This is a genomic window from Pseudohongiella acticola, assembly GCF_001758195.1.
Taxonomy (GTDB): Bacteria; Pseudomonadota; Gammaproteobacteria; order Pseudomonadales; family Pseudohongiellaceae; genus Pseudohongiella; species Pseudohongiella acticola.
The window spans coordinates 1,960,669-2,191,354 of the sequence record NZ_MASR01000001.1; the positions used below are offsets into that span (position 1 = coordinate 1,960,669).

The 230,686-nt window shown below is 55.3% G+C and carries 217 protein-coding genes and 3 pseudogenes (1 of these 220 cut by a window edge); 122 read left to right on the plus strand and 98 right to left on the minus strand.

Annotated elements, in window-relative coordinates:
* Positions 1 to 13 precede the first annotated feature (13 nt).
* Genes PHACT_RS08260 through PHACT_RS08275 form a run of 4 tightly spaced genes read left to right on the plus strand, consistent with a single transcriptional unit; the run spans position 14 to position 3,198 of the window.
* Positions 14 to 412: a GntR family transcriptional regulator gene (locus PHACT_RS08260; protein ID WP_245730649.1), complete on the plus strand. Its 399-nt coding sequence runs from the start codon at positions 14 to 16 to the stop codon at positions 410 to 412.
* On the plus strand, positions 409 to 1,320 hold the full coding sequence (locus PHACT_RS08265; RefSeq protein WP_070116743.1) for an ABC transporter ATP-binding protein: 912 nt from the start codon (positions 409 to 411) through the stop codon (positions 1,318 to 1,320). The genes PHACT_RS08260 and PHACT_RS08265 overlap by 4 nt, the downstream gene beginning before the upstream one ends.
* Positions 1,317 to 1,979 carry an ABC transporter permease gene (locus tag PHACT_RS08270; RefSeq protein ID WP_070116744.1) on the plus strand — a complete coding sequence of 221 codons (663 nt, stop codon included), beginning with the start codon at positions 1,317 to 1,319 and terminating at the stop codon, positions 1,977 to 1,979. Before PHACT_RS08265 ends, PHACT_RS08270 begins: the two co-directional genes overlap by 4 nt.
* 13 nt (positions 1,980 to 1,992) lie before the next feature.
* Positions 1,993 to 3,198, plus strand: a complete 1,206-nt coding sequence (locus PHACT_RS08275; protein ID WP_070116745.1) for an acyltransferase family protein — start codon at positions 1,993 to 1,995, stop codon at positions 3,196 to 3,198.
* Here PHACT_RS08275 and PHACT_RS08280 read toward each other — a convergent pair whose 3' ends face one another.
* Both PHACT_RS08280 and PHACT_RS08285 read right to left on the minus strand, forming a co-directional pair.
* The gene (locus PHACT_RS08280) at positions 3,199 to 4,722 is read right to left on the minus strand and encodes a serine hydrolase domain-containing protein (RefSeq protein ID WP_070116746.1); all 1,524 of its coding nucleotides are present in this window, start codon (positions 4,720 to 4,722) and stop codon (positions 3,199 to 3,201) included. It lies immediately after the preceding gene.
* Positions 4,723 to 4,727: 5 nt separating this feature from the next.
* Positions 4,728 to 5,990, minus strand: coding sequence for an SGNH/GDSL hydrolase family protein (locus PHACT_RS08285; protein WP_070118244.1), 1,263 nt, complete (start codon positions 5,988 to 5,990; stop codon positions 4,728 to 4,730).
* Between the two features lie 177 nt (positions 5,991 to 6,167).
* On the opposite strand from PHACT_RS08285, the gene PHACT_RS08290 reads away from it, so the two are divergent.
* On the plus strand, positions 6,168 to 8,408 hold the full coding sequence (locus PHACT_RS08290; protein WP_070116747.1) for a carbohydrate binding family 9 domain-containing protein: 2,241 nt from the start codon (positions 6,168 to 6,170) through the stop codon (positions 8,406 to 8,408).
* Positions 8,409 to 8,450: 42 nt separating this feature from the next.
* On the opposite strand, the gene ppk2 is transcribed toward PHACT_RS08290, so the two are convergent.
* Positions 8,451 to 9,218: a polyphosphate kinase 2 gene (gene ppk2, locus PHACT_RS08295; protein ID WP_070116748.1), complete on the minus strand. Its 768-nt coding sequence runs from the start codon at positions 9,216 to 9,218 to the stop codon at positions 8,451 to 8,453.
* Positions 9,219 to 9,308: 90 nt separating this feature from the next.
* Between ppk2 and PHACT_RS08300 the strand changes: the two genes are divergently transcribed.
* Both PHACT_RS08300 and PHACT_RS08305 read left to right on the plus strand, forming a co-directional pair.
* Positions 9,309 to 9,983 carry a class I SAM-dependent methyltransferase gene (locus PHACT_RS08300; protein WP_070116749.1) on the plus strand — a complete coding sequence of 225 codons (675 nt, stop codon included), beginning with the start codon at positions 9,309 to 9,311 and terminating at the stop codon, positions 9,981 to 9,983.
* 26 nt (positions 9,984 to 10,009) lie between these two features.
* Positions 10,010 to 10,741 carry an SIMPL domain-containing protein gene (locus PHACT_RS08305; RefSeq protein ID WP_070116751.1) on the plus strand — a complete coding sequence of 244 codons (732 nt, stop codon included), beginning with the start codon at positions 10,010 to 10,012 and terminating at the stop codon, positions 10,739 to 10,741.
* Positions 10,742 to 10,765: 24 nt separating this feature from the next.
* Here the strand turns inward: PHACT_RS08305 and PHACT_RS08310 are convergent, their stop codons facing one another.
* Entirely contained in the window at positions 10,766 to 11,254 is a 489-nt protein-coding gene (locus PHACT_RS08310; protein ID WP_070116755.1) for a methylated-DNA--[protein]-cysteine S-methyltransferase, read from the minus strand.
* Between the two features lie 38 nt (positions 11,255 to 11,292).
* Positions 11,293 to 12,789 carry a DNA-3-methyladenine glycosylase 2 family protein gene (locus PHACT_RS08315; RefSeq protein WP_245730651.1) on the minus strand — a complete coding sequence of 499 codons (1,497 nt, stop codon included), beginning with the start codon at positions 12,787 to 12,789 and terminating at the stop codon, positions 11,293 to 11,295.
* Positions 12,790 to 12,863: 74 nt separating this feature from the next.
* Here PHACT_RS08315 and PHACT_RS08320 point away from each other — a divergent pair, with 74 nt between their 5' ends.
* Complete coding sequence (locus tag PHACT_RS08320; protein WP_070116759.1) at positions 12,864 to 13,982, plus strand: zinc-binding dehydrogenase; 1,119 nt, start codon at positions 12,864 to 12,866, stop codon at positions 13,980 to 13,982.
* A gap of 84 nt (positions 13,983 to 14,066) precedes the next feature.
* On the opposite strand, the gene PHACT_RS08325 is transcribed toward PHACT_RS08320, so the two are convergent.
* On the minus strand, positions 14,067 to 14,687 hold the full coding sequence (locus tag PHACT_RS08325; RefSeq protein ID WP_070116762.1) for a glutathione S-transferase family protein: 621 nt from the start codon (positions 14,685 to 14,687) through the stop codon (positions 14,067 to 14,069).
* A 124-nt stretch (positions 14,688 to 14,811) separates the two neighbouring features.
* Here PHACT_RS08325 and PHACT_RS08330 point away from each other — a divergent pair, with 124 nt between their 5' ends.
* Both PHACT_RS08330 and PHACT_RS08335 read left to right on the plus strand, forming a co-directional pair.
* A complete protein-coding gene (locus PHACT_RS08330; protein WP_070116766.1) occupies positions 14,812 to 15,771 on the plus strand; it encodes a helix-turn-helix transcriptional regulator in 960 nt (319 codons plus the stop codon).
* A gap of 1 nt (position 15,772) precedes the next feature.
* Entirely contained in the window at positions 15,773 to 16,681 is a 909-nt protein-coding gene (locus tag PHACT_RS08335) for an AEC family transporter (RefSeq protein WP_070116770.1), read from the plus strand.
* Positions 16,682 to 16,710: 29 nt separating this feature from the next.
* On the opposite strand, the gene PHACT_RS08340 is transcribed toward PHACT_RS08335, so the two are convergent.
* From PHACT_RS08340 to PHACT_RS08360, 5 genes are all read right to left on the minus strand, one after another.
* On the minus strand, positions 16,711 to 17,472 hold the full coding sequence (locus PHACT_RS08340; RefSeq protein WP_070116775.1) for an ABC transporter permease: 762 nt from the start codon (positions 17,470 to 17,472) through the stop codon (positions 16,711 to 16,713).
* Positions 17,469 to 18,431, minus strand: a complete 963-nt coding sequence (locus PHACT_RS08345; RefSeq protein WP_070116778.1) for an ABC transporter ATP-binding protein — start codon at positions 18,429 to 18,431, stop codon at positions 17,469 to 17,471. The genes PHACT_RS08340 and PHACT_RS08345 overlap by 4 nt, the downstream gene beginning before the upstream one ends.
* Positions 18,432 to 18,561: 130 nt before the next feature.
* On the minus strand, positions 18,562 to 18,921 hold the full coding sequence (locus PHACT_RS08350; RefSeq protein WP_070116781.1) for a YciI family protein: 360 nt from the start codon (positions 18,919 to 18,921) through the stop codon (positions 18,562 to 18,564).
* A 51-nt stretch (positions 18,922 to 18,972) separates the two neighbouring features.
* Positions 18,973 to 19,803: a YciI family protein gene (locus tag PHACT_RS08355; RefSeq protein WP_070116785.1), complete on the minus strand. Its 831-nt coding sequence runs from the start codon at positions 19,801 to 19,803 to the stop codon at positions 18,973 to 18,975.
* Positions 19,804 to 19,882: 79 nt separating this feature from the next.
* A complete protein-coding gene (locus tag PHACT_RS08360) occupies positions 19,883 to 21,184 on the minus strand; it encodes an RNA polymerase sigma factor (RefSeq protein ID WP_070116789.1) in 1,302 nt (433 codons plus the stop codon).
* Positions 21,185 to 21,225: 41 nt separating this feature from the next.
* On the opposite strand from PHACT_RS08360, the gene PHACT_RS08365 reads away from it, so the two are divergent.
* The 10 genes from PHACT_RS08365 (at position 21,226) to PHACT_RS08405 (ending at position 31,697) form a co-directional block, all read left to right on the plus strand.
* A complete protein-coding gene (locus PHACT_RS08365) occupies positions 21,226 to 22,263 on the plus strand; it encodes a glycosyltransferase family protein (protein ID WP_070116792.1) in 1,038 nt (345 codons plus the stop codon).
* A 454-nt stretch (positions 22,264 to 22,717) separates the two neighbouring features.
* Positions 22,718 to 23,266: an ATP-dependent Clp protease proteolytic subunit gene (locus tag PHACT_RS08370; RefSeq protein ID WP_070116793.1), complete on the plus strand. Its 549-nt coding sequence runs from the start codon at positions 22,718 to 22,720 to the stop codon at positions 23,264 to 23,266.
* Positions 23,267 to 23,498: 232 nt separating this feature from the next.
* On the plus strand, positions 23,499 to 24,083 hold the full coding sequence (locus tag PHACT_RS16200; protein WP_139141483.1) for a hypothetical protein: 585 nt from the start codon (positions 23,499 to 23,501) through the stop codon (positions 24,081 to 24,083).
* 144 nt (positions 24,084 to 24,227) lie between these two features.
* Positions 24,228 to 25,028 carry a hypothetical protein gene (locus PHACT_RS16205; protein ID WP_139141484.1) on the plus strand — a complete coding sequence of 267 codons (801 nt, stop codon included), beginning with the start codon at positions 24,228 to 24,230 and terminating at the stop codon, positions 25,026 to 25,028.
* Positions 25,029 to 25,122: 94 nt separating this feature from the next.
* Positions 25,123 to 25,839, plus strand: a complete 717-nt coding sequence (locus PHACT_RS08375; RefSeq protein ID WP_070116795.1) for a ZIP family metal transporter — start codon at positions 25,123 to 25,125, stop codon at positions 25,837 to 25,839.
* A gap of 90 nt (positions 25,840 to 25,929) precedes the next feature.
* Entirely contained in the window at positions 25,930 to 27,189 is a 1,260-nt protein-coding gene (locus PHACT_RS08380) for a serine hydrolase domain-containing protein (RefSeq protein WP_070116797.1), read from the plus strand.
* Between the two features lie 246 nt (positions 27,190 to 27,435).
* Positions 27,436 to 28,383, plus strand: coding sequence for an alpha/beta hydrolase (locus PHACT_RS08385; protein ID WP_083264455.1), 948 nt, complete (start codon positions 27,436 to 27,438; stop codon positions 28,381 to 28,383).
* A gap of 133 nt (positions 28,384 to 28,516) precedes the next feature.
* On the plus strand, positions 28,517 to 29,155 hold the full coding sequence (locus PHACT_RS08390) for a LysE family translocator (protein WP_070116801.1): 639 nt from the start codon (positions 28,517 to 28,519) through the stop codon (positions 29,153 to 29,155).
* A 657-nt stretch (positions 29,156 to 29,812) separates the two neighbouring features.
* On the plus strand, positions 29,813 to 30,898 hold the full coding sequence (locus PHACT_RS08400) for a serine hydrolase domain-containing protein (RefSeq protein ID WP_070116805.1): 1,086 nt from the start codon (positions 29,813 to 29,815) through the stop codon (positions 30,896 to 30,898).
* 28 nt (positions 30,899 to 30,926) lie between these two features.
* Entirely contained in the window at positions 30,927 to 31,697 is a 771-nt protein-coding gene (locus PHACT_RS08405) for a CPBP family intramembrane glutamic endopeptidase (RefSeq protein WP_070116807.1), read from the plus strand.
* Between the two features lie 33 nt (positions 31,698 to 31,730).
* On the opposite strand, the gene PHACT_RS08410 is transcribed toward PHACT_RS08405, so the two are convergent.
* Positions 31,731 to 33,590, minus strand: a complete 1,860-nt coding sequence (locus PHACT_RS08410) for a M61 family metallopeptidase (RefSeq protein WP_070116809.1) — start codon at positions 33,588 to 33,590, stop codon at positions 31,731 to 31,733.
* Positions 33,591 to 34,033: 443 nt separating this feature from the next.
* Between PHACT_RS08410 and PHACT_RS08420 the strand changes: the two genes are divergently transcribed.
* The 3 genes from PHACT_RS08420 (at position 34,034) to PHACT_RS08430 (ending at position 35,414) form a co-directional block, all read left to right on the plus strand.
* Positions 34,034 to 34,528 carry an AAA family ATPase gene (locus PHACT_RS08420; RefSeq protein WP_070116813.1) on the plus strand — a complete coding sequence of 165 codons (495 nt, stop codon included), beginning with the start codon at positions 34,034 to 34,036 and terminating at the stop codon, positions 34,526 to 34,528.
* Between the two features lie 173 nt (positions 34,529 to 34,701).
* The gene (locus tag PHACT_RS08425) at positions 34,702 to 35,073 is read left to right on the plus strand and encodes a VOC family protein (RefSeq protein WP_070116815.1); all 372 of its coding nucleotides are present in this window, start codon (positions 34,702 to 34,704) and stop codon (positions 35,071 to 35,073) included.
* A gap of 101 nt (positions 35,074 to 35,174) precedes the next feature.
* On the plus strand, positions 35,175 to 35,414 hold the full coding sequence (locus tag PHACT_RS08430) for a hypothetical protein (protein WP_070116817.1): 240 nt from the start codon (positions 35,175 to 35,177) through the stop codon (positions 35,412 to 35,414).
* Positions 35,415 to 35,427: 13 nt separating this feature from the next.
* Here the strand turns inward: PHACT_RS08430 and PHACT_RS08435 are convergent, their stop codons facing one another.
* Complete coding sequence (locus PHACT_RS08435) at positions 35,428 to 35,793, minus strand: hypothetical protein (protein WP_070116819.1); 366 nt, start codon at positions 35,791 to 35,793, stop codon at positions 35,428 to 35,430.
* Between the two features lie 419 nt (positions 35,794 to 36,212).
* On the opposite strand from PHACT_RS08435, the gene PHACT_RS08440 reads away from it, so the two are divergent.
* The 13 genes and pseudogenes from PHACT_RS08440 to PHACT_RS16780 form a co-directional block, all read left to right on the plus strand.
* Positions 36,213 to 37,133 carry an MBL fold metallo-hydrolase gene (locus PHACT_RS08440; RefSeq protein ID WP_169819423.1) on the plus strand — a complete coding sequence of 307 codons (921 nt, stop codon included), beginning with the start codon at positions 36,213 to 36,215 and terminating at the stop codon, positions 37,131 to 37,133.
* A gap of 69 nt (positions 37,134 to 37,202) precedes the next feature.
* The gene (locus PHACT_RS08445) at positions 37,203 to 37,493 is read left to right on the plus strand and encodes a hypothetical protein (protein ID WP_070116823.1); all 291 of its coding nucleotides are present in this window, start codon (positions 37,203 to 37,205) and stop codon (positions 37,491 to 37,493) included.
* A gap of 137 nt (positions 37,494 to 37,630) precedes the next feature.
* Positions 37,631 to 39,931 carry an FG-GAP-like repeat-containing protein gene (locus PHACT_RS08450; RefSeq protein ID WP_070116824.1) on the plus strand — a complete coding sequence of 767 codons (2,301 nt, stop codon included), beginning with the start codon at positions 37,631 to 37,633 and terminating at the stop codon, positions 39,929 to 39,931.
* Between the two features lie 48 nt (positions 39,932 to 39,979).
* Positions 39,980 to 40,420 (plus strand): GNAT family N-acetyltransferase, encoded by a 441-nt coding sequence (locus PHACT_RS08455; protein WP_070116826.1) that lies wholly within the window; start codon positions 39,980 to 39,982, stop codon positions 40,418 to 40,420.
* A 160-nt stretch (positions 40,421 to 40,580) separates the two neighbouring features.
* Entirely contained in the window at positions 40,581 to 42,038 is a 1,458-nt protein-coding gene (locus PHACT_RS08460; RefSeq protein ID WP_317622255.1) for a cation:proton antiporter domain-containing protein, read from the plus strand.
* 54 nt (positions 42,039 to 42,092) lie between these two features.
* A complete protein-coding gene (locus PHACT_RS08465; protein ID WP_070116828.1) occupies positions 42,093 to 43,295 on the plus strand; it encodes a serine hydrolase domain-containing protein in 1,203 nt (400 codons plus the stop codon).
* Between the two features lie 81 nt (positions 43,296 to 43,376).
* Entirely contained in the window at positions 43,377 to 44,027 is a 651-nt protein-coding gene (locus tag PHACT_RS08470) for a DsbA family oxidoreductase (protein ID WP_070116830.1), read from the plus strand.
* 45 nt (positions 44,028 to 44,072) lie between these two features.
* Positions 44,073 to 44,363, plus strand: a complete 291-nt coding sequence (locus PHACT_RS08475; protein ID WP_070116832.1) for a hypothetical protein — start codon at positions 44,073 to 44,075, stop codon at positions 44,361 to 44,363.
* A gap of 54 nt (positions 44,364 to 44,417) precedes the next feature.
* The gene (locus PHACT_RS16045) at positions 44,418 to 44,675 is read left to right on the plus strand and encodes a DUF1272 domain-containing protein (RefSeq protein WP_083264456.1); all 258 of its coding nucleotides are present in this window, start codon (positions 44,418 to 44,420) and stop codon (positions 44,673 to 44,675) included.
* A gap of 9 nt (positions 44,676 to 44,684) precedes the next feature.
* A complete protein-coding gene (locus PHACT_RS08480; protein ID WP_070116834.1) occupies positions 44,685 to 45,089 on the plus strand; it encodes an ACT domain-containing protein in 405 nt (134 codons plus the stop codon).
* A 13-nt stretch (positions 45,090 to 45,102) separates the two neighbouring features.
* Positions 45,103 to 45,450 (plus strand): hypothetical protein, encoded by a 348-nt coding sequence (locus PHACT_RS08485; RefSeq protein ID WP_070116836.1) that lies wholly within the window; start codon positions 45,103 to 45,105, stop codon positions 45,448 to 45,450.
* Positions 45,451 to 45,484: 34 nt separating this feature from the next.
* A complete protein-coding gene (locus PHACT_RS08490; RefSeq protein ID WP_070116838.1) occupies positions 45,485 to 46,414 on the plus strand; it encodes a hypothetical protein in 930 nt (309 codons plus the stop codon).
* A 6-nt stretch (positions 46,415 to 46,420) separates the two neighbouring features.
* Positions 46,421 to 46,588: pseudogene (locus PHACT_RS16780) on the plus strand (type II toxin-antitoxin system RelE/ParE family toxin); the annotation flags it as partial.
* Here PHACT_RS16780 and PHACT_RS08495 read toward each other — a convergent pair.
* Positions 46,557 to 46,781, minus strand: coding sequence for a helix-turn-helix transcriptional regulator (locus tag PHACT_RS08495; protein WP_070116840.1), 225 nt, complete (start codon positions 46,779 to 46,781; stop codon positions 46,557 to 46,559). The pseudogene PHACT_RS16780 and the gene PHACT_RS08495 overlap by 32 nt on opposite strands.
* Positions 46,778 to 47,194: a hypothetical protein gene (locus PHACT_RS08500; RefSeq protein ID WP_070116842.1), complete on the minus strand. Its 417-nt coding sequence runs from the start codon at positions 47,192 to 47,194 to the stop codon at positions 46,778 to 46,780. Before PHACT_RS08500 ends, PHACT_RS08495 begins: the two co-directional genes overlap by 4 nt.
* 434 nt (positions 47,195 to 47,628) lie before the next feature.
* Between PHACT_RS08500 and PHACT_RS08510 the strand changes: the two genes are divergently transcribed.
* The 3 genes from PHACT_RS08510 to PHACT_RS08520 are packed head-to-tail and all read left to right on the plus strand — an operon-like array spanning position 47,629 to position 48,981.
* Complete coding sequence (locus PHACT_RS08510; protein ID WP_070116846.1) at positions 47,629 to 47,991, plus strand: ArsR/SmtB family transcription factor; 363 nt, start codon at positions 47,629 to 47,631, stop codon at positions 47,989 to 47,991.
* Positions 47,984 to 48,556: an SRPBCC family protein gene (locus PHACT_RS08515; RefSeq protein WP_070116848.1), complete on the plus strand. Its 573-nt coding sequence runs from the start codon at positions 47,984 to 47,986 to the stop codon at positions 48,554 to 48,556. Before PHACT_RS08510 ends, PHACT_RS08515 begins: the two co-directional genes overlap by 8 nt.
* 32 nt (positions 48,557 to 48,588) lie before the next feature.
* Positions 48,589 to 48,981 (plus strand): VOC family protein, encoded by a 393-nt coding sequence (locus tag PHACT_RS08520; protein ID WP_070116850.1) that lies wholly within the window; start codon positions 48,589 to 48,591, stop codon positions 48,979 to 48,981.
* Between the two features lie 8 nt (positions 48,982 to 48,989).
* Here PHACT_RS08520 and PHACT_RS08525 read toward each other — a convergent pair whose 3' ends face one another.
* From PHACT_RS08525 to PHACT_RS08585, 13 genes are all read right to left on the minus strand, one after another.
* A complete protein-coding gene (locus PHACT_RS08525) occupies positions 48,990 to 50,075 on the minus strand; it encodes an MBL fold metallo-hydrolase (RefSeq protein ID WP_070116852.1) in 1,086 nt (361 codons plus the stop codon).
* 25 nt (positions 50,076 to 50,100) lie between these two features.
* The gene (locus PHACT_RS08530) at positions 50,101 to 51,570 is read right to left on the minus strand and encodes a M48 family metalloprotease (RefSeq protein ID WP_083264457.1); all 1,470 of its coding nucleotides are present in this window, start codon (positions 51,568 to 51,570) and stop codon (positions 50,101 to 50,103) included.
* 48 nt (positions 51,571 to 51,618) lie between these two features.
* Positions 51,619 to 52,308 carry a hypothetical protein gene (locus tag PHACT_RS08535; protein WP_245730653.1) on the minus strand — a complete coding sequence of 230 codons (690 nt, stop codon included), beginning with the start codon at positions 52,306 to 52,308 and terminating at the stop codon, positions 51,619 to 51,621.
* Positions 52,309 to 52,338: 30 nt separating this feature from the next.
* Positions 52,339 to 52,989 carry a hypothetical protein gene (locus tag PHACT_RS08540; RefSeq protein ID WP_139141485.1) on the minus strand — a complete coding sequence of 217 codons (651 nt, stop codon included), beginning with the start codon at positions 52,987 to 52,989 and terminating at the stop codon, positions 52,339 to 52,341.
* A gap of 58 nt (positions 52,990 to 53,047) precedes the next feature.
* On the minus strand, positions 53,048 to 54,049 hold the full coding sequence (locus PHACT_RS08545) for a hypothetical protein (RefSeq protein ID WP_070116859.1): 1,002 nt from the start codon (positions 54,047 to 54,049) through the stop codon (positions 53,048 to 53,050).
* A 103-nt stretch (positions 54,050 to 54,152) separates the two neighbouring features.
* A complete protein-coding gene (locus tag PHACT_RS08550; protein WP_083264458.1) occupies positions 54,153 to 55,256 on the minus strand; it encodes a vWA domain-containing protein in 1,104 nt (367 codons plus the stop codon).
* The gene (locus PHACT_RS08555) at positions 55,240 to 56,586 is read right to left on the minus strand and encodes a hypothetical protein (protein ID WP_070116869.1); all 1,347 of its coding nucleotides are present in this window, start codon (positions 56,584 to 56,586) and stop codon (positions 55,240 to 55,242) included. Before PHACT_RS08555 ends, PHACT_RS08550 begins: the two co-directional genes overlap by 17 nt.
* The gene (locus PHACT_RS08560) at positions 56,583 to 57,428 is read right to left on the minus strand and encodes a MotA/TolQ/ExbB proton channel family protein (RefSeq protein WP_070116874.1); all 846 of its coding nucleotides are present in this window, start codon (positions 57,426 to 57,428) and stop codon (positions 56,583 to 56,585) included. Before PHACT_RS08560 ends, PHACT_RS08555 begins: the two co-directional genes overlap by 4 nt.
* A 61-nt stretch (positions 57,429 to 57,489) precedes the next feature.
* The gene (locus tag PHACT_RS08565) at positions 57,490 to 57,804 is read right to left on the minus strand and encodes a hypothetical protein (RefSeq protein WP_139141486.1); all 315 of its coding nucleotides are present in this window, start codon (positions 57,802 to 57,804) and stop codon (positions 57,490 to 57,492) included.
* Position 57,805: 1 nt separating this feature from the next.
* Positions 57,806 to 59,902 carry a PEGA domain-containing protein gene (locus tag PHACT_RS08570; RefSeq protein ID WP_070116885.1) on the minus strand — a complete coding sequence of 699 codons (2,097 nt, stop codon included), beginning with the start codon at positions 59,900 to 59,902 and terminating at the stop codon, positions 57,806 to 57,808.
* 4 nt (positions 59,903 to 59,906) lie between these two features.
* On the minus strand, positions 59,907 to 61,403 hold the full coding sequence (locus tag PHACT_RS08575) for a tetratricopeptide repeat protein (protein ID WP_070116890.1): 1,497 nt from the start codon (positions 61,401 to 61,403) through the stop codon (positions 59,907 to 59,909).
* A 37-nt stretch (positions 61,404 to 61,440) separates the two neighbouring features.
* Complete coding sequence (locus PHACT_RS08580; RefSeq protein ID WP_083264601.1) at positions 61,441 to 62,619, minus strand: hypothetical protein; 1,179 nt, start codon at positions 62,617 to 62,619, stop codon at positions 61,441 to 61,443.
* 11 nt (positions 62,620 to 62,630) lie between these two features.
* Complete coding sequence (locus PHACT_RS08585; protein ID WP_070116900.1) at positions 62,631 to 63,452, minus strand: hypothetical protein; 822 nt, start codon at positions 63,450 to 63,452, stop codon at positions 62,631 to 62,633.
* On the opposite strand from PHACT_RS08585, the gene PHACT_RS08590 reads away from it, so the two are divergent.
* Positions 63,451 to 63,792 carry a hypothetical protein gene (locus PHACT_RS08590; RefSeq protein ID WP_070116905.1) on the plus strand — a complete coding sequence of 114 codons (342 nt, stop codon included), beginning with the start codon at positions 63,451 to 63,453 and terminating at the stop codon, positions 63,790 to 63,792. The genes PHACT_RS08585 and PHACT_RS08590 overlap by 2 nt on opposite strands.
* A 177-nt stretch (positions 63,793 to 63,969) precedes the next feature.
* Here the strand turns inward: PHACT_RS08590 and PHACT_RS08595 are convergent, their stop codons facing one another.
* Positions 63,970 to 65,463 (minus strand): hypothetical protein, encoded by a 1,494-nt coding sequence (locus PHACT_RS08595; RefSeq protein WP_139141487.1) that lies wholly within the window; start codon positions 65,461 to 65,463, stop codon positions 63,970 to 63,972.
* A 169-nt stretch (positions 65,464 to 65,632) separates the two neighbouring features.
* Here PHACT_RS08595 and mutM point away from each other — a divergent pair, with 169 nt between their 5' ends.
* Positions 65,633 to 66,448, plus strand: a complete 816-nt coding sequence (gene mutM, locus PHACT_RS08600) for a bifunctional DNA-formamidopyrimidine glycosylase/DNA-(apurinic or apyrimidinic site) lyase (protein WP_070116917.1) — start codon at positions 65,633 to 65,635, stop codon at positions 66,446 to 66,448.
* A gap of 13 nt (positions 66,449 to 66,461) precedes the next feature.
* Here the strand turns inward: mutM and coaD are convergent, their stop codons facing one another.
* From coaD to rsmD, 3 genes are read right to left on the minus strand one after another with little or no spacing between them, the layout of a single operon-like run.
* On the minus strand, positions 66,462 to 66,971 hold the full coding sequence (gene coaD / locus PHACT_RS08605) for a pantetheine-phosphate adenylyltransferase (RefSeq protein ID WP_070116922.1): 510 nt from the start codon (positions 66,969 to 66,971) through the stop codon (positions 66,462 to 66,464).
* A 59-nt stretch (positions 66,972 to 67,030) separates the two neighbouring features.
* On the minus strand, positions 67,031 to 68,065 hold the full coding sequence (locus tag PHACT_RS08610) for a YheT family hydrolase (protein ID WP_083264459.1): 1,035 nt from the start codon (positions 68,063 to 68,065) through the stop codon (positions 67,031 to 67,033).
* Positions 68,062 to 68,673 carry a 16S rRNA (guanine(966)-N(2))-methyltransferase RsmD gene (gene rsmD, locus PHACT_RS08615; RefSeq protein ID WP_070116927.1) on the minus strand — a complete coding sequence of 204 codons (612 nt, stop codon included), beginning with the start codon at positions 68,671 to 68,673 and terminating at the stop codon, positions 68,062 to 68,064. Before rsmD ends, PHACT_RS08610 begins: the two co-directional genes overlap by 4 nt.
* 136 nt (positions 68,674 to 68,809) lie before the next feature.
* Here rsmD and ftsY point away from each other — a divergent pair, with 136 nt between their 5' ends.
* From ftsY to ftsX, 3 genes are read left to right on the plus strand one after another with little or no spacing between them, the layout of a single operon-like run.
* Positions 68,810 to 69,994 (plus strand): signal recognition particle-docking protein FtsY, encoded by a 1,185-nt coding sequence (gene ftsY / locus PHACT_RS08620; protein ID WP_070116933.1) that lies wholly within the window; start codon positions 68,810 to 68,812, stop codon positions 69,992 to 69,994.
* Positions 69,991 to 70,680, plus strand: coding sequence for a cell division ATP-binding protein FtsE (ftsE, locus tag PHACT_RS08625; RefSeq protein ID WP_070116937.1), 690 nt, complete (start codon positions 69,991 to 69,993; stop codon positions 70,678 to 70,680). Before ftsY ends, ftsE begins: the two co-directional genes overlap by 4 nt.
* Positions 70,677 to 71,642 (plus strand): permease-like cell division protein FtsX, encoded by a 966-nt coding sequence (ftsX, locus tag PHACT_RS08630; protein ID WP_070116942.1) that lies wholly within the window; start codon positions 70,677 to 70,679, stop codon positions 71,640 to 71,642. The genes ftsE and ftsX overlap by 4 nt, the downstream gene beginning before the upstream one ends.
* 30 nt (positions 71,643 to 71,672) lie before the next feature.
* Here ftsX and PHACT_RS08635 read toward each other — a convergent pair whose 3' ends face one another.
* Complete coding sequence (locus PHACT_RS08635; protein ID WP_083264460.1) at positions 71,673 to 73,868, minus strand: M13 family metallopeptidase; 2,196 nt, start codon at positions 73,866 to 73,868, stop codon at positions 71,673 to 71,675.
* A 126-nt stretch (positions 73,869 to 73,994) separates the two neighbouring features.
* Here PHACT_RS08635 and rpoH point away from each other — a divergent pair, with 126 nt between their 5' ends.
* From rpoH to PHACT_RS08675, 8 genes are all read left to right on the plus strand, one after another.
* A complete protein-coding gene (gene rpoH / locus PHACT_RS08640; RefSeq protein ID WP_070116948.1) occupies positions 73,995 to 74,855 on the plus strand; it encodes an RNA polymerase sigma factor RpoH in 861 nt (286 codons plus the stop codon).
* Positions 74,856 to 75,088: 233 nt separating this feature from the next.
* The gene (locus PHACT_RS08645) at positions 75,089 to 75,469 is read left to right on the plus strand and encodes a DUF423 domain-containing protein (protein ID WP_070116952.1); all 381 of its coding nucleotides are present in this window, start codon (positions 75,089 to 75,091) and stop codon (positions 75,467 to 75,469) included.
* A 28-nt stretch (positions 75,470 to 75,497) separates the two neighbouring features.
* Entirely contained in the window at positions 75,498 to 75,698 is a 201-nt protein-coding gene (gene thiS, locus PHACT_RS08650; RefSeq protein WP_070116957.1) for a sulfur carrier protein ThiS, read from the plus strand.
* 62 nt (positions 75,699 to 75,760) lie between these two features.
* Positions 75,761 to 76,561: a thiazole synthase gene (locus PHACT_RS08655; RefSeq protein ID WP_070116961.1), complete on the plus strand. Its 801-nt coding sequence runs from the start codon at positions 75,761 to 75,763 to the stop codon at positions 76,559 to 76,561.
* Positions 76,562 to 76,588: 27 nt separating this feature from the next.
* Complete coding sequence (trmB, locus tag PHACT_RS08660) at positions 76,589 to 77,317, plus strand: tRNA (guanosine(46)-N7)-methyltransferase TrmB (RefSeq protein WP_070116966.1); 729 nt, start codon at positions 76,589 to 76,591, stop codon at positions 77,315 to 77,317.
* 55 nt (positions 77,318 to 77,372) lie between these two features.
* Positions 77,373 to 79,775: a sialidase family protein gene (locus PHACT_RS08665; protein ID WP_139141488.1), complete on the plus strand. Its 2,403-nt coding sequence runs from the start codon at positions 77,373 to 77,375 to the stop codon at positions 79,773 to 79,775.
* Positions 79,776 to 79,960: 185 nt separating this feature from the next.
* Complete coding sequence (locus PHACT_RS08670) at positions 79,961 to 81,175, plus strand: TAXI family TRAP transporter solute-binding subunit (RefSeq protein WP_083264461.1); 1,215 nt, start codon at positions 79,961 to 79,963, stop codon at positions 81,173 to 81,175.
* Positions 81,176 to 81,221: 46 nt separating this feature from the next.
* Positions 81,222 to 83,219 carry a TRAP transporter permease gene (locus PHACT_RS08675; RefSeq protein ID WP_083264462.1) on the plus strand — a complete coding sequence of 666 codons (1,998 nt, stop codon included), beginning with the start codon at positions 81,222 to 81,224 and terminating at the stop codon, positions 83,217 to 83,219.
* Between the two features lie 22 nt (positions 83,220 to 83,241).
* On the opposite strand, the gene PHACT_RS08680 is transcribed toward PHACT_RS08675, so the two are convergent.
* Positions 83,242 to 83,979 (minus strand): M48 family metallopeptidase, encoded by a 738-nt coding sequence (locus PHACT_RS08680; RefSeq protein ID WP_083264463.1) that lies wholly within the window; start codon positions 83,977 to 83,979, stop codon positions 83,242 to 83,244.
* A 168-nt stretch (positions 83,980 to 84,147) separates the two neighbouring features.
* On the opposite strand from PHACT_RS08680, the gene PHACT_RS08685 reads away from it, so the two are divergent.
* From PHACT_RS08685 to PHACT_RS08700, 4 genes are all read left to right on the plus strand, one after another.
* A complete protein-coding gene (locus PHACT_RS08685) occupies positions 84,148 to 84,573 on the plus strand; it encodes an HIT family protein (RefSeq protein ID WP_070116971.1) in 426 nt (141 codons plus the stop codon).
* A 12-nt stretch (positions 84,574 to 84,585) separates the two neighbouring features.
* A complete protein-coding gene (cmoA, locus tag PHACT_RS08690; RefSeq protein ID WP_070116976.1) occupies positions 84,586 to 85,326 on the plus strand; it encodes a carboxy-S-adenosyl-L-methionine synthase CmoA in 741 nt (246 codons plus the stop codon).
* The gene (gene cmoB / locus PHACT_RS08695) at positions 85,326 to 86,318 is read left to right on the plus strand and encodes a tRNA 5-methoxyuridine(34)/uridine 5-oxyacetic acid(34) synthase CmoB (RefSeq protein WP_070116980.1); all 993 of its coding nucleotides are present in this window, start codon (positions 85,326 to 85,328) and stop codon (positions 86,316 to 86,318) included. The genes cmoA and cmoB overlap by 1 nt, the downstream gene beginning before the upstream one ends.
* Positions 86,319 to 86,469: 151 nt before the next feature.
* The gene (locus PHACT_RS08700; protein WP_070116985.1) at positions 86,470 to 87,441 is read left to right on the plus strand and encodes a helix-turn-helix domain-containing protein; all 972 of its coding nucleotides are present in this window, start codon (positions 86,470 to 86,472) and stop codon (positions 87,439 to 87,441) included.
* A gap of 172 nt (positions 87,442 to 87,613) precedes the next feature.
* On the opposite strand, the gene rpmG is transcribed toward PHACT_RS08700, so the two are convergent.
* The 3 genes from rpmG to radC form a co-directional block, all read right to left on the minus strand.
* Positions 87,614 to 87,769, minus strand: coding sequence for a 50S ribosomal protein L33 (gene rpmG / locus PHACT_RS08705; protein ID WP_070116990.1), 156 nt, complete (start codon positions 87,767 to 87,769; stop codon positions 87,614 to 87,616).
* A 75-nt stretch (positions 87,770 to 87,844) separates the two neighbouring features.
* A complete protein-coding gene (gene rpmB, locus PHACT_RS08710; protein ID WP_070116993.1) occupies positions 87,845 to 88,081 on the minus strand; it encodes a 50S ribosomal protein L28 in 237 nt (78 codons plus the stop codon).
* Positions 88,082 to 88,182: 101 nt separating this feature from the next.
* Positions 88,183 to 88,857, minus strand: coding sequence for a RadC family protein (gene radC / locus PHACT_RS08715; protein WP_070116997.1), 675 nt, complete (start codon positions 88,855 to 88,857; stop codon positions 88,183 to 88,185).
* Positions 88,858 to 89,063: 206 nt separating this feature from the next.
* Here radC and coaBC point away from each other — a divergent pair, with 206 nt between their 5' ends.
* The 4 genes from coaBC to slmA all read left to right on the plus strand — a co-directional run bounded on the left by coaBC (position 89,064) and on the right by slmA (position 93,368).
* Positions 89,064 to 90,284 carry a bifunctional phosphopantothenoylcysteine decarboxylase/phosphopantothenate--cysteine ligase CoaBC gene (gene coaBC / locus PHACT_RS08720; RefSeq protein WP_139141562.1) on the plus strand — a complete coding sequence of 407 codons (1,221 nt, stop codon included), beginning with the start codon at positions 89,064 to 89,066 and terminating at the stop codon, positions 90,282 to 90,284.
* Complete coding sequence (locus PHACT_RS08725; protein ID WP_070117001.1) at positions 90,277 to 91,704, plus strand: phosphomannomutase/phosphoglucomutase; 1,428 nt, start codon at positions 90,277 to 90,279, stop codon at positions 91,702 to 91,704. The genes coaBC and PHACT_RS08725 overlap by 8 nt, the downstream gene beginning before the upstream one ends.
* Before the next feature lie 69 nt (positions 91,705 to 91,773).
* Positions 91,774 to 92,691, plus strand: a complete 918-nt coding sequence (gene argB / locus PHACT_RS08730; RefSeq protein ID WP_070117004.1) for an acetylglutamate kinase — start codon at positions 91,774 to 91,776, stop codon at positions 92,689 to 92,691.
* Positions 92,691 to 93,368, plus strand: coding sequence for a nucleoid occlusion factor SlmA (gene slmA / locus PHACT_RS08735; protein WP_083264464.1), 678 nt, complete (start codon positions 92,691 to 92,693; stop codon positions 93,366 to 93,368). Before argB ends, slmA begins: the two co-directional genes overlap by 1 nt.
* 9 nt (positions 93,369 to 93,377) lie before the next feature.
* On the opposite strand, the gene pyrE is transcribed toward slmA, so the two are convergent.
* Both pyrE and rph read right to left on the minus strand, forming a co-directional pair.
* Positions 93,378 to 94,025 (minus strand): orotate phosphoribosyltransferase, encoded by a 648-nt coding sequence (gene pyrE / locus PHACT_RS08740; protein ID WP_070118255.1) that lies wholly within the window; start codon positions 94,023 to 94,025, stop codon positions 93,378 to 93,380.
* Between the two features lie 43 nt (positions 94,026 to 94,068).
* Positions 94,069 to 94,788 (minus strand): ribonuclease PH, encoded by a 720-nt coding sequence (gene rph, locus PHACT_RS08745; RefSeq protein ID WP_070118256.1) that lies wholly within the window; start codon positions 94,786 to 94,788, stop codon positions 94,069 to 94,071.
* A gap of 219 nt (positions 94,789 to 95,007) precedes the next feature.
* Here rph and PHACT_RS08750 point away from each other — a divergent pair, with 219 nt between their 5' ends.
* Positions 95,008 to 95,874 carry a YicC/YloC family endoribonuclease gene (locus PHACT_RS08750; protein WP_070117007.1) on the plus strand — a complete coding sequence of 289 codons (867 nt, stop codon included), beginning with the start codon at positions 95,008 to 95,010 and terminating at the stop codon, positions 95,872 to 95,874.
* A 45-nt stretch (positions 95,875 to 95,919) separates the two neighbouring features.
* Here the strand turns inward: PHACT_RS08750 and PHACT_RS08755 are convergent, their stop codons facing one another.
* From PHACT_RS08755 to alkB, 4 genes are all read right to left on the minus strand, one after another.
* Positions 95,920 to 96,423 carry a hypothetical protein gene (locus PHACT_RS08755; RefSeq protein ID WP_070117009.1) on the minus strand — a complete coding sequence of 168 codons (504 nt, stop codon included), beginning with the start codon at positions 96,421 to 96,423 and terminating at the stop codon, positions 95,920 to 95,922.
* Positions 96,424 to 96,445: 22 nt separating this feature from the next.
* Positions 96,446 to 96,820 (minus strand): YchJ family protein, encoded by a 375-nt coding sequence (locus PHACT_RS08760; protein ID WP_169819424.1) that lies wholly within the window; start codon positions 96,818 to 96,820, stop codon positions 96,446 to 96,448.
* Positions 96,821 to 96,846: 26 nt separating this feature from the next.
* On the minus strand, positions 96,847 to 97,482 hold the full coding sequence (locus tag PHACT_RS08765) for a DUF2959 domain-containing protein (RefSeq protein ID WP_070117014.1): 636 nt from the start codon (positions 97,480 to 97,482) through the stop codon (positions 96,847 to 96,849).
* A 145-nt stretch (positions 97,483 to 97,627) separates the two neighbouring features.
* Positions 97,628 to 98,284 (minus strand): DNA oxidative demethylase AlkB, encoded by a 657-nt coding sequence (gene alkB / locus PHACT_RS08770; RefSeq protein ID WP_070117018.1) that lies wholly within the window; start codon positions 98,282 to 98,284, stop codon positions 97,628 to 97,630.
* Positions 98,285 to 98,382: 98 nt separating this feature from the next.
* Between alkB and PHACT_RS08775 the strand changes: the two genes are divergently transcribed.
* The 7 genes from PHACT_RS08775 to arsJ all read left to right on the plus strand — a co-directional run bounded on the left by PHACT_RS08775 (position 98,383) and on the right by arsJ (position 106,077).
* Entirely contained in the window at positions 98,383 to 100,170 is a 1,788-nt protein-coding gene (locus PHACT_RS08775; protein ID WP_083264465.1) for a hybrid sensor histidine kinase/response regulator, read from the plus strand.
* 54 nt (positions 100,171 to 100,224) lie between these two features.
* Positions 100,225 to 101,337 carry an MlaE family ABC transporter permease gene (locus PHACT_RS08780; RefSeq protein ID WP_070117022.1) on the plus strand — a complete coding sequence of 371 codons (1,113 nt, stop codon included), beginning with the start codon at positions 100,225 to 100,227 and terminating at the stop codon, positions 101,335 to 101,337.
* On the plus strand, positions 101,334 to 102,137 hold the full coding sequence (locus PHACT_RS08785; RefSeq protein ID WP_245730663.1) for an ABC transporter ATP-binding protein: 804 nt from the start codon (positions 101,334 to 101,336) through the stop codon (positions 102,135 to 102,137). Before PHACT_RS08780 ends, PHACT_RS08785 begins: the two co-directional genes overlap by 4 nt.
* Before the next feature lie 50 nt (positions 102,138 to 102,187).
* On the plus strand, positions 102,188 to 103,105 hold the full coding sequence (locus PHACT_RS08790; RefSeq protein WP_070117024.1) for an MlaD family protein: 918 nt from the start codon (positions 102,188 to 102,190) through the stop codon (positions 103,103 to 103,105).
* Positions 103,102 to 103,728, plus strand: coding sequence for an ABC-type transport auxiliary lipoprotein family protein (locus tag PHACT_RS08795; RefSeq protein ID WP_070117027.1), 627 nt, complete (start codon positions 103,102 to 103,104; stop codon positions 103,726 to 103,728). Before PHACT_RS08790 ends, PHACT_RS08795 begins: the two co-directional genes overlap by 4 nt.
* Before the next feature lie 75 nt (positions 103,729 to 103,803).
* Positions 103,804 to 104,829: an ArsJ-associated glyceraldehyde-3-phosphate dehydrogenase gene (locus PHACT_RS08800; RefSeq protein ID WP_070117030.1), complete on the plus strand. Its 1,026-nt coding sequence runs from the start codon at positions 103,804 to 103,806 to the stop codon at positions 104,827 to 104,829.
* Between the two features lie 18 nt (positions 104,830 to 104,847).
* Positions 104,848 to 106,077: an organoarsenical effux MFS transporter ArsJ gene (arsJ, locus tag PHACT_RS08805; RefSeq protein ID WP_070117032.1), complete on the plus strand. Its 1,230-nt coding sequence runs from the start codon at positions 104,848 to 104,850 to the stop codon at positions 106,075 to 106,077.
* A gap of 54 nt (positions 106,078 to 106,131) precedes the next feature.
* Here arsJ and PHACT_RS08810 read toward each other — a convergent pair whose 3' ends face one another.
* Complete coding sequence (locus tag PHACT_RS08810) at positions 106,132 to 107,208, minus strand: methyltransferase (RefSeq protein ID WP_083264466.1); 1,077 nt, start codon at positions 107,206 to 107,208, stop codon at positions 106,132 to 106,134.
* Complete coding sequence (gene rsuA, locus PHACT_RS08815; RefSeq protein ID WP_317622257.1) at positions 107,205 to 107,918, minus strand: 16S rRNA pseudouridine(516) synthase RsuA; 714 nt, start codon at positions 107,916 to 107,918, stop codon at positions 107,205 to 107,207. The genes PHACT_RS08810 and rsuA overlap by 4 nt, the downstream gene beginning before the upstream one ends.
* A gap of 175 nt (positions 107,919 to 108,093) precedes the next feature.
* Here rsuA and PHACT_RS08820 point away from each other — a divergent pair, with 175 nt between their 5' ends.
* From PHACT_RS08820 to PHACT_RS16330, 3 genes are all read left to right on the plus strand, one after another.
* Positions 108,094 to 109,191 carry a serine hydrolase domain-containing protein gene (locus tag PHACT_RS08820; RefSeq protein WP_139141489.1) on the plus strand — a complete coding sequence of 366 codons (1,098 nt, stop codon included), beginning with the start codon at positions 108,094 to 108,096 and terminating at the stop codon, positions 109,189 to 109,191.
* Between the two features lie 243 nt (positions 109,192 to 109,434).
* Positions 109,435 to 109,608, plus strand: coding sequence for a DUF1328 domain-containing protein (locus tag PHACT_RS08825; protein ID WP_070117037.1), 174 nt, complete (start codon positions 109,435 to 109,437; stop codon positions 109,606 to 109,608).
* A gap of 218 nt (positions 109,609 to 109,826) precedes the next feature.
* Positions 109,827 to 109,964 carry a hypothetical protein gene (locus tag PHACT_RS16330; RefSeq protein WP_169819425.1) on the plus strand — a complete coding sequence of 46 codons (138 nt, stop codon included), beginning with the start codon at positions 109,827 to 109,829 and terminating at the stop codon, positions 109,962 to 109,964.
* A gap of 31 nt (positions 109,965 to 109,995) precedes the next feature.
* Here the strand turns inward: PHACT_RS16330 and PHACT_RS08830 are convergent, their stop codons facing one another.
* Positions 109,996 to 112,551 carry an efflux RND transporter permease subunit gene (locus PHACT_RS08830; protein ID WP_245730665.1) on the minus strand — a complete coding sequence of 852 codons (2,556 nt, stop codon included), beginning with the start codon at positions 112,549 to 112,551 and terminating at the stop codon, positions 109,996 to 109,998.
* Positions 112,552 to 112,716: 165 nt separating this feature from the next.
* Between PHACT_RS08830 and PHACT_RS08835 the strand changes: the two genes are divergently transcribed.
* Together PHACT_RS08835 and PHACT_RS08840 are read left to right on the plus strand one after the other, a co-directional pair.
* Entirely contained in the window at positions 112,717 to 113,532 is an 816-nt protein-coding gene (locus PHACT_RS08835) for an SDR family NAD(P)-dependent oxidoreductase (protein ID WP_070117039.1), read from the plus strand.
* Positions 113,529 to 115,637, plus strand: a complete 2,109-nt coding sequence (locus PHACT_RS08840) for an acetoacetate--CoA ligase (protein ID WP_070117041.1) — start codon at positions 113,529 to 113,531, stop codon at positions 115,635 to 115,637. Before PHACT_RS08835 ends, PHACT_RS08840 begins: the two co-directional genes overlap by 4 nt.
* Here PHACT_RS08840 and PHACT_RS08845 read toward each other — a convergent pair whose 3' ends face one another.
* Positions 115,638 to 116,468 (minus strand): MlaA family lipoprotein, encoded by an 831-nt coding sequence (locus tag PHACT_RS08845; protein WP_169819426.1) that lies wholly within the window; start codon positions 116,466 to 116,468, stop codon positions 115,638 to 115,640.
* A 227-nt stretch (positions 116,469 to 116,695) separates the two neighbouring features.
* Here PHACT_RS08845 and PHACT_RS08850 point away from each other — a divergent pair, with 227 nt between their 5' ends.
* Entirely contained in the window at positions 116,696 to 117,283 is a 588-nt protein-coding gene (locus tag PHACT_RS08850) for a TMEM165/GDT1 family protein (protein WP_070117045.1), read from the plus strand.
* Between the two features lie 6 nt (positions 117,284 to 117,289).
* Positions 117,290 to 119,752: an ATP-dependent helicase HrpB gene (gene hrpB, locus PHACT_RS08855; protein WP_070117046.1), complete on the plus strand. Its 2,463-nt coding sequence runs from the start codon at positions 117,290 to 117,292 to the stop codon at positions 119,750 to 119,752.
* 22 nt (positions 119,753 to 119,774) lie between these two features.
* Here hrpB and PHACT_RS08860 read toward each other — a convergent pair whose 3' ends face one another.
* The gene (locus tag PHACT_RS08860) at positions 119,775 to 120,527 is read right to left on the minus strand and encodes an AsmA family protein (protein ID WP_070117049.1); all 753 of its coding nucleotides are present in this window, start codon (positions 120,525 to 120,527) and stop codon (positions 119,775 to 119,777) included.
* Between the two features lie 135 nt (positions 120,528 to 120,662).
* Here PHACT_RS08860 and PHACT_RS08865 point away from each other — a divergent pair, with 135 nt between their 5' ends.
* Positions 120,663 to 121,538, plus strand: coding sequence for a dienelactone hydrolase family protein (locus PHACT_RS08865; RefSeq protein WP_070117051.1), 876 nt, complete (start codon positions 120,663 to 120,665; stop codon positions 121,536 to 121,538).
* A gap of 76 nt (positions 121,539 to 121,614) precedes the next feature.
* On the plus strand, positions 121,615 to 122,778 hold the full coding sequence (locus tag PHACT_RS08870) for a peptidyl-alpha-hydroxyglycine alpha-amidating lyase family protein (protein ID WP_070117053.1): 1,164 nt from the start codon (positions 121,615 to 121,617) through the stop codon (positions 122,776 to 122,778).
* A gap of 51 nt (positions 122,779 to 122,829) precedes the next feature.
* On the opposite strand, the gene PHACT_RS08875 is transcribed toward PHACT_RS08870, so the two are convergent.
* Positions 122,830 to 123,420, minus strand: a complete 591-nt coding sequence (locus tag PHACT_RS08875) for a LysE family translocator (RefSeq protein ID WP_070117055.1) — start codon at positions 123,418 to 123,420, stop codon at positions 122,830 to 122,832.
* 126 nt (positions 123,421 to 123,546) lie between these two features.
* Here PHACT_RS08875 and PHACT_RS08880 point away from each other — a divergent pair, with 126 nt between their 5' ends.
* Positions 123,547 to 124,464, plus strand: a complete 918-nt coding sequence (locus PHACT_RS08880) for an SMP-30/gluconolactonase/LRE family protein (protein ID WP_070117057.1) — start codon at positions 123,547 to 123,549, stop codon at positions 124,462 to 124,464.
* Between the two features lie 113 nt (positions 124,465 to 124,577).
* Here PHACT_RS08880 and chrA read toward each other — a convergent pair whose 3' ends face one another.
* The 3 genes from chrA to selD are packed head-to-tail and all read right to left on the minus strand — an operon-like array spanning position 124,578 to position 127,993.
* Positions 124,578 to 125,777 (minus strand): chromate efflux transporter, encoded by a 1,200-nt coding sequence (chrA, locus tag PHACT_RS08885; protein ID WP_070118261.1) that lies wholly within the window; start codon positions 125,775 to 125,777, stop codon positions 124,578 to 124,580.
* 40 nt (positions 125,778 to 125,817) lie between these two features.
* Entirely contained in the window at positions 125,818 to 126,912 is a 1,095-nt protein-coding gene (gene mnmH, locus PHACT_RS08890; protein WP_070117059.1) for a tRNA 2-selenouridine(34) synthase MnmH, read from the minus strand.
* 1 nt (position 126,913) lies between these two features.
* Entirely contained in the window at positions 126,914 to 127,993 is a 1,080-nt protein-coding gene (selD, locus tag PHACT_RS08895; RefSeq protein WP_070117061.1) for a selenide, water dikinase SelD, read from the minus strand.
* Positions 127,994 to 128,153: 160 nt separating this feature from the next.
* Between selD and PHACT_RS08900 the strand changes: the two genes are divergently transcribed.
* From PHACT_RS08900 to ubiA, 8 genes and pseudogenes are all read left to right on the plus strand, one after another.
* Positions 128,154 to 129,365, plus strand: coding sequence for a Vgb family protein (locus PHACT_RS08900; RefSeq protein WP_070117062.1), 1,212 nt, complete (start codon positions 128,154 to 128,156; stop codon positions 129,363 to 129,365).
* Between the two features lie 165 nt (positions 129,366 to 129,530).
* Positions 129,531 to 130,148: a guanylate kinase gene (gmk, locus tag PHACT_RS08905; protein ID WP_070117064.1), complete on the plus strand. Its 618-nt coding sequence runs from the start codon at positions 129,531 to 129,533 to the stop codon at positions 130,146 to 130,148.
* Positions 130,149 to 130,391: 243 nt separating this feature from the next.
* Positions 130,392 to 130,575: pseudogene (gene rpoZ, locus PHACT_RS16810) on the plus strand (DNA-directed RNA polymerase subunit omega); the annotation flags it as partial.
* 156 nt (positions 130,576 to 130,731) lie between these two features.
* Positions 130,732 to 132,855, plus strand: a pseudogene (spoT, locus tag PHACT_RS08915) (bifunctional GTP diphosphokinase/guanosine-3',5'-bis pyrophosphate 3'-pyrophosphohydrolase); the annotation flags it as partial.
* Positions 132,856 to 132,986: 131 nt separating this feature from the next.
* The gene (locus tag PHACT_RS08920) at positions 132,987 to 133,382 is read left to right on the plus strand and encodes a RidA family protein (protein ID WP_070117068.1); all 396 of its coding nucleotides are present in this window, start codon (positions 132,987 to 132,989) and stop codon (positions 133,380 to 133,382) included.
* An 11-nt stretch (positions 133,383 to 133,393) separates the two neighbouring features.
* Positions 133,394 to 135,484, plus strand: a complete 2,091-nt coding sequence (gene recG / locus PHACT_RS08925; RefSeq protein ID WP_070118262.1) for an ATP-dependent DNA helicase RecG — start codon at positions 133,394 to 133,396, stop codon at positions 135,482 to 135,484.
* Positions 135,477 to 136,760, plus strand: coding sequence for an HDOD domain-containing protein (locus PHACT_RS08930; RefSeq protein ID WP_070117070.1), 1,284 nt, complete (start codon positions 135,477 to 135,479; stop codon positions 136,758 to 136,760). The genes recG and PHACT_RS08930 overlap by 8 nt, the downstream gene beginning before the upstream one ends.
* Positions 136,761 to 136,797: 37 nt before the next feature.
* On the plus strand, positions 136,798 to 137,685 hold the full coding sequence (gene ubiA / locus PHACT_RS08935) for a 4-hydroxybenzoate octaprenyltransferase (protein WP_070118263.1): 888 nt from the start codon (positions 136,798 to 136,800) through the stop codon (positions 137,683 to 137,685).
* A 9-nt stretch (positions 137,686 to 137,694) separates the two neighbouring features.
* Here ubiA and PHACT_RS08940 read toward each other — a convergent pair whose 3' ends face one another.
* Positions 137,695 to 138,558 (minus strand): alpha/beta hydrolase, encoded by an 864-nt coding sequence (locus PHACT_RS08940; RefSeq protein WP_070117072.1) that lies wholly within the window; start codon positions 138,556 to 138,558, stop codon positions 137,695 to 137,697.
* 450 nt (positions 138,559 to 139,008) lie between these two features.
* Positions 139,009 to 139,278 (minus strand): hypothetical protein, encoded by a 270-nt coding sequence (locus tag PHACT_RS08950; RefSeq protein WP_070117077.1) that lies wholly within the window; start codon positions 139,276 to 139,278, stop codon positions 139,009 to 139,011.
* Between the two features lie 249 nt (positions 139,279 to 139,527).
* On the opposite strand from PHACT_RS08950, the gene PHACT_RS08955 reads away from it, so the two are divergent.
* From PHACT_RS08955 to PHACT_RS08970, 4 genes are all read left to right on the plus strand, one after another.
* Positions 139,528 to 141,405: a DUF885 domain-containing protein gene (locus tag PHACT_RS08955; RefSeq protein ID WP_070117079.1), complete on the plus strand. Its 1,878-nt coding sequence runs from the start codon at positions 139,528 to 139,530 to the stop codon at positions 141,403 to 141,405.
* A 400-nt stretch (positions 141,406 to 141,805) separates the two neighbouring features.
* Complete coding sequence (locus tag PHACT_RS08960) at positions 141,806 to 142,456, plus strand: TorF family putative porin (protein WP_070117083.1); 651 nt, start codon at positions 141,806 to 141,808, stop codon at positions 142,454 to 142,456.
* A gap of 238 nt (positions 142,457 to 142,694) precedes the next feature.
* A complete protein-coding gene (locus PHACT_RS08965) occupies positions 142,695 to 143,636 on the plus strand; it encodes a hypothetical protein (RefSeq protein WP_139141490.1) in 942 nt (313 codons plus the stop codon).
* Between the two features lie 384 nt (positions 143,637 to 144,020).
* Positions 144,021 to 146,318, plus strand: a complete 2,298-nt coding sequence (locus tag PHACT_RS08970; RefSeq protein WP_169819427.1) for a DUF2339 domain-containing protein — start codon at positions 144,021 to 144,023, stop codon at positions 146,316 to 146,318.
* On the opposite strand, the gene msrB is transcribed toward PHACT_RS08970, so the two are convergent.
* Entirely contained in the window at positions 146,313 to 146,804 is a 492-nt protein-coding gene (gene msrB, locus PHACT_RS08975; RefSeq protein ID WP_245730667.1) for a peptide-methionine (R)-S-oxide reductase MsrB, read from the minus strand. The two genes, PHACT_RS08970 and msrB, sit on opposite strands and share 6 nt — an antisense overlap.
* Positions 146,805 to 147,016: 212 nt before the next feature.
* Between msrB and PHACT_RS16050 the strand changes: the two genes are divergently transcribed.
* The 3 genes from PHACT_RS16050 (at position 147,017) to PHACT_RS08990 (ending at position 150,389) form a co-directional block, all read left to right on the plus strand.
* On the plus strand, positions 147,017 to 147,481 hold the full coding sequence (locus PHACT_RS16050; protein ID WP_169819428.1) for a GlcG/HbpS family heme-binding protein: 465 nt from the start codon (positions 147,017 to 147,019) through the stop codon (positions 147,479 to 147,481).
* Between the two features lie 34 nt (positions 147,482 to 147,515).
* Positions 147,516 to 148,352, plus strand: coding sequence for a LytR/AlgR family response regulator transcription factor (locus PHACT_RS08985; protein ID WP_070117092.1), 837 nt, complete (start codon positions 147,516 to 147,518; stop codon positions 148,350 to 148,352).
* Positions 148,353 to 148,469: 117 nt separating this feature from the next.
* The gene (locus PHACT_RS08990; RefSeq protein WP_169819429.1) at positions 148,470 to 150,389 is read left to right on the plus strand and encodes a pyrroloquinoline quinone-dependent dehydrogenase; all 1,920 of its coding nucleotides are present in this window, start codon (positions 148,470 to 148,472) and stop codon (positions 150,387 to 150,389) included.
* A gap of 107 nt (positions 150,390 to 150,496) precedes the next feature.
* On the opposite strand, the gene PHACT_RS08995 is transcribed toward PHACT_RS08990, so the two are convergent.
* Entirely contained in the window at positions 150,497 to 151,684 is a 1,188-nt protein-coding gene (locus tag PHACT_RS08995) for an acyl-CoA dehydrogenase (protein ID WP_070117094.1), read from the minus strand.
* A gap of 196 nt (positions 151,685 to 151,880) precedes the next feature.
* Here PHACT_RS08995 and uvrD point away from each other — a divergent pair, with 196 nt between their 5' ends.
* The gene (uvrD, locus tag PHACT_RS09000) at positions 151,881 to 154,091 is read left to right on the plus strand and encodes a DNA helicase II (protein WP_070117096.1); all 2,211 of its coding nucleotides are present in this window, start codon (positions 151,881 to 151,883) and stop codon (positions 154,089 to 154,091) included.
* Between the two features lie 151 nt (positions 154,092 to 154,242).
* The gene (locus PHACT_RS09005) at positions 154,243 to 155,589 is read left to right on the plus strand and encodes an L-cystine transporter (RefSeq protein ID WP_070117099.1); all 1,347 of its coding nucleotides are present in this window, start codon (positions 154,243 to 154,245) and stop codon (positions 155,587 to 155,589) included.
* 71 nt (positions 155,590 to 155,660) lie between these two features.
* Here the strand turns inward: PHACT_RS09005 and PHACT_RS09010 are convergent, their stop codons facing one another.
* On the minus strand, positions 155,661 to 156,056 hold the full coding sequence (locus PHACT_RS09010) for an acyl-CoA thioesterase (protein WP_397389518.1): 396 nt from the start codon (positions 156,054 to 156,056) through the stop codon (positions 155,661 to 155,663).
* A 103-nt stretch (positions 156,057 to 156,159) separates the two neighbouring features.
* Complete coding sequence (locus tag PHACT_RS09015) at positions 156,160 to 156,525, minus strand: hypothetical protein (protein WP_070117106.1); 366 nt, start codon at positions 156,523 to 156,525, stop codon at positions 156,160 to 156,162.
* Positions 156,526 to 156,634: 109 nt separating this feature from the next.
* On the opposite strand from PHACT_RS09015, the gene PHACT_RS09020 reads away from it, so the two are divergent.
* From PHACT_RS09020 to PHACT_RS09030, 3 genes are read left to right on the plus strand one after another with little or no spacing between them, the layout of a single operon-like run.
* A complete protein-coding gene (locus PHACT_RS09020; protein WP_070117108.1) occupies positions 156,635 to 157,192 on the plus strand; it encodes a DUF4265 domain-containing protein in 558 nt (185 codons plus the stop codon).
* A gap of 58 nt (positions 157,193 to 157,250) precedes the next feature.
* A complete protein-coding gene (gene yaaA / locus PHACT_RS09025) occupies positions 157,251 to 158,024 on the plus strand; it encodes a peroxide stress protein YaaA (protein ID WP_070117110.1) in 774 nt (257 codons plus the stop codon).
* Position 158,025: 1 nt separating this feature from the next.
* Positions 158,026 to 158,862 carry a response regulator gene (locus PHACT_RS09030; protein ID WP_070117114.1) on the plus strand — a complete coding sequence of 279 codons (837 nt, stop codon included), beginning with the start codon at positions 158,026 to 158,028 and terminating at the stop codon, positions 158,860 to 158,862.
* A gap of 15 nt (positions 158,863 to 158,877) precedes the next feature.
* Here PHACT_RS09030 and PHACT_RS09035 read toward each other — a convergent pair whose 3' ends face one another.
* Complete coding sequence (locus PHACT_RS09035) at positions 158,878 to 160,041, minus strand: GNAT family N-acetyltransferase (RefSeq protein ID WP_245730669.1); 1,164 nt, start codon at positions 160,039 to 160,041, stop codon at positions 158,878 to 158,880.
* Between the two features lie 131 nt (positions 160,042 to 160,172).
* On the opposite strand from PHACT_RS09035, the gene PHACT_RS09040 reads away from it, so the two are divergent.
* Positions 160,173 to 161,051, plus strand: coding sequence for an SIS domain-containing protein (locus PHACT_RS09040; RefSeq protein WP_070117118.1), 879 nt, complete (start codon positions 160,173 to 160,175; stop codon positions 161,049 to 161,051).
* A 112-nt stretch (positions 161,052 to 161,163) separates the two neighbouring features.
* Here the strand turns inward: PHACT_RS09040 and glmS are convergent, their stop codons facing one another.
* From glmS to rpmH, 20 genes are all read right to left on the minus strand, one after another.
* On the minus strand, positions 161,164 to 162,999 hold the full coding sequence (gene glmS, locus PHACT_RS09045) for a glutamine--fructose-6-phosphate transaminase (isomerizing) (RefSeq protein ID WP_070117120.1): 1,836 nt from the start codon (positions 162,997 to 162,999) through the stop codon (positions 161,164 to 161,166).
* Between the two features lie 26 nt (positions 163,000 to 163,025).
* Entirely contained in the window at positions 163,026 to 164,399 is a 1,374-nt protein-coding gene (glmU, locus tag PHACT_RS09050) for a bifunctional UDP-N-acetylglucosamine diphosphorylase/glucosamine-1-phosphate N-acetyltransferase GlmU (protein WP_070117122.1), read from the minus strand.
* A gap of 82 nt (positions 164,400 to 164,481) precedes the next feature.
* Positions 164,482 to 164,895, minus strand: a complete 414-nt coding sequence (locus tag PHACT_RS09055; RefSeq protein ID WP_070117124.1) for a F0F1 ATP synthase subunit epsilon — start codon at positions 164,893 to 164,895, stop codon at positions 164,482 to 164,484.
* A gap of 83 nt (positions 164,896 to 164,978) precedes the next feature.
* Positions 164,979 to 166,382 (minus strand): F0F1 ATP synthase subunit beta, encoded by a 1,404-nt coding sequence (gene atpD, locus PHACT_RS09060; protein WP_070117126.1) that lies wholly within the window; start codon positions 166,380 to 166,382, stop codon positions 164,979 to 164,981.
* A gap of 64 nt (positions 166,383 to 166,446) precedes the next feature.
* Positions 166,447 to 167,307 (minus strand): F0F1 ATP synthase subunit gamma, encoded by an 861-nt coding sequence (gene atpG, locus PHACT_RS09065; protein WP_070117128.1) that lies wholly within the window; start codon positions 167,305 to 167,307, stop codon positions 166,447 to 166,449.
* A 48-nt stretch (positions 167,308 to 167,355) separates the two neighbouring features.
* Positions 167,356 to 168,900 (minus strand): F0F1 ATP synthase subunit alpha, encoded by a 1,545-nt coding sequence (atpA, locus tag PHACT_RS09070; protein WP_070117130.1) that lies wholly within the window; start codon positions 168,898 to 168,900, stop codon positions 167,356 to 167,358.
* A gap of 25 nt (positions 168,901 to 168,925) precedes the next feature.
* A complete protein-coding gene (locus tag PHACT_RS09075) occupies positions 168,926 to 169,462 on the minus strand; it encodes a F0F1 ATP synthase subunit delta (RefSeq protein WP_070117132.1) in 537 nt (178 codons plus the stop codon).
* Between the two features lie 11 nt (positions 169,463 to 169,473).
* On the minus strand, positions 169,474 to 169,944 hold the full coding sequence (locus PHACT_RS09080) for a F0F1 ATP synthase subunit B (protein ID WP_070117133.1): 471 nt from the start codon (positions 169,942 to 169,944) through the stop codon (positions 169,474 to 169,476).
* 56 nt (positions 169,945 to 170,000) lie between these two features.
* Complete coding sequence (gene atpE, locus PHACT_RS09085; protein WP_070117135.1) at positions 170,001 to 170,246, minus strand: F0F1 ATP synthase subunit C; 246 nt, start codon at positions 170,244 to 170,246, stop codon at positions 170,001 to 170,003.
* Between the two features lie 49 nt (positions 170,247 to 170,295).
* Positions 170,296 to 171,129, minus strand: coding sequence for a F0F1 ATP synthase subunit A (atpB, locus tag PHACT_RS09090; protein ID WP_139141565.1), 834 nt, complete (start codon positions 171,127 to 171,129; stop codon positions 170,296 to 170,298).
* A 61-nt stretch (positions 171,130 to 171,190) separates the two neighbouring features.
* The gene (locus tag PHACT_RS09095) at positions 171,191 to 171,577 is read right to left on the minus strand and encodes an ATP synthase subunit I (protein ID WP_070117139.1); all 387 of its coding nucleotides are present in this window, start codon (positions 171,575 to 171,577) and stop codon (positions 171,191 to 171,193) included.
* A gap of 124 nt (positions 171,578 to 171,701) precedes the next feature.
* The gene (locus tag PHACT_RS09100; protein WP_070117141.1) at positions 171,702 to 172,625 is read right to left on the minus strand and encodes a ParB/RepB/Spo0J family partition protein; all 924 of its coding nucleotides are present in this window, start codon (positions 172,623 to 172,625) and stop codon (positions 171,702 to 171,704) included.
* A 47-nt stretch (positions 172,626 to 172,672) separates the two neighbouring features.
* Positions 172,673 to 173,449, minus strand: coding sequence for a ParA family protein (locus PHACT_RS09105; protein WP_070118266.1), 777 nt, complete (start codon positions 173,447 to 173,449; stop codon positions 172,673 to 172,675).
* A gap of 49 nt (positions 173,450 to 173,498) precedes the next feature.
* Positions 173,499 to 174,191 (minus strand): 16S rRNA (guanine(527)-N(7))-methyltransferase RsmG, encoded by a 693-nt coding sequence (rsmG, locus tag PHACT_RS09110; RefSeq protein ID WP_070117143.1) that lies wholly within the window; start codon positions 174,189 to 174,191, stop codon positions 173,499 to 173,501.
* Between the two features lies 1 nt (position 174,192).
* Positions 174,193 to 176,097, minus strand: coding sequence for a tRNA uridine-5-carboxymethylaminomethyl(34) synthesis enzyme MnmG (gene mnmG, locus PHACT_RS09115; protein ID WP_070117145.1), 1,905 nt, complete (start codon positions 176,095 to 176,097; stop codon positions 174,193 to 174,195).
* Positions 176,098 to 176,501: 404 nt separating this feature from the next.
* The gene (gene mnmE, locus PHACT_RS09120) at positions 176,502 to 177,899 is read right to left on the minus strand and encodes a tRNA uridine-5-carboxymethylaminomethyl(34) synthesis GTPase MnmE (protein ID WP_070117147.1); all 1,398 of its coding nucleotides are present in this window, start codon (positions 177,897 to 177,899) and stop codon (positions 176,502 to 176,504) included.
* An 11-nt stretch (positions 177,900 to 177,910) separates the two neighbouring features.
* Positions 177,911 to 179,623, minus strand: a complete 1,713-nt coding sequence (gene yidC / locus PHACT_RS09125; RefSeq protein ID WP_070117149.1) for a membrane protein insertase YidC — start codon at positions 179,621 to 179,623, stop codon at positions 177,911 to 177,913.
* A 9-nt stretch (positions 179,624 to 179,632) separates the two neighbouring features.
* Complete coding sequence (gene yidD / locus PHACT_RS16055) at positions 179,633 to 179,890, minus strand: membrane protein insertion efficiency factor YidD (protein WP_083264470.1); 258 nt, start codon at positions 179,888 to 179,890, stop codon at positions 179,633 to 179,635.
* A 24-nt stretch (positions 179,891 to 179,914) separates the two neighbouring features.
* Positions 179,915 to 180,334, minus strand: a complete 420-nt coding sequence (gene rnpA / locus PHACT_RS09130; protein ID WP_070118267.1) for a ribonuclease P protein component — start codon at positions 180,332 to 180,334, stop codon at positions 179,915 to 179,917.
* Between the two features lie 36 nt (positions 180,335 to 180,370).
* Complete coding sequence (gene rpmH, locus PHACT_RS09135; protein ID WP_070117151.1) at positions 180,371 to 180,505, minus strand: 50S ribosomal protein L34; 135 nt, start codon at positions 180,503 to 180,505, stop codon at positions 180,371 to 180,373.
* 394 nt (positions 180,506 to 180,899) lie between these two features.
* Here rpmH and dnaA point away from each other — a divergent pair, with 394 nt between their 5' ends.
* From dnaA to PHACT_RS09170, 7 genes are all read left to right on the plus strand, one after another.
* A complete protein-coding gene (gene dnaA, locus PHACT_RS09140; RefSeq protein ID WP_070117153.1) occupies positions 180,900 to 182,489 on the plus strand; it encodes a chromosomal replication initiator protein DnaA in 1,590 nt (529 codons plus the stop codon).
* Positions 182,490 to 182,552: 63 nt separating this feature from the next.
* Positions 182,553 to 183,659 carry a DNA polymerase III subunit beta gene (gene dnaN, locus PHACT_RS09145; RefSeq protein ID WP_070117155.1) on the plus strand — a complete coding sequence of 369 codons (1,107 nt, stop codon included), beginning with the start codon at positions 182,553 to 182,555 and terminating at the stop codon, positions 183,657 to 183,659.
* 20 nt (positions 183,660 to 183,679) lie between these two features.
* A complete protein-coding gene (gene recF / locus PHACT_RS09150) occupies positions 183,680 to 184,792 on the plus strand; it encodes a DNA replication/repair protein RecF (RefSeq protein ID WP_070117157.1) in 1,113 nt (370 codons plus the stop codon).
* 17 nt (positions 184,793 to 184,809) lie between these two features.
* A complete protein-coding gene (gyrB, locus tag PHACT_RS09155; RefSeq protein ID WP_070117159.1) occupies positions 184,810 to 187,230 on the plus strand; it encodes a DNA topoisomerase (ATP-hydrolyzing) subunit B in 2,421 nt (806 codons plus the stop codon).
* A 435-nt stretch (positions 187,231 to 187,665) separates the two neighbouring features.
* Positions 187,666 to 190,521 carry a TonB-dependent receptor gene (locus PHACT_RS09160; RefSeq protein WP_169819430.1) on the plus strand — a complete coding sequence of 952 codons (2,856 nt, stop codon included), beginning with the start codon at positions 187,666 to 187,668 and terminating at the stop codon, positions 190,519 to 190,521.
* Positions 190,522 to 190,667: 146 nt separating this feature from the next.
* Positions 190,668 to 191,273 carry a TIGR02466 family protein gene (locus PHACT_RS09165; RefSeq protein WP_169819431.1) on the plus strand — a complete coding sequence of 202 codons (606 nt, stop codon included), beginning with the start codon at positions 190,668 to 190,670 and terminating at the stop codon, positions 191,271 to 191,273.
* Between the two features lie 553 nt (positions 191,274 to 191,826).
* The gene (locus tag PHACT_RS09170; protein ID WP_070117163.1) at positions 191,827 to 194,820 is read left to right on the plus strand and encodes a TonB-dependent receptor plug domain-containing protein; all 2,994 of its coding nucleotides are present in this window, start codon (positions 191,827 to 191,829) and stop codon (positions 194,818 to 194,820) included.
* 140 nt (positions 194,821 to 194,960) lie between these two features.
* Here the strand turns inward: PHACT_RS09170 and PHACT_RS09175 are convergent, their stop codons facing one another.
* From PHACT_RS09175 to glyQ, 4 genes are read right to left on the minus strand one after another with little or no spacing between them, the layout of a single operon-like run.
* The gene (locus PHACT_RS09175) at positions 194,961 to 195,704 is read right to left on the minus strand and encodes a lysophospholipid acyltransferase family protein (protein ID WP_070117165.1); all 744 of its coding nucleotides are present in this window, start codon (positions 195,702 to 195,704) and stop codon (positions 194,961 to 194,963) included.
* Positions 195,701 to 196,255, minus strand: a complete 555-nt coding sequence (gmhB, locus tag PHACT_RS09180; protein ID WP_070117167.1) for a D-glycero-beta-D-manno-heptose 1,7-bisphosphate 7-phosphatase — start codon at positions 196,253 to 196,255, stop codon at positions 195,701 to 195,703. The genes PHACT_RS09175 and gmhB overlap by 4 nt, the downstream gene beginning before the upstream one ends.
* Before the next feature lie 5 nt (positions 196,256 to 196,260).
* Positions 196,261 to 198,348, minus strand: a complete 2,088-nt coding sequence (gene glyS, locus PHACT_RS09185; protein ID WP_070117169.1) for a glycine--tRNA ligase subunit beta — start codon at positions 198,346 to 198,348, stop codon at positions 196,261 to 196,263.
* Between the two features lie 44 nt (positions 198,349 to 198,392).
* Positions 198,393 to 199,334, minus strand: a complete 942-nt coding sequence (gene glyQ, locus PHACT_RS09190) for a glycine--tRNA ligase subunit alpha (protein ID WP_083264472.1) — start codon at positions 199,332 to 199,334, stop codon at positions 198,393 to 198,395.
* 141 nt (positions 199,335 to 199,475) lie between these two features.
* On the opposite strand from glyQ, the gene PHACT_RS09195 reads away from it, so the two are divergent.
* Positions 199,476 to 200,339 (plus strand): lysophospholipid acyltransferase family protein, encoded by an 864-nt coding sequence (locus tag PHACT_RS09195; RefSeq protein WP_211284387.1) that lies wholly within the window; start codon positions 199,476 to 199,478, stop codon positions 200,337 to 200,339.
* A 32-nt stretch (positions 200,340 to 200,371) separates the two neighbouring features.
* Here the strand turns inward: PHACT_RS09195 and PHACT_RS09200 are convergent, their stop codons facing one another.
* From PHACT_RS09200 to def, 5 genes are all read right to left on the minus strand, one after another.
* On the minus strand, positions 200,372 to 201,823 hold the full coding sequence (locus PHACT_RS09200; protein WP_070117173.1) for a TrkH family potassium uptake protein: 1,452 nt from the start codon (positions 201,821 to 201,823) through the stop codon (positions 200,372 to 200,374).
* A 22-nt stretch (positions 201,824 to 201,845) separates the two neighbouring features.
* On the minus strand, positions 201,846 to 203,219 hold the full coding sequence (trkA, locus tag PHACT_RS09205; RefSeq protein ID WP_070117174.1) for a Trk system potassium transporter TrkA: 1,374 nt from the start codon (positions 203,217 to 203,219) through the stop codon (positions 201,846 to 201,848).
* A gap of 94 nt (positions 203,220 to 203,313) precedes the next feature.
* Positions 203,314 to 204,657: a 16S rRNA (cytosine(967)-C(5))-methyltransferase RsmB gene (rsmB, locus tag PHACT_RS09210; protein ID WP_070117176.1), complete on the minus strand. Its 1,344-nt coding sequence runs from the start codon at positions 204,655 to 204,657 to the stop codon at positions 203,314 to 203,316.
* The gene (gene fmt, locus PHACT_RS09215) at positions 204,644 to 205,639 is read right to left on the minus strand and encodes a methionyl-tRNA formyltransferase (RefSeq protein WP_070117178.1); all 996 of its coding nucleotides are present in this window, start codon (positions 205,637 to 205,639) and stop codon (positions 204,644 to 204,646) included. The genes rsmB and fmt overlap by 14 nt, the downstream gene beginning before the upstream one ends.
* A 47-nt stretch (positions 205,640 to 205,686) precedes the next feature.
* Entirely contained in the window at positions 205,687 to 206,199 is a 513-nt protein-coding gene (gene def / locus PHACT_RS09220) for a peptide deformylase (protein ID WP_070117180.1), read from the minus strand.
* Between the two features lie 231 nt (positions 206,200 to 206,430).
* On the opposite strand from def, the gene dprA reads away from it, so the two are divergent.
* The 4 genes from dprA to aroE all read left to right on the plus strand — a co-directional run bounded on the left by dprA (position 206,431) and on the right by aroE (position 210,032).
* Entirely contained in the window at positions 206,431 to 207,420 is a 990-nt protein-coding gene (dprA, locus tag PHACT_RS09225) for a DNA-processing protein DprA (RefSeq protein WP_070117182.1), read from the plus strand.
* A 96-nt stretch (positions 207,421 to 207,516) separates the two neighbouring features.
* The gene (locus PHACT_RS09230; RefSeq protein WP_070117184.1) at positions 207,517 to 208,095 is read left to right on the plus strand and encodes an L-threonylcarbamoyladenylate synthase; all 579 of its coding nucleotides are present in this window, start codon (positions 207,517 to 207,519) and stop codon (positions 208,093 to 208,095) included.
* A gap of 104 nt (positions 208,096 to 208,199) precedes the next feature.
* Positions 208,200 to 209,153 (plus strand): oxygen-dependent coproporphyrinogen oxidase, encoded by a 954-nt coding sequence (gene hemF / locus PHACT_RS09235; protein WP_083264475.1) that lies wholly within the window; start codon positions 208,200 to 208,202, stop codon positions 209,151 to 209,153.
* 36 nt (positions 209,154 to 209,189) lie between these two features.
* Positions 209,190 to 210,032, plus strand: coding sequence for a shikimate dehydrogenase (aroE, locus tag PHACT_RS09240; RefSeq protein ID WP_070117188.1), 843 nt, complete (start codon positions 209,190 to 209,192; stop codon positions 210,030 to 210,032).
* Here aroE and PHACT_RS09245 read toward each other — a convergent pair.
* Positions 210,018 to 210,560, minus strand: coding sequence for a gamma carbonic anhydrase family protein (locus PHACT_RS09245; RefSeq protein ID WP_070117192.1), 543 nt, complete (start codon positions 210,558 to 210,560; stop codon positions 210,018 to 210,020). The two genes, aroE and PHACT_RS09245, sit on opposite strands and share 15 nt — an antisense overlap.
* Before the next feature lie 78 nt (positions 210,561 to 210,638).
* Here PHACT_RS09245 and PHACT_RS09250 point away from each other — a divergent pair, with 78 nt between their 5' ends.
* From PHACT_RS09250 to PHACT_RS09270, 5 genes are all read left to right on the plus strand, one after another.
* Positions 210,639 to 212,819 carry a M3 family metallopeptidase gene (locus PHACT_RS09250; protein WP_070117197.1) on the plus strand — a complete coding sequence of 727 codons (2,181 nt, stop codon included), beginning with the start codon at positions 210,639 to 210,641 and terminating at the stop codon, positions 212,817 to 212,819.
* A gap of 391 nt (positions 212,820 to 213,210) precedes the next feature.
* A complete protein-coding gene (gene coxB, locus PHACT_RS09255) occupies positions 213,211 to 214,359 on the plus strand; it encodes a cytochrome c oxidase subunit II (protein ID WP_070117202.1) in 1,149 nt (382 codons plus the stop codon).
* A 5-nt stretch (positions 214,360 to 214,364) separates the two neighbouring features.
* Positions 214,365 to 215,948, plus strand: coding sequence for a cytochrome c oxidase subunit I (gene ctaD / locus PHACT_RS09260; RefSeq protein WP_070117206.1), 1,584 nt, complete (start codon positions 214,365 to 214,367; stop codon positions 215,946 to 215,948).
* A 49-nt stretch (positions 215,949 to 215,997) separates the two neighbouring features.
* Positions 215,998 to 216,567 (plus strand): cytochrome c oxidase assembly protein, encoded by a 570-nt coding sequence (locus tag PHACT_RS09265; protein ID WP_070117211.1) that lies wholly within the window; start codon positions 215,998 to 216,000, stop codon positions 216,565 to 216,567.
* A 34-nt stretch (positions 216,568 to 216,601) separates the two neighbouring features.
* Complete coding sequence (locus tag PHACT_RS09270) at positions 216,602 to 217,528, plus strand: cytochrome c oxidase subunit 3 (protein ID WP_070117216.1); 927 nt, start codon at positions 216,602 to 216,604, stop codon at positions 217,526 to 217,528.
* A gap of 138 nt (positions 217,529 to 217,666) precedes the next feature.
* On the opposite strand, the gene PHACT_RS09275 is transcribed toward PHACT_RS09270, so the two are convergent.
* Positions 217,667 to 217,873 (minus strand): DUF2909 domain-containing protein, encoded by a 207-nt coding sequence (locus tag PHACT_RS09275; RefSeq protein ID WP_070117221.1) that lies wholly within the window; start codon positions 217,871 to 217,873, stop codon positions 217,667 to 217,669.
* A 102-nt stretch (positions 217,874 to 217,975) separates the two neighbouring features.
* Here PHACT_RS09275 and PHACT_RS09280 point away from each other — a divergent pair, with 102 nt between their 5' ends.
* A complete protein-coding gene (locus PHACT_RS09280) occupies positions 217,976 to 218,683 on the plus strand; it encodes an SURF1 family protein (protein ID WP_070117225.1) in 708 nt (235 codons plus the stop codon).
* 1 nt (position 218,684) lies between these two features.
* Positions 218,685 to 219,338 (plus strand): hypothetical protein, encoded by a 654-nt coding sequence (locus PHACT_RS09285; RefSeq protein ID WP_070117230.1) that lies wholly within the window; start codon positions 218,685 to 218,687, stop codon positions 219,336 to 219,338.
* 3 nt (positions 219,339 to 219,341) lie between these two features.
* On the opposite strand, the gene PHACT_RS09290 is transcribed toward PHACT_RS09285, so the two are convergent.
* The 6 genes from PHACT_RS09290 to PHACT_RS09315 form a co-directional block, all read right to left on the minus strand.
* Entirely contained in the window at positions 219,342 to 219,698 is a 357-nt protein-coding gene (locus PHACT_RS09290; protein WP_070117234.1) for a cytochrome C oxidase subunit IV family protein, read from the minus strand.
* A gap of 67 nt (positions 219,699 to 219,765) precedes the next feature.
* Positions 219,766 to 220,467, minus strand: a complete 702-nt coding sequence (locus tag PHACT_RS09295) for a heme-copper oxidase subunit III family protein (protein WP_083264476.1) — start codon at positions 220,465 to 220,467, stop codon at positions 219,766 to 219,768.
* 58 nt (positions 220,468 to 220,525) lie between these two features.
* Positions 220,526 to 221,152: a cytochrome c oxidase subunit 3 gene (locus PHACT_RS09300; protein WP_070117238.1), complete on the minus strand. Its 627-nt coding sequence runs from the start codon at positions 221,150 to 221,152 to the stop codon at positions 220,526 to 220,528.
* A gap of 5 nt (positions 221,153 to 221,157) precedes the next feature.
* Positions 221,158 to 222,918: a cytochrome c oxidase subunit I gene (locus tag PHACT_RS09305; RefSeq protein WP_070117243.1), complete on the minus strand. Its 1,761-nt coding sequence runs from the start codon at positions 222,916 to 222,918 to the stop codon at positions 221,158 to 221,160.
* A gap of 76 nt (positions 222,919 to 222,994) precedes the next feature.
* Positions 222,995 to 224,362 carry a c-type cytochrome gene (locus PHACT_RS09310; protein WP_070117249.1) on the minus strand — a complete coding sequence of 456 codons (1,368 nt, stop codon included), beginning with the start codon at positions 224,360 to 224,362 and terminating at the stop codon, positions 222,995 to 222,997.
* A gap of 323 nt (positions 224,363 to 224,685) precedes the next feature.
* Entirely contained in the window at positions 224,686 to 225,225 is a 540-nt protein-coding gene (locus PHACT_RS09315) for a hypothetical protein (RefSeq protein ID WP_070117255.1), read from the minus strand.
* A 276-nt stretch (positions 225,226 to 225,501) separates the two neighbouring features.
* Between PHACT_RS09315 and cyoE the strand changes: the two genes are divergently transcribed.
* Positions 225,502 to 226,389: a heme o synthase gene (cyoE, locus tag PHACT_RS09320; RefSeq protein WP_083264477.1), complete on the plus strand. Its 888-nt coding sequence runs from the start codon at positions 225,502 to 225,504 to the stop codon at positions 226,387 to 226,389.
* Between the two features lie 51 nt (positions 226,390 to 226,440).
* Positions 226,441 to 227,100, plus strand: coding sequence for an SCO family protein (locus tag PHACT_RS09325; protein WP_070117261.1), 660 nt, complete (start codon positions 226,441 to 226,443; stop codon positions 227,098 to 227,100).
* A 4-nt stretch (positions 227,101 to 227,104) separates the two neighbouring features.
* On the opposite strand, the gene znuB is transcribed toward PHACT_RS09325, so the two are convergent.
* Entirely contained in the window at positions 227,105 to 227,890 is a 786-nt protein-coding gene (znuB, locus tag PHACT_RS09330; RefSeq protein ID WP_070117263.1) for a zinc ABC transporter permease subunit ZnuB, read from the minus strand.
* The gene (gene znuC / locus PHACT_RS09335; RefSeq protein ID WP_070117265.1) at positions 227,883 to 228,659 is read right to left on the minus strand and encodes a zinc ABC transporter ATP-binding protein ZnuC; all 777 of its coding nucleotides are present in this window, start codon (positions 228,657 to 228,659) and stop codon (positions 227,883 to 227,885) included. The genes znuB and znuC overlap by 8 nt, the downstream gene beginning before the upstream one ends.
* A 125-nt stretch (positions 228,660 to 228,784) precedes the next feature.
* On the opposite strand from znuC, the gene PHACT_RS09340 reads away from it, so the two are divergent.
* Both PHACT_RS09340 and polA read left to right on the plus strand, forming a co-directional pair.
* Complete coding sequence (locus tag PHACT_RS09340) at positions 228,785 to 229,861, plus strand: zinc ABC transporter substrate-binding protein (protein WP_070117267.1); 1,077 nt, start codon at positions 228,785 to 228,787, stop codon at positions 229,859 to 229,861.
* A gap of 141 nt (positions 229,862 to 230,002) precedes the next feature.
* A protein-coding gene (gene polA / locus PHACT_RS09345) for a DNA polymerase I (protein ID WP_070117269.1) crosses the window boundary here: on the plus strand, positions 230,003 to 230,686 show its beginning. The gene runs 2,088 nt beyond the window's last position; 684 of the gene's 2,772 nt are visible here — the first part of the coding sequence; the start codon lies at positions 230,003 to 230,005; the stop codon falls past the right edge of the window.

The window sequence follows — 230,686 nt, forward strand, 5'->3', positions numbered from 1 at the left end:
ATATAGTGTGTATATGGATATACACACTGACCTGACATTGTCACAGACCGACCACCGCCCGATGTATCTGCAGATCATGGACCAGATACGTCATCGCGTGGCTGCGGGTGACTGGCCGCCGGGCCGGGAGATCCCTTCCATCCGTGCCATGGCCGCCGGCCTCAGCATCAGTGTCATCACCGTCAAACGGGCCTACCTGGAACTGGAGCGCGACGGTGTGATCATCACCCGTCAGGGTAAAGGCTCCTTCATTTCCGACAACCCGGGCCTGGGTTCATCACTGCAGCAACAGGCGCTGGACGCTCACCTGCAGGATGCCATCGACAGCGCCAGTTTGCTGGGCCTGGATGACCAGGCACTGCTGAAGCGCCTGCAATCCCTACAGCAGCTGCGCAAGGAGAAAAAAGTATGACGCACACCGCCATAGCGCTGCAGGGGGTCTGCAAACGTTACCCGTTCTTTCAGCTGAACGATCTGTCGTTTTCGCTGGAGGAAGGCCAGATCATGGGTTTTGTCGGCCCCAATGGCGCCGGCAAAAGCACTACCATTCGCCTGATCATGGGCCTGCTGCAGCCCGACGCCGGGCAGGTCTCGGTGCTCGGCCAGCGCATGACCGATCAGCAGGCCCAGGCGAAGCGTGATATCGCCTTTGTGGCCGATGGCATGGGTCTGCACGCCAACGCGACACTGGGCTGGCACATCGATTTTGTTCGCACCATGGTGCCGTATTGGGACAAACACTATGCTGATCAGTTGCTGAAAAGATTCAACCTGCACCTGCCACAGACCATCAAAAGCCTGTCCACCGGCGAGCGGGTCAAAGCGCTGCTGTTGCTGGCCCTGGCTCGCCGCCCGCGCCTGCTGGTGCTTGATGAACCAACCACGGGACTGGATCCGGTGGCCCGGCACGAGATTCTGGCAGAACTGACCGATGTGCTGCTGGATGATTCACGCTCGGTGCTGTTTTCCTCTCACAACACCCGGGATGTGGAGCAGATCTCCGATCAGATTACCTTTATCGATCGCGGCCGCCTGATCGAATCCAGCGACAGGGATTCATTTATTGAACGCTGGCGCCGCATTCATCTGAATGTGCCCGACCATGTCGTGCTGCCAGCAGATCAGGGCCGGGCCGATGTGGTGACCAGCGGACACACGACCACCATCACTACGGGTAACTGGAGTCCGTCACTGGAGCAGGCCTATATCAACAGCGGCGCAGTCATTCACGAGGTGCAGCGCATGAACCTGGAAGAAATTTTTATCGCCAGTGTCCTGAGCAAGCGCCGGCAGATTGAAGCCGAGGAGTCAGCCGCATGATCAGTCCCGTTATTGCCCAATTGATTAAGAAGGACCTTTCCCTGCATCTGCGCTTTGTACCGGTGGTCGTCGTCGCTGGCGTGATCTCCCTGGCGGCGGCAGCGATTGACGGCATCATCAGCTCGGTCATGTATATCACCACACTGGTAGCATTCGGGCTGCTGATTGGCATGTATAACGTCGCCCAGGAACGGGATAAACAGATTCACCTGTTCATGCTGAGCCTGCCAGTTACCGCTCTGCAATACACGCTGTCAAAGACCCTATCGTCCCTGCTGTGCTTCCTGTTGCCCTGGACCATACTGACAGCAATGACCGTGGTGGCCATCCTTGCCATCGACGCGGTGCCCGATGGCTTGCTGCCTTTTACGCTGCTGATGCAACTCTATTTTGTTGCAAACTTCTGTGTCTTTCTGGCCGTGGTTCTGACCACCAGTTCGGAGAAGGTTGTTATTTCCACCATCATCATCACCAATATGAGTATTACCCTGATCATCAACCTGCTCAGCCGGTTGCCTGCCATCGCACAGACCATGGAAACCGATGTCATTCTGTGGTCGCCCGCGATAGTCGCGATACTGCTGGCCGAGCTCGCCTTGTGTGTTGTACCCCTGTTGCTGGCTGTTGCCATGCAAAACAAAAAACTGGATGTTTACTGAGGAGGCTCCTGTCATGGTTGCCGTTACCAATGATCCGAACCGTTTGCACGCCCTGGATGCTGTACGTGCCTTTGCGCTACTGGCAGGTATTGTGCTGCATGCGACGATGTCGTTTTTCCTGCCTATTCCTGCCATGGATGTGTCACAAAGCACGAGTCTGGGTGTGCTGTTCTATGTCATTCACATTTTTCGCATGACGCTGTTCTTTATGATCGCCGGCCTGTTTGCGCACAAGGTGTTTCACCGTCGGGGACTGCCCGCCTTTGCCCGTGACCGAGGACGCCGCATTGTCCTGCCCATGTTTGTCGGCTGGCTGATTCTGTCTCCCCTGCTGGGCGTGATTGTCGTGTGGGGATTGATTCGCACCTTCGGAGCGGCCGCCGCTGAAGGTGCGCCGACTGCGCCTGCAATGGGTTTACCGCTGACCCACCTATGGTTCCTGTATTATCTTTGTATCTTTTATGTGGGCTTCCTGACACTCAGACAATTGTTTGTGGCAGTAGCCGGTAGCAACACCTTCCTGCACAGGATCGTCGATAAAGTGGTTGCCGGATTAACCTCCACCGTTGTCGGCCCCGTGGTCTTTGGCCTGCCATTGGCGGCAGTATTTCTAAGCAGTCCAGCCTGGGCTGCATGGCTAGGGCTGCCCACACCCGACTACGGTCTGACCCCGCAGCTGCCGGCAATGGTGGGCTACGGTGGCGCCTTTGCGCTGGGCTGGATGCTGGATCGCCAGGGTGAACTGTTACACGTGATCCGCCGCAACGGGCTGATCAATCTGGGCTTGGCCGTGGTGCTGACGGTGGTCAGTCTGATGCTGGTAGGCCTGACGCCCCCGCTGGCGCCCGATCCCTTTGTGGATAATGCCGCCTGGCAGCGCCCCGTGTATATTCTGTGTTACACCAGCGCCATGTGGTTCTGGACCTTTGGCATCATCGGCACGGCACTGCGCTTTTTATCCCAACCCAGTGCGCGCTGGCGCTACCTGGCTGATGCCTCCTACTGGATGTACCTGATCCACCTGCCGGTGGTGTTCTTCCTGCAGGTGGTAGTGGCACAACTGCCGCTGCACTGGAGCATCAAGTTCCCGTTCATACTGGTGGTGGCCACGGCGGTCTTGTTGCTCAGCTATCACTGGCTGGTACGCCCGACCCGGCTGGGCAAGGCACTGAACGGCAAAGCAATCCCGCGGGCACAGCCAGTGCCGGTTACTACCTAATCAATCAGTGGCCTGTTCTGTTGCTGTCATCGCCGCCAACACCGACTCGGCCAGCGTCCACACCGGGCGCGGGCCACGGGTGGTGACGCCCATGCGCATCACGATCAGGTCCTGGTCGGGGAACATCAGAATGTTCTGCCCTTCAAAGCCTGACAGGTAATACATGTTGGCAGGCAGATTCGACAGCGGCCGGCTGTCAGGATCATCCGGGGCGCCGGCATTCAGCCACATCTGCACACCATACTGACCTCGCTCGGCGGCAGGCGCCGGGGTCAGGCTGTAGTCCACCCAGCCTTCAGGCAGAATACGCTCGCCATTCCACAGGCCGTCCTGCATGTACAGCAGACCGAACTTTGCCCAGTCGCGCGGTGTCGCATACATGTACGATGATCCGACAAAGGTGCCGCTGGCATCGGGCTCGATCACCGCCGATGTCATGCCTAGTTTGCTGAACAGCCGCTCCTGCGGAAAGTTAAAATAGTCCTGATAGTTGGTGAACAACTGTCGCTGGATGCGGGCGATGATATTGCTGGTACCGCTGTTGTAGTAAAACGTGCTACCTGGCTCATGTGCCAGTGGCTTATCGATGGTAAACGCCGCCGTGTCACCGGTGGTGTACAACATCAGAATCACATCAGACATGGAACCGGATGTATAAACCTCCGAGTACTGCATACCGCTGGTCATGTGCAGCAACTGCTCCATCGTGATGCTGCGACGCTCGTCGCCATCGTTACGCCATTCCGGCACGTTGGCGGGTGCATCCACATGCAGCAAGCCATCGGCGGCCAGTATGCCAGTGAGCGCGGCAGTCACGGTTTTGGTCATCGACCAGCCCAATTGCGGCATGTCAGCTGTAAAAGGTTCCGCATATTGTTCGGCAATGATTTTGCCATCGTGAATCACCAGCACGGCACGGGTATCAATGTTCTGATCTGGCTCCATGTCCTCAAACGCCTGATCCACAGCTGCCCGAACGGCGGTCATATCAAAACCGGGCACTTCCTCTGGCAACGCCACCTGATTGCCAATCGGCCAGGGCTGGTCAGCGACGTCCGGTTTTTGCGGATACAGTTCGGGATCAAACTGTGCGCGCAAACTGATCGGCGAGGCGTTCTTCAGCAGAGTGCAGCCAATCTGATCGCGGTACAGCGCACGGACGGTCATGGTGCCGCCATTGACGGCCATGGCGCCGCTGACAATATCGTCGTCAAAATTGAAGTCGGCGTCGCTTAAGGCCGGACTGTTAAGCTCATTGGCCATGACATGGTCAACTGTTCTGCCGCCCACCAGCACAGACGAACACAGGCGTTTGACCGCGCTGCCCAATGCAATCTCGGCGGCAACGGCGGCTTCTGCCATCGCTTGCGGATCTGTCGCTGATTCCTGCTCGGCAACCTGTTCGGCCATGGTATCCACGGCAGAAGGCGATGCCATTGCTGGTGCTTCAGGTTCCGAGCAGGCGGCAATAAGACCCGCCAGACTGGCGGTTAGTGACAAGGCGATAATACGGGTATGTTTCAAATCAGTTACTCCTGTTCAAAAAGGGTCAGGTCTATGCTGTTGGCCATGGCGGCATACCCAGCGTCATTGGGGTGCAGGTTGTCAGCGGTAAAGTCAGCGGGCAGACGCGCCGGAGTGTCCGGGTCGGCGATGGCTGCATCAAAGTCGATGACACCATCAAAAAATCCGCTGTTACGGATCCAGGCATTGACCTGCTGGCGTTTACGCTCCCCTGCTTCGGAGAAATAGCCGGCGCCTTCAAACGGTGTCAGTGTGGCACCAATCACTTTGATACCATGCGCACGCGCACGCTCAGCAACCTGCCGGTAGCCGGCAATAATCTGTTCGGCGCTGACTTCCTGGTCGGTGGCCATGCTCACTGACATACCCATGTCGTTGATGCCTTCCAGCAACACCAAGTGGCTGACATTGCTCAGTGCCAACACATCTCGCTCAAAGCGCGCCAGCAGGTTTTCGCCAAACATCGGGGAGCGCTCGTGCAACACCCGATTGCCACTGAGGCCGGCATTGGCTACGGCATAGGCCGGCATGTCTGACGCATCACGCAAGCGCAGTGCCAGCAGATTGGGCCAACGGTTATTGCTGTTTACGGTAGAGCCAACGCCATCGGTAATTGAATCGCCGACAGTGACGATGGTCGACACCGCTTCACCACCGTTGACGTCAATGGCGCTGAGGTAATGCCAAAAGGAGATTTCCTGCGCGTCGGCTATGTCTGGCGCACGCGTCTGGTCACCGGCCGTGCTGGCATACCCGGTCTGCATGGCCGCACGATGCGAGGTGGGCAGCCCGCTGGCCTCTGGCAGGTACAGACTGATGCTCAGATTGGTGAAGGCTTCCACGGGGAACGGTAACGGGTCACTGAACACGGTCGCACCGCGGGGGATAATGACTCCAGCCTGATCACCGAAACTGAGACTCTGCAGTGAGGCAACGTCAATGCCGGCGCCACTTGTCTGTTCAGCAATGGTCGCCGCACCGATGCGCAAGGGTCGGTTGCCATGAGTATTGGACAGGCGAACGCGAAGGGTATCGCCCGACGCGGTGACGTGAGCAATCTGGCGCAGGGTCTGATCGTCAAATTCGTTGTGGCTGGCCATGTCGGCGGCCAGCATGCCGGGCGGCAGAGTACTGGGGCTCATGGCCCAGGCGGTGACCCAGTGATCAGTGTCCGACTGCTGTGCCTGCGCACCCGCAGCAAATCCGCTCGCCAAAACCAGCGCCAGTAACCATGTCGAGAGGTTGAACGTGATGCGGGTCAATTTCATGCGCTTCGACTCCTGCCTGTTTTTGTTGTCTTGTACCCGGAATTCATCATACGCCATGCCAACCGGTCTGTCTGCCTGGTCAGCGCGCGGAGTTTGTTTACATTATTCTCGAAAGTGCCGTAAAATCATGCGCTTATTTTTCATTCTGTGTTCATGCCATTGGGGAAGTTAACAATCATGTCCTTTAAAAATACCGTTGCGTCTGGCGTATGTGTTTTATTTTGTGCGTCAGCCCATGCGCAACCCGCCCTGCCGGCGGATGGCGATGCGGCATCGCTTCCCACCAATGCACCCAGGCAATTCCGGGCCGTGCGTGTTACCCAGCCACCGGTCATTGATGGCATTATTGATGATGCGGTATGGCAACAGGCGGAAGCGATTACTGACTTCCACCAGACCCGGCCCGGCAATGGCACCCCGACCTCTGAGCGCACCGAAGTTTATGTGGTCTATGACGATGACGCCCTGTACGTCGCCGCTCGAATGTTTGACAGCGATCCCGAGCTGATTGCAGCGCCGGTGATCCGCCATGGCCAGGGCATGCCCTCCGACGATCGCCTGGTGGTTATTCTGGACCCATTCAATACCGGCCGTGCCGGCTACCGTTTTGAAACCAACCTCAATGCCGCGCGACACGATTCGCTGTACACCAGCGTCAGCAGTTTTTCACTGGACTGGAATACCATCTGGGATGTCGCCACCAGTGTCGATGGCCAGAGCTGGGTCGCCGAAATCGAAATACCGTTCAAGTCGATTCCCTTTGACCCAGCCATCGAAACCTGGGGTTTCAATTTTGGCCGCGCCATCCGTCGACGCGGCGAGGAAATGGCATGGGTCTCGCAGAACCGCACCTACAACCCCAGCATTGTCGGCCAGATGACCGGCATCAGTGGCATCAGCAAAGGCGTGGGCCTGGATCTGGTACCGTCGCTGTCGGTGAACCGTCGCCGGGATTACGACCCGACCAGCAAGGAAACCACCACCGAACCGTCACTGGATGCGTTCTATCGCATTACACCCTCACTCAATGCGGCGCTCACCCTCAACACCGATTTCTCGGCCACTGAGGTCGACAGCCGTCAGGTCAACCTGACGCGCTTCAACCTGTTCTTCCCGGAAAAGCGTGACTTCTTTCTGAATGATTCCGACCTGTTTCAGTTCGGCAACATCGGCGGCATGGCCGGTGGCAACGATGCCACGTCGCTGGGCAGCCGTGAAAATGCGCGACCTTTTTTCTCACGCCGCCTGGGGCTGAGTGAAAACGGTGCACCGGTGGATATCAACTTCGGTGGTCGCATCAGTGGCCGTGTCGGACGCTGGAACATCGGCACCCTGGCCATACGTCAGGATGAGTTCGGCCCAGTGGACGCTTCCGACCTGTTTGTCACCCGGGTCTCCGCCAACGTACTGGAAGATTCCGGCATCGGTTTTATCTACACCAATGGCGACCCCGCCTCCAATGTCGACAACAGTGTTGTTGGTGTCGACTTCAAATACCTGAACAATCGATTACAGAACGGACGTACCTTTGAAGCCGATGCCTGGTACCAGCAGTCAGATACGCCCGGCCTGGTGGGCGACGACGCGTCATTCGGCTTTGGCCTGCGCATGCCCAATGCCACTGGCCTGCGCGGTCGCATGGCGTACAAGGAAGTACAGCAGAACTTTAATCCGGCCATGGGTTATATCAACCGCTCCGATATCCGTGACCTGACCATGGATGCCGGTTACACCCATTTTTTTGGTGGCGATGTGCTGCAGACAGTGTTCTCCGGCATAGATGCGCAGCGTATCGAACGCATTGAAGGTGGGCTGCAGAGTCAGACGCTGGTGTACCGGCTGGCGGAATTACAAACCAATACCCGTGACAGCCTGAACCTTACCTTCAAGAGTAATGAAGAGAACGTGCAACGGCCTTTTGTCATTTATTCTGATCAGAACCGTCAGGTGGCCATTCAGCCGGGCCGCTATCAGTTCAACGAACAGGAGATCAGCGCCAGCACCGGTGGTCAACGCGAATTCTCAGGCAGTGTCAGCTATCTGCAGGGCGACTTCTACAACGGCGAGCGCACCAACATTCGCGGCTCGGTGTCCTGGAATCAGTCGCGTTTCTTTGTGATGTCTGCCAGCTACGACTGGAATGACATCAGTCTGCCTCAGGGTGACTTTGTTGCACGCCTGACCTCGGTGTCCACCCAGGTTGCGTTCTCGTCCACGCTGTACTGGATCACGCTGACGCAGTACGACAACCTGTCAGAAGAACTGGGCATCAATACCCGCCTGCAGTGGATACCACGCGCCGGCCAGGAAGGCTTTATTGTGCTGAACTACAATATGCAGGACCGCGACAAGGACAACACCTTTGAATCGGCGTTCTCCGACCTGACTGTCAAATTCCGCTATACGTTCAGGTTCTGACCCGATCTTTTTGGGGGATGATACCGCTCACTGGCGCTGGCATCAGGTTGCAAGACCGTTATTGGTGTCGTTGACGTTATCGTAGGTCAGCACCACCCGAGTGTCCGGCTGTACCAGTGACTCATCCTTACCGTCGTAGCGCAGCCGCGTCAGGATGTCGCTGATCACATTAAGCCGCGCCTGGCGCTTGTCATCCGCGTGCACTCCGGTCCATGGCGCCTCAGCAGTATGGGTGCGCGCCAGCATCTCGTCCCGGGCCAGCGAATAGTCTTGCCAGTGCTCCAGCGCTTTGGCATCAATGGGACTTGTCTTCCATTGTTTTAACGGATTCTTTTTGCGCGCCAGCAAACGTTTTTCCTGTACCGGCCGGGAAATATCCAGATAGTATTTCATCATCTTGACGCCCGAGCGCACCAGCATGGCCTCAAACTCAACGACAGAGCCCATGAACTCTTCATACTGATCCAGTGAGCAGAACCCCATGACGCGCTCAACACCCGCGCGGTTGTACCAGCTACGGTTGAACAGCACGAGTTCGCCAGCGGCAGGCAGGTGGGGCACATAACGCTGAAAGTACCACGCGGACTGCTCACGATCTGATGGTTTACCCAGCGCAACGACACGGGTTTCGCGCGGACTGAGATGTTGCACGATACGCTTGATGACGCCATCCTTGCCGGCTGCATCCCGCCCTTCCAGAATGATCAGGATTTTGTCGTCGTGGGCCATAAAATGCCGTTGCAACTTGACCAGCTCAATTTGCAGGTCATGTAGGCGTTTCTTGTACACGGACTTGGATATGGAAGACATCGGTGTCCCGCATTTGTTTTAAAAAATGTCATTGTATCTTGCCCCCGCCCCCGTACAATTGCAATGTAGCCGCCCAAACGGGAGAACGCCATGGATGACGACAACAGGATTATTCGATCGTGGCAGACCAACGCTGAGCCATGGATTACAGCTGTGCGCGAACAACAGATCGAGTCGCGCGCCGTCACTGACCAGGCCATCATAGACGCTATCGTGGCCCACTCACCCGGCACGGTGCTTGACATCGGCTGTGGCGAAGGCTGGCTGGCACGGGCGCTCAACAAATACGGCATCAACGTGACGGGCGTGGATGTTGTACCCGAACTGGTTGCCGCTGCCAACCAAGCCGGCGGAGGCGAATTTCACGAACTGCCTTATGAAGAATTGGCGACCTACTCGCTTACGCATCGCTTTGACGCGCTGGTCTGCAACTTCTCCCTGCTTGGCGATCGCTCAACCGAACATGTCTTTCGGGCAGCATCACAACTATTGAAACCGGGCGGCCTGATGTTTGTACAGACCCTGCACCCGGTGTCTGCCTGCGGCAATCAATCCTACGTCGATGGCTGGCGTGAAGGCTCATGGGAAGGTTTTAGCGAGGCGCTGGGCGAGACCTTCAAGGAAGCACCGCCGTGGTATTTCCGCACCATGGAGAGCTGGCAGGACCTGTTTGTTGATGGCAGATTGACGCTGATTGAAACCCGGACGCCGGTTCGTTCAGCTGGCAGTCAGCCAGTGTCCGTTATCTTCGTGGCTAAATGTTAACGTCATTTAGACCATGAGGAACGGCTGTGAAAAATATCTCCCGTACCAGCGCCATTGCGCTGGGTTTAACGCTCGGCCTGTCCCTGATCGTGGGCCTCAGCAGCCTGGGTTACCTGCTGGGCAGTTTTGCTGTTACCGTGAAGGAATACGAACGCACCGTCACCGTTAAAGGCCTGGCCGAGCAGGAGCATACTGCTGACATCGTGATCTGGCCGATCCAGTACACAGCCGCTGACAATGATTTGAGCGCACTGTATGCCACGCTGGACGAAAACAACGCCAGCATCCGTAATTTTCTGCAAAGCAATGGCCTGCCCGACGATGCGATCAGCCTGGCGCCACCCGCCATCACGGACCGGTTGGCACAATCCTACGGCGACGGTTCCCGTGCCGAGTTTCGTTATACCGCCACGCAGGCGTTAACGGTATACTCACCCGAGATTGATCTGGTGCGCGGGCTGATGAGCTCACTGTCTGATCTGGGACGCGAAGGCATTGTATTCTCGGGTGCGGAGTATCGCTTGCAACCGGAATATCTGTTCACACGCCTGAATGACATCAAACCGGCAATGATTGAAGAAGCCACCCGGGAAGCACGTGCGGCCGCTATCAAATTTGCCGATGATTCCAACAGCGCGCTGGGCAAGATCAGAAATGCATCGCAGGGCCAGTTCAGCATCAGCGACCGCGATCGCAATAACCCCCATATCAAGAATGTGCGCGTGGTGGTGTCGGTGGAATACTATCTCTCTGACTAAGCAGTCAGGCCTGCCGTATTAGAACTATTTACAGAGCCGCTGCTCGTGCGCCAGCAACCACTGTTTGCGCGCGATACCACCACCATAACCCGTGAGCGCACCACTGGCGCCCAACACCCGATGGCAGGGTACAATGATGCCAATCGGGTTGCGACCGTTGGCCATACCAACGGCTCGAGGTGCCGAGGGTTTGCCCAGACGCATTGCCAGCGCGCCATAACTCTCGGTGACGCCAAACGGGATATCGCACAGGGCCTGCCAGACTTGTTGCTGAAAGTCGGTGCCCTTCCCTGCCAGTGGCACATCAAAGCATTGCAGTTCCCCGGCAAAATAAGCCGCCAGTTGTTCGCGTACTTGCACAAAGCGTTTGTCATCCCGCACACTGCGAGCCGGCAACGCCGGTCGATGCTTTTGCGCTGTCATGTACAGACCGGTCAATGCGTCGCCATTGCCGGTCAGGGTCAACACGCCCAGCGGAGAATCGACCTCACTGTAATAGCTGTTTCTTATCATGCCACCTGGCTCCTTAGTTCTTTAATCGCAACAATCTCTCAGCCACCAGCACTCAGCGAGTGCCACACATGGATTGCGGCATAAGCACGCCATGGCCGCCATGCTTCTGCTTCGGCCTGCAATACTTTGGGTTTGTCCGTCCCCATGATTTTCATCAGTGCCAGATCCGAGGCCGGAAACGCATCGGGATCACCCAGCGCACGCATGGCAATATATTCTGTGGTCCACGGACCGATACCGGGCAGCGCCAGCAACCTGGCCCGCACCTGTTCAGAGTCAGCCGAGGGGGCAAGTAGTATTTCTTTTTCTGCCACAGCCCGGGCCAGTGCCAGCACGGTGGCAGCACGTTTGCCGGTCAGTCCCAGTGCAATCAGTTGTGACAGATCGGCCCTGGCGACTGCCTCCGCCGTTGGCGCCAGTCGATCCAGCTGCGGAAACGGGGTGACCATGCTACGACCAAAACATTCAACAAAACGTGCAAAAACCGTGGTCGCCGATTTCACACTGACCTGCTGGCCGACAATGGCGCGCAATGCCAATTCAAAGCCGTCCATGGCACCCGGCACTCGCAAACCCGGTGTGCGCAATACCATGTCACGTAGACGCGGGTTGCTACCAAGCTGCTGATCAATGATCAGGGGGCTGGCATCGAGATCGAACAGTCGTCGCAGCCGAATCTGCAGCTGCGGCAATACCGGCAACAACGACAGCGATACCTCGACTTTAAGTACGGAACCGGTGTCCGGTTGTGCCGCAATCCAGCCCTCATGCTCATCGATCGCCACCGTGCGAACATATTGCCGACTCTGCAACATCTCCGTGCGGCCACTGCCACGTCCGGCCAGAAACCCGGCCAGTGCATCCCAGGCCAACGGGCCGCGAAAACCCAGCTTGATGGGGACACTGTCACCCGACTGGACACCTTTGTTGCGCCGCAATGTGTGTGGGTTGAGCCGGTAGTGTTGCGCAAAAATGCGATTAAACTGGCGCACGCTGGCAAAACCGCAGGCGAAGGCAACATCGACAATGCGCAAAGGCGAGTCCGTCAACAATTGTTTGGCCAGCAGCAGCCGGCGCGTACGCTCAAGCGCCAGCGGCGTGACGCCATACTCGGTGCTTACAATGCGGCGCAACTGGCGGGAGCTTAGACCAAAATCCGCTGCCAGATCTTCCACATTCCCGGTGGCAAGCGCCCCGGCCTGAATCGCATCAAATAAAAGACCGGCGCTTTGCCTGACACTGTCTATGGGGGCCCGCCCCGGCGCCAGCTCCGGGCGGCAGCGCAGACAGGGCCGATAGCCGGCGGCTTCAGCACTGGCCGCATTGGCATAGAAGGTACAACGCTGCCGGCCCGGTGTGCGCACTGTGCACACCGGACGGCAGTAGACGCCGGTGGAAGACACACCAACAAAAAACAGGCCGTCAAAGCGCGCGTCGCGTGCCTGAACGATGGGGTAACAATGCTCGGTTGCAAGATTCATGACCAGCAGAATAGCACCCCTGCACCGGCGTGGCTGGCCCTTTTCGGACGTCATCCTGCAGACCACCCTCCTTGCGCGCACTGATTGATGTTAAGGTAACGGCCTAAACAAATCAGACCGAGGATGCCATGACTGCACAACAATCCCGCCAGATCCGCTCCACCATTACTGCCGAAGGCAAATTACGCCTCAACCTGGAAACCACCTCTGTGCCCGAACCCAAGGCCAATGAGGTGGTGATCCGTGTGCAGGCCACACCGATCAACCCATCCGACCTGGGCCTGCTCATTGGCCCGGCCGATGTCAGCAGCCTGCAGGTATCCGGCAGCGCCGATGACCCGGTGGTCACCATGGATGTACCCAAAGCCATGTTGCCGGCGCTGGCTGCGCGCCTGGACGAGTCCATGCCGGTGGGCAATGAAGGCGCCGGAGAAGTGGTCGCTGCCGGCAGCGGTGCCGAGCACCTGATAGGCAAGATTGTGGGTATTGCCGGTGGCGCCATGTACAGCGAATACGTGGTGAAACCAGCCGCCGCCTGCCTGGTCATGAACTCGGGTACGACCGCCGAGCAGGCTGCGTCCTGTTTCGTCAACCCGCTGACCTCACTGAGCATGGTGGAAACCATGCGCAAGGAAGGCCACACCGGGCTGGTACATACCGCTGCCGCGTCCAACCTGGGCCAGATGCTGGTGAAGATCTGTCAGGCCGACAACGTGCCGCTGGTCACCATTGTGCGCAAGGCCGAGCAGGTAAAAATCCTGAAAGACCTGGCCGCGGAACATATCTGCAATTCCAGCGACGACGACTTCATGGAGCAACTGGTGAAGGCACTGTCAGCCACTGGCGCAACGCTGGCCTTTGACGCCATCGGCGGTGGTGAGCTGGCCAGTCAGATTCTCGCCGGCATGGAAACTGCTGCCAACCTGAACGCCAAAGAGTACAGCCGTTACGGCTCTTCGGTGCACAAACAGGTTTACATCTACGGTGGTCTGGATCGCAGCCCCACGGTGCTGAAACGTTCCTACGGCATGATCTGGAGCGTCGGTGGCTGGTTGCTGACGCCGTTCCTGCAGGGCCTGGGTCAGGAAAAAGTGCAGCAGTTGCGCCAGCGTGTGGTGGACGAGATCGATACCACGTTTGCCAGCCACTACGACAAGCGTCTGAGCATGGCGGAAGTGCTGTCTGAAGATGCCATCAAGGCTTACTCAAAGCAGGCCACGGGTGAGAAATATCTGATTACGCCCTGATTAAAACCTGATCGCGTACAGGTTACATTGTTAAAAGGCCGGTTCCATGGAACCGGCCTTTTTTTTGATCAGCCCTAGCTGGTTTCAGTCCTGTTTTATCAGCGCATCGTCCAGCTCATTGGCACGTTTGGCCGCCTCGCGCCCGTCCACCCGTGCCAGGTATTCAGTGAAGGCCGGCAGGGGTTCCAGTGTTTTCTGCATGATGCCCCAGCCAATAAAGCTGCCGGCGAGCACATCAGCCGCGGTAAATTGTTCACCACAAATGTACGGACCGTTTGCCAGCGCCAGGACCATGGCGTCAATCGCATCCTGATAATGGCCACAACCCACGGACACCGCGCTTTCATCGCTAATGTCCCAGCCAAAGGCTTTGCAGGTGGCCGCCATCTCCAGCGGCCCGGCAACAAAAAACAGCCAGCGATAGTAGGTACCGCGCAGTTTGCTGCCGGAAGGCGGTGCCAGCTTTTTCTCCGGAAACTGATCGGCCAGATAGGCACAGATCGCCGACACTTCGGTGACCACGGTGTCGCCATGTTTGATCGCCGGCACTTTCCCCATGGGGTTGATAGCGAGGTATTCCGGCGCTTTCATGCTGGCGCCGTATTCCAGCAGTTTCACATCATAGGGCACGCCCAGTTCTTCCAGCATCCAGCGCACAATGCGACCACGAGAATGGGGATGGGTATAAAACGTCAGATCAGCCATGATTTTTGTCCTTGTTGTGTGATTAGTTAACGAACGAATGGCATAATAAAGTTTAATTAGGACAGATTACGCCCTTATAATTTGCGATGATCAAAATTCTCTGAAATGCGCCGGAGCATCTCTTATGTCAGGTCCCACCACTCGCGTTCTCGCACTGCTGGAACTGCTGCAGACCCATGGCCTGCTCAGCGGCGGCGAGCTGGCGGAGCGCCTGGATGTCGACCGGCGCACTATCCGGCGTTACATCAGGGTACTCGAAGAACTTGGCATTCCGGTGACCACCGAGCAGGGACGTTATGGTGGCTACAGGCTGGTGGCCGGTTTTAAACTGCCGCCGCTGATGTTCACCGATGAAGAAACGCTGGCTGTGTCGCTGGGATTGCTGGCAGCGCAACAACTGGGGCTGGCCGAATCCACTCCTGCCATTGCCAGTGTACAGGCAAAACTGGAACGGGTGATGCCAGCTAACCTGAAACGCCGGGTGCGTGCTGTCAGCGATACCACCAAACTGATTCTGCCGAAAGTGGAACCCAGCTATGACCATCGCACTCTGCTGACACTGACCACGGCGATTCAGTCAGAACAGGGTATCGATTTTGTTTATCAGAGCCCGGACCAGAACATCATGCCGCGCAGCATCGACCCCTACGGCCTGGTGTTTCGCCGCGGTCGCTGGTATGTCAGTGGCCACTGCCATCTGCGCAACGAACTGCGCTCATTCCGGCTGGACCGGATCACCTCGGTGAAAATGCTGACGCGGCGTTTTACCCGGCCCCGCGACTTTGACGCCGCCGAACACCTGAGTCGCAGCCTCAGCCAGATGCCACGCGCGTTGCCGGTGTCCGTGTTGCTGCACACCGATGCCGACACCGCCGCCCGACTGTTTGGTTGTCATCCCGCCATGACAGACCTGTTTCAGCAACAGGACGATGGTCTGCTGCTGACCACTCACACCGACAGTTATCAATGGTTCGCCTGGTGGTTGTCGCACGCCTCATTCCCCTTTACAGTGCAGGGCCCACCGGAACTGAAACAGGCGTTACGCGAGCAGGCCCAGCGCCTGCTTGATGCGGCCGGAAGCTGATATGGAAAACTTTGCACTGATTCTGATTTACCTGATCATCGGTACGCTGCTGCGCCGGATCCGGCAGTTTCCCGTCGACACCGGCACGGTGCTGAATCAATATGTGCTGTTTGTGGCGCTGCCAGCACTGGTGCTGCAGAAAATGCCGCTGCTGACATTCTCCAGCCAGCTGTGGATTCCAGCCGTGATGCCCTGGTTACTGCTGCTGCTCACTGCCGGTGCCGTGCTGCTGGCTGGCCGACTGTTGCACTGGGATCGCAATGTGGTGGGCGCGCTCATGGTGGTGCTGCCACTGGGCAATACCTCGTTTCTGGGTTATCCCATGGTGGAAGCGTTTTATGGCGACACCGGACTGCCCTTTGCCATCATCTACGATCAGGCCGGATCGTTTCTGGCGCTGGTCACTTACGCTGCGATTGTTGCTGCCTGGTTTAATCCCGCGTCCGACGCCCGACCCAGTGCCTCGCAGATACTGCGCAAGATCCTTTTATTCCCCGCCTTTATCGCGCTGCTACTGGGTCTGGCCCTAAAAGGCACGAGCTACCCACCGTTTATGGAACTGTTACTGGATTCGCTGGCGGCGACGCTGGTGCCGGTGGTGATGATTGCGGTGGGTTTCCAGTTGCGCCTGAAACTGGAAACCGGGCAGACCACGCCGCTGATGCTGGCGCTGGGTTTTAAACTGTTGCTGATGCCGGCAATCGCACTGGGTTTGCTGGCGCTGTTGCAACCACATCTGCTGTTGGCGCAGGTGGTAGTGCTTCAGGCCGCGATGCCGCCGATGATCACTGCCGGCGCTGTGGCCATCGGGGCGTCACTGGCACCCCGCTTTGTTGCCGCGCTGGTCGGGGTAGGACTGCTGTGCAGCTTTGTCACCCTGCCCCTGTGGTTCTGGTTGCTGGGCGCCTGAAGTTAACCGCCCGGCTGCAATAAGACGGCTTACACCTTGATCTTGTAACCGGTGCGGAAGATCCACCAGATAATGCCCAGGCATATCAGCATAAACAGGAAGATCATACCAAGGCTGAAGCCCGCGTTGACATCCGACACGCCATAAAACGCCCAGCGGAAACCACTCACCAGATACACCACCGGGTTGAACAGCGTGATGGTCTGCCACAGCGGCGGCAGCATGCTGATGGAATAAAAGCTGCCACCCAGAAAGGTCAGCGGCATCACCACCATCATCGGTACAATCTGCAGACGCTCAAAGCCATCGGCCCACACGCCCAGGATAAACCCGAACAGACAGAAAGTGACAGAAATCAGCACCAGAAAAGCCAGCATCCACAGCGGATACATCACCGTGAAATCAACAAAGAAGCGCGCCGTCAGCAGAATGATCAAGCCCAGCATCACCGACTTGGTAGCGGCCGCACCCACATAACCCAGCACAATCTCAAAGGCCGAAATCGGCGCTGCCAGCACTTCATAGATGGTGCCGGTAAACTTGGGCATGTAAATGCCAAATGCCGAATTGTTGACACTCTCCACCAGCACTGTCAAAAGAATCAGACCCGGCACAATAAACGCCGCATAACTGATGCCGTCGATCGCTGTCATGCGCGAACCTATGGCGGACCCGAACACAATGAAATACAGCGAGGTGGTCAGTACCGGCGAGGCAATGCTCTGAAATGCAGTACGAAAAGTACGCTTCATCTCAAACTTGTAAATTGCTTTGATGGCCTGGAAATTCATGATGTGGCTCCTGCAGTGCGTGCCCGGGCATCATCGCTTGACACCAGACTGACAAATATCTCTTCCAGTGAACTTTGTGAGGTCTGCAGGTCGCGGAACTCAATGCCGTGGTCATACAGCGTACGCACCACCCGACCAATCTCGCCGTAGTCGCTGCGGGTATCATAGGTATACACCAGCTTGCTGCCATCATCGCTGAGCACCAGCCCATCGATGCTCAGTCCGCTCGGCAGTGCTGACAGTGGCTCCGGCAACTCCATCACCATCTCGCGTTTTCCCAGTTTTTTCATCAGCTCGGCCTTTTCTTCCACCAGCACAATCTGACCCTTGTTGATGACACCAATACGGTCAGCCATATCTTCGGCTTCCTCGATATAGTGCGTGGTCAGAATGATGGTGACACCCTCCTCGCGCAGCTGGCGAATCATCTGCCACATGTCACGGCGCAGCTCAACATCCACCCCCGCCGTGGGCTCATCCAGAAACAGGATCTGCGGCTGATGCGACAACGCCTTGGCAATCAGCACCCGACGCTTCATGCCACCGGACAGTGCCATGATCTTGCTGTCTTTTTTGTCCCACAGACTGAGGCTGCGCAGCAGCTTCTCCAGATAGGCGTTGTCAGGCTTGCGGCCATACAGACCCCGCGTCAGGGTTACCGTGTCCCAGACCGACTCAAACATACTGACCGCCAACTCCTGCGGTACCAGGCCTATTTTCTTGCGCACCGGCCGATAGTCACGAATGATATCCAGGCCATCAACTTTCAGCTCACCCTCGCCCGGATTGACCAGGCCACACAGGATGCTAATCAGCGTGGTCTTGCCGGCGCCATTGGGGCCGAGCAACGCAAAAATCTCGCCGCGCTTGATGCTCAGGTCGACGTTGTCCAGCGCCCGGAAACCTGAGGGGTACACCTTGCTCAGACCTTTGACGCTGATGATGGGTGCTTCGGTCATTGTTTTTCTCCTTGACTGACAGTCGGGCAAGCTTACGCGACAATCAGGTCAAAATCTGTCCTGATTGGTAAAACAAAAAAGCATGAGGCATCGCTGATTCTGTTACCAGTGCCAGTGGTCACTGCCGTTGTTATACTTTCGGCGGCAGTTCCCGGATCGGCCGCAGCTCAATGCTGCCCAACCGTGCCGGCGGAATATTGCCCGCCAGTTGGATAGCCTCGTTCAGGTCGCGCGCGTCGAGCAGATAGAACCCGGCCAGCTGCTCCTTTGTTTCCGCGAAGGGACCATCGGACACCAGCGTCTCGCCATTACGTACGCGCAGGGTGGTGGCGGATTCGACCGGGTGCAGCGCCTGGCCGGCAAGATAATTGCCCGTGCCGCTGAGTTTTTCCACACAACGTATGCACTCCTGATTCAGATCCTGCCATTCCTGCTCACTCATGGCGTTAATGATGCTTTCCTGATAATACACCAGTGCCAGGTATTTCATTTTAATGCTCCTTCTTCATGTTTCTTCTTTATGTTCCTTGGAATTTTCCGATCATGCATCGGGGCTGCCCGCGTTGATCATCCAGTGAATGCCGTATTTGTCTGTCAGCATGCCAAAGCCTTTGGCCCAGAAGGTTTCGGCAAAGGGCATGGTGGCTGAGCCACCGGCCGCCAGGTCATCAAACACCTGTCTGGCAATGGCGACATCATCATAGTGCAGTTGCACCGAAGCACCTGCGGGTTTTTCATACATGCCCGGCGGTGCATCGGCGCCCATCAGCAGACGGCCACCCAGATTCACCGTGGCATGCAGGATTTTGTCCTGCAGAGCAGCGTCGACCTGATCTTTCATCGGTGAATCGGCATAGGCCAGCATGAAGGTGACCTCACCTGACAACACCTCGGCATAAAACGCCATGGCTTCGCGGCAATCACCATTAAACGATAAATGCGTGGAGATGCTGGTGGGCTGACGCGCCAGACGCCGCTGCGCGCGTTTGTGTTTTTCGATGCCCTCGCCTTCAACAAAATCTTCCATCTCGAACAGCACACGCAGTTCCAGGGTCACGTTGCCGTCGCTGTCCATGCGCGGCCACTTTTTGGCCCAGGTAATGGCCTCATCCATTGACGCCACGTTGATCATGGTAAACCCGGCCAGCAGTTCCCTGGTTTCCGCGAAAGGCCCATCAATCACCGTAGGCTCACCGTCTTTAAATTGCACTCGTGCGCCGGTTGAAGTGGGTTTCAGACCGGTGCCGTCAATCAGAATGCCAGCGTTCAACATCTGTTCATTGTAATCGGCCATCGCCTGCAACATGTCGTCTGAGGGCATGACACCATTCTCGGTGTCGGTATCGGCCTTGCGCATTATCATTACTTTCATAATTGTGCTCTCTGCTATAAGTCTGTGTAGTTTCTGTACGCAGTAGTCGTGTAGGCACGGCGGTAATCGACACAGGGCATCAAACTTTTTTTGCGATGCCAGTCAGGGCCGCCAGCCGCGCCTGCAAAAACGCCCGTTCCGGTGCCTGCTCGGTCAGGGCCAGCGCCTTTTCATAAGCGTCACGGGCCGCAGCACCGTTGCCCATGCGGCGATAGAAGTCAGCGCGCGCGGCATGCAGCAGATGATAATTCTGCAGCCGACCGGCGCTGGCCAGTTCATCCACCAGCTGCAGGCCGGCTTCGGGGCCGTCAACCATGGCCACCGCCACTGCCCGGTTCAGGGCGATGACCGGCGAGGGCGACAATCGGTACAGGGCGTCATACAGACCTACAATCTGGCGCCAGTCGGTATCCTGATAACTGGCGGCCTGCGCATGCAACGCAGCTATCGCCGCCTGCAATGTGTAAATACCTGCTGGCCCCTGCGTCAACGCACGGTTCAGGCATTGCACACCCTCGGCTATCTGGGCATGGTTCCAGCGCTGACGATCCTGCTCCTCCAACGTGATCAGGCGACCGGTGTCATCCTGCCGCGCAGCCCGGCGGGAATCCTGCAACAGCAGCAACGCCAGCAAGCCGGTGATGTCAGCGCGTTGCGACGGGTTGGGCGCCTCTGTTTGCGAAAATGTCTGCAACATCGACTGTAATAGCGCTTGCAACAAACGGGTCAGGCGTATGGCTTCCGCCGCCAGGTCGACGTTGACGATCACATCACCCTGACTGCTGGAATAGGCCTCGTTGAACATCAGGTAGATCACCTGCAATACCGCGTTCAGCCGTGCGGGCAGCGCCTCGGCATCCGGGACTTCATAGGGAATACCGGCATCGCGGATCTTGCGTTTGGCACGCACAATGCGCTGCGCCACGGTTGACGGCTGCTGCAGCAGACCACGCGCCACCTGCTCCGTGGTCAGACCACACATCTCGCGCAGGGTCATGGCCAGCTGGGTTTCCGTCGCCAGGGCAGGATGGCAACAGGTGAAAATCAGACGCAGACGGTCGTCTTCAATGCCGGGAGCATCGTAGTCAAGCTCAGCGGCTTCGTCTTCCGGCTCTTCCTGATCCGCCAGCAGCGGTGCATAACGCCGGGCGGTCTGATTACGCCGTATCTGGTCAATGGCGCGAAAACGGCCGGTGCTGATCAGCCAGGCGGTGGGATTGGCGGGCACACCGTCCTGCGCCCACTGCTGCAGCGCCAGAGCAAAAGCCTCATGCATGGCTTCTTCCGCCAGCTCAAACTCGCCCAGTAGCCGGATCAGCGTCGCCAGTATGCGACGGGAGTGATTCTGATAAAGTGTATCCAGCTCGCTGGCTACCGACATGGCCCCTTCCCTGCTTTGCTTGCCGTAGATCACTGCCTATAATGCCCGAATCCGATGCCAACGAACATGACCCCGTGACCATAGATAACAACCTCAACACACCTGAACCCCGTGACCCGGCAGGCGCGCCCCGCGACTGGCCGCTGCACTTTCTGGTGTTCTCGTTCAACCGCGGCGAGTTTCTGGCCCACTGCATCAACAGCATTCAGCGCTGCGCGCCCGGCTGTGCCGTCACCGTCCATGATGACAACAGCAGCGATGCCCACACACAGCAAGTCCTGGCCGAACTGGTCAAAGCCGATAACGGCATTGCCGTGGTGCAACCGCCTGCCGACAACGGCGACAGCAAACACGGCGGCCTGTACGGCAACATGCAACGCGCCTGCGCCGCCGTCGACGACAACACCCTGATCTGCACCCTGCAGGACGACATGCAACTGGTGCGCCCCCTGCGCCGCGCCGATCTCGACCAGTGGCTGGCGCTATACAATCAACAGGACAGCAACCAGCAGCACCACGGCTTCCTGCAGCCCGCCTTTCTCAAAAGCCTGGGCGCAAAGGTCAGCACTGACGATGTCAGCTATGAAAGCAACAAACAAGTGTACCTGATCAACCGGCAGAAACGCAGTGCCGGCGCCTGGTACTCTGATGTGTTCATGATCCAGGCAAAGCTGTTGCGGCAGCACAACTGGCAGTTCGCCACCCGAGAATCCGGCAACGAACAACAAGCACGGCAGCATTTTGAACAAATGGGTTACTTACGCAATCCTTTTGTGGCCTGGCTGCCCGGCGCCCCCGCCTGGCGCGGAAAACGCCGCACGCTGGCGATGAAGCTGGCCGAACACAATCGCCACTGTGGTTTTTATCCGTTCAGTATTATGAGCGATGAGCAAAGTAATGCTTTTTGTGCCCGCGATGCCGGGCAATTGCCTATTGCGGAAGAATGGCTGTCACTTCAAGCTAACCACGGGGAGCCTTCTCTGGCCAAGCCCTGGTTCTATTATCCCCTGCAGGATCAGCGCGCCCTGAAACTGGCCAACCGGCTGGAGTTGCAGCTGGGCAAGTTAGTCGGTCGCTGATCAGGCATATCGAATCCTGACGGTTTCTGTGTTGTACGTCTCAAAATCGACGCAATTGAGCCCTAATTCGACCCATGGCGTATTGCCTCATGCGTTCTGATCTGGTTCTATTGAGGTCAGCCTCTCCCTTGATCGAAGTTAAAACTCTGGGCGGCGCACCTATGTGGACGAGCCTGCAGGGCGGTAGCGTGTCTGGATACCGGGACTGCACGGATAACATACCTGCGACGACATAGCATGCATGCACACATATCAAGATATGCGACGGCACGCTGAACGAGCGTTTCCGCGCGGCCAGCAAACGACTGGTCGGAGTATCAGGGAGTTAGGATGATTTTTTCAGATCATGCTGTATTGACATATCGTGCAGTGAAACCTGCTAATCGTGCGTGCGCACGATACAAATTTTATGAAAGCTGAATTGTGCAATCATTTAGAACGAGAGAATTAGCTAATGAGCCTACATCTCATACATTTTATGCGAAGCATCAATGCAGAGTCCTTAGCAGTATTGCAAAATGCAGCGCTATCCGCGGTTAGAAGTGGAGCCACCGCAATCCATATCCATATCTCTAGTGATGGAGGAGCCAATGATCACGGATTTGCCGCCTATCATTTTCTACGCTCCCTACCCGTTCCAGTCACAACGCATTGCATTGGAAACGTGGAGTCGATGGCAGTCATTATGTACCTTGCAGGAACACACAGAATTATTGTTCCACACGGCAAAATCAAAATTCATCCTATGCATTGGGGTTTTGCTAACGGAACCATCGATCATGACCGCCTAGCTGAGTTCGTGTCTAGTTTAGATTTCGACGCAGTCCGATATGCGGCGATCTTTAAGGAGCGAACTCAGGGTTCTACCAAGACTGTTAAAGTGAAATCCCATCTTGCCGGAAAAGCTAGAATATTAGGCGCAGAGTCTGCTTTAGATAACGGAATTTCCACCGTCATTGGCGAAGCAAAAATTCCACCGGAAGCAGTCATCTGGTGGGTATAGCTCTCATTCATGTAATTATTCGGCGATTCCGAGATGTAAATGTTTCATAACAAGCGCTTCCAGACTGTCGTCAAAACCTACGCGTTGTTGTGTTACTCGCTGGGCTCGAACAATAACACAAAACACTCCGGCTTCGGCGCAGCTGAAGCGAGCGTTAGGCTTCTTTAGCCATCAACCCTAGAGCAGTTGTTGGCCATGTGTAAATGCTCTGTAAAACTTAGAGGATTTGAAAATGTTTAGAGCGTTCGCAGTTTTATTATTAGTTTTATTACTTTCAGGGTGTGAAACACTCGGTGGTGCATGGGTGAAGAAATCGTCGATAGCTTTTGTCAAAGATTCGGGTGGAAGTCTATCAATTTGGAATGCCGAAATGTCCGCTGCGGTCGCTTACAATTCTGGGCAAATCTGCATGCAAAGGGCTTTGGCAGTCAAAACAATTGACGCTAAAACCTCTTTGAAAGTGTCAGAGGCTATGCTTGCGTTATCTGAAACAGCTAGAGCAGCCGCAGCTAGTGGCAGCTCCGCGGACTTAGTATCAGTAACCAGCTCCTTAACAGAAACAGCGCAACTTTTAACGACTAGCACTGAACGTACAACATTTCTTGATTTAGGTATGTTCTACACATGCCAAATATCGGCAAACGGTGGGCTTACCGATACTCAAACAGCTGAACTTATAAGGGTGATATCAATTTCAGGTGCAGCAATAGGTGGGCCTAATTCAGATCAGGTTATAAAAGACGCAAACAGCAAAACAATAACTCCTGGTGATAATACGTCTACACCAAAGTCAGCAGTACTCACAGCGAAACAATAATGCCTAACAAAAGCTGCACTCGGACACATATTACTACGCTCGTTTTTGTGTATGTCGCACTGCTCCATTTTCACACAAAAACGATCCCTGCAATATGTGCTAGCGTGCTTGGCGTTAGGCTGTCAATTATATCTAGGTAACAGAATGAAGGTACCACTTAAACATTTAGCTAAACCAGCTCTTTTCGTATCATTCGTATGCTTGACAATAATTCCAGCATTTTTAATTTCTGATAGATATGGTATTTCATACAGTTCGGAAGTTGAGACTATCACCGCTAGCGTGAGTACAGAGTGTGAAAATGTTGATAATCTTGAATTTTTCGTAACAACAGAAGAAGGTTTCGATGATAGTAGAGTCCAAGTAGCCATTAACTTAAAGGATGGTAATTCATATATATCGCATGATTGTGAAAAAGTTGTTATCGCTTTAGGTAAAAACTCTCCCAGCAGGGTTGTATTAACTGATTACTTTAGCGAAGAGATTCTATTAGATAACGTAATAAAGGAAGATGGAGATGAAAATTATTCCTTGACCCTCAATTATGAAGAAACTCCAATTCTAGCCGGTATTGTTTTTAGTTACGATGATTCAATAGATCGGTCGGGCATAGCAAACTATGCAATTAGAGGGCGGTTTCGTATCTCAGATCATAACGTCACGCCAGAAGTAAGTGAGGTGCAATCAAAAGTATTCTTCTCATTGCCGTATATATTCTCTCCCAATGGTCATTTTCCACAATCTACCAGTCAAACAGTTGATAGCAATTTCGATCATATTAAATATAACTTTCCCAGCGACACAGAAACAATTATTGTTAAGTGGACGGATCAAGACAGACAAGACCGAAGTGTTCTTGAGATGCTACTCTTATCCGCTCTATTTGGTGTAGGAATTTCAGGGCTAATTGAATTTGCATTAAGCCGTTTGAAAGCCAAAATCTAGCCTAACAAGGCGCTTCTGTCGGACAATTTTTCCGCTGCGGGCCAAAATTTCCGCAGAGCGAAACATTATGCACTAAAAATCGTCGTAAACTGTTATGAATGAATTAGCCCAAATCGTGTTATTAACCCTAATCGCAGGATGTGCCATGCCACTTGGTGCGTCGATTGCTTCGGTTGAGCGAATCAGTCCGCGTTGGTTAGAAACCGAAGTTCGCCATGGCGTTATTGCTTTTGGTGGTGGTGCACTTTTATCCGCAGTCGCGCTGGTTCTTGTTCCTCAGGGCGTGAATAATTTGTCTTCGGTTCTTGTTGCGGCTTGTTTCTCTGGCGGAGGCATCGTATTCATGGCGTTTGATATCCGTTTGGTTGCAAACAACACACCGTTTAGCCAACTAACAGCGATGTTGTCCGATTTTGTACCGGAGGCCTTAGCACTGGGTGCCACTTTTACTTTTTCTAAAGATGCCGGGCTTCTTCTGGCAGGAATAATAGCGCTCCAGAATTTGCCTGAAGGTTTTAACGCATATAGAGAAATCAAAGTTTCCAGCGGTTATGGCTCGCTGAAAATTATAGGTGCGTTTACGCTAATGGCATTGTTGGGCCCCGTTGCAGGGACAATTGGTTACTTTGTACTGTCAGGTTATCCGCAAATTGTTTCCGGAATCATGTTATTTGCGGCAGGTGGTATCCTGTATATGATTTTTCAAGACATTGCACCACAGTCCAGGCTGAAGAATCACTGGGCGCCTCCATTAGGCGCTGTTGCAGGTTTTTTGCTTGGTGTATTAGGCCACATCTCGCTTGGTGCATAACAAACCGCTGCTGCCGGACCCATTTCCCGCCGCGCTCCAGATTCGCCGCAGAGCGCGGCGTTATGTGTTTTATATAGAGGATGATTCGAAATGTTTTATTTAAAGCTTACCATTGGCTCTATCCTGGCTGTGGCTTGTTGGATGGGCATGGTATTTTTTAGCGCGTTCTATGGGTGGTGGATGCAGCCTATAGCCTCCCCTGGAAACTCAGAACAGTTCTTCGAATATGCAAGCAATCGCCTGGAAGTCGAGAATCCCGGGAACTCAGCTTTTGTTCTAATCGAAAATGGGCACATTACTGGTGAGTATTACTCGTCTGGTTCTGACCAGATAAACAGGGATACAGCGTTTTCAACTGCCTCAATGAGCAAATGGTTTACAGCCTTTGGCGTTATGAAACTAGTTGAGAATGGTGAGCTAGATTTGGACAAACCTATTTCAGAATACCTTTCTCGCTGGGAGCTCCCCCCCGGTCAATTCGACAACAATCAAGTCACCGTTCGTGGATTGCTCAGTCATACCGCGGGATTCAACGATGGGCTCGGTTTTGGTGACTATGAAGCTGATGAAGAATTGCCCACGCTGGAAGAGTCTCTAACGAATCCTCGCGCGTCATCCGACAGAGATATAAGCATTGCGGTGTCTTACGCACCGGGCTCGGAATGGCGGTACTCTGGTGGCGGCTACCTTCTGCTGGAACTGGTGGTCGAGGAAGTTACAGGGCAATCGTTTGAAGATTATATGAGAGAGTCAGTGTTTGGCCCGCTCGAGATGAACCGTTCAGGATATGGCTATATTGGCAACTACGAGAATAACGCAGGGTCATATGGCCGTAATGGAGAAAAGGCTCCCGCGTATCAGTACGCATCGAAAGCAGCCACGGCATTCGTAACCTCCATTTCCGATTTATCAAAGTTTGTCATGTCTCAGGTTTCATCTTCGCAAAATTCGAATACTCTCAGCGTCGATACGATTGAAAAAATGCGCGAACCGCATGGCAGAACATCGGGATTCGATATATGGGGATTGGGTACTATCTTATACTCACCAACTGAAAGTGGAGATTTCGTTTTTGGTCACGACGGAGCGAATGACCCGGCAATAAATACAACTGCCCGAATTAATCCAGATACCAGTGATGCGATAGTGATATTGGAGACAGGCCATCCATCATTGGCGACGAATATTGCGTCAGAATGGGTGTTATGGCAAACAGGATATCCAGATGTACTTGATAATGACGCAGTTATCGCAAGTATGTATTTGCCTGCCTTGATTGGAACATTCGCTATTTTTCTTCTCTTTTCATACCTGGGCTTTAGGCATTATTCCAAACGACGTGCTGCATAACCTGCACAGGATGGACTGAGATATATTCAGCACATAAAAATCAGTTCAAAAAGGGCAGTAGCGATACTGTTGTCTATTGGTAAGGGCGTTAGCGGACATGAAGATACGAAACGCAACGTTGCCTGATGAGCCTGGCATGGGAATCCCGTCTGAGTACCATTATAGCAAACGGTACAAAAAAGTATAAGACTGCCTTCTTTTGGGGCGGCGCCTTATAATTTCGCCACCCAACTGCTGAGGAGCGAGATGATGAGTATCCATGCGATCCCCATGAACGGACTGTTTGACGCCGAATACTTTGACATAAAGTCGAACATTGTGAATGACACATTCAGAATATTTGTTGGCAAGCCCAGCGGTATGCGGACTGAGTCGTTCTATCCGGCTATTTTTTCTCTTGACGGCAATGCCTCCTTTGCATCCTTGCTGAGCACTCAGCGGATGCTGACAATGGGTGGAGAAGTTCCTGAGGCAATAGTCGTGGGCATTGGTTATCCCGGTGAGACATTAGGGGAAGCAATGGCAAGCCGTAATAGAGACTACGCACCAAGCGAGCCTGGTGAATCAGAGATTCGGGCGCTGGGGGCCGCGTCAAAGCCCGGGTCAGAGGAATTTTTGCGCTTCATCAGGGAAGAACTCAAGCCGCTTCTGATTGAGCACTATCCGATCAAAGTGAGTGATTCTACGTTGATTGGGGTTTCATTGGGGGGGCTGTTCGGTGTTTGGACACTGCTGACCGCACCTGATACGTTTAACCGATACATTGTTGCCAGCCCTGCGATCTGGTGGCGAAATCAACAGGTTTGGCAATGGGAAGAAGCCTATGCCAGCCGGCACAACGACCTTGACGCCGTTGTTTTTATGGGCGCCGGTGCTTTGGAAGTAACCGAGCATTTGCGAGCGGATGCGCTCTCAATTGCCGATAAGAACCCTATGCTCAAGGATCACGTTAACTCAATGGTAAATTGGAACGATGAGCACGGCTGGCCTGAAGTCGCTAAGCTGGTACCCGCACTTGTTTCGAAATTGACGGCCCGTGACTATCCAAGCCTGTGCATAGATCACAAGATAATGTCGGACGAGAATCACATGTCAGCCCCACCTGGGCTGAGTTCACGGGGTCTCAGATATGTCTTTGGAGAAAGACTTGCGGATAACAAATCGTTGAATGCTGACACCGCAGGCGCACATTAGCAGAGCATTACTCATGCTAGGTCAGGAGATGAGAACTACTCTAGGCAGAACAGAACTATTGCGGTTTTTCCGGAAGGGCGCTGCTGAAACCTGAACATAATTTTGGAGATGGACATGCTAGTACACTTTTGCAATGTTTGAGTACACCCTGGTTCACTGGCTGACATTTTTTACAGCGGCAATTCTTCTCAACTTATCCCCCGGCCCGGATATCGCGTTCATCCTGGGACAGACCTTGCGCAATGGACGACGACATGGCTTCGCTGCGATGCTGGGCGTATGGACCGGTGCTGGGTTGCATGTAGTATTGGCAGCGCTGGGCCTTTCCGCAATCCTTGCGACGTCTGCTTTGGCATTTTCTGTCGTTAAGTGGATTGGCGCTGCGTATCTGGTCTGGCTCGGTATAAAAATGTTACTGTCGCGTGGCGACTCTTTTATAGCCAACAAGAACGCCAGCAATCAACGGATGCGGTCGATCTATCTGCAGGGAATTCTGGTGTCTGCTCTTAATCCGAAAGTAGCCATATTCTTCCTGGCTTTCTTGCCGCAGTTTGTCGTGGCAGGCGCCGGCCCTGTGAGTGCGCAGTTGTTCTTGCATGGAACTCTGATCATTGTTGTGGCCGCTTTCATAGAACCACCCGTGGTATTGGCGGGTTCACAGTTAGGGGCATTCTTGTGGGAGAATCGGCGAGTTGGCTTATGGATGGACCGAGGCCTTGGTGCTCTGTTTGTTGCCTTGGGCGCGCGCCTTGCTGCGAGCACAGGAGAGTAGCAGAATGATACCGATTGAGACCGTGGCGATATTTCTAACTGCCTCTGTCGCGTTGGCGCTTGCGCCAGATCCCGACAATATATTTGTGTTGGCGAAGCTGAATCAACATCTCCCCTGCTAAGGCAATGGCTCCCGCAAATGGATGAAGTTTGGATATCAATAATCAGATTGTCTGCTGACGAAGTCGGATAATAACCAGGGTGGAAGCGTACAACTTAATGTATGGACAATATTATAAATAAACTGACAGCTTACACATTTGCATTGAGAGATGCTCTAGAGCGTACAAATGAAGCAAATGAACGGCCTAAAATCGCTCGGCATATGGCCGCGTCAGCGGAAATGTATGCACTTTTGCATATGCATAAAACCTGCGACGCAATCGCTCACGTTGTAACGGCAGAGAACCGAAGTCACGGTTTGTCATATCTATCCGGTGACCACGGGACAAGGGTCGCAAAAAAATGGCTGGAGTTTGTCGATGCGACAGGACTCGAGCCAGCAAATACATAGCAAAGCGTGACAATCGCGACAGGCGTCTTGTCGGCCGTAGTAGTGGGCGTCATCGAGGGCTTTAAGATCGGGAGCAGAGTCGGATGGCAGTGGTCCACGGCTGCTTCGGAGCGGACGTCAAGCGAAACAGAGAGGATAACCCTGATGCAAAAGCAGGACCGAGTAAAGCGGATTCTTGGAATTGGCATGCCCATCCTGGCACTTGTTATCACTATCAGTATCGCCCCAATGGACCTGGTGCCACCATGGATCGCGCCATTGCCAGATACGGTACAGGAGCAGGTCGACGACGCAATTGAGTATGGCCTGGATGGCATCATTGTTTATGTTGATCAGGCCGAGACAGCCCCACAGTTCTACGCGGCCGGCTGGAAGAACAAAAACACTAAAGAGCCGACAGACCCAAACGCACTATTCAGAATTGGCAGCATCAGTAAACTGTATATCGCCGCTGCTGTTGCCAAACTGGTCAATAACGGGAGTCTGTCGCTGGATGACACTCTTGCTGACTATCTGCCTGCATTGGCTGGAAGGATTGCATACGCTGATCAGATTACCCTGCGAATGCTGGTGCAGCACCGCAGTGGCATTGCAAATTTCACAGATGATGAAGACTGGGATTGGTTTACTTCACAGACAGACATCAACAAGGCTCTGGAACTGGTTCTGGATGACCCGGCGGATTTTGCGCCGGACGCGCGCTACAGTTACTCCAATACTAACTATCTGCTGATTGCCCGTATCCTGGATAACGAGCTGGGATACAGTCATCATCAATATATTGCTGATGAAATACTGTCTCCTCTTGGCCTAACCAATACTTACGGTCTGCTCAGCCAGGTGGAATACGCCGATGTTGTCAGTGGGTACTGGTATGAATTTGATGATGACCTGAGGCGGCTTGACTATGTCATCCCGGGTGGTTCGATGATTGCTACCGCACAGGACGTCGGGATATTCCTCAGAGCATTGAATAATGGCTCGTTACTCAGTGACGACGAGCTGGCAATCTACGCCTCCATCTACGAATTCGAACATACCGGCTGGATACCCGGGTACTACAGTATTGCCCGTTATCATAGGAACCTTGATACGGTAGTCGTGCAGTTTGTCAGTACAACCGGCGGGGACACCTGGGGCATGGCGAATGTAGTCGGCGGTAAGGCCACAGGGATCTCTGATATTATCTACAGCCGCATTGGCAGGATTCTGGAGAACTCCTCAGAATAGGCAGTCAGAAACCCAGGGAGACCCGATTGTGAACACCCGCATCGCTATAAGCATCGCCGTATACGGCCTGTGGATTGTGGTAACGCTTTTGGGGGCGAAGCTGTTGCTCGGCGGAGAACAGGTTCCTCTCGATGAAATGGTCAAGAACGGCATCGGCTGGCAGTTCGTGGCCGCTGTTGTATTGCTTGCGGTAGCCATCTATGTATTTAAGTGGCATGACCTGCATTTCAATCGGGCCCACTCAGTCGTTCGGGTCATGTGGTTCCCCGCACTCTGGTTAGGCCTGATTTCGATGATGTTGTTTATCGTCGGATTACCCGCAGGGTGGATGCTTGTTTTCATCGTGCTTAACACGTTGCTGGTTGGCATTTCCGAGGAGGTGATGTTCCGGGGCGTATTGTTTCGTGCGTTACTGACACGCTATCAGGTCTGGGCTGCCATTATCGTCAGCTCGATATTGTTCGGCGCGGTGCACATTCTCAATGTCATCAACACCGGTGACCTGGGCGGGGCCTTAATGCAGTCGATCCCCGCCGGTATGAGCGGCATCCTGTTCGTCGCTATCGTCATTCGCACCGGGTCGATCTGGCCGGCAATCATCTATCACGCTCTGTGGGACTGCGTCCTGTTCATGATTCTCACTGGAAGCCAGACGAGCGGCGCTGAAGCGAGTCCTGATGCGCTTCAGGGACTCGGTTCGTTCACTACGTTCTTGCCTGTTGTTATGGGATTGCCCAACTTCATCTGCGGACTCATTCTTCTACGCAAGGTGCGCAATGCAAACTACCCGATTCGTTGACGGCATCACCATGCGGTCTGCACTGTTTGCACTTCACGCGTCAGCGTCTTCCTCGACGCCACCGAGCCAGTCGCCGCGCATACGGCGCACTGGCTCACTGGCCTCCTCGTCAACCTCGAGTTCATGTTCGCCGCGTACCGGATTCAGCGTCACTGGTACGGTTCTCAGTCGGCCATCGCGGAACAGCGAAAACTCCACTTCATCGCCGGGGCTGTAGCGCCTGAGCAGGGCATCCAGATTGCTGCCAATACGAGCGCCATCCAGTGCCACCAGCTCATCACCGGCATTAATACCGGCGTTCCAGGCAGCGCCATCCAACCGGGGTGAAGACACTACCGGGGGATTGCCGCGCAGTGAGGCATCCAGCGACACCTGCACCGGGTCTTCGCTGGTGTCTTCACGATCCAGCAGCCAGCCTATCGACTGCAGTGCGTCGGCCAGCGGCAATGGCTGCGTGTCGTACACCCAGCTGTCCAGTCGTTCGGCCAGGGCATCACCGCCGGCTGCGGCCAGACGTTCGCGGAAATCAGCGTAGGTGAATCCACCACCGCCTAGCGGGAAGTCGTCATACAGTGCCGTCATGACAGTATCCAGGCTGCGATCGCCATTACTCATTCGGCGGATCTCCAGATCCAGCACCAGCCCCAGCAGTCCACCCTGGCTGTAAAATGACACCGTTCGGTTGGCTTTGTCCGGCGCCCGGTCGGCGCCGCGATGAAAGCCTTTGGTCCAGGCTTCGAGGCTGGCGCGGGCCAAAGTGTCCTGGTTGTAGCCTGGCGCGTCGACCACGCTGCTGACGGCATCGGCCAGTTGATCCCGATAATCATCCACGGGGACCAGGCCCGCGCGCACCGGCAGCAACTGATCGTAATAACTGGTCAGGCCCTCGGCGACCCAGAGCAGCTCTGTGTAATTGATACTCTGGTAATCGTAGCGGTCGATCGATGCCGGCCGGAAGCGCTTGACGTTCCAGGTGTGGAAAAACTCATGCGCCATGAGTCCCAGAAAACCCTGCCAGCGATCCTCGTCCCAGAACGCGCGCGGGTCGGTATGCACGAGCGTGCTGTTGTAATACTCGGTGCCGCCGCCCAGGCCGTCACCGCTGTGCAGCATGAACAGGTAGTAGTCTGTCGGCAGGCCCGTGTCCGAAGCCGCAAACACCTCGGCTGTGGCTTCGACGAGGGCACTCATATCATTGGCAAGCCGTTCCTCGTCGCCATCCCAGATGCCGTGAATCATAAAATCGACCGTCATGCCGGCCGCTTCAAACGTCACCAGATCGAAGGTGCCGGCCTCAATCGGTGAGTCCACCAGACGGTCATAGTGCGGCGCCACAAAGCGGCCCTGCTCCGGTTGCTCCATGCCGCTGGCGGCCCGCCAGCCGTCCGGCAGGTCCATGGAGACTGCGATGGGCAGGTCGCGATGCTGGTCGGCATATATAAATACCGCAGCCGGGTTCAGAAAGGCATGATCAGCATCCACATGTCGCGTGCGATCAGTCAGGCTGTTGGCATACACGCGGTAGCGAACCACAACGTCACCACTGCCTGAGTCGGGCCGGCTGACACGCCAGGACGACTTCGCAGTCTGCTCATACACCAGTGCCTCGCCATTGCCATCCCTGACCTCCATGCCGGACACCGTACCAACAAAATCCAGCACCAGATACAAGCCGGAGCGCCAGATGGGCAGGTGGAAATCAAGTGTGTCGCCGGTCACCTCAGTGAATCGCGCTTCGATGGTGACCTGTTGCATGGCGCGCTCGGACAGGTCCACCTGGTATCGGGTTTCAGCGGCGCTGGCCGCCCCGCTCAGGCAGAACAGCACGACCGACAGCAGAGCTGCGACCAGGGTTGGGCGGCCGGAACTGGCGTGTGTGTGTTGGGCTCTCATAAACTATCCTCCGAATTACCTGAAGGATAACCGAAAACCGGCTGTTCATCACGGCCTGGTTGCAAGCGCCCACCCCGTGTCGAGGCGGTTGGCGCACCAAGCTGTGATCTGAGGAAACATTGATTTCATTATCTTCTGCAAACCTGGCGCAACCGGAGACTGGATAACCGCCTGGGTTTGCGACTTGACGCGGATTTCCACCACCGGCCAGTTGCCAGTCAAGCCTTGTTCTGCTCTTATACAGTCAGTTTCGCCGCCAAACGTGCCAAATCTTACCGTTGTTAATAGCATTATCGGGAGCCGGGGTGATCGTAATTTATGGAATTAAAGAGCAGGCTCCCCATCAGTGGGCTTTCGCGGCATGACAGGCAATGAAGCCAATGATCTCAATTACAACATCAACGTTTAAAAAAGCATCGTGACCGCATGGGGAGTTTTTAAATATGGCGAGATTGATCATTGTTACCGGCCCTACCGGCGCAGGTAAAACCACCTATTCTTTGTCACAGGCCAGGGAGATCGGTGCGGTCCGCTTCTCGATAGACCCGTGGATGCAGAACCTGTTCTCAAAAGACATGACCACGCTTGACTATTCCTGGATGCTTGAACGTGTCAATCGATGTTATGTGCAGATATGGAGTGTGAGCGAGCAGATCCTGAAACTGGACGGGAATGTGATCCTGGACCTTGGTTTCACCACCAAGGAGCAGAGAACCCGTTTCCGTGAGCTTGCAATGAAGATTGGTGTTGACCCCGAAGTGCATTACCTGAATGCTCCCAGTGACATTCGGAAAAAGCGTGTTGAAACCAGAAATGTCGAGAAAGATCCTGACGTTTACTCTTTTGAGGTAACTGATTTTATGTTTGGTTTTATGGAGCCAAAATATGAAGTCCCGGATAAAGATGAACTGGTTAATGGACGTGTAGTGAATGCCTAGCATTTGCGTCTTGTTCACACGGCAACATAGAGAGTCGTAAAGACGGTATGGCTGCTGCCTGTGCGTTGGTTAATCCGGGAGAGTTCGCCTGGTTGCAGGGGCGCCGGTGACCAGTACATGACGAATTCTGCAAACGAAACTATCACCGCCAGTGGCGGCAGGAGAATAGGAAAATGAAACTGGGTTGCTTCTCAATAAGTCTGGCGGTGAAAGACCTGCAGGTTTCAAAAGCCTTCTACGAAAAAATTGGTTTTCATGTCTATGCTGGCGAGGCATCACATGGTTTTTTAATCATGAAAAATGGTGATACCAACATCGGTTTGTTTCAGGGCATGTTTGACAAGAACATGCTGACCTTTAATCCGGGCTGGAATCAGAGTGCTGAAGGTCTTGCCTCATTTGACGATGTGCGCCAGTTGCGTGAACAGCTCAAAGCGCAAGGACTCGAGATAGCTCAGGAATCTATCAACGCGGACAAGGGCCCGGGTAGCTTCACGGTTATTGATCCGGATGGCAATCCCATCCTGTTTGATCAACATGTGTAGGCCAGCAAGGTAGAGAAAACGCAGCCACTACCCAATGTCCCGTATTCGTTGTATCGTCGAGTCAAAGTCCAGATTCACGCATCGATCATCCTGGAGCGACAATGTTTTTCACCCTGCTTGCCGTCACCCTGAGCCTGTCGGTTGCCGTCTCCTACACGGCGGCCAAAGTCTTTCGCAAACCCATTGGCGCTATCTTTAGCCGTATCATTCAGGACGACATCAGTGCTGCCTGGCAACGCTATGTGATGTTCGCGACCTATGTTGTGAGCATTTCTTCCGGGGTGCGCATCTATGATCTTGAGCGTTACATCAGCGATATTACCAAAGCCAATTGTGGTTAACTGATCGTGCAGCTTACTGCGCCCGGGTCATGCGCCACTCTCGGGTCTCGCCCATGGCAACAGCAGTGCCGGTGGCCTGATCGCCGTCAATGGTGGCGGTCATTTCATAGACAACACCGGAGTCACCACGCTCCAGATCAAAGCTGATGGTGTAGCCGCTGACCTGTCCGTTGCTGATCGGCCAGACGCGACCGTCCGCCAGTTCAAACTGACCTATTAAAGAGGTACCGTCGCTAAACAGATCTACTTCGGCGGTGACATCACCGGACGGGCCTGTCATAACAAAGTCCCAGAGACCGTCGGCCGAATCTTGCGCGTGCAGCGAAAAAGGCAGGGTGAACAGGAGAGTGATGAAACAGGCGAAAATTCTGGCTTTCATGGGTAATGCTCCGGATTATTTTGATTCTTGAGTCGTGTTCGACAAAAACGGCGCTGAGCGGAGACGTTGGCTGATTCAGATATTCGTACCGTGGCGCAAGCGTAGCCTGATGTTACTCTGTTAGCAGTCAATTGAACAATGGCATTGGGTCTGATAAAGCAGCTCGAGCCTACCGGACAGGGAGCAAACAGGTTATTGTTGCGCTTCGGTTGCCACTAAAAACAGTTGTTTTGTACTAACGATTGGACGGAGCGGGTTATGAATGATGCCCCGGTTTATATGTTGGTTAATCTGATTATTGAAGATGCCAAAACAGCTACCAAAATGTCGGGAGAAACCCGTGCCCGTCTGGGTGAGTGAAACATCAGGAGAAGCAGATGAAACTTGACCATAAAAGCAGGTTATACGGGATGATTAGCATGACATTCATGGCTGCGGCCCTGCTTGTCAGCAGTGGGGCCAGTGCACAGGGGAACTTTGATGGCGTGGAACTTTCCATCGAGCCAGTAGCAGGCAATGTCCACATGGTGCAACGCCCGGGCGGTGGTGGCAACATTGGCGTTCAGATCGGCCCTGACGGTGTGCTACTGGTTGATTCATTATTTGAACCACTGGCGGACAAGCTGGTTGCCGCTGTACGCCAGGTGAGCGAGGAAGATATTCGTTTCCTGATTAACACTCACATCCATATTGATCATGTGGGCGGCAACCGGAGTCTGGCAGAGCGCGGCGTGCTGATTTTTGCCCATGACAATACACGGGTACGCTTCTTCGAGGAAATGAGCCGCTTTCCCAGGGCTGGCGGCACCTTTGTGCCGCAACAGCCGGAAGCAGCGAGACCGCTGATCACGTTTAACGACACCATGAGCTTTCATCTGAACGGCGAAGAAGTGCGCGCCTTTCTGGCACCGCCAGCGCACACGGATGGCGATGTTTTTGTTTATTTTTCCGAGTCTGATGTGCTGCACCTGGGTGATGTGTATCGCACCACAAGCTACCCGATTATCGATGTTTATAATGGTGGCACCCTGCAAGGAACAATTGCTGCATTGGACCTGGCTATTGAGATAGCCGGCCCGGATACAAAAATAATACCCGGCCATGGACTCGACGTGGTAAAGCGGGACGCACTGGTGGCGTTTCGCGACATGATCGTCGATATTCAGGGCAAGGTACTCGCGATGATCCGTGACGGCAAGAAGCTCGAGGAAGTGATGGCAGCACAGCCAACCTCAGCCTATGATGCACAATGGACCAATGACCCAGGCTGGGGGCCAGATGATTTTCTCCCGGTTGTCTATTATCAGCTTGGCGGATCTGGTCGCCTGCTGGACCGTTAGTGTTGCTCGCAGATCACGACACCCGAATCAATAGCCTACTCTGATATATTTTCGTTTAATCAAGGTGATATGGCCCTTATATATGTTGGTCGTTACTTGTTGGAACATCAGGCCAACGAAGTCGACTGGCTTGAGAATTTTTCACGCAGCCCGGTGCCCGTCGCTCAGATCATACGCACCGCGCTATCCGGCGAAATACCTGATCGGGAATCTGAAGATGCGTTTATGCGACGTTATGGCGAGTCCAGGGCCGCTGATGACCCTGTTTTTGTCGGCCATTCTAAAATAGAGGATCTGGACTTCCCCAGTTCCATCGAATATACCCCTTCCGGCTATCGAATTATTGATCAGGATCGTTAGAATTAATATTGTTTCGCCCTCTGAGATAAAGGAGTATCTTATAATCCCTGACCACGATCAGCCCGATGTGTACGTTTTAATTGATCAATGGACACAAACTGTATTTCCGTCTTTGAACGATAATAGCAGGAGTTCCTATGCCCGATCACCACTACACCGAAGGTGATGACGTTATCCAGGCCACTACGGCACTTGGATTTGGTTCATCCGATATAATTTACGGCGATGGCGGCAATGACACCGTCTACCTGGGCGATGGTGTCACGTTTGCGTCCGGTCCGGGCAATGACATTATTGTCGGCTCCGGCAATAGCTCCTATGCGGCCTGGGCAGCACAGAAACCATTGATCATGAACCTGGTTGAAGGCTGGGCTGACGATGGTTTTGGCGCCCGCGACCAGGTCAGTGGCATTAATACCATCCATATGTCACCGCTTGGCGGGGAAATCATCGGTACTGACGCTGGCGAGACTGTTTTTGCCTTTGGCAACAATGTCACGCTGCGGCTGGGTGACGGCCACGACGTTGTTCAGATGTGGCAGTTGCAGAGCCAGGATTACAGCATCAGACAACATGGGGACACTGTCACCATCAAAGGTAATAACAACGTCTTTACACTTAAAGGCGTCGATTCCATCGTATTTTCAGACATCACGATAACCCCAGTTTACGAGGCCAGTGAGGCCATGTTGGCGCTTGCCACGCTGACCAGTTTTGTCGAGACCGAGATGTCGGAAGGCTGGTGGTATGCGGGCGTTTATTATGAGCCTCAGCTGGTGTCGTACGGGGCACAAGCGCCATTGCTCACGGACATTGGCCAGGACGGGGATCTTGACGCAGTCATACCGATGTCCCGTGGTTATCGAACCGGCGTGGACACACGGTACTCAATGCAGGTTTTTGAGAATATTGGTGGGCAGCTTGTGTACAGCGAAGAACTGTCCGCCCAAACACCGTTTGTTGCCGGATCCCGCCGTTCGGATACACTTTTTCTTGAACGCACACAAACAGAAATCTTGGTGACGGCGGCCCACGATACCGCCATAGAAACCGAGACTCGCACAGATATCCCATGGCGGTTCGGAGATCTGACGTTCACGAATACCAAACCGTTCGCTGATATTACCCATCAAATCGTAAGCAATACGAGGACAGAGGCTGCCAGCATGTCAGGCAGAGCAAGCGCAATCGATGCACACTCGATGGCCGTGGGTGACATTAACGGCGACGGCATGGACGATGTACTGGTCGGCGATTTCAGTGGTGCCTTTGCGCTTTTGCAGACCAGAGAAGGCCATTTCGAGTATCTCTCTACACCCTTTATGAAGAAGTTACTTAGCTGGGTAGAACCGACAATAAACGGTGCAGAGACCGCATTCCTGCTTGATTTTGCACTGGGTGACGTGAACGGTGATGGCCTTGATGATCTGGTGACCGGATGGGGTCATGCCAGCGTCATTAATCGGGTTTTTTACAATGACAAGCAGGCGGGATTTACCGAAGCGAACTCAAGTATGTTGCCGGTATCGGTGTATGGTAGCGATCTGTCTTTGCCTTTGAAACACTGGATTGCGGATCTGGATGGCGACGGTGATAACGACCTGCTGATACAACAGTCCCGTGACGAACCATACTACGGCGGCAGTTATTTCCAGGTGTTGATCAATGACGGCACAGGCCACTTTAGCGATCAGACCAATGCCAGAATAGGAGATCCGGGCGATAGCCCCCATACCTATGGCGGGCGTATAGACTGGACGGACATGTGGCAGTTAATGGATCTGAACAACGATGGCGCTCTTGATATTATCGGAACGCCAAAACACGACGCAGAGGCACAGTACTATCTGAATGATGGCGCCGGACACTTCTCTTTACACCAGGTCAGCAGTGGTGCCGGTGGACCGCATGTTTTGTGGGCAGACTTTAATGGCAACGGCCGAGTAGAAGGCATCAAGCTCGCTTCAATCTGGACTACCGCTGAGGGCACTGAGTCAATCAATTCCTTTAACCACAATGAACTTGTCAGTTTCACTCCGCCCGCTGCCTCACGTGCCTACGATTTGCAAGGTGATGCGGGCATCGTTGCGAAAGTATTAGGCGCGGTGCTTGGCCCGGTGGGCGTGACGATCCCGGAGTACGTCGGCATCGGTCTGGCTGAGCTCGAGCGCGGCGCAACGTACAACGAGTTATTGGACTTTGCGCTGGATGCAGTTCTGTCAACCAATCGATCAAACGGTTCCGTAGTAAATTTGTTGTATAACAACATCATTGGCGTAGCGCCGGATCAAGTGACGATAGACAGTTTTGTTGAGCAAATCACCAGTGGACAACTGACACAATTGGAACTGGCACGAATGGCCGCCGACCTGAATGAAAACGCTGTCAATATTGATCTGGTCGGACTATCGCAAACAGGAATAGATTATATCGCTTAGCCTCGTTGATAGTGTGCTGGCGCTGGACATGGGCAATGTAATAGAACGATGACGACACATTACATAACAATCCACCGGGTAACGCCGGACAACAGGGCGCTGCTTACGCGCGTTGATGATGACGTCTTCGACAACCCTGTTCAGCCAGAGCTCCTCAACGACTTCCTGGCAAACCCTTCTAACCTGCTGGTGGTGGCAGTCGCTGGCGATGCAGTGGTCGGCATGGCCACAGGCATCGCCTATGTGCATCCGGACAAACCGATTCAGCTTTTTGTCAATGAGGTTGGTGTATCGCCGCGCTACCAGCGTCAGGGCATCGGCAAAGACCTGGTTGCAGAGTTGCTCGGGCATGGCAAACGACTTGGCTGCGTTGAAGCGTGGGTAGCAACGGAAGTCAGCAACACTGCAGCACGAGCGCTATACACAAGACTGGGTAGTGAGGAGGACGATGAGCAGGCGGTGGTTTATACCTGGTCGTTGACAGACTAGCACCAGCCACCGCGAGACAGCTACTACCCAACATTCCTCTTTCGTAGTATGGTCGAAACAAATACCAGATCACAGGAATGACGCATGTTTGAGGTCCTCGTTCTCAGCTTCGCTTTTTTTGCGGGCCTGTTGGTCAAGCAGATTGGGCTGCCCCCGCTGGTTGGTTTTTTGGCGGCCGGACGCCTTCGGCCCCGTACTCGGCCTGCCCGACACGGCAGGCGATATTCTGCATTATGTTGCCCACCTCGGCGTTTTGATGCTGCTGTTCTCGGTGGGGCTGAAACTCAAGATCGGCCAGCTTGTTCAACCTCAGGTGATCGGCGGCGGCATGCTGCATTTTGCCATCACCGTGGGTATTTTTACCCCTGGCATTCACTTTTTCATGGAAGTGGACTGGAATACCGCCCTGTTGATTGCCATGGCGCTGGGCTTTTCCAGTACGGTACTGGCGGCAAAAATTCTGGAGGGAAAGCGTGAAATCGCTGCCTTTCATGGCCGCGTTGCCATTGGCATTCTTATCATTCAGGACATCGTTGCACTGGGCGTTATCGCGGCCTGGAGCGGAGAGACTCCGTCCATCTGGGCGCTGTGGATTCTGGGCCTGCCTTTGCTACGACCGGTGCTGCACAAACTGCTCGACCTCAGTGGCCATGACGAGATCATGGTGCTGATGGGCATGGTGATGGCGCTGGTTATTGGCGGCTATGCATTCGAGGTGGTCGGTGTCAGCCCGGAGATCGGCGCGCTGCTGATGGGTGTGCTGCTGGCCAACCACAAGCGCGCCACTGAAATGTCGAACTCGCTGTGGAGCCTGAAGGAGATCTTCCTGGTGGGTTTCTTTCTGGAGATCGGCATGCAGGGCCTGCCCGATATGAGTGACGTGGCATTCGCCTTGATGTTTGCGCTTATTCTGCCGCTCAAGGGTCTGTTGTTCTTCTTTATCCTGATTCTGTTCCGGCTGCGCGCACGTAATGCCATGCTCGCCGGTTTGAGCCTGACCGCTTACAGTGAATTTGGTCTGATTGTATCAGCAGCAGTGCTGCCCGAATGGATTGTGCCGCTGGCACTGACGGTGGCAATCTCATTTGTGATTGCCGCGCCATTGAACCGTTTTGCCCATCCGATGTTTACCCGCGTCGAACGCTACCTGGGCAAATTCGAACTCAAAAGCAAACACCCCGATGAAGAGCCGGCCGAGTTTGGCGATGCTCAGGTGCTGGTGCTGGGCATGGGGCGTACCGGCTCCGCAGCCTATGATTATTTGGCAGCCCACGGCAATTCTGTTATCGGGCTGGAGTCAGATCCTTACCGGGTTGCCGCACAGGTCGAAAAGGGGCGCAAGGTGCTCTACACCGATGCCGAGGACTCAAACTTCTGGCAGGGTGCCGATTTTTCCGGCATCCGTGCCGTTGTACTGGCAATGGACCTGGTAGACGCCAAGGTATTCGCCGCCCGTCAGTTACGGGCAAAAGGGTTCAAGGGGGCGGTGATCTCTCATGCACTGTATGAAGACCACGTGGCCCGGATTGTTGAAGCAGGCGCCGACCAGACCTACCTGACCATGCAAGAGGCTGGCAAGGGCCTGGGCAAACATGTGCAATCGGCCCTGCTGCAATAACAGTTCAAACTCTTGATGCGTCGCCATCGCTGTCTCTGCCACAAGGACCACAATATGAATTTGTTTTCAATAGTCCCCAGCTCAGTTGTTTTTACGCTGCTGACAATTGCTTCCGTTGCCAACGCAGCCGAATCCCCCTACCCGCACGCTGACGAACCTATCGGCACCGTGCGGCAGGTCTACGATGGCAGGCTGTATCCCGATATTCAGGTAAACACCTTCCGCAACATTGATCGCCTGTTTCCCACCCGCACGGTGCCGCGTGGTGACGCTGTTTATCCGTTGCCGGTCAGCGACACGCCGCTGCAATCATTCTCCTACAGCGTTGATGGTCAGACCTATGATCTTTATGACGTGCTGTCCCTGAACCGGATCAGCGGCATGGTGATCATCCGTGACGGTGAAATTCTGTTTGAGAAATATTTGTTGGGCAATGATGCACGCACGCGCTGGATGTCGATGTCAGTAGTCAAATCGATCACAGCAACGCTGATTGGCGCAGCCATACATGACGGCCATATCAATAGCATTGACGACCAGATTGTGGACTACCTTCCCCGCTTCGTCGGCACTGCCTACGATGGTGTCACCGTCCGGAACCTTTTACAGATGGCCTCGGGCGTCGCCTGGAACGAGACCTACACCGACCCGGCGTCTGACCGGAGGCGTATGCTGGAAGCACAGATCAGTGGACAGCCCGGTGCCGTGCTGGACCTGATGGCTTCACTGCCGCGGGCGGCCGAGCCTGGGACGCGCTGGAACTACAGCACCGGTGAAACCCAGCTGGCCGGTGCGCTGGTGCAGGCAGCGACGGGCATGCCGGTGGCCGATTACCTGTCGCAAAAAATCTGGTCGAAGATGGGCATGGAAGCCGATGCCAACTGGTGGCTGCAATCCCCCGATGGCCTGGAAGTGGGCGGCAGCGGTCTGTCCGCCACCCTGCGCGACTATGCCCGCTTTGGCATGTTCATGCTTAATGATGGCGTCATCAATGGTGAGCGCGTGCTGCCCGAAGGCTGGATGGCCACAGCAGGCGCCCCGAAAATAATTGGCGGCGAGCAGGTGGCTTACGGTTATATGTTGTGGCCGTTCCACGAACAAAGCTACTCCGCGGTCGGCATATTTGGCCAGTACGTGTTTGTTGATCCGGACAAGAATCTGGTGGTTGCTATGTGGGGAGCGCAGCCCAAGCCGGTAGGCCGGGCGGGTCTGGACGAGGAGCGCTTCCTGGAGGCTTTGTCCGCCTTCTTTGAGTGAAAAACTATCTGTCGGCCTACATGATATGCTTTGCCTCTATTGAAGACTGTTGATCCACCTGAACTGTTGTAAGGATTCACCATGAACAAAATACAGATAGATATTGTGTCAGACATCGCCTGCCCCTGGTGCGCCATCGGTTACGCACGCCTTCAGCTCGCCATGGCTCAACTGGAGCCGGATTATGAATTCACGGTGCAATGGCATGCGTTTGAACTGAACCCCAACCATAGCGGCCAGGGCGAACCTATCCTGCCGGCATTGGCGAAGAAGTACGGCCGCAGCGAAGCTGAGATGCGCGAGGCACAGGCCAACATGATGGCGATTGCCAAAGATCTCGGCGTCAACTTCGAAAAACTGCAGGAACGCCTGACCGCCAATACCTTTGATGCCCACCGTCTGGTGAAATGGGCTGTAGACCATGACAAACAGACCGAGATGAAACAGGCCTTATTTGAGGCCTACTTTGGCGAAGCGAAGGATGTCTCCGACCCGACGGTGTTGCTGGAGTGCGTTAAATCGGTGGGACTGGATCCTGAGGCCGCCAGCGCAGTACTGGAATCGGGTCAGTTCACCACTGCGGTACGTGAAGATGAAGCCACGTACCAGAAGGCTGGTGTCAGCTCTGTGCCGGCCTTCATCATCAACAACAAGTACCTGATCTCTGGTGCGCAGGAACCTGAGGTGCTGGTGAAGGCGTTTCAGGATATCAGCGCGGAAGCCGTAGCCTGACCCATTGCATAAACTGGAAAGCGCCTTTTACGGAGAGGTGGTGTTGTGCGGAAACGACTGATCCTGGCAGCTGTAATCATTGTCATTGTTGTTGCTACGGCGGCAACTGCTTTTGTCTGGAATGAAGCGCGTAAAGAGATAAAATTTCTTTGCCCAAATTTTGCTCCAGGCGTCACGCAGCAAAGCGTTGTGACTCAACTCGATACCGGCACTTTTCTGAGGTACCAGGTGACATCAACAAGAATTATTGCAGACAGCGCTTACAATGTCGGGCTTTACAGATGCGTCATTGAACTGGATGACAGTGCCCGGGTTATAGAAGCGAAGTATGATTGATATTTTCACCAAAACCGATATCATTTTTTTCATCATTCAAGAATGGGAGCCCGTATGCTGGAGCTAAGACCAAACTGTGAATGTTGTGATAAAGACCTGCCACCCGACGCAAGTGACGCAGTCATCTGTTCATTCGAATGCACTTTCTGTACCTCATGCGCATCCGGTATTCTGAAAAACCGATGCCCCAACTGTGGCGGCAATTTCGTCTCGCGCCCGATTCGCCCTGATGCTGCGCTGGAGAAGAATCCGGCTTCTGCGAAACGAGTTTTTAAGGCTGAGGGCTGTCATGATCTTAAAACGCCGTATTAAACAAAAATCATGAACGGAATCGTCGATCTGGCAACGCTGTTAAAATCACTGGTACCTCAATTGGTGGACGGCGATTATGTATTCTGCAGCGTGTCCGGATCAATCAGTGACCATGCTTCGCTTGAACCTGTCGCGGCCATTCGGGAGCCCGAAGGGCTGACGTTGATTCTACCTGCTGCCGTTGCCGAGCGGGAGGGGTTCGACTTTAATCAGCGCTATCGACAAATTACACTGACAGTACACTCAAGCCTGGAGGCAGTGGGGCTGACTGCTGCGGTGTCGGCCGTGCTGGCAGACAGCAACATCCCTGCCAACATAGTGGCCGGTTATTATCATGATCATATATTTGTACCACGCGACAAAGCCGACAAGGCGCTGCAGATTCTGAACCGGCTGGGTGACAGTACTGAGTGATAAGGAGGCTAACATGAATAGTCCAGTGACCCAGAACAGACACGACACCCCGATAAGTTCGATCAGCCTGATTCTGGCGATCATCGCATTTGTACCAAGTGCGGCAACGTTTACACCAGCGATATTCCTGTCGGCGTTTGCGCTGGCGGGTGCTGTTATAGGCATGGTAGCGGGTGCAGTACGCCGGGGCATACTGACCATACTGGCGGTCTGCGGCACCGTTGTTGTCAGCCCACTTTCACCGACAGAGGCGTGGTTTTCGTCAGTGAGTGTTGAAGCCTGGATACTGGGCATGAGCACAGCATGGCTCGCGGTTGCAGGTGTTTTTTTGCTGCATTATTTACTGAAGCGTAATAGCTGAATGAGTTCGCAAACTACATTGCCCGGAGATTGCAATGACTGCAAAAACAAAAACCATGCTTATAGCAGGCTCTGTTGTCATCGCAGCGGGTGCCACGTTGCTGACATTCAACACGATGGACACAGCAAGGCATGAAGAGACGCCCGAGCAGGCCGACACGGTTGACACATTAGCCAGGGACCAGTCAACAGCTGACGCTAATCCAGCAAGGACAGAAACCGTCGGCGAGTCTGGCGACAACTCAGAATTGACTCAGAGCCAGATTGAAAGCACGCTCAGGGAAATCAGACAACGTCAGGGGCAGGAGCAGGCTGATTCCGCCATGAGCGACCTGGGCGAACTCATGGCGCGTTACGACAAAATGACACATACAGAGAAACGCGATCTGCTGACGGCCTATGCAACACATTTTCTCAGGAATGCGCAGTACGAAGACGCTCGCTATTTCTATGAACAGATTTTGCAGTTACCGGGCCTGGAGCAAACCAACCGGCTGGCCGTGCTACAGATGCTGGCTCGAATCGCGATGGCCGCTGAAGACTGGGAAGGTTTCATGGCATACAACGATCAGTACTTTGACGCTGGCGGCGGCTACAACTGGGTGGTCACCGGTCACATGATCAGAGCATTCAGTCAGCTGGGAAATTTCGACGCTGCTGGTGAGGCATTTCTGCTGCATTTCGAAACCGGGCTTCATCCTGAATATGACGGCAGCACCGAGCAATACCAGCGGCTCTACGGCAATAACGACTCAATTCCGCTGACGATGTCAGACAAAACCAGTGCATTGCTGTTGGCGCAAAAGATGACCGAACAATTTAATCAACCCGAGAACTGGTGGGTGCTCTCAGAGATATACAATCAGACTGGAGATGTCAGTAATTATCAGCGGATCCTCGCAACTGCACGCGACAGGGGATTCGTCGACAGCGCGGGAAACTGGAATTACGAATCAGACCGGTAGTGATCGTCGCTGTATGGTAACCGTCATGGCCAATACAGTATTCGCATCAATAGACGATTCCGCGTCTGCTTTCGCTGGACTAAAGCTGGAGCAGAGGATGTTGAGATCATTGATTATCATTGGGAGTTAACGGGTGAAGGTCTTAACCTCGCTCAGAGTCATCAACAGATATGACTTCGTCGTCATTGAATATCTGTTCAATCGGCATGTTGAACAATCGCGCGGCCCGGAACGCCAGCGGCAGGCTGGGATCAAACTTGCCTTTTTCGATGGCGTTGACCGTCTGGCGTGAGACCTGAAGGGCTTCCGCCAATTGCGCCTGGGTCCAGTCCCGTTCCGCACGCAGCACCTTCAGCCGGTTTTTCATCGGAAACTCCAGACACGCCAGATCGTCGACGCCAGATAGGTTATCCCCATGATCGCCACCAGATGGGCTATTTCTGCATCGAACGCGATCAGATCATAAGCATCCATCAGCGAGTACGGTACACTGACGATCAAACCCACTCCCAGCGTAATACCCATCGCCTCCAGCGTGATTCGTTTATGCATTTCGTCGAGACTGGCGATGTGTTTTTTATTGGCAATCACCATGGCGACGCCCACCAGAACATTCAGGGCGACAGCGGCCAGGGTGATAGCAGTGTTCTCTGCCCAAAGGAATTTTGGTCCAAACGCCAGCACGGCGCAGGTCGCCACCCAGGTGCCAGTCCAGGCAGCCAGGGTGAGTGTCGTTGTTGCAACCCGTGATTCGTAGCTTTTATGTTGATCTGATGCCATGTCGTTATCCTCTGCCAAAATGTCAAATAAACTTTACATAGTCACGATATTAGCCACTGAACGACATGTCAAGCTTAATTTACATAAAGTTAAGCGTGATTGATTTTATGCCCATGCCGGCAGGCAAACGACTTCAATTCCGGTTTACTCAGTGCTCCTGCCAGAATTTCGCTCTCGTCACCGATTTTTTGCGACACTGTCAGATCAGCTTCTGAATCCGATGCGCCGTCTTTGACTGCCTGCTCCCTGACATCATGAAGATGCGAATCAATTTCGACCACCATTATTATTACGTACGCAATCAGTTCCGTTCTAAGTGCGGCATACCAGGGAGTTCCAATGGGATCCAGACCATTGAACCTGGCATCGGTAAGACATTAATTTACTCAACCAGATGGTTGACAGTTAACCCGACATCGACTTAACATAACCATATGGTTGAACATAACACGACAACAACACATCAGCTGGACCGGATATTTCACGCCCTGTCTGACCCCACCCGGCGCGCCATGATACTCACGCTGAGTGAAGGCGAGCACAATATTCGCAGCCTGGCCGAACCCTTCAGCATGTCTTTTGCCGCCGCGTCCAAACACGTCAAGGTTCTGGAAAGCGCGGGGCTGATTGATCGCCGCGTGCAGGGCCGCTCACACTTCTGTCGGCTTCGGCCTGCCCGTCTTGCAGCCGCCAAACAGTGGCTGGCCTATTACGACCGATTCTGGACACAGCGGCTGGACGACCTGGAAACACTGCTTACTCAAGACATTGAACGGGAGACAACTGCCGATGACTGATTCAAGTACACCCGATAACAATGGCACTCGCATCGCCACTGACACCGTCCGTTTCGAACGCCTGCTGCCCGGCCCCATTGAGACGGTCTGGGCCTGGCTGACTGAATCCGATAAACGCGCGCTGTGGCTGGCCGGCGGTGCGCTGCCCGGGCGTGAAGGTGAGTATTTCCAGCTGAACTTCCGTCACGCCAGTCTGAGCCCGAAAAAAGCACCGGTACCGGAACATCTTTGCGCCATGGAAAACGGCGTCAGCACCACGCATTGCCTGCTGCAGTTTAACCCGCCATACCTATTGCAGATGAGCTGGGGTGAAAATGCTGAGGAAGCACCGTCAGAAGTGACCATTGAGTTGAAAGCAGAAGGCGACCAGGTACGCCTTATTCTCACTCATTGCCTACTCAGTCATCGTGTGCTGGCAAGCGTTGCTGGTGGCTGGCATGCACACCTGGCAATTATGACTGACAAATTCGCCGGCGTGATACCACCGTCGTTCTGGCCTTTGTATGAAACCGCGGAGAAGAACTACAGGCAGCGGTTCAACGAGAGTCTGGACACCAACGATTAACGCGGAAGCAAGCCTGATATGGAGGAAGCACCATGCACGACCTGTCTACCTGCCTGATGTTTGAAGGCAATGCAGAAGCTGCAATGACGCTATACCTGTCTCTGTTCAAAGACAGTGAAATACTGAACATTCAGCGTGCAGGCGCAGAAGGTCCAGGTACTGAGGGCAGTATTGTGTTTGCTGACATTCGGATTGGGTCGCATCGCCTGCGTTGTCTGGACAGTCCCGTGACTCACAAGTTCAGCTTTACACCGTCGACGTCACTGCTCGTCGATTGCCTTGATGAAGCCGAGCAACAGCGTCTGTATGATGTACTGGCCGACGGCGGTGAACTGTTGATGCCGTTGGACAATTACGGATTCAGCCAGCGTTACGCATGGCTGAATGATCGTTATGGTGTATCCTGGCAACTTAACCTGCCGTAACTTTTTTGCTACGCCTCGTCCAGCAATTGGTATATGCGGCGTATCGCCCGCACATCGGCACCCGGTCCGCGAATCTGCGGGTAGTTACCACTGTGTGCGGTCATGTCGATTTCCGCCGCGGCCTGTTCATAGCTTAGCCCGCGCTGCTTGAGTGCACGGGTGTTGGCCCACAGGTCATCCAGATAGGCCTGCAGCATATCAATGCGTTCCTTGCCTTGTACCACACCGCCATGACCAGGCAATAACGTGGCAAAGTCCAGCGCCTTCAGGTTTTCCAACGTGGCGGGCCACTCATCGACATGGGCATCGCCCATATAAGGGAGAAATGGCACCATCAGGTCACCAGTGTAGATAATTTTCTCTTCCGGCAGGAACACCACGACATCGCCGCCGGTATGGCCGCGGCCCAGGTGTACTATCTGAATTTCCCTGCCTCCACCACGCACGCTCTGGTAAATACTCATCGAGTCATCAATGGTGATATTAGGCGGTGTCGGCTCGATGCCAGCCAGTGAATTCAGGTGCGCCTGCTGTACAGCAATGCGGGCCTGCAACTGCACGCGTTCGTCGGTGTTTTCGGTGCTGGCCAGTTGCGCCTGCATCTGTTCTATCTGGCCCGGTACGCCTTCAGTGAAACTGATGAATGTGGATTCTTCCAGTACATTGCCGCGTTCGCCACTGAGTTTTTCGCGGGTGTAGCGATGCCCGATAATTTCCACTTCCTGCGGGAACACCTGATTGCCATGAGCATGATCAAAGTGGTAATGGGTGTTGATCAGGTAACGAACCGGCTTGGCACTGACGGATTTGATGGCGTCGATCAGGGCCATGCCGGCATTGGGAGACACATGTGAGTCTACGACCAGCAGATCATGTTCTCCTTCAATCAACATGGCATTGCTCATGACGTTGACTGCCCCGGTGCCAGTGACGTGGTAGATGCCCTCGCCTACCGGTGTAAAGACGTGGCTGCGGGTTTCTATTGTGCCGGTTGGCGCGTTGTTCTGTGCCGTGCTCAGATTCACCAGCGTGAATACTGACGCAGCCATGGCCACGCCAATGGCGAGTGTTTTGATGCGGTTTTTGTTATTCATGTTCTGGCCTTGTATGACACAACGTTTATTGTAGTATTTTTATCCATTCGCCCTGTTGCGGGGTGCCAATGGGGTAATAACCATTCAGCAGCCGCAGGGTTTCCTCGGGGTACTGTTGCACCGGACTGCGCGCTGCCAGTGCTGCCCAGCTAAAGCCCTGGGTCACCTGCACGTAACGCACGCGCAGTCCATTGGCGGCAGAGCGCTCATTGGCCTGGATTGGGCGGAACGTGCGCATGGAGGCAAACAGCAGGTCTTCCAGTTCATCGTCCGCTGTCGTTGTGTCGCTGATCTCGGCGCGTAAAACAAAGACACGCGGCCCCAGATAGAACACAGCAATGCGCTCGCGATTGCCATCAGCATTGGTGTGCATGCCCGTGTGTCCCAGCAAACGGTACTGGTTCAGATTCTCTGATTGCTGCAGATCGGTGATACCCAGATTCTCGCGGATAAACAGCCGCGGCTCCTTGTTCTCACGCAGACGCTGCGCTTCTACCAGCATCATGGCGTTGTCCTGCGGGCTGAGCGCCTGCACCGTGGTGGTGGTTTCAACGATTTCCCAGTCATCCGGGAACACCATGGTGTAACTCAGCAGGTCCTGGTAATAGCGGTTACGGTCGCTGGCAACGCTGGTGTTTTCGCCGAACAACAGACCGTCAATATAACCCCGGAACACGTTATGATCACTTTCGCGGGCTTGATCGTCGGGCAGGTTACCTGCCTGCGCCACCGCCTGCTGCAGACGCACATCGTTGCGCGGGTGAGTGGTAAACAGGCCATGGTAGGTTGGCTGGCGCTGTGCCACACGCACATTAAAATCTTCCTGGTTTTTTAACACTGACAGGACATCGATCATGGCGCGCGGATTGTACCCGGCGTTATAAAGATACTCGGCGCCCAGGCTGTCTGCTTCCAGTTCGTTGTCGCGACCAAAACCACTGACACCGGCGGCAGCCCAGATGGAACCAATCTGCGCCAACTCGGAGCCTATATAGCCACTGCCGGTGGCCACAGCTGCCACGACGCCGCCAACGGTTGCTGCTGCATTGCCCAATCGGCCACGCGCCTGTTGCTGGATAGCATGGCGGGCGGTGATGTGACCGACTTCGTGTGCCAGCACCGCTGCCAGTTCGTCTTCGGATTTCAGGTAAAGCAGTAGCCCACGGTTGATATACACGTAACCACCGGGCAAGGCAAAGGCATTGATCTCCGGGCTGTCGATAACGGTAAAGGTGTATTCCAGATCACCGCGATGGCTGCCCTGCGCAACGCGTTGGCCAACCTCACTGACATAGTCGTTAATGCGCCGGTCCTCGACCACACGCATACTTGCCAGCACTTTTTCGTGTTCTTCTTCACCTATTTCCAGTTCCCGCGACTCACTCATCAACACCAGATTGGGTTGACCGGTGGCCGGGTTGACGGCACACGCCTGCAGCCCCAGTATCATCACCAGCGTTGCTGACAGCAGCGGTGTTATGACTCGCACATTCATGAGCACTGGCCCCCTTCGTTCTGATATCGCGTGTTTGGGCAAAAGGCGTCAGTCGCCCTTAACAAACTGCTTAAGCTGATCGGCCAGATTGTTACAGGCATTGGCTTCCACCCGCGCAATCAATGGAATGGGAACAAAAACCGCCGGCACATAGGACTGGCCGCTGGCATCGGCGCTGATGGTGCCGACCGAGGTGTGAGACGACACGTCCCATACCCGTGCCTCATAATTGGAGTCATCTTCCCAGGAGCCAAAACCAAAACAGCCACCACCGCCGGGGCCAACAGCACACGAGATGGATCCCATTCGGTTGCTGGTTTCGGTCTGACCGTCCAGCCACACCATATAACGGATACCGAACTCCGACATTTTGTCGGTGACCAGCGGTTGCGCCATCAGTTGCTGCAGGTCTTCACTGCGCATGGGTGCTGTCCGTGGTTCAAACCAGGGAAACAGAGCGTCAACAAACACCTGCTCCGGCACTACAGTAATCGCATCATTGCCACGCCCCATGCGGTTACCGACACATTCGACAAAGTCGGCATGGGTCGAGTAGGCCGCGCCCTGACGGCGCCCAAGAATGACAATGGATTCACTGGAATCAATACCGGTGTCGCCCTGCCGGAACTCGTCAATGGTCGTGGTGGTGCAGGCGCCAAGGGTCATTCCGACAATCAGCATCACAATCAGGTAGTACCCTGTGCGCATCAGCCCTGCTCTGGTGTTGTTTGTTGCCATGCTGACTCCTGCCTTGCGGACGCTTGCGCTTTATTGCAAGCGAGGTTGTAACCAGTCCCGAACGTCCGGGACACTGGTAAAACTGATGGAGAAGTTTGACGCCAGATCCCGCAGAGCCGCCACCGCTGCATCATTGATTCCGCCCTCAGCGCTGCCAAAGGTCTCCTGTCCGGTTTTGCCATAAGCCGTCATCACCCAGTCGGCAATATAATCACCATCGGGAGCGGTCATGCGCATGTTGTACTTGATCCAGACTTCGTAAGAATCCAGACGTGTTTTTTGCGGCATGCCCAGCTGAAATTCATCAATATTGGGGATAAAGACCGCGTCAACGCCGCGTTCATTCGCCATCGCCGGATCATCCAGCACCACCACCTGCTGAAACATGGCCGGCAACACCGTGTTGAACAGCTCCATGTGGGAACTGCCGCTGTTGACCAGGTACTCGTCCTTGCCGGCATCGCTGCGCTCGGTGTAAACAAAATTCTGCAGGGCTTCACTGTAGTACACACCCAGCGTTAGTGGTAATGGCGGGATATTGGGTGATGGATAAGTGCCTTCGATGTCGACAGTGCGTGCGGCGCAGGCATTGAGCACAACCACGGCCACCAAAAGCAGGACAAAGGCGCGAGCATGGCGTCGCAACATGGAATTCTGGACTGGATTAAAATCGCTTCTCACTGACTGCTCCAATGCTGTTGTTATGTTGGTTTAGCTGAACAGTTGTCGTGCGTCCCGCTCACTGATAGGCGTTAAGTCCGACAAAGCTGCCACCGTTACGTTCGGCCAGTTCTCGCATCAACGTGGCAAAACGATACAGACTGTCGTGATAACGCGGATCCAGATCAAACAATACCGGAAATCCGACCGCGTGAATACGCATCAGACGATTGCCACTGGCATCGGCCGCGTTGATCCGGTCCACGGTTTCGACCACCCGGGTGATGGAACCGCCGGGAAGAAAGTCATCCCCGAAGGTGTATATGCTCACGCGTTGGCCGGTCTGGTAGAAGGCACTGATGGCGCGGGTAATACCCTCCACCGGGCTGCTGTTGCTGAACGGCGCCCAGTTGCGCAGGGCGCTGATAATGGCCTGACGCCGCGCCGGCGTGTCGGGGATCCACTGACCGCGATAATTGGGAAACATGTAATCGCCCATGTCATTCATGATCTGGATGCCTTTGACCTCGGGATACACGTCCAGTACTTCAGTGACCATTTCCAGCACACGGGGCCAGGCGTTATAAAACATACTACCTGAGGTATCGATCAGGAAGATAATGTATTCGCTGTCGACCGGAATGCCGCCGATCACATTATTGCTGCGGGTGAAGTCCTGACCAAGCAGGCGCTCCATTTCTGCCGTCAGTGACTGCCGGGCGATGGCCAGCTCGCTCTCCTCAACGGCGCGCTCTTCGGCCAGCTCAGTTGAGGTTTCGTAACGGCCCCGAATATTGGACATCTCACGCTCCAGCCGGGCCACACGCTCGCGGTAGGCGGACAGCTGTTCTCGGCGAGCATTGAGTTCGCGGTTCAGGGTCTGGGTTTCACCGCGGATATCGAACAGTGTCTGCTGCAGCTCGGCCACCGGTTGCTCAAGCTGTTGTGGTGCGTTTTCCAGCGTCACCGGGGCCGAGTTTTCGGTAATCATCAGCAGCAGAATGATGGCGCCAAAACCACAGGAAATGACGTCCAGAAACGCTATGGTGGCACCGTCTTCTTCGCGTTTTCGTTTTCTCATGGCTGCTTCTCGCTCAAGGCTGTTTCTTGCTCATGGCTGTTTCTCGCTCACGGCTGTTTCTCGCTCATGGCTGTTTCTCGCTCATGGCTGCAATTATCTCCGTTCATGGCCAGTCGCGCGCGGGGGTGATAAATGACCCTCCGCTGAGTACGCCCAACTGCCAATACGCAGCTGCGGCCGCCGGATCCCCTTCCATCGGTAGCAAGATGGTGTTGACCGGTATATTTGCCGGCATCGTATTCAATGCCTGCTGGTACAGTTCCAGCCGCTGCCGGGGGCTGATGGTGGTGGCGTTGCTGCTGCGTGAGCCCTGCGTCGGCAGGCTGTCTGTGATCAGGTAAACATTGTCCGGTCGCGGGTTCATGGCCGCCACCGCCTCAAAGGCGCGCTGCAGATTGTTGCCACCACCGGGCACAGTAGACTGGACCGCCCTGACCACCTCATTCAGTTCATCGCGATCAGCAACTTCCAGCCAGCGCCCGTCTGTACCCGGCATGATGGCCTCTGCGCTTTCGTTGTAGCCGATGACCTGATACTGACTGACCAGCGGCAGCTGGCTGCTGATCCATTCCACGATACGCACGGCGCGCTGCCATTTGGCTGACGCCAGTTTCGCGTCGTCGGACATGTTCCTGATGCGAATGATGTTGACCAGGCTGGCATCCAGCATGCTGGCCGACGTATCAAGCAGGATCAGAATCCGGTTGCCGCCCAGGAACATGCCGGTCAGATATTGTCGGTCGCCATCACCGAGAAATTCACGGCTGCTGTCGCCCTGCTCTTCCACAGCACTGGTCTGCAGGCGCAATAGCTCTTCTTCCAGCGACTGGATATCGGCGCGCAGGTCTTCCAGGCTTTCTTCCGTTGCCATGGAGTTGCCTTCCAGTGCGGCGAGTTGTGCCATAAAGTCGTCTATATTGTTCTGTATGCGATCTGCCAGCCCTTGCGCTTCCACCACCTCAAGACTGATTTCGTCCAGCGTGTTGCGGACCTGAAACAGTTGCTCTTCGCCTTCCAGTACCTCTTCCTGCAACAGCCTGGCTTCGGCCGTCAGGTTTGGATCCACTTCATTGCGGTCTTCAGTTGCAGTGTGATCGAGAATCAGAAAGATCAACACCACAGCGCCGAAACCGCAGGACATCACGTCCAGAAACGCCAGGCCCATCGGGTTGACGCCAGCGCGTTTGCGTTTACGCCCGGCCATCATGCACCCGTATCAACTGCAACACCGGATCATCACCCACGCTGAGTTGGTCGCCGGCACTCAGGGTCTGCCCCGGCGTGGCTGCCTTGGCGTTGATTAAAACAGACGCGGATGCCGACTTGATAACAATGCCTTCCACGGCAGGGGCCAGCACACACAGATCCTCGGCGGACGCGGCATCGTTCAGACTGACAGTCGCCCCGGTGCTGGCCCGGACATAGATCGACGAGCGCAGCGGATAGGCGATGCCGTCGAGCAGAATATGACTGGCTGCCACACGCTCCGGAATCACAGGTACGGCATCTGCTGTATTATTTACGCTAGCCGGTGATATGCGCCAGCTACTGATAAACGGTACATCGGTGCCGGTGCGGGTCAAGGTAGCACTGGCGTGTGAGCAGGCATTGGCCATGTTTTCACCGCTCAGCGGTGCCTGTTGGACCTGAAGCGTGGCTTCCAGCCCGGGTATGGCCGCCGCCCGCTCCGATATTAAAACAGGTAGCGGGCCGTCACTCGAAAGTGCCGACAGTGCCTGCAGCTGTTGTGTGATACGGCGAAATACTGGCTGCAGACTGTCCACCATTTCGGCAACGCTGACGCGCGCCTGATGTGTGGTCTTGTCGGTGGTGATACTGACCAGGAAATCCGCCTGCCCGCCACGGATCTGCAACAGATAGTCAGGCAATTCGTTGTACAGGTGCTGCTCCCAGAATGCGCTGTGCTGCGGATTAAATCGCGACTGTTGGATAAAGGCGTCATTGATGACCTGAACCAGCGCGTTGGCGATATTGCTCCAGCCCGCGCCTTGCACCACCACGGCCTGTTCACGTTTAAGCTGGTGCTGATCCTGGCTGAGCAGAGTGAGACTGAACTGGTGCAGCTGCATGTCGGCAAACACCACCCGCGAATGATCAGCCATATGCGACTTTGCATAGAACAGCCCGGCGTCCATCATGGCCGCCGCACGAAACGGCGTCTGTGCTACCACACCACCCAGAATGGCAAGCTGCTCGCGGCTGAAGCTGCCGGGCACCGCGATCGTCACATCGCCTTCGAAGTCACTGGCCTGTGCAATATGCTGGAGGTGCGCGTGGACAACATCGGCGTTGTTTCGGAAGTGCGCCAGCGGGCGCGTCAGTGGCGCCATGCTGAGACGGTACCAGAATTCGTTATGCGTATTGACCGGATGCAGGCGGCTCTGTTCAGCGGCACTCTGGCCAAACTGGATGCTTCCGCCAAGGCTCAGTGCAAAGCCGGGGCTGCTGCTGACCAGATCGCCGTCCTGGTACAGGTTAATGGTGTTGTCATTTAACTCGAGAACGGCGCTGGTCATACTGGCTGTACCGCTTCACTGTGATTATCCTGCGGTGTGCTGCGCCCCGGTACCTGTAAGTAGTTAATCAGGTGATCATCACAATAGGCCTGGCTGTCCATCACCAGACGATCCTGCACCAGCGACAATTGATACAACAGGAACATCAGCACAATGCTGGTGACCAGTGCCACGAAGGTTGAATTAAAGGCCACGCCTAGGCTGACGGTGACACCCAGAATGTCGCCACTGACAGCCTGGTGCGCCTGACCCAGCGCGGTACCGATACCACGCACGGTGCCCAGGAAGCCGATCGACGGAATCGCCCAGGCGATATAGCGGACAATGGCCAGTTCACTTTCCAGACGTTCGGATTCATTGTCGCAAATGTCGCGCACGGTGGCCGATACGTCCTGCACCTCTCGCGTTGTACCAAACCGGTGCAGCCCGGCAAGCAGTGCGCGCGGCAACAGAAACCCCCGTTCTTTCTCCGGCAGCGCCTGAACCGGTCGGGCAAAGTGCCGGGTGTCTTCAGGCAGGATACTGGTGCCCTCGGACACCGGCAGCAGCTCCCGATCCAGCAGTGAGCGTTCACGCATGGTGCGCACGGTTTTCATGCCGATGATGGACAGCGCCCAGAAGAACAGAATGATACAGGTTTCCTGCTCGAAATCGCGCAGCACGATATACATGGAACGATCGGGCACGTAATCTTCGTCCGCTTCCTGCTGAATGGTCTGCTGCTGTTGAATGATATCGGCGTTGGGCCTGATCACGGCGACATAGACGGCATGCACCACAATCACAACGATGATGAGTGCAAAAATCTGATAGATGACTTCAGACAGGTATTTTTGTTTCATGCGCACGTCCCTGATCAGGTTAAACGGTTAATCGGTTTACAGCGTTTTCTGGCTTACAGACTCAGATGTCCACCGGGAAGGAAACACCGGAGTCCTGCGAAATCTGCTCTGACGGAATAAAACGACCCGGCCCCTGATTCTGTGAACCATCAATGGGCTGGCTGTCGATGTCGGGCAGCGCCGCGTCAGCGGCCGCCTGTTGGTCATCGTTGTTTTGTTCATCAACGTTCTGTTCTTCACTGGTCTGTTCTTCACTACCCTGGTCTTCATCTGCCTGGTCTTCAATGATGTCGGCACCCGCCGGCTGCGCGTGTATCGCCGTCAGCGGCATCAGCAGAATCAGACTCAGGACACACATAACACGCGTTAGGCTCATGTTACTCTCCCAGGTAGCGGGCGACACGGAAACCCAGATCGTTGCGGGCCTCCTCGCCAAAATCACGATAGGACGCGCGCAGCTCGGTCATGCTGCCATGCGCCCAGCTTGAGCCCTTGATAGTGCGGTAAGTGCCATCTTCGGGTCCCAGCGGATCAGTCACCTTGACGGAGCTCAGACCGCTGACCGCGCCATAATAATCATGCACCCACTCTGATACGTTACCGGCCATATCGAACAGACCTTGAGCATTGGCTGCGAAGGCGCCGACATTGGATGTTCCGGGAATGCCATCGTTGTAACCTCGCAGAATCTGGCCCAGAAAGTCGCTGGTGGACTCGTCCGCGAAGTTGCCGGTCTCGGCTGGCGGCGGCCAGCTTTCGCCCCAGGTAAATCGGGTGATGCCGTTCTGGCCATCCGATCGCGCAGCCCATTCCCATTCGGCTTCTGAAGGCAGGCGGTAACCATTGGCATTGGCATTGAACCCGGTGATCGTGCCGTCTGCCACGTTATAAAACGGTGTCAGTCCTTCCTGCGCGCTCAGCCAGTTGGTGTATAGCGCTGCATCCTGCCAGCTCACCTGCACGGCTGGCTGGTTAGGGCGGTCCAGTGACTGCCCCTGAAGCGTGCCGGAGGCATGGTCAGCCCGGAAGCGTTTAAACTGGGCATTGGTCACCGGGCGCAATGACAGATAGAACGGTTTCTCCATGCCGACATCGCGCAGCGTTTCGTTGGCGCGTCGACCAGGCTCACGACGTGAAGACCCCATGGTGAACCCGTAGGGATAAAACAGATGCAGAGTTTGACCACCGGCACTGGTAATCACCGGTTCAATGGCATCCAGTCGCGCCTGCTCTTCAGTTTTCAGGCTGACTCGAATTTCCTGATCCAGGCCAGGCCTTGAGGTGAAGTTGGCGGCGTAAGGCACGTAGCCTTCACGCCGAATCTCGATGCGCTGGCTGGCGGCGATCAGATCGACGGTCTGGTTGGCGGCACCCTTGAGCTCGCCGTCAACATAAAGCTGTGCGTCAGACGGCTGCGCAATAATCCTCACCGGATTGGTAATGGGGTCAAGTGGCACCGTCATATCACGTTCTTCGTCGGATCCCGTTGTGATACGTCTCACAGCGGTATCGTAACCGGTTCTGAACAACCTGATTTCGTGTTCCTGTTCTGGTGGCAGGGATACTTCAAGCGGTGTCTGGCCCCGGTACTGGCCATTGATGGTGACATTGGCGTTGCCCGGCGTGGAGCGAATAAATACCAGGCCGTCGGCCGCTTCCAGCGTCACAGACGGCAATTGCTGATCGGCTCCGGCCATGACCACCAGTTCTTCCTGCCAGGCTTTATAACCGCTGCGTTTGATGGTGACTTCATAGGCACCCTGCAGCAATTCCATTTGCGCGGGCGTCACACCCTGCACCTGGCCGTTAACGATGATGTCCGCACCCGCGGGCCGCGACGTAAAACTGATATCAGCCCAGGCTGGTGCCAGTGTGGCGGTCAGCGATTGTTCAACCTGACGACCTTCAATCTCCACCTGTTCCCGATAAGGCAGGTAGCGTTCGCGCTGAACCTGTAGTTCGTAACTGCCTGGCGGCACTTCTGCATCCACCAGGGGCGATTCACCGAGGTCGACTCCGTCCAGCAACACGCGTGCCCCGCTTAAGGCTTCCCCTTCAGCATCACGGGTGGTGACACTGACCAGGCCGGGCAATGGCGTCAGGCTAAAGGGATGCGTTTGTGCCTGTTCCGGGCCGACAACCAGCGCTACCTCGCTGTCATAATAACCTGGAGCGCTGAGCTGCAATTGATAGTCTCCCTGCCTCATCAGATAGCGTGGACCCACTTTGACGGCAAAACCATCAACAACCTCAATGGTCGCTGCCATTGGCGAAACTTCGACAAATACGGAACGTGCAGTCAATACAAACCCGGCAGCGCCGGCAGCCAGCGCCAGACCCACCACCACGATGGCATGGTACCAGCGCGGTCGCCAGCTGAAGCGTCGACCGGGTGGTGGCGGCGGACTGAAGTCGACCGGTGTGATGCTGTCCGGGGCGTCATGCTGACCGGGGTTGTTGCCATTGTCCTGCATGTGCTCAGGGCCTGTTGACTGCCGCGACCTCTTCGTTGCAGCGGATAGTTAAAGAGTTCAGATCGTTACCGAACCCGACGACAAATTCTTCCCGCACATCGCGGTAACCGGGGCGCGTGCCTACCGCGACATAACGACCGGGTGTCAGCATCAAGGTGGTTTCGGAGAATGTCCCCAGTTCTGCGACCTGATAGACGGTGACCTGAGTCGCATTGTCTGATCGAAGGGTGACTTCCAATGGAATCTGCATTTGTTGTAACAGCTCCTCCATGGCATCCAGCTGCTGTGCCAGGCGTTCACCGACCTGACCCTGCTCGGCCAGCAAATCGGCTTCCAGATCACGGCCAATCCGGTAGACTTCCTGCGCTTCGTTGTAGGCTGCCTGATCGGACAGACGCATGGGCTGGTCAATGTTGACCGCCAGCAGACGGTCAAGTTGCAGGCGTCGGGCCGAGTAGTCTTTGCCTTCCAGCGCAAACACCAGATTACTGTCCAGCGCCAGCACCGCATCGTAAGCAGTGACGGCCTGTTCCCATTCCTCATTGGTTTCAAGGGCTTCAGCCTGTGCCTGTAGATCGGCGATTCGGGCCAGGGTGATTTCTTCCCGGGTCTGGGAAATGGCTTCAGTGGCTTCGTCGGAGCCGGGCTTGATGCGTTGTGCGCGCTGGAAGGCGGCAATAGCCTCGTCCGCCTGCCCCTGTTGCAGCAGGGCAAAACCTTCGGACATGACATTGGTGTAATTGGCATCGGCTATCATCTGACGGTTCTGTGTCACCAGGGCAGCGGCGCGTTCATGCGCGCCGTCCAGCGCGGCGGCCTGTTCAAACTGCTGCTGGGCGACCTGCAGATCGCCTTCTTGCTGCAGGTTTTCACCACGCGCGATCAGATTTTCCACTTCATCCAGCGTCTGCGCACGCGCCAGTCCCTGCTGCGCTCGGGCGCTGTCCGGACCCAAGCGCAACGCCAGTGTAAACCTCTCCAGTGCCAGCGCTGAATCTTGATCAATAATGGCCGCCTCGCCATCACTTATCAGATCATCAAGCACTTGAGGTGCGCGCTCCTGCAGACGCGATAACGCCAGGTCACTTTCCTGATAGGCCAGTGCTGCCTGCACAAACTCGGTGTTGCGATAGAACTCATCTCCGCGGCGCGCTGCGGCGACGGCGGCTTCATAATCGCTTTGTGCCCATTGAGTAACTGCCATGTCGTCCAGGGCCTGTTGCCGCTCCAGCAGGCTGGCCAACGCATCCTGCGCTTCGCGGCGTTGCCGTGAGCGCTGAGCCTCATCAAAGGGAGAAATCCGGGGACCCTCCGAGGCGGACGGAGTGGTAGACGCGACAATGGGTGCTGACTCGGTGCGCGGCACCAGCGGTAATTCATACTCCTGCACCAGGCGAGGCAGAACAAACACCACGGCCAGCGCCAATAACATCAGCACCGCCAGCGCCACCCACACCCAGCCCGAAATTTTATCCCCGTTCGCGGTCTTACCACCCTGCATACTGTTTAGTCCTAAACTGCCGTTTATCCACTACGGATCAAACACCACCTGTTTCAGTCAGGTAAATTTCCATCAGGATGTCACGCCATTGGTCATACTGCTCTTCAACGGTACCAGTGAGCATGATTGTGCGGTCGTCCAGTTCAATTACTTTGGGGGCGATTTCTGACTGCAGGGATTCACCCAGCTCCTGCAGCGCGGCGATGTGCATGCGCGCTTCTGCAGTGCGATCAAAACCACTGCGTACCAGGTAGGCGCCTGCACCGACGCCGACAATGCCAGCCGTTTGCGCAGCGGCGCTGCTCTGACTGCCAACGGCAGCAATACCACCGACAATGGCAGCAGCACCGGCGATAAAGCGACGACGCGCCGAACGTTCGGCTTCATCCAGCGCCATGGTTTCGTGGTAACTCTGTTCACGCCAGGCGTCGTAGGGACCACGCATCTCCCGTGTGTAGGTCGCGTAATAATCCTGCACGGTATCAACAAACAGGTTGTCTCGTTCGCGGATATCACGGATGCGCCGTAGTGACGGATCATTCTCGGCCGGTAGCCTGGCGACGCGCGTAATGCCGCGATCGTTGGTGGTGACATAGGAACCAAAAATGTCCGGCGCAAAGTCAGCAGCAAATTTTAGTTCGGAAACAGTGCGGATATTGCGAATCTGCTGCGCATCCAGATTCTCCTGCACGTACACCAGCAGATCATTGGCGATGGTGTTATAGACTACCTGAAAGGGGTCATGCAGCTGGCGCTGGGTCTGGTCGTAGCTGTACTGACTGATGTGTTCTTCGTACAGGCGGGTATACCATTCGCGCCCGGTGGAGTCGGTCACCGTTACTTTGACAATCATACCTTCACCGTCGGACAGCAGGATCTGACCTTCCAGGAAAATATCCATCACGCTATTGTCCGATGGCAGCACCCGCACTGCGCCCCAGTTGGCAGAGCGCTGCAATGTGTCTGCCATCAGATAAGGTGCGTAACGCGATTCGGCGCGGCGGATTTCAAAGTTGGTGCGATCCAGATCACCACGGTCGACTTCGTCGATACCCGGATCAAATACCATGACCCCTACGTCCATCAGCAATGACTCGTCCTGCGGCGTGGCATTCTGTACCACCGGTACAAATTCGGTGGTTTTCACTGACGTGGTCGAACAACCCGTCAGCGCCATCACCGACACCAGGAACAACGTCATTGTATTTCTCATCATCACCCTGATCATCACTCTGCACCCGTTATTTCAAGGCCGGTGTATCGGCGATACTCATCCCACAATGCTTCGCGTAGTTCCGGGTCAGGCTCGCGCAGCGCCGCTTCACGAATTTGACGTGCCACGACATCGTCGCCGCCGCCCGGAGGAATATCATCCGGGACCGGGAATGTCTCACGCTGTTCTCCTGCCGGGCCACCATTAACGCCCCCCACCGAACCGCCGGAACCGCCCGCCTGAGGTCCACGGCCATCGCCGCCGGGAAAACCGCTGACGCCGCTGACACCGGCCGTCTGTACACCGGTCACACCCGGCAATGAGCCCGAGCCGCCATCGCCGCCGCTGCCCTGGCCGCTGTCTTCGTCATACAGTCCTGCGGGATCGTCTCCGACCTCGTTGGCGCGACGCTGGGCGCGGCTGCGTTCAGCCAAAATCAATCCGTCGAAGTCACCGTAAGCACCACCGAGTTCGCCATCCAGAACGGCAACGCGTTGCGAGGCTGTCATTACGCCTGCACCGCCGCCCGCTGCACTGCCAGCGCTGCCCTGGCCCGCTGACGCCTGACCGCTACTACCCTGACCTGTGCCACTCTGACCCGCGCTGCCCTGGCCAGTGGTGCCCTGACTCGCACCGCCCTGCCCCGGTGATTGTCCGCCTGCGCCGGTGCCGGCGGTTGACGCCGGAGGAATGCGATTCAGGCCACCGCTATTGCTGCGATCGCCATAGGCTTCCAGACCACCACTGCCTACCGTGGAACCGCCTGCGGCTGTGCTGCCCGCGGCACCACTGGCACTGTCAGTGCCTGGCGCACCCGGACGTCCGCTGGCGGGCATGACACCACCGACTGCGGCGGCTGTGCCTCCTGACGAAGAACTGCGACCGCCGGAGAAATCAGGCAATCCGGACGATGAAGCGCTGCCGCCACCGGAACTGGCTCCCGCGCTGCTCGCCTGTGAGCCTGATGATGAGCTCGACGATGAACTGGAGGCAGACTGCGATCCTGAAGAGCCACTCGACGGCATTGAAGGCATGGAAGGGGATGACGATGATGATGACGGCATCGACGACGAGCTACTGGATGACGATGACGACGAGCTGCTGGACGAACTGCTTGATGACGAGGACGAAGATGAAGACGACGGCATCTGCGGCATGCTGCTGGAGGATTGCTGAGACTGCTGCGTGGATTCACACGCGCTGAGCAGCAGCGCAGCAACGCTCAGGCTTAATAGAATTCGGCTTCGTGGCATATTCATCTTCTCTGACTCCAACCGCACATCGCAGTGTCTTGAGTTTACCGTAATAAAGACCGGCTAACGGCATCATTATTGCGTACACGTTTTCTCGCCTTCAATTTTCCTCCAGCTCTCTATAGTAGGGAAAGCGGTAGACCAGGCCGTCAACCCGGGCGGCTTCACCCTCCCGAATGATGGGACGCATTCGGCTGTCACGCAGCGCACCTATCTGATGACGCTGCATGCTGACATCGTCTTCCGGCCAGGACTCTACAATGTCGACATTAACGGCGCGGCCGTACTGATTGATATCAAACTCCATGACAACATACGGCATGTTCGATGACGTCGTCATGTCAACTGCCTGTTTCGGCTCGCTCGAGCCGGCGTCTTCCGGCTGCGAAGCTGGCTCTCTCTCATCTGGCCCCGCCTCATCTACAGTGGCATCGGCCACCTGAATATCGCGTTTGCGCACCGGCCCGCGGGTTGGTTGCCGTGTGGGTTCAAATCTCGGCAACAGAACAATGCGATCAAATACTTGCTGTTTAAGCGCCTCGTCTTCATTCTGCATATTGAGCCAGGCACTCTCATAGACATCAAATGACGCATTGCGGCGCTCAAACAGCAGGTACCAGTCAGCAAGATCGAGAATCGCGTTGGTATGCGCTGCCAGTGCCTGGTCGCGCTCTTCGCCGACAATGCCGGCCGCTTCCACCCTGGCCAGCCGCGCCGCCCGCATCTGCAGAATTTGCTCCAGTGCATATTCCCCCTGCAGGAACGGGTTGTTATGGCGTCGGTAACGCCGGTCAGTGACTTCATTCACCCAATTGTCGTCGACAAGCCGGACAATGCTGAATTGTGACTGCTGTCTGTCCTGTGCGCCGGAGCGCGCCATCAGCCATGCCAGATAGGCCAGGCGCTCAAGCATTGCCTCTCGGGACTGTTTCCTCAACGCCTCATCCTGGTCCACAATTGTCAGTGCAACACTGTAGAGATGGAAGGCATCAACCAGCCGGCTGGCCGGAAAATCACCTACACGGCGCCAGAACGCGTCGATGTTCCACTGGGCAAAGGTTTCCAGTGCCGGAATCAGGGCCGGATCGTCAACAGCTCTGGCACGGCTGTGAACGTAAAACAGATACTGCTGCAGTTCGTCGGCCTCAGACCATTGATCCAGCGCCAGATGACTTTCAATCTGCATTTCAATGGCATTGACCTGCTGCAGGCTGAACAGACCGTGATTGACCCGACTGACATGCACTGCCCGTTCCAGCAGGGCAATGGCTTCAACGTGGTCTCCGTTTTCCTGCACGTGGCGGGCCAGACTCAACGTGGATTCGGCAATATCCGGATGCCAGGTGTCACCGCTACCTTCAAGCGTCTCGATCGACTCCTTCAAATCGGTCAGGTCTGTCAGTTCGCGCAGATCCTGTGGCTCCGCAATGGTCTGCATGGGACTCAAATTGCTGGCCCAGCCCTGACCGGGATCGTTGCTTTCGGCTGCCATGATGGAAGGCGCCCAGCATAACGCTATCGCCAGGGACAGGGTTGGCAATGGACGGATCGACGTGTGAATCGACGCTTTTACGCAGATGGTTCGGAAACACATGGCGGAATCTCCGGTACTGTCTTATGCTGTATTTGATGTCAGATCATGCTTTAACGTTACACCAGAATACGCCACATCTGAATAGATACAATAGTCTGGTTCACAAAACTGACTGACAAATAATCGTCACAAACCGCTGATTTCAGCCACAATATCGAAAACAGAACGTATGCCTGAACTACCCGAAGTTGAAACCAGTCGCCGTGGTATCGACCCTCATATCCGAGGCCAGACCATCGCCCGCAGCGTGGTCAGACAATCGCAGTTACGCTGGCCGGTATCGCCACAGATCACCGCGCTCATGCCCGGTCAGACCGTGCTTGGCACGCAGCGCCGCGGCAAGTACATACTGATAGAGACAACCGCCGGACACATAATTATTCATCTGGGCATGTCTGGCAGTGTTCGTATCCTGCCAGCCGGGGCGCCGGCGGCGAAACATGATCACATTGATATTGTGTTTACCCATGAGCTGATGTTGCGTTACACCGATCCACGCCGATTCGGCTGCGTGCTGTGGAGCGAGGATGCCATCGCAGAGCATCCTCTGCTGGCGCGACTGGGCCCGGAGCCGCTGGCAGAAGACTTCGACACATCCTATCTGTTCCGGCTCAGCCGGGGCCGCAAAACCCCCATCAAGAGCTTTATCATGGACAGCCATGTGGTGGTGGGTGTGGGTAATATCTACGCCAACGAAGCGCTGTTTATGGCCGGTATTCGCCCGCTGGTGGAGGCCGGTTCGGTATCCCGGGCACGGATGGCACGGCTGGTGGCGTGTATCAAGCAGGTAATTGCCCATGCCATCACCGTGGGTGGCACGACATTGCGCGATTTTGTTGGTGGGGATGGCAAACCGGGCTATTTCCAGCAATCACTGCTGGTTTATGGCCGCGGCACAGAGCCCTGCAAACAATGCGGTGGCATCCTGCAGGAAGTGCGGTTGAGTGCCCGCAGCACGGTGTTTTGTAAACGCTGCCAGCGCTAGCGCTAGGCCTTGCCTATTTTTTTTCGGCGCCCTGTTCAGCTTTCTGCTCTGCCAGGTGGTCGCGCATGGCATCCGCCACCAATGGATGCACAAAACGGCTGATATCGCCGCCGTAGGAAGCAATTTCGCGCACCAGCGTTGACGAAATATAGGACAGGTGCTCATCCGGCGCCATGAAAATGGTTTCAATGCCCGGATCCAGCGCCCGGTTCATGCCAACCAGCTGGAACTCGTATTCAAAGTCAGCGACGGTGCGCAGGCCACGCAGAATGACGCTGGCACCGCGCTCACGGACAAACTCGATGAGCAGGGTTTCAAATGCCACCACTTCGACATTATCCACGTGAGCCAATACCTTTCTGGCCAGTGCCACCCGTTTTTCAGTCGACAGCGATGTGGTCTTCTGTTTGTTGACGCCAATGGCAACAATGACCTTGTCAAACAGGCGCGAAGCGCGTTCTACCAGATCGATATGGCCGTTGGTGATGGGATTAAACGTCCCCGGATAAACCGCTGTTTTCATGCTGGGCAGATACCTGTTGCGTCAAATGCCGCCTACAGTACACGAGGATACAGGCTGTGTCAGCTCAATTGTGACTGCTCTATAAAGCGTAGTATCCGACGCTCCAGCCAATCATTCTGGCCTTTGGAGGTGAACCCGACATGGCCGCCAAAGGGCAGAATTTCGCAACTCACCAGTGATGACATCTCATCTGCTCGCGGCAGTGATTGCGGTGGAATGATGGGGTCGTTGTGACTGTGAACCACCAGCGTTGGCACCGGCGTGTCAGCGATAAACTGCCGGCTGCTGCAGCGCAGATAGTAGTCTTCGGCACCGGCGAAACCATGCAGCGGTGCGGTCACCGCATCATCAAAATCCCACAGGGTCTGCAGCCCATCCAGCGGCCCGAGCTGCTGAATGCGCTGCACTTCGTCATCAACACCCTGCCGGACGAGATCCGCATGTTTGTTCTGCAGATCTGTGCGCAGACGGCGTAAAAAATACCGCCCGTACCAATAGGCCATCCCGGTTTTCATTTGCGCACAACACAGATCCAGTGAAAACGGATTGGAGACACTGACGGCAGCACGCAATTGCGGTTTAAAGCCGGTCTCGGAAAGCCATTTGATCAGCACATTGGCGCCCAGCGAGTAACCGATCACCACCAGCGGCCGGGGCTGCGCTGCCATCAGCGCTGCAATGACCTGTTCCACATCGTCAGAGCAGCCTGAGTGGTAAGCCACCGCCAGGCGATTATGTTCACCACTGCATCCGCGCAGGTTCATCGCCACACTGTCGTAACCGGCGCTGTGCAACGTGTGCTGCATGGCCAGAATGTAGGGTGACGCGGAACAGCCGGCCAGGCCATGCAACAGGAAAACCAGCGGCTTGTTGTCTCCGCCCGCCGGCAGACGATCGACATCTATAAAATCGCCATCAGCCAGTTCGATGCGCTGACGCTGACGAATCAACGTAGGGGCTGTCGCCAGTTTGCGCCAGATGGTCTGCAGGTGACCGCCGGGCAACCACCAGGGCGCGCTCAACGCCGCCAGCGAAGGCGTTGGCTCAGGGGCGGGGCTTGCTGCCTCAGCCGGTTTGGCAACAGGCCCGGTCATGCGCGTCGCTCGTAGAGGCCGTAGTAAACCGCGCCAGCACGCAAATTCTTGCGCATGACCCAGTTGGCCGGTAACGGTAGTTCAGCCAGGTTGTGACCGGATTCCAGATAGATCTGCGCACGTGGTTTTAGAATACCGCTGGTCTCAAGCTGTTGCACAATGCCCGTCAGGGCATCGTCGGCGAACGGCGGATCCAGAAATACCAGACCAAATTTGTTTGCTTCGCCAGTGACAGCACTGGCGCCGAGCAGCCACTGGCCGGCGGACATGGTTACCACGCTGCCCCCCTCTGCGCCCAGCAATGACAGGTGCGCCTGAATGCTGGCACTGGCATCCCGCGAGGCATCCACAAACACGGCGGAGCGAGCGCCGCGGGACAGAGCTTCCAGACCACAGGCGCCACTGCCAGCAAACAGATCCAGACAGTTTTCGTCCAGCACCCAGCCCTGCAGCCAGTTGAACAGCGTTTCGCGCACGCGGTCGGCCGTTGGGCGCAGACCGGGGACATCGGGGAAGCTCAGCTTGCGCCCCCGCCATTGGCCACCAATAATACGGAGCGTGTTGCGCTGGGCTGTTGCAGTGCGCTTGCTGGTAGATCGTCTGGGCAAGAGTTGTCGCCTTATCAGAGTTAAGAGTGCGCTGTCGGCTAAACAGTCAGCTAAATGGAATGCGCATTGTAACCTGCTGGCTGCTAAATGTTAGACTAGCGCTTCTCGTTCGCCTGCACCCTGAGACAAATCATTTATGTTCGGTTTTATCAAGAAACGCAAAGACACCGCTGACCAGACACCGGACTCGCAGGTTGAGGAAAACCCGCCCGTTGATGGCGTCAGTGAGAAACCCGAAGATAATCTGCCCCCTGTCAGTCAAGAAGACAGCGCAGCGCCTGCGGCTACGTTAGAGCCTGAAGCGCCTGCAGCTTTTGAAGCGCCTGATGCTGCGGATGCATCTGACGAACTCGCCACCCCCGACGCGCCAGAACCCGCCGCCCGCGGTGGCTTTTTCAGCCGTCTGAAACAGGGCTTGAGCCGCACCCGTGGCAATCTGACCGAAGGTCTGGGTTCGTTGCTGGGCGGACGCAAGACCATTGATGCTGACCTGCTCGATGACATTGAAATGCAGCTACTGACGGCAGATCTGGGTATTGAGGCCACCGACCGGGTGATTGCCTCGCTCACGGCCAAGGTCAAACGCAAACAACTTAATGACGGCGATGCCCTGATGGCGCAACTGCAAGTCGAACTGCGCGAACTGCTGACCCCCTGCACCGCGCCACTGGAAATTCCGCGTGAGACCAAACCTTATGTTCTACTGGTCGTGGGCGTAAACGGCGTTGGCAAGACCACCACCATCGGCAAACTGGCGCGCCGCTTTCAGCAGGAAAACCGCAAAGTCATGCTGGCTGCCGGCGACACCTTCCGGGCAGCTGCCGTGGAGCAATTACAGACCTGGGGCGAGCGTAATCAGGTCCCGGTTATCGCCCAGGCATCAGGTTCTGACAGTGCCTCAGTCATTTTTGACGCCTACCAGGCCGCCAAGGCGCGCGGCATCGACGTGTTGATTGCAGATACCGCCGGACGTCTGCATAACAAAGCCAACCTGATGCAGGAACTGGAAAAAATCGTGCGCGTGCTCAAGAAGCAGGACGATCAGCTACCCCATGAAGTCATGCTGGTGTTGGATGCAACCACCGGGCAGAACGCACTGAGTCAGGCCAAGAGCTTTAATGACGCCGTTAACGTGACCGGTCTGTGCCTGACCAAACTGGACGGCACCGCCAAAGGCGGCATGGTGTTTGCCATTGCCAATGCCATGCAGTTGCCGATCCGTTTTATCGGCATTGGCGAACAGGCCGAAGACCTGCGACCCTTCGATGCCAGCCAGTTTGTCAGCGCGTTGTTTGATGAAGCGGATAAAGCGCAACAATGATTCGCTTTGACGAGGTCAGCAAACGCTACCCCGGCGGCCACGAAGCCCTGAAACAGGTGTCCTTTGAACTTGAGAAGGGCGAAATGGCCTTTCTCACCGGCCGCTCCGGCGCCGGCAAGAGCACCCTGCTGAAACTCATCATGCTGACCGAGGCGCTGAACCAGGGTCAGATTCTGGTCGGCGGCCGCAACATCAATCGCCTGCCATCGCGCCAGATCCCCTATTACCGTCGACGCATCGGCGTGGTGTTTCAGGACCACCAGTTGCTATTCGATCGCAGCGTGTTTGATAACGTCATGCTGCCCTTGCAAATAGAAGGTTTCGACAAACACGAAGCCGCCCGTCGGGTCCGTGCCGCACTGGACAAAGTGGGCCTGCTGGACAAAGAGAAACTCAACCCCATCACCCTGTCCGGCGGCGAACAGCAGCGCGTTGGCATTGCCCGGGCCGTGGTCAACCGCCCGCAGATTCTGCTTGCTGACGAGCCCACCGGCAACCTCGACCCGGAACTGGCGGCCGAGATCATGGTGCTGTTTGAACAGTTCAACCAGGTTGGTGTCTGCATGTTAATTGCCAGCCATGACCTGTCGCTGATCACGCGGTTAAAACACCGCATGCTGACCCTGGACCTGGGTCGCCTGATCAAGGATGAACATCAGCCCAGCCGGGCCCGGAGCCCGTCATGACGGCCAATACCCGAAGCAGCCGGCCGGGCAACAGCAAAATCAGGCTGTCAGCGCGCCAGCGTGTCAGCGCCTGGCTGTCAATTCATCGCGAATGTGCGGTCGACGCACTACGTCGCCTGTGGCAGCAACCTGCCAGCTCGGCCATGACGCTGGCGGTGATTGCCATTGCCCTGCTGCTGCCAGCCCTGTTGTATGTGACCGGAAAGAACCTGAGCCAGTTTGATAGCGGCCTGGCGCAGGCCAACGTGGTGACGGTCTACCTGCGCAGCGATGCCAGCCAGGGCGATGTTGATCAGCTGCAACAGCTTCTGGCGACGCATGAGCTGGTCAGTACGACCCGCTATATTTCGCCGCAACAGGCGGCAGAAGATTTTGCCGAATGGTCGGGCCTGGGTGACGTGGTCGATTCGCTGGCCCAGAACCCCTTGCCCGCCAGCCTCGTGGTGCAGCTTGATGATGCCCAATATGAAGCCATTGTGCAGTTGCAGGACATGCTCAGCGGCGAGCCCGGCGTGGACATGGTGCAGATGGATCAACTCTGGCTGCAGCGCCTGGAAAGCTTTCTGAGCCTGACTCAGCGTGCCGTGGTGGCGCTGATCATTGTGCTGTCCATGGCGGTTCTGTTCATTACCGGCAACAGTATCCGCACCGCCATTGCCAGCCGCGCAGCGGAAATCCGGGTAATGAACCTGATTGGTGCTACCCGGGCATTTATTGCACGCCCGTTTCTGTACAGCGGCCTCTGGTATGGCCTGCTCGGTGGTGCGTTGGCGTGGGTTCTGCTGGCGCTTCTGATGCTGCTGCTACGCGGCCCGGCGACAGAGTTGCTGGCATTCTACGGGGCGCAATATCGATTGCAGGGTCTGGGCGCCAGCGCCAGCATGGTGCTGCTCGGTGGCAGCGCCATGCTGGGCTGGCTGGGTGCCCGCCTGTCGGTGTCGCGGCATTTCAGCCGGTTCTGATCTTCAACACCGTTACCAGATTTTGGCTTTCTACCAGATCTTAACTCGGACATCCGGGTCGCGGTACATGCCATCTCCTTCAACGACATCAAAGGCTTCGTAGAATTCCGGCATATTGGACAGCGCGCCACGCACGCGGTACTGACCGGGCGCATGCGGACCGGTAGTCAACTGACGGCGCAGGGCTTCATCGCGGAACGCTATACGCCAGATCTGACCCCAGCCCATAAAGTAACGCTGACGGCCGCTGAAGCCTTCAATAACCGGTGATGGCTCGCCGTTCAGGCTTCGTTGCCAGGCCTGATAGGACACCGTGAGGCCGCCGAGATCAGCGATATTCTCACCCAGCGCCAGCGCGCCCTGAATGTTCATGCCTTCAATCGGCTCGTAGGCATCAAACTGCGCCACCATCAGGTCGGCGCGCTCACGAAACTGCTGTTCATCCAGATCTGCCCACCAGTCACGCAGGTTGCCGTCACCGTCCGAACGCCGGCCCTGGTCATCAAAGGCATGGGTAATTTCGTGCCCGATGACAGCGCCGATAGCGCCGTAGTTGATGGCATCATCGGCTTCCACGTTAAAGAACGGGGGCTGCAGTATGGCGGCCGGGAATACGATTTCATTCATGGTAGAGCTGTAGTAAGCATTCACTGTCTGCGGTGTCATGAACCACTCTTCTCTGTCTACCGGTTGGCCCAGACGTGCCATCATGCGCTCATATTCACAGCGATTGGCGCGGCGCACATTGCCGATCAGATCATCGGCGTCTATCCGCAGACAGTCATAGTCACGCCACTCATCGGGATAGGCAATTTTGGTGTTCAGACGCGCCAGTTTGGCCTGCGCCTCTTCTTTGGTGGCCTCGGTCATCCAGGCCAGCTCATCAATGGCGACCTCAAATGAAGCCAGCAGGTTTTTCACCAGATCGTCCATACGCTCACGCGCCTCAGCCTGGAAATTCTCTTCCACATACAGTTGGCCGACGGCAAAGCCCAGCACTGAGTCAACGGTATCCACGGCCCGTTTTTCGCGGCTGCGCATCTCCGGCTGCCCACTCAGCGTGCGCCCGAAGAAGTCGAAATGCGCTTCGACAAAGGCTTCGGACAGATACGGCGCTGACATTCTGAGCTGGTGATAGCGATGGTAGTGCTGCCAGTCGGCAACACTGATATCGCGAAACATGCCGGCGACATACTGCATATAGGTCGGCTGCCGCACCACCAATGCATTTATGTCTGGCAGGCCGGCGTCATTCAGATAGCTATTCCACGCTAGGTCCGGTGCCAGGCTCATCAGCTCATCAGGACTCATGCGGTTGTAGGTTGCGGTACGGTCGCGGTTCTGTACCCGGGTCCAGTGGCCCTGGGCGATACGGCCCTCAACCTCAATCACCCGGCCTGCGGCCTCTTCAGCCGCTTCGCCCTGCATCAGTCCGGCCAGTGCAAACATTTCGCTGATGTGCGCCTGATACTGCGCCAGCACTTCTTCGTAGCGTTCACTATCATCCAGATAGTAGTCACGATCCGGCAGCCCCAGACCCGACTGACCCAGCGTGGTGATGTACTGGTCTGACTGCCCCTGATCCTGGCTGATGCCGTACCCAAAAGGCGCCATGCGACCGTTTTCAGCAGCACCGGCCCAGTATTCCAGCAGGTCGTCATGGCTGCCCAGGCTGTCGATTTGCGCCAGCTCATCTGCCAGCGGCTGGGCCCCGAGCGCCTCTACGGCCTCGGCGTTCATGAATGCGGTGTACATGTCGCCGATTTTCTGTTCCAGCGTGCCCTCGGCAGCATCGCTACTGGCGGCATCATGCAGAATATCGAGCACATCCAGTTCAGCGGCTTCACGCAGTTCGTCAAAGCTGCCCCAGCGCGAGCGATCCGCCGGAATAGGGTTCTGTTCCACCCAGCCACCGTTGACGTACTGGAAAAAGTCATCCTGCGGCCGCACACTGCGATCCATGTTGTCCAGATCGACACCCAGCCCCAGCGCCTGCGTGTCGCCGACTGGCGCCTGAGCCGTGGACGCCTGTGTGGCGGGCGCTTGAGCCGCCTGTTGGGCTGGCGTATCCTGTTCCGGTGCGCACTGGCTCAGCAGGACTGCCATGGCTGCCACTGGCAACAGCACGGCTGCGACGCGGCTATTGGCAAAAGGCGAGGAAAAGGCTGATGAAAAATATTTTGCTTTTTGGGCCTCTTTGCCCTTGAAATTTGACTTAGTGAACATCAGATAATCACTCGTGTAAGAAAAAGTGGTAGAATAAGGTCGACTAGGGGTCCGATCATAACCGCAGGACACCCCGAATTAAAGACGTACCTGAAGACACTGGAAGACATTGAGAGCATAGGAAATATGACCACAGCCAAGAGTTTGCAACTAGTCGGCCCGGCCGTACCGGGTCGCGACCTATCTGCCTATGTGACGTCGGTCAACAGTATTCCTGTATTGACAGCAGAGCAGGAACTGGAACTGGCGAATCAGTATTATTATGAAGAAAACCTTGAAGCTGCCCGCCAGCTGGTGCTCGCGCACCTGCGCTTTGTTGTGCACATGGCCCGCAGCTACTCCGGTTACGGCCTGTCACAGGCTGACCTGATCCAGGAAGGCAATGTTGGCCTGATGAAAGCGGTCAAGCGCTTCAACCCGGAAATGGGTGTGCGCCTGGTCTCGTTTGCGGTGCACTGGATCAAGGCGGAAATGCACGAATTTATCCTGCGTAACTGGCGCATCGTCAAGATCGCCACCACCAAGGCCCAGCGTAAATTGTTCTTCAACCTGCGCAGCGCCAAGAAGCGCCTGGGCTGGCTGAGCAACGATGAAGCACACGCCGTCGCGGCAGATCTGGGTGTGGACGCCAGCGTGGTGCGGCAGATGGAAGGCCGCATGAGTTCTTACGACACCGCGTTTGACGCGGCTGCCGAAGCGGACGACGACGAAGCCTACAAGGCACCTGCCTATTATCTGCAGGATGACAGCTCTGACATGGCACTGGATATTGAAGAAGACCAGTGGGAAGAAGAGCAGAACAGTAATCTGTATCTGGCCATGGGTGAACTTGACGATCGCAGCCGCGATATCATTACCAGCCGCTGGCTGTCTGATGAGAAAGCAACTCTGCACGACCTGGCTGCGAAATACAGCGTGTCGGCGGAACGTATACGGCAGCTGGAAAAGAACGCCATGAATAAGGTGCGCGGCGCCATGGTCGCCTGAACAGGGCATTGAAAAGCTACCTGCGTTGCCAATGCGTCGTTAAAAATGGTCTCAGAATGCTCATTTACTACGTGTAAACTGCGCTTCTTCGACCATTTTTGCCTCGTCGATCTGGCGGCCTCGCTAACGCTTTTCAACGCCCTGTTGGGAATGACTGAGACCCAAGCCGCTGCTAATGGCAGCGGCTTTTTCATTTAGACAAACCGTCTTTTAAGACCCTGCCGGAGCCTGCCATGCCCAGTCTGTTTATCGCCCTTGCTGCCATCAATGGATTTATCGCTGTGGGTCTGGGCGCCTTCGCGGCGCACGGGCTGAAAAACCGCCTGCCTGAGGACATGCTCGCCATCTTCCAGACCGGCGTGCAATATCAGATGTATCACGCGCTGGCGCTGTTCGGCGTGGGCCTGCTAGCGATGCAACTCAGTGATTCAGCGCTGTTACGCGCCAGCGGCTGGTTATTTGTTGCTGGCATCGTGATTTTCTCCGGCAGCCTGTATGTACTCAGCCTCAGTGGCGTGCGCTGGCTGGGTGCGATCACACCGATCGGTGGTGTTGCTTTCCTGATCGGCTGGGCGCTGCTAGCCTTTGCCATGCTGGCCGGTCGCACCATCTGAACGCGGCGGAGCCGGTAAGGAGCACGACATGAAAATACAGGTCAATGGCGACTATATAAAAGTCGCAGAAAACACCAGTATTGAAGGTTTACTGGCGCAGCTGGATATGACGCAGGGCCGGGTCGCAGTGGAAGTGAACGCGGACATCGTGCCGCGAAGCCAGCACCCGCAACACACGTTGCATGAAGGTGACCGCGTAGAAATAGTCCATGCCATTGGTGGTGGCTGACAGCTCAGCGCCCCTGACCATCCCAATCCTGCCCGTTGCGGCAAACGCTCGAGATATTCTTTATGCAAAACAGCGAACACAGACAAGACAAACCCCTGGTTCTGGCCGGCAAAACCTACCAGTCGCGCCTGATCATCGGAAGCGGCAAGTATGCAGATTTTCAGCAGAACCTGGCAGCACTTGAGGCCAGCGGCGCCGAGATGATCACCGTTGCCATTCGTCGGGTGAATCTGGGCCAGAACAAGGATGAACCCAGTCTGCTGGACGTTATTTCGCCAGAGAAATATACCTTCCTGCCCAACACCGCTGGCTGCTACACCGCCGCCGACGCTGTGCGCACCTGTCGCATGGCGCGTGAACTGCTGGATGGACATAAACTGGTGAAGCTGGAAGTGCTGGGCGACCAGAAAACCCTGTACCCCAATGTCACTGAAACCCTGGTCGCCGCCGAGCAGCTGGTGGCCGACGGTTTTGATGTCATGGTCTACACCAGCGATGACCCACTGATTGCCAAGCGCCTGGAAGAGATTGGCTGCATCGCCGTGATGCCGCTGGGTGCACCGATCGGCTCAGGCCTGGGTATTCGCAACCCCTATAATATTCGCATGATCCTTGAGAACGCTACTGTCCCCATTATTGTGGATGCCGGCGTTGGCACCGCGTCAGATGCCACTATTGCCATGGAACTGGGTTGTGAAGGTGTGTTAATGAACACCGCCATTGCCGAAGCCGGTGACCCGGTACTGATGGCCTCGGCCATGCAGAAGGCTGTGATCAGCGGTCGCGAAGCCTGGCTGGCGGGTCGTATGCCGCGCAAACTGTATGCCAGTGCATCGTCACCGATTGACGGCACATTTTTCTGACACGGGTTTCTGAAGCAGGTTAGTAACATGAGCATTTCCGGATCAGATTCCGACAACAATAAGGCCGGTACCGAGCATCACCGGCCCCTGCGCAGTTTTGTCATCCGTGCTGGCCGCCAGACTGCTTCGCAAAAAGAAGCGCTGGAGAAATACTGGTCGCACTATGTGATTGACGACACTACCAGCCCGCTGGATACCGAAGCGGTGTTTGGGCGCAAGGCACCGCTGGTGCTGGAAATCGGATTTGGCATGGGTGACTCACTGGCTGAGATGGCTGCGGCCAATCCCGATCACGACTTTATCGGCATCGAAGTGCATCGTCCCGGCGTCGGAAAATTGCTGGGACATATCGAGCGTCTTGGCCTCAGTAATCTGCGTATCTATTGTCACGACGCGGTCGAAATTCTGGCAAACTGTATCGCGGATCATTCACTGACAACGGTGCAGATATTTTTCCCCGACCCGTGGCATAAAAAGAAACACAACAAGCGTCGACTGGTGCAGCCTGCCTTCATCGCAGACCTGAGCCAAAAACTGGTGACAGGTGGCACTATACATCTGGCCACTGACTGGCAGCATTACGCCGAACACATGATGGACGTGATGAGCGCTGCCGAGGCACTGGAAAATACTGCTGGCGCCGGTGCCTATGCACAGAGCACCGGACGCCCGGAAACCAAGTTCGAACGCCGCGGGCATCGCCTCGGTCATGGCGTCTGGGATCTGGTGTTTCGCACAACTGTCATGAAACCGTAACACCGGATTGTTATGGTCGCGGCTTTGATCTCCGTCCTTGGGAGCAAGCATTCGCATGACTCGTCCAGCCCGCTTCACGACCAATTGCCCTTTGCTCATAGCCTTCGCGCTGGCCGGCCTGGTGGCCTCCTGCGATTCGCCGCAGCAACCGTCCGGCGTTGCGCCCGCTGCTGATCAGTCTGTCGACGCCAGCACGCCCCTGATGGATCAACAAACTGCGTTTCGTTTTCGCCAGGATTTTGCTGCCCCCCTGAATGCCGACAGTGGCTGGGCGGCGGCGGCCAACGAGCCTGTCACTGTGTTCACCGACGAACCCTTTCGACTCCGCTTTGAGGTGGAATCAGCAACAGCGGATGGAGCTCAGTTTCAGCTTCAGTACCGGCGCAATGATGAAGACTGGCAGCCCATGCTGGCGGAAAATTTTCCGCAACCCGCCAAGGTGCTGCGACCGGATCTGGGTATCGACGTAAACAGCGCCTGGCAGTTTCTGAGTGGCAACGCCGACTCGGTCTCGATTGAGGAAGACGGTGAGCAGGTCTCCGTGAACCTGAGCTCGAATGACAAGCCGGTTAACCTGCTTGGCCGCTACGAAAGTCTGTGGGAGCCGGCCGAATTTGCCATTGACGTCCGTCTGCCAGCGGGCAACAACACTGCTGGCATTCTTTTTGGGGTGACGGGTTCCGACAACTATCACCGTGTGGTGCTCAGCGCGCCCGGCAGCCTCAGCGTCGAACGTGTAATCAATGGACAGACCAGGCTGGTTGCCGAGGCCGCCGCAGACCTCGAGCCTGATCAATGGCGCGAGTTAAAAATCGCAATCGACGGTCGACAGGCCAGCATCGAATACGGTGAGTCCCTGACGGTGGACGCCGACTTCGCTGCCGTCATTCCGTCTTCCGTGGTGGGTCTGCATGTACCCGCTGGCGCATCTGCCGCATTTGCCAACCTGGTCATTGAAGGCGAGCCACGCTCACCGCTGGTCAGCATCATCGCCAGTGACAGTTTCGCGCACGGCGCCGAGACCACCGACCTGCTGTCCGGGTCAGGTGGTTCTTCAGGTGGTTCCTCAAGCATCTTCATCGGTGGTTCGGGCGTCAGCTTTGCCCGGGCCACGCGCGCCCTGTCAGTAGAGAACAGCGCTGGCAGGGCGGCAGAAGGAACACTGGACAGCGGGCAAAGTGAATGGGAATGGCCGCTGGTGGTTCGACGCTTCGCCGATGGCGCGCAAACCAACAACAACGGTGACCGTTATGCGTTCAGAATGGTTAACGATGCGGGTGAGGCACTGACCTCAAATACTGTTGCTCAAGTCACAGTGGCAGTGCCAGCCCGCCACCTGGGCGGTGTTTTTGTTGAGACACCGGCACGTATCGGGCCTTTTGCGGCCAGCAACGGTGACCTGTATTTCCTGATGGAACCGGCCGAAACCGACAACATGCTGATGGCGGTCAGGTCCAGCGATGGTGGCGAAAGCTGGCAGGAGCTGGATGGCAACAATCGACCGGCAACCGGTGATCTGGAAGGTTTCGCTGCGGTGCTGGCAAACGACACTATCTACATGCTGCACCAGACCTCCGACCACGTCTTCCTGCATGCCTTCCATACCTCGGATCACCCCACCCAGCCCGACAGCTGGGCAATACAGGACGAGCGGCTGGCATCACCGCAGGAGCCGTCCACGCAGGTGGCAGACATTGCCCTGCGCAGCGATGGCAGTCTAGTCGCGGTTTATGGCGATGGGGATAAACTCGAGCTGCGTGTGCGCTCAGCAGACGGTAGCTGGGGTGACGGAACGGTGGTGGATGCCGATCAGGCCCGGCAGTTGTCCGGGCCGATGCTGGTGACAGGCCGGAACAACACCGTGCATATGGCCTACACCGGTAGCGACGGTACGGCCTGGTATCGCCGTTTTGAGGCTGACAATCGTCTGTCCCCTCGTCAGCTGATCAGTTCCGAACTCGGCACCGACGACAACGATGCCGGCGCCATTCTGCCACTGGTATGGCTGCCGGCCAGCGACAGCGTCAGCATTCTTTACCGACGTGCCACCGGCGCTAACCCTGGCACCCTGTGGGAACGCCGCGTAAACACAGCCGGGCAATTGGCCGACGCGGTCATGGTCAGTGATTACGCTGTGGTGCAGAACGCGGTGGATTCAGATCAAACTGGCGCTGATGCGATTGCGGATGGCCAGCGCGTGCAGGTGCTGTTTATCGATGCCGACAACCGTCATATTTACCATGCCTACACCGATGACGACGGCAACTGGCAACCTGCCACCTTGCAGGTAGCCGATATCAACGCACAATGGGTACGCGGCAGCCGTCTTGACAAAGATGGTACCGGACCGGTGTATGGTTTTGTTTACGACGCCGGCTCATATGGCGGCTCAGGCAAGAACCGCTATCACGAAATTCCGCTGGCCGACCTGCCCGGCCGCTCCGGAGTGCAGCGCTGAGCGTGCGCTGGCGGGTATTTCCGCGTCAATGTTTACCGAGCGGATAGTTACCCTCTGTTCTGGCAATGGCGCTGCAGCTACGTTATTCTTCGGCGTTGAGTATTCAGCCTGACAATAACAAACACCGGGCGTACGACCCAGGTGAACCCAGGCTGCATCCGCCCTATCCAGGAGCTTGATAACAGATGCATAGACTGGTCCCAAACCGCGCCCACCGTCTCGTCAAAGCGGGTATTCTGGCGCTGTCCGCTGCCACTCTGGTCGCCTGCGGCGTCGAGGAACTGCCGGAAAATCCGCTGGCGGGGCAACTCAATATGCCCAGAACCGTCGCCTGGTCCGCCTATCCTACAGGCACCGGCGGCTACAGCCAGGCCGTTGCCATTGGCAATATTCTGCAACGTCAGTACGGCGTCAATCTGCGTGTGGTGCCCGGTCGCAACGACGTATCACGGTTGGCCACGCTGAATGCCGGCCGGGTCCACATGTCTGCTGGCGGCTCCGAGGCTGTCTATGCGCAGGAAGGCATTCTCAATTTTGCCTCCCGCATCTGGGGGCCCCAGCCCATCCGCGCGGTACTCTCCAATTACTCGACCAGCTGCTCGTTCACCCTGGCGACCGCTGACGATGCCAATATCCGCGAAGTGGCTGACGTGCGTGGCAAACGCGTCACCTTTGTACAGGGTGCGCCCTCACTGAATAACGCCACCACAGCACTGCTGTCTTATGCCAACCTGACCTGGGACGATGTGGAAATGGTCGAGGTGGGTGGTTATAACGCCTCCATTGATGCCGTCATCAACAACCGCGCAGACGTCGCTGGTGGTGCCTGCAACTCCCCGCCCTTCCTGCGCCTGGAAACGTCCCCCCGCGGCCTGTTCTGGGTGGAATTCCCGCCCGACGATGAGGCTGCGGTAGAGCGCGTTCGCTCTCGCCTGCCGTGGTATGTGCCTCATGTTGCCACCGAGGGTCCGGCCATCGATGAATCGGAGGGTATCAACGTATTCACCTCCGCCTACCCGCTATTGGTAGCAATGGAAGACGCTGATGCTGACATGGTATACGGCATGACCAAAGTTATTGCCATGCACTACGACGAATACAAGAACTCGGCGCCCGGCGCCAATGGCTGGCGCATTCTGGGCCAGCAATTGCAGAATGCCTTCATCCCCTATCACGAAGGCGCCATAGAGTATTTCAGGGAAATAGACATCTGGACACCGGCAGCCGAAGCCAGGCAGCAGGCCAACATTAACCGGCAACAGGTTCTGCTGCAGGCCTGGCAGGAATACAACATGTCCGCACCGGAAGAAGACCGCGCTGCCTTTGAAGCAGGCTGGCTTGCGTTCAGAGAACAGCGACTGGCCGAACTGGGCCTGGTTACCCTCGCCGACACTCAATAATATTTGCCGTCAACAATCTAAAATTTTCATAACAAGATGATTGCCCATGAGTAACAGTATTATTCCACCGAACGCGCCGCCCAAAGAAGACGATGCCGAACTGCCCGCGATCGGGCGCTACCGCGAACTCACCAAAAACTGGCGTGTGGTGATGGCAACGCTGACCGCGCTGGCCTCGCTACTTGCCATTAACCAGATTTTTGCACTGGGCTTTTTTGTTGATATCACCATGCTCGACGGGCGTTATCTGTACCTGCTCACCGGCCTGATGCTGATCATGGTGTTCATCACCTTCCCCTCGCACAAAAGCAATCTCAACTTTGTGCCCTGGTATGACAAAGTCATCATGGCTGCGATTGCCGTTATTTTTTCCTATTTTGCCATTAACGCCGAACGTATCATTCTGGACGCCTGGGAGTATGCCGCGCCGGTCGAAGGCATTGTACTGGCACTGGTAACCTGGGTGATCATTCTGGAAGCTGGACGGCGCGCGGGTGGCTGGCCCATATTCTTTATTGTGCTGGTGCTGTCGCTGTACCCGACCTATGCTGACCGGATGCCGGATGTTATTGCCGGTATCGGTATGCCGGTTCACGATGTCGCAATTTTCCATGTGCTGGGTGAGGAAAGCGTGTTCGGTGTGGCACTCAACTCCTTTGCCATGCTGGTGTTTGGTTTCATTCTGTTCGGGGTGGCACTTCAGTACACCGGTGGTGGCCCGTTCTTCATCAATTTTGCGTTTTCCCTGCTCGGTCACAAACGGGGCGGCGCCGCCAAGGTGGCGATTTTTTCCAGCGGCCTGATGGGTTCAATGAGTGGCGGCCCCATTACCAATGTATTGACCACCGGCCCGCTGTCGATACCCGCCATGCGTCGCACCGGCTTCTCCCGCGGCTATGCCGCCGGGGTTGAAGCCTGTGCCTCCACCGGCGGCGTGCTGATGCCGCCCATCATGGGCGCTACCGCCTTTGTCATGGCAAGCTTTCTGGGTGTGAGTTACGTCACCGTAGCGGTGGCGGCCATTGTGCCGTCCCTGCTGTATTTCTACGGTCTGTTTATGCAGATTGATGCCTATGCTGCCCGCAACAAACTGGAAGGCCTGCCGCGTGAAGAACTGCCCAGCCTGGGCAAGGTGTTCAAGGAAGGCTGGTATTTTATCGCCGTGTTTGTAGTGCTGACCGTGATGCTGGTATACATGCAGCGCGAAGCAACGGCGCCGTTTATCGCGACTGCTGCACTGCTCATCATCAACCAGTTCACCATGCACAAAATGAATCTGGACAAATTTCTGCTGATGGTCGCGGCCACCGGTCGACTGATGGCTGAACTGGCCGGCATTCTCGCCGCCATTGGCCTGATTGTGGGTTCTTTGGCCGTTACCGGCATGGCCGGCACACTGGCCAATGACCTGGTTTACCTGGCTGGTGACAACGTGCTGGTCTTGCTGATCATGGGGGCACTCACCAGTTTTGTGCTTGGCATCGGCATGACCGTTACTGCGGCCTATATTTTCCTGGCCATCGTGTTGGCACCGGCATTGATCAATGCCGGACTGGACCCGCTCGCCTCGCACATGTTCATCATGTACTGGGGCATGCTCAGCTTCATCACACCGCCAGTGGCGCTGGCCGCGTTTGCCGCTGCCAGTGTCGCCCAGGTTTCGTCCATGCGCGCCGGCTGGGAAGCCATGCGCCTGGGTGCGATCATTTATTTCATTCCGTTCTTTTTTGTCCTCAACCCGGCGCTGCTGTTGCAGGGTGAATTTGCCAGCATTGCGCAGAATGTGGGTACCGCGCTGGTCGGTGTTGCCTTCATCTCCGCCGGCCTGCAAGGCTACCTGTTGGGCTTTGGTCGTATCGGTGAAGACAAGCTGGGACTGGTGTCGCGTGCCTGCGTGACCATTGCCGGCCTGGCGCTGGTGACACCCGCTGGCGGCCTGTATGGTTTCAGTCAGGTCTTTCTGATCGTCGTGTGTGTTGCCTTCCTGGCCGCAGGCCTGGGCATAACAGTGCTACAGCGCAAACGCCTGTTGCCGGTGGTCTGACCGGTAACAGGGCCTGAAGTTCTCAGAACCAGAGTCGGTGTTCGTGCTGTTTCAGCCAGCCCACATACCGCTTGTAGTCCGGGCACACCCGGGCCACCGCTTGCCAGTAGGCCGGTGAGTGATTCATGTGTAACAGATGACAAACTTCATGGCAGATCATGTAGTCGATGACGCCATCGGGTGCCAGCATGATCAGCCAGTTGTACTGAATGCGGCCCTGCGCCGTGCAATGTCCCCATTTGCTTTTGGTTTTGCGAAACACCACATCCGTGAGTTTTGTGCCCACACCCAGGTGTTCCGCCAGCGCGCGGGTACGACCAGGTAACCAGGCTTTTGCCTGTTGCTGCAGCCAGCCTTTGAAAACGGCTGCCACTTTCTCCGGTGCCAGGTCAGGCCCGCTGATGGTCAGTTCGGTGGCGCTGACGATCACCTCGCTTCGCGGCGCTGTGCGCAGACGCACCGTCAGATTTTGGGCCTTGTAGAGAATAGGGCTACCATCGCTCAACGCCAGATGCTCGGAAGCGCGTTTAACTTTCTCCTGATGTTTACGGCACACCCAGGCCTGGTGCCGTGACAGAAACTGCAGGATCTCCCGGCGCGCTATCCTCAGCGGTGCACGTACCTCAATGCGATCATGACGCACATGGACGGCCAGACTCTTGCGTTTGCTGCGGACCAGGTGACAGGGCAGCGGCAGGCCGTCGACTGCGAGCGTCTCGTCCTGGGCCTGCGGTTGCTGCTTTGGGGTAAATCTGAACACGTTTTATGTCCGTCGGTTTTAGTCGTCGCGTGCCTGATCCTGTGCGTGGGTACAGCAGGCCACAGGCGGTTGGACTGTAACACGAATTCCCGCATAATGGCGGCCTGCGCGCCCGCTGTCGGGCCCCAACGTATATTTCAAAAGTCCGGTTTGCCAAGAGCACACACTATGAGCAGTCTGTTTACCCAAATTCGCGAAGGTCAGTTGCCCGGCCATGTCTTGTGGGATGACGGCCGTTGTTTTGCGATTCTGACCATCAAACCCATCCGCGTGGGTCACCTGCTGGTGATACCGCATCAGGAAGTGGACCACTGGGATGACATGGAAGCAGAACTCAATGCTCACGTCTTTCAGGTGGCCAGCGTATTATCCCGCACCTTGCGCAGCCAGTTTGACTGCGAGAAAGTCGGCATGATGGTGGCTGGCCTGGAAGTGCGCCATGCGCACCTGCATCTGGTGCCGATCACCGCCATCAGCGACCTGAATTTTGCCCTGGCACAGGAACGCGACGAAGTAGCCCAGTTGGGCACTGCCTGTCGAATCCGGCAGGCCCTGCGCGACGCCGGCCACCCGGCTGTTCCAGACGAAGACTGAGGTCGCGCCACCATGACAGGCTCCGGTAAACAACACGACAATATTTTTGCCAGTCCACAGGCAAAATCGGACTTTGTCTTCGACGAAAAAGTGGCGGCCGTGTTTACCGACATGATCAACCGATCAGTGCCCGGATATGCCACCATCCTGTCCATGATTGGCGTACTGTCCGCGCGTTACTGTACACCGGGTTCCAATATGTATGACCTGGGGTGTTCACTGGGCGGCGCCAGTCTGGCCATGGCGCATCAGATCCCGCATCAGGACTACCGCTTGTTCGCCATCGACAATTCGCCGGCCATGGTTGGCCGACTGAGCAACACACTTGCCGAGCCCGATTCAGCCGGGCTTCCGGTGACGGTGCTGTGTGAAGATGTCTGCACAACCGACATCAGCAACGCCTCTGTGGTTGTGCTCAATTTTACCCTGCAGTTTATTGCGCCGGCCCGGCGCGCAGCCCTGATTCAACGCATCAGTGACGGCCTGCGACCCGGCGGTATTCTTATCCTGTCGGAAAAAATACGGTTCCCGGCACCTTCACTGAACGAGCTGTTTATCGACCTCTACCATGAGTTCAAGATGGCACGCGGTTACTCTGAACTTGAGGTCAGCCAAAAGCGTGCTGCACTGGAGAACGTGCTGATCCCCGAAACTATCAATGATCACAAGCAGCGCTTTCAGGATGCCGGTTTTCAGTCCTGTGATGTCTGGTTCCAGTGTTTCAACTTTGCTTCCATGGTTGCGGTACGCTGATGTGGCATAGCCGTGATACTGAAGCCGATCAGCGGCTGCACACACTGCTGTCTGGCACCGCTCTGGAAAGCCTGAGCCACTACGCCAGTGAGACCTACCTGTACTCCCGCAAGCATGGCCTGACCGAGCGCTGGCTCACACTGTTTGACGAGTTGCCGGCGATAGCCGCCAGCAGCATTGATCTGGCAACACAGGTGCGCATTGGACAGGCAGACGATTGCACTGTGGAGCAACGCCAGGCACTGGAAACAGCGGCACGGACTTTCATGCCGTGGCGCAAAGGGCCGTGGTCACTTTTTGGCATCGATATCGATACCGAATGGCGTTCGGACATGAAATGGGATCGTCTGCTACCACATATACAACCCCTGGCAGGCCGTCGCGTACTGGATGTTGGTTGTGGCAACGGCTACCACTGCTATCGCATGCTGGGAGAAGGCGCTGACATGGTACTGGGCGTGGATCCGCACCCGGCCTACTTTTTCCAGTATCGCCTGATGCAACACTTTCTGCGTCATTTGTCGGTTTTTGTCTTGCCCATTACTCTGGATAAGTTCCCGGATAAATCAGGGTTGTTTGATACCGTGTTTTCCATGGGTGTGCTATACCACCGACGCTCACCCATTGACCATTTGTTTCAGTTGCAAAGTTGTCTGCGCGAAGGCGGCGAACTGGTACTGGAATCGCTGGTTGTTGACGGGCCGGACGGTTATGCGCTGATGCCGGACGACCGTTATTGCCAGATGAAGAACGTGTGGTTTTTACCCTCGGTGGCCACCACCGAAAGCTGGCTGAAACGCTGCGGATTCCGTGATGTTCGTACGGTGGACGTGAACGCCACCGACAGCAGTGAACAACGCAGTACCAGTTGGATGCCGTTCCAGTCACTAAGTGACGGACTGGACCCGCATAACCCGGCACTTAGTATTGAAGGTCTGCCGGCGCCAAAGCGCGCCATTACTCTGGCCACCGCACCACAAAAACGCAACTGACTGATTTACAAGTTTGTATTGACCTGCGCCGCAAAGTTGGTTCACTATAGATCTTGATGTGGGGTCAACTCTAATTAAATAAGCAGTAATAAGAGAATAACATCGAATAAATAACAAAAGTTAAAAACAAAAAAAACAAGGAACTGCGCCCATGGCTCGTCCACTCCGAATCGAGTATCCCGATGCTTACTACCATGTCTCAAACTTCGCTGTTGAAGGGCAAAAAGCATTTCCCTCCGCTCGCTATTACGAGGCATTCCTCCAGGCTCTTGAAGAGACCTGCCTGCGCTTGAACGTACAGGTTCATGCGTACTCCCTGCTTAAAGATCAGTACCACCTGCTGCTAAAAACTCCGGAAGGTAATCTCAGTCGCTTCATGCGGCAGATTGATGGCCTCTATACCCAGTATTATCAACGTCTGAAAAAGACCGAAGGATCGCTGTTCCGGGGTCGCTACAAAGCGGTTCTGGTACAGCCTGATGCCTACCTGCTACCGCTCACCCGGTACATTCATCTGGGTGTCAGAAAGCAGGATCTGGACAGCAATGCCTGGTCCAGTTACCTGGCGTATACCAACAAGGTCAAGCCACAAAGCTGGCTGGCACGCGATGAAGCGCTGTCTCAGTTAGAGGGCCCGGCCAATCGCCGTTTTCAGCGTTATGCAGACTACGTCAAGGCCGGTGTCGATGATGAACTGGCGCATTTTTATGGCAAAAAGAACCTGTCATCCGTCATGGGTGATGAAAAATTCCGCAAATTTGCCAGCAACAAACGCAGCGCCAGCAAACCGCGCGGTGTTTCCCGCGGCGCCAATGCCAAATGGCGACCCGCCTGCAAGGAGATTGTCAGTGCGGTCGCCAAGCACTTCAAGGTCTCCGAAGACAGCATCTATCAGGCTGCTCGAGGCCCCGGTTCGAAGAATGTGCCGCGCTGGGTAGCGATGTATCTGTGTCAGGAACTGTCAGCGTCAACGTTGCAAACCATTGCCCGGCTGTTCAAGCTGAAACGCTACGGCACGGTATCAACCACGGTTGGCAAACTTAAAAAGGAGTTTGAAACGGACCCCAAGCTGATGGCATCAACCCAGAAGTTGATCAAATCGCTGAGCAAGAAGAAGGATTAACCGCCTGATTCAACTATAAAATTTAGAAATGTCAGGCACACAAAAACCCGGCTTGCTCATTGGCAAACCGGGTTTTTTATGGCATCGAAGCGTCTGGGATACAACGAGAAGCCAAAGCAGAGGCAATCAGGTTAGGCCGTTAACGCCAGCAACAAAGCCGACCAGAACTGTCTTACTTGATCTTGGATTCTTTGTACATCACGTGCTTGCGCGCTTTCGGATCGAATTTCTTGATTTCGATCTTGTCAGGCGTTGTACGCTTGTTCTTGTCAGTTGTGTAGAAATGACCGGTGCCTGCGGAGGAAACCAGTTTAATTTTATCGCGCATCGCTGCTCACCATCTGTCTGCAATAGATTGTTAAGTTACACCGCTGGCGCGTTATAAATCACGCCACACAAGTGCTTAGACCTTTATACCATTGGCGCGGACTTTGACCAGCACAGCATCAATGCCGTTCTTGTCGATTGTGCGCATGCCTTTGGTAGACACTTTCAATTTCACAAAACGATTCTCGGATTCAACCCAGAAGCGGTGTGTGTGGATATTCGGGGAAAAACGACGTCGGGTGCGGTTGTTCGCATGAGAGACGTTGTTACCTGTAATCGGCTTCTTGCCGGTTACCATACATACATTAGCCATGACCTTGCCTCGTTACGGTTTCGTAATCTGTTCCGGGTGCTGCCGGAAAAAAAGAGCTGCGTTTTATACCAAAATAACACCCCTAAAACAAGTAATTTTGCTTATAACAGCCCTCTTTCGGCAAAAGACACGACTTCCATGCGCCCAACCACCACATGATCCAGTACTCTGACATCAATGGTATTCAGCGCCAGCTTCAGGCGATTGGTAATCGCAATGTCGGCCTGACTGGGCTCGGCCAGCCCTGACGGGTGATTATGAGCAAAGATCACCGCTGCCGCATTGTTGTGCAGGCAACGTCGAACTACTTCTCGCGGATACACTGCCGCACCGTCTATGGTACCGCGAAACAGCTCCTCCATGGCCACCACGCGATGCTGATTGTTGAGATAAAGACAGGCGAACACCTCCTGCTGGTAATCACCCATGCGCGCGCGCAGGTAGTCACGCGTCAGATCCGAATTGGTCAGGGCATCGCTTTCTGCCAGCCGTTCGCCCATGTAGCGCCGGGCCAGCTCCAGCACGGCCTGGAACTGCACATACTTGCCCGGCCCCAGACCGTCCCGGCGACAGAACTCCTCAAACGAGGCCGACAGAATGCGGGTCAGGCTGCCAAAGTCACTGAGCAACTCTCTGGCCACGTCCAACGCACTTTTGCCGACAATGCCGGTACGCAGGAATACGGCCAGCAACTCGGCATCCGACAGGCTTGCCGGGCCGCCCTGTAAGAGTTTTTCCCGTGGCCGCTCACTGGCCGGCCAGTTTTTTATTGTCATGCTGTTTCCTCCATGAAACAGAGCCGATTGTTGCCATGGCCCAGCTGGTTTATAGCACTGCTGCAGCGGACTTGCCTTGCCGATCCGCCCTCAGGTTGCATAGAATGCGGGTTAGAATCCTGTTGTCAGCTGCTGGCTGGCAATCCTGCAGATGCGAGTTACCAACGCCAACTGGACATTGAATGCATGAAGACAACGGCATGACCCTGGCCACACTCGCCAACAAACGCATTCTGCTGGGCATGACCGGCGGCATAGCGGCCTACAAATGCGCAGAACTGACCCGCTTGCTGACCAAAGCCGGCGCCGATGTGCGGGTCGTGATGACCGCGGCCGCCACGGAATTCATCACGCCGCTGACCATGCAGGCCTTGTCCGGACATCGTGTGCACCTGGATCTGCTGGATGTTGATGCCGAAGCGGGCATGGGCCACATCGAGCTGGCGCGCTGGCCCGACCTGATTGTGGTGGCACCCGCCAGCGCGGATTTTCTCGCCCGTATGGTGGGAGGCCAGGCCGGTGACCTGCTCACCACACTGTTGCTCGCCAGCCGCGCCCCGGTGTTGTTGGCGCCGGCCATGAATCAGGCTATGTGGCTGAACCAGGCGACCCAGGACAATCTGTTACAACTGCGCGAACGCGGATGCCATATCGCCGGTCCGGCAGCAGGCTCACAGGCCTGTGGCGACACCGGCCCCGGCCGCATGCTCGAACCGGCAGACATTGTCAGTGAATGCGCCAGTCTTTATGCGCCCGGCCTGCTCAGCGGCCTGCACCTGACCATTACTGCCGGCCCGACCCGCGAGGCTATTGATCCGGTTCGTTTCATCAGTAATCACAGCTCCGGCAAGATGGGTTATGCGCTCGCAGCCGAGGCCGTGCAGGCGGGCGCACGGGTGACACTGATCAGTGGTCCGGTCAATCTGCCGGTACCCGATCGCGTGCATTGCATCGCCGTCACCACGGCGCAGGAGATGCTTGAGGCAAGTCTGGAAAGCACTGAACACAGCGATGTGTTTATTGGCGTTGCGGCAGTGGCTGATTACCGCGTCTCTGATGCCAGTGATCACAAAATCAAGAAGTCGGCTGAAACCCTGCAATTGACGCTGGTGCGTAACCCGGACATTATCGGGACCCTTGCGCAAAAATCCGCCGCGAAATCGCCACAACGACCGCTAATAGTCGGCTTCGCCGCCGAAACCCAGCATATTGAGCAGTATGGTCGGGAAAAATTGCAACGCAAAAATCTCGATCTGCTGTTTGCCAATGACGCCACAGCCACCTTTAACAGTGACGACATCTGCGCCACCGCGCTGTGGGACGAGGACGGCTCACAAACGCTGGGGCCGGCCAACAAAAATCTGGTCGCCCGGCAAATGCTGGCTCTGATTGCCGAGCGCATCAGGGCGAGACAAACAGATGCCTGATTCGCTTCCGGCCTATAGCACAGCCCTCTCCGAAACCATGTTTCGGGCCTACGATATACGCGGCATTGCCGGCAAAGACCTGACCACCGACAGCATCTACCTGATCGGCCTGGCGATTGGCAGTTATGCTGTCGAATTTGATAATCCGACGCTGTATTTTGGCGCCGATGGTCGCCTGTCCAGCCCGACACTGGCCGAAGCGCTCCGGAACGGACTGCTTGATGCCGGCTGTGACATCATCGATCTGGGCATTGTGCCTACGCCACTGGTGTACTTTGCCACCCATACCGGCGTCTGCACCTCTGGCGTCATGTTGACGGCAAGCCACAATCCGGCAGACTACAACGGTATCAAGATCGTGCGCGCGCGAGCGTGTCTGACAGCAGAGCAAATTCAGGACTTACGTAAGCGCTCACTTTCGATTGAGTCTGGAGAATATAACGGGTTCTGTGGCCGTAAGGGCACACTCAGGCAACAGGATATAAGCGCCGAATACATCAATCGCGTTTGCACTGACATACAGCTGACACGCCGTTTACGGGTCGTAGTGGACTGCGGCAATGCGGTCCCGGGCAAGCTCGCGCCGCAGTTATTGCGCCAGCTAGGCTGTGACGTTACGCCCATCTTTTGTGAGCTGGACGGCCATTTCCCCAATCACCATCCAGACCCCACCATCGCCAGTAATCTCGACAGTCTGGTGCAGGAAATCAGAACCCGTCAGGCCGATCTCGGCATCGCGCTGGACGGCGATGGCGACCGTGTCATCCTGGTCACCAACAAAGGCAACATAATCGACACCGATCGCTTATTGATGCTGCTTGTTCGCGACATATTGCCACGATACAAACAACCCAATGTGGTATTTGACGTCAAGTGCAGCAATTTGCTGTCGAACGAGATCGCCCAGTACGGCGGTCGCTCAATCATGAGCCGCAGCGGCCACTCCTTCATGAAACAGATGATGCACGATTCTGACGCGGTCATTGGCGGCGAATTCTCCGCGCATATCTTCATCAAGGATCGCTGGTTTGGTTATGACGATGGTTTTTACGTTGCCGCCCGGTTTCTTGAGATTCTGGCCGCCGGAACACAGTCTGCCGATGCCCTGTTGCAGTCTCTGCCACAAAGCGTGGTCACGCCCGAGCTGCGTATTGAGGTCGATGAGACGCAAAAATTTAGCCTGATGGCGCGAATCGCTGAGCTGGCCAGCTTTCCGTTGGCCCATGTCAGCATGCTGGACGGTGTCCGAGCGGATTTCCCTGACGGCTGGGGGCTTGTGCGCGCATCCAATACCACACCTGCCCTGTTATTGCGTTTTGAGGCCAATAGCCGGCAATCGCTGCAGGTCATTATTGATGCCTTCCGGCTTCTGCTGAAACAGGCTGATCTGCAGCTGGATTTCTCAATCCAAGGTCAGTAGTTGTATACTTCGCAGCTCTAGCGCAAGACTAGACCCGACCATAACCCCGAATAATAAACAGGATTGCCCATGCCCCTGGACCTTGCCGCCGCCAAGAACATCGCCAACGTATTGACTGAGGCTTTGCCCTATATCCAGCAATTCACTGGCTGCACCATTGTCGTGAAGTACGGCGGCAACGCCATGACTGACGAGACCCTGAAGAACAGCTTTGCCCGCGATATCGTGATGATGAAGCTGGTGGGCATGAACCCGGTTGTGGTGCACGGTGGCGGTCCGCAAATCGGATCACTGCTGGAGAGACTCAATATCCAGTCGGAATTCATTGATGGTCAGCGTGTAACTGACAGCCAGACCATGGATGTGGTGGAAATGGTGCTGGGCGGCCTGGTCAACCAGGAAATCGTCGCGCTGCTGAACAAGAACGGCGGCAAAGCCATTGGCATCACCGGCAAAGATGGCAACCTGATTCGCGCCAAAAAACTGATGCGCAAGAAGGCGGGCGCCGACGGTACCGAAGCCAAAATGCTGGACCTGGGTCTGGTCGGCAGTGTTGCCAAGATCAACACCGAAGTGCTGCACATGATTGAGCACAGCGACTTCATTCCCATCATTGCACCCATCGGGGTCGATGAGAACGGCGCCACCTACAACATCAATGCGGACACGGTTGCCGGTGAGATCGCCAAGGTCCTGGGCGCCGAAAAGCTGGTGCTGCTGACCAACATTTCCGGTGTCATGAACAAGGAAGGCAGCGTGCTCACGGGCCTGACCACGTCACAGGTTGACGAACTGATAAACGACGGCACCATCTATGGCGGCATGTTACCCAAAATAAATTGCGCGCTGGACGCCGTCAATCACGGCGTCACCAGTGCCCATATCATTGATGGCCGTGTTGAACACGCGGTGCTGCTGGAAATCTTCACGCATACCGGTGTGGGCACCCTGATCAGCAATACTCGCAAAACAGGAGATATGGTCTGATGAGTACTCAAAACCCTGCCACCGGACATCAGGCTCCCGCCAACGCAGTGTCGGCGAAGGCCGCACGCGCTGATAAAAAATTCTCGCGCAAAGAGCATATTCTGCAGGCGCTGGCGCAAATGCTGGAATCCGGCCCCGGTGAACGCATCACCACCGCGGCGCTGGCGCGCGAGGTGGGTGTATCCGAAGCCGCCCTGTACCGTCACTTCCCCAGCAAGGCGCGGATGTTCGAAGGGTTGATAAAGTTCATTGAAGACACCCTGTTCATTCGCATCAATCGCATTCTGCAGGATGAGCTGAGCACACAGGAACGCTGCGGAAAAATTCTGACCCTGCTGCTGACCTTTGCCGAAAAGAACCCCGGCATGACCCGATTGATGACGGGCGACGCGCTGGCCGGCGAAACTGAACGCCTGCGAGTACGCATCAGTCAGCTGTTTGACCGCCTGGAAGCCCAGCTGAAACAGATATTGCGTGAGGCACAAATCCGCGAAGCATTGCGACCCAAGGTGTCACCGGCTGTGTTGGCGAGTCTGTTGCTGGCAACCGCTGAGGGCCGCCTGATGCAGTTTGTGCGCAGCGAGTTCAAGCGCCCGCCCACTGAAAACTGGGATGAACAATGGGCGTATCTGGCGCAGAACCTGTTGCAACCCTATAACGAAACCACGCCGGTATAGGGTTTTGGATTAGACGCCGTAGCGTTGGCGGTACTGACGTATCGCCGTCAGGTCGTCATGAACACCGTCATATTCCTGAAATTTCAGGTAATCAATGATCTGTGTCAGATTGATCAGGCTGATCACCGGAATATGGTAGTCACGTTCGATCTCCTGTATCGCTGACAGCTCACCCTGGCCACGCTCCTGACGGTCGAGCGCAACCAGAATGCCGGCAGGTGTGGCGCCGGTTTCTTTCATCAGCGCCATCACTTCGCGCACGGCGGTGCCAGCGGTAATCACATCATCAACGATGAGCACGCGCCCCTCTAATGGGGCGCCCACCGTGAGCCCGCCTTCGCCGTGATCCTTGATTTCCTTACGGTTGAAACAATACGGTTTGTTGACCTCATGCTCACTTGCCAGCGCGGCGGCGGTCACCGCCACCAAAGGAATACCTTTGTAGGCGGGGCCAAACAACAAGTCATAATCCAGACCACGCATCTGCAGTGCCGCCGCATAACTGCTGCCCAAAAACGCCAGTGCTTCGCCGGTATTAAACAGGCCGGCATTAAAAAAGTAAGGGCTTACTCTCCCGGATTTGAGCGTAAACTCGCCGAAACACAGAATATTGTGCTCTATGGCATACTCAATGAATTGCGCTTGATACGCATGCATGGTCATCAGATTATCCTCAATTGTTGCTTCCTGCAGCGCAGCTTCAGAGCAGGCCCAGCACCTGTTTCTGCTTCACCACCAGTTCCGCGATGCCCTTCTGTGCCAGCGCAATCATCTGCTGCAGTTGCTCAGCATCGTAGTCACCGTTCTCAGCAGTGCCCTGCACTTCAATAAACCGACCCGCCTCGTTCATGACCACGTTCATGTCGGTGTCGGCCGTCGAGTCTTCAGCATAATCCAGATCCAGCACCGGCACGCCCTGATACATGCCCACCGATACCGAACCAATCAACTGTTTGATCGGGTTTTGCTTGATGGCTTTTTTCGCCAGCAAAAAATTCACTGCGTCATACAGGGCAACACAACCGCCAGTGATGGACGCTGTGCGGGTGCCACCGTCGGCCTGAATCACGTCACAGTCGAGCTTGATGGTGTTTTCGCCCAGCAGTTTCATATCCAGGGCGGCGCGCAGTGACCGACCGATCAGACGCTGGATTTCCTGGGTACGACCACTTTGTTTGCCCCGCGCCGCCTCCCGGTCCATGCGCGAACCGGTGGAGCGTGGCAACATACCATATTCCGCCGTCACCCAGCCGCTGCCACTGCCTTTGAGAAAGCGCGGCACCGACTCTTCCACGCTGGCGGTACAGATCACCTTGGTGTCGCCAAACTCCACCAGCACCGAGCCCTCGGCGTGTTTGGTGTATTGCCGGGTCAGCTTGATGTCACGCAACTGGTCGAGCTGGCGCTGGCTGGGGCGGATGATGCTTGCTTTGTTGGCGTCTGACATGGAACCTCAATAACGATGTAAAGAATGAATCGCGATTATCCCGCAATCACCTCTTAATTTCATCTCTGTTGCAGCGCTCCGGCGACAACCCGGTGTTTTAGGCTCAGTTATCACATCAACAGGCGGATTGCGTTACACTCGCGGCTCAGTTCATCACCGCAATACCGGAAGCGACACAACTCGGGGGTTTTAATGGTTGCCAGCATGACAGCTTTCTCACGACAGCAGGCAGAGTACGACTGGGGCACCCTGGTCTGGGAGATTCGCTCGGTCAATCACCGTTATCTTGAACCCGGCATTCGCATTCCGGACATGCTCAAACCGATCGAGCCGGCGGTGCGTGAAGCACTGCGAAAATCCATCAGCCGTGGCAAGGTCGATTGCCAGCTGCGCTTTCAGACACGTCACGCAGATAATGATCAATCTGAACTGAACCTGGCACTGGTTGAACGTCTCACCTCGCTGAGTCAGCAGATCACTGCGCTGAGCGCCACCTCCGCGCCACTGAGTGCAGCCGATATCCTGCGCTGGCCGGGCGCACTGGTGGAACATGAGGTTGATGTTGAGGCCATGCAGAAAGATGCCCTGGTGTTGCTGGGGGAAACGCTCAGTGATTTCGGCGCCGCGCGCCAGCGCGAAGGCGACGAACTGCGGCAGATGATTCAGCAGCGCTTGGATGCCATCCGGCTCATCGTGCAAAGCGTGCGCGAACGGCTGCCGGAGATTCTGAACAAGCAGCAGGAGAATGTCCGCGCCCGGCTGGCGACATTCCGGGTTGAACTCGACCCGGCAAGGCTGGAGCAGGAAGTGGTATTGCTGGCGCAAAAATCCGATGTTGACGAAGAGCTCGACCGCCTCACCACTCACCTGGGTGAAGTCGAACGCGTACTGGGCACCAACGAACCCATCGGTCGCCGACTGGATTTTCTGATGCAGGAACTTAACCGCGAAGCCAACACGCTGTCGTCAAAATCGATTGTCGCCGAGACCACGCTGAATGCGGTGGAACTGAAGGTGCTGATCGAGCAGATGCGGGAGCAGGTGCAGAATATTGAATGAACTGATGCGGCTGCATTGCCACTATAGGTAGCAAGTCAACGTGCCCTACCGGCAGTCATTGGTGTCCGGGTCAGCCAGCATGTCATCGACAGCCTCTTTGCGATAGATACGCTGTTGACCGTCGCTTAAGGTAATACGCAGTCGGTCAAGTTCAACGCAGACGATGCTGTGATTAAACCAGACATCGGGCCAGGTTCTGTTGATCTCCTGACCCGGTGGCAGCGCTGACTCTAATGGCACCTGCACTTCCCCGACATCGTCGATATCGGAGGTTTGCCGCCGGCCATAACGATCATAGGGAATAAACACCAGCTCCAGTTGTTGATAGGTGTCGCTGCCGGTATTGATCACGGTAAGCTGCTGGCTGACACCGCCGACGCTGCTGGGCGGCGATGCCTGCACCTTTGTCACTTGCAGGGGCTGGGACTGGATCTGGGCTTGAGACAGAGACGGTGGCGGAGAAATGTTCTGCGTGCTGGCCACACACGCTGACAACACTAGGGCCAGTAGCAGGATAAGCAGGGAATGAGTGCGCAAGCGTTGTGTCATGTCGGGTACCTGTCGGCAGGGCTCAGGCGCTGAGATAAAACCAGCGGCCGCCTTCGCGGACAAAGCTGGATTTTTCGTGGTGAACATCCGGTTTGCCATCGGCATCAAGAAAGCTGGCACGGAACTCAACCATGCCCTGATTCCCGCGTTGCTGGCTGTCCACTATCTGCAACCCAGTCCATAGCGTGTCTGCCCGACCCAGATCCTGCGCGCTGACAGCAGGTGCCGTGCGCGGATGCCAGGTCTGCAATAGATAATCACCGTGGCCGCCGAGGGCGAATGCAGAATAGCGTGAGCGCATCAACTGTTTGACAGTGCGGGGATTGGACCGGCCTTCCAGATACGGTGCGCAGCAGACAGCAAAAATTTTGCCGCTGCTGCAGGGACATGGTTTCACGTGCAGTTTCCTGTTGTCCGTTGACCTTACATGCCGGAAATGAAGCGTTCGGATTCGGCAATGGCCAATTGCATGGCTTCCACCAGCTCATCAACATCGGCATTGATGACATCCAGTTCGCCACGAATTGACGCGACGGCGCGCGAGTTCAGGTTGTGGCGCAGATAAAGCACATTGTCACGCAGGTTATCCAGAACCGGGTCCAGACTTTCTTCCGCCCGGTGCATGGCTGTAATCAATCGCGCATAACGTTCCCGGGTCTCACGTAGCTGTTGCTCGCTGTCGCGACGCAGGCTCTGGTTGGTGTACAGGTCCAGCTCGTCATCCCATTCATCAAACAGGTCGTCGGCAACCGTTTCCACGGCCTGGATGCGATCGCGGATACGGTCGGCGGCTGCTTCGCTGCGCTCGAATTCACTGTCCAGCCGATTGTAGACTGTTTCCAGCTCACCGCCGTCAAAATCGACCACACTGCGGAACTGTTCCAGAGCGTTAACAAACTGCTCCTGTCCATCTTCCTGTGCGTCCTGGGCTTCCTCGACCCGGTCCACCAGAATGTCGCGTTTTTCAATACCGAATCGTTCCATGGCACCGTAATAGGCGCTCTGACATGCCGGTAAAGTCAACACCAGCAAACACAGTATAACGTGGCGTAAAGTCATGATTAGTCCCTGTCCTGAGTCGGGCTGATCGCGCTGCTTACGCGGTCGCCGTCAGTATCACCAAATTGAGTATTGGAGGCCAGTTTAGCATTGTCTGGCATCTGATGCTGCGGAGGCTGAATGCAAGGCCATTGTTTACAATGCACTAGCGAGTTTGCCGAAACGTAATATTCACGCGTGCACGACCGGTGACAGCGTGTTTTCCTTCGTGCAGCGGCGCTACCCCGTGGAAGCGCAACCTGTCCTCGCCACCCCAGACCACCGCGTCGCCGTGGCGCAGCATGATGCGCTGGGTTTTGCCGGTGCGCTGCCAGCCACCCCAGATAAATGTCGCCGGCAACCCCAATGAGAATGACACAATGGGCGCAGTCAGGTTGCTTTCGTCTTTGTCCTGATGCAGACCCATGCGCGCGCCTGGCACATAATGATTGATCAGGCAGACGCTGGGCGCAAAGCCCTGATAACCACTGTCAGCAGCGGCCTGTTGTGCCAGCGCCAGCAGGCGCACCGGCATGGCTGGCCAGGGCTGTGTGGTCAGCGGATCGATCGCCTGATAACGGTAACCGGCACGGTCAGACACCCAACCCTCCGAGCCACAGTTGGTCATCGCCACTGACATACGTTTGCCACCCGGGGTGACCAGATGTCGATACGGCGACTGCGCGACTACCTGAGCAATGTCGCCCATCACCTGGTCGACGTGTGCCACCAGAAACCCGTGTATCCAGCTGGCGCCCGAGCTCAGTGGTTCCAGCCAGACGTCATCCGGGTCATTGATATCAAACAGATCCTGCGTGGCCATCCTGTACGTACCAGCCGATTTATTGCTGAATTGCTGTAGTATAGAAGTGGGTAACAAAGATTGCACTCACCAGGGGACAAGTCAGGGGATGTGCCAGGATGACCAGAGATTCGTTGCTACAGATGCTACGCCTACTGTTGTTACTGCCGGAGAATCGCGACGCCGGTCTGCTGCAATGGCGCATCAGCATTCTGCGCAGTATTCAATTGGCTACACTGACGCTGGGCGCGCTGACCATGATTGCGCACACCCAGTTCCCGATTCCGGACCAGACCCTGATACTGGTAGCCGATGCTTTGGCCTTAGTGTGCCTGGCAGCTCTTACGTTTGCGCCACAATTGAGCCACCAGATCCGGGCCTGGCTGTTCCTGTTTCTGATCTATTTTTTCTGGTTCTGGATGTTCAGCCAGGTTGATGTTGTCAGCATCATTTACCTGCTAAGTGTGCCCGTGTTCGCCGCCATGCTGGTAAGTCTGCGGGCAGGCATCATTATGCTGACGCTGGCGTGCATTGGCCTGTTTGTTATGGGTCTGACTTACTCTCCTGACATTGTCATCGGAGCTGCGGAAGCAATGTCGCCGCTGCAGACCTGGTCCATGATGGTAGTCAATTTTGCTTTCTGCGCCAGCCTTCTCACCCTGGCCTGCGGGGTATTGATCAATCGTCTGGAGCTGGCGCTGGCCTTGCGCCGGCAGGCAGAGGAGCGGTCCCGGGAATTGACACAACACATGCAGCAAATGGAGAAACTGCAGGCGGTAGGCACACTGGCCAGTGGCGTCGCCCATGATTTTAATAACATCCTGACCATTATCATGTCGCTGACCGAAGCGGTAAAAGACCAGCACCCTGCCCCCGCGGCGACAAAACAACTGGATCAGGTTCTGCTGGCCAGCGAGCGCGGACGGGATATTGTGCGCCAGATGCTGATGTTCAGTCGTCAGTCGTTATCCGGACGCGAGTTGATCGACCTGAACAACGTGCTCACACAGATGGAACCTTTGCTACGGGCACAACTGCCTGCCGGCGCCCGGCTTCAGGTGTGCATCGAAGACGCATCAACACCCTGCTGGATAAATGCCAACGCCTCCGAGATTCAACAGGTGCTGATGAACCTGACCAGCAACGCTGTGCTTGCACTGACGCCGGATCGGCAGGCAGCAGCCGACGCACAAATCACGATCTCGGTTGCCGCACTCAATCCGGACGACGCTCTGTTGACAAAATTGTCGCTGGACAGCAATAAAAGTTATGCCAGCGTCACCGTACACGACAATGGCGTTGGCATTCCACCGGCTGTCATCAGCCGTCTGTTTGAACCCTTCTTTACCACCCGCGAGCCCGGCGAAGGCACCGGTCTGGGGCTCGCCAGCAGTCATGGTATTATCAGCGCGCTGGGGGGCGGCATCAACGTGACCTCGGAAGTGGGCATCGGCAGCGACTTTCGCTTTGTATTGCCACTGGCAGCACCAACCGATGTTGTCACTGAAACCGATGCGGCGTCACCAACAACAACGTCACCGCGGCCCATCGACCAGCTGCCGATCCTGCTGGTTGACGACGAGCCACTGATTCTGGGCACTGCGCGTGCCATTCTGGAACACATGGGTTATCCGGTGACCGCTGTGAGCAGTGCCGCCGATGCTCGTGCGGCGCTGGCAGAACAGGAATTTGCACTTGTCATTACCGACTTTTCCATGCCGGGAGAAAATGGTGTGTCGCTGATCCGTCATGCGCGAGCGCTGCAACCCGACATTCCGGTAATACTGGTCAGCGGCCTGGGTCAGATTGATGAACTTGATGACGACACGGCCGCCAACCGACTGGTCATGTTACCCAAACCCTACAAGAAACAGGATTTGCTCAACGCCATCGAGCGTTTGTTGTAGACTCGAAGCCAGACAGAATTCCTTTGCCGCATTGTTGGAGCCACGATTTCTGAAATGAATCATACGCTGTTATTACAACCGGGGCCCGAACCCTGCCTGCAACTGGGCGGCGACTGGACCCTGAAACATTACCGGCAATTGCGCTCGCAGCACATCGACTCGCCCGACCGGGTGCAACGTATTGATGCGCAGGCATTGACGGCATTGGATACGGCTGGCGCGACGGTGTTGCTGCAGTTGCTGGGGGCGGAGCGTCTGCGAGCATTGGTGCCACATACCTCCGGACTGTCTGCGGAGCGTCAGGCCCTGCTGTTGGCCGTTGCTGACGCGATGGCGGAGCAGCGCGAGCAGCCGCCTCAACGAGGTTTCCGCTTTGGCGACGGCCTGGCAGCACTGGGTCAGCAGGTGCTCAGTGGCTGGCAGCAACTGATAGCGTTTCTGAATTTTCTTGGTCTGACTCTGGTGACACTGATTGCATTGTTGCCGCGTCCATGGCGCTGGCGCATGACCGCGCTGGTGGCACAGATGCACCAGGCCGGCCTGAACGCAGTCCCCATCGTGGCGGTACTTAATTTTCTGGTCGGTGCCGTGGTTGCGTTTCTGGGTGCCACCGTGCTGACTGAATTTGGCGCCACCATCTACACGGTGGATCTGGTCGCGTATGCCTTCATGCGGGAACTGGGTGTGTTGCTGGCCGCCATTCTGCTGGCCGGCCGCACAGCCAGCGCCTTCACCGCACAGATTGGCTCAATGAAGGTCAATGAAGAACTGGATGCCTTAAAAGTACATGGCATGAGCGCCATTGAGATGCTGGTGCTGCCGCGGCTGCTGGCATTGCTGATTACCTTGCCGATGCTGGCGTTTGTGGCCATTCTGTCGGGTATTGCCGGCGGCGCAGTGGTCTCGGTATTGACGCTGGACATCAGCCTGACCCGCTACATTGGCATTGTTCAGGAAGTGCCGGTGAAACATCTGTTGCTGGGTCTGAGCAAGGCACCGTTCTTTGCCGTGTTGATAGCATTGATTGGTTGCCTGGAAGGTTTCAAGGTCGCCGGCAGTGCGCAATCGCTGGGCGAGCGCACCACTTCGGCTGTGGTGCAATCGATCTTTGTGGTGATTCTGGTCAATGCCATCGCGGCGCTCTTTTTTATGGAGATGGGCTGGTGACCTCGACGGAAGCGATAATCAAAGTACGCGGTTTACGCAATCAATTTGGCAACAATGTGGTGCACCAGGACCTTGACCTGGATGTCTGCCGCGGCGAAATTCTGGGTGTTGTGGGTGGCTCTGGCACCGGCAAGTCGGTTCTGCTGCGATCAATTGTGGGACTCATGACGCCTGCGGCTGGTGAAATCAATCTGTTCGGGAAAAATCTGCTGGCCTTGCCGTCCGCCGAGCGCGCCGCGCTGGAACAGCGTGTGGGTGTATTGTTTCAGCAGGGCGCCCTGTTTTCTTCACTAACGGTGCTGGAGAATATTTCACTACCATTGATTGAACATGCCGGATTGACGCGTACGGAAGCAGGGGAAATCGCGCGTGTCAAAATTGCCCTGACCGGACTGTCGGCGCATGCTGCCGACCTGTATCCGTCAGACCTGTCCGGCGGCATGATCAAGCGTGCATCTCTGGCCCGGGCGCTGGCACTGGACCCGGACATCCTGTTTCTGGACGAACCCACCGCCGGCCTTGATCCGATTGGTGCCGCAGCCTTCGATCAGCTGTTGATGACCTTGCGCGATGCCTTTAATTTGACCGTTTTTCTGGTCACACATGATCTTGATACCCTGTACACTGCCTGTGACCGGATCGCCGTTCTGTCACAGAAGAAAGTGCTGGTGGCAGATCGCCTTGAGGTGGTCGCCAACCTCAATGATCCATGGATCCAGGACTATTTTCAGGGCCCACGAGGCCGATCGGCGTTCCAGGCCGTTGAACGAACCGGCGCTTCGCCGACGCATCACCAATAGCACAGAATCAGGCGTATTTTATTTAACAGGCGATTTTTGGAGGCAAGTCTATGGAGACCCGGGCGCACCACATCCTGATCGGTCTGTTTACGCTGATCGCAGGCGCTGCCATCCTGCTGTTTGTGTTATGGATGACCCGCTTCGGCGATGAACGCAATTACCAGACCTATGACATTGTTTTCCGTGAGGCCGTCAGCGGTCTGAGTGTCGGCAACGCGGTGCAGTACAATGGCATCGGTGTCGGCGAGGTTGAATCACTGACTCTGGACCCCGATGATCCGCGACAGGTCTGGGCGCGCGTGCGGGTGGCCGGTTCGACACCCATCAAGACCGATACCCAGGCCCGCCTGACGCTGCTTAACATCACCGGGGCCTCCGGTATAGAACTGAGCGAAGGTACTCCGGAAAGCCCGTTGCTGACTGCTGTCTCCGGCGGTGTGCCGGTGATCACCGCTGAACCTTCGTCGTTCGCCAGACTGCGGGGCGACAGCGAAGAATTGCTGGTCAGTGTCACCACGCTGCTCGACAGTGCCAACCGGCTCCTGTCGGAAGAAAATGCTGCCTACATCACCCGGGTACTGGATAACCTGGATACGGTAACCACGGCCTTGGCGCAGGAACAGGACACCCTGCGTGAAGGTCTGCAGAGCATGATCACCGCCGGTCAGGATGTCAGCCAGTTGATTGCCCGCTTTGACCAGCATACGTCGGACTACGCCGAACCACTGCTGGCAAGCGCGGCGCAGACCATGAACAACATTGAGCAATTGACCTTGCGCCTGGATGCATTGGTGAATGACAACTCGCAGGCGCTGACCACTGGCATGCAGAGTCTGACCGAGCTGGACCCCGCGATGCGCGAGTTGCGCGACACCATGAACAGTTTCAGTAACATCGTCAGTCGTCTGGAAGCTGACCCCGCCGGCTTTGTGCTGGGCGGTGACAATATCAGGGAGTTTACACCATGATCAAACGCCTGTTGCTGGCTCTGGCTGTCGTCACACTGAGTGCCTGTCAGATTCTGCCTGAACGCCCTGTGGTGGCGCTGTATCAACTGCCACCTTCTACTATCACGGCTGCCACTGACGGCCAGGGCGATGCGGTACGCAGCCTGCGCCTGGACCGACCCGGCACCAGCGATGCCCTCAATGGCAACCGATTGTTGGTGCTGGCGTCGGATAACAGTTTTGAAGCCTACCCCAACGCACGCTGGTCAGCACCGGTGCCAACGCTGTGGCGCGACTGGCTGTTGGATGCCTTCTGGCGTGATGGCCGCATTGACCAGCTCAGTGTCGTCAGCGATGGCCTGCAGGCCCAGTTTGAACTGGGCGGCACGTTGCGCGCCCTGCACAGTGAATATGACAACGGTGTGCTGCAGGCCTCGATCCGTTACGACGCACTGTTGATAGACACCCGCAGCCGGGAAATTGTGGCCAGCCAGCGTTTCCAGACACGTGAACCCATTGCCGACAATTCGGCACAGGCCGCCGTGCGCGCGCTGGGTATTGCGGCTGACGCCATGGCCGCTGAGCTTATTGACTGGACACTGCGCGAAACCCGGTCCACTGTTGACACCCGCACGCAACAGTAGCCAGAATCCGGGCTGGCACCGTGCTGCGCAGAGTCGCCAAAGCGGTTTATCAATGACCCCAGACAGGAGAAACCCATGGCACTCACCACAGGCATTAACGGATTCGGCCGTATTGGCAGGCTGGCCCTGCGCGCGGCCTGGGATCGTCACATCCTGAAAATTACCTGTATCAATGACCCGGCGGGTGATGCCGAAACACTGGCTCATCTGTTGAATTTTGATTCTCTGCATGGCCGCTGGCACCATGAAGCGCGTGCAGAACACAACGAGGACGGCGATTTTATTGTCATCGAAGATCAGCGTATCCGGGTCACCCAGAATACTGCCATCGCCGACACCGACTGGTCCGGTTGTGAGCTGGTTATCGAAGCGTCGGGCAAAATGAAAACCACAAAGCTGCTGCAGGCCTATCTGGACCAGGGTGTGAAGCGCGTGGTGGTCACCGCACCAGTCAAGGAAGACGGCGTGCTGAATGTTGTTCTGGGCGTGAACGATAAAGACTACGACCCGGCGCTTCACCGCATCGTGACAGCAGCATCCTGCACTACCAACTGCCTGGCGCCGGTCGTCAAGGTGATTCATGAAGCCCTGGGGATCAAACACGGCTCCATCACCACGATTCACTCGGTGACCAACACCCAGACCATTCTTGATGCGCCACACAAAGACCTGCGTCGCTCGCGTGCCTGCGGTTCCAGCCTGATACCAACCACCACCGGGTCGGCAACCGCCATCACTCATATCTTTCCTGAGCTTAAAGGCAAGCTGAACGGGCATGCCGTGCGCGTACCACTGTCTAACGCCTCCCTGACCGACTGCGTGTTTGAGGTAGCAACGCCCACCACCGCTGAGGCGGTCAATGCATTGTTCAAGACAGCAGCCAGCGGTGAGCTGAAAAATATTCTTGGCTACGAAGAACGACCGCTGGTGTCGATTGATTATCAGACCGATCCTCGCTCCAGCATCATTGATGCGCTGTCGACCATGGTCGTCAACGATACGCAGGTTAAAGTCTATGCCTGGTATGACAACGAATGGGGTTACGCCAACCGTACCGCTGAACTGGCGGAACACATTGGCCACATTGACCAGTCGGCCTGACGCCCGGAGATTGAAGACATGCTGGCGAAGCTCTCCGCCGATATCAAACAGTATCTGGTGGTAACTGGTAACTACTGGGCATTCACGCTGACCGATGGCGCCCTGCGTATGCTGGTGGTATTGCACTTTCATGGCCTGGGTTACAGTCCCCTGCAGATTGCCATGCTGTTTCTGTTCTACGAAATCTTTGGTGTCATCACCAATCTATGTGGCGGCTGGCTGGGTGCGCGTATCGGGTTGAACCGCACCATGAACGCGGGATTGTTGTTGCAGATTCTGGCGCTGGGTATGCTGCTGGTGCCGGCCGCGATGCTAACCGTGCCCTGGGTGATGGCGGCGCAAGCGTTGTCCGGTGTTGCCAAAGACCTCAATAAAATGAGCGCCAAGAGTGCGGTCAAGATGCTGGTGCCCGCTGATGCACAACGCAGCCTGTACCGGTGGGTAGCACTGCTGACCGGTTCCAAGAATGCGTTAAAAGGGGTCGGCTTTTTCCTGGGGGGCGCACTGCTGACAACCATCGGGTTCGGCGGTGCAGTGCTGGCCATGGCGGCTGGGTTGTTGCTGGTGTTCTTGTGCAGCCTGATGCTGCTAAAAAAAGACCTTGGACGCGCATCGCTTAAACCAAAGTTCCGTGACATTTTTTCAAAAAGCCCGGCCATCAACTGTCTGTCCGCCGCACGTCTGTTTCTGTTCAGTGCCCGTGACGTATGGTTTGTGGTGGCGCTACCGGTGTACCTGTCACAAACACTGAACTGGGATCACTGGCAGACGGGTGGATTTCTTGCAGCCTGGGTGATTGCCTACGGCATAGTGCAGGCGCTGGCACCTCGTCTGACGGGCATCAACACGGGCGCACCGGATGGGCGCAGTGCGCTGCGCTGGGCATCCCTGTTGGCAGCGATTCCGGCGCTGATTGCGTTGGGGATGACTGCAGGATATGACGTGTCATTAACACCGGCGAGCGTGCTCATCGTCGGTCTGATGGTGTTTGGCATTATCTTTGCCATCAATTCGGCGCTGCACAGCTACCTTATTATCAATTATGCCAGAGACGACGGCGTGTCACTGGATGTCGGTTTCTATTATATGGCTAATGCCATGGGCCGATTGTTGGGAACGGTACTGTCGGGCTGGGTGTACCAGACGGCGGGGCTGGCCGCGTGCCTGTGGATTTCCAGCGCCATGATTGTGTTGGCGGCGTTGTTCTCGATCAGACTGCCGACACGCGCTCAGGCTGCGGACACTTGACTGGCTGTTGGCGCTTGATTCGCTGTTGGCACTTGATTGGCTGTTGGCACTTGATCAGGGCCTGAGTTCATAAACACAGAAACCGTCTTCGGCCAGTAGCAGCCGGCATTGGGAAAAATACTTGCCGGCATGCTTTTCCAGCGGCACAAACTGGTTGACCACAAATATGGCTCGTGTACTACGCCGACTTAACCGGGTCGCCGCTGCCAGAAATTTTTCGGTCAAAGTATCGCTGACGGCGAAGCCCTGATGGAAAGGCGGGTTGCACAGAATCAGATCAAAGCGGCCACGTACCTCGCTGGCACAGTCATCGGTAACGCAATCAACGTTCAGCCCGGCATCGGCAAAATTCTTTTTCGCCGCGTCGACGGCGGCAATATTGTTATCGGTTGCGCACCGTGTTTCCACGTCCCACTCTTTTGTGGCCAGCATCAGGTAACCCCAGCCACAGCCCAGGTCGAGCACACTGCCGACAGACTTCATATAGCGCTTGATGGTCGGCAACACACTGATCAGTAATTCACTGCCGCGGTCGACCTTCTCCCAGCCAAACACGCCCGGTTTGGAATGGAACCTGACACCTTTGTGTTCCACCTGGCGCAATGTGCCATAGTCGTTGCACGGCAACTGCTGTTCAGCATTCAGGCTGGCCGGTCGGGCGAGAGTAGCCAGGTAGGTATTGCCGACCTTTTTTGTATTGCTTTTCTGACCGTAAGTCTGCGCCGCGTTTTTAGCGATTGATTTTAGCCCATCCTGCTTGCCGCCAATCATTATGAGTTCGCCGCCTTCGTCGAGGTGTCGGATGGCCTGATTGATGCAGTGATGCGCCACCAGTTTTTCTTTGGATATGCGGTAAACAATACGACTGAATTTTCCGAGCGTGGAAAAATCGAAATCACTGAGAATCGTATCGACCTGTTTGGCCTGCAGATCGGTATAAACATCATAACGATTGGTCAGCGCGGTGAGTGAGTCAACTCCGGGGAATGTCATCACGGAAGTCACTGGCAGGCTCTCGTCAACAATCCACAGGGTTTTTTGATCGCCTCCAGACACAGCAGCGGCCGCATCTGGCGCCAGTAGTTGCAGAACCAGATTCAGATTCTGGTCTTTCGCAGCTGACAGGCTCAAGAGGTCACGGCCTCGATTTCGTCCCGGGTCAGTTCGCGATAGTCGCCCGCTGCCAGCGCGGCATCCAGCACGATGCCGCCAATGCTGACACGGTGCAGTTTTTCTACGTGACGGCCGCAGGCGGCAAACATGCGTTTAACCTGGTGGTAGCGCCCCTCACTGATGCTGACTTCAACCTGTTGCCCCTGAACCGTTTTGAGTAGCGCGGGCCTGGTTGGTTTGACTTCATTGCGCAACGTGACACCCCGGCTGAAGTGTTCGACCACAGTTGCGTCAATGCTGTCGTCGAGGTCGGCCAGGTAGGTTTTCATGCACTCGCGACGGGGCGAGATCACACTGTGTATCCATTGGCCGTCGTCACTGAGCAACACCAGCCCGGTGGTATCCTTGTCCAGCCTGCCGGCGATGGTCAGATCAAACCCGTCCTCGCCCATCAGATCAAGCACGGTGGGGTAATCGGCATCGCTGGTGGCGCAGACGTATCCCATTGGTTTGTGCAGCATGAAGTAGCGCGGACCGCGCAGAATGACAGCTTCGCCGTCCAACAGCACGATATCGTCTGCGGCGATGCTGAGTGAGGTGCTTTTGACGATATCGCCATTAACAGTGACCCGTTTCGCTCGCAGGGCGCGACGGGCGAGCTCGCGGGACAGTTCAGTAGCGTGGCCAAGGAGTTTATCCAGGCGCATCGGGAATTTGACAGTGGACATGTGCAATGACTTAAGTGGCGTGGCATGATGATTCTGGAGTGATAGCATAGCAGGCGACATCAGAGGCAACAAACCGTAATTTGGCTGGGCGCTCACTGACTAGACGCCTGAGCAAGCCAAATGCCGACTGCAGTCGTATACCCGATACTGCCAACTTTCTGCGAGGAGCCGAACATTGACTGTACCGATATCCGGATTGCCATTCCCTGCACTACGACGCTGGCCCGCTCTGCTGCAGTCCACGCTTTGCTCAGCGCTGTTGATCGTGTCCATGCAGAGCCAGGTGCTGGCGCAGCCCATGGCGCGTGCCGACGTTGTCGAGGCTCTCGACCCTGATCGTCTGGCGCAACAGGCGGGCAACCTGCCCAGGATACACAGCCTCCTCATCAGCCATCAGGGTGAACGCATTCTGGAGCAGTACTATAGCGGCCGTACCGCCACTCAGCCCGCGAACATGAAGTCGGCTTCCAAGAGCGTGATCTCGGCGCTGATCGGCATCGCCATCGATAAGGGCTATATCAACAGTGTTGACGAATCTGTCGCCACTTTTTTCCCCTCATTTATTCATCCTCAGTCACCAGAGATCTGGCAGACATTAACAATTCGCGACCTGCTGACCATGCAGGCGGGCTTGCAAAGTACCAGTGGTCGCAACTATGGCCGCTGGGTGGTCAGCGAAAACTGGGTGGACACCGCTTTATCACAACCATTCGTGTCAGAGCCTGGCTCTGACATGATCTACAGTACCGGCAGCACCCACATTCTTTCTGCCATTATCACCGAGGCCACGGGCGTCAGTACGCGCGAATTTGCGCAACAACATCTGGCCTCGCCTCTGGGCTTCCGTATGGCATACTGGAGCCAGGACCCACAAGGTGTGTTTTTTGGTGGCAATGATATGGAGATCACACCAAGACAGATGCTTGCCTTTGGTGAACTCTACTTAAATAACGGTCAGTACAATAACACCCAGGTTGTATCGGAAGCGTGGGTGGAAAATTCACATCAGTCGCATGCAGTATCACCTCGAGGTCAGGGACGTTTTTATGGCTACGGCTGGTGGCTTCGCGAGATGGCCGGCATGTTGGTACCACTGGCTTGGGGTTACGGTGGACAGCTGATTGTAGTCGTCGAAGAATACGATCTGGTCATTGTCACAACCTCCGACAGCACTCCCGGAAGCGGTCGTTCAAGCCATTTGCGACAACTTTACGACTTTGTTGAAAATAATATTCTTGCAGTTTTACAGGCTGACAGGGCCACAATGCGCTGAGACCTGCCCTGTACATTAACAATAGCGTCGGGCAGGCCCGACATGCCTTGATATCCTTACCAGTGACTTAGGAGTTTCCGGGAGAAAGTGTCTGTTTTGGACGACACTTTTTTGTCTTTTTTTCCGACCGCTCGCTCGTAAAGCCTTGTAATTAGGGGCTTTGCTTTTTGGTATGAACTTTGCGATGATGATTTTGTACAACAAGGAATCATCTGACACAAGGTGTCTCAGGAGGATAGCAATATGCTGAGTTGGGCAATTACGTTTTTGATTATCGCCGTTATCGCCGGCTTACTTGGTTTCACAGGTATAGCGGGCACTGCAGTTGGTATTGCTGAAGTATTGTTCTTTATCTTTATCATTCTGTTTATCGTCGCAATGATTGCACGCGCAGTTCGCGGCAAACCACCGATGTAGAGACTTTTTGATACACTGTTAGATGTTTGACACATGGACTGTGTTAAACAAAGGACTGCGCAAAGCAAAGGAATGCGAAAAGGATGATCAGGAAGTGATCAACCTGACGTAAAGAGAAATGGATTTTTTGCAAGCCAGTTGTGACATGCGTCACACTGGCAGGGAAAGTGAAGCCACCTGTATTTGGCGACACTGTTTACTAATGTCCAGGAGGATATATGACTAAGCTTTATTTGTTATTTTTAGTTTCTGTATTGGGTTTGGCCGCTTGCGACCAGGGCCCTGCTGAAGAAGCCGGCGAAAACATAGACGAAGCCATGGAAGAAGTCGGTGATGAGATCGACGACGCTACTTGATAGTTGATTGATAGTAGTCGCTGTGTTTGCGCTACTGCTGAGCCGCTGGCTTGATAAAGCGGCTTAGCAGGAGCGGCAGCAAACACAGGTCTGCCAGCAGCGCCAGCAACATTGCCAGCGCTGTCAGCAGTCCGAACACCACACTGGGTACGAAGTCTGAAAACGCCAGCATTGAAAAGCCGGCACCAATCAATAAACTGGTATACAGCATCGCCATTCCCACGGTTGCATGCGATCGTTTCACCGCCTCTGCCGCATCCCCTTCTTTTTTCAATTCTGCCAGGTAACGATGCACGTAATGTATGGTGTCATCCACGGCAATGCCCATGACAATCGCCGCGATGGTAATGGTCATCAGGTCAAGTGGTAACCCGACCCACCCCATCACGCCAAAAATGGCTGCGGTGGACATTATATTAGGCGCAATGGCGACCAGCGCCACACCCAGGGATTTAAATATCAGCAGGAAAGCCAGCGTTAGGGCGATGTAGACAATAGCCAGTGTCGTCACCTGCGAGTCCGCCAGTTTCTGCATGATGTCCTGATACAGCATGAACAGACTGGTCAACTGATACTCGGATTCGTCGATACCCAGTTCTGACATGTCATTTTTTACATTCTGCAGTAAATCTGCACGGTTCAGCCCTTCGGTCAGGTCTTCCACCCAGATATTGAACCTGACTTCATTGTCGTCTTCGTTAAAAAACGAACCAATGAGGTCGTCTCGAAACGATTCATCCATCATCCAGTACAGCGCGGTCAGTTCATATTCGGTCAGCGGCCGGTCGTTGTTTACTTCGCGCGCCAGATCAGTCAGGTTGACCGGTGACAGAATGCGACCGGTGGCCTCGTATCGCTCCAGGCGATTCTGAATCTGCTGCATGCTCAGTACGCTGCCAGCAGTCATCACAATATCGGCATTATCGGGTTGTTCAGGTAACTGGTAGATCACATCCAGCGGCGTGGTACCGCCGAACTCCTGATCAATGTAGGCCAGTTCCTGGTATATCTGGGTTGAGGGTTTGAAGTAGTTGATGAAGCTGTTTTCCACACTCAATTGCATCGCGCCCGATACGCCAACACCCAGTATCAGCAGACACAACACAATAACAACCGCTCTGAATCTGAGCACCATGGCCTGAAACAGTTTTACCAGCCCTGTCAGGGGCGACAGGTCCTTGCGAACTTTTTCACGTGGCAACAACTCGATCAATACCGGAAACAGAATCAGGCTGACCACAATCGACACCGCCATGGCCGTGATCATCATCCAGCCAAAGGATATGACGGGCTGTATACCGCTGAAAATGAGCGCAGCAAAGCCCACGGAGGTGGTGATGCCGGCAAAAAAACAGGGGCCCATCTTTTCCTGTAGCGTCGCCCGCACCAGTTCTCGCTGTGTCAGACTGTTGTCACCTTCGGCAAACTGACGGTACTGAACTATCAGGTGTATCACGATGGCGAGCGTCAGAATAAGCTGTAACGCAATAAAGTTGGCCGAGATCACCGTTGCTTTCATGCCCAGTAGCGCAAACAGTCCGATGGTTGGTAACACACTGCAGATGCAGCACACTACCGGGATCAGAATCCAGCGCACACTGCGGAACAGAATCAAAAGCACCAGACAGATCATCAGCGCAATGGCGGCGCCAAAAACTGTCAGGTCATTACTGATGATCTCAACGAGCTGATAGGCAATGACGTGCACACCACCCAGTCGGATATTGGCTTCGTCAGCGTAGTCCGCTGCAATGGCACGCAGCTGATCTATCTCTTCGATTCGCGTTTCCTCAAGCGCCTTTTCAAGCGGCTCACGCTCATCGACCAGAGACTGTCGCTCCCGCTCTTCTTCGTCGCTCAGCGTTCGTTCGACCGATGCGCTGTTCAGGTCGTTGATGCGACCGTTGATTTCCTGCAGCCGCTCATCGCTGCGAAACAGAATCTGTAATGCCGTTGCGGTCTGCTCGCTGTTGACCAGCAAATCCTCATAAACAGGATGATCGGCAAATTCCTGCTGAATCTGCTCGATGGTGAATTCACCTGCATTGATGGTCATGTCTTCGAGATCGCCACTGACGTCCCGGACCGTGTCGACATTGGCGAACAGCGGCACATTGAGCATGTTGCGCACCGACTCAACGCGCTCCATCGCCTGCACGGCGTCAGTCAGCGCCCGGACATTGTCAAAGGTCTGCTCAGAGTAAAGCGGATGCGCCGTGGGCTCGTACGTCAGCAGCAGAAACTCCTGCGGCGCGTAGCGCTGATTCACGTCTTGCGTCTGGATATAAAGTTCGTTGCCCTGCGTCAGCAGGGTGTCAGGTGAGGCATCAATTTCGAAGTTACGTGACTGCCAACCCAGTAAGGCCACCAGAATCAGGAACCCTGTCAGGATCAGTTTGGGCCAGTTCAACATCAGGTCAATGAAAGCTGATTTCAGACGGTTGGTGGCACCTGGGGGCTTTGGTGATCGGTTGCGTGAAGCCTGGTTATCAGGGGTCTGGCTGTCGCCGGCATTCGCCTGGTCTGTTGCTTCCTGGTCAGACCCGTTTTTCTCAGATCCTGCGTGTTCAGACTTAGGGGATGGCATCCTGCGACTCCTGACTACGTTGGGCGTCCAGAATAGAATTATTGTTGACCAAAGTCTACGTTCCACAGCGCAGCGTGTGCTGTGCATTGCTATCAGCGCCCAGCTTGTTTATGCTTTTCCGGTACTTGCATCTTCGATAATAACTAACATAAAGAGGGAATTTTTATGGCAGGTCGTCTACAGCACAAAGTTGCACTGATTACCGGTGCCACCAGCGGGATTGGTGAGGCAACGGCACGCGTTTTTGCCGCTCAGGGTGCGCAGTTGCTGATTGCCGCGCGATCGACGGAAAAAGGTGAAGCGCTGGCCGCACAGTTAAGCGAAGAGTTTGGTGTCCAGGTCATCTTCAAACGCACAGATATCATGATCGAATCCGATATTGCTGCCGCCGTTGACGCCGCAATGACCGCCTTCGGTCAGCTCGACTGCCTGTTTAATAATGCCGGCGCCGGTGAACGCAGCAGTGCCGAATCGGTGACGGAAGACGAATTTGCTCACGCCATGCGGTTGCTGGTCGGCGCACCGGTTTTTGGTATCAAACACGCCGCCCGTGTCATGAAATCCACTGGCGGCGGCAGTATCATCAATAATGCCAGCATCGCCGCCCATCGTTACGCTCAGGGCGGGTACCTGTACTCAGGGGCCAAAGCCGCTGTCTCCCACCTGACGCGCCTGGCCGGTGTCGAGCTGGGCCCCTGGAATATCCGTGTCAACGCCATCTCCCCGGGCGCCATTGCGACGCCCATTTTCTGGGGCGGCTCTGCCCGGGCGCAAACCTTGAGCGATGCCGAGAATGAGGCCAAAATGGCCAAGCTGGAAGGCAACCTGGCGAAGGCGACACCCATCCCGCGCTCCGGTCTGGCCCTGGATATCGCCAATGCCGCCCTGTTTCTGGCCAGTGACGAAAGCAGCTACATCAACAGCCACGACCTGGTTGTTGATGGTGGCCGTATCGCCATGTTCAATGAGAAGTCCTCATGACGCCGGCAAAACCGCTGTGGCGGCCATCGGCCGGACGCATCGGTGACGCTGGCATCACGCGCTATCAACAGTGGCTGAAAGAGACTCACGGGCTGTCGTTTGCGAATTATGAAGCGCTCTGGCAATGGTCAGTCACCGAAATAGAAACGTTCTGGCAGACCATCTGGGACTATTGCGGTGTCATTTCTCATACTCCCTACGACCAGGTACTGGTCGAACGCACCATGCCCGGCGCGCGCTGGTTTGAAGGTGCGACACTGAATTACGCTGAACACAGCCTGAGCCGGGCTCACCTGGCAGTGGCTGCGGACGAACCGGCGATTATTTTCCAGTCCGAGCTGGTCGACCGAGCGGAAGTGTCCTGGCAAACCCTGAACAATCAGGTCGGGTCGATCGCAGCGACATTAAAAACGCTTGGCCTGAAAGCCGGCGACCGCGCCGTGGCCTACATGCCAAATGTACCGGAAACAGTCGCCGCCATGCTGGCGGTCACCAGTCAGGGTGGCATCTGGTCCTGTACCGCCCCCGATATGGGTGCAGTGGGCGTGCTGGATCGCTTCCGCCAGATAGAACCCCGTATTCTGTTTGCCATCGATGGCTACCGCTATGGTGGTCGCGATTACGATCGGCGCGACATTGTTCAGCAACTGGTGCGGCAATTGCCCAGTGTCGAGAGTGTCATTTTTGTGCCCTATCTTGACCCGGCCGCCGAACTGACGCTGGAATTCCCGGACGAGCCAACGCGCCAGGTCAACGTTATTGATTTTGAAACCGCCACCAGCCAACCGCAACAGGTCGAATTTGTGGCGGTGCCGTTTTCTCACCCCCTCTGGATTGTTTATTCCTCGGGGACAACTGGCATGCCCAAGCCGATTGTGCATGGCCATGGCGGCGTGGTTATTCAGAACCTCAAGGCCGGATTGTTGCATGGTGACTCCCGACCCGGCGATCGTGCCTTCTGGTTTACCTCGACCAACTGGATTATGTGGAACTCTGTGGTCAATGGCCTGATGAACGGTGTTACCATCATGCTGTTCGATGGCAACCCCGGCTACCCGGACTGTACCACCTTGTGGCGTTATGCCGCGCGCGAAAAAATGCATGCCTTTGGTACCAGCCCTGCGTTTATTGCACTGTGCATGAAGGCTGGCATCAATCCGGCAGAACAATTCGACCTGACCTCACTCCGCTCCATTGGCTGCACCGGCTCACCGCTGAGCGAGGAAGGCTACCGATGGGTGTATTCCCATGTTAAACAGGACGTCCGTCTGGGCTGCATTTCCGGTGGAACAGATCCGGGCGCGTGTTTTCTGACAACCTGTTCCATATTGCCGGTGTATGCCGGTGAGATGCAATGTCGTGAAATGGGGGTGGCGACGCAGGCCTTTGATGATGACGGCAACGCTGTCATGGATGAGGTTGGCGAACTGGTGGTGACCGAGCCGATGCCTTCCATGCCCCTGTTTTTCTGGGGCGACACGGATGGCTCGCGTTATTATGAAAGTTATTTTGAAACCTATGCGGCAACCCGACCCGGTGTCTGGTGCCACGGTGACTGGTTGCGCCTTATCCCGCGTGAAGAGTCAGTGACCGGTATCATTTACGGTCGATCCGATTCCACGATCAATCGCCACGGTATTCGCATGGGCACCAGCGAAATCTACCGCGTTATTGAGGAGCATGATGAGGTACTTGATTCACTGGTGATAGACCTGGAATATCTGGAGCGGCCGTCATATATGGTCCTGTTTGTTGTGCTGCGTACACCCGGCGTCACTGACGTTGTGCTGAGCGGCCCGGCGCCAGACGGTGAAATCGCGGGTGCGGCATCCAATGGCCAACCGACGCCGGAACAGACCGGGGTTTCCACGGCCCTGCGCACGAAACTGCTGAGCGCGATTCGCACCACCTTATCGGCACGTCATGTGCCGGACGAGGTGTTTGCGATACCGTCGGTACCACGCACGCTGTCCGGCAAGAAACTGGAAATCCCGGTGAAAAAGATTCTGTTGGGCAAGGATATTGCCAAGTCCGTCAACCTCGACTCCATGGCGAACCCGGCATCCATCGACTGGTTTGTCGACTTTACTGCATCACGGGGTTGATCACTCAGCTTCTGCGCGTTCCTGCGCAGCGTAGGCGGCATCACGCTGAATACCCTGAATATGCAGATTACGCATAAAGATATAAGGATCTTCGCTTTCCGCTGTGATGTCGGTATAGGACTGAATCACCGGCGCATAAAGCTGAAAGTTGTCGAACACGCGAACGGCTGTGGACTCAGGGTTATCAAGCAGGTATTCAATTGAGTTCAACGGCATCTCCAGCAACATTCCGCCGGCATTGCGCAGATTTGATGAACCAATAAACGGCAGCACCAGATAGGCGCCGTAACCGACCCCGTACCTCGCCATGGTGTCCCCGGCACTGGTCACCTGTCGCTCCATATCCAGCCAGGATTCAGCCGGATCAAAGATGCCGGCAATGCCCACCGTGGTATTCACCAGAAAGCGGCCCAGATCTCTTGCAGTCTGATCCGGTTTACCTTGAAACAGATGATTCAGCGCGTATATAGGCGTGCGCAGGTTATAGAAGAAATTGCCTATGCCTTTCTTGACAGGGTCAGGTGTTACATTCAAATAGGTGCGGGCCGCAGGTATCAGCACATAACGATAGGACACATCGTTAAAAGCAAAAACAGCACGATTCAGACGAATCAGGGGGTCGCGGTAGCCAGCAACCTCGACCATATTGGGGCCAAAACCTTGTGCGTCCCCATTGGCATCGGTCGCCCGTTCAATATTTGGCACCACGTTGGGTTCAACATTGTCATCAACGGGCGGTGCCGGTTGCGCCAGTACCAGTGAGCCGGGCAATGCCAACACGAGTGCCAATGTCAGGGCCATGCTGCGAAATTTTACCAAATCAGTTCCCACTGTCGTCTCCTTTTCGCCGGCACCTTTGCATGGCCAGCTAACAGCTACATCGGTGATTTTGTTCCTGATCTTCCAGCGCTCAAGCATACCCACTGTCCGGACACCATACAATTTAAATCTGATCCGGTTGCCGGGTTGGCTATCCTTGCCGCAGTGGCGCGGCTTCGTTAGAATTCGGCAGCATCGCCATTCCAGTGCAGTCCGCTGCCAATACCCCGAGACTTTCCATGGACGCTTTTTTTGTTTCTACAGGCCTGGTAGCACTGGCAGAGATGGGCGATCGCACGCAGCTGTTGGCATTTCTGCTGGCCGCCCGCTATCGTAAACCCATTCCCATCATCCTCGCCATCCTGCTAGCGACCCTCGCCAATCACGCCTTTGCCGGCCTGCTTGGTACCTGGCTCACGACACTGATGGGGCCGCAGACATTGCGCTGGGTGTTGGGGCTGTCTTTTATTGCCATGGCCATCTGGGTGCTGATCCCTGATGATCTGGATAATACAGATACCCACGCCACTCGTTACGGCGTGTTTGGTGCCACCTTGATCACATTTTTTATTGCCGAGATGGGAGACAAAACACAGATCGCGACCGTCGCCCTCGCCGCGCAATATCAAAATCTGCTATGGGTGGTTCTGGGGACCACGCTGGGTATGATGATTGCCAATGTGCCAGCGGTCTATTTGGGTGACAAGCTGGCACATAAATTACCCATCAAGGCGATACACATGGTCGCTGCTGTCATCTTTCTTGCGCTGGGTATCGCTACTTTATTGGGTATCGGCGGCGATTTCGGCCTGACCGACAGCGGATAACCGAATATGACACGCGCTGATGCGCCACTGCCCATTGATGCGGTCCTGCCCGCACTTCGTGCCAGCCTGCAGCAGCAGGCTAACTGCGTGCTGGTGGCGCAGCCCGGCGCCGGCAAAACCACCCGGGTTCCGTTGGCCTTGCTGACGGATACACCGGACCAGAAGCGCTGGCTTTTGCTTGAGCCCCGGCGGATTGCCGCCCGGCTTGCAGCAGGGTTCATGGCCGAGCAACTGGGGGAGCGTGTCGGTGAGACCGTTGGCTATCGGGTCAGGGGCGACAGCCAGGTCAGCGCCAACACCCGTATCGAAGTCGTCACGCAGGGTATTCTGACCCGGATCCTGCAGGATGACCCCACGCTGGACGGGATCGCCGGGCTCATCTTTGATGAATTTCACGAACGCAGCCTGGATGCCGATCTGGGGCTCGCGCTGGCACTGGATGTGCAACAGGGGCTGCGGCCCGACCTGAGAATACTGGTGATGTCTGCGACGCTGGATACTGACGCGCTGCTGCGCACCTTGGGCGAAACGACCCCGATTATCGATTGTCCGGGCCAAAGCTGGCCGGTTACCACCGCATACCGGCCGGCGCCCACGAATAACAATCGCCATGACAACGCAGCCAGTCACCAGACTGCTGTCATCCGCGAAGCCTTGTCAGCGCAGGACGGCGACGTGCTGGTGTTTCTGCCCGGCCAGGCCGAGATTCGTCGCCTGCAACGCCAGCTCGACAACCTTGCACCGGACATTGATGTTCATGCACTCCACGGACAGCTGCCGCTGGCCGAACAGCAACAGGTATTGCGCGGCAGCCTGCGCAACCGTCGCCGGGTCATTCTGTCCACCGCCATTGCCGAATCCAGTGTCACCGTGCCCGGCGTGCGCATTGTGGTGGATGCCGGCCGCGAACGGGTACCAGTGTTTCAGCCCCGGTCCGGGCTGACCCGGCTGGACACCCGAACCGTCAATCGCGCCAGCGCAGACCAGCGCCGGGGGCGGGCCGGCAGGCAGGGACCGGGCCTGTGTTATCGCTTATGGTCTCAGGAGCAGGTGCTGACCTCCCATCGGGAAGCAGAAATGCTGCAGAGCGACCTGTCATCTCTGGTGTTTGAGCTGGCGCGCTGGGGCGTTACCGATGTCAGCACGCTGCGCTGGATGACACCACCACCGGCCGCGGCGCTGAGTAGCTGTCGCGACATGCTGTTATCACTGGACCTGCTGGAGCCCAATGGCAGTCTGACTGTGCTGGGACAGCGCTGCGCTGAATGGCCCACACATCCACGGTTTGCGCTGATGCTGGAATTCAGTCGCCAACAGTCTGCCATGGTGGCGGCGGCCTGTTGGTTGGTGGCCTGGCTGGAAGAGCGTCCGGGTGAGTCAACTCTGGACATGGCCTTGTGCCTTGCCTCGCGACCACGGCAGCAGACGCACGGAAGTGCCGGCCGCTGGCGCCACATGGCACAACAATGGGCACGTCGGATGCGGTGTCAGCTGGACGATGCCGACCTGAACCAGGCACCGGCATTGCTCGCACGCGGCTTCCCTGAACGGATTGCCCAGAACCAGGGTGATGGCCGCTTCAAACTTGCCAGCGGCGGCCAGGCCCTGCTGCCCGAACACCATGCCCTGCGCAACCAGGAGCTGCTTGTCGCCATCGACCTGGACGGGCAGGCCAGTGCCGCGCGTGTGTTCCACGCCATTGCCATCAGCAGGGATGTTTTGCTGCAGACATTGCCTGCCGCTGCTGTCTGGCAGGATCGGGTGTACTGGGACGACAGATCCGGCCAATTGATCGCCGAACAACAACAGCGCCTGGGTGAACTGGTCTTGGCGACACGTCAGCCTGTTGCGGGCCCCGGGAATTTGTCGCCTGACGTGGTCAGCCGGGCCTTGCTGGAGGCGCTGCGACGTAACGGATTGCCCTGGACAGACGACGACAGGGCGCTGATGGGTCGCCTGCGTCTGTTGCACAAGACGCTGGGCAAGCCCTGGCCCGAGGTGACTGATGAGGCCCTGCACGCTGACCTGGAAAACTGGCTGCTGCCACACCTGAGCGGCCTTCGCCGTCTGGACCAGGTCAAGCGCCTGCCCCTGTCCCGGTTGTTTGTTCAAAGTCTGGACTGGGCGCTGCAGGCACAACTGGATCAACTGGTACCCACCCACCTTCAGGTGCCCAGTGGCTCCAGCATCCGGCTGGATTACAGCGGGGATGAACCGGTATTGGCGGTAAAACTGCAGGAAATGTTCGGGCAGACGGATACCCCCACCATTATCAACGGCCGGGTGCCGCTATTGATTCACCTGCTGTCTCCGGCACGCAGACCCGTGCAGGTCACCCGGGACCTGGCCGGATTCTGGGCCGGTAGTTACTTTGAGGTCCGCAAAGACCTGCGCGGCCGCTACCCTAAACATCCGTGGCCGGACGACCCGTTGCAGGCGCCGGCCACACGTTTTACCAAAAAACGTTGATGTCAGTGATCGCGTGACCTCGTTACAGCCCCAGTCGATTGCGCAATTCATCGGCCGCGCTGCGAGCTGTCTCTTCAGCCTGTTGCAGTTGTTCCTGTAACGCTTCAACGGCCTGGCCTGCACTGTCCCGCAATTGTGATGCCGGCAGGGATGCAAAGGCCACCGCTGCGTTGCGTGCCAGCTGCGTTATCAATGGCCGTGCGACCTGCTTCGCCAGTTCCGGGGGCGTGCCTTCAGCGGCCGGCAGTTCTACGTTGCCCAGATTGACATTGACCGCCGTTGGCAACAGATTCGATTGTAATGATGCCTGTATGCCGCTGATGGTGACAGCGTCCAGGCCGATGACCGGTTGCGGGCCGGCCTCTGTCTCCGGTGCCGACTCCTGTGCCGGAAAACGCGCCCTGATCACATCGATATTGGACTGCGCACCCTGCAATTCGTACAACACATACGGGTTAACGGTATTAATGCTAGTAATCCGGATCACATCGGAGCGCAGACTGCTCAGATCGATGGCAACTCTCAGCTCATCAAAGCGCACCATATCCTGATTGCTGAAGCCTTCCGGGTTGGCAATGCTGAACCCGGACAGCGTGGCGACGCCTGCGGTCAGATCAATGGAGACGGAGTCCACCCGGACAGCAGTCCCCAGGGCCTCGGTGCCGTTGCTCTCGATACCCTGCTTTACCATCGAGTCCAGATTGCTGACCAGATAGAACAGGCCTGCGCCCACCAGCAATGCTATTACCAACAGTCCGATAAATAGTTTTTTCATACGTCCAGCTCCTTTGCTTTTACGTAGACCCAACACTATGAGTGCCAAGCACTTATGGCGTCAAGATACCTTTATTAGATGCCCGTAATCCATTAGCATGGTCGGCCCGAGCTGTCCGATTTCAGGAGAATAACAATGTGTGACCTCGATACGCTTGAAGAAAACAACGAGTTTTTACGCAAGTCCGGTCAGATCAGTCGTCGTCAGTTCAATACCCTGACGGCCGGCGCAACCCTCGCCATGATGCTGCCGGCCGTTGCCAATGCCCAGGACGTGGTTGAGTCAGACGTTATGATCGAAACCCCGGACGGGGTCGCCGATTGCTATTTTGTGCACCCCGCCAGCGGCAAACATCCTGCTGTCATCATGTGGCCCGATATTCTCGGCCTGAGACCGGCCTTTCGCGAAATGGGCAAGCGCCTTGCCCAGTCCGGATACTCGGTATTGGTTGTGCACCCGTTTTATCGCAGCGCGCCCTCGCCCGTAGTACCCGAGGGGGCCAGCTTTGGTGACCCGGAAATCCGGAATCTTGTGCTGCCGATGGCACAGGCCCTTAACGCAGAAACCCATGTCACTGATGCACGCACCTTTGTGGCCTGGGTTGACCAGCAGGCGGCTGTTGATACCAACCGCAAAATTGGCACCATGGGTTACTGCATGGGCGGCCCGATTGTGATGAGGACGGCGGCGGCATTGCCCGAACGTATCGGTGCCGGTGGTTCCTTCCACGGTGGTGGCCTGGTGACGGACAGCCGTGACAGCCCGCATCTGGGTATCCCCACGATGGATGCGCATATGCTGATTGCCGTGGCGGACAATGATGACGAACGCGACCCTGAGACCAAGCATGCCCTGCGCGCCGCCTTTGAAGCTGCCAACGTGCCTGCCGAAGTCGAAGTCTACGAAGGTGCCATGCACGGCTGGTGCGTCATCGATTCCACGGTGTATCACGAGGAACAGGCCGAGCGCGCGTGGGGACGCATGCTGGCCATTTTTGAATCGGCCCTGTAACGGTCGAGGGCTCACGCCCTGTTTTTAAGTAAATATAAATCAATAACATAGATGTTTATTACAACAGAGGTATCTGATGAACAAGAAACAATCCTTCACCCGTCATCGCTTGCTGCTGACCACGGCGCTTTCCGGCGCCATGGCCCTGCTCGCCGGCACCACACTGGCCCAACCTGGCGCCACCGGGCCCGCCGAGCACGCGGACATTACGCCCATCAACAACCTGCCCAACCCGTATGAAACCATGCGCGACTGGGGCACGCTGCCCGACGATCGCGACTGGGGCTCAGTCAGTGCAGTGCATGTGGATGTCGACGGTGTTCATATCTGGGCCGGTGACCGCTGCGGCGCCAACTCTTGTGCGCTGTCGGATGTGGATCCGATTGTAAAGCTGGATCCCGAAGGCAATGTCGTGCAGAGCTTTGGTGCCGGCCAAATTCTGTGGCCGCACGGCATGGAAGTGGATCATGAAGGTAACATCTGGGTAGCCGACGCCCGATCCGCCAATGCACAGGAACTGGAACAGAACCCGGACGCCTACGGTGGCCATCAGGTAGTCAAGTTCAGCCCTCAGGGCGAAGTCTTGATGGTGCTGGGTACACCCGGCGAAGCAGGCGATCTGCCCACGCATTTCACTGAGCCCAACGATGTACTGGTTGCACCGGACGGCCATATCTTTGTGTCGGAAACACACAGCGCACAATTCCGCGACGAAGACGGCCCGACGTCAATGAGCCGTATTGCCAAGTTCGCGCCCGATGGCACCTTTGTGAAGAGCTGGGGCAGCTGGGGTTACGAAGATGGCGAAATGCGTTCCCCGCACGCGCTGGCGATGGATTCACAGGGCCGCCTGTTCGTTGCCGACCGTGGTAACCGTCGTATTCAGATATTCGACCAGGAAGGCACGCACCTGGACACCTGGTATCAGTTCAGCCGCATCAGTGGTCTGTTTATCGATGAAAATGATGTGCTGTATGCCATCGATTCAGAGTCTGACAGCAACTACAATCCGGGCTGGCGCAAAGGCATGCGCATCGGCAGTGCACGTACCGGCGACGTCTGGTACTACATTCCCGAGCACAATTCCGAGCGTCCTACCGGCATGGGCGGCATTGGTGCCATGGGTGAAGGGGTTACCGTGGACAGCGACGGCAATATCTACGCCGGCGAAGTCGGTCCGGTACAAGGTATGACCAAGTTTGTACCACGACTGCTGCCAGACAACTTCCCCACTCACTAACAACCTGAGTGGCGCTGAACAGGCTGTTGAAAAAGTGTTTTCAACAGCCTGTCAGCTTAGCAAGTCGAGGATGACAGGCACCATCGACAACACCAGCAACCCCGCCATCAGATAATTGAAGCGCCGCAACCATAGCGGATCTGCCAGCAGTTTCTGCAACCCTACCCCGAACAACAACCAGGTCCACGCGCTTGGCACTGCCGCGAGTATAAATATCAACGTCATGTTGATGACTTGCTGGTTCATGTTACCGGCTGCCGTGGTAAAGGCAGCTATTGCCCCTGTCGCCATGACCCAGGCTTTTGGGTTGACCCACTGAAAAGCAGCAGCCTGCAGAAACGTCAGCGGTTTGATATCCTTGACCTGTTGCGGTCGACCACTGCGGGCAATACGCCAGGCCAGATACAGGAGATAGGCAATACCAACCACGGAGATGACCGTGTGCACCTGTGGATAACGCTGAAAGATTGCGCCCAGACCGAGGCCGATGGCAACAAACATTGCTGGAAAGCCAATACACACACCCAGCAACAAGGGCACACTGCGGCGAATACCAAAATTGACGCCGGAACTCATCAGCATCACGTTGTTGGGACCGGGTGTTATCGCCGCCGACAGCGCGAACAGAAAAACCGATATCATGAATTGTGTGGTGATATGAATGCCCCTGCAATCTTGTAAACTGTTCGACAGGCTATGGAATGAATTAATTAACCCGTTGTTAGTCCGGGCAGTATACTAGCTGCCCCTGTTTAAGGAGAAACACTGATGAAAATATCCTGCCTTGCCGGCGCTGTCGCGCTGGCTTTCAGCACCTGGAGCAGCGCACAGACCTTTACCGCCGGTGAACCACTGGCAACTGTCAACGAAGCTGGCGAAGCCACACCGATGTCGAGCAACGTCAAAGTATTCGGCAGTTTCCGTTTTGCCGAAAGCTGCACCTTCGACCCTGAGCGCAACCTGATTCTTGCCATGAACGCAGGTGTACCGCAGGCCATGGAAGAAAATGACGGTTATGTTTCACTGATCAACCCTGATGGCTCGGTGCATACCGCCAAGTGGATCGGCAACAGCCGCGACGGCCTGACCCTGAATCAACCGCTGGGCAGCGCCGTCCATGATGGTGTGCTTTACGTGGCGGATACAGCGACGGTGCGTACATTTGACCTGGCCAGTGGCCAGCCCATCGCCGCACACTCTGCCGCCAGTGCTGGCGCCAATGGCCTTAACGGCATCGCGGTCGCTGAGGATGGCACCATCTATGCGTCCAACACTCGCGATCCGCAACGGGTTTATCGAATACCACCGGACGGCGAAGCATCCGTCTTTATTGATGGTTCACCTTTGATGCTGCCCAATGGCGTGGCCGTGGACAACGATGGAAATATCGTTGTCGTCAATATCGGCAACAACCATGTAATGACGTTCAACACTGACAGCGATCTGGTCAACACGGAGTTTGCAGCGGAAAGCGGCAATGACGGCATCGTGGTGACCGAAGACGGTACCAAGTATGTCAGCAGTGTGCGTTATGGCAGTATTTCGAAAATTGTGCCTGGCGAGGAGGCCGAAGTGATTGCAGTGGGCATCCCCAGTGCGGCGTCGATCTGTTATGACTCGGTACAGAATCAGATTGTGATTCCGATGAATAACAATAATGCGCTGGGGTTTTTGCCGCTGGATTAAGGGCTGACTTGTGAGAACTTGAGCCTGCAGGGCCAATGCATGGAAACCGATGGGGTATGGCCCAAGCCAATTGGGGCATACGCCCACCGGTTTCTGTCATGGCCAGCGTTTCCTCAGGTTAGTATGAGCCCTGTCAGTGCGGTTGCGATGACCACCAGCCAGGGCGGTATTTTCCAGGCCATGAGCGCGATCAACGCCACCAGAGCCATGGCGAACTCTTTGGCACCGACAATGGCGCTGGTCCACACAGGATCGTAAAGCGCGGCCAGTAGCAGTCCCACGACACCGGCGTTGATACCCATCAGTGCCGATTGCATTCGCGTGCTGGCACGCAGTTGCTGCCAGAATGGCAGTGCGCCAGCGATGAGCAGGAATGACGGCGTGAAGATGGCGAGCAGACAGATCAGGCCACCCAGCAGCGCAGTCGGCGGTTGCGTCATGGAAGCACCCAGAAACGCCGCGAAGGTAAAAAGTGGACCTGGCACAGCCTGAGCAGCGCCGTAGCCGGCCAGAAACATGTCTTCCGGTACCCAGCCCGGCGGCACCACTTCGGCCTGCAACAACGGCAGCACCACATGCCCCCCGCCAAACACCAGCGCACCCGCACGGTAGAAAGAGTCAATCAATGCCAGCGTATGCGATGGAAATAGATTCAACAGAATGGGCAGCGCCAGCAGCAGGAAAAAAAACAGACCTAACCAGAACGCACCAGCGCCACGTGTGACCGGCACCTGCCAGTCGTCAGCGAAGTTGCCCGCTGCCGGTTTGAACACAATCAGGCCGACGATACCGGTCGCTACGATAACGCCCACCTGGGCATAGACCGACGGCAGCAATAGCACCAGACAGGTGGCGACAGCCATCAGGGTCAGGCGCGGGGTGTCAGGGCACAGATTTTTTGCCATGCCCCAGACCGCCTGCGCCACCACGGCTACCGCCACGACTTTCAGGCCCGATAACAACCCTGACGCAACCGTGCCCTCGGCAAACCCGTAAATGCCGACCGCCAACAATATCAAAGCCAATGCCGATGGCAGCGTGAATCCCAACCAGGCAGCCAGCGCGCCACGATACCCCGCGCGGGATAATCCCAGTGCCAGCCCGACCTGACTACTGGCAGGACCGGGCAGAAACTGACACAGCGCTACCAGGTCGGCATAGCTATTTTCACTGAGCCAGCGCCGGCGACTGACAAACTCATCACGAAAATAACCAATGTGCGCAATTGGGCCGCCAAATGACGTCAGCCCCAGACGCAGAAACACCAGGAACACCTCCAGTGCGTTCACCTTTTGCTGGTTTTCTTCTGCCACCACTCAATCACTCCTGTTGCCAGCACTGCCCGGGCAAAGTTCAGTTGTTCTGTGTCGCCAAAAACTCTTTGACGGCACCGGCATTACCGCTGAATATCACGCGCCCGGTATGTTTCTGCGCCTGAAAATCATACATCGGATCATAATATTCTTTCAGCAGAGTGCGAATCCATATCCGATGTTCGCCCGGGTCACCAGCCTTATGGTTTTTTATGGCTTGTTCCATCTGTGCCGCCACGGTCGCATATCGCTCTCCGCCCAGACGTTTGCGCACGCGGAACAGTGAGTCGCGCAGATCCTCTATAAACAGTTCAAAGCCGGGCTGCGCGCCGGCATGTTGCTGCCATTCGGCTGATTTGCGCAGAATATAGTTGACGTAGGAATGCTCGGTTCGCGCATCAAGATCGCTTGTCAGTTGTATCAGTGGCGCTTTGGCCATGGCATCCCGCAGATTCTGCGGCAGCGCACAACGCCCGATCAGACGGCTCTCGTCTTCCAGTACGATGGGCTTGCCCGGGTGTTTATGCACATGCCTGAGCATGGCGATAATCATCCGGTTCTCAAAATCTATCTGTGACGGCTGTCCGTCTGCACGCTTGCCAAAAGCGCTGCCCCGATGATTGGCAATGCCCTCCAGGTCAATAGCGTCAGGTATCTCAACTAAAAGATCGGTTTTGGCAGAACCGGTATGGCCGGCAAGGATCTGTATTTCCTGCTCATCACAGATCTGCTCCAGCGTTGCCAACAGATACTGTCGCATGGCTTTGTAACCACCGTCCACTTTTGGGTAATGCAGACCTGCTTCTGCTATCCATTGCTGACAGATCTGTGATCGTAGCCCGCCGCGAAAGCAGTACAGATACCCTTGCGGCGTTGCCCGCGCGCGCTCCAGCCAGGCGTCGACACGCTGCGCTTTGGTGGCGCCATTAACCAGTTGATGCCCCAGTGCGATGGCAGCCTGCTGTCCCTGTTCTTTGTAACAGGTGCCCACCGCAGCACGTTCATCATCTGTCATCAACGGCAGGTTGACGGCATTGGGGAATGCCCCGCGAGCAAATTCGATGGGCGCCCGGGTGTCTATCAATGGCACGTCATTCAGAAACAGGGACTGGTAATCCCGGGTATCGGCTCGCATGTCAGATGAGCCTGACACGAACGGCCGATTTATTGACCGAAGTATCTGTAATCGATTTCATTTCCCCGATAGGCGAACACAACTCCTCTGGTACGCCTTGCTGGCGCAGCACTGTCTCGACCTCGCCACGGCTCTCAGGCTCCACGGCAATCAACAGACCGCCACTGGTCTGCGGGTCACATAATAAGTGTCTGAGATCATCAGCCATCGGCGCCAGTTTGTGTCCGTAGCTGTCATGGTTACGTAGCGTGCCTCCGGGTATACAGCCCTGCGCAATATAATCTGGCACGGCTGGCAGCACCGGCACGCGGTCGGCTATCAGGTCTGCATAGAGATCACTGCCCTCACACATTTCCAGCAGGTGTCCCATCAAACCGAAACCGGTGACATCAGTCATGGCTCTGACGCCGGCTATCTGCGCCAGCGCCAGTCCGGGCGTGTTGAGCTGACACATGACATCACGCGCCAGGAATTCATGTTCAGGTTTTAGCCGGTTCTTTTTTTGCGCGGTGGTCAACACACCCACGCCCAGCGGTTTGGTCAGGTACAGCAGGCAGCCATCGGTGGCGGTATTGTTCTGCTTCAGGTGGTCACGCGCAACCAGCCCGGTGACCGCGAGACCGAACACCGGCTCCGGACAATCAATACTGTGCCCACCGGCCAGTACCATGCCGGCATCGGCGCAGGCCTGACGGCCGCCATCAACCACCTGACCAGCGATCTCCGGTGGCAGCTTGTCGACGGGCCAGCCCAGAATGGCAATGGCCATCAATGGCCGTCCGCCCATGGCATAGATATCACTGATGGCATTGGTGGCCGCGATACGTCCAAAATCAAACGGATCGTCAGCGATGGGCATAAAAAAATCGGTGGTACTGAGGATGACCTGGCCATTGCCAATGTCATAGGCAGCAGCGTCATCACGGGAACTGTTGCCCACCAGCAAGGCGGGGTCAGGCGCGAACTGGCGCTGAGAAGTCAGAATGCGATCGAGCACGGCCGGCGCAATTTTGCAGCCGCAGCCGGCGCCGTGGCTGAAGGCGGTGAGGCGAACCGGCGCCTCAGTTTCCTGATAAGACATAGCGTACGTATCCTTTTGAGTTGTCTGATTATAGCGCGCCTGTCTGCAGGATGCTCTTCACGGCGGTATTAGTTGACGGTTTGTGGACATTGTTGCAAGCTGCGACAGCCTGTCTGATTCTTATGCGTCTATAAAAAAATGCTTTCAAGGAGTCTCGACTATGTTCAAGCACGTACTTTCGCTTGCAGGTGTCGGCGCGGGTTTACTGGCCGCCACGTCAGCTTTAGCCCAGCCCGGTGGCAATAATGCACTGCCGGACGGCCCGGGCAAGGAGCTGGTGGAAATTGCCTGCACTACCTGCCACGGTCTCAACTATATCCAACGCTCCGCGGGCTATGCTTCTGCCGCAGACTGGCACCGGGTGTTTTCCACCATGGTCCGGTTGCCTGAAGCGCAGGCCGAGACCATTGCCACTTATCTGGCGACACACTTCCCGGAAGACACCAGCCGACGCCCCAATCTGATTGCCGGGGATTTTGATATTGAGATCACTGAATGGCAGGTACCCACGCTGGGCCAGCGTTCCCGTGACCCCGCCGAAGCACCCGATGGCTCCATCTGGTGGACCGGCATGTGGGCGAGCCTGGCCGGACGTCTGGATCCGGAAACCGGCATGATGGAGGAATTCAAACTGCCACCCAGTGCGCGCCCCCACACCATTGTGCCCGATGACGATGGCAATATCTGGTACACCGGCAACAGCAACGGCACCATCGGGATGCTTGATCCGGAAACTGGCATGATCACCGAATATCCTACCGAGGCACGGGATCCGCATTCTGCGGTTTTCCACCCTAACGGTAATCTGTTTTTCACGTCACAGGGCGCCGGCATGCTGGGTCGTCTGAATCCGGAAACCGGCGAAATGCGGGAAATCCAGACCGAACCCAGACCCTACGGCATCAAGGTCGATCAGGGCGGTGACGTCTGGGTCGCCTACAACGGCACCAACAAGCTGGGCCGCATGGACCCTGAGTCCATGGAAGTGCGATATTATGACGTGCCTGATGAGCGCACCCGTATCCGTCGCCTTGACCTGGATAGCGAAGGCAACGTCTGGTTCGTCAATTCCACCATGGGCAAAATCGGCAGACTGGACCCCGACAGCGGCGAGATCACGCAATGGGATTCACCCAGCGGACCCGACTCGCACCCATACTCGATGGCCGTCATTGATGATGTGATCTGGTACAACGAATCCGGCATGCGCCCCGATGCACTGGTGCGCTTTGACCCGGCGTCCGAGCGTTTCCAGAGCTGGGCCGTGCCTTCAGGCGTGGGCATCATCCGCCATGTCTGGGTCACCGAAGACAAGAACCTGTTGATTCACCAGAGCAGCAGCAACCATATCGGGCTGGTCAGGATTCCCTGATGGTGATTCGAACCTGCATGGCGGCAACGTCCCTGACGGCCGCCGCGCAGGTTCTGGCCATTGTCACCAGGCCAACAGGGCGGTGGACACCCAGGGCAGGATTGACTATAGTTCTGCCGCATCACCACCCACTCCACCCGCTGACATCGCAGTCCCGATACCACTATGGCCCGAGGCACGCTTTACACAATCTCCGCACCCTCGGGCGCCGGTAAAACCAGTCTGGTCAACGCCCTGCTCGCCGATGGCGACAATGCCCTGTGCGTATCGATATCTCATACCACCCGAACCATGCGGCCCGGCGAACAGAACGGTGTTAATTACCATTTTGTCTCCCGCGAGCAATTTCAGAGCATGCGAAACGCCGGCGATTTTCTTGAATCAGCGGAAGTATTCGGCAATCTGTACGGAACGTCGCGCATCTGGGTACAGGAGCAACTGGATCAGGGCATGGATGTGATACTGGAAATTGACTGGCAGGGCGCCGAACAGGTCCGCAAGCTGATCAAACCGGTAAAAAGCATCTTTATTCTGCCACCGTCGCTGCCCACGCTGCAGGAACGACTGACCGGTCGTGGCCAGGACGATGAAGCGACTATCTCCGGTCGCATGCAACTGGCAAAGAACGAAATATCGCATTATGGCGAAGCTGACTATCTCGTCATCAACGATCAGTTTGATTCAGCATTGGACGACCTTCGCGCGATTATCCGGGCTGCCCGCCTGGAGCGCGAGCAACAGCTGCGCAACAACGGAGCCCTGCTGCAGGACCTGTTGGCCTGACTGTTATGTTGAGAATACGCCTTACGGCAGACTTTACAGGCGTTTTTGTCGCCGTTTCACGGAATTTGCATGCAAGCCGTGTATAAATTCAGTATCATACCCGGTCCTCTGTTATAAGCCCCGATGTGCGCTGGCCTGGTATCCCCGGTCGCGATGCGTCAAATCATGGCGTAACTGGCTCCTGGCAACAGAGTCAAGCAACAGATTCAAGCAACAATTTTGAGTTCAAAAGGCAGGTTTTATATGGCACGTATTACCGTAGAAGATTGTCTGGACAAGGTAGACAATCGCTTTCAATTGGTGATGATCTCCAGCAAACGCGCACGTCAACTGCAGACCGGCGGCAAAGATGCGCTGCTGCCAGAAGACAATGACAAACCCACCGTGATCGCGCTGCGCGAAATCGCTGACGGTCTTGTTGATGCCAGCATTCTGAAAGTGCGCCCAGCACCTGCGCGGGAAATGGCAGAAGCGGAACTGGACGCAACCGCCGCCATGATGGGTGCCATTGTTGCAGACCCGGAAGCCGAGCCTGCAGAAGAGCCCCTGTCCGAGGACGATTAAGCAATACAGGAGTCGGCTGGTGACATTAACAATCGACTCGCTTGCCGGTAGCCTATCGGGCTACCTGGCATCCGACCAGGTGGACAGTGTACGCCGCGCCTATTTCTATGCGGAGCAGGCGCACGATGGCCAATACCGCCGCAGTGGCGAACCTTACGTCACGCACCCGCTTGCCGTTGCCAATATCCTCAGTGAAATGCACATGGACCATCAAAGCCTGATGGCTGCCATGCTGCATGATGTGATTGAAGACACCGGCGTCAGCAAAACAGCAGTGAAAAGCCAGTTTGGCGAGACCGTGGCCGACATGGTCGACGGCGTCAGCAAGCTCAACAAAATCACCTTCAGCAGTCACGCCGAGGCTCAGGCCGAAAACTTCCAGAAAATGGCATTGGCCATGGCCCGCGACCTGCGGGTGATCCTGGTGAAGCTGGCCGACCGCCTGCATAACATGCGCACGCTGGATGTACTGAGCCCGGAGAAACGCCGGCGCATCGCCAAGGAAACCCTCGATATCTACTCGCCCATCGCCGCCCGCCTGGGCATGAATGCGGTGCGCGTGGAATTTGAGGAGCTCGGTTTTGATGCAATTTATCCGATGCGGGCGCGACGCATCGATGCGGCCGTCAAAGCCATTCGCGGCAATCGCAAAGAGATTGTTAAGCAGGTGCAGAGCGCGATTGAGGCCTGCCTGGAACGCGAAGGCCTGCCCGGGCGTACCATCGGTCGCGAAAAACACCTGTACAGCATCTACGACAAGATGCGCACCAAACGAAAATCGTTTTCCGAAATCATGGACGTGTACGCGTTCCGCATCGTGGTTGACTCGGTCGACACCTGTTACCGTGTGTTGGGCGCTGTTCACAATCTTTTTAAACCTGTTCCCGGCCGTTTCAAGGATTATATTGCCATCCCCAAGGCCAACGGTTACCAGTCCCTGCACACCACGCTGTTTGGTATGCACGGCGTGCCGATCGAGATTCAGATTCGTACCGAAGAAATGGAAGCCATGGCCAACAACGGCATTGCCGCGCACTGGTTATACAAATCATCGGACGACACGCCCAGCAACGCCCATATCCGGGCACGGCAATGGGTCAACGGCCTGCTGGAAATGCAGCAAAATGCAGGCAACTCCCTCGAATTTATCGAAAATGTCAAGATTGACCTGTTCCCGGACGAGATCTACGTGTTTACACCCAAAGGCCGCATCATGGAATTGCCAGCGGGCTCGACGGCGGTTGATTTTGCCTACGCGGTCCACACTGACGTTGGCAACAGTTGTGTCGCCTGCCGCATCAGCCGTCGCCTGGCACCACTGAGCGAACCACTGGAAAGTGGCCAGACCGTGGAGATCATCACCACACCGGGGGCACAACCCAATCCGGCCTGGCTCAGCTTTGTCGTCACCGGCAAGGCGCGCAGTAATATCCGGCATTACCTGAAAAACCAGCGTGAGTCCGAATCCATCTCCCTGGGCCGCCGCCTGCTAAACAAATCCCTGGCGGGCCATGGCACCCAACTGGAAAAACTCAGCGCCGAGCAAATGCAGGAGCTGCTGGAACAACTGAATGTCAGCGAGTTGAATGTCCTGCTCAGCGACATTGGCCTTGGCAATCGCATGGCCCACATCGTGGCGCAGAAGATGTTCCCGGAAGAAGCCAAGGAAATACCCAAGGCCACCAGCAAGGACGCCAAGCAGGCATCGCTGGCCATCCGCGGCTCGGAAGGCATGGTGATGAGTTACGCCAAGTGCTGTTATCCGATACCTGGCGACCCCATTGTCGGCCACATCAGCTCCGGTCGCGGCATGGTCATCCATACCGAAACCTGCAACAACATTGCTGAGATCCGCCAGAATCCGGAAAAAGTGGTGTCGGTGCGCTGGGATCCCGATGTGGAAGGCGAGTTCGCTGTCGAGATTCGTGTCGAGCTGGAAAATGAGCGCGGCATCATTGCCAAACTGGCAACCGCCATCACCAGTAAAGAGGCCAATATCGAACGCATCAGCACCGTTGAACGTGATGCCAGGTTCAGCATCGTTAATTTGCTGCTGAATGTGCGTAACCGAATCCATCTGGCGCGAGTGATGAAACACGTACGCCTGATCAAACCGGTAACACGAGTGGCACGGGTGAAAAGCCGGAAACTGGTAAAACCCATCAAAGGCAGCATCGCCCCAGAGAGTTTGAAACGACATCATTGAAAGTAAGCAGTCACTGACCAACTCATGTCGCCTGAAAACAGGCGGCACATCAGGAACAAGGAACGCACATGGCTGACAAACACGTTATCTCCACTGACCGCGCACCGTCTGCCATCGGCCCTTATTCCCAGGCCATCAAAAGCGGCAACATGGTATTTCTGTCCGGGCAGATTCCATTGGATCCAGTCTCCATGGACGTTGTCGCCGGCGACGTGGAAGCCCAGGCCCGCCAGGTACTGGAGAATCTGTCCGCGGTGGCAGCGGAAGCAGGCGGCACGCTGGACGATTGTGTAAAACTGACGATCTACATGACAGATCTCAACAACTTTGCCATCGTCAACACCACCATGCAGCAGTATTTTCAGACCCCCTATCCGGCACGTGCGACCATTGAGGTATCAGCATTACCGCGTGGCGTGCAGGTCGAAATCGACGCCATCATGATTCTGCCCGCGACGGCTTGAATGCAACCACCATGACAGCTCCGGCGGCGCTCAGCGACATACCGGTAACGCAACTCAAGGGGGTCGCCGCACGGCTGGCCGAACGGCTCGCCACCCTGCATATTCACACCGTACAGGACCTGTTGTTTCACCTGCCCTCGCGCTATCAGGATCGCACCCGAATTGCCGCCATCGGTAGAGTCCGGCTCGGTGACGACGTCATGCTGGAGGCCGACATCCTGAGTTGCGAGCTGGATTTTGGCCGACGCCGCAGCCTGGTGTGCAAGATAAAGGATGCCAGTGGCATCATCAGCCTGCGGTTTTTCCACTTCAGCGCGGCTCAGAAAAAAATGCTGGCGCCGGGCAATCGCTTGCGCTGTTACGGTGAAATCCGCAGCGGTAAAAACGGATATGAGATCTACCACCCTGAATACCAGGTACTTCGGCCCGACGAAATGTCGCCGGTTGCTGACCGGCTGACACCGATATACCCAGCCACCGATGGCCTGCAACAAACCCGTTTGCGTAAACTTATCGATCAGGCATTGGCGTATCTGCAGTTGCCGGCATCCCTGCCGGACTGGATCCCGGCTGAGACCCTGCACCAATTTGCCTACCCCAGCCTGGCCGACGCGCTTGAGTACCTGCACCACCCGCCGGTGCAGGCTCCGGTGGCGCAACTTCTCGCCGGCGAGCATCCGGCGCAACAGCGCCTGGCCTTTGAAGAACTGCTCAGTCATCGCCTGTGCCTGCGCCGTCTGCGCCAGCAATCGGCGCAACTGCTGGCACCCGTCATGCGTGCGCAGAATAAGCTGAGCCAGGCTTTCCTCAAACAACTCCCGTTTACTCTGACCCAGGCCCAGGCGCGCGTCTGTGGTGAAATCAGCCAGGACCTGACGCTTGATCAACCCATGCTGCGGCTGCTGCAGGGGGATGTGGGTTCGGGCAAAACCGTGGTGGCAGCCCTGGCCGCGCTGCAGGCCGTGGACAGTGGCTACCAGGCGGTCATCATGGCGCCCACTGAAATTCTGGCGGAGCAGCATCTGGCCAATTTCACACAATGGCTGGCGCCGCTGGGTCTGCAACCGGGCTGGCTCAGCGGAAAGGTCAAGGGCCGCCAGCGCCAGCAAACGCTGCAGGCCCTGCAAGACGGCAGCAGCAGAATTGCCGTGGGCACTCATGCTCTGTTTCAGGATGGCGTGGAATTTAACAGACTGGGCCTGATCATTATTGATGAGCAGCACCGGTTTGGCGTTCATCAGCGCCTGGCACTGCGCGAAAAGGGCAATAACGGTGAGGGCATTCCGCATCAACTGGTAATGACGGCAACACCGATTCCGCGCACGCTGGCCATGAGCGCCTATGCCGATCTGGACTGCAGTGTGCTCGATGAATTGCCTCCGGGCCGGACGCCCGTCAATACCGTGATTATCTCCAATGAACGCCGCGATAACGTTATCGAGCGTATTCATCAGGCCTGCCTGCAAGGCAATCAGGCCTACTGGGTGTGCACCCTGATTGAGGAATCCGAGAGTCTGCAATGTCAGGCGGCAGAAGCAACGCTGGCCGCATTGCAGGCGCAGTTGCCGGATCTGGCCATTGGTCTGGTGCACGGCCGCATGAAAGCCACCGAGAAAAGTGCAGTGATGTCCGCATTCAAACAGGGAGGCCTGCATTTGCTCGTGGCCACCACGGTCATCGAAGTTGGCGTTGACGTGCCCAATGCCAGCCTGATGATTATCGAGAACCCCGAGCGACTGGGGCTGGCACAATTGCATCAACTGCGCGGCCGGGTTGGCAGAGGCGCCAAGGCCAGCCATTGCCTGCTGTTGTACCAGACACCGCTGTCACAGATTGGCAAGCAGCGTCTGGGTATCATGCGTGACAGCAATGATGGCTTCTACATTGCCGAGCAGGATCTGGCCATTCGCGGGCCCGGGCAGGTACTGGGAACCCGACAGACTGGCTTAATGAGTTTCCGGATTGCCGATTTGGTGCGTGACGCTGCCTTGCTTGATCCGGTAAAATCCACGGCAGATAAATTTGAACAAGAATATTCTTCACATATCGACCCGCTGGTAAACCGCTGGCTCGGCGACCGGGAACTATACGGCAATGTCTGATTACAAACCTGCAATCCGCTGCGTACTGCTAAAAGACAACCGCACACTGGTGCAATGTATTTTACCTTTCAGTTCGCTGCTGGACCTTCGTACACTGCAAAGTGTCACTGACCGCGGGTTTGTACCCCTGTCTCAGGAAGACATCGTCAGCGCCAGTCGCAACCGACACCTGCAACCCCTCGAAGGCTGCCGCGATGTTTTTACCCTGCCCACGTTAATCGATAGCAGCCTGAGTGCCGAAGACGCACTGGTTGTAAATGAAAGCGGCATGACACTGTCGGCGCTGCGCGCCACGTTACACGAACGCGAAATCAATATCCGCCATATTGCCTTTACGCTGAACGCTTCAAAATTAAAGCACGACCTGCCTGAGGCAGGGAGCGACACCCAGCAGATCAGTGATTCCATCCAGAACTTTACTTCTCTGCGAATTCGCCAGCGTCTGGACGAAACACTGGAGATTCCGCCTCTGTCGGCTACCGCTGACCGCATCATGGCGCTGCGCGCCAACCCCAATGCAACGGTGTCCGAATTGACCAGCATTGTGGAAGCCGACCCCAGCCTGGCAGCCCAGGTGGTCAGCTGGGCGTCGTCACCCTACTACGCCGCACCGGGCAAAATCCGCTCGGTGCAGGATGCCATCATCCGTGTACTGGGCTTTGATCTGGTCAGTAATCTGGCCATCGGACTGATACTGGGCAAAACCGTGGAAGTTCCCAAAGACCAGAGTGCCGGGTTCACACCTTACTGGTTGCAGGCAGTGTATTGCTCCACTGCCGTGGAAGCGATGGCCCGCATGGTGCCCGGTAACAAACGCCCCCGGCAGGGTATGATTTATCTGTCCGGGCTGCTGCATAATTTCGGTTTTCTGGTATTGGCACATACGTTTCCTGAACATTTTTCCACGATCTGCCGCTACACCGAAGCCAACCCCGAAATCAGTCACGTCGCCATCGAAAAACACCTGATCGGCATCAGCCGCGAGCAGATTAGCGCCTGGCTGATGCAATCCTGGACCATGCCGGAAGAAGTGTCTGTTGCGCTGCGTTACCAGCAGGACGGTACTTACAATGGCCCGCATGCGATTTATGCAAATCTGATTTTTATTGCCATGCGCCTGTTCCGCGCGCATGGTATCGGCGACGCTCCGCCCGAGCCGGTGAGCGATGCCATGTTCGAACGTTGTGGACTGGACCGTGTGCGCTGCGAGGAGCTTATCGCAAAACTGGTGCTGTCAGCGGATATCGCGCTGATTGCTGATCAGATGTCGATCTGATCGGAACCCGGGAGTACGCATGCGACCGACCGCTTTTATGAATGATCATTTGAAAAAATATTTGCCTCGGGTCCACGCGCGTTTACCAGCCTTCATCCTGTTGACCCGCCTGAACAGACCCATTGGCACCCTGCTGCTGTTATGGCCAACACTGGGCGCACTGTGGCTGGCAGCCAATGGCTGGCCATCCTGGCAACTGCTGATCATTTTTGCACTGGGCACCTTGTTGATGCGCTCTGCTGGTTGTTGCATCAATGACTTTGCCGACAGCCATATTGACGGCGATGTCCTGCGCACCGAGAATCGTGCCATTGTGACTGGCCAGGTCACCCGCACTGAGGCGATGCTGTGTTTTGTGGGACTTTGTCTGGCCGCCTTGGTGCTGTTGTTGTTCACCAATACACTGACCATTGCCATATCACTGGGCGCCGTTGCGCTCACCGCAATCTACCCGTTCATGAAGCGCTACACCCACCTGCCACAGCTGGTGCTGGGCATGGCGTTTTCCTGGGGTATCCTGATGGCGTTCACGGCACAGACCGGCACCTGGCCGCCCACTACTGCTTGGGTGCTGTATGTCGCCAACTGTTTGTGGACGGTCGCTTATGATACTCAGTACGCCATGGTTGATCGCGAGTACGACCTGAAGATTGGCGTAAAATCGACCGCCATTCTGTTTGGTGATGCCGATGTCGTCATGATTGGTGCGCTGCAGGCGATGTTCCTGTTCGCGCTGTTTCTGGCCGGCGGGCAGTTTCAGTTAAGTGCGGTTTATTACCTCGGCCTGATCGTCGCTGCCGGACTTTTTGTTTATCAGCACTGGCTGATCCGGAACCGAGAAACCGACGGCTGCTTCAAGGCCTTTCTTAATAATCACTGGGCGGGGTTGGCGATATTTGTCGGGGTTGTACTGGGCGTTCAGTAATACCCAGTATTACTGCCCGTCCATTTGCAGATGCCGGTACAGGAACTGTGTGCCCTCGCGCACTGCGCTGCCACGAAATATAAAACTGGTGTAGTGCCCCCGCAAATGCTGAAGATAGAGCTCTGTTGTGATATCGAAGGACTGCAGGGCGTCGTTAAAATCGGTGGCGTGATGGGTCGGTACCAGTTTGTCCCAGGTGCCGTGAAAAATAAAAAAAGGCGGCGCATCGGCGTGCACATGCACGACCGGTGAGGCCAGGGCGTAGGCATCCGGCATTTCTGCCTGTGTGCCACCGATAAAAGACTCGACCAGCAACCCTTCCTGCCATTTCCGCAGGTCCGTGGGTGTGGCGCCTGCCACAACCGCAGCCGGCCGGGTGCGCACACCGCCATATTCTTCATCCAGCTCCCCGCCCTGACCTGCCACCAGCGCCATCAGGCTGAGCAAATGCGCGCCTGCAGAGAATCCAAAAGCACCTATGCGATCCGGATCAATCGCCAGACGTTCGGCATTGTCGTGGATCCAGTGCATGGCCTGTTGGACATCGTGCAGTTGCGCCGGAAATCGATACTCAGGCGCAAAACGATGCTCTATGTTTACGACCACGAATCCGTGTTCGGCCAGGTATTTAGCAGTACCGTCAATCGACTCGGGAGAGAAGCTGCGCCAGCCGCCACCATGCGACAACAAAACTGCTGCATGGGGTCCATCACCGTTGGGCTGAAACACAGTGGCGTGCAAGGCTTCAGGCCAGTCCGGCGGAGTAAAACGTTGTGCATCCATGACCCGATAACCTGAGGTCGGCATATCTACATCGTTACCGGGATCACCCCGGTGCGTGGAACAGGAGAGCAACAGCCAGTTTGTCAGCATAAAAGTAAAGAGTCTGATAATGATCTGCCTATTAATGAAACTTCTTTATACAACCTTTAATAAGACCTCCTCGCAAAGGAAATTTGTCCGCACATCGTGTTTATTTTGATGCAAGTCTCCGGCGGGCGAGATTTGACGCTCCCTATGCTCTTCTCTATAACCACCGAGCGGGGTTGGCAACGTCTGCCGGGGTTGCGCCTTGAGTCTAATGTCGGGACTGATTGATTGCGCTCGCGCTGAGCCGCCGACACAGTAAATGATTGTAAATTATCCCAACGACCGCTGCCAGGCCAGCGGCAGCCTGCAAAAAATCTGGCAACTGGCCGCTCCAGACAACAAGCCAGAATACGACCAGACTGACGCTGATGGACAGATGCTCCTTTATGCTCTTGTCAGCATGGTCCTTAACCGGCTCTGGCATGGGTGCGCTCCTATTTCGACTACGTTGTTTCAGCTAACCTGATGGCATCCGAATTCGTCAATGTAAACATCATTCGCACCACCACCGCCGCCACTTCCTCCGCTCTCACTACCGCCACTGTTGTCATAGCACTCTTGGGCACCGTATGCGGAAAGTGCCCAGCCTCCAATCGCCAGACCCCAGCCAATCGGACCACTTGCTACTGTCAATGAGGCGGACGCAACGACATAGCTTGCTACTTCGGCACCGCAACCCCCGCCGCTTACCAAACAGACTTCTTCATGATTCAATACTCTCATGGTGCATTTCCTTATACAGTTCTAGTTAAAATCCCTATGTTTCGGGTCTCAATTTCGCAAGGCCTTCATTTTATTTGTAGTATTCAATTTCGGAGAATTCCAGTTTATTTTGCCTTCATCGCAGTAACCAGGCGGTGTTGTCTGTGGCTGGTCTTTGCACAATTGCTCTGGCCCACCGAACGCGCGATAATCGGCGCAACGTCATTGTGACGACCACTATTTTCCACTTTAATCCTGGATTGACTTACTATGAACAAAATACTGTTCGCATTATCATTTTTATTCACGCTGGCGGCCTGCGGCGAATCCGCAACGCCACCAGCCGCCCCCGACATGAGTGCCGCGGAAACGCCTGCTGCGGAAGAGACCCAAACCGAAACCGAGCGCCTTAACGCCTGGTTTGACGAGAAATACGAAGAGCAGCTGAATTTTAGCCCCATTGGCATGACTTTCCAGGGCATCAAGGATCGCTACGGCGAAATTGACGACATGTCCGTTGAAGCCGAGAACGCCCAAGTGGAATGGATGCGTCAAAGCGTCGAGGAAATGCAGCGCGAATTTGACTACGATGCCCTGACACAGGAAGCGCAGACATCATGGGATATCTGGACCTATCAGTACGAACAGGCCGCCCGTGCCGCAGAGTTTCAGTACAACGGTCTGGTATTTGAACAGATGAATGGCGCGCAGGGCTTTCTGCCCACGTTCCTGATCAGCTTCCACAACGTGGCAGATGTGTCGGATTACGAAGCGTTTGTTTCCCGTCTGTCGGAATCAGGACGGGCACTGGATCAGCTGATTGAGCGCGCTGAAGAATCCGCCGAACGCGGCGTGATCACGCCCGGCTTTGCCCTGGAAAAGGTCATCGACCAATCCCAGAATGTGATTACCGGTGCACCGTTTACTGACGGCGACGACTCCGCCATCTGGGCGGCGGCCAAGACCAATCTGGCGACCCTGGTAGATGCCGGCCAGCTGGAGCAACCGGATGCGGATGCCCTGCTCGAGCGCACCGAGACAGCACTGACCCAGGATTTTGGTCCAGCGTTTGAGCGCGTCGTTGCCTGGGCCGAGTCGGAAATGGACAAGGTACCGGACGTATCAACCGGCCTGGTGTCTCAGCCCAATGGCGAGGCTTATTACGAGTTCCGCCTAGCCAACCAGACCACCACTGACCTGACCGCTGACGAGATCCATGAAATCGGCCTTGCCGACGTGGCACGGTTGCGCGGCGAGATGGAAGCGGTCAAGGACAGCACCGGCTTTGACGGCACCTTGCAGGAGTTTTTTGTCATGCTGCGCGAAACCCGCGATGACGAACGCTTCTATTACCCCAACAATGATGAAGGTCGTCAGGCCTATATCGATGATGCCACGGCAGCCATCGAGAACATCAAAGCGCAGCTGCCCAACTACTTTGCCACCCTGCCGCAGGCTGACCTGGTGGTACGTCGCGTGGAAGCCTTCCGTGAACAGGATGGCGCCCCACAGCATTATTACCCCGGCACGCCCGATGGCTCACGTCCTGGCGTGTACTACGCGCATTTGTCTGACATGAATGCCATGCCCAAATCGGAGATGGAAGTGATTGCCTATCACGAAGGTCTGCCTGGCCACCACATGCAGATTTCCATCGCGCAGGAACTGGAAGACATGCCACGCTTCCGCACTCAGGCCGGCTTTACCGCCTACTCAGAAGGCTGGGGTCTGTATTCCGAGCGTCTGGCCAGCGAGATGCCGGACACCTATGAAGATCCCTACTCGCAGTTTGGTCGTCTGACCTCGGAGATGTGGCGTGCCATCCGTCTGGTGGTTGATACCGGCCTGCATTCCAAAGGCTGGACCGAGCAGGAAGCTATCGATTATTTCGCGGCAAACTCTTCTGTGCCGTTGGCGGCCATCACCACCGAAGTGCAGCGCTACATCGTGATGCCGGCGCAGGCTACCTCGTACAAGATCGGCATGATCAAGATCCTGGAGCTGCGCGAAACTGCGCGTGAAGCACTGGGCGACGATTTTGATATCCGCGAGTTCCACGACACCATCCTGCTGGGTGGCGCCATGCCGCTGCATTTGCTGGAACGTCGGGTGAACCAGTGGATTGACGAGGTACAGGCGCGCTCCTGACGCCTGCCAACCCATACTCAGGCTACAGTGTGCCAGGCCCGATTTATTCGGTGCCTGGCTCCTGCAACGCTAAAAAGCCCCGCCACACGCCGGGATCCACTTCCGGAAACCTGCCCAAACCCTCCCCGTTTTATTCTCAACTCTCCTGATAGGCCTGTCTACAGGGCATACAGCCTGCCTCGCCCCGTGTTTGTGCGCGCCATAAAAGTGCGCACCATTACAGTGCACCCCTAGTGGCCAAAGCACGCAGAATGTCCGTCAAAGCGCGTATATCACGGGCTTTCACAACATTGGCCCGCTCTTTGCAAAACACTCCAGCAAGAAAGTCGTTACTTTCGAAAATGAAAAAATAACGCAAAACAGCTTACTACTAAGCATAGATCTATCCTGGAGAAAACATATGAAACGATTGACCCAACTCGTAGCAGGCCTGACACTGGTATCAGGTGCCGTAGTTGCTTCCACAAGCGCATCAGCAGACGTGTCTTACAACATCGGTTATGCCTCTGAGTACTACTTCCGTGGTGTTCTGCAGAAGAACTCTTCTGCCAGCGCCGGTATCGACTTCGAATCAGAAGGTTTCTACGCGGGCAGCTGGGCAGCTGACGTGGGTGACGGCCTGGAAGTAGATGGTTATTTCGGTTACGGCATTGAAACTGACTCTGGCCTGACTGCCAGCATCGGTTACACCGGCTACTTCTACACCGGCGAGTTTGATGACACTTACCAGGAAGTCAACTTTGGTCTGGGTTATGGCATGTTCAGCCTGGGCTACTCCGTTGGTGAGTGGGACGGTTTCGGTGCATCGCAGGATTACGACTTCCTGGACCTGACCATCACGGGTGAATCAGGTCTGTATGGCACAGTCGGTTTCTGGGGTGACGAGTTTGACGGCGAGTACCTGGAAGTAGGTTATGGTTTCAGCTTTGCCGACTTCGATATGGGCATCGCGGGCATCATCAACAGCGAAGAGCTGTCTGACGAAGTAGGCTCTAATGGCAGCCCAAGCACAGGCGAAGCCATTGTCTTCACCATCGGCAAATCCTGGTAAGACCGGGCAGCTGCTGGTACCTGCAGACCCACATCTGCAGTGATACAGAAAGGCTCCTTCGGGAGCCTTTTTTGTGCCCGCCACTTTCTGCGTTCACCCTTTGCTTCCACCTCTTGCTGAACCCGATACTTGATTTTTGACTGATATCGGCGTAATTAACCTGTATGCATCGCCAGTTTTGAGTATCCACGGCGAGATACCAGGACGAATATCAGGAAAGAATCCAGGAGAGATGGATATGCTCAGGAGCCTTGCCCCGCTGACGTCAGCGAAGCTGTTCTTCAAGCTGGCGACCTTTATGACCGCAGCCCTGGCGATATCAGCCGTTTCTGCAGATACCGAATTTACTGACAACATTCCCATTGATCTTGCCAGAGCACTGTTAAGCGGCGCAGGCACAGCGATGGAGATACGCATCTATTCCGACATTCCTGACGGGTTTCCGGAATTTATGTTGCCCGATGGCGCCACTGTGCTGGGCAGTGTTGATCAGGGTCGCAATCGACAGGTGATTCTGGGCAGCGAGGGAGACGGCCAGCAACAGCTCGCAGAATTGATTGACTCACTGCAGCAGAACGATTTTCTGTTGCTAAGTCCGATGGGAGCGACAACACCACGGACCGGATTCGTGTCGGCTACCCCTCAGAACCTGGGTATACCCTCGCAGCTCTGCCACGACACTCAGGGACTGCTTTATCTGCGGCAGCACACAGAAGCTGATCGAACATTCATCAATTTGACGTCATTGCCCGGCACCAGCCGGGGCAATTTCTCTTGCGCCGGGTTAGCCGCGCAGGCAAGCAACCGTGGGTCACCAGCATTCTTAAATGCATCAAGGGGCGGTGGATCTCTGCAAAACAGCATGCCTCGCCTGGTTTTGCCGGACGAAGCCACCACGCAATCTCCAAGTATGCCACTTTTTTTATCCGGATCTCCTCAGCAGGCTGAGTCCAGAATCGGATTCTCAGTTGCCTGGCCGCTGTCGGAGGCATACGAGTTTTTTGCCGGGCAGCTGACAGAACAGGACTGGATTCTGGATGGGGAAACCATTGGAGATCGGGTTGCGCTGGGCGCGTGGACACGTGAGGAGAATACTCAGATGCTGCTGGGTACCTTGCGCCTGGTCAGCGGCGAAGCTGATGGTTATGAGGCCGTGTTTGAGGTATCTGTGCTGGAATGATTGCGATGGATTTTCCGCCTTAAAGTTGAACACTGCGACCTTTGATGGTATCAAAGCTGACGTCAATCGGATCTGACAGTTCAGAGAGTGCATCGTATGGGGGTATTGGGTGTTTTGCTGTTAATGGCCCTGCTGGTCGGCGCAGTTCTTGGCTGGGCATCCTTTTTTCAGATCAAGCACCTCCGTCGCGAGTTAGCGCTGTTGCGAGAGCAGTTAACTTCCCAGACTAGACGTCCCGAGCCCCCGCCTGTCCTCCCTCAGGATTCTCTTCCTGTCGCCACAACGGAAAAACCTGCAGAAGCCCGCGAAGATCCGTGGGGAACCGGCACTCCTGCCGCGTATTCGAGCCCCCCTGCCTGGCTGACGCATTTGCAGGACCAGTGGATGGCCTGGCTCGGTGGCTTGTGTGTCGGACTTGCCGGTATTTTCATGGTGCGTTATTCCATCGAACAGGGATTACTTGGCCCTACCGCCCGAATCACCCTGGCACTGCTAACCGGTGTTGGACTGCACGGCGTTGCAGAATGGTTGCGCCGTCGCAGCAGCGGGCCCGTCGATGCGCTGGCAGCCCTGGCTGGGGGAGCCAGCATGACGCTGTTTGCTGCACTACTGGCGGCATTGCATCTGTACCAGATGCTGCCACCGCTGCTTGCGTTTGCATTGCTTGCCTTGGTCGCACTGCTGACGATGGCGCTGGCGGTGATCCATGGTCCGATGATGGCCATCATGGGGCTGATCTCGGCCTATGCTATCCCGCTGCTGGTCGACACCGGCAGTGGCAACGTTTCCGGTGTACTGGCTTATACGCTGGTGATAAGCGCCGCCGCCATAGTGCTCATGCATTTTGTTTACCGGCCCTGGCTTTGGTTCAGCATGGTGGCAGGTTCGCTGTGCTGGTGGGCGTTATCACTGCTGACCAGTGAACCTGAGGCAGTGCGCGGGCTGTATCTGGCGGCGCTGACTTACCTGGTTGCTGCCGGCCCGCGAAGGGACTGGACATTGATGCAACCCGGCGCCATGCACGCGTTTTCGGACTTCCGGTCTAAATTGCTTGCTGGTAGATCGGTAGCCGAAGCGCCGGTGGCACTGACGCTGCTGCTGATTGTGCTAGCGTTTGCTGTTTCAATCTACGCCACACCCATCAGTGGTAGCGCTATTTATTACTGGACGCCGTTTGTGGTGTTACTGTTCTTTCTCGGTCGGCACAACACAACGGTGAGCTGGCTGCCGTGGCTGTCACTCGGTTTGCAGACGGTGGCATGGATTGGCATCGGAATACGCGCCGACGGGGAAGGCTTCCGGCTCGTCGGCTATGCACAAAGCATTCAAACTGAATTTATGCTTTATGCTGGTTGGATGACAGCTTTGTATGTGGGTCTGGCGCTGTGGGTCCTGCGAATCCACACACACAAAACCCGCTGGTTATCACTTGCCCTGTTGGCACCGCTGATCTGGCTGACGTTGAGTTATCTCCTGGCACCCGTGCTTTCCGGCTCTCTGCTTTGGGCTTGTATTTCAGTGATACTTGGCGCGTCCTATCTGGCACTGGCAGGCATGCGGCTTAAACGTTCATTGAACACAGCGGCTACAGCCTGGATGGTCATCGCAGGACACTTCGCCTATTCGCTGGCGGTAACAATTCTGTTCAGTGAAGCCAGCCTGACACTGGCATTGTCGACACAATTGCTGTCACTAGCGTGGGTGAACTGGCGTTTTGAACTTCCGTACATGAACCTGCTGATCAAGGCCATGCTGGCAATTGTGATTGCACGGCTTACGTTCAACCCTTGGCTGTTCACTTATCCCGCCGATATCCACTGGTCGTTGTGGAGCTACGGTGGATCCGCATTGTTCTGTGGCCTGGCCGCGTGGCGCACCGATAAAGCGCTGCCACTTCGGCGTTGGCTGGAGGCGGCGACGCTGCATTTGCTGGTATTAACGTTGTGGGCCGAGACACGCTACTGGTTGTACGATGGCGACATATTTGCTGTGCAGTTCAATCTGCTGGAGGCCGCCATCAACACTGCCCTGTGGTCTTCGCTGGGTCTGGTCTATCACTTTCGATCTACCACCAGCCAGGACCTCAAGCCGCTTTATATATTGTTATCCAAGATACTGCTCATATTGTCACTGGTTATGTATGGGCTGGTGTTGACGATTCTGAATCCGTGCTGGAGCAATGAGCCGGTAGCAACAACACCTGTCTTTAACGTGCTGTTGCCGGCCTATGGGTTCCCGGTGCTGATCAGCGCGCTTGCCTGCCGTCTGTTCAGCCAGGCATCCTGTCTGCATGAGCCTGCGTTCAAACGATACTCGGCTGCGATCTGCGCATTAGCTGCTTTCGTGTTTGTCAGTATGGAAATTCGACATCTGTGGCAGGGGCAGCTTGACCTTAGTGCGCAGACCGGCAACGCGGAGCTATATACCTATTCCGTGGTGTGGCTGGTGATGGCCGTGGCAACCATGCTGGCCGGGGCAGCGCGATACGGGCGACGTGTCTATCAGGCCGGGCTGGCATTACTGGTCGTAGTTATCGGCAAGCTATTTCTGGTCGACATGGCAGATCTGGACGGGATGCTACGCGTCGCCTCGTTCATGGGGCTGGGCTTATGTCTGCTGGGGCTGGCTTATCTGTATCAAAAATTTGAATTCAGGCATCGGCAAAAACCGCGACCATCATGACTTGATGAACTTAAGCGCGGCACCATTACTGCAATAACGCAGACCGGTGGGCGGCGGGCCGTCTTCAAAGATGTGGCCATGATGGCCATCGCAGCGGGCGCAGAGATACTCTGTGGGAGCACGGAACGCGTAGATGGGGCGGCGTGTGGTGAGGTGTTCGTCAAATGCCTGCCAGAAGCTGGGCCAGCCGGTGCGGCTGTTGTATTTCCAGTCGGATTTGAACAGGGGCAGGTCGCAGCCGGCGCAGACATAGGTGCCGGCCCGGTTTTCATGGTTCAGCTCGCTGCTGCCGGCAAACTCGGTTTCACCAAAGCGCAACACCGCGTATTGCTCCGGCGTCAGTCGCTCGCGCCAGACTGCGTCACTCAGGTAGAGTTTTTCTACCTCTGGGGACGTTGGCGTAGCCGCGTGCAGCTTGCTGAACCGGCCAGTGGTGACGGCGATGCCTGAGCTGACGGCGAATTTAAGAAAGCTGCGTCTGCGCAATTGTCTGGCCTCCATAGTCTCGGCAACAGGCTATCGAAAAACGGTCGGTGTTTCCATGACTTCCTGGCACGCTGGTTATGCACAATGGGCGCACCACAGCGTGCGTTCATCGCTCGCGTGTCACTTGGGCCTGCTTCTGCTGGACAACTGGTTTATACTTTTTGCGCGACATCAAATGCAATACGACGTTCCACCATAAAGGAGTAAATCATATGTTGAGGAAAATGTTATCTGGCTTGGCGCTGTTCTGTGCCCTGGGACTGTCTGGCTTCAGTTCAGCTCAACAGCCCCCTGCACTGACCCTGGAGATGGCTGAACAGGCAATGGCAGCAGCGGAAGCCGAATCGCGAGCCAACAACTGGAACCTCACCATTGTGATCGCGGACGCCGAGGGCGTGCCTGTCATGGTTCACCGTATGGACGGCGCCTCGGCGCGGACCTTTGACATCGCGATGCGCAAAGTGCACGTGGTAACGGAAACAGGCTTGTCGTCTGGTGAATACGGTCGCCGATTGCAGGCCGGTGAGATCGCGGAAGTGGAGAACGGTGTTACCTTCGCCGGCGGCGTGCCGATCATGCAGAACGGTGAAAGAATCGGCGCGATAACCTCAAGTGGTGCACGGGGCATCGAGGACGAGCAGGTTTCACTGGCAGGGGCTGCGGCCATTGGTAGTTAAAGCGTTTCCCGACAATCTGGAATAAACTTCGCAGATGACGCTGCAATCCTATCTGAGACATCGCAAACGCTACGAAGTGGCCGCCAGCATCGCCCTGATACTGCTTATTGGGGTGGTGCTGGCAACCTCAAAAATTATTGAAAATGTGCGTGACGGTGCGCCGAGTTGCTGGCCGGGGGCATTTGCCACCGAGTTCACCGCCACCTTCAGTATCCTGCTGTTGATGCCGCCACTGGCCTGGTTTCTGCAAACGCTTCAGCTCAACTGGTCCAATGCGCGCTTGCGGATTCTCTGGCATATCCCGGCTTTCCTGTGTTTCAGCCTCGCGCATATCGCGCTGTTTGTATTGCTGCGCAAAGTGCTGTGGCGCAGTGTCGGCGCCAGCTATGAATTTGGTCCGGTATTTCTGGGCCTGTTGTATGAGATGCGCAAAGGCCTGCTGGTGTATGTGTTTCTGGTGGTATTGATGCTGGGCTATCAGTTCATACTGACACGTCTGCAGGGCGAAGCCGGATTCATTGATTCTGATTCCGAAGACACACCCGCCTGGACCTCGCAGTTTCTGGTGAAAATGTTGAATCGGCAGTTTCTGGTCAAAGCAGACGCGATTGAATGGGTACAGTCCGCCAGCAATTACGTAATCCTTCATACTGACAATCGCAGCTACCCGATGCGGCAGACCATGAGTGGCCTGGCGGGACAACTGGACCCTGCCACATTCCTGCGAGTACACCGCACCGCCATCGTCAATATCAACACCGTTGTGGCCTTGCAGGAAGGGCCGGAGGCTCAGCTTGAACTGCGTAACGGCGACAGGGTACCGGTCAGTAAACCCTATCTGCCAGCACTCAGGGCAGCGCTTGCACACTGATTTTCATCCCCGGATCCGACACATTCGTCCCTGATTTTGTCCCTTCAACCCTCGGTTCTGGCGCTCCCCGGGCATCGGTTTATGATGGCAGGCAGACCTACTGCACTGGAGATACTGATGTCATTTACCCGCATGTTCAGATTTTTACAATGCTGTGCTCTTGCACTGGGATTTGCACTGGGGCTGACACCGTGGTCGCCCGTTTCGCAGGCGGCCGACTGGCATCAATATGGCGGTGACGGTGGCCAACAGTTCACACCACTGTCCCAGATAACGCGCAATAATCTCGACAGGCTGGTGCCGGCCTGGACACACCGGAACGGTGACCTCAATCAGGGATTCCGGCAAAAGGCACACTCCTTTCAGACCCATCCGGTGCAATGGGGAGAAACCCTGTACTTCAGTTCCAGCGCTAACCAGGTGTTTGCCGTCAATGGCATAACAGGCCAGGAACTCTGGCGCTTTGATCCGGAACTGCCCAGGGAGATCAGTTATTCGGAAAGCGCTTCGCGGGGTGTCAGCTTGTGGCATGGCGAGTCCATCACCTGCCCTCATCGGGTATTTCTGGGCACTCTGACCGGACTGGTTTATGCGCTGAATGCCGAGACCGGGGAACCCTGCAGTGATTTCGGCCAAGGGGGCTACCTTGACATGACGGTGGGCGTAGGTGGAGCCGGCGACTGGGAGGGGGATTATGGCATTACTTCGCCACCCGCCGTTGCCGGTGATCAGCTAATTGTCGGATCCGCCATCGGCGATAACCGCATGGTGGAATCACCGCTGGGTATTGTCCGCGCACTGGATGTGAGAACCGGCGCCATCAAATGGACGTGGGACCCGATTGTTCGTAGCGATAGCAGCGATGTGCCAAGCGGCGCTGCCAATGTATGGCCACCGATTTCGGTTGATGTTGAACGCGGTCTGGTTTTTGTTTCAACCTCGTCGCCAAGCCCGGATTTTTATGGCGGGGAGCGACCGGGTGATAACCGTTACGCCAACTCACTGGTTGCACTGCAGCTGGAGACGGGCGATGTGGTCTGGCACCATCAACTGGTTCATCACGATGTCTGGGACTTTGATATTCCGGCACAACCCACGTTGACCGAGATCACGGACAATGGCGCGCTGGTGCCTGCCGTGGTGGTGGTCACCAAAACCGGCATGTTGTACGCGTTCAACCGCGATACGGGCACCCCTATTTATGAAATCACTGAGCGACCGGTGTCGGATAGCGACGTGCCAGGTGAACTTCTTTCGGCAACCCAGCCTTTTTCGGCCATACCACCATTGGTTGAACACCGGCAACTGGGCGAGGACGATGCCTTTGGCCTGACCTGGTTCGATCGTCGCAGCTGCCGTAAAATTTTGCGGGAGTTTCGTTCCGAAGGCATTTTTACGCCTCCGTCACTTGGCGGAAGCATTCTGTTTCCCGGCTATGCGGGTGGCGCCAACTGGGGTGGTGTCGCCATCGACCCGCAACGGCAGATTGCCATTACCAACGTCAACCAGGTGCCGGCGCTGGTCAGACTGATCCCCCGGGACCAACTGGAGGCCCTGCGCAGGTCGGGTGAACTGGATGGCTGGGATGTTTCGCGACAGGAAGGCACGCCCTACTTCATGGCTCGCCGGGTATTCCTGTCAGATTTGGGCCTGCCATGCACACCTCCCCCCTGGGGCAAACTGGTGGCTGTAGATTTGCAGCAGGGAGAGATTTTGTGGGAGACCCCACTGGGCACCATCGCAGACCTGGCACCCGCAATCGTGCCCAACCTGAATTGGGGTGTGCCCAATATGGGAGGTGCACTGTTGACCGGATCGGGGCTGCTGGTGATCGGCGCAGCCACCGAACATACGTTAAGAATTTTTGATACTGAAAACGGCTCAGAATTATGGCGGTATCGCTTGCCCACGGCCGCCATGGCAACGCCAATGAGTTATGAAATCAACGGCGTGCAATATATTGCTGTGGCCGTTGGCGGACACGAAATGCTGGGCATGGCAGCTGGCGACTATTTGATGGCTTTCCGTCTGGAGTAAATACAGGGGACGGAAATACAAAGCGGACGCCAACAGTTATCTGAAAATAAAAGGGGACGGAGGTTATCCCTCCGTCCCCTTTTATTTTCCCTGTACCCGCCAAACAATCAGAAGAATGCCTGAATACCTGTTTGAGCTCGGCCCAGGATCAGCGCATGAATATCCTGTGTGCCTTCGTAGGTATTCACCACTTCCAGGTTCTGCATATGGCGCATGATCGGGTACTCGTCAGAGATACCATTGCCACCGAGCATGTCGCGTGCTTCGCGGGCCACTTCCAGGGCTTTCAGACAGGAGTTGCGCTTGAGCAGGGAAATCAGCGGAATGCCCAGCATGCCGTCGTCTTTCAGGCGCGTTGCCTGCAGACACCCCAGCAGCGCCAGGCTGATGTCAGTCTGCATTACCGCCAGTTTTTTCTGGATCAGCTGATTCGCAGCCAGCGGTCGCTTGAACTGCTTGCGATCCATGGTGTAATTCAGTGCCGTGTGCCAGCAGGTTTCGGCAGCGCCCAACGCACCCCAGGCGATGCCCAGACGAGCGGAGTTCAGGCAGCTGAACGGGCCTTTCAGGCCTTCCACATGCGGCAGCATGTTTTCTTCCGGTACAAACACCTCGTCCATCACGATTTCACCGGTGATGGAGGCGCGCAAGCCCAGCTTGCCTTCGATCTTGGGCGCAGACAGGCCTTTCATGCCCTTGTCCAGAATGAAACCCTTGATGATGCCGTCGTCGTTTTTTGCCCAGACAATAAACACGTCTGCGATCGGCGAGTTGGAAATCCAGTTCTTGGCACCGCTCAGGCTGTAACCGCCTTCGACGGTACGGGCACGCGTGACCATGCCACCCGGATCGGAACCGTGATCAGGCTCGGTCAGGCCGAAGCAACCAATGAATTCACCGCTGGCCAGTTTGGGCAGGTATTTCTGTTTCTGTTCTTCGCTGCCGAAGGCGTGAATCGGGTGCATGACCAGTGACGACTGCACACTGAACATGGAGCGGTAGCCAGAATCAACGGCCTCCACTTCCTTGGCGATCAAGCCGTAGCTGACGTAGTTGGTACCGGTGCAGCCGTAGCCATCCAGTGCCGGCCCCAGCAGGCCCAGTTCGCCCATTTCACGGAAAATGGCCGGATCAGTATTCTCATTGCGGTAGGCTTCACGTACGCGTGGCAACAGTTTTTCCTGGGCATATTGTTTTGCCGTATCCCGGATCATGCGCTCTTCTTCGGTGAGAAGCGTTTCCATCAAGAAGGGATCTTTCCAGTCAAAACTCGCGTTGTCTGGTTTTGCAGACATAATCAACTCCTACCTAAAACTTCAAAGAATGTTTGTGTACGGCATTATATACGCTCAGCACAGGTATTTGGGCCCCTGTTTGGAACAGCAAGTGCGCTACCGAGCAAAGGTTCGATATTTTATCAGCAAGCCCCTCTGGTAAAAAGCGCTAATTTGCCCGTGTGTACGCACCCGGTTCCAGCTAGAATACGAGGTTATGGACGTATCTTATATTCTCGACTCCCTGAACGATGAACAACGCCGCGCGGTCGCCGCACCGCCGGCCAGCATGCTGGTACTGGCCGGCGCCGGCAGTGGTAAAACCCGTGTGCTGGTGCACCGCATCGCCTGGCTGATGCAGACTGAAGGCGTGTCACCGCACAGCATCATGGCGGTGACCTTCACCAACAAAGCCGCGCGGGAAATGCGCAGCCGAATTGAAGAGCTGCTCAACCATCCGCCCGGTGGCATGTGGGTTGGCACCTTCCATGGCCTGGCGCACCGCCTGCTGCGCATGCACTGGAAAGAGGCCAACCTGCCGGAAAACTTCAATATCCTAGACAGCGATGATCAACTGCGTTTGATCAAACGACTGTGCAAGGCGCTGGGCGTCAGCGACGAAAAATGGCCGCCGAAACAGATTCAGTGGTATATCAACGGCCAGAAAGACGAAGGCCTGCGCGCCAAACACATTGAGCATATGGGCGATGAATACACCCGCACCATGCTCACCGTCTACACCGCCTATGAGGACGCCTGCCAGCGCGGCGGCATGGTGGATTTTGCCGAAATACTGCTGCGAGCGCACGAACTGTGGCTGAACAATCCCGAACTGCTCGCACATTATCAGCATCGCTTCCGCCATGTGCTGGTAGACGAGTTTCAGGACACTAACGCCGTGCAGTATGCCTGGCTCCGGGTGCTGGCCGGCGCCACCGGCCACCTGATGGTGGTCGGCGACGATGATCAGTCCATCTACGGCTGGCGCGGCGCGCGTATCGAAAACATTCAGCAGTTCAATACCGACTTTGCCGGCGCCGAGATCATTCGTCTGGAGCAGAATTACCGCTCCACCTCCAATATCCTGAAGGCCGCCAACCACCTGATTGCCAACAACCAGGGCCGGCTGGGCAAGGAGCTGTGGACTGACGGCAACGACGGCGAAACCATCTCCCTGTATGACGCCTTTAATGAGCAGGACGAGGCACGCTTCATCGTCGATCGCCTGACCGACTGGATGAACACCGGGCACCGCCTGACCGAAGCGGCAATTCTGTATCGCTCCAACGCCCAGTCGCGAGAGCTGGAAGAAGCCCTGCTGCGGGTGGCCATGCCCTATCGTATTTACGGTGGTCAGCGTTTTTATGATCGCCTGGAAATTCGTAACGCACTGGCCTACCTGCGCCTGGTCATCAACCGTCAGGACGACACCGCCATGGAGCGCGTGGTCAACGTCCCCACCCGTGGCATCGGCTCCAAAACCCTGGACGGTCTGCGCGACATGGCCCGCCGCGAAGGTTATTCGTTGTGGACTGCCTGCGAACAGAGCATCGACCACAAGCTGTTGCCCGCGCGCGCCTCGGCTGCCGTGCAGGCCTTCCTGCGGCTGATCGATGACATGGACGCTCATTGCCAGAGCCTGGAGCTGGGCGAGAAAGTGGCCCATGTTATCCAGCAAAGTGGCCTGATCGCCCATCATGAAAAAGAAGGCGGCGACAAAGCCCAGGCGCGGCTGGAAAACCTGGACGAATTGATTACCGCAACCCGCAGCTTCGCTGAAGACGCCACCGATGACATGCTGGTGGACGAAGACAACCCGGTCAGCGATCGTGATGTTCTGTCTGCGTTTCTGGACCAGGCTGCACTGGATGCCGGCGAAGCCCAGGCCTCAGAAAGCGACGATGCCGTGCAACTGATGACCCTGCACAGCGCCAAAGGCCTGGAGTTCCCACTGGTGTTTTTGTGTGGCATGGAGGAAGGTCTGTTCCCGCACAAGATGTCGATGGAGAATCTCAGTGGCATCGAGGAGGAGCGTCGCCTGTGTTATGTCGGTATTACCCGCGCCATGCAAAAGCTGTATCTGACCAGTGCCGAATCCCGTCGCCTGCACGGTGATGTCAATATCTGCCGGCCCTCACGTTTTATCAGAGAACTGCCACAGAATCTGATCGAACCGATCCGCATGAAAACCACCATTCAGCGGCCCAGCTCCCCACCGCCAGGCCGGCAGCCGCATTACCGGACCGGTGCCGATGTGCCGGAGACCAATATCACGCTGGGTCAGCGCGTGCGCCATGGCAAGTTCGGCGAAGGGGTGGTGCTCAACTACGAAGGCAGCGGCCCCAATGCCCGTGTGCAGGTCAACTTCACCGAGGTTGGTAGCAAATGGCTGGTGTTGTCCTATGCGCGCCTGGAGCCGGTGCCTTAGAAAAACTGCCTCGGCAACGTTTTTCAGCAGGCTTCCACGAGCGGCAATGGTACAAAGCTGCCTTTTATTTCATACGCTTATCGTCAAAACTGATTGCTACCGACCCTGCTTAGGGGCTATAACGGGGCAACAATAATCAAGGGAGCACCCCATGTCAGTCCTGAACGTCATCAGCATAGCCATTTTTATCGCATTGTTGTTCGGCCTTTACAAGCTGAAGAAACCGGACACCAGCCTGGCGAAACAGGTCTTTATCGCCCTGGTGCTGGGTGCAGTATACGGTTTTTTCCTGCAACTGATTCATGGCGGCGACCTCGATCAGATCCGCCCGACCCTGGTGTGGACTGACCTGCCCGGCGATATTTATGTCTCGCTGTTACGCATGATCATCATGCCACTGGTGCTGGTGACCATGATTGCCGCCGTGGTGAAGCTGCACGAAGTGGCGGCACTGGGCAAAATTGGTGGCTCGGTGATTGGTATTCTGGTGTTTACCACCATGATTGCCGCGCTGGTTGGTATTCTGGTGACCACCGTCTTTGGCCTGAGTGCAGAAGGCATGGTGGGCGGCGAGCGCGAACTGGCGCGTGCTGCGGTACTGGAGACACGAGCGCCGGTGGTGGAGAACCTGACCATTGCGCAGACCATCGTCAACTTTGTACCCAGGAATATCTTCGCCGACCTGACCGATGCGCGCAGCACGTCCATTATTGCCGTAGTCATCTTTGGCATGCTGTTTGGTCTGGCAGCACTGCTGGTCAGCCGGGAAAAACCCGAATACGCCGAACGCATTAAGGGTGGCACGGATACCATTCAGGCCATTATCATGCGTCTGGTCAAAATCATCATGAGCCTGACTCCATACGGCATTCTGTCGCTGGTGACCTATGTCGTGGCCAGCTCAAACGGCGGCGATATCCTCAATCTGATCGGTTTTGTTATCGCTTCCTACGTCGCCATTGCCATCATGTTCGCGGTGCACGGGCTGCTGCTCAGCCTGTCCGGCAACAACCCGATGGAGTTTTACCGAAAAATCTGGCCGGTGCTGACCTTTGCCTTTGCCACGCGCAGTTCGGCAGCCACCATCCCGTTGAATATTCGCACCCAGATCGAAGAATTGAAGGTACCCCCCTCCATTGCCAGCCTGTCGGCGTCCTTTGGTGCCACCATTGGGCAGAACGGCTGTGCCGGTATTTATCCGGCGATGCTGGCGGTAATGGCGGCGCCCACGGTCGGTATTGATCCACTGGCACCGGGCTTTATCCTGACGCTGGTGGCCATTATTACCATCAGTTCATTTGGCGTGGCGGGTGTTGGTGGTGGCGCGACGTTCGCGGCCCTGATCGTGTTGCCGGCGATGGGCCTGCCCATTGAACTGGTGGCCCTGCTGATTTCGATTGAACCGTTGATTGATATGGGTCGCACGGCGCTGAATGTCAGCGGCGCGATGACCAGCGGCAAGATAACCAGTCGGATCGTGACCGAAGGCGTGTCCTGACAGGCAGCTGAAAAACTAACTGCCGCCTCGAAAACGTTTTTCAGCAGCCTGTGTATTGTAGCGTTGCCGGATCATTTGATCCGGCGCGTGCGCCCGTTGTCATCAATGGCGACAAAGATAAACAACCCTTCGGCGACTTTGCGCTGCACGGCCTGGGTCAGGGAGTTGGATATCCACACTTCGATATTGATGTGCATGGAACTACGCCCCACCTCCAGAATCTCGGCATAACAGCTCACCACCGAACCGACGCTGACCGGGGCCAGGAATTCGACATTCTTGATTGCCACCGTTGCCGAACGACCGTGAGTCACCTGTTTGGTGGCAATACCGGCCGCCAGGTCCATCTGGGACACCAGCCAGCCACCAAAGATATCGCCATTGGCGTTGGTATCTCTGGGCATCGCCAGTGTCTGCAGGGCCAGCTCGCCGGTGGGCGTTGGATCTTTATCCATATCTTCGTCAATCAGGCCCATCGGATACTCCTTGTTGTCATTTTATCTCTTGGACAGTGGCTACGCATGTTAGCAAGGCTCATTGTACGGTAATGTGATAGCCACCGAACATACGTTAATTCATCCGCAGCCAGGCTGAGGTGAGCTGGAAGCTGATCACAATCAGGCTCACGCTGACCAGCAGCAGAAACCAGGCAAACAGATGGTACAGCCCCCGGTGTATGCTGGCCTTCACGCGCGCCCACCAGGACGCCTGCGGACCGGCCTGACCCGGAACCCGGGAAAACAGATTGAGGCCGGACAGCAGCAACAGCAACCACAGCGTCACCAGTACGGCCGGAATAAGCCAGCGGTCCTGCAGCGCCGCAGTTGCCCCGACCAGCACCCAGACACACACCACCAGCATGGCGAACAGGGCCACGGCAACGGGCCATCGATAGCCCTGGTGGCGGGCCGCAAAACGTTCAAAGAGTTCCAGCATAATGCTTAGCGGGTTACAATACGCCCCTGTTGTGAATGCCTTGATGACAATGAATTGATACGCTCCGGCCTACAGGGCAACAGCCTGGCCGCGCGCGCCAGGAAACCCAATGGACCAATTGCAAGACACGATTCAGATACCCCTGATTGCCGGTTACAACGACAACAATGAACCCGTTGTTGAGCAGGTTAATGTGGTGTCGCTGCCTGTTGCCGGCCGCCAGCCGGTCACAGACCCCGAAGCACTGCTATCAAAAGCGGGACTGGAGCAGCCGGGTGAATTTCGTCTGACCAAATCGCCTGCTTTTATACGCGGGCTGGCGGCCGATGACCGGATTCGTTATCCCGTCGACAACGCTGCTACCTATGAACTGCTTGAGCACAGCGGCAATCTGAGCGTACGTGTTTTCAGCAAGCATAACACAGAGGAACTCGACCAGGCGCTGACACCCGAACTGGAACTGATAGATGGTCGTATCGACATCAGCAGCCCGGGACTGCTGGTCTATACCATCCATGTATCGATTGGATTCCAGCAGATAGAGGACGTTCTGAACAGGACTCTGACCCGCTTTCCGGACACGATCTGGTACTACGGCAACGTCTATGATCCCGAGGACGGCGTAACACCGCTGAACTGGTGGCAGGATATCGCGCAATCCGTTTAGCCTGTATAACGTATTACCCGTACAGTCAGTCAATCCAAGCCCATGTTCTGAGGCCCTTATGCTGTTGGTTTTATCACCTGCCAAGTCACTCGATTTTGAAAGCCCCGTGCCCACTGGCAAATTCACACAAGCAGATTACCTGAATGATTCCGCGCAGCTAAACCAGGCGTTGCGCCAGCAATCTCCGGAAGACCTGTCAAAACTCATGCATATCAGCGCCACGCTGGGCGAGCTGAATTTCCGGCGCAACCTCAACTGGCAGACACCCTTTGATACCAGCAACGCCCGGCAGGCTATCTATGCCTTTACCGGCGATGTTTATCAGGGCCTGGACGTTCACGCCCTTAACCAGAAAGACATGGCCTATGCGCAAAACCACGTTCGCATTCTGTCGGGGCTTTATGGCCTGCTGCGTCCGCTGGATCTGATGCAACCCTATCGCCTTGAGATGGGCACTGCCTTGCCACACGGCGGCAACAAAAACCTGTATGAATTCTGGGGCAGCCGGCTTGCTGAAGGCCTGAATACGGCCATGAAGGGGCACAGCAACCGGGTTCTGATTAACCTGGCATCTAATGAATATTTTCGTGCGGTCGATAAAAAAGTACTGGATGCTGACATCGTCAGCCCGGTATTTAAGGATTACAAAAACGGTCAATACAAGATAATCAGCTTTTTTGCCAAAAAAGCGCGTGGCATGATGGCAGCGCATATCATTAAGAACCGCATCGATTCGCCAGAAGGTATTTGTCAATTCAACTCGGCGGGTTATCGTTACAGCGCCAAAGACTCAACCGCTTCCGCGCCAGTCTTTTTACGTAAACAGGCATGATATGAAAATTCGAATTCTGCTGATCGACGATGCCAGTTTTATTCGCGATCTGATAAAGCGCACGCTGCGAAAATACCTGCCCCAGGGGGAAGTTATTGAAGCCGCTGACGGGCGCAGAGCACAATCCATTCTGAACCGGCAACCCATCGACCTCATTCTCAGCGACTGGGAGATGCCCGGTGTAAGTGGCGAAGAGCTGCTGCAGTGGGTACGTGCCGATGAAAAACTGGCGCAGATACCGTTCGTCATGATCACCAGCCTGGGCGGCAAGGAACACATCATGCGCGCGGTGCAGGCAGGCGTCAGTGACTATCTGGGCAAGCCGTTCACCGGTGAAGAACTGATGCACAAAGTGCAGAAAGCGCTGGTCAAATCCGGCAAACTGAACAAGGCTGCAGCCGGGCCGGCCGCCAAAGGCGGGCCTTTCAGCTCACTGGAAATTCTCAGTGGCAAAGGCGACGGTATGCCTGGCGGGTCACTGGAAGCATTGACCGGCGCCGCCAAAAGCAAAGAATCTCCCAAGCTCAAAGGCACGGCGCTGGTATCCTGGGAAGACATTGAGTTTCGTTGCATGATCAAGCACATCAGCATCGACGAAGTATTGCTGGTCTGCAAGCGCGCTGCACAACATCCCAGTGTGTTTGCATCCGTCTCGGTCACGCTGTCACCGGGCAACCAGGCGGGTCAGGCGATCAACGATCTTGGCGCTTATGTGCACAGCATCTCCGCAGTCGAGAAGCGTCGGGACGCCGAATTCCTGAATCTTGTGCTGCGTTTTGAAAGTCCGACTGACGAACAGCGCACATTGCTCAGTAGTTTTATTCTGGAGAATCCGTAAACCAGCCAGACTGGATCAATCATTGTCGGGGCGTTTGAACGGCAATTGTTGGACGGCAGCCTCTTTATAGGCGCGCACATGATCGATTTCCTGCGCACAGAAGTCAGCGATGGCATGGCGAAAGGCAGGCTCTTGTATCCAGTGATAGGATTCTGTGCTCACCGGTTCGAAGCCGCGTCGCAACTTGTGCTCACCCTGAGCACCGGCATCAAACAGCGTCAGTTGATGTGCAATACAATATTCAATGCCCTGATAATAGCAGGTCTCAAAGTGCAGATTCTGGTAGTCGTCGCTGGCCCCCCAATAACGACCGAACAGGCTTTCAGCTCCCTCGAAGAATAACGCCCCGGCGATATATTCGCCGTGCCGCTGTGCCATTACCAGAAACGCTGCTTCAGGCATGCTGGCATGTATCTGTCGAAAAAAGTCGCGCGTCAGATAACCATGCTGACCACGAATGTGATAGGTATTCTGATAGAACTGATAAAACCGGTCCCAGATCGCGTCGCTTATTTCCTCCCCTTGCAGACGCTCAAAGCTGATGCCCTGAGCTTTCACATCGGCTCTTTCCTTACGCAGATTCTTGCGCTTGCGCGAACTGAAGGTATCGAGAAACCCATCAAAGCTCTGGTAATCACGATTGCGCCAGTGAAACTGACAGGCCTCCCGGCGAACCAGCCCGGCTTTGGCAAACAGGGCTGAGGCTGACGTATCCGGAAACAGAATATGCCAGGAACTGGCACCTGACTGTTCAGCATACTTCATCACTGCGCTGATAATATGGGGCATAAGCGCCTGTATTCGTTCCGGGCTGTCGGCCAGTACCCGAGGGGATTGGCTCGGCGTAAACGGAATCGCGGTCAGCAGTTTGGGGTAATAGGCATGCCCGTGGCGCTGATAGGCGTCGGCCCAGCTCCAGTCAAAGACATACTCACCGTAAGAGTGGTTCTTCAGGTACAGCGGCATCGCAGCCAGCAGTTGCTTGCTGTCCTCAGCAAAGACTGCCAGGTGACACGGCTGCCAACCCGTCTCGGCACTGACCGATCCGCTTTGTTCCAGCGCCAGAAGAAACTCGTGTTTCAGGAACGGACTGTTGCTACCGGCCAGCCTGTTCCAGGCGCCAGCATCAATTTCCTGCATCGACAGTCCGATTCGAATTTCAGGTTGGTGAGCATCCAAAACAAAGCACCGCAGATCGCTTGGGTAACAGCATCAGAATTGTATGAAGCATGAGGATGGTACTGAAAGCGTGCTTCCTGTTATATTCACACTCCTAACTTCACACTCCGCAGTGTAACAGGAAGACAGCGGTGGATGCCCAGAATCTGATCAGTAAAATCAAAGAGCGACGCGAGTTGCTGCGCAAGTCCGAGCGCAAGGTTGCCGATTTTGTCATCGACAACACCTCGGCGGTACTGGGCATGCGTATTGTCGACGTGGCCGCACGCGCCGATGTCAGCGAACCGACGGTGGTTCGTTTCTGTCGGGCGCTGGATTTTGATGGCTTCCAGTCATTCAAGTTGCAACTGGCCCAGCACCTGGGCGCAAACAGCAGCTATTCACAATTTTCGGTGGATGATCGCGACACGGTCGCCGATCTCAGTCACAAGGTCTTTGATTCAACCATTGGCTCGTTGCTGACAGTACGCGACCAACTGGACCCGACTGCCCTGGAACAGGCCATTGCCGCCATCAACGAGGCCAACCGGGTAGAGTTCTACGGCTTCGGCGCCTCCGGTTCGGTGGCCTCCGATGCCCAACACAAGTTTTTCCGTCTGCAATTGTCCAGTACGGCCTACACCGACCCGCATATTCAGCACATGTCAGCGATTTCGCTCAGCCCCAAAGACGTTGTGGTTGCCATTTCGCAATCAGGTCGCACCAAAGCCCTGATACAAAGTGTGGAACTGGCACTTGAAGCCGGCGCGACAGTGGTCGGCCTGGCGCCACAGGACACACCTCTGAGCAAACTCAGTACGATTCCGATTTATGTCAATATGGAAGAGGACCTGCAGGTATTCACGCCGGTTTCTTCCCGCATCGCTCATCTGCTGGTCATTGATGTACTGGCCATGGGCGTGGCACGGTTGCGCAAAGATCTGTTGAAAGACTATTTGAAGCGTATCAACAAAAGCCTGCGCGCCCTGCGCACACAAAAGCCTAATATTATCGGCGGCAACGAGAACTGACCCTTTTTCTGTGACACCCGACACATCTAATGTATAGCTGAATCGTTGCAGGCTTCAGAGTCCTGAAGCTGCTATGCTTACTGACGCAGAAAACGGAACTAAGCCAACCTGCCTACTCCACTGTCACTGACTTGGCCAGGTTGCGAGGATGATCCACATCAGTACCTTTTAGAATGGCGACATGGTAGGACAACAGCTGTAGTGGCACGGTATATAGAATGGGCGCCAGTACATCCGGTACTGCAGGCATTCGAATCAGTTTGTAGTCTCCGTCATCGTCGAAACCACCGCTCTCGTCGGCAAATACAAACAATTTACCGCCACGAGCACTGACTTCTGCCAGGTTGCCTTTCAATTTTCCCAGTAGCTCGTCATTCGGTGCCACAGCAATGACCGGCATTTTGTCGTCTACCAACGCCAACGGCCCATGTTTGAGTTCGCCAGCGGGATAGGCCTCCGCGTGAATATAGGAAATTTCCTTGAGTTTGAGTGCACCTTCTTTGGCAACCGGATACTGATTGCCACGACCCAGGAACAGTGCGTGATTCTTGTCTGCAAAACTGATGGACAACTCTTTGATTGCCTCGTCCAGCTCAAGTACCTGGTCAACCAGTCCGGGCAGTTTGTGCAGATCAGTCACATGTTGCGCTTCGGATTCGTCTGTCATGCCATTGCGGCGGCCCAGCACCAGCGACAGCAGCAACAATGCGCAAAGCTGAGTCGTGAAAGCCTTGGTAGAGGCCACGCCTATTTCCCGCCCGGCCATGGTCAAAAGCGAGAAGTCAGATTCACGCACCAGAGAGCTGGTGGCCACATTGCAGATTGCCAGGCTACCGACATAGCCAAGTTCATCGGCGTAACGTAACGCCGCCAGCGTATCTGCAGTTTCGCCAGACTGCGAAATCGTCACAAACAGCGTACCGGGTCGGACGATTATATTGCGATAACGATAGTCACTGGCGATATCCACCTGACACGGCATCTTGGCGATGTTTTCGAGCCAGTATTTGGTGATCAAGCCGGCGTGGAAACTGGTTCCGCAGGCAACAATCTGTACATTATTGACCTTGTCGAAAATATCTTTTGCTTTGATACCAAAGGCTTCTTCCAATACATGGTTGGCGCTGACCCGGCCACTTAGCGTGTTCTTGATGACAGCACTTTGCTCGTATATTTCCTTGAGCATAAAGTGGCCATAGTCGCCCTTCTCTATTTCGGAAAGATCGCTGCGGATACGCGTGCGTTTTCGCTCCACGGGCTTGCCGTCAGCAAAGATGCTGATGGATTTTCGTTTAACCTCGGCGACATCACCTTCTTCCAGGTAAATAAATCGGTCTGTTACCTGCCCCAATGCCAGCGGATCGGATGCGACAAAGTTTTCGCCTATACCGACGCCGATTACCAGTGGGCTGCCACTGCGAGCAACCACCAGAGTTTCAGGCTCCTTAGTACTGATGACGCAAAGACCATAGGCACCATGTAACATTGGTACAACATGTTGCACGGCGCTCAGCAGATCGATTTTTTCCTGACGCATTGCGCGATGAATCAGATGCACAACAACCTCGGTGTCGGTGTCGGAGGTGAATGCATAACCGTCTGCAAGCAGTTGTTTTCTAAGTGCATCGTGGTTCTCAATAATACCGTTGTGAACCAGAGCAAGTTCGTCATGGGACATATGAGGGTGAGCATTGTTTTCACTGGGAACACCGTGAGTTGCCCAGCGGGTATGGGCAATGCCGGTCTTACCCTGTGTCGGGTTTTCTTCAATCTTGTTGACCAGTTTTTTAACTTTGCCGACGGCCCTGACCGAAGTCAACGACTCATCTTTGCTGCCGAGAACCGCCACGCCGGCGGAATCGTAACCCCGATACTCCAGGCGTTTTAGACCTTCCAGTAATATTTCAACCACATCCCGCTGTGCTACCGCGCCGACAATTCCGCACATAAACAACCCCTGTTACTTTCGATAATCTATTTTTTGACTGGACGTTTCCATCCGGAAATATTTTTTTGCTTTCCGCGCGCGACGGCGAGATCATTGTCTGGTACATCCGACGTAACAACAGAGCCCGCCGCGACGGTAGCATCACGCCCGATACTTACCGGCGCCACCAGTGCGCTGTTGGAACCAATAAAAACACCTGCCTTGATGACTGTCCTGAATTTGTTAATGCCGTCATAGTTGCAGGTAATGGTACCGGCACCGATATTGACGTTGTCTTCGATACTGGCATCACCGATATAACTCAGATGATTCACTTTACTGCCGGGTCCAATACTGGATTTTTTGGTTTCAACAAAGTTACCGATTTTGCTTCGATCGCCCAGTTCAGTGCCAGCTCGCAGTCGCGCGAATGGGCCGACAGTACATGCTTTTGATAACGTGCTGCCTTCCAGATGGCTGTTGGCCAGAATGGTGCAGTCGTCGCCGATGTTACAATCGATAAGAGTGACATTTGGCCCTATATTGACCCGATCGCCGAGTGTCACATTGCCTTCAACAATGACATTGATGTCGAGACACACGTCCCGCCCAACCTGCAATGAGCCTCGTATATCGAGACGGGCCGGATCCCGCACAGTGACTCCCTTCAATGCCAGGTGTTGCGCCTGCCGTAACTGGTAATTACGTTCCAGTTCGGCGAGCTGCAATCTATTGTTGACTCCCTGTACCTCGTCACTGTCATGGGTCTGTAAACTGGCGACACTGCAACCATCGTTGCATGCCAGGGCCACTGTATCGGTCAGGTAATACTCTCCCTGGGCGTTCTCGGTGGTCAGTGAAGCAAGCCATCGTTTTAATTTGCCGGCGTTGAACGCCATGATGCCGGTATTAATTTCGTTAATCTTTTTTTGCTCGTCGGAGGCGTCCTTCTCTTCCACAATCGCGCTAATCTGACCCGACTCATCACGAATGATACGACCCAGGCCAGTTGGGTTATCAGTCACCAGAGTCAACACGGCGATGCCGGTTTCTTCGGCCTTGGCCTGCAATTGAAGCAGAGTCGCCGACGTTATCAGTGGAACGTCACCGTAAAGTACAACCACGGTTTTGTCGTCTGCCAACGTCGGCGCCGCCTGCATGACGGCGTGTCCGGTACCCAACTGCTCTGTCTGTTCCACCCAGTTAAGCGACGCGTCGACAGGGTTTCTGTCGAAGTAGGCGCGAACCTGAGCAGACTGGAATCCGGTGACAACATGAATGCCATCGGCACCGATCGCTGTTGCTGCTGAGATGACGTGACCAAGCATGGGTTTTCCGGCCAGTGTGTGCAGGACTTTAGGTTGGTCGGAATACATTCGTGTGCCCTTGCCTGCGGCCAACACAATTACGTCTGTGCTCATGGTCTGTCCTGAGTAACGTCCATAAAAAAAGGGTAGCGGTTAGGCTACCCTTTTTTCCCGAACTTTCAAAGCGATGTGACTGTTACTTGCGTATTTGCTTGAGTGCACGAAGCTGTGCAACAGCTTCAGCCAGCTGTGTCGCAGCGCGTGAGTATTCGAACTCGGCGTCTTTGTTGGCAATCGCTGACTGTACGTCTTCGATAGCTTTCTGAGCCGCAGCTTCGTCTACATCGCCAGCGCGGATTGCCGTATCAGCGAGCACGGTAACCGTTCCGCTCTGTACTTCGAGGTAACCGCCGGATACGTAATAAATTTCTTCTGCTCCGTCACGCAGCACGCAGCGTACCGGTCCGGGAATAAGCTCGGTCAGCAAAGGTGCATGGCCTGGTGCCACACCCAGATCACCCAGTGTTCCCGTCGCCACGACCATTTCTACCAGGCCGGAGAAGATCTGTTTTTCGGCACTTACGATGTCACAATGCATTGTCATCGCCATAAACTTTATCTCTTTGCAATTCTGTCAGACCATTGATGTTCAGCGCAGACAGACTGTTGCCAGCCTGCCTGCAAACAACACTATCAGCCTTTGAGTTTAGCTGCTTTCTCGACAGCTTCTTCAATCGTACCGACCATGTTAAAGGCCTGTTCCGGAATGTGATCGTAGTCACCTTCCAGGATGCCTTTAAAGCCCGCAATGGTGTCTTTCAGGGACACGTATTTGCCGGGGGTGTTGGTGAAGATTTCAGCAACAAAGAACGGCTGCGACAGGAAACGCTGAATTTTACGCGCCCGGGCTACAGTCTGTTTGTCGTCTTCTGACAATTCGTCCATACCCAGAATTGCGATGATGTCCTTCAGTTCCTTATAACGCTGCAGCACTGTCTGTACGCCACGAGCAACTTCGTAGTGCTCCTGACCGATAACCAGCGGGTCCAGCTGACGTGATGTTGAATCCAGTGGATCGATTGCCGGGTAGATACCCAGTTCGGCGATGGAGCGTGACAGTACAACCGTTGCATCAAGGTGGGCAAAGGTGGTGGCCGGTGACGGGTCAGTCAAGTCATCCGCCGGTACGTATACCGCCTGGATGGAGGTGATGGAACCGGTCTTGGTCGAGGTGATACGTTCCTGCAGAACACCCATCTCTTCCGCCAGTGTTGGCTGGTAACCTACCGCTGAAGGCATACGGCCCAGCAGTGCTGATACTTCGGTACCCGCCAGTGTGTAACGGTAGATGTTGTCAACGAAGAACAGTACGTCACGACCTTCATCACGGAATTTTTCTGCCATGGTCAGACCGGTCAGCGCCACACGCAGACGGTTGCCGGGCGGCTCGTTCATCTGGCCGTAAACCATTGCCACTTTGGAGTTAGTCAGGTCATCCATGTCGATAACTTTGGATTCCTGCATCTCGTGGTAGAAGTCGTTACCTTCACGAGTACGCTCACCAACACCGGCGAATACAGACAGACCGCTGTGGGCTTTTGCGATGTTGTTGATCAGCTCCATCATGTTGACGGTCTTACCAACACCAGCACCACCGAACAGACCCACTTTACCACCTTTTGCAAACGGGCAGATCAGGTCGATTACCTTGATGCCGGTTTCCAGCAGTTCGCTGGATGCGGACAACTCGTCATAAGCAGGCGCTTTACGGTGAATGGGCATACGCTCCTGTTCACCGATGTCACCACGCTCATCAATGGGGCGACCCAGAACGTCCATGATACGACCCAGGGTTTCTTTACCCACGGGTACAGAAACCGGCGCTTTGGTGTTGGACACGTCCAGACCACGACGCAGACCTTCGGTGCTGCCCATTGCGATGGTACGCACGATGCCGTCGCCCAACTGCTGCTGCACCTCGAGTGTGATTTCGCCGCCTTCGACGGACAGTGCATCATAGATACGAGGTACGTCTTCCCGCGGGAATTGTACGTCGATAACTGCACCGATAATTTGTACGATACGACCGCTACTCATGTCCGGTTCCTCTTAAGTATTCCTGATCTTCTAAACTGGTTAAATATCTGTTTGTCGCTGGCGATCAGACAGCGGCCGCGCCGCTGACGATCTCTGACAGTTCCTGTGTAATGGAAGCCTGCCGCGCCTTGTTGTAGACAAGGCCAAGCTCTTCTATCAAATCGCCTGCGTTGTCAGTTGCGTTCTTCATTGCAAGCATCCGGGCCGCCTGTTCGCAGGCAAGATTTTCAACCACTGCCTGATAAACTTGCGTTTCAACATAACGTGCCAGCAGGCCATCCAGCAGAGCTTCGGCCTGGGGCTCGTAAATATAGTCCCAGTGATGCTTGAGCTCTTTGTCGTCTGATGGCTCCAGCGGCAATAACTGCGCTACCACCGGTGTTTGCGTCATGGTGTTGACAAAATTGTTGCTGACCAGGAAAAGCTGATCGATTTCGCCATTGTCGAACTTGTCCAGCATCACCTTGACTGCACCGATAACATCAGCGAGCTCGGGCTTGTCGCCCAGACCACGTACTGATGCCACGACCTTGCCGCCATAACTGTTGAAGAACGACGTTGCCTTGGCGCCTACTGCTGCGAACTCGACTTCGACGTTCTGTTTACGCAAACTGCTGATCGCTTTGACGGCCGCCTTGAATGCGTTGATGTTCAGACCGCCACACAGGCCACGGTCTGATGATATGACAATAAACCCGGCACGTTTGACTTCACGCTTGGTGAAATAGACGTGACGATACTCCGGGTTCGCATTGGCAATATGGCCAATAACATTACGCATATGTGTCGCGTAAGGTTTGCCAACTGCCATGCGATCCTGCGCTTTACGCATCTTTGACGCAGCCACCATTTCCATGGCGCTGGTTATTTTCCGCGTATTATTGATGCTGGAGATCTTGCCTCGAATCTCTTTTCCACCAGCCATAATTCACCGCCTACCGAATATTGCCCGGTCTGTAGTTAAAAACCACAGTTACCAGGTTTGAGTTGCTTTGAACTGCTCGATCAACGACTTCAGCTGGGCTGCAATTTCGTCGTTAAAGTCAGGCTTGCTGTTTATGCTAGTTAACAGCTCGCCGTGCTGGCTGTTGGCATAGGACAGCAGCGCTTTTTCAAACGCAACGATCTTGTTCAGGTCAACGTCTTTCAGGAAACCTTCGTTGGCTGCAAACAGCACCAGGCCCATTTCGGCAACCGACATTGGCGAATACTGACCCTGCTTCATCAGCTCGGTAACACGCTGACCGTGCTCCAGCTGTGCGCGGGTGGCATCGTCCAGATCCGATGCAAACTGGGCGAATGCCGCCAGTTCGCGATACTGAGCCAGCGCGATACGAATACCGCCGCCCAGTTTCTTGATGATCTTGGTTTGAGCCGCACCACCAACCCGGGATACTGACAGACCGGCGTTGATCGCAGGACGGATACCAGCGTTAAACAGGTCAGTTTCCAGGAAGATCTGACCATCCGTGATGGAGATAACGTTGGTCGGTACGAATGCAGATACGTCACCCGCCTGAGTCTCAATGATGGGCAGCGCGGTCAATGAACCGGTTTTGCCTTTCACTTCGCCGTTGGTCATCTGCTCTACATAGTCTGCGTTAACGCGCGATGCGCGCTCCAGCAAACGTGAGTGCAAATAGAATACGTCACCAGGATAAGCTTCGCGGCCCGGCGGGCGACGCAACAGCAGGGAGATCTGACGGTAGGCCCAGGCCTGCTTGGTCAGGTCATCGTAAATGATCAGGGCGTCTTCGCCGCGGTCGCGGTAATACTCACCCATTGAGCAGCCTGAGTAAGGTGCCAGGTATTGCATGGATGCGGGGTCAGAGGCGCTGGCGGCAACAACCACGGTGTATTCCATGGCGCCGTGCTCTTCCAGCTTGCTTACCACCTGAGCGATGGAAGACTGCTTCTGGCCGATAGCAACGTAAACACACTTAACGTTTTTGCCTTTCTGGTTGATGATGGCATCAACGGCAACAGCTGTTTTACCAACCTGGCGGTCACCAATGATCAGCTCGCGCTGGCCACGGCCAATCGGCACCATGGCGTCAATCGCCTTAAGACCGGTCTGTACCGGTTGGTCAACCGACTTACGGGCGATTACACCGGGAGCAACTTTCTCAACCGGAGCCGTCAGCTTGGCGTTGATCGCGCCTTTGCCGTCGATGGGGTTACCCAGGGCATCTACAACCCGACCTTCCATCTCCGGACCTACGGGTACTTCCAGAATTCGGCCGGTGCAACGGCAGGACTGGCCTTCAGCCAGACTCTGGTAGTCGCCCAGTACCACAGCACCCACGGAGTCACGCTCCAGGTTAAGTGCCATACCAAAAAGGCCACCATCAAATTCGATCATCTCACCGTACATGACATCTGCCAGACCGTGGATACGAACGATACCGTCAGAAACGCTGACGATGGTACCTTCGTTTTTGGCCTGCACAGAAACGTCGAGATTATCGATTCTCTGTTTGATAATTTCACTGATTTCTGACGGGTTCAGTTGTTGCATGCTTATTCCCTCATTCCCAGCTGTTCTAGGAACTCAATGATTCGGCTAATTTGTTCAGTTTTCCGCGAACAGAACTGTCGATGACGGTATCACCTGCGCGAATGACGGCACCACCGATCAGACCCTGATCAACGCTGGTATGCAGCTTGACCGTACGATCCAATCGTTTCTGAAGTGCCTGGGTCAGTTGCTCAACGAGGGCGTCACTCAAGGTAAACGCTGTCGCCAGCTCGACGTCGATACTCTTCTCTTTCGCAGCTTTCAGAACCTCAAAGATTTCTGCAATTTCGGGCAGCAGGGTCAGTCGACGATTCTCCGCCAACAGCCTGATCATGTTTTTGCCCTTGGCTGATGTTTCATCACCACTAATTGCCAGCAGCGCATCCGCCTGCTTTTCAGCAGTCAGCGCCGGGTTCTTCAGCAAATTGCTGATTTTGTCGTCTGCGGCTACAGCTGCAAGCGTCTTCAGCATTCCTGACCATTCAGCCAGCGCTTTGTCGGCAACAGCGACTTCAAAAGCAGCGTTGGCGTAAGGGCGGGCTAATGTAATTGACTCTGCCATCGTATGTTCGCCTATAACTCAGAAGCGAGTTTTTTAACCAGCTCTTCGTTAGCGGCCTGATCCACAGAGCTTTCGAGAATTTTCTCAGCACCGGAGATCGCGATAGCCGCGACTTGCGCTCGCAACACTTCACGCGCGCGCTGAACTTCCATTTCAATTTCGGCCTGAGCGCCAGAAATCAACCGCTGGCCTTCGTCGCGCGCTTTGTCTTTGGCTTCATCAACGATCTGGTTGGCACGTTTGTTTGCCATGTCGATGATTTCTGCGCTTTTGACTTTTGCGTCGCGAAGCTCGTCTGCCGCCTTGTTCTGCGCCAGGTTCAGGTCAGTCTGAGCCCGCTCTGCCGCTTCCAGGCCATCCGCAATCTTTTTCTGCCGCTCTGCCAGGGCTGCCGTAATCGGCGGCCACACATACTTCAGACAGAACCAGACAAAGATAGCGAAGGCTATCGATTGACCGATTATGGTTGCATTAAGATTCATGGTGTCACCTCTGCGTTAGTTATCCGCTGGGCTTGAAAATCGATTCAAGCGTTCGGTTAACCCAGGAAAGGATTTGCGAAGATCACCAGGAAAGACACACCCACGCCAATGATCGAGATTACGTCGACGAAACCGGCAACCAGGAAGAACTGAACCTGCAGTTTTGGCGCCAGCTCTGGCTGACGTGCAGAGCTTTCAATCAGCTTGCCACCCAGATTACCGAACGCAACCGCTGTACCAGCGCCACACAGACCGAAGATGAGGGCGATAGCGATTACAGAAAATGCCTGAATAGTTTCCATTTTTTTCTCCAAGATTTAACAAAAGGTCTAACAAAAAAAGGTTAAGGGTTTAGTGAGCCTCAGGCTCCGTGTGTGCCTGGTTCAGATAGACAATTGTCAGCATCATGAACAGATACGCTTGCAGGGTAATAATCAGGATGTGGAACACCGCCCATGCAAAATGCAGTGGCAGCTGGAACCATCCAATCATGGCAATTACCAGGAAGATCATCTCACCGGCAAACAGGTTACCGTAGAGTCGGAGCGCCAGCGATACCGGCTTGGCAAGAAAGCTGGGGATTTCCATGATGAGGTTGAGCGGCAACGCCCATTTACCAAAGGGATGGAAAGCAAACTCACCAAGGAACCCGCCTATGCCTTTAATTTTGATGCTGTAAAAAATGACCAGAATGAACACGCAGATGGCGAAGGCAGCGGTGATGTTCAAGTCAGTTGTAGGAACGGCTTTAAAGTAGGTGTGACTGTCCTGAGCGACTACCTGTGCGAACAGTGGAATCCAGTCCACCGGCACCAGGTCCATCAGGTTCATCATAAAGATCCAGCAGAAAATGGTCAGCGCCAACGGGCCAATAAGCGCATTACGGCCGAAGAACGTACTCTTGATCGTCGACTGTACCATCTCGACGATAAATTCCACGGCATTTTGCAGCGATCCGGGGTTGCCCGAGGTGGCGCGTCGGCTGACTGCGTAGAACAGACCCATGAAGATAACGCCCACCAGCAGGGACATGATCATGGAGTCTACATTGATCGCCCAGAAACCCATCGCGTCGGCTTCTTCAACAGAGTGTGCGAAACCCCAGCTGCCATCAGCCGTTCGGCCGTATCTCAGGAAACCAAGGTGGTGGGCAATGTATTCAGTGCCGCTTTCGTATTCAGGCATGGTAAAGCCTGTTGAGTTTGCATCTGCCATGAGTCAGTAAATTCTTGTCAGTTTGCCGATTTTACGGGTTGTTCCGGTCAGGCTTGCTTACGCGGACAAACACAAGCACGCCTGTTATGTGTACCAGGACAAATCCTGAAAACAAAGCCACAACATTCAGTGGTTTAACGTAGATAAAACTCAGTGCAAATCCCGCACCCATCAAAACCAGTTTTATCGCTTCACCCTTATAAAGCTCTTTTACAATCAGTTCGGCCGACCTTGCGCCCCGGTACTTGAACGCTTTTCTCGCGAAAAGTGTGCCCGGTATTAAACAGATCAAACCACCGATCAATAAAGAATATGCATTCAGCCAGTTGCCTGATGCCGTTACCAGCACCACTAACAGCAACGTAACAGTTTGAATAACTCCAACTTTATATATGGGAGGAGCTTTTATCGTTGACATGTATGGCGTTGGTCGTCAAAAGCTCTCTTGTTTTTGGCTTCCGTTCCCCTTTCAGAGGTGCGCATTATAGGGATTTTAGCTCGACCAATCAACACGGTATTGCACTCTCCTGACTAAAACCGGATTACTTTATGTGGGCAAGAATGCCATCCAGTTCATCCAGGCTGTTGTAGCGCAGCGTAAGTTTGCCGGCGCCTTTGCTACTGTGCTGTATTTGTACTCTGGCGCCGATGCGCTCGGACAGTTTGTTTTCCAGACTGGCAATGTCCGGATCCTGCCGCGCCACCTCCGCTTTTTTCGGCGTGTCTTCAGCCAGCAGACGTCTGACCATGGACTCAGTCTGACGCACTGACAGGCCTTTACCGCTGACGGCCTTGGCGGCATCCGATTGCTGTTCCGGCGGCAGTCCCAGCAATGCCCGGGCGTGACCCATTTCCAGGTCGCCGCGCTCAAGCATCAGACGCACATCATGGCTCAGGGCCATCAGACGCAACAGATTGGTCACGGTAGTGCGGGACTTGCCTACCGCTTCAGCCACTTCCTGCTGGGTGAGTTCAAATTCTTCCTGTAACCGTTTGAGGGCCATCGCCTCCTCAATCGGATTGAGGTTTTCACGCTGGATATTCTCGATCAGCGACATGGCTATTGCCGATTCATCGCCAACCAGGCGAATGACCGCCGGTATGGTGTCCAGTCCGGCAAGCTGGGTCGCACGCCAGCGGCGCTCACCGGCGATGATTTCATAGCGATCACCTGGCACCGGGCGCACCACGATGGGCTGCATCACACCCTGGGCCTTGATGGACTCGGCCAGTTCCTGCAGCGCTTCTTCGTGCATATCTGTGCGCGGCTGGTATTTGCCGCGCTGAATCAGTTCAACCGGCAAGTGCCTGAGTTCACTGTCTTTGTCTGCTCTGGCCTGCGGCTGACCCACCGCTGCATCGGGCTGCAGGGAGACCTGCTCGGCGGCCTGCGCGGCGCGGTGTGACGCCGCTGCACTGCCCAGCAGTTTGTCCAGACCACGGCCCAGTTTTTTCTTTCCTGACATGCTAAAACCTTTTTGATCCTTGATGGTTAACTCAAACGATACCCTGCTCAGACGGCGGCCTGCTCCTGACGGCGCAGCATTTCTCCGGCCAGCGCCAGATAGGCAATGGCGCCACGCGACTGACGATCATATTGCAGCACCGGCAAACCGTAACTGGGCGCTTCCGCCAGTCTGACGTTGCGAGGCACCACAGTACGGTAAACGCGATCACCAAAGTGGTCGTATAACTGACCTGACACTTCCGTGGTCAGTTTGTTGCGCGGGTCATACATGGTGCGCAAAATGCCTTCGATGCGAAGTTCAGGGTTGTGCGTTTCGCAAACGGCGGAAATGGTATCCACCAACGCCGACAGGCCTTCCAGTGCATAATATTCACACTGCATTGGAATGATGACGCCTTGCGCTGCCACCAGTGCATTAAGCGTGAGCATATTCAGTGAAGGTGGGCAATCGATGACAATAAAATCATAGCGCTCACTGACCTCAGCCAATAGCGTCTTCAACCGGCTTTCGCGTTGATCGATCTCCAGCAGTTCGATCTCGGCGGCGACCAGGTCACCGTTTGCCGGCAACATGTCAAAACCTGACTCCGGTGTTTTGGCCACTGCCTGATCGAAGCTGGCTTCCCCGATCAACACGTCATAAACAGAATACTCCAGATCGGCTTTATCGATGCCGCTGCCCATGGTGGCATTGCCCTGTGGGTCCATATCGACCAGTAACACACGACGCCGGGTCGCCTGCAGCGAGGCTGCCAGATTGACTGACGTGGTTGTTTTGCCTACACCGCCTTTCTGGTTGGCGATCGCGATTATTTTTGTCACCTGCCGTTCCTGTCTGATAGTGCCGTTTGCTGCTGTTGCCAGGGCCTGGTCACGCATTGTCAGATGCGTTGTTATTACGTGATTTAATTAACAGTTCGATAATATGACGCTGTCCATCGCACTGCGGAATATCCAGGGCGCGGGCATCCACGTGCTGCCAGTGTGGCGGCAGGTCGCGAATTTCGTCGGCCGGATACAGGCCTTTCATCGCCAGCAATCGGGTCTGCGGACCACACAAGTGCTCGCAGCCAAGGGCAAAGTCAGCAAGCGAGGAAAACGCCCGGCTAACGACAATATCAAGTTGGCCAGGACTTTGGTAGCTTTCGATGCGCGCGTTTTCAACTTTGACATTTTTTATTCCCAGCGTCATGACCGCCTGAAATACAAAGCGGGTTTTTTTGCCATTGCTGTCCAGCAGAAAGAATTTGCTATCCGGCAGGCACAGCGCCAGTGGTATTCCCGGCAAACCCGGGCCGGTACCAACATCCAGAATGCTGAAATCGGGTTTGGCCGCGCTCAGCTCACGAATGCGTGGCAGCAGGCTCAGACTGTCAAGCAGATGCCGGGACACCATGTCGCGTGGATCCCGCACCGCGGACAGATTGAATGCCTGATTCCATTTATCGAGCAGATTGACATAGGCAATCAGGGCGGCCTGCTGGCGTTCATTGACACTGTCGCTGAGATCCATCTGCGCCAGCCCGTCTTTTAGCCGTTTTTCCAGTTGCTTCTCGAGGTCCATGTCAGGCAGATTTTCGGGCTCTGACAGCCTGGTATTTTTTCAGATAAATCAGCAACAACGACACTGCAGCCGGTGTCATGCCGGGAATGCGGGCGGCACGGGCAATGGTATCGGGCCTGGCTGCAAGCAGTTTCTGTTTCAGTTCATTGGACAGGCCATCCATGTGCTGATAATCAAAATCTGCTGGCAACGCCGTGTTTTCCTGGCGTTTGAGTTTTTGAATATCTTCTTCCTGACGGTTGATATAACCCTGATATTTCAGTTGTATTTCTACCTGTTGCGTTACCTGTGGATCCAGCTGTGGCATGTCTATCGAGGTTTCATGCAGTGCATCACGCATGGTCTTATAGCTGAGTTCCGGCCGTGCCAGCAAATCAGCAAGGCTGTATTCGCGACCCAGCGGTTTATCCAGCAGGCCGCTGATGGCGGCTTCCTTGTCAGTGCCAGGCTGTACCCAGACCGATTTCAGACGTTTCAGTTCATCGCCGATACTGTCCTGTTTCTGACAGAACGCCTGCCACCTCGAGTCGTCAATCAGGCCCATATCACGGCCAATACTGGTCAGCCGCAGATCGGCATTGTCTTCACGCAGCAACAGCCGGTATTCGGCGCGACTGGTAAACATTCGGTAAGGTTCGGTGGTGCCCATGCTGATCAGGTCGTCGACCAGCACACCGATGTAGGCCTGGTCACGTCGTGGACACCAGCTTTCCAGTTCACGGGATGCGCGCGCAGCATTGATTCCGGCCAACAGACCCTGGGCGCCCGCTTCTTCATAACCGGTGGTGCCGTTTATCTGACCGGCGAAATACAGGCCTTTGATAAACCGGGTTTCCAGCGAGTGTTGCAATTCGCGTGGGTCAAAAAAGTCATACTCGATGGCGTAACCGGGGCGCGTGATATGGGCATTTTCGAAGCCCCTGATCTGACGCACAAGCTCAATCTGGACATCAAATGGCAGGCTGGTTGAAATGCCATTGGGGTACAGTTCGTTCGTGGTCAGCCCTTCGGGTTCAACAAAAATCTGGTGCGAGGTCTTGTCAGCAAACCGCATCACCTTGTCTTCGATTGAAGGACAGTACCGGGGACCGATGCCTTCGATAACACCGGAATACATCGGTGAACGATCCAGACCACCGCGTATGATTTCGTGACAGCGTTCGTTAGTGGCTGTTATATAACAATTAATCTGTTCCGGGTGGTCTTCCACACGCCCCATGAATGACATCACCGGCAGCGGTGTATCACCCGGCTGTGCCTGCATGACGGAGAAATCGACAGAACGGGCATCGATGCGCGGCGGCGTACCGGTTTTTAATCTGCCCACGTTGAAAGGCAATTCGCGCAAACGATCAGCAAGCTTGATCGAGGGCGGATCACCCGCCCTGCCGCCTGAGGTATTTTGCATGCCAATGTGGATCTTGCCGCCGAGGAAAGTACCGGTGGTCAGTACCACGGTGGGGGCAAAAAAACGGACACCCATTTGCGTCACAACGCCGTCGACACGCTCGCCGCTAATAATCAGGTCGTCTGCAGCCTGCTGAAAAACCTCAAGATTTTCCTGACTTTCAAGTATTTTTCGAATGGCAGCCTTGTACAAGGTGCGGTCTGCCTGAGCTCGAGTGGCACGCACGGCGGGGCCTTTGCTGCTGTTCAGCACGCGAAACTGGATACCAGCCAGGTCGGTTGCTCTGGCCATGGCGCCACCGAGGGCGTCAATTTCACGAACCAGATGGCTTTTGCCGATACCGCCGATAGCCGGGTTGCAGGACATCTGGCCCAGGGTTTCGATATTGTGCGTCAGCAACAGGGTTTTCACGCCTGACCGCGCTGCCGCCAGGGCCGCTTCGGTGCCAGCATGACCACCACCGACCACGATCACGTCATATCGTTTGGAAAAATCCATAACTAAACTGTTCGAAATTTGAAAGGGTGCTAAGTATAAGCCTTGTAAGAGAAATTTAAAGGCTTGTGATGGAAAATAATCCACAAGCTGATGTTATTCACAAAATACATAATAATTAATATTTAAAGTTATTGATAAAACATAAAGACTTAATACTGTTAATACTAATGGTAAACCGGTTTTCTGTAGACAAGCCATTTTTATTGTTAACAAACAATTACTTATTGGCTGTATAAATCAGTGTAAAAGCACTGCTCAAGCTGCAGTAAAGCGTTTATCAAGCTGTGCAGAACAAGGCTTGTTATCCACAGGGCAAAAAAGAGTGAAATTTGATTAAAAACTTATGCACAGAAAATGTGATTTTATACACAGTTTTTGACCACCTTGAGAACAGGCAAATTTTTTTATTTGCCGATGCAAAAACTGGAAAAAATACGACCCAAGAGGTCATCGGTGGTGACAGCGCCGGTGATTTCACCCAGATGACGATGCGCATGGCGAAGATCTTCCGCTACAAGTTCGGCAGCGGCATGATGTGATAGCTGAAAACGGGCCTGTTCCAGACATTCCCGGGTCTTGCGCAAAGCGTCCAGGTGTCGCCGTCGGGCAATAAAGCCGCCTTCTGCAGTGGCCTGAAAGCCCATACAATCTTTCAGATGTTGTCGCAGAAGATCGATGCCGCTCCCCTGTTTTGCGGACAGTTGAATGACACTGGCACCGGTTTTGTTGTCTGGTGGCAACAGATTTGGCTGCCCTCCCTGCACATCAACCTTGTTCTGGATGATCGTGAGTCGGGACGTGTCCAGTGCTTGCGTAAGGGCTTCAAAACCCGGCGTCTGCAGATAGTGTTTGATGCTGCGGCTATCAACCGATTCCATACTGGCATCTACCACCAGCAGTATTCTGTCGGCCTGTTTAACTGCATTCAGAGCGCGTCGGATGCCCTCCTGCTCAACGATGTCATCACTGTCGCGCAGACCGGCAGTGTCCGTGATATGAAGAGGCATACCGTCGATAGTGATCTGTTCGCTCAATACATCGCGTGTGGTGCCGGCGATGTCGGTGACAATTGCGGAGTCTTTGCCTGCCAGCGCATTAAGCAGACTGGATTTGCCGGCATTGGGTTTACCGGCAATCACCACAGCCATGCCTTCCCGGATCAGTGCGCCCTGGCGGGCCTGTTCGAGCACTTTGTCGAGTGAGATGATGATGGCTTCAAGCTTTTCGGCAATACGGCCTTCGCTGAGAAAATCGATTTCCTCGTCGGTAAAATCAATGGCTGCTTCCAGATAAACACGGAGCAAGGTAATGGCTTCCGCGAGGTCATCAATCAGTCGGGAAAACTCGCCCTGAAGCGTACGCATGGCACTTTTAGCGGCTTCGGCAGAACTGCTGTCGATAAGGTCGGCGATCGCCTCCGCCTGCGCCAGATCGACTTTATCATTCAGGAAGGCGCGCTCTGTGAATTCGCCCGGGCGTGCCAGCCGTGCTCCGGCTGCCAGGGTGATTTTCAACAGCGCATCCATAATGAAATAACCACCATGCCCCTGTAGCTCAAGAACATCCTCGCCGGTGAAGGAATTGGGTCCGGGGAAGTACAGGGCGATGCCCTGATCGACCAGCTCGCCATGACTGTCGTGAAACGGACAGTAATGTGCATGTCGTGGGGTGGGGGCGAAATGCAGGACGGCATTGGCGATAGCCAGGCAGGCCGGTCCGGACACCCGTACCATACCCACACCACTGCGACCGGGTGGTGTGGCTACTGCACAGATTGTGTCCGTATCCGATGCGCTGAGCATGAGTAGATTGGCTAGTTTTTAGCCGCCTCTTTGGCCGCATATTCCTTGTCAAGATTACGGGTGATATACCACTGCTGGGCGATACCCAGAACACTGTTCGCCAGCCAATAGAGTACCAGACCGGCTGGAAACCACAGGAAGAAGATGGTCATGACCACGGGCATGAATTTCATGATCTTGGCCTGAGTCGGATCCTGCGGTGTCGGGTTCAACATGAACTGCACGTACATTGACGCGCCCATCAATAATGGCAGGACAAAATACGGATCCATCACTGAAAGATCGTTTATCCACAGAATCCAGGGAGCGTGGCGCAATTCGACGCCTTCCAGCAACACCCAGTACAGTGCAATGAACACCGGCATTTGTACCAGCATTGGCAAACAGCCACCAAAAGGATTGATCTTCTCCTTTTTATATAATTCCATGGTGGCTTTCTGCAACTTCATTTTGTCGTCGCCATATCGCTCTTTGAGCTGATTCATCTTCGGCATGACACGGCGCATGTTGGCCATGGAGCGGTAGCTGGTGGCGGACAGCTTAAAAAACACGCCTTTGACAATAACGGTCAGTATCAGGATGGACCAGCCATAGTTTCCAATCAGGGCATTGATTTTGGTCAGCAGCCAGTAAATGGGCGAAGCAACGAACCACAACCAACCATAGTCGATGGTACGGTCCAGCCAGGGAGCGATTTCACCGAGTCGATACTGATCCTTGGGGCCGGCATATAAGGACATCTGCTGTGAACCGCTGCTGTTCGGCGCCACCACTACTTCTGAACTGGTAAAACCGCCGATATACTCATTCTGGCTGTTACGACGGAATGAAAAACTGTTGCGGGACTGTTGCGGCGGAATAAACGCTGAAATAAAGTAATGCTGTCCCAGCGCAACCCAGCCGCCTTCGATTTCGTGTGAAGCGCGGTCTTCAACCTCGTCGAAGGGAATCTTGAGGTAGTTGTCTTCGCTGGTGGTGGTGGCAAAACCGAGAAAGCTGGCCATGCCAAAGCCACTGCCCTGTGTCGGGTCTTCGTAATTGCTGCGTTTGATCTGGCCAAACATGTTGGCCTGCCATGGCATATCGGTGGTGTTGTCGACCTCATAAACAATGTCGATCAGGTAGTTGTCACGCTCGAACGTAAACCGTTTGGTCACTTCGACGCCATTGTTGTCTGTGTAGCTCAGGTCCACATTAAGCACGTCCTGCCCTGACGCCAGGGTATAGCTGTCGGTGCTGGCCGAGTACAGAGGACGCTCTGCCCCATCAATTCCATTGCGCCCAATGAGACCGCTTTGCGCGACGTAGGTTCGCAGTGTTGTGTTCTCGAGCAACACAAATGGCTGGTCCGGCGTGTCGATCTGAGTGTAGTGTTCTGGCAGTGACACAAACACAATATCGCCACCGCGGCGGTCGATGGTGACGTTCAATACGTCAGTGCTGACGTTGATCAGGGTCTCAGTACTCTGTGGTGTCGCATCAGCGCTGTTGCCACTGGCAAGAACGGGAACGTCTGAGCTGACGGGTGCAGGTGTGTCAGAGGGTATATCCGATGGCAGGTCAGTGGCAGTGTTGCCAGCAGCAGGGACATCGCCATTACTTTGTTGGGTCTGTACCACGTCGGTTGCAGGTGCCGATGACGGATAGTCTTCCTGCCAGGCCAGCAGAAGCATGTAACTGACAATGGCCAGGCCGGCCAGGAGCGCGTATCGAATATAGTCCATGGGTAAAGGCTACTTATTGGTTGAAGACGTTTCACCGTCAGAGTGTGTGTGACTGCCGGGGACAGGATCAAAACCGCCTGCATGCCAGGGGTGACATCGCAAAATACGGCGCGTGCCAAGATAACATCCTTTCACGACTCCGTGACAGCTGATGGCATCCTGGGTGTAATGTGAGCAGGAAGGGTAAAAGCGGCACTGATTGCCAATGAGAAGACTGAGGGTGTACTGGTAGACAGTAATAAGCTTGATAGCGAACTTAGCCAGCATGTTAAGTCACCCGTTATCTTGCAGCTATTGTGTAGTCTGGTTCGTGGTCTTGTTTACAGTCTGGGTCGAGGCCTCTTTTTCGACCTGGCGGTCGCGGCGTCGAACAAGATCCTGCCACAGTTTTTCCAGAAGCTGAACAATGGCGGCGTTGTCCAGTTTATCTAATCCTTTGCGAGCCAGAATAACGATGTCCAGCCCGCTGAGCAAATCCTGATGGTGGCGGAATGATTCGCGGATCAGCCGTTTGGATCTGTTTCGTTGAACTGCCAGGCGAATATTTTTTTTCGCGATCACCAGGCCCAGCCTTGGAGTGACGTTACCATGTCTGATGGCAAGTATCAGGAATTGGGGGCCGGAGACTTTGAATTCTGCCTGACTGAAAACGGCCTGATAGTCAGGAGCCGTCAGGAGCCGCAAGTTTCTACCAAAACCATGACTGGTTATATGTTGGTCGGTCACGTGCGGCTCTGGTCAGTTAAATCAGGCGGACAGCTTGGCGCGGCCTCGTGAACGACGACGCTTGATAACCAGACGACCACCGCGGGTTGCCATACGGGCACGGAAACCGTGAGTTCGGGCGCGTTTCAGCAGGCTGGGTTGGAAAGTTCTTTTCATAATGGCGATCCAGGGTGATTCAGTAAATGGTGGTTCGGATAAATTAAAGAGCGCGGATTTTAGATGTTTTAACAACTTTATGCAATAGATTCCTTATATTGCGAGCGAATCCAGGTACAGTTTTTTTATCCCGTCGTTATACCCTGTTAATAACAATTTATCCACAGCTTGTCCTGTGCATAAAAAATCCGTTTGTCGGTTTTTTTAGCGCTGCATTTTCCCTGTATTTCCGCATTAACTATTTTAAGTTACAGATAAATAAGAATATATTTAATGCTCTGGAACATGATAAAAACCGCTTGTTTGTGTGGATAAGTATGCTTCAGCGGGGTAGAATTTGCGCTTCGTTAAATACTTTGATCGTATAATAACAGACTACAGGATAGTGAAAGTCGTGCTTTTAGCAACTTGGCAACGGTGTGTAGATCACCTTAGGGATGAGCTTCCATCCCAGCAATTTAATACCTGGATTCGACCCTTGCAGGCAGAGGCCTCAAACAATGGCCTGACCTTGCGTGCACCCAACCGGTTTGTACAGGAATGGGTTAAAGACAAGTTTTACACTCGCATTAGTGAACTGGTCCACCGTCATACCGATGGTGAACAGGTGGGAATATTCCTTGAAGTTGGCAGTCGTCAGTCTGCCCGCCCTGCCGTCGTGGCATCGGCCGTCGGTGACCGGGTGGCGCAGCAACCGGCGGGTCAGCATCATCAACGCATATTTGAAGAGGACCGGCCGTCAGCGGCGTCCGCTATTCATATGCCGATGTCTTCCGGGGCCCATTTAAGTCTGGTTGAACCACCGGATAGTGGTGGTCGTCTGGCGGGCGATGCTCTTAATAGCGACCAGCTCGCAGATTCCGAGCTTAAGAACGCACTCGCCGGAAAGTCGTTTAATGGCGGCAATCAGGGCAAGCGCTCCGGGCGTAATATGGAATTGATCATTGAGGGCAAACTGCGACATAAGGGTTCTCTTAATCGTGAAAATACCTTCGACAATTTTATTGAAGGTAAGTCCAATCAGTTGGCGAGAGCGGCAGCGCTGCAGGTGGCGGATAATCCTGGTGGCGCGTATAACCCGCTGTTTATCTACGGTGGTGTTGGTCTGGGTAAAACCCATTTGATGCATGCCATTGGCAATTTCATGCTGGCTCGCAAACCCAACGCCAAAGTTGTCTATCTCCACTCCGAAACATTTGTTGCCACCATGGTAACGGCATTGCAGTTGAATGCGATCAATGAGTTCAAGCGATATTACCGCTCGGTCGACGCCCTGCTGATTGACGATATCCAGTTTTTTGCCGGGAAAGAACGGTCGCAGGAAGAGTTTTTCCATACCTTTAATGCGCTGCTTGAGGGTGGCCAGCAGATTATTCTGACAAGTGACAGATACCATAAAGAAATCAATGGCTTGGAGGAGAGGCTGAAGTCCCGTTTCGGTTGGGGCCTGAGTGTTGCGGTAGAGCCGCCAGAACTGGAGACGCGTGCCGCGATCCTGATTAACAAGGCAGCCCAGAGCAATATTGAATTACCTGGCGATGCGGCCATGTTTATTGCACAACGCCTGCGCTCCCACGTTCGTGAGCTTGAAGGTGCGTTGAAGAAAGTTATCGTCCATGCAAATTTTGTCGGTCGGAAAATCGATCTTGATCTTGTGCGCGAAGCACTGCGGGATTTGTTCGCGCTGCACGAGAAGCTGGTTTCCATTGATAATATTCAGCGCTCGGTCGCAGAATATTATAAGATCAAGATGTCTGACATGCTGTCCAAACGTCGTAATCGTTCTGTTGCGCGGCCACGGCAGATTGCCATGTGTCTAGCCAAAGAGCTGACCAACCACAGTCTTCCCGAAATAGGCGACGCATTTGGAGGCCGGGACCATACGACGGTGTTACACGCATGCAAACAGATTAAGAAACTGCGGGGTGATTCGCAGGATTTGGCAGAAGATTATAATAACCTGTTGCGAGCGCTAACTACCTGATTTTAGCGCGCTGGTTCGGGCATCAATCTATTCATACACAAAAAGCTTATCTGAGATCGGAATATGCAATTTACAATTTCCAGGGACGCAATCATCAAGCCCCTTCAACTGGCAGCGGGTGTTGTCGAACGACGGCACACATTACCGGTTCTGGCCAATGTGTTGCTGACGCTGAAAGATGACATGTTGGAAATCACCGGTACTGACCTGGAGGTAGAACTCATTGGTCGGGTGCCGGTTAAAGCGGGCAGCAAGGCAGGGGAAATAACTGTGCCCGGTCGCAAGCTAATGGACATCTGTAAGTCGCTGGCAGACGATGCGGTTCTTGAGTTTGCGCTTGATGAGAATAAATTCGTTGTTAAAGCGGGTCGTAGCCGCTTTACATTGGCAACCCTGCCCGCTTCCGACTTCCCGGTTACCGTTGACGAGCCTGGTACTTATGAAATCGGTATCAGTGGTCAGGAGTTAAAACACTTGATCGATTCCTGTGCCTTTGCCATGGCGCAGCAGGATGTTCGCTACTATCTCAATGGGATGCTTTTTGAGCTGGGTAGTTCCTGGCTTCGCGTTGTGGCGACTGATGGTCATCGCCTGGCAATGCACACCACCGGCAGTGAGACGGGTGTTGATGAAGTTCAGCAGATTATTGTGCCTCGTAAAGGCGTTCTGGAATTGTCGAGACTGCTGTCTGAGCCTGCTGAAGACGACCTGGTGCTGGTATTCGGTGCAGGTCATATTCGCGCAAGGCTGAAGGATTTTACTTTTACCTCCAAGCTGGTTGACGGAAAATTTCCGGACTACCAGCGGGTACTGCCCAAAGGTGGCAATAAAACTGTTATTGGCGAACGTACGCTGTTGCGCCATGCGTTTAGTCGCGCGTCTATTCTGTCCAATGAAAAGTATCGCGGGGTGAATCTGCAACTGGGTCAGAACGAGCTTAAAGTTGTTGCCAACAACCCGGAGCAGGAAGAAGCCGAAGACATGGTGGCGGTGGAGTACGAGGGAGAGACACTGGAAATCGGGTTTAACGTGGGCTACCTGATTGATGTGCTCAATGTTCTGGATAGCGACAAAGTGAAGTTTACCCTGTCAGATTCCAACAGCAGCGCATTGCTGGAAGCAGTTTCTGCTTCCGATGCGCTCTATGTTGTCATGCCCATGCGGCTTTAACAGCTAATCCCCGGGATTCCATGGCTGTTATCCAAAGGTTGATGGTGGACCGCTTTCGCAATCTGGAGGCGGTCGACATTCCTCTCTCTTCTGGTTTCAATATTTTCTCTGGCAAAAATGGCAGCGGCAAAACCAGTTTGCTTGAGTCTATTCATGTGTTGAGCGTCGGGCGTTCTTTCAGGACGCATAAGATCGACCCGCTGGTTAATCGCGATCAGTCGGATTTTTTGATTTTTGGTAATCTTGGTGATCAGGGGCGAATCGGGCTGGTAAAAGCCAGATCGGGCAGAAATGAACTTAAATATGACGGTGAGCAGCAACGCAATTGGCAGCTAGTCGCTGCCACCCTGCCCCTTCAGGTTCTGAATACCGAGAGTTTTCAGCTTCTGGAAGGTGGTGGCAAAATCCGTCGGCGCTTCCTCGATTGGGCTGTGTTCCACGTGGAACATTCTTACCTGGAAGATTGGCGGGCCTACCGGCGTGGCATATCTCACCGTAACAGCTTATTAAAGAGTGCTGGTGCAACGCTAAACGCACAACTGGATGCATGGGATGTCGAGTTGGCTAACCTGGGTCAATCCATTCATTTGAGCAGAAAGGATGTGTTGCAGGCATTCGGCGGCATGCTTAAGGATGTCGTCAATGAGTTCCTGCCCGGCAGAGAGATAGTTCTGGAGTACAAAGCGGGCTGGGACACAGAGCTTGAATTTGCTAGGGTGCTTAAGGAAAATCGATCGAGAGATGTCAGGTATGGGATTACATTGAATGGTCCTCACCGTGCTGATTTTGTCATCAAGGTTAATGGTGTCGTTGCGACTGAAATATTAAGTCGAGGACAACTCAAGATGCTGATCTGTGGTCTGAAGATTGCCATGGGTCGCTTTGTTGAACTCAGCTCCGCGTCAGTCAATGTTGCGGGAACAGGTCAATATAAGTGCATTTATCTGGTTGACGATCTCGCCTCAGAGCTCGACCAGGCTAATAGAGAAAAAGTAATATCAAGACTGGCGGCCTCAGGCGCGCAATGCCTCTTTACAGCTGTAGAGGCAAAAGACCTCGAGACAGCCAGCGAATTATCTGACAGATCAAGTAAGTTCCACGTGGAACATGGTAAAATACAGCCATATCAGTAATACAAGCGGAGAATAGCATGTCTAATGAATCAACCTACGATTCGTCCAGTATTAAGGTACTCAAAGGCCTTGATGCCGTGCGTAAACGGCCAGGTATGTATATTGGTGATACCGAAGACGGCACCGGTCTGCACCACATGGTTTTCGAGCTGGTTGATAACTCTATCGATGAGGCCCTGGCCGGTCACTGCGACGAGATTCGTGTTGTGGTTCACCCCGGAGAAGGTATTTCGGTGTCCGACAACGGCCGTGGGATTCCAACCGAAATGCACAGTGAAGGTGTTTCTGCCGCTGAAGTGATCATGACAGTGTTGCATGCTGGTGGAAAATTTGATGATAACAGCTACAAAGTTTCTGGCGGTTTGCACGGTGTCGGCGTCTCAGTTGTAAATGCCCTGTCTGAAGAGCTTAAACTGACCATCCGCCGTGGTGGCAAAGTGCACGAACAATTCTATGCCCACGGTGTGCCGCAGGCGCCATTGTCGGTTGTGGGTGATACCAATATTTCGGGCACAGAAACATTCTTTAAGCCATCCAGCGCTACCTTCAAAAATATAGAGTTTCACTACGACATTCTGGCCAAGAAGCTGCGGGAACTGGCGTTTCTAAATGCCGGTGTTTCCATCGTGCTTAAGGATGAGCGGAGTGGCAAGACAGACACCTACAAATACGACGGCGGCCTGCGTGCGTTTGTCGAATACCTGAACAAGAACAAAACATCCATTAACAAGATTTTCCATTTCCAGGTGGATCGCCCGGACGATGGAATTGGTGTTGAAATAGCGCTGCAATGGAATGACAGCTATCAGGAAAACATATTTCCTTATACCAATAATATCCCACAGCGCGACGGCGGTGCTCACATGGCCGGGTTTCGCAGTGCCTTAACGCGCGTGTTGAAAACCTATATAGATAAAGAAGTTGCTGCCAAGAAAGGCAAAGAAGTGATGACCACGGGTGATGATGCCCGCGAAGGCCTGACAGCCGTCATTTCGGTCAAAGTGCCGGATCCCAAGTTCTCGTCACAGACCAAAGACAAGTTGGTTTCTTCCGAAGTTAAGACCGCTGTTGAACAGGAAATGGTCGGTCACTTTACTGACTTCCTGCTGGAGAACCCACAGGAAGCCAAACAGATTGTCAGCAAAATGATTGATGCTGCGCGAGCGCGTGAAGCTGCGCGTAAAGCAAGAGAAATGACACGGCGCAAAGGTGCGCTGGATCTGGCGGGCCTGCCAGGTAAGCTCGCGGATTGTCAGGAAAAAGACCCCGCTCTTTCCGAAATATACATTGTGGAGGGTGACTCTGCGGGTGGTTCTGCAAAACAGGGGCGTAACCGCAAAAACCAGGCCATTCTGCCACTGAAAGGCAAGATTCTGAACGTGGAAAAAGCACGTTTTGACAAAATGCTGAGTTCTGCCGAGATCGGTACGCTGATCAAGGCTCTGGGCTGCGGCATTGGCAAGGAAGAGTTTTCCCCCGATAAGCTACGTTATCATCGCATCATCATCATGACCGACGCCGATGTCGACGGTTCACACATTCGTACCCTATTGCTGACCTTCTTCTTCCGCCAAATGCATGAGCTGGTCGAGCGTGGTTATATTTATATCGCACAACCGCCCTTGTACAAGGTACGCAAAGGCAAGCAGGAGCAATACCTTAAAGACGAGGGTGAGCTTCGTAAATACCAGACCCAGATCGCGCTTGATGGTGCGAGTCTGCATGTTAATCCGGAAGCACCCGCAATTTCAGGCGATGCTCTGGAAGAAATGGTGCGACAGTACAACACGACCTACAGCATGATTGAACGTCTGGAACGGCTGTACCCATCAGAAGTGATGGAAGCAATTGTATTCACACCACCGTTGACGGAAGCTGAGTACACGGAAGCAGGGATCAACAGTTGGCTGGAAAAACTGAGCAAGGAATTGCATGACCTGCATCCCAAAACAGCCCAGGGTTACACCATGCATCCGTATGAGGACCCCGAGCGCCATATCTTTCTGCCAGAGATCGTACACAGCCTGCATGGCCTGACCCGCGAATACCGATTCTCAAAAGACTTCTTTGCGTCCGGTGAATATCGTTCCCTGACGCGACTCGGGGTGATGCTTGAAGGATTGATTGAGCCTGGTGCGTTTGTCCAGCGCGGAGAGAAAAAGCAGGAAATCAAGACATTCGCAGACGCATTGCAATGGCTGACCGACGACGCCATGAAAGGTCATTACCTGCAACGCTATAAGGGCCTGGGCGAAATGAACCCGGCACAGCTGTGGGAAACTACCATGGATCCCGAAGCAAGACGTATGTTGCAGGTGACCATCGAGGACGCCATCAGCGCAGATCAACTGTTCACTACGCTGATGGGTGACCAGGTCGATCCACGTCGGGAATTTATCGAATCCAACGCCCTGGCTGTGCAGAATCTGGATATCTGACGGCCTCACAACTTCAATATAGCCATTGCAAAAGACGCCATCGGTTCGAGTGACTGATGGCGTTTTTTTAGATATAAAAAACAGAAGCTTAGAACCGAAAAGCCATCATCAAGAGTCTGCAATAAAATCCAACTCGTGACATCCAGGTCACAAAACCCTCACAAATTCGTCACGCCACTGACATGCTAACGCTCTACCCTTGAAGCCGCTATAAGCGAATGACATTTTGGTAGGCAGCAGTTTGAATCAGTCGATCAGTCAATACACAAAATATTGGCATGGCCCTGACCACATCTCGATTAATGCCTTCCAGTTATTTCTCCAACAGGCATTTCAGAGGTATACATGGCGCAACGCAATTGGTTTCAGGCACTCCCCCGTTCTAATAATAATTCGGCAATTGACACAAATCGAGGTTTAAAAAAACGCGGTTTGTTGTCCGCCGCCATAGCCGTTGCGCTGTTTTCGACGAGTGTAAGCGCTCAGTTCAATGATGGGCTGCTGACTGGCCGGGTTGCTGAATCAGGCAGCGGACGTTCACTGGAAGGCGCGATTGTCACCATTCCCGGCACGAGCTACCGTGACTATACTGATGCCAGCGGTCGTTACTCAATTCCCGATCTGCCTCCCGGTGATTACACACTTGAGGTAACTTACGTTGGTCTGGCACCAACACGGATGGAGGTGTCAGTCTCCGGGGACCAGTCCACTGCCTACAACATCGATCTGTCTCGCCTTGACGGTGTCGAAACCATTACAGTGAGCGCAAGCCGGACCGGCACAGACCGGGCGATCAACGAACAAAGAACGGCGGCCGGCATCGTCAACGTGATTTCGGAAGAATCATTTGGCGCCATGCTCGACGGAAACATCGGCCAGGCCATGCAGCGACTGCCAGGCATCAGTGTCAATCAGGGGCAGGACGGCGGCCATGGCGACATCAATATTCGTGGTATCGCCGGTGAGTTCAATTCAGTTCAGATTGATGGCAACCGTGTGCCCTCCTCTGGATCCAGCAACAGTTTTAACCCGCGTCAATTGGCTGCCGATGGCGTTACCAAAATTGAAGTGATCAAGGCGCCAACACCCGACCGCGATGGCGATGCAGTCGGTGGAATTGTCAACATGGTCTCCCGCAGTGCTTTCCAGCGCCAGGGTCGGGAAATGAGCCTTGATGTTGCCGGCGTGCTAAACGAGGAGCCCAATAACTGGGGTAGCTCGGCGAACTTCTCATACTCTGACATCTATAGCGTCAATGGCGGTGAAAAAAATCTGGGTATCAGTTTTTCCCTGAGTCGCTACGACAGCGACCGTTATTCCAGAAACTCTGACATGGACTGGGTTCAGGTAACGCCGGAGACGAATCCCGAGCTTGAGCTTGCTGCCAACGGCCAGCCGGTCTGGTTTATGGAATCGACTCACTTTGAATACGATACCCGTACCACCGTCACCAATACCCTGAGTGGTTCCATCGATTTCAGAGTCGGTGATAATAACTCATTCTATTTCCGTCCTCTGATCAGTGAGTATGAACAACGCGGCGTTAAGTACGAGACCGACATAGATATAGATACACGCTTCCAGAATGAGGCAGGCGGACGCAAAACCTACGCCGAATTGACACCGACTTATGGCCGCGGCACCGAAGACAGTGAAGCGTCGCGCGGCTGGATTGGCACACTGGAGGACAGTAAAAACAACCTGTACTCATTCTCAGTGGGTGGTCGCCATGAATACGATTCCGATAGCCTGAGCTATGACCTGTCGTATTCCCGCAACAAGAGCACTATCACTGACGACAGTGAGCTGAACATGCTGATGGAGCCAGATGACCCATGGTTCATTTTCGAGTACGAAGTAGTTGATGTGAATGCCGGTGATGTCCGTGTCAATGGACTTAACGGTCAAGATCCGACAGACCTGAGTCTGATGTCTGAAGGTGAGTTGGAGAAGATCTTCGGCAACAAAGAGGATGAAGTGTTCAGTTCGCGTATTGACTGGCAGCGAGCTTTTACCCGCGGCAATGACACTTTTACGCTCAAGACGGGTGCCAAATACCGCGTCAGCAACCAGATGCGTGACATTACGGTTGATGTGTATGAAATGGATGACAGCTTTCCGTTCGCGGATGTCCTGGTGCCAACAGACGATGTTATTTTCCTGAAACAGAAATACTTCGATGCTCAGCCACAGGTTGCACTGGACATGCTCAGAAGCAACCCTGAGTTGTTCGAATTCGTCGAAGACGGATCACTGGAAGACAGCAATGTGGAAGACTACGACGCCGAAGAAACCATCTCGGCGGGCTATGTCATGGGTACCTATGAAACCGGTATGCATACCATCATTGCCGGTGTCCGGCTGGAACGTTACGAGTGGTCCAACCTCAACAAGACAGTGAGTTTTCTCAATGAAGTGGGCACGGTTACGCCAGTGCGTAGAGGCGATTCGCATTCATTCCTGTTGCCAGGCATTCATTTCCGGCATGAACTGAGAGATAACCTGATTCTGCGTGAAAGCTACAATCGCAGCTACGGGCGTCCGCGATTGAGTGAACTGTCGCGAGGTCGATGGGTCGATGATGAAGGCAATATCGAAGACGGCAATGCCAATCTGGTGCCGGCGATCGCCGACAACTTCGACGCTCAGCTGGAGTACTACACTGAGCGCGGTGGTCTGTATTCCGTTGGGGTTTTCTACAAGGACATCACTGACTTTAGCTACACGCAGACCTACAACTTTGACGAACTGGACGCGAACGGAATTCCGGTGCCTGCCGAAGGTGGAGACTTTGAATACGAGCGTCCGGTGAATGGCGCCAATGCCACCAACTACGGCCTGGAATTGATCGCCCGACAGGATCTCTATTTCCTGCCCGGTGCACTCGACGGGTTGAGCGTTGCGTTGAGTACAACGCTGACCGAGAGCGATGCCGAGTACCCTAACAGGACAGACGGTCGCGACCTGCCACTGGAGGGTTTTTCCGAGCTACTGTATACCGCCACGTTAAATTACACATGGCGGAACCTTGATGCGCGCGTCGACTATACCTATCGGGATGACTACATTGAGGGCCTGGGCAGCACCATTGAAAGTGATGAGTTTTATGCCGCCGAAGACCGCATTGATGCTGAAGTGCACTACAGCTTCAGTGATCGGATGCGCGGTTTTATTACTGCCACCAATCTCACGGATGAGCCGCAGGTGTCTTACCAGGGTTATCCTGGATTTGTTGAGGACACCAGCTTCTCTGGACGCAAATACACGATTGGCCTGCGTTACGATTTTTGATACGCACAGGCAAAAAACGTTAAAAAAGGGGGGTTGCTTTGCAACACCCCTTTTTTATGCGCGCAGTATGGCCAGGCGCAATGCCACCTGCAGCGGTCGCCGTCATGGTTTATACTGACGGAAAAAAGCATAAACGGGAGAAAACATTGGAGATCATTCCACAATCGATATTCCCCAGCGTTGTCTGGAGCACCCTGTTCGACGACCGCGAAAGCTTGAACATCAAGCTACTTGAACAGGCCAGAGCAATGCAGGCAAGCAACCCGGCAGGCGTAGCGAACACCAATGTGAAGGGCTGGCAAAGCCCCGGTATTCTCCAGACCCTGACTGAATTCGAAGTCATTAACCGCAGAATTCTGCAGGTCTGTCAAAGCATCGGAGACTCGCAGAACTTTTCCCGAGATGTAATCTATCAGCATCAAGCCTGGATCAACATCAGTCCGCCGGGCGCATCCAACAAGATTCACTATCATGCCAACTGTCATTTTAGCGGCGTTTATTACATCAGCCTCAAGGCACCTGAGTGTGGCAGTATTTTCTTCCGGGATCCCCGGGTCGCCTCCAGAATGTTGAGCTACCCGGCTGATAAACCAACCCAGTTCACCACCGACGAAATGTCCATGCGGCCCGAGGAAGGAAGGATGTATGTGTTTCCAGGCTGGCTGGAACATGGTGTCGAAGTCAACCAGAGTGACCAGGACCGGGTAAGTATCAGTTTCAATGTACTGGCCGCTCGCGGACCGGCACGGTAGTCGCTGGCACTTTCGCTGCGCTCTATGACCAAAAACTGCGGCTCTCAGGCACGCTGCGAGCGTTTGGGGCCAGTCGCAGTGTCAGATCCTCTATAACAACCAGCTCCTCCGGGTTGAGGCCAGCGCGGGCGTGCCGCCCGCAATTGAAATCGCACGTGCGTAAAAACGACGTTACGGGTCTTTCCATTTCTTCACTCTCCGCGCTATGGCCAAGATGCGCCGTATTTTCCGGAAACATCGCCTGATTTTTAACACAAAAGTCATGGCGGCAAGACATTATAGCGATCGGTCGTTCACCGCAGACGCGCGTCTTTACAGGCATCTGGGTGTGAAAGAAGTTTAAATGTGGCCTTGCGGTTTGAATGAAAGTTCTGTAGTTTTGAAGTTGTGACAATTTGCAACATATTTGACGGGGCGGTACAACAGTCCTTCAGGACGGCCTGCTCTTTCGTCATCAATCAATCCGAGTTGGCCAGAGAGTTAACCCTAACTCATTGTTTTGTCACAGATAAGAAAGTTCATAAAGGTAAAAAATAAAAAAACGGAGAGACTTATGAATCCAAAAACCCCGAATGACGCTCGACAACGAAGAATACCGCACAAACGCAGACTGCTTTGTGCAGCGATTTCACTGTCCCTGACCCCACTGGCGACGCCTTCATTCGCCCAGGAGCAGGAAATCGAAGAGGTCGTGGTTACCGGCTCCTTTATCCGCCGAAGCGAGGGTTTCAGCCAGGCATCTTCAGTAACTCAGGTATCCGCCGAAGACCTGATCGACACCGGGACACTGAACATGGGTGAGGTGATTCAAAACCTCAGCTTTGTTAATGGTTCGGCTTCCGCAACGACCAATACCATTCAGGGCACAAGCTCCCTCAGCAACTCCGTTGACCTGCGAGGCCTGGGTGCAAGCTCGACGCTAACGCTGCTCGACGGCAAGCGCGTGGTTGATGAAAACCTGAACAACATGATCCCCACCATCGCCATCCAGCGTCTGGACATCGTCGCTGACGGTGCCGCGGCACTTTACGGTAACGAAGCCGTGGCCGGCGTTGTCAACTTTATACCGTACAAGTCCTATGACGGATTCAAGCTCGACACATTCACCGAGCGGGATTCACGTGGCGATTACGAAGAACATTCGGTTCAGGCACTGTGGGGCGAACAGATCGGTCCTCTCGATGTTGTTCTGGCCGGCCAGTTCCGTACCAACAGCCGTCTTGCCTGGGACGAGCGCAACAAGCTGACCAATTCCGGTCTCGTGCTTTCGGGCAACGCACCGGGTAACTGGTATGTTCCCGACCGTGACGCCAGCGGCCAGTATACCGGCGACCGCTCTTCTGCCATCGACCCGAACTGTGGATCGCGCACAGAGCGCACGGATTACGTGGAAGGTGCTAACAACAACCCATTCGGGGCTGCACTGGGTGCCAACTGTTACTTCGACTTCGGTGATACCCGAAGCTTCCGTGAACCACAGGACATCACGCAGTATTTCAGTAACGTAACCTGGGACGTCGCCGACGACCTGACGCTGTCCCTGCAGGGTTATCGCACCAAGTACCACTCGATGACCTATACGTCGACGTCCAATCCCGGTGACTCCCGCGTCCCCGAACTTCCGACTGTACGCGGCGAAATGCCAGGCAACCCTTTCCGCGCTGTCAATGCCAGCAACCAGCCGTTGTTCGGCTTTGATGCCAATGGTGACGGTGTGCCGGATCGCGGTACCGTGGACGTTAATAACGACGGTCGCATGGACGCCCTCGTGGCAGGCACGACTGGGGGCCCCGGACTGATTCCACTGTATGAAGATGTCCAGGCGCGTAGCTTGCGTCCAATCAACAAAACCCATACTCCATCGGACGGCCACACTACCGATATGGATAACCTGGGTAGTTACACCGACCGTGTCAGCCGTTATTCATTCCAGGCTGACTTCGCTGTGCCGTTTATCGAAGGCTGGGAAGGTATGGCCGCATACACCTACGGCGAGGCCAACCTGAAGTTCATGTCGAACCAGAACTACGACATTGAAGCCATGAAACAAGGCCTGAACTGTGACGTGGTCAACGACCGAGAAGCCTGCTACAACCCATTCTTTGTAGTGGACCAGTCAACCAACAACACGGTCCACGTGATGAACGCGGTTGCAGGTCGAAGTTATGAGTATACCCGTGACACGCTGGCTACGGTCGACATCGTGCTTAACGGTGAACTCCCCATTCCCGGCGGTTTTGAACTGCCTGGTGGCGTAATCGGCGCCGCCGTTGGTTACCAGAACCGCGCCAGCAGCTATCGCAACACGCCTTCTCTCCAGGAGATCCGTGGCGATACCTTTATTGGTACTGCGTCCACTGAAGCGGTGACCAGCGGTAGCCGTGATGTGGATGCGTACTTTTTGGAGTTGGCGATCCCGCTACTGCCCTCCCTCGAGATTGAGGCCGCAGTGCGCCGTGAGGAATTCAGCACCGGCCAGGAATCCACCGATCCGAAAATTGGTGCGACGTGGCAAGCCACCGACTGGCTGACTCTGCGTGCCACCCGTGGCGAAGCGTTTATCGCGCCATCCCTGGAGCAATTGCTGAATCCAGTGACATGTGGTCTGGATGAAATCACCGACCCGTTTGGTCCTCACTCGGGCTTTACGGTTGCCTGTGGCGGCGGTAATCCGACGCTGGAAAACGAATCGGCAGAATCGAAGCAGTTGGGCATCGATCTGGAATTTGATAACTTCGATTTCCATGTCACCTGGAATGAAACCGATTTCGCGAATCGTATTGTTGGCACCAGCGGCCAGCAAATCGTCAACGCCGACTTCCAGGATTTCAAGGCCGCGACTGGTTTTGCTGGCGACGGTACGGTTGGCAACAGACCTTCGGCTGCACAGCTGACAAGCTGGGTTAACAGCGGCGCTTCCGATCCGTCCATCATTCGCGATCCGAACAACATCCAGTCGATTCTGCGTGTAGACAACACTGGTAGTGTTAACGCGGAACGCGTGAAGGTGACAGCCTACGACATCGTGGCGAACTACCGCTTCGGTTTTAATGACTGGGGTGATTTCCGCATTGGTTTGCAGGCAACCTACCTGGATGAGTTCCTGTTCCAGGCCAATGCTGACGAGGATATCGTCGATGGCGTTGGCATGCAGAACGACGCCACCGGTGCCGCACCGGCGCTGCCGGAATGGAAAGCCAATCTGACGTTGGGATGGTCGAGGGGCAGCCACTCCGTGGTATCAATCGTGCACTATGTTGATGATATGATCTATGACGGCCCGACATTCAGCCACATAGACTTTTTCAGTGGCACTTACCGTCCGGCTAATATCGTCGACACAGGCATCAAGGCCTGGACCGACATGGATATCGCCTACACTTACCGTGGCCTAGAGCTGTTTGATGGCGAAATGGCGTTGAGTATCGGTTCGCGCAACGTGTTTGACCGTGAAGCGCAGCGTACGCCGCAACTGGCGGGTGTACTGGGTGAGTTGCAGGACCCGATGGGTCGTTCAATCTACGCACGTCTGGTCTACGACTTCTAAGTTCGTCGCTGATCGATAAAAAAGGGGCTCTTCGGAGCCCTTTTTTTTATGCCAGGTCTGGTATCCAGATATAGACACGTCATGGCTGGAGTTGTCACAGATCTGCGCACACCCGGTGTTGCCGACTGTGCGAACCGACTTTAGGCGGTTGCTGCCGGACCGTCGGCGTACTCAAGGCCGAGTTCAAGACGACGGGAATCGACCCAGTCGAGAAACTCCTGATTCACCTCTTTGGAAGTCTTTCCGGTCACATTGATAGGCTGGCCTATAATCAGTTTGATGGTGCCGGGGTTCTTGCGGGTAGTCCCCGCAGGCCAATGGCTGCCGGCATTGTGCAACACAGGGATAATCGGCGTTTCCGTGGCGACAGCCAGCTGCGCGCCGCCGCGGGAGAATTTGCCGAGTTTGCCAGGCGCTGCCCGGGTGCCTTCGGGGAACACCAGAATGGAGACACCTTCGTTGATGCGTTCGCGACCCTGTATCAACAGCGATTTGCCCGCCTCGCGGGGTTTGCTGCGATCAATGGCAATCGGGCGTTGCAGCCGCAGTGCCCATCCCCAGAACGGAATATCCAGTAACTCCTTTTTCAGAATCGGGCAGGCGGGACTGAACAACTGATACAGAAAGATGGTTTCCCAGGTGCTCTGATGATTGCTGAACACCACCACGGGTTGATCCGTCAGATTGTTAGCACCCTCGATTTCGTAGCGCACGTTGCTGGTGATACGTAACCAGCCGATCACCAGCCGGCACCATAGTGCATAAAGATAATACCGGCGCCGCGGCGTCAGTATCCAGAATACCAGCACGATCGAAACCGAAATAATAAAGGTCAGGCCGGCGTAACCGAGGAAAAAAAGTATAGCGCGAATTTTGGCAATCATGATTGGTCAACACCCAATTGGCTGTCACTGAAAGCTGCCAGATCCGGGTATATCCGGATGTTGGCGAGATCGGCAGGCAGGCCGGCGTCCAGCGTGGCCTGCCCTTTTCCGGAAAGCACCAGTACCGGTTCACACCCGGCACTTTGTGCCGCTTGCAGGTCCCGCAGGCTGTCTCCCAGAAAAGGTGCGTTACTTACCGTGACGGTAAGCTGTTGCACAATTTCTTCAACAAGGCCTGGCAACGGTTTTCGGCAACGGCAGCCATCGTCGGGGCCATGCGGGCAATAAAAGAAACCGGTAATGATGCCGCCGGCTGCTTCAACCTGATCATTGATGCTTTGATGTATACGGGCCAGTACAAATTCGTCGAACAGTCCGCGCGCGATGCCAGACTGATTGGTCGCCACTACGACCTGGTAGCCGGCTTTGCTGAGCCGCGCAATCGCATCGATGCTACCCGGCACCGGGATGCATTCGTCGACTGATTTGATGAAGGCATCCGAGTCTTCGTTGATGACGCCATCGCGATCCAGAATAACCAGCTTTGTCATGCTGTTTACGTCGTGTGTAAGCAGGAAATGTCAGCGACGTGCAGGAACAGTGTGCGCAGTTCCCGCAGCAACGCCAGGCGATTGTTCCGCACTGCTTCGTCATCTGCCATCACCAGTACATCGTCGAAAAACGCATCCACCGTTGCGCGCATCCCGGCCAGTGCTTCCAGTCCCTGATTGTAGTCTCGCTGTTTGAACATCGGCGCAACTGTCTGCGCCATCACAGCCAGGCGTTCAGCCAATGCAATTTCCGCGGGTTCGCTGAGAAGAGACCTGTCTACCGAGACTGCCGCAGCGTCCGGTTGTTTTTGCAAAATATTGGAAACACGTTTGTTGGCTGCGGCCAAAGCGGCGCTTTCCGGCAGTGTACTGAATTGCTGAACCGCTGAGACCCGCAAGGCAAAATCCAGCGGTTTGGCGGGTTTTAATTCCATAACCGACTGGAACACGGCGGGCGAGACGCCGTCACCGGTATACCAGGCACGGAAGCGCTCGAGCATAAATTCAAACACCTGAGTGGCAGTGTCGTCCGGTACGCTCAGGCCCTGTTCGGTGTATGCCGTCAGCGCCTGAATGATGGCGTTGTGCAGATCCAGATCCAGTGATTTTTCCACCAGAATGCGCAACACACCCAGCGCTGCACGTCGCAGTGCAAACGGATCTTTGGAGCCGGTAGGTGGCTGCCCGATGGCAAACAGACCACAAATGGTATCCAGTTTCTCAGCGACAGCGAGAACGGCTCCGGTTTCACTTGCTGGCACGGCGTCGCCGGAAAAACGTGGCTGGTACTGTTCATTGATGGCATTGGCCACCTCGCCTGACTCATTGTCATAGCGCGCGTAATACTGCCCCATGATGCCCTGCAGTTCCGGGAATTCGGCGACCATGTGGCTGACCAGATCACACTTGCCCAGCAAGGCTGCACGTTCGCAATGCGCCGGATCGATCGACAGCGCAGTGGCAATGTTGGCGGCCAGTGCCGCGACCCGTCGCGACTTCTGTTCTACGGTGCCCAACTGTTGCTGAAACACAATCGTACTCAACTGCTGCAGGCGCGACGCCAGTGTCTGCTTGCGATCGCTTTCAAAAAAGAAAGCGGCATCAGCCAGTCTGGGGCGAATAACGCGTTCATTACCGGCAATGACCTGCGCCGGATCCCTGCTCTCCAGATTGGCGACAGCAACAAAGTTCGGCAGCATGTTGCCGTCCTTGTCCAGCACGTAGAAGGTTTTCTGGTGATTCTTCATTGATGAAATCAATGCTTCGGGTGGCACTGACAGAAAGTGATCATCAAAGCGCCCGGTCAATGCAACCGGCCATTCCACCATGCTGGTAACTTCTTCCAGCAGATCTTCGTCGATGCGAACTTCGGCATTAAGCGCGGTACCCTGTGCCTGAACCTGTTCGCGGACTTTGTTTTTTCGGGCTTCGTAGTCGGCGATCACATAACCCGGCTTCAATAGTTTCGACTCGTATTCAGCCGGTGATGCCAGTGAAATATCAGTGCCGCAATGGAAGCGATGGCCATGGGTAATCCGGCCACTTTTTATACCGAACAATTCTGTATCAATAACATCGTCACCGAACAGCATCACCAACCAGTAAACCGGACGAACGAATTCATCGCGTGTGCTGCCCCAGCGCATCTTTCGCGGGATTGGCAGTTTCGCCAGTGACGTGGCCACGATACCAGGCAACAATGCCGTTGTTTCTTCGCCGGCTTTGTCGGCCCGGAACACCAGCTTTTCAACACCGTCTTTTTCAACGGTTTCCAGTGCGCTGATATCAACACCGCATGAACGCGCGAAACCAGACGCGGCCGGTGTGGCATTGCCGTCTTTATCGTAGGCCGCCTTGACGGCTGGCCCGAGACGTTCCACTTTGGTGTCAGCCTGTTTGACGGAAAGACGTTCGACCCTGGCGGCCAGTCGACGCGGACTGGTGAATGCCTTGATGGCGCTATAATTCAGGCCGGCACTGTCCAGCCCGGCCTGCAAACCGGCAATAAAGGCGTCGGATAATCCGCGCAGGGCTTTGGGCGGGAGTTCCGCACAACCAATTTCTACTAAAAAATCTTTTTCTGTATGGCTCATGGTGTCAGTTGGCAACGCTGTCGGTAAATTGAATGAGGGGTGACTCAGCCTTTCAAAGCTGCTTCGCGCAATGCCGCCGGTGCCAGCGGAAAACCGAGTTTACGTCGGCTTTCGTAGTAGGCTTCGGCAACCTGGCGTGACAATGTGCGCACACGCAAAATGAAACGCTGGCGCTCGGTTACCGAGATGGCCTGACGGGCATCCAGCAAATTGAAATAATGCGACGCCTTCAGCACCTGTTCGTACGCGGGCAGGGCCAGACCTTTTTCAATCAGAGTTGAGCACTGAGACTCACATTCGTCAAAACTGCTGAACAGCGCATCAACATTGGCATGTTCAAAATTGTAGGCGGACATTTCCACTTCGTTCTGATGGAACACATCGCCGTAGGTCACGACGCCATCAGGGCCGTCCGTCCATACCAGGTCGTACAGACTGTCGACACCCTGCAGATACATGGCAATGCGCTCAAGGCCGTAGGTGATTTCGCCACTGACCGGGAAACACTCGATACCGCCGACCTGCTGAAAATAGGTGAACTGAGTCACTTCCATGCCATTCAGCCAGACTTCCCAACCCAGGCCCCAGGCGCCCAGCGTGGGAGATTCCCAGTTGTCTTCAACGAAGCGGATATCGTGCACGGTCGGGTCAATACCCAGATGCTTCAGCGACGCGATGTACAGATCCTGGATATCCGGCGGGGATGGCTTAAGAATAACCTGAAACTGATAATAGTGCTGCAGACGGTTCGGGTTTTCGCCGTAACGGCCATCGGTAGGTCGGCGGCTGGGCTGCACATAGGCCGTGCGCCAGCTTTCCGGTCCAATCGAGCGCAAAAAAGTCGCCGGGTGGAAAGTGCCGGCGCCAACTTCCAGATCCAGTGGCTGTAATACTACACAGCCCTGTCTGGCCCAGAACTCCTGAAGCGCCAGGATCAGGCCCTGAAAAGTTTTTACATCGGCGATAGCCGGACTCTGCGCGGACAAAACACACCCCAAATTCAATCGGTTGAAAAGCCGCAATTATGCGGGATTAGGCAGTTAATATCTACTGCGCTAAAATGGCAGCCTTCATTCAAACTACCCGTTCGCGAGGCATTGCCCATCGATACCGTCAAATCAATCGTGGTGAAAACTCTGTTGCGAGTGCTGTCATGGATTCCGCTGCCACTGCTGCACAGACTGGCCGCCATGATCGGTGCGTTGGTGTATGCGTTGCCGACCGAAACGCGTCGGGTAACGCTGATCAATCTGCAACGTGCCATGCCCGAGCTCAGCGACAACGAACGGCGCCGACTGGCACGACGCAGTGTGCAGGAAACCATCAAGGCCGGATTCGAGCTGGGTCATATGTGGTATGGCAGTGTCGACAGCGTGATGAGCCTGATCAAGGGCATTCAGGGCAAGGAGCACATAGACCAGGCCCTGGCGAGCGGGCGCAGTATCATCTATTGTTCGCCACATTTGGGTAGTTGGGAGCTGATGGGCCTGTATGTGTCGACACTGGCACCGCTGACGACGCTGTACAAACCGCCCAAAATTCCCGGGCTTAACGACCTGATTGCCGGTTCCCGCGCCCGCGCTGGCGCTGAACTGGTGGCAACGGATCGCGCCGGTGTGGTGAAGCTGACCCGGGCACTGCAACAAGGTGCGTCGACAGGCATTCTGCCGGATCAGCAGCCTCGTGAAGGCGGCGTGTTTGCCCCCTTCTTTGGTCACCAGGCCTATACCATGGCACTGGTGTCTAAACTGGCTGCGCGCACCAATGCCGTGGTGTTGTTTACCTTCGCCAAGCGCCTGCCCGCCGGCGCAGGCTTTGAACTGATCTGCATGCCAGCTGACCCGGATATTGCCAATAACGACACCGTGCTGGCGGCGAGCGCGCTCAACCGGTCAGTGGAAGCCTGTGTCAGGCTGGCGCCTGAACAATACCAATGGGAATACAAACGGTTCCGTAAACGTCCGGCTGATGAATCCGAGCGTTTCTACTGAGACCGGCAATTAAAGCCGTTTAAACAATAGTATTAACGACGCCAGAACATGGGCATGAACAACACCAGCAGCGTGAAGATCTCGAGTCGGCCCAGCAACATGGCCAGGCACAACACCCATTTGGCGGTGTTGCCGATATCGGCATAGTTGCTGGCAACGCCTTCCAGCCCCGGCCCCAGATTGTTAAGACTGGCGCCAACCGCGCTGAAGGCGGTAACCACTTCCAGGTCCAGCGCCAGCAGCACAATCAACAACACCAGATAAACCAGTACGTAGACAGCAAAAAAGCCCCAGACTGATTCGATGACACGGTCCGGCACCATGGTGCGGCCCAGTTTGACGGTGATGACGGCATTGGGGTGGATCAGGCGTTTAACTTCACGAAACCCCTGTTTGAAGATCAACAGAATACGGATGACCTTCATACCACCGCCCGTGGATCCGGCACAGGCGCCGATAATCGAGGCATAAATCAGCAGATAGGGCAGTGCCAGCGGCCAGGAATTAAAATCGGCCGTGGTGAAACCAGTGGTGGTGGCAATCGACACGGTCTGAAAGATGCCGTGCACAAACGCATTCTGCGCGTTGTAGGTTTCGGTCAGATACAGCACCAGCACCGTGAATACGGCGATGGCCAGCAAGATAGACGCATAAAACCGGGTTTCGGGGTCACGCAGGTACTGGCTAACGCTGCGGCGCTGCCAGGCGGTGAAATGCAGGGCAAAGTTGACCCCGGCGAGGAACATAAAAAACACGGCGATCATATTGATAATGTCGCTGTTAAAGTAACCCATGCTGGCGTCATGCGTTGAAAATCCGCCGATAGCGACGGTGGAAAAACTGTGGCATATAGCGTCAAACAGGGTCATGCCGGCGGCCCAGTATGCCAGCGCACACACAGCAGTCAGGCCCATATAAATGTACCAGAGTGCTTTTGCGGTTTCGGCCAGCCGTGGCACCAGGTTGTCGTTTTTCACCGGCCCCGGGCTTTCCGCCCGATACAATTGCATACCCCCGATGCCCAGCATGGGCAGCACCGCGACTGCCAGCGCCACAATACCCATGCCGCCCAGCCATTGCAGTTGTTGACGGTAAAACAGGATGGATTTGGGCAGGAAGTCGAGCCCGGTAATGACGGTGGCACCGGTGGTGGTCAGGCCGGAAAACGATTCAAACACCGCATCGGTCACAGACAATGGTGTATTTGTCGAGAACAGGAAGGGTAATGCGCCGAATATGCTGAGTACGGTCCAGAACAGTGTCACCACCAGGAAGCCATCCCGGGTCCGCATTTCCTGTCGGGAACGCCAGGTGAACACCCATAGACCAAAGCCCACGCCAAAGGTAATCATCAGCGAGGTCAGGAACGAGGACACTTCGCCATCGCCATAGATAAACGACACCAGAATGGAAGGCAGGTTGGCCAGCATGCTGAACAGCATCAACAATACGCCGACGATTTTCGCAACAATGGATATATGCATGGAAGCCAGGAGCCTTTCGATATCAGAAGAAGCTGAAGCCGACAGCAAACAGCCGCTCGACTTCCGGGATACGTTTTTTGTCGGTCAGAAACAGAATCACGTGATCGCCGGACTCAATAACGATGTCATCATGCGCGATCAATACCTCCTCTGCCCGCACGATTGCGCCAATGGTAGTGCCCGCTGGCAGATCGATATCCTCGATGGCACGACCCACCACTTTTGACGAATGGCTGTCGCCGTGTGCGATTGCCTCCAGAGCTTCTGCGGCTCCGCGACGAAGTGAATGCACATTAACAATGTCGCCTTTGCGGACATGCGTGAGCAGACTGCCGATGGATGCCTGTTGAGGCGATATCGCAATATCGATCTCACCGCCCTGTACCAGATCAACATAGGCCGGGTTGTTAATCAGGCACATCACCTTGCGTGCGCCCAGCCGTTTGGCCAGCATCGAGGACATGATGTTGGCCTCATCGTCATTGGTCAGGGCCAGGAATACGTCGGTGTCTTCAATGCCCTCTTCCAGCAACAACTGTTTGTCCGAGGATTCGCCATTCAGCACGATGGCCTTGTTGAGGTATTCCGCCAGGTATTCGCAGCGCGCTGAATTACGTTCGATGACCTTGATCTGATATCGCTTTTCCAAGGCTTCGGCCAGCCGGATGCCGATGTTGCCGCCGCCAGCCATGATGATGCGTTTGTAGGGTTTGTCGAGCCGACGCAGTTCGCCAATCACAGCCCGGATATTTTTGGGCGCGGCAATAAAAAACACTTCGTCGTCCGCTTCGATGACCGTCGACCCTTCCGGGGTGATCGCGCGATTGCGACGGAAGATGGCCGCCACGCGGGCATCAACCTTGGGCATGTGTTCGCGCAGGAAACGGATCTCCTGGCCCACCAGTGGACCACCATAGTAGGCACGTACCGCGACCAGCTGGGCATTGCCGTCGGCGAAGTCCAGTACCTGCAAAGACCCCGGCAGCTCTATCAGGCGGGCGATGTAATTGGACACTAACAGTTCCGGACTGATGACAACATCAAGCGGAATCGATTCGGGTCGGAACAAGCCCTCCTGCGCCATGTACGACGCCGAGCGCAGGCGGCAGATTTTTTTCGGGGTTTTGAAGATGGAGTACGCGATCTGACAGGCTACCATGTTGACTTCGTCATTCTCGGTGACGGCAATAATCATGTCGGCGTCTTCTGCCCCGGCCATGCGCAGTACGTCGGGGTGTGATGGCCAGCCTTGCGCAATGCCCACATCGAGCCGGTCTTTGAGTTCGCGCAAGGCATCTACGTCCGGGTCGACCAGGGTGATGTCGTTAGCTTCGCTGGCCAGATTTTCTGCCAGTGAAATCGCTACCTGGTTACATCCCAGTATTATTATCTTCATGTAATCGCAAGCTCCTGCGCAATGTCCGGCGGATATTGAGGCCCGCCGTTATTGCCCGCAAATTATCCGCCCCTGCGACCGGCCTTACAACAATTCAATGGGCGATTTTTTGTAGAACGGCAAAATAAAATCCGTCCGGCCCCTGTTCTGTTGGCAACAACTGGCGTCCAGCCGCCACGGCCGTCCCCCAGTCGACTACAATCGGCACTTCCTCGGCATCCGGGGTTTCGGCCAGAAAGCTGGATATCTGCTGGTCATTCTCGGCACGCAGCACCGAACAGGTGGAATACAGCAACATTCCGCCAGGCGCGAGACAGGCCCACAATCGTGTTAACAGTTTTTGTTGCAGCTCGCTCAGGCGGACAACATCCGCAGCCTGCCGAAGAACCTTGATGTCAGGCTGGCGCCGCACGATTCCGGTGGCCGTACAGGGCGCATCCAGCAAGATTCGGTCGAAGGCTTCTCCGTCCCACCATTCATCCGGTTCACTGCTATCGGCCGCCATCAGTTTGACCCGTGTGCTGGCCAGCTTGAGACGTTGCAGGTTTTCTTCAATTCGCGTCAGCCTGCGCGCTTCTATATCCAGCGCCAGCAGCGATGAAGGCTCTCCGTCAGCGTCAGCCAGGGTTTCCAGGATATGACAGGTTTTGCCTCCCGGGGCCGCGCAGGCGTCCAGTATGCGGTGACCATGACTGGTCAGCAACAATCCCGGAATCAGCTGTGACGCTTCGTCCTGCACACTGACCAATCCTTCATCGAAACCCGGCAGTGAAGACACCGGCCTGCCCTGGTCAAGATAGACCGCGGTGTCGGCAAGCTTGCCGGCGACGGCACGTATGCCGGCATCAGTCAGTCGCTCGAGGTAGTCGGTCCGGGTGATGCGGGAAAGATTGACGCGAAGCGTCATTGGCGGGTGCTGGTTGCCGGCGTGCAAAATCTGTATCGCCTGCCCGGACCAGTCCTTGTGCAGTTGGCTGCTCAGCCAGTCGGGATAGGCAAACCTGGCATCGTCAGAATCAACATCTGCCTTACCTTCGCTGGCCGCCGCGAGCTGGCGCTGATACTGTCGGAGCACACCGTTGATCAGGGCTTTGGCCCAGCCCTTTTTTAACAGGACTGAGGCATTCACGGATTCATTGACCGCGGCATGGTCTGCCAGGCGCATGTATTGCAGTTGGTACATGCCCAGTAGAAGCAGACATTGAATGTCAGCGTCCTTATTCTTCAGGGGTTTGTCTATCAGCCTGGCCAATTCCCGACTGAGTTGGTGGTACCAGCGACAGGTGCCAAAACAGAGCTCCCGCAGCAGGGCAATCTGGTTCTGATCAGATTCGGCAACATCGGCCGGCCTCGGCAGCAGACTGGCCAGCGAGCCCTGCTGTTTGAGCAGGCGGGCCAGTATCTGCGCGGCGTTGGCGCGGACCTTAGCGGGTTTCATTTGGGTCGTCGGTGCTGAACTGTTTACCGGCTGCGAACAATGCCGGTCGCGAGTTCTTCAGGTCACGCACGGCCACCGGGTTTTTCCCTGGCAGTTGCACTTCAGTTACCACGAGCGCGCCGTCGGTGCAGGCAATGCTCAGCGCATTGTTACTTTGACCCTTATTTGTGCCAGCGGCGTCGTTTTGTTTGATAATAGTGCCAGGTGGGGCACTGTCGGTCTGTTTGGCAGGCAACCAGGTAGCGCGCAATAAGCGTATGCGCTCACCGTCCAGAAAACTGTAGGCCGGTTGACGGCCAATACCGGCAAGAATTGTGCGCGAAATATCAGAGCCACTGGCCTGCCAGTCGATGCGTGCCTCGGACTTGTCGAGTTTGCGGGCGTAGGTACTCAGGCTGTCATCCTGTTGTTGGGCGTGACTGCTCAGGTGAGCAAAGTTTGCCAGTGTATGCAGTAACCCCTCACATCCCAGCGTCGCCAGCCGGTTCTCCAGTTGCTGGCGGTCGTCCTGGGCGGTCAATGGCGTCACCAGCTTGTATAACATGTCGCCGGTATCCAGGCCGACGTCCATTTGCATGATCGTGACCCCGGTCTCAGTATCACCAGCAAGCAGCGCACGTTCGATGGGCGCCGCGCCACGCCAGCGTGGTAGCAGTGAGGCGTGGACGTTGATGCAGCCAAAACGGGGAATGTCGAGTACCGCTTTGGGCAACAACAGGCCATACGCCACCACAATCATAAGGTCCGGGCGAAAAGCCGCCAGTTCGGCCTGAGCCTGTGCATCTTTTAATGACGCTGGCTGCAACACGGGCAGATTATGCTTGAGGGCGAGCACCTTGACCGGACTGGCCTGAAGTTTTTTGCCGCGACCAGAGGCCCGGTCCGGCTGCGTATAGACGGCAGCAATGTCATGGCCCTGTGCAATCAGGGCGGCCAGGTGGGAAGCCGCAAACGCGGGAGTGCCGGCAAAAACCAGTTTCATGCAATATCCAGGGTTGGTGGTGGTTCGGGTTCCTGCTGGCGCTTATGTCAGGCCATGGCTGCCTGTTTATGGGCCTTTTGCAGCTTGCTGCGAATTCGCTGACGTTTGATTGTGCTCAGATAATCGACAAACAGTTTGCCATTCAGATGGTCCATTTCATGCTGGATACAGGTGGCCAGCAAGCCATCGGCGACCATTTCAAAAGCTTCACCGTTGCGATCCAGTGCCTGAACCTTGATCCGGCGCGGGCGGCTGACGGTCTCATAAAAACCCGGTACGGACAGACAGCCCTCATCATATTCTTCCAGATCCTCGTCCAGTACTTCCAGACGGGGATTGATGAAGACCAGCGGCGCGCTGCTGTCGTCGGAAATATCAATGACAATGAGCTGCTTGTGAACATTGACCTGGGTCGCGGCCAGACCAATGCCGGGCGCTTCATACATGGTTTCGAACATGTCATCGATAACCTGACGCAGGGCATCATCGACCTGCGCTACCGGCTTGGCCACGGTACGCAATCGGGAATCAGGGAATTCCAGTATGTCCAGTTTCGCCATGTTCTAACTCCAGTTTTGTGTATCGATTCAGCAGGGACAGCGTGTTTGTGCCATAACCCAAGTACGTGAATAAGCTCAGTATAACATATGGCCACGCAAGTCCGAGTCAGAAAACAGGATCGAACGGAGACGCTAAACCGGCCGACCAGGGAAGGCAGAATGACCAGGCAATACCGAAACACCCGTACAGACCGAACGACCAGGGAAGACCGAACGAATAACCAAGACCCGATGAGCAGGGAAAAGGTTTCAGCATGGCTGGCTCAGCCCCACCACCATCTGCTGACAATTGATGCCGCCGGCTACCCGCCCATGCTCAGGCAGACCGATGGTGCTCCCTTCTATCTGTTTGTGCGCGGTGATCCGGGCATTCTGGCAAGACCCATGATTGCCATAGTTGGCAGTCGAAACAGCACCGTATACGGTCGTGAAATCGCCTTTCGGCTGGGGGCGGAGCTGGCCGGCAAGGGGTTTGTGGTGTGCAGCGGTCTTGCTTCAGGTATCGATACCGAAGCGCACAAAGCTGCCGTTAAAGTCGGCACGCCGACGGTCGCCGTGCTGGGGAATGGTTTGTATGATGTGTATCCACCGCGCAATCGCGAGCTGGCAGAGCAGATTGTGGCACCGGGCCCGGCGCAGGGAGCCCTGATTTCGGAATTGCCACTGGATGCCGGGCCGGTGGCGTCGCATTTCCCCAGTCGGAACCGGATCATCAGTGGTCTTAGCCTGGGAGTCTGTGTGGTTGAGGCAACCATGCGCAGTGGATCGTTGATAACTGCCCGGCTGGCGCTGCAGCAGAACCGGGAGGTATTCGCCGTCCCGGGGTCTGTTAACAGCAACCGAAGTCGCGGCTGCCACGACTTGCTGCGTCAGGGCGCTGTGCTGGTGGAGGCCGCTGATGATATTCTTGCGCATATCGAACCCCTGTATCGGGGGCAACTCGATCTGTTGTCTCAGAGTCAGCTGCAACTGCAGGATGCCAGAGCGGCACAGTCCGGTTCTGGCGCCGGAGACGCGGACGCGTGCACACACGGTATATCAGCAAGCGACAAAAATCCGGTGCTGAATTGCATTGGCAACGACCCGATCACAATGGATGCGCTGGTGCTGCGTACCGGGCTGAGTGTCAGCGAACTGAGTCAGCAACTGCTGACGCTGGAGCTGGCCGGCAGAATCGAAAAACGCGGCGGCACCTGGGTCCGGCACACGACTTGCGCCTGAACACGGGGTGGGCTATTTTCCGCGCCAACGGCGGGAATGCAGCTTTCATCAATATCATCGCTTCACCGGAAACAGGAACAAGTAAGAGGGTTGCCCATGGCATCAGATCTGCATATCAAGAAAGCCGTTCGTGTTGTCGAGGCTGGTGGTGTCATCGCGTATCCGACCGAGGCCGTGTGGGGTCTGGGTTGCGACCCCGATAACCGGGAAGCTTGCCTGACCTTGTTGCAGATCAAACAACGGCCAGTGGAAAAAGGTATGATACTGGTTGCAGCGTCAGTGGCACAATTTGCCGCATTGCTGGCGCCTTTGCCCGTGGCACAGCAAAAACAACTGCAGCAGGCCTGGGCCAATCAGGCTAAAACAGGACCGGTGACATTTCTGGTTCCCGATCTGGAAGATCAGGTGCCGTGGTGGGTAAAAGGCAGTCATGAGTCAGTGGCACTGCGGGTCAGTCTGCATTCGCAGGTACAACAGTTGTGCCAGGCACTGGCCGCGCCGCTGGTGTCCACCTCGGCCAATATCACCGGCACTTCACCGGCCACAGACCGGTTGCGGGTGGAAAAAACTCTGGGGTCACAACTTGATTTTATTTTACCAGGCAGTCTGGGTGGGGCGACAAAACCGTCACAGATCATCGACATAAACACAGGTCGCGTCATCCGGGCGGGTTAAGACTCTGGTTGTCAGTTGCTGTGCCCATCGCCTGTTAACGAAACAACAAACTTAACACGACAACGAGACCAACAAGACAGAAAGACACACAGGAAAGCAAGACTATGGCTGACAATAACAATCCCGGCGCTAACGCACCAGCAGACGACGCAGCGCTCGATGCCGACAGGGTGCGCGAGTTCCTGCTGAACCTGCAGAATGAAATTTGCCAGCGTCTGGAAGCCCTGGACGGTCGCAGCCGTTTTCATGAAGATAGCTGGCTGCGGGATAAAGGCGGCAGTGGCATCAGTCGCGTGATCAGTGATGGCGCCGTGTTTGAAAAAGGCGGCGTCAATTTTTCCCATGTCTTTGGTGATTCATTGCCACCATCGGCATCCGCGTCACGGCCGGAAATGGCCGGACGCAGCTTCCAGGCCATGGGTGTGTCGCTGGTGATACATCCGGACAATCCGCTGGTACCCACATCGCATGCAAATTTTCGATTTTTTATTGCCGAAAAACCGGGTGAGACGCCAGTGTGGTGGTTTGGTGGTGGCTATGACCTGACCCCTTATTATGGCAATGACGAGGATTGTCGGCACTGGCATCAGGTTGCCAAAGACGCCTGTGACAAACATGGTGCCGCTCTCTATCCACGCTTTAAACAGGCCTGTGATGAATATTTCTTTTTGCCTCACCGTCAGGAGCCGCGCGGTATTGGTGGTCTGTTCTTTGATGATTTTAATGAACTGGACTTTGAGCAAAGTTTTGCCATGGTGCAGGATATCGCCAACAGCTTTATTGAGGCGTATGCGCCGATCGTTGAAGCGCGCGCGTCACTGCCATTCACCGAAACCCAGAAACAATTTCAGCGTTATCGCCGAGGCCGGTATGTCGAGTTCAATCTGGTCTACGATCGGGGCACCCTGTTCGGGCTGCAGTCCGGTCTGGGCCGGGTCGAGTCCATTCTGATGTCATTGCCGCCCGAGGTACGCTGGATATATGACTGGCATCCCGAACCTGGCAGCGAGGAAGAAAAACTGTACACCGACTATCTGCGTCCGCGCGCGTGGGTTTGAAGTCAAGCTGGATCTATTGGAAATGGGCTGGAAAACATGAGCAACACTGATCGTTATGCTGTTGTGGGCTACCCGGTAACTCACAGCAAGTCTCCTTTCATTCATGCGCTGTTTGCCAGACAGACAGAACAGGACATCGACTACGGACGCATGGAAGTCGCACCAGAGGATTTTCTGCACAGTGTGCGCGAATTCTTTGACCAGGGCGGCAAGGGCCTGAACATAACTCTGCCGCACAAGGAAGCCGCCTGGCAATTGGTGGACTGGCACGCACCCAACGCTGAACGGGCAGGCGCGGTTAATACAATTTACCAGCTCGATGACGGACGACTTGCTGGTGACAACACCGATGGCGTGGGCATGGTGCGTGATATTGAGCAAAACCACGGTGGCCATTTGCAGGGCGCGCGCATACTGGTATTGGGCGCCGGCGGTGCGGTCCGGGGCGTGCTGCCCAGGTTGATGGCAGCGCAGCCGGCATCGGTGTGCATCGTCAATCGCACTCTGGCCAGAGCAGAAGCGCTGACGAAATTATTTTCCGACCAGTGCGATATCTCGGCCCTGCCGTATTCCGGCTTGCAGGATATGACAACGTCCTTTGACTGGATCATCAATGGCAGTGCCGGTGGCCTTAAGGGTGAATTGCCGCCCTTGCCGGACGCGCTGGTGGCGCCGGCAACGGGGTGCTACGACATGGTGTACGCGCCAGGTGGCACTGTATTTCAGAAATGGGCAGGCGATCGCGGCGCGGCAAGGTCTCTGGACGGTTCCGGCATGCTGGTGGAGCAGGCAGCAGAGTCATTTCGCCTGTGGCGTGGCGTTCGGCCAGAGACTGCGACCGTGATCAGAATGCTGCAGCAGGAACTAGGGAATCTTTGACGCACTCAGGTAGCGATCCTTGAGCTCCCTGTATTTTTTGGCGCTGTACAGGAAAAACGATTTCTCGTCATCATTCAGCGCTCTGGCCTGCTTCACCGGAGAGCCGACATAAAGGTAACCGCTCTCCAGCTTTTTGCCCGGTGGCACCAGGCTGCCTGCACCAATGATGACATCGGATTCCACCACGGCGCCATCCATGACAGTTGCACCCATGCCAACCAACACGCGGTCGTGAATGGTGCAGCCATGCAGCATAACCTTGTGTCCGACCGTGACATCGTCACCAACAGTGCAGGGGTAGCCGTCCGGATTGAACGGGCCGGCGTGAGTGACATGTAACACCGAACCGTCCTGAATACTGCTGCGCTCGCCGATCCGGATGCGGTGAATGTCGCCGCGTATCACGGTCATGGGCCACACCGATGAATCCTTGCCGATTTTTACATCGCCGATGACAATGGCGCTTTCATCGACGAACACGCCCTGCCCCAGTTCGGGGATATGGGTTTCGAATGCTTTGATTGCCATTGTGCAATCCTCCCGTAAGACACTATTAACAATGCTATGATGCCCGATCGCATTCCAGTACGACAGGAGTTTAGCCCGATGTCAACGCAGCCAGGCCATCAAACAGGCTCTCAACCAAGCCCTCAACCAAGCTCGCAATCAGCGTCAGCCAGCAACAACCCGTTATTGCAGTTTGAGCGTCTGCCCGACTTTCCGTCGATACGCGCTGAGCATATCAAGCCGGCCGTGCAAACGGTGCTGGAGCAGAGCCGGGCCGCGCTGGACAGGATCCTGGCCGATGCCAAAAACCAGACTGCGCCGGACTGGCAAAGCCTGATAGATGCTCTTGACGATCAGGACGATCAATTGAGCAAAGTCTGGTCAACTGCAAGCCATCTGAATTCTGTTGCCAATACATCCGACATTCGCGAAGCCTATAACGATTGCCAGCCGTTGATTACCGAATACTATGCGGCATTGGGGCAGAATGAACAGCTGTTTGGCTGTGTTGAGGCGTTAAGTGCGCGGGCCGACGAACTCAACCTGGATGGCTCCCAACGCAAAATCATTGCTGACACGCTGCTCGATTTCAGGCTTGCCGGGGTCAACCTGCCAGCTGCGGAAAAGAAGCGCTTTGCCGAGATTCAGACCCGGCTCAGTCACCTGTCCAATGTCTTCAGCAACAATGTGTTGGACGCAACCCGGGCCTGGACCCGGCACCTGGCTGACGACACGCTGCTGGTGGGTGTTCCCGAGATGGCGCGGCAGGCGGCGGCAACGGCGGCGTCCGGTAAAGGTCTGACCGGCTACCTGTTGACGCTGGACTTTCCCTGCTACTACGCGGTGATGACGTATGCCGATAATGCGGGGTTGCGGGAGGATATGTACCGTGCGTTTGCCACCCGTGCCTCTGATCAGGCCATTGCGGCTGCTCCTGATAAAGAAGCTGCGCCGGAAAAAGCGGTCGCAGTAACACAATGGAACAACTACGATATCATTCGCGAGATTCTGCAGCTGCGTCAGGAAGAGGCCGCGTTGCTTGGGTATGAGCATTACGCGGCGCTGTCTGTGGCGCGGAAAATGGCTAAATCAGTCGATCAGGTCAATGCCTTCCTTGACGATCTGACACGCTACAGTCGACCGGCTGCCGAGCGCGAATTCCGGGAGCTGGGCGAATTTGCCCGTGACACGCACGGTGTTAACAAGCTCAATGCCTGGGATGTGTCCTATTACAGCGAGAAGCTGCGTAAACAGAGCTACGATATTTCCCAGGAAGAGCTGCGCGCCTGGTTCCCGCTGGACAAGGTGCGCCAGGGTCTGTTTTCCATTGTCGAGACGCTGTACGGGGTACAGGTTGAACGTGACCTCGGCGCCGGCGTGTGGGATCCGGCTGTGGACTTCTACAACATTCGTCGGGACGGCGAGATTGTGGCGCGTTTCTATTTTGACCTGTTTACCCGCGAAGGCAAACGCGGCGGCGCGTGGATGGCCGACTGTCGCAGCCGACGCCTGATCACGCAAGATGGCATCGCCGTGCAGCAACAGATTCCGGTGGCCTTTCTGGTCTGCAATTTTGCGCCCCCGGCCGATGCACAGACACCGGCGTTGCTGACACACAACGATGTCACCACCCTGTTCCATGAGTTCGGCCACGGCCTGCATCACATGCTGACGCAGGAAAACTACCTGCGTTGTTCGGGTATCACCGGTGTCGCCTGGGATGCGGTGGAGTTGCCCAGTCAGTTGATGGAAAACTGGTGCTGGGACCCCGAGTCGATTGCTCTTATTTCGGGCCATTACCAGACTGGTGAGCCCCTGCCCAAAGCCCTGTTAGACAAAATGCTGGCCGCCAAGAATTTTCAGTCCGGTATGCACAGCGTGCGGCAACTGGAATTTGCACTGTTCGATTTCTCGCTGCACCAGGCCCCTGTCGATTTGACGCGTGATTTTGTGGGTGACGCTCTGGCGTTGGCGCGAAGTAAAACCGCGGTTTATCCGGTCCCTGCCTATAATCGCTTTCAAAACAGCTTTTCGCATATCTTTGCCGGTGGCTACTCGGCTGGTTATTACAGCTACAAGTGGGCCGAAGTCCTGTCCGCCGATGTGTTCTCCCGGTTTGAGGAAACCGGTGTCCTCAATCCGGATACCGGCAAAGCTTTTTATGACAAAATATTGTCAAAAGGCGGTGGCACAGACGCGCTGACCCTGTTTGTTGACTTCATGGGTAGAGAGCCAGACCTGGCGGCCCTGCTGAAGCAGGAAGGTCTGCAAGTACAGTAATTGACGGGAAAATTGATCTGACGCAGAAGCACGCTCGACCTTGCGGATAGAGCGTTTGTGACTAAAATTGACAGCTTGGTGCCGTCTTTTGACAAAACCGGGACCGATTCTGACCAGTTTCCATGGCATTATCGAAACAAGTTTTGCTATAATGCCCGGCGCTTTACATGGAACCCTAGTGTCCTGCCAACAACGTCGGCCCCGGAAAACCTCCGGAAGTCCGCAAGAATTGCGCTGATTTCAGTGTCCGGCCCGCCGGATTCGACGCCAGCACATGTCGGCACGGTGATTAAAGCAGCCCGCTTTTGTGATACTGCAGAGGCCGGGCTAAAACAATAAAACCTTAAAACGTTTGTAACAGCCCTTTCTTACTATTACGGAGACACGGCGAATGTTGTCCAAAGCAAAGCTGTGGTTAGGCCTTGCCCTCAGCACTCTGATGTTCTGGAGTGCGGGTTTGCATGCAGCCTGGGAATTAAACATGACCAGGGGCGTAACCGAAATGAGTCGCGATACCTATGGCCTTCATATGACAATCTTCTGGTGGGTAGTTGCCATCGGGGTTGTGGTATTTGGCGCCATGTTGTGGTCAATCATCCATCATCGCAAATCCAAAGGTGCAAAGCCGGCGACCTTCCACGAAAGTACCAAAGTGGAAATTGTCTGGACGCTGATTCCCTTCGTGATTCTGATCATGATGGCGATTCCGGCAACCCGTGTACTGACCGATGCATACGATACCACTGGCTCGGAGCTCGATATCCAGATCACCGGCTACCAGTGGCGCTGGGAATACACCTACATGCGTGAAAACATGGATGAAGAAGAAGTCTCTTTCTTCAGCATCCTGTCCACATCGCGTGAAGAAATCAGCAATGACATTGAAAAGTCAGAGAATTACCTGCTGGATGTTGATAAGCCGCTGGTGATTCCGACGGACACCCGCGTCCGCTTTCTGATGACCTCTGCCGATGTCCTGCACGCCTGGTGGGTACCGGATTTTGCTATCAAAAAAGACACCATCCCCGGTTTCATCAATGAAACCTGGGTTGTCGTTGAAGAGCCCGGTGTGTACCGCGGCCAGTGCGCCGAGCTGTGTGGTATGGACCACGGCTTCATGCCAATTGTTGTACACGCACTGCCGCCGGCAGAATACGAAGCCTGGTATGCCGAGCAGCAACAGGCTGCCGCTGAGATCCGCGAGCTGGCCAATGCCGAGCTGAGCATGGAAGACGCCATGGCCCAGGGTGAGCAGATCTACAACCAGAACTGTGTCGCCTGCCACCAGGCCGGCGGTGTGGGTATGCCCCCGGTATTCCCGGCACTGGCTGGCAGCGACAAAGCCACTGGCGACCGTCTGGTCACCATGGACACGCTGGTCCACGGTGTCGAAGGTACAGCAATGGCCGCCTATGGCCGACAGCTGAACCCGATTCAACTGGCTGCTGTTATCACCTTCGTTCGTAATGCCTTTGGCAATGATACGGGCGATCTGGTTCAGCCAACTGAAGTCAACGCATACATTCAAGAAGGACAGTAAAGACCATGAGCGCTGCACACGATCATCATCACGGCCCCGCCAAAGGCATATCGCGATGGTTGTTTACTACCAACCATAAAGATATTGGCTCTATGTACTTGTGGTTCAGCTTTGCCATGTTTCTCCTGGGCGGCACCTTCGCCCTGGTGATTCGCGCTGAACTGTTCCAACCGGGTCTGCAATTTGTAGAACCCAACTTCTTTAACCAGATGACGACCATGCACGGTCTGATCATGGTATTCGGTGCGGTCATGCCTGCGTTTGTAGGCCTGGCCAACTGGATGATTCCGCTGATGATTGGCGCGCCGGACATGGCGTTGCCGCGGATGAATAACTGGAGTTTCTGGATTCTGCCGTTCGCGTTCGCGATGATGGTATCCACGCTGTTCATGGACGGCGGCGGACCCAACTTTGGCTGGACGTTCTATGCGCCGCTGTCCACGACTTACGCGCCGCCCTCCACTACGTTCTTCATTTTTGCCGTACACATTCTGGGTGCTTCATCCATTATGGGTGCGATAAACGTGATTGCGACCATCCTCAACATGCGTGCCCCGGGCATGACACTGATGAAGATGCCGCTGTTCGTATGGACCTGGCTGATCACGGCTTACCTGCTGATCGCAGTAATGCCGGTTCTGGCCGGTGTCGTCACCATGATGCTGTTCGACATCCACTTCGGCACCGCCTTCTTTGACGCGGCCGGTGGCGGTGACCCGGTTCTGTTCCAGCACCTGTTCTGGTTCTTCGGACACCCGGAAGTTTACATCATGATTCTGCCGGCATTTGGTATCGTGTCTGCCATCATCCCGACCTTCGCCCGCAAGCGTCTGTTTGGTTATGACTCCATGGTATATGCAACGGCGTCGATTGCTTTCCTGTCCTTCATCGTCTGGGCGCATCACATGTTCACAGTCGGTATGCCCCTGGCGGGCCAGCTGTTCTTCATGTACGCGACCATGCTGATTGCGGTACCGACCGGTGTGAAGGTATTCAACTGGGTGGCAACCATGTTCCGTGGTTCCATGACCTTTGAAACACCCATGCTGTTTGCCATCGCCTTTGTTGTGCTGTTTACCATTGGTGGATTCACCGGCGTCATGCTGGCGATCACCCCGGTGGATTTCCAGTACCATGACACTTACTTCGTGGTTGCCCATTTCCACTACGTACTGGTGCCGGGTGCGGTGTTCTCCCTGATGGCGGCCGCTTACTACTGGCTGCCGAAGTGGACTGGCTACATGTATGACGAGACGCTGGGCAAGCTGCACTTCTGGCTGTCCTTCATCGGCGTCAATCTGCTGTTTTTCCCACAACACTTCCTGGGTCTGGCCGGCATGCCACGTCGTATTCCGGACTACGCCCTGCAGTTTGCTGACTTTAACTGGATCTCCAGTGTCGGCGGCTTCCTGTTTGGTTTCTCCCAGCTGATCCTGCTGTTTGTCATCATCAAATGTATCCGTGGTGGCAAGAAAGCATCGGCGCAGGTTTGGGAAGGTGCACAGGGTCTGGAGTGGACAGTCGCGTCGCCGGCGCCGTATCACACCTTTGAAACACCGCCTGATCCGGCACTGATCAAAGCCCAGTAACACGGGTGTGTATTGACGGTATTTGAGTAGACAGTTGGAGTAAAAAAATATGAAAACTGACAAAGCGCCATCTAAAAACAAGACATTGGTAACAAAGTTATTGTTTGCTGTTGTAGGCATGTTTGCTTTCGGATTTGCTCTGGTACCGTTATACGATGTGATCTGTGACATTACCGGCCTGAATGGCAAGACCAACAATCTGGCAATTCAGGCTGAAGCAGGCGAGATCATCGACGAAACCCGTGAAATCACGGTGCAGTTCATTGCCCGTGAAAACGCTGACATGAACTGGGGATTTACCCCCAGTTCAGCCCAGGTGAAAGTGCAGCCGGGCGAAGTCAATATGATCAGCTACAAAGTGACCAATTCCAGTGACAGGGTCATGGTAGGACAGGCAATACCCAGCGTGGCGCCTAACGGAGCCGCAGGTCACCTCAATAAAGTGGAATGCTTCTGCTTTGAGGAACAGGTCCTGCAACCGGGCGAGTCAGCGGATATGCCGTTGCGCTTTTTTGTTGATCCGGCACTGCCGACTGACATCAGCAAACTGACGCTGTCCTATACCTTGTATGACATCACGGAAAAAAGTAGCAAACTGAAAGCAGTAGCAGCACGATAAACGACAATAATATTGTTTTTTTTGGAGAAAAAAGATGGCCAGCGAAAGCTCCCATGAAACCTATTACGTGCCGGAACAGAGCAAATTTCCGTTCTTTGCATCCATTGGTCTGTTCCTGACGGTTTACGGTCTGGGCGGCGTCCTTAACGACATTAGCGCTGGCGCCAGTGTCACCGGATCAACATGGACGGCATTGATCGGCTTTACGATCCTGTCATTCATTCTGTTCCAATGGTTTGCCACCACCATTCGAGAGAACCACGCGGGCCTGAACAGCGCCCAGCTAAAACGCTCCTATGTCTGGGGCATGAGCTGGTTCATTTTCTCCGAGGTCATGTTCTTTGCGGCATTCTTCGGTGCGCTCTTTTATGTACGGACCCTGTCTGTGCCATGGCTGGGTGGCGAAGGGGAAAAAGGCAGTGCCGGTGAATTTCTGTGGCCAGAGTTTCAGGCGGCGTGGCCTTTGCTGGTGAATCCGGACTCCTCCATTTACCCGAACCCGCACGAAGGCCTGAATGTTAAATCCTGGTCACCGGCGTTCTTTGCCGGCTACCTGCCCTTCTGGAATACAGTGATTCTGATCACTTCGTCGGTGACTTTGCACTTCGCACACGTGGCACTGAAAGCGGAGAACCGCAAACGTCTGATTCAGTGGATGTCCGTCACAGTGGGTCTGGGTGTAATCTTCCTGGGTCTGCAGGCACTGGAATATGTTGAGGCCTACGGTCACTACGGTATTACACTGGACTCAGGCATCTACGGCTCCACATTCTTCCTGCTCACCGGTTTCCATGGTTTCCACGTAACGCTGGGTACCTTTATCCTTCTGGTGATGTTGATTCGTTGCATCAAGGGCCACTTCAAGCCCAATGACCATTTCGGTTTTGAAGCGGCGGCCTGGTACTGGCACTTTGTTGACGTAGTCTGGGTCGGACTGTTTATCTTTGTTTATTGCCTGTAATCTGGTTTTTTGTGCAGGCTTCGGCCTGCCAATAAAGATCTGAACACAGGTCTGAATACGGGTCACAAAACAGTAGACCCGGATAAAAAAAGACGGTTCGCTACATGGACCGTCTTTTTTTTGTCTCTTAATCCGGTATTAGCTCCACGGTGCGCCGAAACTCAATTGACCAGTGCTGATACCATAGAAGACACTGATCATCAGAATAATGGCGAGTGTCACACGGATGCCCAGAGCATACATGACACGTTTGGAACGGCCCTGATCCTTATAGAAAAAGACATAACCAGCAACCAGACTGACAACAATCGCTACCAGAAGAAAAACAATAAATATTCTGAGCATGGACCGATTCCGGAAACAAGGAAAAACTCATAGTAGCAGATCATGGATGCCTGCTGAACCGTAACCTCTGACTCTTAGAGGTCAAACAAACAAGAGGTCTGTGTGTTCCATTTTAACTGGAAACTGACGCTGTTTACCGTGCTGCTGCTGCCGCTTCTGGTCTACCTGGGTCTATGGCAACTCGAACGCGAACAGGAAAAACGTGACACGCAGATCGGCTTTGATGCAAAAGCCGCTGAGCAGCCGAGGCCACTGGCCGACATCGACTGGGGTGCGACTGAGGATAATGCCTGGCGACGAATACAAGCCGTTGGTCGTTATGATGCGGACCGGCAATTTCTACTCGACAACCGGATCAATCAATCAAGGGTTGGTTACGAAGTGATAACACCGTTTCAGACCGACAGCGGACTACTTCTGGTCAATCGAGGTTGGGTCGCTCAGGGTGTCGATCGCCAGACCTTGCCCGATGTCGCCGTGACCAGAGATGAGGTGCGTATTCAGGGCACGATTTACGTACCCGGTGGCGATATCATGGTGTTGGGGCAGGAGGAGCCGGCCGGACAGAATCCTTGGCCGCGAGTAGTGCAAAGCCTCGACGTCAAGCAAATGTCGGCCTTATTGAACGAAACCGTGTTGCCATTTTCGGTACGGCTGGAATCTGGCTCGCCCGGACTGCAACAGCTAAACTGGCAGCCTATTACCCTGAGCCCGGAGACCCATCGTGCTTACGCCGTGCAATGGTTTTTTATGGCCGTTGTGCTCATTATTCTATATTTGATTTTCAGTTTCAGACGCCCGGAGAATTGACATGAAAGATCTGACCAGCAGCAAACTCAAGCTTGCCTTCCTTCTGCTGATTGCGTTTGTGCCCATTACGCTGGCTACCTTTGCCTTCCGCGCTGCCACTGAGTCCGGCGGATTTGGTGGTGATACAGTTAACAAGGGACACCTGATATTACCACCGGCAGATATTACCGACCTGGCCATGTCTGACGCGGATGGCGCGCCGCTGTTCAGCAGCTTCGAAGAATTCGTGGCAACTCTGGAAAGTGAGGAAGAGTACGAAGCACAACCCTGGTTGATGGTATACGTCAACGCTGGGGCCTGCGATGAAGCCTGTGAGGAGCGCGTGTTTTATCTTCGCCAGCTGCATATCACGCTAGGTAAAAATGTAGAACGTGTCCGTCGTTATTACCTGCACGCCGCGTCGGCGCCGATGGCGCAGGAAACGGTTGATCATTTCCGTGAAGAGTTTCCCAGTATGGGCGTTGCCTACTCGTCGGCCGGGCAGTTGCAACAAAACCTGACGGCCAATGGTGTAGAGATCGATCTGTCGAATGACAGCTATGTGTTTTTTATCGATCCAGTCGGTAACGTCATGATGTACTACGATGGCAGTCATACCACTGAAGACATCAAAACCGACCTGGACCGTCTGTTACGGCACTCCAGTCTGGGCTGACTGTTAGTGCTCTACATGGAGAGGGCTGCGATCGGCATCCTGGCCAAAGTACTGAACACGCGCGCCTTCAGTATAGTTGCCCTCTATCGCCATGAAAAAAATCAATAACAGCAGAATCATCGGTGGCCCCAGAATGGTGAGTGCCAGCGCCATTCTCTCCCAAACCACGTGCATGAATATGGCCAGAATAAAACCGGCTTTTAATGCCATGAACACCAGAACCAGGGTCCAGCGCATAACACCCTGTACATCAAAATAATCCACCATGTAGCTGAACGCACTGAGTACAAACAGCAGTATCCAGATTTTTATATAAATGCCGAGAGGGTGCTGTTGAGGCCCGCTTGCTGATGATGCCATGTGTATTCTCCTTCAGCGGTTTAACAAAATTCAAATGGGTCAGTGGTTTGCCGGTTCAGACGCAATCTCACAACAGATAGAAGAATGCGAAAATGAACACCCAGACCAGGTCAACAAAGTGCCAGTACAGGCCGGTGATCTCGACGATTTCGTAACCCTTCTTTTCGTAGTGTCCGAGCCAGACTTTGCGAGCCACAACCAACAGGTAGATAACACCACCGGTCACGTGCAAGCCGTGAAAGCCGGTGATCATGTAGAAGACGGAACCAAACTGGTCAGCCCCCCACGGGTTGCCCCAGGGCCTGACACCATACCCGATCAATTTCGACCACTCGTACATCTGCATGCCAACAAACGTCGCACCCAGTGCGGCAGTGGCACACATCAGAATCACGGTCTTCTTCTTGTCCTTGCGATACCCGTAGTTCACCGCCAAAGCCATGGTGCCACTACTGGTAATCAGCACAAAGGTCATGATCGCAATCAGGATCAAGGGTATCGGATCACTGCCAAAAAACGACAGAGCAAATACTTCGGTCGCCAGCGGCCATGGATCCGCCGTGGAGATACGAACGGTCATGTATCCCACCAGGAAACATGAAAAGATAAAGGTATCGCTGACCAGAAAGATCCACATCATGGCCTTGCCCCACGGCACATGATAGGTCTGTTTGTCCGCTGACCAGTCGTTGATAAACCCGGTCACGCCATCGGCCGGGGGAGCCTGATTGCCACTGGCGTTTGCATCAATTGTGCTGCTGTGACTCATGATAGATTCCTTTTTCTGTCTATTCTTGTATTCAATCGTGGATCGTCTGCGTGAGTGGTCAGGTTGATGCCAACAGATAGAAAAGCCCCGCCCAGATTACCAGCAGGAAATGCCAGTACCAGGCACACAGCTCAAGGCTTAGTCGGGCATCGTCGGCGTCCGTACCCTTTGCCAATCTTAGCTGAGCCTTGGCCCAAACCCACAAGCCACCCAGCAAGTGCACAACGTGAATGCCGGTGAGCAGATAGAAGAAGGCATTGGCGGCATTGACGCGCAGACCATGACCCGCCGCAAGAAGCTGTTCCGAGACACTGTACTGTCCGATGACAAACAGAATCGCCAGCACTCCTCCGGCCAGTGACAACAGACCGGCACCGGATCCAAAGCGAACGTGGCCGGATTTGCGAGCCTGACTCACGGCAAAGTGAAAACAGGCACTGCTCAGTACCAGCACAGCCGTATTAACCCACAGCATTGTTGGGGTGGCCAGTGGTACCCAATCGCCCACCGTCATTCGAATAAAGTAGGACACCACGAGCAGAGAAAACAGCACGCTGGCGCACGTGGCAAAAATCATCAGTGCCAGCTTTTCATTGGGCATGTTAAAGGCCGGTCTGGCCTCGATGCCCTCTGGCAGTCCCACGGTATTCCAGGGCTTGTTGGTTACATCACGATAGAAACTCATAACACTCAGACCCCCTTGTGATGAACAGTTTTTTCGTATTCTTCACCGGGCTCATTCTGCGGCACGAAATCCTTGTCCATGCCGGGTACGCTGTAGTCATAGGCCCAGCGATAAACCGATGGCAGTTCCTCATCCCAGTTACCGTGCTTGGGTGGGGTATCAGGCGTCTGCCATTCCAGCGTGGTCGCGCCCCAAGGGTTGCCGCCGGATTTTTCTCCGTTCTTAAGGCTCCAGAAGATGTTGATGAAGAAAAGAATCTGGGCAGTTGCCACAAATATCGCTGCCAGTGTGATATTGGCATTGAGTACCTGCGCAGTTTCCGGAATAAAGTCGGTGTTGCCCATTTCATAATAACGTCGTGGCACGCCCAGGAAGCCCAGGTAATGCATAGGCAAATAAATCGCATAGGTACCCAGGAAGGTGCACCAGAAATGGATTTTGCCCATTTTTTCACTGAACATGCGTCCGGTCGCTTTCGGGTACCAGTGGTAAAGTGCCGCGAACAGCACCAGTACTGGCGAAACACCCATCACCATATGAAAGTGCGCCACCACAAAATAGGTGTCGGCCAGCGGTACATCAATAACCACGTTGCCCAGGAACAGCCCCGTCAGGCCGCCATGAACAAAGGTGAAAATGAAGCCGATGGCAAACAGCATGGGTGTGTTGAGTCGAAGGTTACCCTGCCACAGCGTCAGCACCCAGTTATAGACCTTGAGAGCGGTGGGAATGGCGATTACCAATGTCGTGGTGGCAAAGAAGAAACCGAAATAGGGATTCATGCCGCTGACATACATATGGTGAGCCCAGACCATGAAGCTGAGCCCGCCAATGGCAATAATTGCCCACACCATCATGCGGTAGCCAAAAATATTCTTGCGCGCATGGGTACTGATGACATCAGAGACCAGACCAAATGCCGGCAAGGCGACAATGTAAACTTCCGGATGACCAAAGAACCAGAACAGATGCTGGAACAGGATCGGGCTGCCGCCTTCGTGTTCATTGGGTGCGCCCAGTTCCATCATCGCGGGCATAAAGAAGCTGGTGCCCAGAATCAAATCAAACGCCATCATGATGGCACTGACCAGCAGTGCCGGGAAGGCAAACAGGCCCAGCACTGTGGCCGTGAAAATACCCCAGATAGACAGTGGCAGGCGCATCAGGGTCAGGCCGCGGGTTCGTGCCTGCAGGATGGTGGTAACGTAGTTCAGACCGCCCATGGTGAATGCCACAATAAACACGGCCAGCGAGATCAGCATCAGCAGAATGCCGTATTCACTGCCGGGGGTGCCATGTGAAATTGACTGCGGCGCATACAGCGTCCAGCCGGCCCCGGTGGGCCCGCCCGGCACAAAGAAGCTGGCCAGCAGAATCAGCACTGACACCAGATAGAACCAGAAACTGAGCATGTTGAGGAAGGGAAACACCATGTCCCGTGTGCCACACATCAGGGGAATCAGATAATTGCCGAAGCCACCCAGAAATAGTGCCGTCAACAGATAGATCACCATGATCATGCCGTGCATGGTGACAGCCTGGTAATAGAAGGCCGGGTTGATCCAGCTGATGGTATCGGGGAAGCCCAACTGCAGTCGCATCAGAATGGACAGCCCCAGCGCAATCAGACCAACAAAAATCGCGACGCCACCATACTGGATTGCAATGACCTTGTGATCCTGACTCCAGATGTATTTGGTGACAAAGCTCTGCGGGTCGTGCAGCGCGTGAGCATCATCCTGATCCGCTAATGGAACATATGCCATGTAAACGTCCTCCCGGTATCAACCGAACCTGCGGTTATCTGTATTTTAGTTTTTTATATTCGTTTGTGACTCACCATTAACGCAGGGTATTGATGTAGCTGATCACATCGTTCTGCTGCTCTTGAGTCCGCATGGCTTTCACCATCGACGTCATCTGGTAGCCGTAGTCATCTTCGCGATGAGCACCACGAATCCCGTCGCGGTAATTCTGCAACTGGGTGGCAAGATACCAGTCATCCATGCCTGCCAGTGCCGGCGCATCGGTTGCCCAGCTGCCCATGCCGTCATCACCGTGACAGGACGCACAATTGGCGCTGTAGATGCGCATGCCGCGTGCCGGATCACCTTCGTTCTGGGTGGTAGCTGCGGGTGACACGGGCAACGATGCTATGTAGGCAGAGACATTGGCGCGCGCTTCCGGTGATGCCACCATATTCGCCATCGGTGCCATCATGCGACCAAATTCGTCATCTTCATGGGCGCCACGGACACCTTCCTGGTAGTAACGCAGTTGTCGATTGATGTACCAGGGCTGCAGGCCGGCAAGCTTGGGCGCGTTCATGGCCTGATTGCCTTCACCCTGCTGGCCGTGGCAACTGGCACAGACAGCATAGGCCTGCTGGCCTGCGCCAATGTCGGCGTCTTCGCGCGTCTGGGTTTCAGCGAATGTGGGTTGTTCCTGCAGCCAGCTGGCGTACTGTGCCGGTTCGGCCACTTCTACGCGAGCCCGCATGATGTGATGACCAAGGCCACAATACTGTTCACACAGGATATCGAAGACACCGGTGCGAGTCGGGGTCAGCCACAGGTAGGACACCATGCCGGGTACCATGTCCATTTTTATGCGGAACTGGGGCACGGTGTAGTTATGCAGCACATCACGTGAGCGCAGCAATGCCTTCACCGGTTGATCCACCTGCAGCATCATGTAGGGTTTTTTGACGACCCTGTCGTCCTGACCGTTGGGGTCGTCGGGATTGATACCCCAGGGATTGGTTTCGGTAATGTGAGAAATGTCGGCTGTGCCCATGACACCGTCGTCGCCCGGATAACGGAAGGCCCACTGCCACTGCGATCCGAAGGCTTCGAACTCGGTGGCGTCTTCCGGCACGGACACGAACTGTGCCCAGACAAACAGACCGGGCGCCAGCATGGCAGCCACGCCGAGCGTGGTGAGCACAGTCAGGCCTGTTTCCAGTCGGGCATTTTCCGGTTCATAGACTGCCTTGCTGGGCTCACCTTTACGCTGGCGATAGCGATACACGCTGTAAGCCAGAAACAGGTTAACCAGAACAAAAACTAATCCGGTGACCCAGAATGTCAGCTCAATGGTGAAATCAACACTGGTCCAGTGCGATGCGATTTCAGTAAACCACCAGGGGCTGGCAAAATGGAAAACAACCGAACCGACAACCAACAGGACGATAACAACAGCAATAGCCATACGCGGGATATCCTTGTGAAAGTGCGAGCACGGACAACAGTGGATACAGCAACTGTATAGCGAAAGATAATAAAGGACCGCGGACCCCGACAAAGCGGGATCGATCGGGTATGAGTGTTGCAGTCACGCAGTTGACTACGAACGGTACTTTTAAGCACGTTCACAACGTCGCTCCCTCCTTTTATTTTTTATCTTTCGGATGGGTACTCAACGTGTAACATCGATCAATGGAGCGGAGCAGACAGTGTTGGCCACCGCCTGCTCTTCCGGATCGTATAGTAATGTTCAAATCAGTGCAACAGCTCCAACCGTGTGGGCTGCATTTATGCACGGACCATCTGCAGATCTGCAAATGGATTGAGAAAGTGGGGGTCAATCGCGGCCAGAGTTGCCTCGGTATGCTTCTGACTCATCATCTCTTTGATCTTTCCGATCTGATGCTCCTTGGCATAGATCAACACCAGATACTTGCCGGCCTTGATATCGTCACCGAAGCGGGCAATTTTCTTGTTGGTCTGCATGGTGCCGGTCAGGCCACCCACCCAGGCGCCAAAACAGGTCACCAGAAACACGATGCCGATATAACCGATCAGAGGGATAGGCATGGCAAAGGGTTCGGTGACTGCAGCCAGCCCGGCCAGGGCCAGACCGCCAACAAAACCCAGGGCGGCGCCGATAAACCCTTCGCGGATGAAGTCCAGGGACTCCAGATAATTGCTGGAGTGCAGATGCTCTTTGACCAGGCCGCTTTCATCCTTGCTGTGGATGTGCAGGAACCAGTCATCGATGCCAATAGCATGCAGATCATCAGAAATCTGATGTGTGCTCTTGAGGGTCGGTGACAGATAATAGATACATTTCATCTAGCTTCTCCTTTTTAATTGTGGAATCGCTGCTACTACATGTATCAGTCTGGATGACTACTCATGAAATCAGACTAATAGGCACAGCTTTCGTTGTTTTTAGACTGTGCATGGCTTCAATTTACTCCGGATAATGCTAATTGTCCTCATTTTTTTCGCTAAAATGCCGATTTGCGGTACAATTGCCAACCCTCATAGACAAACTCGGCATGGGCTCCGCTCCAGTGTACGAACCTGGCCGATCCTGACAGAAGAGTTGGCAAAAGAGAGAGCCTTGTGACAGAGCTTACACAGAAACAGACGGCCAGCTGGCGCGACTATTACGAGATGTGCAAACCTCGGGTAGTCATGCTGATGATACTGACGGCCATGGTCGGCATGTTCCTGGCGGTGCCAGGCATGGTACCACTGGATGTGCTGATACTGGGCAATCTGGGTATTGCGCTGGTCGCAGGATCAGGCGCCGTGGTTAATCATCTGATTGATCGCAAGGTGGATGCCGTGATGCGGCGTACCCACAACCGGCCGATGCCCCAGGGCCGGGTTGAGCCCCGGCAGGCGGCCGCCTTCGCTGCCATCATTGGTGTTGCCGGTATGGCCATCATGCTGTTCTGGGTCAACGCGCTGAGTGCCTGGCTTACCCTCGCCTCCTTTATCGGCTACGCCTTCATTTATACCGGCTACCTGAAGCGGGCAACACCACAGAATATTGTCATTGGTGGATTGTCAGGCGCCATGCCGCCCTTGTTGGGCTGGTCGGCAGTGACAGGTACCATTGAACCGGGTGCATTGATACTGGTATTGATCATTTTTGCCTGGACGCCTCCGCATTTCTGGGCGCTGGCGATTCACCGCAAGGAGGAATACGCCAAGACCGGTATTCCCATGCTGCCCGTGACCCACGGTGAGCACCTGACCAAGATACACATCATTCTTTACACCATCATCATGGTCCTGGTCAGCATTCTGCCCTGGCTGATTGGCATGAGCGGCCTGCTTTATCTGGCGGCAGCGCTGATACTGGGTGGCGGCTTTCTTTGGTGGGCACTGAAGCTGATGTATCGTCCCAAGGCCTCAACGGCGATGGACACCTTCAAATATTCCATCGTCTACCTGATGGTTCTTTTTCCAGTGCTGCTGGTTGACCACTACCTGTTTGTCTGACCGCTGATTACCAGACTGTTATCCTGAATATTGTTTTACAGGCGTCAAATTATGAAGAGAAATATCAAGATCACCCTCATTGTGTGTCTGCTTTGGGTCGCCCTGGTGTTGGTGGTGACCTTCTACCGCTATGCTGGTGACGACACGGCACAGGTTTCCCAGGAAGAATTGCGTGAAATCGGCGCCATGGTCTACGACGAGCCGGTGGCCTTTGAGCCCTTCAGTCTGGTGGATCATCATGGCGAACCCTTCACCGAACAGACCCTGCAAGGCAAATGGAGTCTGGTTTTTTTTGGCTTCACCAATTGTCCCGACATCTGCCCGCTAACCATGAACGAGCTCACCGGATTTTATCGCGATCTGAGCGCCGGCCCGTACCAGGCTGATACCCAGGTGGTGATGATCAGCGTTGATCCGTTCCGTGACGACACCGCTCAGATTGCGCAATACATGGATGCCTATCACGAAGATTTTCTGGGTGTTAACGGCGAGTACGACCAGGTGTCGCAACTGGCGCGCGATCTGTATATCTCCCATGGCGTGATGCCGGTGCCGGCGCAGGACGGGGGCGACAGCAATGAGTTCATGGTTGACCACAGTGGCAATATCCTGCTGATTGATCCGCAGGGACAGTACCGTGGTTTTCTGGAGCCCAATATTCGTCGTGCCAATATCCTTGAGGCCTACCAGATCATCCGCCAGACCATCTAAACGTCTATCTGGAAACAGGTTTTAAATACAGCAGAATAAACAGACAGCAGGCGGTGGCCACGATGGACGGTCCCGCCGGCGTATCCCAGAAATAGGACATCGACATTCCCCCCAGCACAGACAGACAGCCGGCGATGGCAGCGCCCACCGCCATCTGTTCCGGCGTGTTTGCCACCCGACGTGCTGCGGCTGCCGGTATGATCAGCAAGGAAGTGATCAGCAGCACGCCGACAATTTTCATGGCCACTGCAATTAACAGTGCAATCAGCATCACCAGCAATGCATACAGCCTGTCCACGGCAATGCCTTCGATCTGCGCCAGTTCGCGGTGAACCGTCAACGCCAGGAATTGATCCCAGTAGTAGTACAGCAGTGCCGCGGTCGCCACGCAACTACCAATAATCCAGATCAGGTCAGTTCGGGTGACGGTGAGCAGGTCGCCAAACAGAAACGCCATCAAATTGACCTGCACCATATCTGACAGGGACAACAGCAACAGGCCGAATGCCAGCGTGCTGTGCGCGATGATGCCCAGCAAAGTATCGGTTGCCAGTAACTGACGCCGTTCCAGCAACAGCAACACACCGGCAAAAACCGCACAGCTGGTCAGAATGGCAATTTGCAGATTGATACTGAACAGAATCGCCAGGGCCACGCCCAGCAATGACGAGTGCGCCAGCGTGTCACCGAAATAGGACATCCGCCGCCATACTACAAAACACCCCAGAGGCCCCGCGACCACGGCGATAAACAGACCCGCAATCAGTGCATAAACCATAAAATCAGCCATGGTCAGTGTCCCTGTCATGGTTGCAGTTGTCATGACTGATATCACCGGTCAGGTCATGACTGTGATTGTGATGGTGAGTATAAACGGCCAGCGTTTCTGCCTCACGACGGCCAAACAGTGCCAGGTAGGCAGGGTCATTGCTGACGTGTTCAGGCTTGCCATGGCAGCAGATGTGCTGGTTCAGGCAAATAACTTCATCGGTTGTGGCCATCACCAGATGCAGATCGTGTGACACCATCAGGACCCCGCAACCGTGTCGGTCGCGAATGCTGTTGATCAATTGATACAGCTCCGTTTGACCGGTGACATCGACACCCTGAGCCGGTTCATCAAGCACCAGCAACTGCGGTGACTGACTCAGCGCTCGCGCCAGCAAGACGCGTTGCAGCTCGCCGCCTGACAGGGCTGACACCTGCTGCTCCATTAAATGCGCGATGCGCACCTCTTCCAGCAGGGGTTTGACTGGCTGGCGCCGACCGGGTGCCGCCAGTTGCAGAAACCGCCTTACCGTCAGTGGCAGCGTCGGTTCGATAAACAGCTTCTGTGGCATGTAACCAATGCGCAGACCGGCAGTGCGATGCAGGGTTCCGGATTGTGGTTGCAGCAATCCCAGCACAATGCGCACCAGGGTGGTTTTACCCGCGCCATTGGGACCAATCAGGGTGAGTAGTTGGCCCTGCTGCACCTCCAGCGTGACATGCTGCAGAATCTGACGTTCAGCAACGCTGAAGCCGATATCGTTGGCTTTGATGAGTGCCGGGTTATTCATACGGTCTGCTGTGATCCAATTAGATATAAAAAGCTGACACAAAAAATTGTGACGTGATATGACAAATACTAACCTGTTTGACAGAAATGGTATATCATAGCATTTCTATGAGGCCCCGGATTTTCATGAACATTACACCCACCAGGACAAGCCAGCGCCCGACGCTGAAATCCAACGTCGAATTTAATGTGGACAGCAGGCCGCGACGGCGCACCGACTATTGTACACCGTTTGCGTCGCTGGGTTCGGCGCCGCGCGCTGGTCTGGCCTGGCTTTTCGCAACGCTACTGATGCTGCTATTGTCGCTGGGCAGTTCCAATGTGCTGGCGCAGGCCAGAGTCGTGACCAGTATTACCCCGTTACAGATGATAGCCAGTGCCATCACTGACGGTGTCAGTGAGCCAGAGGTGCTGATACCGTCAGATCAGTCCTATCATCATTTCACGCTGCGACCATCAATGTTGCGTACCCTGCGCCAGGCTGATCTCTTTGTCTGGGTGGGCCCGGAACTGGAATCCTACCTTAGCGACGCTGTGGTGCAGGCCGGACCCTATGGCAAACAGCTTCAGGTGCTGGCACTGGCCGAGTTGCAGGTTCATCATGCAGAGCTGGGTGGTGATGGGTCTGGCAAGGTGCTGATCCCGGATGAAGGTCTGCATGCCGGACACAAACACAAACAGGCCGACACCATTGATCCGCACGTCTGGCTGAATACCCACAATGCTCGCCTGATTGCGCAGGCAATGACCGATGAGCTGAGCGCGCTTGACCCTGACCATGCCGACCGGTACGTCGACAACCTTGATGTGTTCAATCAGCGCCTGACAGCACTGGAACAGGGCATTATCGCCCGCGATCTGCTGCCTGCAGATTCTCAGTACGCGGTCTATCACAACGCCTTTCAGTACTTTGAGCGTCAGTTTGGCCTGCAGCATCAACTGGTTTTTGTCGCCAGCGAAGAGCTGCAGCCCGGTGTTCGCCATATGATGACGGTGCGCCGCGCGGTAGAGAGCACTCCACTCAACTGCCTGATGGAAGACGTGACAGCGCAGGCGGCGACGGTCGAAACCCTGCTGGGCAACAAGGATCTGCGGCGTATTCGGGTTGATACGGTGGGCCAGACCCTGAGCGCCGGACCGATGGCTTATATACACCTGATGGACAATGTGGCTGATGCGTTCAGGCAATGCGGTGCCCGCTAACGGGTTTGCCGCCAGCCACCCGGGTCTGATGTGGGTGGCAGAATACACTGGCGTCTGACCGGTCCGGGTCTGGTACTATTGGTGCAACTGAAACATTGTAAAATGTAACTTGTCGCCTCATACCCATCGGACGTCTTGATTATGCCAGCCGCCAGCCCTCTGATCCTGATTGACGGATCGTCCTACCTGTTTCGTGCCTTTCACGCCTTGCCACCGCTGGTCAGCAGCCGGGGTCAGGCCACGGGTGCCATCAAAGGCGTGATCAGCATGATCCGCAGTCTGAAAAAGGAATACCCCGACAGCCCGGTGGCGGTGGTATTCGACGCCAAGGGCAGCACCTTCCGCAACACGCTTTATCCCGAATACAAAGCGCATCGCCCCCCCATGCCGGATGAGTTGCGCAGCCAGATTGAGCCCATACACCAGATCATCAAGGCCATGGGTCTGCCCCTGCTGGTCGTGCCCGATGTCGAGGCCGACGATGTCATCGGCACGCTGGCCGCGCAGGCCAGCAAACAACAGCGTAATACCCTGGTATCCACTGGTGACAAGGACCTTGCACAGTTAGTGACCGATCACGTCACCTTGATCAATACCATGACCGGGGAGCGACTGGACCCGGAAGGCGTGGTCAATAAATTTGGCCTGCCGGCAACGCGCATTGTGGATTTTCTGGCGCTGACCGGCGACAAGGTCGACAATATTCCGGGCGTGCCCAGCGTCGGCCCCAAAACGGCCGTGAAGTGGCTGCAACAATATGACTCAGTGGAGAATCTGATCACTCATGCTGATGAAATCGGTGGCAAAGTGGGAGAAAAGCTTCGT

Coding starts and splice junctions, on each gene's coding strand:
- PHACT_RS09230 (WP_070117184.1), top strand. CDS start 207,517: ATGGCATCAGATCTGCATATCAAGAAAGCCGTTCGTGTTGTCGAGGCT.
- PHACT_RS08675 (WP_083264462.1), top strand. CDS start 81,222: ATGAGTAACAGTATTATTCCACCGAACGCGCCGCCCAAAGAAGACGAT.
- PHACT_RS08440 (WP_169819423.1), top strand. CDS start 36,213: ATGACATTCATGGCTGCGGCCCTGCTTGTCAGCAGTGGGGCCAGTGCA.
- PHACT_RS08755 (WP_070117009.1), bottom strand. CDS start 96,423: ATGACACAACGCTTGCGCACTCATTCCCTGCTTATCCTGCTACTGGCC.
- rpmB (WP_070116993.1), bottom strand. CDS start 88,081: ATGGCTAATGTATGTATGGTAACCGGCAAGAAGCCGATTACAGGTAAC.
- ftsY (WP_070116933.1), top strand. CDS start 68,810: ATGTTCGGTTTTATCAAGAAACGCAAAGACACCGCTGACCAGACACCG.
- PHACT_RS08270 (WP_070116744.1), top strand. CDS start 1,317: ATGATCAGTCCCGTTATTGCCCAATTGATTAAGAAGGACCTTTCCCTG.
- rsmB (WP_070117176.1), bottom strand. CDS start 204,657: ATGAAACCCGCTAAGGTCCGCGCCAACGCCGCGCAGATACTGGCCCGC.
- PHACT_RS08920 (WP_070117068.1), top strand. CDS start 132,987: ATGGCTGACAAACACGTTATCTCCACTGACCGCGCACCGTCTGCCATC.
- PHACT_RS08825 (WP_070117037.1), top strand. CDS start 109,435: ATGCTGAGTTGGGCAATTACGTTTTTGATTATCGCCGTTATCGCCGGC.
- PHACT_RS08425 (WP_070116815.1), top strand. CDS start 34,702: ATGAAACTGGGTTGCTTCTCAATAAGTCTGGCGGTGAAAGACCTGCAG.
- PHACT_RS08765 (WP_070117014.1), bottom strand. CDS start 97,482: ATGACTTTACGCCACGTTATACTGTGTTTGCTGGTGTTGACTTTACCG.
- PHACT_RS08275 (WP_070116745.1), top strand. CDS start 1,993: ATGGTTGCCGTTACCAATGATCCGAACCGTTTGCACGCCCTGGATGCT.
- PHACT_RS09305 (WP_070117243.1), bottom strand. CDS start 222,918: ATGGCATATGTTCCATTAGCGGATCAGGATGATGCTCACGCGCTGCAC.
- PHACT_RS08750 (WP_070117007.1), top strand. CDS start 95,008: ATGGTTGCCAGCATGACAGCTTTCTCACGACAGCAGGCAGAGTACGAC.
- ctaD (WP_070117206.1), top strand. CDS start 214,365: ATGAGCGCTGCACACGATCATCATCACGGCCCCGCCAAAGGCATATCG.
- arsJ (WP_070117032.1), top strand. CDS start 104,848: ATGCTGGCGAAGCTCTCCGCCGATATCAAACAGTATCTGGTGGTAACT.
- yidC (WP_070117149.1), bottom strand. CDS start 179,623: ATGGACTATATTCGATACGCGCTCCTGGCCGGCCTGGCCATTGTCAGT.
- PHACT_RS09020 (WP_070117108.1), top strand. CDS start 156,635: ATGGACCAATTGCAAGACACGATTCAGATACCCCTGATTGCCGGTTAC.
- PHACT_RS08445 (WP_070116823.1), top strand. CDS start 37,203: ATGGCCCTTATATATGTTGGTCGTTACTTGTTGGAACATCAGGCCAAC.
- atpE (WP_070117135.1), bottom strand. CDS start 170,246: ATGGAAACTATTCAGGCATTTTCTGTAATCGCTATCGCCCTCATCTTC.
- PHACT_RS08800 (WP_070117030.1), top strand. CDS start 103,804: ATGGCACTCACCACAGGCATTAACGGATTCGGCCGTATTGGCAGGCTG.
- coaD (WP_070116922.1), bottom strand. CDS start 66,971: ATGAAAACAGCGGTTTATCCGGGGACGTTTAATCCCATCACCAACGGC.
- recF (WP_070117157.1), top strand. CDS start 183,680: ATGGCTGTTATCCAAAGGTTGATGGTGGACCGCTTTCGCAATCTGGAG.
- PHACT_RS09290 (WP_070117234.1), bottom strand. CDS start 219,698: ATGGCATCATCAGCAAGCGGGCCTCAACAGCACCCTCTCGGCATTTAT.
- PHACT_RS16205 (WP_139141484.1), top strand. CDS start 24,228: ATGAAGGTACCACTTAAACATTTAGCTAAACCAGCTCTTTTCGTATCA.
- PHACT_RS08555 (WP_070116869.1), bottom strand. CDS start 56,586: ATGACCAGCGCCGTTCTCGAGTTAAATGACAACACCATTAACCTGTAC.
- PHACT_RS08900 (WP_070117062.1), top strand. CDS start 128,154: ATGTTCAAGCACGTACTTTCGCTTGCAGGTGTCGGCGCGGGTTTACTG.
- PHACT_RS09005 (WP_070117099.1), top strand. CDS start 154,243: ATGTCAGTCCTGAACGTCATCAGCATAGCCATTTTTATCGCATTGTTG.
- rpoH (WP_070116948.1), top strand. CDS start 73,995: ATGACCACAGCCAAGAGTTTGCAACTAGTCGGCCCGGCCGTACCGGGT.
- rsmG (WP_070117143.1), bottom strand. CDS start 174,191: ATGGACCTCGAGAAGCAACTGGAAAAACGGCTAAAAGACGGGCTGGCG.
- PHACT_RS08570 (WP_070116885.1), bottom strand. CDS start 59,902: ATGCAGGACAATGGCAACAACCCCGGTCAGCATGACGCCCCGGACAGC.
- PHACT_RS08670 (WP_083264461.1), top strand. CDS start 79,961: ATGCATAGACTGGTCCCAAACCGCGCCCACCGTCTCGTCAAAGCGGGT.
- alkB (WP_070117018.1), bottom strand. CDS start 98,284: ATGGCCACGCAGGATCTGTTTGATATCAATGACCCGGATGACGTCTGG.
- PHACT_RS08575 (WP_070116890.1), bottom strand. CDS start 61,403: ATGCAGGGTGGTAAGACCGCGAACGGGGATAAAATTTCGGGCTGGGTG.
- ftsX (WP_070116942.1), top strand. CDS start 70,677: ATGACGGCCAATACCCGAAGCAGCCGGCCGGGCAACAGCAAAATCAGG.
- PHACT_RS08535 (WP_245730653.1), bottom strand. CDS start 52,308: ATGGCAACAAACAACACCAGAGCAGGGCTGATGCGCACAGGGTACTAC.
- PHACT_RS09325 (WP_070117261.1), top strand. CDS start 226,441: ATGAAGAGAAATATCAAGATCACCCTCATTGTGTGTCTGCTTTGGGTC.
- PHACT_RS08435 (WP_070116819.1), bottom strand. CDS start 35,793: ATGAAAGCCAGAATTTTCGCCTGTTTCATCACTCTCCTGTTCACCCTG.
- PHACT_RS09295 (WP_083264476.1), bottom strand. CDS start 220,467: ATGAGTCACAGCAGCACAATTGATGCAAACGCCAGTGGCAATCAGGCT.
- yidD (WP_083264470.1), bottom strand. CDS start 179,890: ATGCTGGCTAAGTTCGCTATCAAGCTTATTACTGTCTACCAGTACACC.
- PHACT_RS08495 (WP_070116840.1), bottom strand. CDS start 46,781: ATGAAAAACCGGCTGAAGGTGCTGCGTGCGGAACGGGACTGGACCCAG.
- PHACT_RS09175 (WP_070117165.1), bottom strand. CDS start 195,704: ATGATTGCCAAAATTCGCGCTATACTTTTTTTCCTCGGTTACGCCGGC.
- PHACT_RS08590 (WP_070116905.1), top strand. CDS start 63,451: ATGACACCACCGACTGCGGCGGCTGTGCCTCCTGACGAAGAACTGCGA.
- def (WP_070117180.1), bottom strand. CDS start 206,199: ATGGCGAAACTGGACATACTGGAATTCCCTGATTCCCGATTGCGTACC.
- PHACT_RS08470 (WP_070116830.1), top strand. CDS start 43,377: ATGAACAAAATACAGATAGATATTGTGTCAGACATCGCCTGCCCCTGG.
- PHACT_RS08525 (WP_070116852.1), bottom strand. CDS start 50,075: ATGAATAACAAAAACCGCATCAAAACACTCGCCATTGGCGTGGCCATG.
- PHACT_RS08990 (WP_169819429.1), top strand. CDS start 148,470: ATGTCATTTACCCGCATGTTCAGATTTTTACAATGCTGTGCTCTTGCA.
- PHACT_RS09100 (WP_070117141.1), bottom strand. CDS start 172,625: ATGTCAGGAAAGAAAAAACTGGGCCGTGGTCTGGACAAACTGCTGGGC.
- PHACT_RS08420 (WP_070116813.1), top strand. CDS start 34,034: ATGGCGAGATTGATCATTGTTACCGGCCCTACCGGCGCAGGTAAAACC.
- slmA (WP_083264464.1), top strand. CDS start 92,691: ATGAGTACTCAAAACCCTGCCACCGGACATCAGGCTCCCGCCAACGCA.
- PHACT_RS08375 (WP_070116795.1), top strand. CDS start 25,123: ATGAATGAATTAGCCCAAATCGTGTTATTAACCCTAATCGCAGGATGT.
- znuC (WP_070117265.1), bottom strand. CDS start 228,659: ATGAATAACCCGGCACTCATCAAAGCCAACGATATCGGCTTCAGCGTT.
- PHACT_RS08370 (WP_070116793.1), top strand. CDS start 22,718: ATGAGCCTACATCTCATACATTTTATGCGAAGCATCAATGCAGAGTCC.
- PHACT_RS08385 (WP_083264455.1), top strand. CDS start 27,436: ATGATGAGTATCCATGCGATCCCCATGAACGGACTGTTTGACGCCGAA.
- PHACT_RS08580 (WP_083264601.1), bottom strand. CDS start 62,619: ATGATGAGAAATACAATGACGTTGTTCCTGGTGTCGGTGATGGCGCTG.
- PHACT_RS08685 (WP_070116971.1), top strand. CDS start 84,148: ATGAGCAGTCTGTTTACCCAAATTCGCGAAGGTCAGTTGCCCGGCCAT.
- PHACT_RS09315 (WP_070117255.1), bottom strand. CDS start 225,225: ATGAAATGTATCTATTATCTGTCACCGACCCTCAAGAGCACACATCAG.
- fmt (WP_070117178.1), bottom strand. CDS start 205,639: ATGAAACTGGTTTTTGCCGGCACTCCCGCGTTTGCGGCTTCCCACCTG.
- PHACT_RS09340 (WP_070117267.1), top strand. CDS start 228,785: ATGAACATTACACCCACCAGGACAAGCCAGCGCCCGACGCTGAAATCC.
- yaaA (WP_070117110.1), top strand. CDS start 157,251: ATGCTGTTGGTTTTATCACCTGCCAAGTCACTCGATTTTGAAAGCCCC.
- glmU (WP_070117122.1), bottom strand. CDS start 164,399: ATGAGCACAGACGTAATTGTGTTGGCCGCAGGCAAGGGCACACGAATG.
- rpmH (WP_070117151.1), bottom strand. CDS start 180,505: ATGAAAAGAACTTTCCAACCCAGCCTGCTGAAACGCGCCCGAACTCAC.
- PHACT_RS08450 (WP_070116824.1), top strand. CDS start 37,631: ATGCCCGATCACCACTACACCGAAGGTGATGACGTTATCCAGGCCACT.
- PHACT_RS09055 (WP_070117124.1), bottom strand. CDS start 164,895: ATGGCGATGACAATGCATTGTGACATCGTAAGTGCCGAAAAACAGATC.
- PHACT_RS08300 (WP_070116749.1), top strand. CDS start 9,309: ATGGATGACGACAACAGGATTATTCGATCGTGGCAGACCAACGCTGAG.
- PHACT_RS08410 (WP_070116809.1), bottom strand. CDS start 33,590: ATGAGAGCCCAACACACACACGCCAGTTCCGGCCGCCCAACCCTGGTC.
- PHACT_RS08970 (WP_169819427.1), top strand. CDS start 144,021: ATGGCCTGGCTCGGTGGCTTGTGTGTCGGACTTGCCGGTATTTTCATG.
- PHACT_RS08285 (WP_070118244.1), bottom strand. CDS start 5,990: ATGAAATTGACCCGCATCACGTTCAACCTCTCGACATGGTTACTGGCG.
- PHACT_RS08835 (WP_070117039.1), top strand. CDS start 112,717: ATGGCAGGTCGTCTACAGCACAAAGTTGCACTGATTACCGGTGCCACC.
- PHACT_RS08400 (WP_070116805.1), top strand. CDS start 29,813: ATGCAAAAGCAGGACCGAGTAAAGCGGATTCTTGGAATTGGCATGCCC.
- PHACT_RS08775 (WP_083264465.1), top strand. CDS start 98,383: ATGACCAGAGATTCGTTGCTACAGATGCTACGCCTACTGTTGTTACTG.
- selD (WP_070117061.1), bottom strand. CDS start 127,993: ATGTCTTATCAGGAAACTGAGGCGCCGGTTCGCCTCACCGCCTTCAGC.
- trkA (WP_070117174.1), bottom strand. CDS start 203,219: ATGAAGATAATAATACTGGGATGTAACCAGGTAGCGATTTCACTGGCA.
- PHACT_RS09310 (WP_070117249.1), bottom strand. CDS start 224,362: ATGGCTATTGCTGTTGTTATCGTCCTGTTGGTTGTCGGTTCGGTTGTT.
- PHACT_RS08930 (WP_070117070.1), top strand. CDS start 135,477: ATGTCTGATTACAAACCTGCAATCCGCTGCGTACTGCTAAAAGACAAC.
- rpmG (WP_070116990.1), bottom strand. CDS start 87,769: ATGCGCGATAAAATTAAACTGGTTTCCTCCGCAGGCACCGGTCATTTC.
- PHACT_RS08515 (WP_070116848.1), top strand. CDS start 47,984: ATGACTGATTCAAGTACACCCGATAACAATGGCACTCGCATCGCCACT.
- PHACT_RS08485 (WP_070116836.1), top strand. CDS start 45,103: ATGAATAGTCCAGTGACCCAGAACAGACACGACACCCCGATAAGTTCG.
- PHACT_RS08325 (WP_070116762.1), bottom strand. CDS start 14,687: ATGGCTGATCTGACGTTTTATACCCATCCCCATTCTCGTGGTCGCATT.
- PHACT_RS09080 (WP_070117133.1), bottom strand. CDS start 169,944: ATGAATCTTAATGCAACCATAATCGGTCAATCGATAGCCTTCGCTATC.
- PHACT_RS09095 (WP_070117139.1), bottom strand. CDS start 171,577: ATGTCAACGATAAAAGCTCCTCCCATATATAAAGTTGGAGTTATTCAA.
- argB (WP_070117004.1), top strand. CDS start 91,774: ATGCCCCTGGACCTTGCCGCCGCCAAGAACATCGCCAACGTATTGACT.
- trmB (WP_070116966.1), top strand. CDS start 76,589: ATGAGCATTTCCGGATCAGATTCCGACAACAATAAGGCCGGTACCGAG.
- PHACT_RS08490 (WP_070116838.1), top strand. CDS start 45,485: ATGACTGCAAAAACAAAAACCATGCTTATAGCAGGCTCTGTTGTCATC.
- PHACT_RS08780 (WP_070117022.1), top strand. CDS start 100,225: ATGAATCATACGCTGTTATTACAACCGGGGCCCGAACCCTGCCTGCAA.
- PHACT_RS08330 (WP_070116766.1), top strand. CDS start 14,812: ATGTCAGGTCCCACCACTCGCGTTCTCGCACTGCTGGAACTGCTGCAG.
- PHACT_RS08830 (WP_245730665.1), bottom strand. CDS start 112,551: ATGCCATCCCCTAAGTCTGAACACGCAGGATCTGAGAAAAACGGGTCT.
- glyS (WP_070117169.1), bottom strand. CDS start 198,348: ATGAGCCATACAGAAAAAGATTTTTTAGTAGAAATTGGTTGTGCGGAA.
- PHACT_RS08355 (WP_070116785.1), bottom strand. CDS start 19,803: ATGAAAGTAATGATAATGCGCAAGGCCGATACCGACACCGAGAATGGT.
- PHACT_RS08560 (WP_070116874.1), bottom strand. CDS start 57,428: ATGAAACAAAAATACCTGTCTGAAGTCATCTATCAGATTTTTGCACTC.
- radC (WP_070116997.1), bottom strand. CDS start 88,857: ATGACAATAAAAAACTGGCCGGCCAGTGAGCGGCCACGGGAAAAACTC.
- PHACT_RS08315 (WP_245730651.1), bottom strand. CDS start 12,789: ATGACGTCCGAAAAGGGCCAGCCACGCCGGTGCAGGGGTGCTATTCTG.
- PHACT_RS08510 (WP_070116846.1), top strand. CDS start 47,629: ATGGTTGAACATAACACGACAACAACACATCAGCTGGACCGGATATTT.
- atpD (WP_070117126.1), bottom strand. CDS start 166,382: ATGAGTAGCGGTCGTATCGTACAAATTATCGGTGCAGTTATCGACGTA.
- PHACT_RS08595 (WP_139141487.1), bottom strand. CDS start 65,463: ATGTGTTTCCGAACCATCTGCGTAAAAGCGTCGATTCACACGTCGATC.
- PHACT_RS08985 (WP_070117092.1), top strand. CDS start 147,516: ATGACGCTGCAATCCTATCTGAGACATCGCAAACGCTACGAAGTGGCC.
- ppk2 (WP_070116748.1), bottom strand. CDS start 9,218: ATGTCTTCCATATCCAAGTCCGTGTACAAGAAACGCCTACATGACCTG.
- PHACT_RS08360 (WP_070116789.1), bottom strand. CDS start 21,184: ATGTCGGTAGCCAGCGAGCTGGATACACTTTATCAGAATCACTCCCGT.
- mnmH (WP_070117059.1), bottom strand. CDS start 126,912: ATGCGAGCCGATACCCGGGATTACCAGTCCCTGTTTCTGAATGACGTG.
- hemF (WP_083264475.1), top strand. CDS start 208,200: ATGGCTGACAATAACAATCCCGGCGCTAACGCACCAGCAGACGACGCA.
- PHACT_RS08865 (WP_070117051.1), top strand. CDS start 120,663: ATGTGTGACCTCGATACGCTTGAAGAAAACAACGAGTTTTTACGCAAG.
- gmk (WP_070117064.1), top strand. CDS start 129,531: ATGGCCCGAGGCACGCTTTACACAATCTCCGCACCCTCGGGCGCCGGT.
- PHACT_RS08550 (WP_083264458.1), bottom strand. CDS start 55,256: ATGATGGCCGGGCGTAAACGCAAACGCGCTGGCGTCAACCCGATGGGC.
- atpA (WP_070117130.1), bottom strand. CDS start 168,900: ATGCAACAACTGAACCCGTCAGAAATCAGTGAAATTATCAAACAGAGA.
- PHACT_RS09170 (WP_070117163.1), top strand. CDS start 191,827: ATGAATCCAAAAACCCCGAATGACGCTCGACAACGAAGAATACCGCAC.
- PHACT_RS08390 (WP_070116801.1), top strand. CDS start 28,517: ATGTTTGAGTACACCCTGGTTCACTGGCTGACATTTTTTACAGCGGCA.
- PHACT_RS08585 (WP_070116900.1), bottom strand. CDS start 63,452: ATGCCCGCCAGCGGACGTCCGGGTGCGCCAGGCACTGACAGTGCCAGT.
- PHACT_RS08655 (WP_070116961.1), top strand. CDS start 75,761: ATGCAAAACAGCGAACACAGACAAGACAAACCCCTGGTTCTGGCCGGC.
- PHACT_RS16045 (WP_083264456.1), top strand. CDS start 44,418: ATGCTGGAGCTAAGACCAAACTGTGAATGTTGTGATAAAGACCTGCCA.
- PHACT_RS08700 (WP_070116985.1), top strand. CDS start 86,470: ATGGCTCGTCCACTCCGAATCGAGTATCCCGATGCTTACTACCATGTC.
- PHACT_RS08665 (WP_139141488.1), top strand. CDS start 77,373: ATGACTCGTCCAGCCCGCTTCACGACCAATTGCCCTTTGCTCATAGCC.
- PHACT_RS08840 (WP_070117041.1), top strand. CDS start 113,529: ATGACGCCGGCAAAACCGCTGTGGCGGCCATCGGCCGGACGCATCGGT.
- glmS (WP_070117120.1), bottom strand. CDS start 162,999: ATGTGCGGAATTGTCGGCGCGGTAGCACAGCGGGATGTGGTTGAAATA.
- atpB (WP_139141565.1), bottom strand. CDS start 171,129: ATGCCTGAATACGAAAGCGGCACTGAATACATTGCCCACCACCTTGGT.
- PHACT_RS08320 (WP_070116759.1), top strand. CDS start 12,864: ATGACTGCACAACAATCCCGCCAGATCCGCTCCACCATTACTGCCGAA.
- PHACT_RS08795 (WP_070117027.1), top strand. CDS start 103,102: ATGATCAAACGCCTGTTGCTGGCTCTGGCTGTCGTCACACTGAGTGCC.
- uvrD (WP_070117096.1), top strand. CDS start 151,881: ATGGACGTATCTTATATTCTCGACTCCCTGAACGATGAACAACGCCGC.
- PHACT_RS16050 (WP_169819428.1), top strand. CDS start 147,017: ATGTTGAGGAAAATGTTATCTGGCTTGGCGCTGTTCTGTGCCCTGGGA.
- atpG (WP_070117128.1), bottom strand. CDS start 167,307: ATGGCTGGTGGAAAAGAGATTCGAGGCAAGATCTCCAGCATCAATAAT.
- PHACT_RS08940 (WP_070117072.1), bottom strand. CDS start 138,558: ATGCTGACAAACTGGCTGTTGCTCTCCTGTTCCACGCACCGGGGTGAT.
- PHACT_RS08725 (WP_070117001.1), top strand. CDS start 90,277: ATGCCTGATTCGCTTCCGGCCTATAGCACAGCCCTCTCCGAAACCATG.
- PHACT_RS08850 (WP_070117045.1), top strand. CDS start 116,696: ATGGACGCTTTTTTTGTTTCTACAGGCCTGGTAGCACTGGCAGAGATG.
- dprA (WP_070117182.1), top strand. CDS start 206,431: ATGAGCAGGGAAAAGGTTTCAGCATGGCTGGCTCAGCCCCACCACCAT.
- PHACT_RS08790 (WP_070117024.1), top strand. CDS start 102,188: ATGGAGACCCGGGCGCACCACATCCTGATCGGTCTGTTTACGCTGATC.
- PHACT_RS08995 (WP_070117094.1), bottom strand. CDS start 151,684: ATGTCTGCAAAACCAGACAACGCGAGTTTTGACTGGAAAGATCCCTTC.
- hrpB (WP_070117046.1), top strand. CDS start 117,290: ATGACACGCGCTGATGCGCCACTGCCCATTGATGCGGTCCTGCCCGCA.
- PHACT_RS08955 (WP_070117079.1), top strand. CDS start 139,528: ATGAACAAAATACTGTTCGCATTATCATTTTTATTCACGCTGGCGGCC.
- PHACT_RS08610 (WP_083264459.1), bottom strand. CDS start 68,065: ATGACCGGGCCTGTTGCCAAACCGGCTGAGGCAGCAAGCCCCGCCCCT.
- gmhB (WP_070117167.1), bottom strand. CDS start 196,255: ATGACAAAGCTGGTTATTCTGGATCGCGATGGCGTCATCAACGAAGAC.
- PHACT_RS09275 (WP_070117221.1), bottom strand. CDS start 217,873: ATGCTCAGAATATTTATTGTTTTTCTTCTGGTAGCGATTGTTGTCAGT.
- rsuA (WP_317622257.1), bottom strand. CDS start 107,918: ATGTCCACTGTCAAATTCCCGATGCGCCTGGATAAACTCCTTGGCCAC.
- thiS (WP_070116957.1), top strand. CDS start 75,498: ATGAAAATACAGGTCAATGGCGACTATATAAAAGTCGCAGAAAACACC.
- PHACT_RS08365 (WP_070116792.1), top strand. CDS start 21,226: ATGCCCGAATCCGATGCCAACGAACATGACCCCGTGACCATAGATAAC.
- dnaN (WP_070117155.1), top strand. CDS start 182,553: ATGCAATTTACAATTTCCAGGGACGCAATCATCAAGCCCCTTCAACTG.
- PHACT_RS08520 (WP_070116850.1), top strand. CDS start 48,589: ATGCACGACCTGTCTACCTGCCTGATGTTTGAAGGCAATGCAGAAGCT.
- PHACT_RS09075 (WP_070117132.1), bottom strand. CDS start 169,462: ATGGCAGAGTCAATTACATTAGCCCGCCCTTACGCCAACGCTGCTTTT.
- PHACT_RS08260 (WP_245730649.1), top strand. CDS start 14: ATGGATATACACACTGACCTGACATTGTCACAGACCGACCACCGCCCG.
- PHACT_RS08480 (WP_070116834.1), top strand. CDS start 44,685: ATGAACGGAATCGTCGATCTGGCAACGCTGTTAAAATCACTGGTACCT.
- PHACT_RS08350 (WP_070116781.1), bottom strand. CDS start 18,921: ATGAAATACCTGGCACTGGTGTATTATCAGGAAAGCATCATTAACGCC.
- aroE (WP_070117188.1), top strand. CDS start 209,190: ATGAGCAACACTGATCGTTATGCTGTTGTGGGCTACCCGGTAACTCAC.
- PHACT_RS09265 (WP_070117211.1), top strand. CDS start 215,998: ATGAAAACTGACAAAGCGCCATCTAAAAACAAGACATTGGTAACAAAG.
- PHACT_RS08565 (WP_139141486.1), bottom strand. CDS start 57,804: ATGAGCCTAACGCGTGTTATGTGTGTCCTGAGTCTGATTCTGCTGATG.
- PHACT_RS08310 (WP_070116755.1), bottom strand. CDS start 11,254: ATGATAAGAAACAGCTATTACAGTGAGGTCGATTCTCCGCTGGGCGTG.
- mnmE (WP_070117147.1), bottom strand. CDS start 177,899: ATGCTCAGCGCATCGGATACGGACACAATCTGTGCAGTAGCCACACCA.
- PHACT_RS08645 (WP_070116952.1), top strand. CDS start 75,089: ATGCCCAGTCTGTTTATCGCCCTTGCTGCCATCAATGGATTTATCGCT.
- PHACT_RS08860 (WP_070117049.1), bottom strand. CDS start 120,527: ATGAAAAAACTATTTATCGGACTGTTGGTAATAGCATTGCTGGTGGGC.
- recG (WP_070118262.1), top strand. CDS start 133,394: ATGACAGCTCCGGCGGCGCTCAGCGACATACCGGTAACGCAACTCAAG.
- PHACT_RS08290 (WP_070116747.1), top strand. CDS start 6,168: ATGTCCTTTAAAAATACCGTTGCGTCTGGCGTATGTGTTTTATTTTGT.
- gyrB (WP_070117159.1), top strand. CDS start 184,810: ATGTCTAATGAATCAACCTACGATTCGTCCAGTATTAAGGTACTCAAA.
- PHACT_RS08340 (WP_070116775.1), bottom strand. CDS start 17,472: ATGAATTTCCAGGCCATCAAAGCAATTTACAAGTTTGAGATGAAGCGT.
- PHACT_RS09030 (WP_070117114.1), top strand. CDS start 158,026: ATGAAAATTCGAATTCTGCTGATCGACGATGCCAGTTTTATTCGCGAT.
- coxB (WP_070117202.1), top strand. CDS start 213,211: ATGTTGTCCAAAGCAAAGCTGTGGTTAGGCCTTGCCCTCAGCACTCTG.
- PHACT_RS09200 (WP_070117173.1), bottom strand. CDS start 201,823: ATGCATATATCCATTGTTGCGAAAATCGTCGGCGTATTGTTGATGCTG.
- PHACT_RS09270 (WP_070117216.1), top strand. CDS start 216,602: ATGGCCAGCGAAAGCTCCCATGAAACCTATTACGTGCCGGAACAGAGC.
- cmoA (WP_070116976.1), top strand. CDS start 84,586: ATGACAGGCTCCGGTAAACAACACGACAATATTTTTGCCAGTCCACAG.
- PHACT_RS09015 (WP_070117106.1), bottom strand. CDS start 156,525: ATGCTGGAACTCTTTGAACGTTTTGCGGCCCGCCACCAGGGCTATCGA.
- PHACT_RS08530 (WP_083264457.1), bottom strand. CDS start 51,570: ATGAATGTGCGAGTCATAACACCGCTGCTGTCAGCAACGCTGGTGATG.
- PHACT_RS08880 (WP_070117057.1), top strand. CDS start 123,547: ATGAAAATATCCTGCCTTGCCGGCGCTGTCGCGCTGGCTTTCAGCACC.
- PHACT_RS09245 (WP_070117192.1), bottom strand. CDS start 210,560: ATGGCAATCAAAGCATTCGAAACCCATATCCCCGAACTGGGGCAGGGC.
- PHACT_RS09300 (WP_070117238.1), bottom strand. CDS start 221,152: ATGAGTTTCTATCGTGATGTAACCAACAAGCCCTGGAATACCGTGGGA.
- mutM (WP_070116917.1), top strand. CDS start 65,633: ATGCCTGAACTACCCGAAGTTGAAACCAGTCGCCGTGGTATCGACCCT.
- PHACT_RS08965 (WP_139141490.1), top strand. CDS start 142,695: ATGCTCAGGAGCCTTGCCCCGCTGACGTCAGCGAAGCTGTTCTTCAAG.
- mnmG (WP_070117145.1), bottom strand. CDS start 176,097: ATGGATTTTTCCAAACGATATGACGTGATCGTGGTCGGTGGTGGTCAT.
- pyrE (WP_070118255.1), bottom strand. CDS start 94,025: ATGCATGCGTATCAAGCGCAATTCATTGAGTATGCCATAGAGCACAAT.
- cmoB (WP_070116980.1), top strand. CDS start 85,326: ATGTGGCATAGCCGTGATACTGAAGCCGATCAGCGGCTGCACACACTG.
- PHACT_RS08345 (WP_070116778.1), bottom strand. CDS start 18,431: ATGACCGAAGCACCCATCATCAGCGTCAAAGGTCTGAGCAAGGTGTAC.
- PHACT_RS16200 (WP_139141483.1), top strand. CDS start 23,499: ATGTTTAGAGCGTTCGCAGTTTTATTATTAGTTTTATTACTTTCAGGG.
- ftsE (WP_070116937.1), top strand. CDS start 69,991: ATGATTCGCTTTGACGAGGTCAGCAAACGCTACCCCGGCGGCCACGAA.
- znuB (WP_070117263.1), bottom strand. CDS start 227,890: ATGGCTGATTTTATGGTTTATGCACTGATTGCGGGTCTGTTTATCGCC.
- PHACT_RS08635 (WP_083264460.1), bottom strand. CDS start 73,868: ATGTTCACTAAGTCAAATTTCAAGGGCAAAGAGGCCCAAAAAGCAAAA.
- PHACT_RS08335 (WP_070116770.1), top strand. CDS start 15,773: ATGGAAAACTTTGCACTGATTCTGATTTACCTGATCATCGGTACGCTG.
- PHACT_RS08455 (WP_070116826.1), top strand. CDS start 39,980: ATGACGACACATTACATAACAATCCACCGGGTAACGCCGGACAACAGG.
- PHACT_RS08870 (WP_070117053.1), top strand. CDS start 121,615: ATGAACAAGAAACAATCCTTCACCCGTCATCGCTTGCTGCTGACCACG.
- PHACT_RS09250 (WP_070117197.1), top strand. CDS start 210,639: ATGTCAACGCAGCCAGGCCATCAAACAGGCTCTCAACCAAGCCCTCAA.
- PHACT_RS08545 (WP_070116859.1), bottom strand. CDS start 54,049: ATGAGAAAACGAAAACGCGAAGAAGACGGTGCCACCATAGCGTTTCTG.
- PHACT_RS09285 (WP_070117230.1), top strand. CDS start 218,685: ATGAAAGATCTGACCAGCAGCAAACTCAAGCTTGCCTTCCTTCTGCTG.
- PHACT_RS16330 (WP_169819425.1), top strand. CDS start 109,827: ATGACTAAGCTTTATTTGTTATTTTTAGTTTCTGTATTGGGTTTGGCC.
- PHACT_RS08430 (WP_070116817.1), top strand. CDS start 35,175: ATGTTTTTCACCCTGCTTGCCGTCACCCTGAGCCTGTCGGTTGCCGTC.
- PHACT_RS08465 (WP_070116828.1), top strand. CDS start 42,093: ATGAATTTGTTTTCAATAGTCCCCAGCTCAGTTGTTTTTACGCTGCTG.
- PHACT_RS08960 (WP_070117083.1), top strand. CDS start 141,806: ATGAAACGATTGACCCAACTCGTAGCAGGCCTGACACTGGTATCAGGT.
- PHACT_RS08950 (WP_070117077.1), bottom strand. CDS start 139,278: ATGAGAGTATTGAATCATGAAGAAGTCTGTTTGGTAAGCGGCGGGGGT.
- PHACT_RS08265 (WP_070116743.1), top strand. CDS start 409: ATGACGCACACCGCCATAGCGCTGCAGGGGGTCTGCAAACGTTACCCG.
- PHACT_RS08380 (WP_070116797.1), top strand. CDS start 25,930: ATGTTTTATTTAAAGCTTACCATTGGCTCTATCCTGGCTGTGGCTTGT.
- PHACT_RS08875 (WP_070117055.1), bottom strand. CDS start 123,420: ATGATATCGGTTTTTCTGTTCGCGCTGTCGGCGGCGATAACACCCGGT.
- PHACT_RS08500 (WP_070116842.1), bottom strand. CDS start 47,194: ATGGCATCAGATCAACATAAAAGCTACGAATCACGGGTTGCAACAACG.
- ubiA (WP_070118263.1), top strand. CDS start 136,798: ATGAATGATCATTTGAAAAAATATTTGCCTCGGGTCCACGCGCGTTTA.